Below are 230,686 nucleotides of genomic sequence, written 5' to 3' on the forward strand. Positions count from 1 at the left end.
CAAAGGGATGCGTTTTTTAAAACAGGAAAATTGCTCGGCCGTAGCGTTATACCCGGCAACAATGCCATCATCCGCGGCTTCGTGGAGAATGGGCTTTTGCCCGTTGACATCTCCTGCCAGAAATACGGGCAGTCCCTTGATCTGAAGGGTGGTTGGATCAAATTCCGGCATTCCCCTGTCATCCAGTTCAACCCCGAGATTTCCCAGGCCAAGGCCCTGGATAGCAGGCCGACGTCCTGTGGCCAGCAAAATCCGGTCAACTGTCCATTCTCGATTTTCGCACCCCACAACAATTTTACCCCCCGACCTGCGGCGGATCTCGGCTGTACCCAGATGGATGGTCATTTCCTTTGAAAAATGGTCAAAGGCATAGGTCTGAAGGTCAGGGTCGGTAAGCCCGCCGCAGGTTTTACGCCGGGAAAAGGCAATGATCTCCACCCCCAGGCGGTGCAGGGCCTGGCCCAGTTCAATGCCAATGGGGCCCAGACCAAACACCGCCATTTTTTGGGGCAGATCCGGCAGTTCAAAAAACTGGTCCGTATCAATGATCATATCTTTGTAGGGCTGCCATTTTTCAGGGATCCACGGTTTTGAGCCTGTGGCAATGATGATGCGCCGGGCCCGGATTCTCTCGTCTCCCAGGTCCAGGGTATTGGGATCCACAAACCTGGCAGGTTTTCGGATCAGCTTGTCCATGAAGGTTGACATCTCATGGATAACGCCGCCGGCAAACTCGTCCCTGAGCGCACGCACCCTGGCCATGATCCGTGAGTAGTCAGGCCTCAGCCCCTTTGCCCCTGAAATGCCGTATTCATCAAAAAAAAGTCGTTTGTGAAAATCGTCTGCCACGGCAATCAGCGCCTTGGAGGGCATGCATCCCACCCGGGCGCAGGTGGTGCCCAAAGGGCCGTTGTCAATAATCAGGTAATTGTCGGTTTTCCGGGCGACAAACTCCTGGGCAGTCAAACCGGCAGTACCGGCACCGATAATGGCCACATCAACCTCTCTGGTCACCTCCGATTTTCGGGTCATGGCATTCTCCTTTAAGGGGCTACCTGTCTCATTGGAGCAGGCAGGTGCTCTGGGTTTATAAAACGATGATTGAACTGCCGACCGTATGCCTTGGCTATGGCGACTTCGGGATATCGCTCAAGGCTCTTGTCCGGCAAGCCCACAGTCTGAACCTGAATATTTTTCCCTGGCATGGGTTCTTCCCCATGCCAGGGAAAAACATCTCTGTTTCGTTAATTTTCCTTCCGGGCCTGAAAATAAAGCATCCCCCCATTTGTGGCATATCGGCTATAGACCATCCCATGGTGAGAACAGACCGCTTTAATTTTTTTTAAAAGTCAAAAAATGAAGGCCCCGTTTTTTTCGAATAAAATATTTTATTCCAACAGCCCGTTAAACAGAATTTCACTCATCAATTCAAAAATCTGGCGAACATCGACATTGCCCATGCCATTTTGTTGAGGGTGGAGGATTGCCGGTAGGGCCTGAAATGCATTGATTGCCGGCACCTGCCCGTCAATCAGCAGGGATGATATGCCATAGGTTGTTGACCAGAGGGTGTTGGCAATAATAAAGGGATCCAGCGGCTTGATCCGCCTGTCATCCTGACAGGCTTTCACAGCAAAAAGCAGCTCGTTAAACGCGGTTTCAGCAGCGCTGACAAGTTCCGGGGGCCTGTTGTTTTCCCGGATCTCGTTGCCGAACATCATCCGGTAGTGGACAGGATTTGAAACTGCAAATTCAACATAGGCAATACCAACATTCATAAGCCTTGTCACCGAATCATTATTACCTTGGATATTACTATTGTTTAACGCATGGGTTAATTTTTTATACCCTTGCTCGGCAATGGCAGATAAGAGTGCACTTTTATCTGTAAAATGCCGGTACGGAGCCGTTCTGGAAACGCCGATCCGTTGTCCAAGCCCCCGCATTGAGACTTTTTCAAGCCCGTGCTCCGATATGATATCAAGGGCGGTTTCAATGAGTTGTCTGCGCAGATCACCATGGTGATATTTTTTTTTGACTGCCAATATCCCTTCCTTTATCCAGGTCCTCTCTCTGTGTTCCGATTATAGTTAACATTTAATGTTGACACTGTCAATTTTCCCGGATATGTTGACAATGTCAACTTATTCAAACTGAAACGGCATCAACCCATGGGAGGTAAAAATGAAATTTGTCATATTAAACGGCAGCCCCAAGGGAGATACGGGCATTACACTTCAATATGTAAAATTCATACAAAAACACTATCCCCAATACGACTATGTTCATCATAATATTTCAACTAAAATCAAAACAATTGAGGGTAACAAGGACCTGTTTGAAAACATCATGTCGGATATAGGATCATCAGACGGAATCATCTGGGCCACACCGGTATATACCCTGTTCGTTCCTGCTCAGTATATGAGATTCATAGAGCTTGTCCATGAACAAAACAAAACCCATGTGTTTAAGGATAAATATGCGGCTGTGATCAGCACCTCTATCCACTTTTACGACCACACGGCCCACGGCTATATGAATGCCGTATGTGATGACCTTGGTATGAATTATGTGGATTTTTTTTCAGCCAAGATGGATGACATTCTAAACAATTCCCACAGGACCCGGCTTCTGATTTTTGCAAAATTCTTTTTTAATTCAACAAAAAATAAAATCACGCGACAGAAAAACTTTGAGCCTATAGAGAACGACACCTTTTGTTTTGTACCGGAAACAATCACCCATAAAACGAGTACCCAAAATAAAAAAATCGTCATTGTGACGGACGCAAAAGACCATGAGTCCAATATTGCAGGAATGATACAGCGGTTTTCAGAATCCTTTTCCGAAAAAATTGAGCTGCTGAACCTGTGGGACGTCAACATCAAAGGCGGATGTACCGGCTGCATCAAATGCGAGTATGACAATCAATGCATGTACACAGACAGTTTTTCCAAATTTTACCGGTCAAAGGTTTTACCGGCTGATATTGTCGTCTTTGCAACCGAGCTGGTCCATAGAAATTTTTCTTTTAAATTCAAAGAATTTTTTGACCGGCGTTTTTTTATGAACCATGCCCCTGAATTTAAGGGCAAGCAGGTTGCCTGACTTGTTTCAGGCCCCATCAGCCAGATGGCCTACATCTACGATTTTTTCCAAGGATCCGTTCAATGGCAAAATGCCAACGTCGCTGGAATCGTTCGGGATGACAAATCAAACTCCCATGACCTTAACCAAAATATTCAACACTTGGCTGAAGCAGTCCTCTTTTATTCTGAGGCAGGGTATTGCAGCCCCCAGACATTTTTAGGAGTTGGAGGGGCTAAAATATTCCGGGATGATATCTGGGGAAACCTCAGGTTTGTATTCCAGGCCGATTACCGGTACTACAAAAAAAACAACTTGTTTGATTTTCCCCATAAAAAATATAAAACCAGAATATTTAATTCAATACTAAGGCTGTTGACTAAAATCCCCCGAATCAGGCATGAATTTTATAAAAAAATCAAGACTGAACAATACAAGCCCCATAAAAAAATAGTGGAAAAATATTAGCTCCAAGGATACAAATTGTCATTCTTGGGGCGAACCGATTTGACTTCATCTGCAGCGTTGCAAACCCTTGGCCGTAACCTAACTAGGGTTTCACGGGATAGCGCCTTGCAGCGAAAGCAAAATCGATTGGTGAAATATGCGCCTTAGATAACACTCAAGATGGAGCCTTGCTGGTTTTCCCCCAGGCCAAAAATATAGTGTCAATCAAAAACAGGCCGGGGCAATACCCCTGCCCGCTCGGCAATTTCAGGCACCCGGTGCTCCCATTCAATGGCCATCATGTGGACCCCTGCAACCCCTTTCATCTCCTTAAATTCCTCCACCTGTTCCAGGGCAAATTTAATCCCCTCTTCTGCCTGGTCCCGTTTGTCCACCCCTTTGAGGCGGTTGATCAGATCATCGGGGATATCCATGCCCGGAACAAATTTTTTCATAAAATTGGCCATGCCTGCATTTTTCATGGGCGTGACCCCGGCCAGGATGTGACATTTTTTGTCCAGACCCATCTCTGTGACCGTTTTCATAAAATCCCTGAACTTGTCCATGTTGAAAATACACTGGGTCTGGACGAAGTCGGCACCGGCCGCTATCTTGGTGGCCAAACGATGGGGCCTGAATTCATAAGGATCTGCAAAGGGGTTGCAGGCCGCGCCCACAAACATTTTAGGAGGGGTGTCAATCTCTTCGTCATTCATGAATTTGCCTTCATCCCTCATCTTTTTAACCAGGGCAATGAGCTGCATGGAATCAATATCATGGACATTCTTGGCTTCGGGATGGTTGCCGAATGTCTGGTGATCCCCGGAAAGGCAGAGCATATTCCGGATCCCAAGGGCATGGGCCCCGAGGATATCCGCCATCATGGCCAGACGGTTTCTGTCCCGGCAGACCATCTGAAAGTTGGGCTCCAGGCCTTCGTCAACCAGAAGTTTGGACGCGGCAAGGGAGGACATGCGCACCACTGCGGTCTGGTTATCCGTCAAATTAACACAGTCCACATTTCCTTTGAGATATTGAAATTTTTCCTTAAGGTGGGCCACATTGGCACCCTTTGGAGGGCCGCATTCTCCGGTAAAGGCAAAGTGCCCTGCTTTCAGCACTTTTTCAAGGTTGCTTCCTGATTTGAATTCACCCATATTGTCCTCCTTATATGTTTCCTTGAACCAGTTCTTCCCGGATACTCCGGCGGGGGCCCCCGTGCCTTGCAGTGCGCCAGCTTTTAAAGGGCTTGACTTGCACAAGGTCGTCCAATTGCCCGGCAGCCATCTTTTTTTTAACAATGGTATCCCAGATGCATTCAGTCTCCTTGTTCACCTCGCAGATCCCGTTGGCGGATCCCCCGCAGGGACCGTGGAGAAGGCTTTTGGCGCACCTGGCAACAGGACAGAGCCCGCCGAACAAATGGATGCCGCAGGTACCGCACCCGGCGCAGCGTTCCTCCCACACCCCGTGCTGGGTGGCCCCCCCGAAAAAGGTGGTATTTACGGCAGGAAAAAACTGCTGCTCTGAATACATTTCCGATAAAAACTGGGGTCCGACCCCGCAGGCCATGGAGACCACGGCATCGTACTGGTTCACCCCTTCTCCCAGCTGGGATACGTATTCCCTGTCGCATTGGCGCTCGAGCATTTGTTCATCAATTTCCAGGGGAACCCCTGTTTTTTTCCTTGCGATCTTCAGAGTGGCGGCCAGGATCTCAACCTCTTTGAGCCCGCCCACATTACAGACCGTGACACAGCCCTTGCACCCCAGTACAAGCACTTTTTTGCAGTCCTGAACCATATTAAGGATCTCTTTAACGGGTTTACGATCAGCAACTATCATGGGTCACCTTCCATTATTGGGTCCGAAAACCGACCTTGCCTGCCAGGCGCCTGGCCGGGCCCGGAAAATTAATAATTTACGGCCCGCAATGGGCCGTCACCGGTGTGGGTCCGAGCACCTTGACCTGCTCGACCATTTCATTGGCAATCTCGGCAAATCTTGCCCCCTGGGCAGAAGAAAGATTGTACATCTGAACCCGTTCCGGTTCTATGCCCAAATCCCGGAGGGTCTGTCGTACATAGGCCACCTTTTTTTTTGCCTTGAAATTGCCCTCCCGATAATGACATTCCCCTTCAAGGCAGCCGGCCACATAGACTCCGTCCGCCCCGTCCTCAATGGCGTTGAGCAGATGAAGAATATCCACCCGTCCTGTACACGGCACCTGGATCACTTTAATGTCCGCAGGATAGGAAAGCCTCATGGAACCTGCCAGGTCCCCTGCTGCATACGCTCAGTACTGGCAGCAGAATGCAATAATCTGGGGTTCAAAGTCCGGGTTACTCATATTGCACCTCCTTTGTTCCCGATGCGCTCTTTTCAAACAGGGCATCAGTTTTGGCCATGATCTGGCGGTCGGTAAAATGGTTGAGTTTGATGGCCTTGCCAGGGCATTCGGCCACACAGGCACCGCAACCGTGACATTCAGACGGATCAATCACGGCATACCCGTCCTCGTGAATGCGGGGAATAGAATAGGGACAGGTCCTGACACAGGTGAGGCAGACCGCACATTTTTCAGGCGTGACATCCGCCACCACCCCGCCCACCTGAAGGGAATCTTTGGATAAAATGGTCATGGCCCGGGCCACAGACGCCCTTGCCTGGGCAATGGACTCTTCAAGGGGTTTGGGATAATGGGCCAGTCCTGCCACAAACAGTCCGTCAGAGGCAAAGTCCACAGGTCTCAGCTTGGCATGGGCCTCCACCAGAAAGCCTTCGGCATTGATTGGCACCTTAAATTTCTCGAACAAGGCCTGATTATCCCCCGGCACAATGCCCGAAGCCAGGACCACAAGATCCGGATGAATCAGCACAGGTATCCTGAGCACATGGTCCATGAGGGTAAATTCCAGTTTGTCCTCCCCGTCTCGTCTCAATTCGGGCATTTGTTCCAGATCGTACCGGATGAAAATCACCCCGAGCTGCCTTGCCTGCTGGTAAAGATCTTCCCTGAACCCATAGGACCTGATATCCCGGTACACCACATAGACCCGTTTTCGGGAATCCATCTCTTTTAGGGCAATGGCGGATTTAAGACTGTGGGTACAGCAGACCTTGGAGCAATATGGATTTTCATCGTTCCTCGATCCCACGCATTGAACGAATATAATTTTTTGAGCCGATGCAATTCGCAGGTCCTGGGTCCTGAAGGCAGCGTCCATATCCAGATGGGTGAGAACATCGGGATGATCGCCGTAAAGATACTCAGAAGGCTTGTGCTCCATGCCGCCCGTGGCAATGACCACGGCCCCGTGTTCAATGGGCAATTCATTTTCTCCGTTTAATACCGTGGTCGTAAAATTGCCCACAGACCCGGTGGTATTGCCTACACTTGCCTCCATATAAAGAGAAATGAATTCAGATTCTTTTACAGATTCAACCAGATGATCAAGATAGGCCCGGACAGATTCTCCCTTCCAGGTGGTGTTGAGATGATTGGCAATTCCGCCCAGTACAGGCGAGCGTTCCACCAGATGAACATCAATTCCCTGGGCAGCACCGCCCAGGGCGGCTTCCATTCCTGAGACCCCGCCCCCGACAACCAGAAGCGCCTTTTTAATGGGCAGAGCCACCTGGTGAAGGGGTTCAACAAAGGCGGCCTTGGCCACGGCCATGCGGACCAGGTCCTTGGCCTTTGCTGTGGCTCGTTCAGGCTGATTCATATGGACCCAGGTATTCTGGTCCCTGATATTGGCCATCTCAAAGAGATACTTGTTCAATCCAGCATCCCGGATGGTTTCCTGGAACAAAGGTTCATGGGTCCGGGGCGAGCACGAGGCCACCACCACCCGGTTAATCTCATTGTCCCTTATCACTTCCTTGATATGATCCTGGGCATCCTGGGAACAGGTAAACAAATTATCCTCCACATGGACCACATAGGGCAGGGTCTTGGCATAATCCCGAACCGCCGGCACATCTGCCACCCCCCCGATATTGATTCCGCAATTGCAGACAAAGACCCCGATCCTGGGCGCAACGCCTGTAAAATCGAGTTCCGGGGGCAATTGCCTTGTCCTGGTTTTTGACCACCTGGCCTCTTTCATGTCCATCACTGCCGTGGCTGCCGCAGCAGAGGCTTCCATCACAGAACCTGGAATATCTTTAGGTTCCTGAAAACTGCCGCAGACAAAAATCCCCTTGCGGCTGGTGGTCACAGGGGCCAGGTTGGTGGTGCGGGCAAACCCGTGGGCATTGAGTTCAATTCCCATTTTTTGGGCCAGATCAACAGCATCCCTATTGGGGGCAAGGCCAATGGAAAGGACCACCATGTCAAAAATTTCCGCCACGGTATTGCCCGCCTCGGACGAATAAACCAGCCGGTATTTATCCTTTGGCTCGGGAAATACCGAATGGATCCTGGATCTTACAAACCGGACCCCGCTGTCGTCCTGGGCCCGGATATGGTACTTGTCAAACTCCTTGCCATGGGTTCTCATGTCCATGAAAAAAATGGCACAGTCCAGGTCATCATCGGCATGTTCCTTGGCAATGACGGCCTGCTTGTTGGCATACATGCAGCAGACCCCGGAACAATAGGCATGATCCCCCTTATTAATATCCCTTGACCCCACACATTGGAGCCAGGCAATTTTTCTGGGCGGCACCTGGTCACTGGGCCGGACCAGATGGCCTTCATAGGGTCCAGAGGCTGAAAGCACCCGCTCAAACTCCAGGGAGGTCATGATATTGGGGCTGTGACCATAACAATAGGTGACCAGGCCTTCGGGCTTAAAGGGCGAAAACCCGGGGGCCATGATAATGGCGCCCACATTGATTTCGTGGATTTTGCCCAGCATATTATGATCCACGGCATGGGCCAGGCAGGCATCCTCACACGCCATGCATTCAGAACAATACCCGCAGTTAATACAGCGTGAGGCTTCCTTTTGCCCCTCTTTTCTGCCATACCCAAGTTCCACCTCATCAAAATTGCCTGCCCGCAGGTCGATGGGCAGTTCGGGCATCTTGTACCGGGGCTCAACAGGCCAGGAGTCATCCACAGGCCGGTACTCGGGTGTTTCAACCATGGGAAGGGTCCTGCCGTCCTCCATATCCTTTCCTTTAAGATACCGGACAATGGACTCGGCAGCTTCCATACCTGCGGCAACGGCTGAAATGGCCACACCAGGCCCTGTCTGGACATCACCGCCGGCAAATACCCCCGGCATGTCCGTCTCCAGGGTCAAAGGATTCACCTCGGTGGTGTTCCACCTGGAAATTTTAATCTCTGCCAGGTCCTCGATGGCAGAAAGATCCGGCTGCTGCCCGATGGCCGGGATCAGCTGATCGATCTCAATTTCATATTCAGATTCCGGGATGGGCACAGGCCGTTTCCGGCCGGATGCATCAGGTTCACCCAGGGCCATTTGAATCACCCTCGCCCCGGTGACCTTTCCCTTGGATCCTAAAATTTTCTGGAGGGCTGCCAGATAAACAATTTTCACCCCTTCATCTTCTGCCGCACAGATCTCCTCTTCCCAGGCCGGCATTTCTTTTCTGGTTCGTCTGTAAAGGATGGTCACCTCTTGGGCGCCCAAACGGACTGCAGATCTGGCCACATCAATGGCCACATTGCCTCCACCGATGATGGCCACCTGTCTGCCCACAGGGGTGGTCCCTGTCAAATTAAGCTGTTTGAGAAACCCCACGCCCTGGCAAACCCCCTCAAGATCTTCACCGAGAATGCCAAGATCAATGCCCCGGTGGGCGCCAAGTCCCAGAAAAACCGCCTCAAACCCGTCTGCCATGAGGCTGTCCAGGGTAAAATCCTGGCCCAGACGGGTGTCTAATCTGATTTCAACGCCCAGCTGGGTGACCACCTCGATATCTTTATCCAGAACATCCGGGGGCAGCCTGTGATCCGGTATTCCCACCCGGAGCATCCCGCCCGGCTTGGAAAGGGCTTCAAAAATCACAGCATCCACCCCCTGTTTTGCCAAGTGGTAGGCCGCAGACAAGCCTACAGGACCCGATCCGATAACGGCTGCTTTTTTGCCAATCTTTTCCTGGCAGGGAATCTTAATTTTTCTTGGATCAAAATTGTCTGCTGCCAGCCGCTTAAGATCTCTGATGGCCACGGGCTCATCCACCTGACACCGTCTGCAGGCATCTTCACACTCATGGGGGCAGATCCTGCCTAAAACGCCTGGCAAGGGCAGCTGCTCCATGATGATTTCAAGGGATTGCCTGAAATTGCCCTTTTTGACCATCTGGACATACCCCTGGACATTCAGGCCTGCAGGACAGGTGAGCCGGCAGGGGGCCTTGTCTTTTTTTTCTATGGCATAGGCAGAAGGCATGGCCTGGGGATAAAGCTTGAACGCGGCTTTGCGGGCCTTAAGATTTTCGTCAAACCGGCTGGGAAGCGTCACCGGGCAGACATCGGCGCATTCCCCGCAAGCCGTGCACTTTTCAAGGTCAATAAACCGGGGATTTTCCCTGACCTTTACATTAAAATTTCCAGCTTCTCCGTCCACGGATTCAATCTCGGACATGGTGAGCAGTTCGACGTTGAGATGACGGCCCGCCTCCACCAGCTTGGGTGAGATAATACACATGGAACAGTCATTGGTGGGAAAGGTTTTATCCAATTGGGCCATGGTTCCGCCAATGGCCGTATTTTTATCCACCAGGTATACCAGATATCCTGAATCTACCAAATCCAGGGATGCCTGGATACCGGCAATGCCGGCACCCACAACCATAACCGACCCGTTACCTTTTTTTTCCATTGCATCCCTCCTTTTAGTGTTCTGCTGCAAGTCCCAGATTGGCCAGGTCCGGCCCAAGATAGGTACGTTCTGTATCGGCCAGACACCCCAGTGCAAGGCAGATAATGGTCCAGAGGTGGACCACATGGTAATCCGCCCCAAAATGATGACCGAGATCCTCGATCTGGCCGTGGCAGTTATGGCAGGGTGCGATCACATAGTCTGCCCCTGTGGCCATGATCTGGTCAAACTTGATCTTGCCGTAGGCCCTTCGCTGGTCTGGGAAACCTGCCTGGAGCGCCCCGCCCCCGCCCCCGCAGCAAAAATTATTCACCCGGCTGGGCACGGTGTCGATGAAATTTTCCTCGCCCACAACGGTTTTCACCACAAACCGCAGTTCGTCAACAATCTTGTTGGACCCGGTTTTCCGACCGATGTTGCAAGGGTCCTGGATGGTAAACTTAGCTTTGATATCCTTGTTCCAGTCGGAATTGACCGCAAGCTTTCCCTCCCGGATCCATTGAGCATAAAGTTCGATGATGGTTACCAGTTCAAACTTGTGGGGAATTTTAAATTTTCGCAATCCTTCCAGGATTGCAAAGTATGAATGGCCTCACTCGGTGTTGACCACCATGGGGCTTTTTAAGGTATTGTCCACATGAAGGGCAAACTCCTCAATAATATATTTCCAGCCCTCGTCATCGGCCAGGAACATGCAGTAATTTTCACCGGCCCACATCACCGAAGGATAGGTCCAGTCCGCCCCCACCGTGTGAAGCACCTTCCACAGCGGCCCCATCTCTTCTGGCTCTGTTACAGGCTCCCTTGAATTCTGGTTTAACACCATCTGGGCGCCCACACGGTCCACAGAGACCTCAAGATCTTCAAACCCCGGATGCTCTTCCCGGATCTCTTCAGCCACATCCAGGACCGTGAATTTAAAATCCTCCTTGGCTGCGCCCATGGCAGATCCTGTTCTGATATGCTGATCGCAGGACCCTAAAATGCCCCTGGGCCGTTTCTCCCGGGCCATTTTTGAACGTATGTTATAGATGAGTTTGGGGATGTTGATGTTCATGGGACAGGCCAGCTGGCACCGGCCGCACATGGAGCAGACCCATTTCCAGTCCGAGTTGAGGATTTGCTCATCCATGCCGAAATTGAGCATGCGGATCAATTTTCGAGGATCCATGTCAAATTGTTCGGAAGCCGGACACCCGCCGGTACAGGTGCCGCAGGTCAAACAGAGATCAAAATTGGCATCTGGAATTTTATCCAATACCGCATCTTTAAGTTCAGAATCCAGCCTGTCGATTTTTATTGCTTGGACCATAAAACCGCTCCTTTATGGTCTTCTTAAAGCTTTGTCTTCCAGCCCTTTGCTGCAAAAAATCAGCGAATCAAAGATAATGTCTCAGCTCAGAATATGATTTAAACCCTTTTAAAATATTTTTTTGCACCATTGCCGACCTGAAATCCAAACGTCTTTCAAGGAGACCATCATCTTAATTTGGCTGCATTAAGATACTGGGCAAGCTTATCTTCTCCGCCGACGGTAATGATGTGAACGCCCTGGCAGATATCTTTTAAGCTTGCAACCGTATCAGCAAATAATTCAATACTTGCCCTTTGTTTGTCCGGCGCCTTTAACAGCTTCTGGATGACCCACTCAGATACAAGCCCGGATTTAAAATGACGATTTAAAAATTTACCCATGCCGGCGGTCCTTAAAATCATGACCTCGGCAATCACCGGCACCCTGAAAGGCGTCACCTGTTTCATGAACTTTTCAAACTGATCCACATCAAATATGGGGGTGGTCAGAAAATACCCCGCACCCACATGGATCATGTCCTCCATCTCCTCCATGCCCCGCTTGGGCATGTTCCGTCCCCAGGGGGTTTCAACCCCGGAGCCCACCATGAAGTCCATTTTATCGGAAAGATCGTTTCCCTCAATGGAGACCCCTTGTTTTAAATGATCGAGCACCGATCCGAGCTTGCCCGAATCCACATGGAAGAACATATCTTCTTGAAGGGTATTGCCCGAAATCCTGTAATCCTCGGTAAATACCAGAAGATTGTCCACCCCGGTCTCATGGGCCAGGGTCAGATCCTTTTGCAGCTGGTACCGGTTCTTGTCCCGGGTCGTGGTCTGGAAGATGACGTTGAACCTATTTTTTTTGAGCAGTTCACAGGTTCGAATGGAATCGCCCACCACCCCTTCAAGCTCGGTTTCCTGAACCGAGACCCCGTCCACCCGTCCCCTGACGCGGCTGAGGCTTTCAATCAAGGTTTCAGGTTCTTCATCCCCTAAAGGCGCCTGGATCTCAGAGGTCACCACAAATCTCTTTTTTTCCAAAGATTCTTTTAAATTCATGATCTGCCTCCTTTTTATTTTAATCCAAGCAGTTTAGCCACTTCATCTTTGAGCTGGGGAAGGGGCAGGGGTTTTGAAAAGCAGACATCTGCCCCGTTTTCCTTCATCTGGGCGAATTTCTCATCGTCCAGATAGGCGGAAAGAACGATAATTTTGGTCTCCTTTGTCTTTGGACTGGTTTTAATCTTTTTGCAGACTTCATACCCTTTGATGTCCGGCATCATGATATCTAGAATCACCAGGTCAGGATGAAAATGACTGACCTGGAGACCGGCCTCAAACCCGTCCGAAGCCGACACCACCTCATAGTCGAACTCATCTTCCTCCAGGGCCTGGACAATGGATTCCACAATGATCATGTCATCGTCCACCACCAGTATTTTTCTCCTTGCGCCCTCCTCTTTTTCATCCGGGATGGGGATGCCCTGGTTGCGCATGAAGGTCTCCAGATCATCCTTTTGGATACGGCGATGGCCCCCCACTGTTTTATAGGCCTTGATATGGCCGGCCTCCACCCAGTTGATGATGGTTTTAGAGGATACATTGCAGTACTTGCTTGCCGTAAATACAGTCAAGGTCTCTTCCATAATGCCTCCTTAATGCCATGTATGGGATTATAGCTTTTATAGTTATTACATGGTTTTCGCTTTGTCAAGCGAATAAAATAAATTAAATAACTATACCGAATGACCGTAAAAATATCCCGCCCCTGTTCTGGCCGAGATATCCAAGCCTGGAATGTCACAAAAAAATCAGCGAATTATTTTTGTGGACGAAATCGTATTGATATTGTACTTGTCAATTTTGGCGTGGAAGGTGGGCCGGGACACCTCTAAAAGTCTGGCTGCCTGGGACCGATTCCCATTGGACAATTCCAGGGCCTCTTCCACGACCATGGATGAAACCATATCAATAAAATATTCAAAGCTGTGGGGGCTTGCCAAATCCCCTATGCTTTGACGGATCCAATGGCGGACCGCGTCTTCTTCATTTTCCCCTCCGCCTTCCAAACTGCCCTTTTTATTCTTGTTCCGGATAATCTGGCTTAAATCCGCAAGGGAGACAGGGTTGCCCCGGTTGAAAATCAATACCTTCTGGATGAGGTTTGCCAATTCTCTTACATTTCCGGGCCACCCATACTGAATCAGCAATTCCAGGGCATCCTCTCTTATCCCCGGATTTTCCATGTTCAATTCGTGAGCGAACCGGGCCAGATAATGGGCTGTCAAATCTTTGATATCACCTTGGCGTTCCCTTAAGGGCGGTAAATCAATGGTCACCACCTTGAGCCTGAAATAAAGGTCTTCTCGAAATTCTCCGGCCTTGATGGCGGCCTTAAGATCTTTGTTGGTCGCGGCAATGATCCGCACATCCACGGGAATGGTCTCATCTCCGCCCAGCCGTTCAAGTCTTTTTTCCTGGAGCAGTCTTAAAATTTTAGCCTGGATGCTGATGGGCATATCCCCAATCTCATCCAAAAACACCGTACCCTTGTCTGCCTGTTCAATTTTCCCGATATGCCTCTGGGAGGCCCCTGTAAATGCCCCTTTTTCATAGCCGAACAGCTCACTTTCCAAAAGGTTTTCAGGAATGGCCACGCAATTGATAATGGAAAAGGCTTGGTCAGACCTTATCCCGTGCTGGTATACGGCCCGGGCCACAAGTTCCTTGCCCGTGCCTGACTCGCCCTGGATCAAAACCGTGGCATGGGTCTGGGCCACCCGGCCAATGGATTTATACACCTTTTGCATGCCCGGACTCTGGCCCACAATGGCATTGGGTGAATAGGTCTTGGGAGCGGCATCCACCTCCACGGGAGATCTCATGCAATAGCCGGCATCCACGGCCTGGGAAATCATGCACAGCATCTCGGGCACGTCAAAAGGCTTGAGCAGATAATCATAGGCACCGGCCTTGATGGCCTCAATGGCGGTTTCCGTGGTTCCAAATGCCGTGACAATGATCACAGGCAGTTTGGCATCAATTTTCCGAATGGACTTAAAGGCGTCAATCCCATTGATACCGGGCAGGCGGACATCCAAAATCACAAGATCCAGTTCTGTAGTTTCCACGATCTCTATGCCGGCTTCTCCGCTGGCTGCAGAGACCACCTCATAATTTTCCTCCCGTAAAAGTTTGGAAAAACTGGTTCTCAATTGATCATCATCGTCAATGACAAGAATCTTTGTCATACGGCCTCCTTGTTTACCGGCAGGGTAATGGTGAAGCAAGCCCCCTGCCCGGGCGGGCTGTCCAAAACCAGGCAGCCCCCGTGTTCACTCACAATATTAAAGCAAATGCTCAGCCCCAGGCCTGTGCCCTCTTCTTTGGTGGTAAAAAAAGGATTAAAAATCTTTTCAGCCATTTCCTCTAAAATCCCGGGTCCGGTGTCCTGAATACGGATAACCGCCACTTTTTTATGACCGCTGGCCTCTTCTTGGGATTCGGTAATGGTGATTTTTCCGCCATGTTCCATGGCTTCGCAGGCATTGATAATGATATTGGCCAGGGCCTCTTTTAATTGACCCGGATCCAAAAGCACCTCAGAAAGAGGGGTTTGCCGGACAAGCTGTACCGTCACCCCAAAAGATTTAAGCCGCTGCTCCAAAAGGCGGAGGGTATTGTCCACCACCTGGGAGGGGCTCTCCTTTTTCATGGTCAGCTTGGGGGGGCTTGAAAACTCAAGAAAATTTTCCACAATCTTGTTGATATGTCCGATTTCATTTGAAATCACATTGATATTTTCCTGCTGGGCAGAGGAAAAACTGCCGGCCCTGCCCAGGGAAAAGAGCCGCATTTTTATGGATGTCAAAGGATTGCGGATGGAATGGGCCGTGCCGGCTGCAAGTTTTCCCAAAAGGGCCATTTTTTCGGACTGCATCAGGGTTTCCCTGGAGCGCCGAAGCTCCTCATGGGTCTGGTCGGCATCTTCAATCAACCCGTGAACACTGTCTTTCAAAGCAGCCACTTCATTGCCAAAGGATCGGCCATGACCAATCTTGTCTGCCTCTTCAGCCAGTTTCCGGATGGGCTCTAAAATATGGCTGGTAAATATATAATTGATCAGCAAACTTAACAGTACCACCGTGACAATGGCCAAAAGGGCAATATACCTCAACCGGTTGGAATCCTTCTGGCTGATGTCCACGGCATGATCAATATTTTTTTTATGGAAAATTTTAAATTTTTCGCAAAGTTCAAAAATCCTAAAAAAACTGGCCCTCACCTCCTTGTGCAAAGCAGCCCCTGCGCCTGGATCCCCTTTTTTATAAAGACTGAGCACCTTGTCCTTGGAAGTGATATAGACCGCATACTCTTTTTCAACCCGTAACAAGGCCTCTTTTTCCCAGGGATCTTCCACCAAAAGTTTTACCTTTGCAAGCCGCTGGTGAAACACCGCCTGCAAAACCAGAAGCTGTTGGATCCACTCAGGATTATCATCCAAAAGATAATACGACAAATATCCTTTCTGATTTAAAAGTGAGGCTTCAAGGGCTTCTGCTGACTGGTAGACGCAAAGATGCCGGTCCACAATATCCTCGAACAAAATCTCGGTTTTATAGGTATACCAGATCATGGCCACGGCTCCCATAACCGTAATCCCTAAAAGTATGGCATTGGCAAGGTATACCCTATGTTTAAGGCTCAACGCGCCCCTCCTTGTATATTATGGCCCAACTTGCGCCAGTAATGGTTATAGAATCAAATATCTCCGGAACGGCGCAAAAGCAGTCTTGCCTCCGCCTTTCGTATCCGCTCTTCCTGGTCATCCTTGCGCTGCCTTGCCTTTGCGATCTTGGTATTGATATCATCAAAATCAGCCGGCTTCATAAGATAGTCAAATGCCCCTAATTTCATGCCCTGGACCGCGGTTTCAGTGGATCCGTGGCCGGTGAGCAGAATCACCTCCACCAGGGGGTGATGCGCCTTGATCTCCTTGAGGGTATCAATCCCGTCCATCCCGGGCATCCGTATATCCAGAATCACGACATCCACAGCGGTTTTGTCTAAAAATGCCAATGCCTCTTTTCCGCTGTATGCCGTAGACACTTTCTCTCCCCGATTGGTCATCCTCAAGGAAAACATCTCCACAAAATCTTTTTCATCATCAACAATCAATAATTTTACCGGTATTTTAATCATACCTCTTTCTCCTTTTGCCTTGATATCTGTATACCTGTTTGAACGGGTATGTTTTTATTTTATCCGGACCCTTACCACCGTTTGCAGATCAGTCTTGTTCCCATTCAGGCAGGCAGACCGTAAAGGTGCTGCCTTGGCCTTGGGTTGAGTCCACCACGATACTTCCCCCTAAATTCTCCATTATCCTGTGCACCACAAAAAGGCCTAACCCTGTTCCCTGGTCAACGGGCTTGGTGGTGAAAAAAGGGTCAAAAATTTTTTCAAGATCATCCTTGTTAATCCCCGGTCCGTTATCCAGAATCTTAAGGCAGACCATCTTGCCTTTTCTAAAGGTGGACAGATGAATCATACCCTTTGGGGGCAGGGCATCCATGGCATTGTCCAAAAGATTGACCAGCACCTGTCGGACCTGGAAAGGATCTGTGTACATAAACCTGGCCCCGGGACCCAGTTTTTGGATCACGTCTAACTCTTTGCCCTTCATCCCCTGCCGAACCAGTCCCAAGCTGTCATCCAGCAGAATACCGATATCCACCTTTGAAAGTTCAGATCCTTGTTTTCTGACATACCCCAAAAGCTGGTGGGTAATCCGCCCGGCCCGGTCAATGCTTTTTTCGATCTTTTCAAGCCCTTTAAAGAGCAGGGCTTTGTCAGGTGTTTTTCCGGGCATTTCAAGGACCTGGCGTATCAGCCCTGCCGACTCCTTGATCACGGCCAGAGGATTGTTGATCTCATGGGCGATCCCTGTGGACATGGTGCCCAAAGATGCCAGGCGCTCGGTATGGATCATCTTTCTTTCCAGCCGCCTGCGAAGCGCCCTATCCCTTTCCCGGGCTGTTTCCAGCCGCCGCATCTCACAGGCCTGAAAAATTTTGCCTGCCAGATGATCAATCTCCACGGGTTTGGACAGATAATCAAAGGCACCGGCCTTGACCCCTTCCACCCCCTCGGCCACAGCGGCATTGCCGGTCAGAAAAATCACCTGAACTCCTGGATGATACTTTTTGATCGACTCAAAGGTCTCCATTCCGGACAGACCCGGCATCTTCATATCCAGAACCACCACGTCCACCTCGGTATGGGAAAGAATATCCAGACAGGATGTCCCGTCACCCGCCTGGATCACGTTCATCTTCCGCCGTTCAAGGCGACGGGCAAGGGCCATTCTATAAGGGTCCTCATCATCCACCAGCAAAATGGGAAGCACTTGCTCAAAAGATTTTTTTTCAATCGTTTCCATGAATTAACCCAAGCCTTGGTTTAAATTAATCCCAGCACCTTCCACCAGGTACAGACCACCCCTAAAAGTATTAACAAAAGAGCAGGGGTGACCACAACCCCCAGTTTGGTCAAATCCGAAGATTTAAAATACCGATAGGAATAGGCAATGGCGTTGGGCGGACATCCAATGACCAAAAGCATGGCAAAGGAGGTGGCCATGCCAAGCCCCAGGGCCAGGATCATGGGATTTACCCCTTCCAGCTGGGCCATGGGAATAACAATGGGCAGAATCAGGGCGGCAGCGGCCACATTGGCCATGGCATTGGTGACCAGGGCGCCGAACACGGCCACACCGGCAAAGAGAACCAGCCATCCCTTGCCCTGGATCAGGGGGAAGAAAAGGTTGGCAAAATAATCTGCCGCCCCTGAGTAGCCCATGGCCAGCCCCAGGGAAATACCCCCGCCAAAGATGAACAGGGCGGTTCCCCATTCCAGGTTGTCATTGACATCCCGCCACTTGAGCACCTTGAAAAGGACCAAAGCGGCAACGCCGATCATGCCGATGACTGAATAATGAATCCCGTGAAGCCCCTTGGTCAGCCAGCAGAGAAAAGAGAGACTGATAATAATCAATGCTTTTTTTTCGGCCCCGGTCATGGGCCCGAGATTTTCATCAAAATCAGGCAGCTTGAATTTGGGGTCGGGCCGATAGACCAGATAAACCAGGAACACGGCTACCGGCACCGTGATAATGGCTGCAGGCATACAATATTTGATCCACTCAAAAAAGGTGATCTCAATACCGGTGAACTCCTTTAAAAACGCTGCAGAAACCATGCACCGCCCACCGCCCACCAATGTCCCCATACCGCCGCAGGAGCAGGCAAAGGGCAAAGAGAGCATCATGAACTTGGCCGTTGTGGTATTGGGTTCTATGCCGCAGGCCCGCATCAGGGGCAGCATGGTCACAATACCAATGGCACAGGCAGCCGCATCGTGCATGAATGAGGAGGCAAGGCCAAGACCAATGGCAATGATAAAGGTGAACCGGGTCACGGAGTTGCCCGCCTTTTTAATAATATAATAGCCCAGACGGCGGGTCAGCCCCACCTTGTCCAGGGCAATGGCAAAAATCAGGCAGCACATGATAAAAATCACCACCGGGTGCATATAAGGTGCCCAGGCCCCTTTTACGTCGGTAATCTGCAAAAGAACCAGAGAGGCCCCGATGAGTAAGGCTGTGATCTCCAATGGAATGGGTTCAATGACAAAGAGGACAATGAGCACGGCAAGCATGGATAAAAACCGCTTGGCCTTGGGCGACAGCCCGTCCACATAATCCACTTGAACCTTGGCAAGGCCCATGTCAAAAGCCTTTTGCTCTAAAAAATCCGCCCGGGCCTGTTCAGTTCCCGGTGCCTTGGCCTTTAGAATATAACTTGTTTTGCCCTTTTCAGGGATCATGGTAAAATACGGAACGACAGCTGCGGACAATTGGCCGGTTCCGTCCCCTGAAATTTTAAACTTTGTACCCTCTGGCCGGGGTAGCAGAAACACCGCAACACCCAACAAAAATGCAATTGCCAGCTTAAATCCGTTTGTCTTAAATAACATGTGCTCTCCTTGGCCGATTATTCATTGTAGAATCCATTATCCCTGTGTTAAATCCCCGGACGCTTTGTCAGGTTGAAACGCACTGCAGGCCTGTTGGATTTTTTCAAAAAGCTCGCAAAGTTCGCAGGGTTTAGTCAGATAGTCAAAGGCGCCCAGGGCCATTCCGTCTTCTGCCGCGGCCTGGGATCCGTGCCCGGTCAGAATGATCACCGGCAGTTCCGGCGCCATTTTTTTAATAATTTTCAACACTTCAATTCCATCCATATCCTCCATTTTCAGGTCCAAAAGCACCAGATGAAAATCAGCCTTGCGCAGGGCCTGGAAGGCCTGGGTGCCCGAACATGCCTTGACCGCTTCAATGCCCCGGCGCTCAAGTCGGTTGGCCAACACATCCACAAAGCCTTTTTCATCATCCACCAGCAAAATACGGGTATGAAATGTCTGGTTCATACGAATCCTTTTGGGGTTTGCTCAAACCCTCTGCCCGGCAATTTCCTTGAGCCTGGCTTCCATAATTTTTTCCTCATGACCCTGTTTTTTGGCAACGGCCTTGTCCAGTTTTTCCATGAGCAGATCCAGGTCACAGGGCTTCATCATGTAATCAAAGGCTCCAAGCTTCATCCCGTCAATGGCAGACTCGACCGTGGCATGGCCCGTGAGCATGATCACTTCGACCAAGGGGAATTGTTTTTTGATTTCAGACAGGGTCTCAAGACCGTCCATTCCCGGCATTTTCACATCCAGCACCACCACATCTGTTGAGGTGTTCTCTGCGAGGAATGTTAAGGCCTCTTCCCCGCTGTACACGGCCCGGGGATTGATCTTTCGCTTTTCCAGACGCTTGATCAGAGTATCCAGAAATGCTTTTTCATCATCCACAAATAAAATTTTACTCATTGTTTTCTCCTTGATTTTTTAATTGCTCAAGCTGAGTTTTTTTTCCAAAAGATAAATTTTTGGTATCTATGGGCAGAAAAATAAAAAAACTTGTGCCCTGCCCCACGATGCTTTTAACCTCTATTTTTCCCCCCATTTTCCGAATAATCCCGTAACAGATGGAAAGTCCTAAACCGGTTCCTTTACCCACGGCTTTGGTGGTGAAAAACGGATCAAAAATCCGGGCCAGATTCTGGCTTGGAATCCCGGGCCCGTTATCTGAAAATTCAACAAGGACGTATTGGCTGTCCTCGGGGTTCACACAGGTATCAATATTGATAATCCCGCCCTCTTTTCCCATGGCGTCAATGGCATTGTTGACCAGGTTGAGCACCACCTGCTGAAGTTCAGCAGGGGAAACCCTTATATAGGGCAATTCCGGTCCCAGGCGGGTCTGGATGGACACGTTGTTGTACCTGGCCATCTGGGCGGTCAGGGAGACAATCTGCTGGATCACCTCGTTGATCCTGATATCTGCCACAGTTGCATCGGATTTGCGGGCAAAGCTCAGCAGCTTGTGGGTGATATCCTTGCATCGCCGGCCCTGGGTCTTGATCTGTTCAATGGCCCGGTTAAACTCGTCAAAGGTGGTGTCATCAAAGGGCTCTTCAAGCAGATCCCCCATCCATCCGGCCTCTTCCACCATAATGGCCACAGGGTTATTGATCTCATGGGCAATGCCGGCGGCCAGTTCCCCTATGGTGGCAAGCTTACCGCTCTCCACCACCTGTTTGTTCATGGCTTCATTTTTCTTGTCAGCCGCGGCAATGAGTTTGACGATGCTTCTGGGCAGGGTAAAAGAAACCGACAAGATGGCAATGCATCCTATGACAAAAATGCCCAAAGAGAGCATTTCCGCCCTCCACAAATCCCTCATGGCATCGTCAAGGTCCTGGCGGAAAACCATTCTCCAATCGATGTTCTTAAAAATCGAAAGGGCGTATATATAAGCGTTTCCCTGGATATCCGCCTTTTTCATGACCACGGTATTATTATCAGAAAAAACATCTTTTGCAACCATGGCCGGAGCGATATGGGCGCTTGTCCCGGACCTGGCATGGGTCTGGAACTCCCCTTTGGTGTTGACAATATAAGCGGCCCCGGTTTTTCCGATCTGAATATTTTCCACCAGAGAATTAAAGGCTGTAAAATTGATGGTGGCCCTGAGAATATAATCCTGTTTTTTACAGGTCACCTTTACGGCAAGGATAAAGTGGGGATGCCCCCGGAGTCCTGCAAAGACATCTGAAATATAGTAGGGGCTCTCCATGGACCGGACAAACCATTTGGCCCTGGAATAATCTGCATTTTCAAAGCGAAACGGCCCTTCATAGGCAAATTGTATCCCCTGGGTATTTACCAGACCAAGATCCGTGAACACATCTCCGTATTCTTCCTTGAGCCGGGCCAGGTGAAGAACCAAAAAGGTCTGTGCCGATTCCGGATTGCTTTCTGAAAACTGCCGGGCCAGATAGCGGATATTGCCCAGCTTTTCCAGTAAAAAGGCATCAATATTCTGGGTGTGTTTGAGGACCAGCTCTGAAATATGGGCAGAGACTTTTTCAGAATAGGCCTGGTGAAACCGGTAGCACAGGATGCCGGCAGTCAGCATCATGGGAACAAAAGAGACCACCAGGATCAACACCCTGATCTTTCGTGTCAAAATCTGATAAAACCCTTTCCGGTCTGCCAGCGGTTCTTCCATCTTGATCTGTCCTTTTCCCATTACCCGGACCTGGCCTTCACCTGAATCCGGGCTAATTCAATTTTTATCCGGATTTAGTCATATCAAGATACATGCCAAACATTTTGAAAGGGGCAGAATGCCGCACAACCCTTTGGAATAAAAGAAATTATGATGATTCCATGAATTTAGGAAAAGATCCCGACACCTGTCTGTTTTTTTTACACCCTGTAAAAAAAACAGATAATTTGATTAGAAAACCGGCAAGGCTGCACCGACTTGGTTATCAGGGTTCCCAGCAGAACGAGAGGGCGTCATCCCTGACTGTCTTGCGCTGAATTGTTATGATGTTTGCAACCGCAGGGAAAACCAGGCCCGTAAAAATCATCAAAGCTTGAGAAGCAGGACCCGGGAATTTCGTTCAAAATTGTATCCCTGCCGTCGGGATGGTGGAAGATCATCGGGGCTTGCCCAGACAAAACCAAACTCAAAAAACCAGTCTGCGGCCTGGGTGGTCAGAAGAAAAAGGGTCTGAATTTTTTTATCCCTTGCAATGTCGATGAGATATTCGATAAGTCCGTGGCCGATCCCTTGGGATTTATAGGCCTGGTTAACGGCAATCCCCCCGATCTCAGCCCATCCCTGGCCCAGCTCGTAAAGGGCGCCGCACCCGTATACGGCATGATCCACTGCATAGATATGGTATGAGTCGATTTTGGCCTTAATATCAGGCGCCGTCCTCATGACCAGGTTCCCCTTTTTAACATATTCTTCCATGAGGTGGAGGATCTCGGGCACATCTTCAAGGCCGGCCCTGCGGATGTGGGCATATTGGTTGCCGTAAATCAATGTGCCGCCGCCAATGCTCGAGAAAACTTCCTGGAGCAGCCGGCCCTCCCGTCTGCCGTCAATGATGTGGACCCGGTTTACCCCGTTGGGCCGGTCAATCACCTCTTTTGAATACGTCAAAAGGGCCTGGGTCTCAAGACTCAAGGCATCCGTGTTTGCCGAGAGCAGAAAATCCACATGATCCAGGTCCATGTTGGAAAAAATTTTTTTGTTGGGATGGACCTGGCTGCCCGGCGGGAGTTCAACCCCCTGGGCGGAGATGGCCTCCCGGGCACGGATGAAAAACAGCTTTTCAATGTCCAGGTCCAAACAGACCTGCCGTGCAATCTGGTCTGTATTCAGATTATAGCAATCCCCTGTGGCATTCATCCCGATATTGTAAATCACCGGTATAAACCCCTGGCCCAGCAGTTTTTGAACAATGCCTGACTGAATTTTTTCCACATGGCCGGTGTATTGATAATCAACCCCATCTTCCACCCCCATGGACCTTGCCCGGATCCAGTTCCCCATGATTCCGTTGGCATTGCCGGCAGAAAGATGGGCAATCACGGTCTGGACCACTTCCATGGCAGCCAGCTTCACATGGGCCATGGCAGCCTTGGGGGTGATCCTGACCCCGTTGACCACCCGGGTGTAAAGCTTGGCCTTGGCCAGATGGGCCTCAATGGTTGCCCGGGTGCCCGTGACAATGATCACCCCGATGCCGATGTCATGGAACTGGGCAATGTCCTTCATGAGCAGAGGGAAAAAAGGATGGGAAATCAGGGCATCGTCAATTTTAAGGACAAAGGTTTTGCCTTTGTACCGGCGGATATAGTCAAATACCTCCCGGATGGTGTTTACATTTGCCCGTCCGGCATATCTTTGGGGAAGCTGGATATTCATAGCCGCCTAATTTACCTGCAAATGCCCGGGGCTTCAATAAAAATTTAATTCACATCCAAAAATTGACTCTGAAAGGGCGTATCCCCAAAGAATCGGCACAAGACCTGGTCTCTGGATCGGCGGTGAAAATCTGATCATACCATACAAACACAGTACAAGATCCCAGAGCCCTAATATTTCATAACCTGAAGGTCAGAAACTGACAATTTGAGGAAAATCGATTCGTGAAATATGCGGGATAAATCTTTTCAAAAAAAACAAAGCCCAGGTAGATATTTAAGGGCTTTAATCCGGGCTGATTCTTCACCTTAAACCAAAGAAGCGGTTCAGTGATTATCAATGTATTCCTGCAATTGTTCATGCCATTTAACGGTGTCATATACCTGGGGGTCACTGGGTTCAGTCATCAACAGATCAACTAAATACCGTGGTCTTTTCCCGCCAATATGCATTGATTTTATGCAGGAAACACAATAGACACAAACATTTTCACAAGGCATTGAATCCGCTCGTTTTTTCATCAGATTATGAATTTTTTCCAAAGAAAGTTTGGGGTAAAAATCATCACCGCAGCATACGGAGCGTGTACGGTTGAATTTTGTTTCGATCACTTCAATATTCATTTTTTCCAGGCAATTGCGTACCGCCCGGTGAACCTTCGGGTTTTCCCGCACTGGACAGGCATCGTGTACGGACACCTTTAACCCCTTGTAATCCGGATACAAAAACGAATCCAGACGATCCATTATTTCCCACAAGGATATGGTTGATATTCCGTCATACAGGCTGCCGAATCGCTGGTCACAGCCGGCACATAAATTTATGATCAAAGCGCCCTGTTCAAGCTGGGGGTCATGGCGGCAACAAATTTTATGTATGGTTGTTTCTCTATAGTATCGGTTCAAAAACCCTATAATCTTATTTTCCATTTCGGGTTTATAAATACTTAAAGCACAACCTGGATTAAAGTATGTCTGTCCGGCCATTTCTTCTCCTATTAAAATATTGGCTAAAGGCGCTCCACAGTATACATGTGGCTATATTCAATGTTTATCCTTTCAGCATAGATTACCCCATAGGTTTAGGATCGGCCACCCGAATATTGCTCAAAAAATTTAGCAATATTCGGGTGGCCATGGGATATCAAATGAATTAAAGTAAAATAAAACTCAAGGATAAAATTGCGATGTATAATTATTCACAACAAGCCGACGACTATCAAAAAATCGAAAACGCCATTTGTTTTATAGAAAATAATTTCAAGTCCCAACCAAGTCTTGATGAAATTGCCGAAAGTGTCCATTTGAGCAAATACCATTTCAACCGTCTCTTTAAAAGGTGGGCTGGAATCGGGCCCGTTCAGTTCTTGCAATTTATTACACTTGATTACACTAAAAAAAAGCTGGCCAAATCAAAAACGCTTCTTGATACATCATTAGATTCCGGGCTTTCAGGCCCAAGCCGATTACATGATTTGTTTGTGACATTCGATGCGATGACACCCGGGGAATTCAAAAAAAAAGGAACCGGGTTAAATATTGACTATTGTTTTTGCACCTCTCCTTTTGGAGAGTGTTTGATGGCGATAACAAAAAGAGGGATTTGTCATCTGGGTTTCGTACAGGAAAAAAACAAATCACATGCTCTCAATCAACTTTTTGAGGCATGGCCCGGGGCTGTGTTTAAGGAAGATTTTAAATCAATTGAGCCCCTTGTATATCAAATATTCAACCGTAAAAAGCCCAATGAGTCCCGCCCGTTCAACCTGTTAATCAAAGGCACAAATTTTCAGATTAATGTATGGAAGGCATTGTTGCAGATTCCCAGCGCGAATATAGTGAGCTATCAAGATATTGCCCAATATATCGGTCGTCCAAAAGCATTTCGAGCCGTTGCAAGTGCCATAGCGATTAACCCGGTGGCCTATTTGATACCCTGCCATAGAATTATTTCCAAATCAGGTAAAATCCATCAATATCGATGGGGCTCTTCAAGAAAAAAAGCGATTGTCGGATGGGAGGCTGCAAAAAAACGCATGAGGTGACAATGCCTATGAACGATCCCAACCAAGATGGCAACTTAATCCCCCCGGCTGCCGGAACTATCCATAACCATACCCGGCAAAAGCAGGACAGAAAAAAATTTTCTGCCCTGCCCCTTGCCATACAGGTCATTATCAGGGGACCAGCCAGACCGTGAGTTTTCTTGAGCCGTAAACCACTTTTCTGGGAATACGGCCCAGGTCAAACCCCTCGACCTGGGACAGACCTTTTCTGCCGAAAATCAGGGTGTCACAGCCGGCTTCTCCGGCAGCACCAACCAATGCACCGGCACGGCTTCTTGCCTTCTGGATGACCTGAACCTCAACATTTTCTTTTTTGATCCCGGCCTGGGCCAGAATTTCTCTGGCCTTTTCAATGGCGGTTTCAACAGATTCCAGCGCCTCAAGCTCAACCTTGGCAAATGGATCCGGCACCTGTTCAAGGGGATTAAAAGGCAGGGGCCTTAAAACAGAGCAAAGGACAATCCTGCATTGGGTCTGGCCAATGATTTGGGCTGCGAACCGGACCGCCCGGAGCGCACCGGGAGAACCGTCAACCGCAATACATACGGCATGGTTGACCTGTTGAACCCCGGCCACAATCAAAGGGATGGTGTCTGCCTTGTCCACAAGTTTTGACGCCACCCCGCCCAGGGTCAAAGATAAAAGGGATTTAGCGCTTCCCCTTCTGCGGATCACAAGGGCGTCATACCCGTTTTTCGACTCAGCAATAATATCCCTGGCAATCCCGTTTTCCCGGCGGCCAAGATGGACATGGACAGATTCAGGCCCGAACCCCGCTGAAATCAAACGCATCCTGGCATCCGCCATAAAGGCTTCCATCTCTGCTTTCTGCCCCATTTCCCACGCTTTTACCCGGGAGATGGCAGGGCCGGAAAAAGGGCCGTTTCTTAAATCATAATAGGATTCAGGCACAGGGGTGGTCACATTGAACAACACCACCTGCTTTGATTTTAAGGGTTCAAAATTGCACAGATAGTCAATGGTTCTGACTGCCCGCCCTGACCCGTCCAATGTAACCAATATTTTATTTGCCGACATGATGACCTCCTTATTATTTTCTAAGTTCAGGACCCAGACGCATCACAGGAACCGGGCAATGCCTGAACAATTTTTCAATGGTGGAGCCCAGGATAAAGCCGCCGGACCTGTTCCGGCCCCTGGGCCCCAAGACCAGAAGATCTGCATCCTCCGTATCCACTGCGTTCAGCACCTGCTCAAGGGGGTTTCCAGAATCAATGGTCACCTTTAATTCAGAAAGCGCATCCATGCCAAGCTCACCAAGCCTGTCCATGACCATTTTTTTCCGCCGCTCTTTTTCTCCGGGCAAAAACCGGGATTTTGAAAAACTGCCCCTGGGGATAAAATGGGTTTTGATCCAGTCCAGTTCATCCTCACTGATGCAGTTCATAATTTTCAGCCCAGCCCCCAGAGATCGGGCAAGCCAGCCCGCATGGGCAAGGACTTCATCTGTCCAGGGAGAAAAATCAACAGCCGCCATAATGGTCTTTATCTCATGGGCCGCAGGCCTTGCCTCTCCATTGGGATGCCGGCGAAACACCTCCTTATCCCTGAGGCTGAGCAAGGGGACAGGGCAGCGGCGGAATACACCTTCAGCCGCACTGCCGAACATAAACCTGGACAGGTTGCTCCGGCCCTTGTTGGCCATGATCACAAGATCCACACCCAAAGTTTCCACGGCATTGACAATGGTCTCTGAGGGGTATCCCACATCCACCTCAATGGAGATCTCTTTTTCCCGGTTTGGAAAATCATTTTTAATCAGGTAGACGACCTGGGACTCCTGGTGCTCTTTGAGCCTTGACACCTGGAGATCCGTGTCCAACTGATAGGGATACATGGAATCTGAAAGGTACACCGGATGAACATTTCTATTGTGAACAACACTGAATACCACGAGATCTGCCTTGCCGGCCTTGGCAAGGCCAAGGGCATATTCCAGTGTCATGGGTGAATAATCTGACAGATCAATACAGGCCATGATTTTTCTTATTGGTTTCATGACTGCCTCCTTTGGGTTTAAATTTTCAGATATGTCTCCATTTCAAAAAACAGATCCTGTTCCCTGAGGACCCCGACCGGGACCCCCTCTTCTTCCACAATCAGACGGGGATGTTTTTCACTGACCATGAGATAGGCCGCCTCCATGAGCCTGGCCTGGCTGTCAATGGAAACAGGAGAAGGCGACATCACATCCCGGATGAGTTTTGTCCCCATCTCTTTGACCGCCTTTGAAAACATGCCCTGCCAGAACATGGGAGAATATTCAATGGCATCTGCCAGGCTGGGCTTGGGAGTCGATAAATACCCGGGTAAAATCAACTCTAAAAGATCCCGGATGGTTAACATCCCTTGTATCCCCCCGGAAATGTCCGTGACCAGGACAGACCGGTGCCCGGTTTTCATCAGGCGGCTGGTGGCCATGAGGGTGACAGAGGATACTTTAAGCTTGTTCACGGCCTGGGCAACGGTGCTGGCCTCATCGATGGTGGTAAAATCCTTGAGGGGAATCATTACAGACCCTGCCCTGGCCTCTTGTGGGGGCAGGGTTTTGCCCAGGCAGGCCTCCTTGATCCTATCGGATAATAGGTCGATGTCGCAGGGTTTGCCAAGGTAATCAAAGGCGCCCTGTTCCAACGCCTGCTCTGCCGAAGGCTTGTCTCCGTGCCCGGTGAGCATGATCACCGAAATTGAAGAGTCGGTCTCCCGGATTTTGGCCAGGACTTCATGGCCGTCCATGCCGGGCATGCGGATATCCAGGACCACCACATCGGGATCCTGTTTGAGTTTTTCCAAGGCCTCGATCCCGTTTTCAGCCAGAATGGTGTCAAATCCTTTTCTGGACAGAATCTTACGGGTAGTTTCCCTGAAACGCTTTTCATCATCAACCATTAATACTTTTATGGGGTCTTTCATTTTATATTTGCTCCTTTATATTCAATTTATCTCTCTTTAGTTCCCTGGGAATTAAATCAGCATCCTCATGGCCGAATAAATCAGGCACCATTGAATGGGCAGGGAAACGACAAGGACTTCCAGGGCCTGACGTTTGGAGAGGCCGCAGCCCCGCCTGAACCCTGAAAAGATCAACCAGTATTTCCAGAGTTCAGTCAGCCAGAGCAGGAAGGGCAGCCAGGATACCAGCAGGGTAATCCCGGATGCGTATACATAGAGGCTGAAAACCAGACAAAAGGAGGCCTTTTTCCCAAACATCATGACCATGGCGGCATAGCCGATGACCGAGCCGATACACACCATGCCCGAAGCATTGGCAAAATATATCAGGCCCATGACCACAGGGTTTCCCGAAGATGCCCCGGTCAGCAGGCTTGCGCCTGCAAAAAACAGCGAGCTTAAGCCGAGAAACCCCAAGGCCTTGGCCAGGGTATTTTTTTCAGGCAATGTGGTGAAAAAAAACCGGGGCTCGATTAAGAGCTCAATAATGCCTCTGGCATAAAATTTTAACGTGTCATAGATGGTTGGCATTGCCCCTCCTTTAAACCTTTATAACGGTCGTCTTCTTCTTTCAAATGCCCTAAAACAGGCGGAGCCAAAGCCCTGACGCAAGCATGAAAAGGGTCATGAAAAAAAGAATCCGTTGTTCTGTCTGTTTACAAAAATAAAATCTTCCTGATTTTTTCTTCTCTAAAGCATCCTGTTCTTTCATCTGAGATTCCTCCTCTATTTAAAATCCTGGCATGGTGCCAAATCCCCTGAAAGTCCAGTAGATGCCGGTGAGCAATAAGAGCACGACATTGGCAAAAAAGAACAGGGGAATACCGGCCCGAAGATAATCCTTGGGCTCAAGGTAACCTGAGGCATAAACAATGGCATTGGGAGGTGTACCGATGATCAGGCAATAGGCAAAAGAGGATGCAATGGCGGTTGCCATGGCCATAAACGGCAGATAGGAACTGCCCGGATGGACCATGCCTGCCATGTTCAGGGTAATGGGACCCACAGAGGCGGCAGCAGGACCGTCTGCCATAAGGTTGGTGAGCAAGGCGGTAAGCCCGTTGCTCACGGCCATGAGGGGCAGGCCCGCGTCCATACCGAAGTTGGAAAGAAAATCAATGCAGGACCGTGCCAGCCAATAGGCCGCACCGGTGGAGTCCAGGGTTCTTCCGAAAATAATGGCACCGGCATAGAGCCAGACCACGCCCCAGTCCACCCGGTCCTGATAATCCCGCCAATTGACCACACCGGCAATGATATAGGCCACGGCCCCTGCAACGGCAATCACGCCGATACCCAGACGGACCGGATAAATTCCCAAATTGTAAAAAGCTTTTTCCGTGAACCAGCCAAACACCATGATCAGAAAAATGATCAAGGCCCAGATCTGTTTTCTGTTCCAGCCGCCCATCTTGTCGATCTCACCCCGAAGATGCTCCATGGCAGGTGCCAAAGAAACCGTCTTGGGCTTAAACCGCATATTCACGACAAACCAGGACACGGGAATCGTGCAGAGAATAAAAGGGAAACAATAGGTGACCCATTGGAAATAGCCAATATCCACACCAAACATATCCGTGAGATAGGTCATCATGATGACATTTCTTGCCCCGCCCGAAGGTGCGCCCGGGCCACCGATATTACAGGCCATGGCAATGGAGATCATGAGCAACTTGGCAAGCTCCTTGTCTTCAGGCACCTCTTCGGTGAGGCTGTTCTGATATAAAAGCATACCAATGGGCAGAAACATGGCGGCCAGGGCATGGTCAGATATAAAGGCCGCCAAAGGGGTGATGATGAGAAAAAAGATCAGGGTAATCCATTTGGTGTTGGGAACGGCCAGCTTTTTAAACATCATCATGCAGACCCGTTTGTCCACCCCGGTCTTAACAAAGGCGGCGGCAAACATCAAAGAGCCCATGATAAACCAGCAGGCATCACTCCAATAGAGCATGGCCACCTGTTTACGGGTCACAACCCCTGTAAAGACCAGGATGAGGCCGATGCAGAATGCCACGGCAGGCAAGGGGATACACTCGGTAAGAAAGCACAGGACAACAAAAACGCCCATGGCCACGGCCACCTTAATATGCCAGGCCCCTCGGTCTGCGGCTGCCTTGTCCTTTCCTGCCAGGGTATCGTATTGAAGGCCGTCCTTTCTCAAGGTCAGGGCATTTTGCATCACCTCAAGAAATCTTTTTTCAGGAAATTGATTTTCCACAAAGGTCATGGCCTTTTCCAGATTTTCCTTTTGGCAGGAAATTTTGTATTTTTTACACCATTTAAGGTTTCGTTTTAAAAACCGCTCCTTTTGCAAGGCGCCGATACGCATATTGCGCTCCATGACCTGGGCAGTTAAAAGCTGCCATTGTTCGGCATCTGAACTTGCGACATCAAATAATTCCTGGGTAAGATATCCGACCACCGCCTTGGGCCCGACCTTGTATTCCATGCCGACATCCTTCATCCCATTGGGGGTGGGCATGAGCAGCACAAGAATAAACAAAACAACGGGAATGGAAAAAATTTTCCAATCGATATATTTATCATACCCTGTTACGGGTTTTTCCTTTTTCATTTACGTTCTCCTTTTATGCATAAAGTTCCTTAATCATCCTCTGTTTTAAGAATATCCCTTGGGGATTTCATATACTGTCTGGCCTGGGCCGCCCGGATTTTTTCTTCCTGGTGCATCCGTTTTTCAAAGGCCTGCTCCGCTTTATCAACGATCTGTTCTATGTCTGCAGGTTTGACCAAATAATCCCAAGCACCTGACTTGAGACCGTCTATGGCCGAATCCACGGTTGCATGACCGGTGAGCATGATCACTTCAGTCAAAGGATATCTATCCTTGATGGCCTTGAGGGTTTCATTTCCGTCCATTCCCGACATTTTCACATCCAGTACCACCACATGGATGGTCCGGGTGTCTAAAATCTTCAAGGCGTCCTCGCCGCTCTGGGCAATCCAGGTTTCATACCCTTTGCGCTTGATCAGCTTTTGGGTGGTCTCAAGGTACCGGGCCTCGTCGTCAACCAATAATAATTTCATCTCTTCCACAACCTATCCTCCTTCGTTTCAAGGTAAACTTTCTTTTTTTTGCTTGGCCGGCAGGCAGATGACAAATACGGTGCCTTCTCCCTGATGACTTTCCACAGTCATTGTTCCGCCAAAACTTTCAATAATGCCGTAGCAGACTGAAAGCCCAAGGCCGGTGCCCCGCCCCACAGCCTTGGTGGTAAAAAACGGGGAAAAAAGCCGGGTCATATGCTCAGGTTTTATACCGCAGCCATTGTCCTTGACGCAGATATCAACCTGGTCAGGGGTGTGATCCACAAACACCTCGATAACCCCTCCCCGGGATCCATGACGCTCCATCACGGCATCCATGGCATTGTTCAACAAATTGAGCACCACCTGCTGAAACCGGGAAAGATCCCCCATGAACCATGGCGCATCCCCAGGAATCCGGGTGATCAACTCAACACCGTTTACCCTGGCCTTGTTTTCAACCAGAGCCATGATGTCGGGAATCACTTTTTGGGGATCCAGCTCAATCTGTTGGATTTCATTTTTCCTGCCGAACTTTAAAATGGCAGAGGTAATTTTATGGCACCGTTCCACCTGACGATGAATCTGGTCCAATCCCTCATGAATGCCTGCCGTGGTCTCCTGATTTTTTGGATCACTGGCCAGGGCCTTTGCCAATGCAGGAGACCCCTTGTCCAGAAGATCTTCAACCAAAAGTTTTAACAGGGCATATTCGCTCTTGATAATCTGCAGGGGATTATTGATCTCATGGGCAAAGCCTGCAACCATCTCGCCGATCTCGGCCAATTGAACGGCCCGGATCAACTGACTGCCCAACTGCTCTTTTTCACCGTCCAGCCGCTCAATCTGACGGACGATCCGTTCAGATGTGAATACAGCTGCCACTACAAGGACAGCCAGGCCACAGACCATGATAATCAGGCAGATAATGGCCGCAGAATACAATGCCCGGTAGGCATCCTGTTTTTCCTGGCGAACCACCAAAAGCCAGGATTTGTCCCTGAGCCGGGTCACGGCATAAAGAAAGGGCTGGCCCTTGGGGGAAATACAGAAAGATGCCTGCCGACTGTTAAAAAGATAACCAAACCATTCAAAGGCAGGATCTTGTTCCAAAAGAGCGATATCCCCGGACCTGCGTGCCGTCTGTGCCTGACCCTCACGGTTCAGGATATAGGCTTCACCGGTCTTGCCCACCCGCACCCCTGATACCAGGGTATCAAAAAACAGGGTGTCAATGGTGGCTCTGAGCACCCAGGTTCTGTTCTGTTCAGACCTGCGGACCGCCACCACAAAATGGGGGGTATTCCGATACCCCAAAAAGATATCAGAAATATAATACCCCCTTGCCATGGTCTTTTTAAACCAATCCTCCCGGGCATAGGATTTTCCCGCAAGGGCATAATCCCCGGAATACCTCAGATGAATCCCTTGTTCATCAAACAAACCTAAATCCACAAACGCGGCAGACCGTTTTTCCAAATTTTTATAAATGGCATTGATGGCCTGGTCTGCACAGATCTGGTCAAAGGAAAAGGTTCTTGTGATCAGGGCAAGATCAGCCTTTCTTTCAATGAGAAAGGACTCGATCATCTGGCATTGATCACTTAAGATTCGGGTCAAATTCCCCTGGGTACCGGTTTCCAGGGCAGAGGAGAAAAAATAAAAACTAATGGACATGACAAGGAAAAAAGGAACCATGGGAATAAGAATCATATTCACAAGAATCCCGCGTTTAAGCTTTGTTCTGCTGGCGTTTAATTTCTCGGATCGTGTTTCCATCGTTTTTAAATCCTGACAATAGGGTTATTATTTTTATTATCAGGGTTGAGCAACTATGATGCCTATAGAGGCCAACAAGACAAAAAACCATGATAACCATTTGAAAATAATGCAAATTTTTTTCACCCCCCATGGGATTGATTTCTTTAAATCACCTTTGGCCTGTCAATTCTTTTTCCAGTTTGTAAAAGGATTGGACCCTAAAAAAGAGTGGCATTCCCTTAAATTATCCTCTATTAATGGCTTGGAATATGGGTTAGATTAAACCGGAACAAACGCGTATGATTAAAATAGCAATGGTGGGATTGGGCGGTGCCTTGGGAGCGATCTGCCGGTATATGGTATATGAAACCTGTCTGATCATGGTCAAAGAGGCCTGGCTCCCTTTAGGCACCTTGATTGTGAATATACTGGGCTGTTTTTTGATAGGCTTTTTGGACGGGATTGCCGAAACCCGGGACCTGTTCAGCCCCGAACTTCGTGCCCTGATCTTTGTGGGGTTTCTCGGAGGCTTTACCACCTTTTCCACCTTTGGATATGAAAGTTTCTTTTTCATCCGCAACGGACAGGCAGAAATGGCCGCGATCAACGCGGCCTTACAGCTGACCCTGGGGATCTTAGGGGTATGGGCCGGATTCACCCTGGCCAAACTTGTATAAAACATCTATCAAAGGATTGGCCAAACCCTGACACCCTTGACCGGTGCTACTCTCCGGGCAATACACTGGCAGGCCAAATCATATTCTGAAGCTCTAACTTTATTCAAACGTTTAAAAAAAATTGATATTTTTTGATAAAATAGCTTTGACTTAACCAGTTCATCATTATATCCATGAGTATACTTACATTAACGGAGACACGCTATGGGACCCCAGGACAAACTGAGTGAAGCATTAGAAGACTATCTTGAAACCATTCTGGAACTCCAGAAAACCAAAACAGTTGCCCGCTCAAAGGATATTGCCGAAAAACTGGATATCAAACGCGGCTCTGTAACCGGAATGCTGAAAAAACTGGCCAAACAGGCGCTGATCAATTATGAGCCCTATGGCTATGTAACCTTGACCCCCAAAGGGGAAAAAATCGCCAAGGCCGTGGAAAGCCGCCATCTTTTTTTAAAAGATTTTCTGTTTCGAATTCTTGAAGTGGATAAAAAAACGGCTGACAAAACCGCCTGCCAGATGGAACACGCAATGAACGAAGAGACCTTCAGCAAATTCAAGGCCTTTGTTAAACGACTGGATACCTGTCCCCATCGTGAACAGGACTAATTTTTAGGGCCCAAAAATCGCTTTTTTATCGGGTAAATCTTTAATTCAAAGAATGGTTTAACCCGCCCTTCCCCTTATTTGCAACTATCTTTTCGACCTAAAGCAGGGGAAGAGAAATATCAAACCGGGTCCATTCCCCCTGTCTTGAGACCACCTTGATATCCCCTCCATGGTCTTTGATAAACCCGTAACAGACAGAAAGGCCTAAGCCGACGCCCTGAACACTCTCATTTTTGGTGGTAAAAAAAGAATCAAACACCCGGGCAATGTGTTCAGGGTGGATGCCGGTACCGGTATCTTCCACTGAAATTTTCAGGGTAGACGAGGTGGCTGCCGTGCTGATTTTCAATTCCCCCCCGTCGGGCATGGCATACATGGCATTGGAAAAAAGATTGATAAAAACCTGGCGGAGCTGATCTTTTGAGGCCATGATCCTGACCCCGGCCTCCATAAGATTCAGGACCAGCTTCACTGAATTTTCCCTGAACCGTTTATCATAGAGCAAAAGCAGTTCATCCAGAACCGAATGAACATCAAGGGGCATCCGGATATCCTGGTCCGGCTTTGAAAATGAAAGCATTTTTTTGAGCATATCGGCAAGGCGCATGGTCTCTGACAAAGACATATCCAAAAGCTTGCGCCGCTTGTTCGAAGGAGAGATTTCGGTTTTCATCAATTCCAGGGTATTCATTATTCCGAACAATGGATTGTTGAGTTCATGGGCAATCTGTGAGGTCAGCCGTCCCATGGCAGCCAGTTTTTCGGACTGAAGCAGGTGCTGGCGGGCTTCGGACAGCTCTCTTTCTGTTTTGAGGCGTTCTTTAAGGTCCACAAAAATAGCAACCCAGGCCAATTCTTTTTTGTCTTCGTCATAAAGAATACTGGCAGAGAGATTGCCTTCCACCAGGCCCCCGTCCTCCCGGGTAAAGGTCAGGGAAAAAGAGTTGAGCCTTCCCTTGCCGCCATACCCTGTATCCCGCATCATTTCCAGAATATTTTGAGTCACCTCCCAGCCGAATATATCCTTGATATTCATCTGGCCCACCACCGTGGAGGCTGCCGGCCCAAAGATCTCCTGCGCCCCTTTGTTCCAGAGTTTTATTCCCCCGGCCATCTCCATGGTTATGATGGCATTGGGGGAACAAAAAATAATTTTATCCAGAAAATCATGGGCTTCTTTGATCTGGTTTTCAATGATCTTGCGCTGGGTCTGATCCACCACCACCCCCTCATACCCCAGCACCTTTCCTCTGTCCCCGTATCTCACATTGGAGGTGAGCAGAATATGAAGGATATGACCGTCCCGCCGTCTCCATTTGACCTCATAATCCACCACCTGACCTTTTTTTTCAATAATCCGCTGATACTTACGGCGGTCTTCTGGCCGAAGATAAACATCCGTGGCCAGATCCAGGGATAAAAACTCGTCCTTATTCTGGTATCCCAGTATCTTGAGCAGGGCTGGATTAACATCCAAAAACCGCCCCTCTTTTGAAGAGATAAACACCCCGCAGCCCACATGGGTGAACAAGCGCTGATAACTTTCCATTGAAGACTTGAGCTTGGCCTTCTGGGCCACCTGATCAGAGATATCGCGATAAATGGAGAGCATGGACCGGGTACCGTCCTTGTTGCTCACCGGCAGTTCGGTCACATCAAAGGTTCTTTCCACAGACGGGACATACACTTCACCCCGGCAGATTTCATTTTTTTCAAATACTTCATGGTGCTTGCACCAGGCGCAGGGACGGTCAGAGCCGGTCAATACCTGGAAACATTTTTTCCCCACCCCCTGGCCAAAATAGGTGGTCATGAATTTATTCATGTACTCCACGGTATAATCTTCATTAATGATATAAATACCCTCTTCAAAGGCATCCAGGGCATCCAAAATTTTCGGGGTGTGGTCGGTCATGACAACCTCCATAAAGAAATGAAACCAATGCTCATTTTGTATCCTGTCCGCCGGAGTATTGTCAAGGCAGAGGGATTTTATGTGGCCGGCGGCTTCCCATTTAAAAAATCTTTGACCAAAGATGTGTTCGCCCCGATCATGAGTATGGCGGCCACAAAATATTCAACGACCAAATAAAAGGCTGAAAACACGGGAATGTTCAGAATTCTGTGTCACGGTTTCGGTTCCCGGATCTGCCTCAGCGCCAGCGGAAGTAAAAGTCAGGTCCGAGAATGGGCCTTCAATCAGCCACGTCGGAGGAGTTGACTTTTGCTGGAGTGGAGTTCCTGGAACCATCTTTTCCATCTGTAAATAAATCCCTATCAAATTCCCAGCTCTTTATCCAGCCGGCCTTCAAAGAAAATTGCCAACTGGGAAATTGTCAGTGACCAATTTTGAATCGGTATTGTCCATTTTTTACTGGCGTTCTGGATCCCCATGTAAAGCAGCTTTAACAGGCTGTCCTGGTTCGGGAATGATCCCTTTGTTTTGGTCAGTTTTCGAAACTGTCGATGCACAGCCTCAATGGTATTTGTGGTGTATATTATCCGTCGAATCTCTTCTGGATATTTAAAGAAATGACTGAGGCGTTCCCAGTTGTTCCGCCAGGATTTTATCACAATCGGGTATTTGTCATTCCATTTATTTTCCAAGATATCCAGTTCTTCTTCGGCCAGATCCTTATTGACCGCTTTATAAACACGTTTTAGATCTGCCATAAATTCCTTTTTATTTTTGGAACCAACGTATTTCAATGAATTTCGGATCTGGTGGACTACGCAGAGTTGAACTTCTGTGTCCGGGAATATGGTCTCAATGGCCTCGGGAAAACCTTTTAGACCATCAACACAGGCAATCAGGATATCTTTTACCCCTCGGTTTGAAAGGTCTGTTAACACCTGCAGCCAGAAGTTCGCACCCTCATTCTCGGATATGTACAGCCCAAGAACCTCTTTGCGGCCCTCGATATTCACCCCAAGAATTGTGTAAACGGCCTTGCTGCCGACCTTTCCGTTTTCTCGTACTTTATAATGTATGGCATCAAGCCATACGATTGGGTACACATTTTCCAACGGCCTGGCCTGCCATTCTTTGACGGTATGGATGATTTTATCGGTAATGGTGCTCAGAGTGGCATTTGAAATCTCAAGTCCATAGATTTCCTGTAAATGGGAAGCCATATCATTATAACTCATGCCCAGGCCGTAAAGGGCTATTATCTTTCTTTCAATTTCATCGCTGAGCGTTGTCTGATGTTTTTTGACGATCTGTGGAGAGAAGGTTCCGGCCCTGTCACGCGGGGTTTTTAGCTCAAATTTACCATCCAGGGATTTAATGGTCTTTTTGCTTTTTCCATTACGGCGGTTGGCAGAAACTTCCTGCCCGAGATGGGACTCCAACTCTCCTTCAAGAGCAGCTTCAGCAAGATTTTTGATTAATGATGTAAGGACGCCGCCCTTACCTGTGAAGGGTTTACCTTCCTGGATGCCTTTAAGGGCTTTTTGAAAATCAAATTCGGTGTTTTCTTCGGTCATGTCAGTTCTCCTTATTTAGCTGAGTATATCAGCTTTCATTCAACTGACACAGAATTTTGAACGCCCTTGAAAACACAGACAGACTGCAATTAGAAAAAAGGCCTCATAGTGGGTCACAAATAGCTGGCGTTCATTGTAAAAGGCAAAAGAGGCCAGGAACACAAGAAAAACAAGGGTCCCCTTTCTGACGGCGCTTTCTGAATTTTTTGCCACCCGAGGGGCTTGTTTTTTAACGGCCATTCCCGCTGCCATAGGCGGAATGGTGATCATGACAATCCCCAGTGAAAGATTTAGGGCATTGACCTGAGCGGCCACGGTTTCTCCCATAAAATAATGAAGGAAAAAAGGGACAAGCACCGGAATTGTGACCACCGTGATCAGGCTGTTCATTGCCGTTAAACTCACAGACAGGGCAGGATCTCCTTTGCAGATATAGCAATGCCGATAATTATTTATACATCCTGATAATTTCATCAATCGTTTCGTTTTCATTGTATTCACGGATGGTTTTTAGGGCCGCAAAATCGTGTTCAATCGGATTGAGATCCGGTGAATACGGGGGCAAAAACAAAAGAGCTGCACCAGTTCTTTCGATCAAATATTTGGTTTCTTCGCCCTTGTGGAAGGATGCGTTATCCATCACAACGACATGATTATCGTTCAGATGTGGACTCAACTGGTGTTCGATCCAAGCATTAAAGATATCCGCATTGCATGTTCCCTGAAACAAAAATGGTTCTTCAAAACTATATTCGATGCGGGCAGCAATCAAAGACGTTCGAGGGTGCTTTGTTCCTGCAATCAAACCATGAACACGCTGCCCTTTGAGAGCATATCCATAGCGACGGGTTGTATAAGGCGAAAAGCCGCTTTCATCAACATAAACAAACGTTTTGCAACGACGTACATAACGTTCACGAAGACGAAGATATGCCTTTCTTTTGCTGTCGCTTCGCTCCCTGTATCCCGTCATCTTTTTTTTCGAGTGATTCCGAGTTGTTTCATATTATACCAGATACAGGCACGGGATACTCCGAAATGCTGCGCCCTTTCCGATTGTGTCATGTCATCATTTGTCTCCACATGGAGGCGCAAAGCTTCCAGATCCAAACTTCGTGGTCCTTTTGGACCGGGTTTCTTGTATGACAAACCATCTTCGGCAGACGTCCAGTTGTGAACACTTCCACGGGATACATTAAACTGACTGGCAGCTTCCGTCTTGCTTCCTCCATTTTCTACAAAATCTATAACGCGTTTGCGTAAATCTGATGAATATCTCATGGGGAAAATATAAGTTGTATAAATCCTTGTTCAAGTAATTGTTTGCTCTGCTATAAAGGAAACCAGGTTGGTGATCGCCCCTCCCGGACAGGCGGAAAGGATCATGACCGAGGTGGCCGGCACAGAATCTAACCCGGCCACCCGGACAAAAACAAACCCCAGCACCGGCAGCCCCACGATCTGAAGAAGAATCCCGGTCAGGATGGCCTTTGGATGACACAATATCCGTTTAAAATCATGGGGTGTCAGACAAAGCCCCATCCCAAACATGATAAAGGCAATGGCAAGGGGAATGATGATCCTGGTCATGATGGAAGAGTCCATAGGGCTTTGTCCTTATTTTAATAAGTTAAAAAAATCAAAGCATCTCTGCCATGGCCAAGGCCTTTGATCCCGGACCGATCACATCGGGATCGGTCATCACGTTGATACAGGTGGTCATTGCTGAGGCAAAGGCGGTCTCAAGTGCCGGAAGAATATCTTCGACCCTTTCAACTAAAATCCCCTTGCCGCCCAAAGCCTCAACGGCTTTGTGATAAGGGGGATTTCCGATCTCCACAGTACCGGGGATATGATGTTCAAATTTCATCTGCATGGAATTGGAGGTCATTCCCCATTTCTGGTTGTTGTCAATCACCACAACCAGGGGCAGCCCTTTTCTGATCGAGGTTTCAATCTCCATAAAGTTGAACCCCATTGACCCGTCCCCGGTGTAAACCAGAACCCGTCGCCGGGGGTTGATCAGCTTGGCGGCATTCCCGTAGGGCAGCCCGACCCCCAGGCATCCGTACAGGGACGAGTCAATAATATTCATCGGGCTTTTACAAATCCTTGCCCCGGCAACCCAGGTCTGGGCATCACCGCCGTCAGCAACAATAATATCATCTTCCCGGTCCATGAAATCGTTGACCTTGTCAGCCAGAACTCCCGAATTGATAAGGCTGGAATCTTTGATCATTTCTTTTTGTGCCTCTGATTTCATCTCCTGGTCTGTGGCTGTCAGCCTCTGAGTCCACCCGGAAAAACAGAGTCTTAAATCAAGACCTGCTGCGTTGACAATTTGGATGCATTCTTCGAGCAGGGCTTTGACATCTGCAAAAACCGGCAGATCAATGGATTTGTTCCTGCCGATCTCTTCGGGTTCAATGTCCACCTGGATAATTTTTGCATCTGGATTGTAAAAGGCGCCAAACACGTTATACAGACAAAGCCTATTCCCTAGGAGAATGACCAGGTCAGCCTGAGTTGTGGCCATGCCGGCACATCCGGGAAGGGTGGGTATGGAGGAGCCGAAACACAGGGGATGGGTGTCGGGTATGAGCCCGCGGCCCATTTTCAGGGTAAAGGCCGGAATCCCTGTCTGCTCTACAAATTCGACCAGTTCATCACCGGCCCCTGAATAATAGGCCCCGCTGCCGGCAAGGATGACAGGCTGTTGGGCCGCCTGGATCATCTCCACCATTTTTCGTGCATCATTTTTATCCACTGGCCTGGACAGGGTCTTTGTGCTGACCTTGTTCACCTTGTCAAGGTCAACATCTCCATCCAGGACATCTATGGGCAATTCCAAAAAAACAGGACCGGGCCGGCCCTGGGTGGCAAAACGGAAGGCCATGTCAACATATTCAAAAATTCTTTCCGGCTTACGACAGACCAATGTCTTTTTTACGATGGACTCAATGATGGGGCGTTGGCGCATGTCCTGAAGCCCGAGACGATCCTGTGATTTGGTCCCATGGGCCCCTGCAATCAATACCATGGGGGCGTTTGTCAACTGGGCATTGACCATGGCGGAAAGGGTGTTGGTAAACCCCGGCCCAAAGGTGACCAGGACAACTCCGGGTTTTCCGGTCATCCGGGCATAGGCTTCGGCCATAAAGGCTGAGGCCTGTTCATGCCGTGTTGTAATAATCTCTATGGCGGTATCTTCCACGGCATACTGAATTGGACTGATACTCTCCCCGGGCAGACCGAAAATATACTCCACACCTGCGGTTAAAAATGCCTCTTTGATCAATCCCCAGCCCTTGTGTGTTTTCTTTTCTTCATCCATTCTCTTGCACTCCTTTTCAATTAATTCCCCCCCGGAACGGGTTGGATCTGCTTTGTATAAACTCCCTGGTTAAAAAAACGCAGATTCATTTTCCAGACAAAATTTATAGTTAACCCGCATATTTCACGAATCGATTTTGCTTTCGCTAATCTGATCAATTATTATCCAACGTATCGCTTGGATCAGACTAAGTTTTCCTGCCTGAGCCATTGGTGGCAGTCCGAGACCATGTCAAAAATAGATGTGGTTTTAAATCCAAGCGCCTTTCTGGCCTTGGCATCGTTACAGACCAGCCTGCCCACAAGGCGTTTATACTTAGGATAGGTCAGCATGGGTTCCTTGCCGGTAAAAAATGATTTGGCTCCGGACAGATACATGGCCATTTTCAATTTAGACCTGGAAATCTCTTTTAAGGGCAAATTCACCCCTGTGGTCTTTATAATTTCCAGCATCACCTCCTTAAAAGAGGCCTCAACACCGCCCAAAAGATAATTTTCCCCCTTGCCCCCATTTTCAACGGCCGAAATATGGGCATGGGCAATATCCCTTACATGGGAAAAGGTTCCCACACCCGGGGGATAACCGGGGAGCTTTTGACGGCAGGTGTTTTGAATAAGCTGTGACCAATTGCCCGGGTCAAATGGGCCGATGATATTGCAGGAGTTCAGGATCACGGCAAACAAACCGGATTCAACCGCCTTTTTCACTTCAAGCTCGGCAAGAAATTTGGTTTTGTTATAATTCATCCCGCATTCAAGGGCATTGGACACGGTCTGCTCGCTGAGCACCTCACCATGGTAGCCAAAGGCAGAACTTGAAGAGGTATGAATAAAACGAACCGCTTTTTTTGCAATTGCCGCCCGGCACATATTGGCCGTGCCCTCCACATTTATCCTGTGCTGACGGGCATCATGTTTAGACCACATGCTCGTGTCTCCGGCCAGATGAAACACCGCATCCAGATGGGAAGGCATGGCATCCTCAAGGCCGGCAAAATCCAAAATATTACCGGAAACCGCCTTTAGGTTAAACCGGGAAAGGTATTTCAAATCCTCCCCGGGCAGGTGAAGTGCCGTAATTAGCCAGTTCTCCTTGCGGAGACACTCAATTAAATTCAGGCCTAAAAATCCTGTGGCACCGGTTACAAATGCTGTTTTCATTATCCCCCCTTTTGGACAGATTCAAATGGTGTTGTTTTTACTTAGACCTAAAGCAAAAAAAGGGGGGTGTAATTAACCTATGTTAATCTGGTGTTTTTTTATCTCGCCGCGAATGCGGCTTAAGGTGACAGGGGAAATTCCCAAGTATGAGGCAATATAAAAATTGGGGATCCGTTTTTCAATCTCGGGATATTGTTTTTTGAATCCCAGATAACGCGTTCTTGCATCTTCGGTTAAAAAAGATCTTTCCCGATTCTCTTTTTCAATAAACAGCCTGATCATATATTCCTTGGCCACTTTTTCCCAACAGGCATGCCCGGCAAAAAGACGGATATAATCTTCGAATAAAAGATAAATCAGCTGGCCTTGCTCAAGGGCCTGGATGGAATACCAGGTTTCCTTATTTTCAATAAAAGGGGTGTATGCGGCAAGAAACTGCCCCCTTGTCCTAAAGGACAAGGTCTTTTCATCCCCGCCTTCACTGATGCAGAACACCCGAAAGATACCCGAAATAATAAAGGCAAACCGGTCAGGCCTGGCCCCCTGAATAATAAAATACTCGTTCTCATCCATTTGAAGAGGTTTGAGGCAGGCACCCATTTTCTCCCATTCAGGCTGAGGAATTTTAGAGTAGGTTTCCAATGTACTTAAAAAAAAAGCCGTCGCCTCTTTGTTCAAAGGGTCTCCTGATCAAAAATTGATTTAATATTTTTTTCTTATCTGGGTATAGTACATTTCAGGATCTTAGAAAAGCCTCTGTTTTTTTTATGATCTATGAGGAGGACCCCATAAACATATGTTAATGACACCCCCATGATATATGGTAAAAATAATCAGTAGTGTCCGGTTAGGTTGTTGCATATAAAAAGCATCTAAAATCATTGAAAAAACAGTCGGTTTTGTGTTGACAAATGTGCGTAAAAATTTTTGTGCGCCTTGAAAACTTAACTCAAGGAGCTCAAATGACGCACATCTCAGTCCCTAAAAAACAACTACGGTCCCTGAACTTTGACAATTTCAGGTGCCCTCTGATAAAGTCACTTTCAAAAGCACCGGAATTACAATCTCGAGGAGACCGCCCTTTAAAAATGACATTCGAAGACCAGATAAATGCTTTGGTTTATTTCCATCTTCAGGAGCACAAGTCTGCCCGACATTTAATTCAGGATCTCAAGGAGAATGTTTTTGCTAAAGAAAATATTGCGCCAGACGGTGGTATCAGCCGTAGTAGTTTCTGTGAAGCCATCAATCACAGGGGACTCGAACAACTGCAATTTATCTTTGAGGATCTTTATAAACAGGCTCTTGAGTGTCATCCGGGTGAACACGCCGAGTTAGGAGAGTTGGTTTCCATTGACGGTAGTCTCATAAATGCAGTCCTTTCAATGCACTGGGCGAACTACAGAAAAGGAAGTAAAAAAGCCAAAGTACATTGCGGATTTGACATTAATCACGGAATCCCAAACAAAATCTTTTTGACTGAAGGCAACGGCGCTGAACGCACTTTTGTTCCCAAAATACTTTCCAAGGGGCAAACAGGTGTTATGGATCGTGGATATCAATCCCATAAAGAATTTGACCTGCTTCAGGAGCAAGGCAAACATTTTGTCTGCCGTATAAAAACCAGGACAACAAGAACAATTATTGATAACCACGAGACCCCTTCCGACAGCTACATTTTTTATGATGCACTGGTTAAACTTGGTACTCCGAATCAAAACCAGACGAAAAGGCCTGTTCGGGTTGTTGGCTATAAAATTGCTGGCGTCAAATACTATGTGGCAACTGACAGGCATGATTTAACAGCGGAACAAATAGCAACAATTTATAAACTCCGGTGGACCATTGAGGATTTTTTCAAATGGTGGAAAGAACATCTGAAGGTATATCATCTCATTGCCCGCAGTGAATACGGCCTTATGGTTCAGATTCTTGGCGGCCTTATCACTTACCTGTTACTGGCAATCCATTGCCAAAAACAGTTTAATGAAAAGGTCACGATCAAAAGAGTTCGGCAGCTGCGAACCGCCATTCTAAATGACCTGTTTGGCTGCGAGGAGCAGGGCTCTCATAGTTCAAACAGGGACAATATTGTCAAAGATCAAAAAATTATTGAGCAAGCAAAAACCTAACCGGACATCACTGAAAAATAATACATTATTTTAACCTTGTAACTCAGCAAAGGAGTGCTATGAAATCTGCTCGGATCATCTTTTTTATCCTGGTTATCATCCTCTTGTCCGCCGGCATTCTCGTCAACCAATGGGCCGCCACTCCCCATGAACGACTGGATTTAAAACTGGGGCTCCTGCTCAAATATATTCATTTTAAGCAGGTGGATCTGTTTGAAGAGGGACGGTCGCCAGAACAGATCCGGGCCTATTCAGCCAGATCATCTAAAATACTCAAGGCCGAACCTGTTAAAATCCGAACAGTCAAACCCATGACCATTCCGGGACACCCGGGCCCCATTTCCATTCGGCTCTACCATGACCGGAAAACACCGGCACAGCCCATTGTCATCTATTGTCATGGCGGGGGATGGGTCATGGGAGACCTGGATTCCCATGACAATATTTGCAGAAAAATTGCCAAAAAAGCCAATGCCATCGTCATTGCTGTGGATTATCGACTGGCGCCCGAGCACCCGTTCCCGGGCGCAGTTGAAGATGTATATTCCGCCTTGGAATGGACTTGGGACAACGGGATTGATCTGGGCGGGGATCCAAGCAAAATCTTTCTTGCAGGCGACAGTGCCGGCGGCAACCTGGCAGCTGTAGCCGCCATTGAGGCAAGAAATCTCAAAGGCCCTGATATTGCCGGACAAATATTGATTTACCCGGCAACAGATCTGTCAATTTTAGATACAGACTCCTACCAGAATTTTGCACAAGGCTATTACCTGACCCACAGGTATATGGAAAAATTCAGGGCGTATTATCTTCCAAATCCCCTGGACCGGATCAATTTCAAAGCCTCCCCGCTTTTAGAACCCTCGTTAAAAAACCTAGCCCCGGCCATGGTGATAACAGCCGAATTTGACGTATTAAGGGATGAGGGAAAAGCCTATGCCGACCGTCTTCAAAAAGCGGGAATCCATGTAAAGCATATCCAGGTCAAAAGAGGGCGTTCAAAATTCTGTGTCAGTTGAATGAAAGCTGATATACTCAGCTAAATAAGGAGAACTGACATGACCGAAGAAAACACCGAATTTGATTTTCAAAAAGCCCTTAAAGGCATCCAGGAAGGTAAACCCTTCACAGGTAAGGGCGGCGTCCTTACATCATTAATCAAAAATCTTGCTGAAGCTGCTCTTGAAGGAGAGTTGGAGTCCCATCTCGGGCAGGAAGTTTCTGCCAACCGCCGTAATGGAAAAAGCAAAAAGACCATTAAATCCCTGGATGGTAAATTTGAGCTAAAAACCCCGCGTGACAGGGCCGGAACCTTCTCTCCACAGATCGTCAAAAAACATCAGACAACGCTCAGCGATGAAATTGAAAGAAAGATAATAGCCCTTTACGGCCTGGGCATGAGTTATAATGATATGGCTTCCCATTTACAGGAAATCTATGGACTTGAGATTTCAAATGCCACTCTGAGCACCATTACCGATAAAATCATCCATACCGTCAAAGAATGGCAGGCCAGGCCGTTGGAAAATGTGTACCCAATCGTATGGCTTGATGCCATACATTATAAAGTACGAGAAAACGGAAAGGTCGGCAGCAAAGCCGTTTACACAATTCTTGGGGTGAATATCGAGGGCCGCAAAGAGGTTCTTGGGCTGTACATATCCGAGAATGAGGGTGCGAACTTCTGGCTGCAGGTGTTAACAGACCTTTCAAACCGAGGGGTAAAAGATATCCTGATTGCCTGTGTTGATGGTCTAAAAGGTTTTCCCGAGGCCATTGAGACCATATTCCCGGACACAGAAGTTCAACTCTGCGTAGTCCACCAGATCCGAAATTCATTGAAATACGTTGGTTCCAAAAATAAAAAGGAATTTATGGCAGATCTAAAACGTGTTTATAAAGCGGTCAATAAGGATCTGGCCGAAGAAGAACTGGATATCTTGGAAAATAAATGGAATGACAAATACCCGATTGTGATAAAATCCTGGCGGAACAACTGGGAACGCCTCAGTCATTTCTTTAAATATCCAGAAGAGATTCGACGGATAATATACACCACAAATACCATTGAGGCTGTGCATCGACAGTTTCGAAAACTGACCAAAACAAAGGGATCATTCCCGAACCAGGACAGCCTGTTAAAGCTGCTTTACATGGGGATCCAGAACGCCAGTAAAAAATGGACAATGCCGATTCAAAATTGGTCACTGACAATTTCCCAGTTGGCAATTTTCTTTGAAGGCCGGCTGGATAAAGAGCTGGGAATTTGATAGGGATTTATTTACAGATGGAAAAGATGGTTCCAGGAACTCCACTCCAGCAAAAGTCAACTCCTCCGACGTGGCTGATTGAAGGCCCATTCTCGGACCTGACTTTTACTTCCGCTGGCGCTGAGGCAGATCCGGGAACCGAAACCGTGACACAGAATTCTGAACATTCCCGGTCAAAGGGATGATCCACGGATTTTTAAACATGGACGGCATTCTGCCCCAGGCTGATGAGACCATCCAGGATATCGCTGATTTTATCATTCACGCCTCAAAAGATTAATTTTTTAAATGTCTTCAAGTTAAGGATTCAATTTTTTAACACTTTAATATAAGATTGGGCATTTTCAGGGCCACCCTGTTCAAAAGGAATTGGCCCGGAAGATCATTGGCCCAAACAAGATAACATTAAGGCGCATCATTCACCCATGACAGATAAACAATCAAGCCCTCATCATTTTTCAGCCCAGGTCTACTACGAGGACACAGATCACTCGGGCGTGGTCTACCATGCCAACTATTTAAAATTTTTTGAGCGGGCCAGGGAAGATATTATCGGTGTCACGGCCCTGTCCCGGATGTGGCATGAACAAAAAATCGGGTTTGCCGTGTACAAAACCAGTCTCAACTACCATGACGGGGCTGTTTTCGGAGACCTTCTGGATATACGGACGTCCTGGGAAAAAGAGGGGCTTTACAGGGTGGTTTTTTCCCATGAAGCCTGGCGGCCGGGCAAGGACAAGCCAGCAGTCACCTGCCGTCTCGAACTGGTCTGCCTGGGGCCCGGCAAAAAACTGATTCCCATTCCGGAACTAACATTTTTAATCTCTTCATAACCCAAAAAGCTCTGAATTTTACATCTTTTTTACAGGTTTTTTACCCATGGTTGACATATGAACTCTTTAAATTGGGTATGGTTTTATCGGAATAAAAAAAAAGCGCAGGCATTGCCCTTTTTTCCAAACCCCATGAACCCAAGACAAAGGAGAAAAACCATGACCCCAGACACCGCCCCCCTTAAGGCAAAAATATTTTCCACGGCAGTGATAACCTTTTTCCTGGTCACGATGATGCCGGGGATGATCCCCACAGCAGTTGCAGCCAAAGATACCGTGGTCTGCAGAATGGAAACTGACAGGTCAATTCTGCCGGCAGGAGATCCCCAGAATGTGGTGATCAAAGTGACCTTAGATGCCCCCCAGGCACCGGGTCAATATTGCCCTGGTCCTGGACCAGTCCGGTTCCATGGGCGGGACCAAACTCCAGATGGCCAAACAGGCCGCCATTGAAGCATTATCCCGGCTGGGAAGGGATGATGTCTTTTCCCTGGTCACTTATGACACCCAGGTCCAGACCCTTGTGCCGGCCCAAAAAGTCAAAGATGTCACCCCCATTATTCAGACCATCAAAAACATAGAGGCCGGGGGAAACACCGCCCTTTTCGGAGGGGTGAGCCAGGCCGCGGCTGAAATCAGAAAATTTATTGAAAACGAATATGTCCATAGGGTGGTTCTTTTAAGCGACGGCCTTGCCAATGTCGGCCCCAGGCTGCCCAAGGACCTTGGGCGCTTGGGTGCCGGCCTGTTCAAGGAAGATATTTCCGTGACCACCGTTGGGGTGGGAACCGATTATAATGAAGACCTCATGGCCCAGCTGGCACAGAAAAGCGACGGCAATACCTATTTTGCAGAAACCGGCCCTGACCTGCCCCAGATTTTTGCCGCAGAACTGGGCAATGTGCTCAACGTGGTGGCAAAACAGGTGACCATTACCATTACCCTGCCCCAGGGCATTGAACCTGTAGACATTATCGGCAGACAAGGACGAATTAAGGGCAACACGATTGAATTGTCCATGAACCAGCTTTACGGGAGCCAGGAAAAATTTGCCCTGGTTGAGGTCCGCCTGCCCGAATCCCGCAACGGCAGCTCACTGAAAATTGCAAAGGCTGATGTGGTCTACCACGACCCTTTTGCCATGAAAAAAAGAAACGCCAGGGCAGTGGTCCGGGCACATTTTTCCAATGATCCGGATAAAATCGAAGCCTCCACCAATGTAAAGGTGGTCCGGGACTTACAGCTCAACCTCAATGCCCTGTCCCAGGAAAAAGCCATTGAACTCTCGGATCAGGGAAAACCTGCCCAGGCAGTCCGCGAACTGAGAAAATCCGCGGCCAAACTCAAGACCTACGGGGGGAAATACAAGGATAAAGAATTGATCAAAGAGGCCAAGGAAGCTGAAGTTCAGGCCGATATACTTGAGGCGCAGGGCATGAGCAAAAAAAGCCGTAAACTGCTCAGAACCAAGTCGTATCAGATGAAAAACCAGCAGATTCAAAAATAGGAGACCATGAAAAACAGGCGTTCCATCATTATATTCTGGGTTCTTTTGCTTGTCCCGGCCCTGATCCTTTCAACGGCGGCATTCAGCCTGCTCTCCCATGAACAGGAGCGGATCCAAAAAAATGCCGTCCTTGCCCTGACAGATCAGGCCCGGGTCATTGCCCAGGCCCTGGATCTTGCCATGGAAACCGTCCAGAACAACCTGACAAGATCTCTTTTGGCCATGGAAAATTCAGACCTTGAAACAGGTCTTCTGGCCTGGGAAAAGGAAAACCCCCTGGTCAGGAACGTCTTTATTTTCAACCTTGAATCAGACCTAGAATACCCCGGCAAAGCCCTGGCTGCCACAGGGGAGGAAAGAGAGTTTAAAAACCGGTTTGCCCCGTTGCTCTCAGGACGCCTCTCCTTTGATTTCAACCGTTTATCCGAGGAGGATAAAAAATCAGGACCCACAGACAGCTCATCCTCACGTCAAAGGCTGTATGCCCTGTCCCGGGAAAAGGTCAAACCACCAGCCGAAAGCGGGTCGGCCCCCAAGGGATCTTCTTGGGATTCAAGGTCCGGCTGGATTCCCTGGTTCAGTGAAAACAGACTCTATTTGCTGGGCTGGGCCCAAAAGGACAAAACCGGCCCCATCTATGGAATAGAACTGGAACTCATGACCTTCCTGTCCAGGCTGGTAACCGATTTTCCCGAAAACCGCCAGCCGGGCACGGCATTGGTGCTCATGGACGGCAACAGCGCCCATATCCACCATTCAGGTCCGGGTCAGGCAGACCACCCCCCTGTGGCCAGGGTTATGATTTCCCCGCGGCTCCCCCACTGGGCCATTGGGGTATTTACAGATAAAAAAGTCTTGGGTACAGGCCAGTCCTTTTTAATCCTATCCCTGATTCTTGTGGGCATCCTGGTCCTGGCCATTGTGTTCGGGGGCATTCTTATCACCCGGCTCACCCTTGAAAAAATCAAAGATGCCCGACAAAAAACCTCTTTTGTGGCATCGGTCTCCCATGAACTTAAAACCCCGTTGACCAGTATCCGCATGTACGGAGAACTGCTGCTTTCCAAACGGATAATCGATCCTGACAAACAGAACCGGTATCTTGAAGTCATTGTAGGGGAAAGCGGGCGTCTCACAAGACTGATCAATAATGTACTGGATTTTGGAAAACTTGAGCAGGGCCAAAAAAAATACCAGACCTGTGAATTTGACATGGCTGTTTTTCTTGAAGAACTGCTCCAGACCCATAGCCTCAGGATACAAACAACCGGGCTGGCGCTTGTCCGAGAGTTTATTCCGGGAGAATGTCGGGTGAATACCGACAGGGACGCCATGGAGCAGGTGGTGCTCAACTTATTGGACAATGCCCTCAAATACGGGGGGGATGGACAATTTATAAAAGTTATCCTGGCCCGGGAAAATCAGGATATCCTGGTTAAAATCCAGGACGATGGCCCAGGCATTCAACCGGGGTTTCAGGATCAAATTTTTGAAAAATTTTTCAGGATAGATAATTCTCTTACCGCATCCCATCCAGGTTCCGGGCTGGGATTAAGCATTGCCAGGCAGATGGTTTACGATCTTGGGGGCGACCTTTTTCTTGACCCCGGGACAAGACAGGGAAGTTGCTTTACACTAAGGATGCCTTTACATGAAACAGATTAAAATACTTGTGGCAGAAGACGATCTTCATATCAGAACAGGCCTTGTGGATACCCTTGAAAGTGAAAATTATGCGGTGATCCAGGCAGAAAACGGTGCAAAGGCCCTGGACCTGTTTGAGCAGGAAAATGTCGACCTGCTGCTTTTGGACCTTATGATGCCCGAAAAAAATGGGTATGACGTCTGCCAGACGATCAGGAGCAAGGATGCAGATGTTCCCATTATCATGCTCACGGCCAAGGGCGAGGAAATCGACAAGGTGGTGGGACTCAAGCTGGGGGCAGATGATTATCTGACAAAACCCTTTGGGATTCATGAACTTTTGGCAAGGATAGAGGCGGTGCTCCGCCGGACAAAAATCAGGACCGGTCAGAGCGCTGACGGGCCCAAAGCCCCCTTTTCGTTTTCCAGATTCCGGGTGGATCCCAAAACATTAAAATTGACCGGCTCCCATGTTTCCCGGGATCTTTCAAAACGCGAGATTGCGCTTGTCCGGCTATTCGCCGATCACCCCGGGGAGGTATTGGACAGGGATTTTATTTTAAACCAAATCTGGGGAATCAGATATTCAGGCACGACCCGGACTTTGGACCAGCACATTGCCCTGCTCAGAAAAAAAACAGAAAAAGATCCGGCAAAGCCCTGCCTGATCAAGACCGTCCACGGCATTGGATACCGGTTTGAACCCTAAGCCTGTGTGTTGTCTGCTATTCCTGTGACAAAATAGACAGGCCCACAACCATCTGGCCGGGATCAGTTCCCGGACGCTGCTCTGAAATATGGCAGATCTTTGCCTTGAGCAGGTCTGGATCCGGACTCACATTTCCTTTAAACAACTTAAGGGAAATGACCTGCCCCACTTCAATACTGGCAAACAAAGTTGAATTTTTGGGGGCAAGAAAACCAAGGCCGAAACAAGACAGGTCTTTGAGGCCGAACAGATACGCAATGGAATCTTCCGAGGGCTTGAACTCAACACTGGCACCTTCGGCGGCCGCTTCCCTGACCTTATTGCGCAATTCGGAATTCCTGGTATTTTTATTTTTTGTCATCATTTGCTCTTTTCCCATGTTATAACAGGATCATTAACACATATTTTCTTCTTTTTCCAAACAAATCAACCCATTATTTAAATCTGCCTTTTCCCGGGCAAAATTTCCTTCATTTTTCGCCTATACCTTAAAAATCAGACCGTTATGGGGGGTGAAGCCCTTATTTTACGCGGTATATTCAATCCGAATAGAGAATTGAAAAATAATTCATTTTTTCTATACAAATCATTGACAGTCCCACATGCACTTTAATATACTCTGCGTCATTGCTCGCAGAGTCCGCGATAAATATACTTTGCCGCGGAATAATGTACCAAAGATGTAAGATTTTTTAACAGCATCAAGGAGGTGCCCGTGAAAGACGAACAAGTGTTGCCGGAAGAGCAACAGACAAAATCAGGAGTTTCCAGGAGGAGCTTTTTAAAAGCCGTTACTGGAACAGCCGCCGGAATCGGTATTTCCCAGGTTTTTAATCCTGCACTTATTCAGGCCCTGGAAACTGGCCTTAAACGCCATCCTGTTCTCTGGATTCAGGGACAGGGATGTACCGGCTGCTCAGTCAGCCTGCTGAACAATGTAGAACCGGCCATTGCCGATGTTCTGCTCAAAGTTATCAGCCTGCAGTACCACCCCACGGTTATGGCCGCTGAAGGCGCAACAGCCATGGAAAACCTGTTTGCCATTGCCAAGGAATACAAAGGCAGATTTTCCCTTGTTGTTGAAGGTGCCATTCCCACGGCAGCCGACGGCAAGTACTGCATTATAGGCGATTACCACCACAAAGAATATTCCATGGTCGACCTGGTTAAAGAACTGGCCCCCATGGCCGGCTCTGTTCTGGCGATTGGCACCTGTGCCACTTACGGCGGCATTCCGGCTGCTGAAGGAAACGTCACCGGCGCCACCGGCGTCATGGATTTCTTCAAAGCCGAAAGCATCAAGACACCGGTTGTCAATATACCCGGCTGTCCTTCCCATCCGGACTGGATCGTTCTTTCCATCCTCCACCTCCTGGAAAAAGGTATCCCGGAACTGGATGATGACGGACGTCCGACCCTGTTCTTTGGTGAAAATATCCACGACAACTGCCCCAGACTTGCCATGTACGACGAAGGTGAAATGTCAAAGACCCTTTCCGATCCCAATGGATGCCGTATGGATCTGGGCTGCAAAGGCCCTGACACCTATGCCGACTGTTACAAGAGAAAATGGAACGGCGGCCTGAACTGGTGCGTTGACAACGCGGTCTGCATTGGATGCGTTCAGCCGGGATTCCCGGATGAGTTCTCACCCTTCTATGAACCCGCTTAATTTCGCAAAATTACAAAACCCAAGGAGGTTTTATTATGGCAGGCTGTAAACCACAGGCTGAACCGGCCGGCAGCAATAAAAAAATTAAGATTCATATTGATCCGGTCACCCGGATCGAAGGACATCTTAAGGCAGAAGTTGAAGTAAAGGGCGGGGTTGTTGTTGATGCCCGTCTTACCGGCGGTATGTACCGCGGTTTTGAACAAATTCTCAACGGCAGGGACCCCAGGGATGCCACCCAGATTACCCAGAGAATCTGCGGTGTTTGCCCCACGGCCCATGCCACTGCATCCGCCCTTGCTTTGGATGATGCATTTGGTGTTGAGTTGACAGACAATGGACGGATTGCAAGGAACCTTATTTTAGGTGCCAACTTTATCCAGTCCCATATTCTCCATTTTTACCATCTGGCAGCCCTGGACTATGTCAATGGTCCGGATACGGCTCCTTTTATCCCCAGATATAAAAACAACGATGTCCGCCTTCCGGCCGACATCAACAAAGTCGGCGTGGATCAGTATCTTGAAGCCCTTGAAATGAGAAAGATCTGCCACGAAATGGTTGCCCTTCTCGGCGGTAAGATGCCCCATGTTCAGGGTATTGTTGTGGGCGGTTCCACTGAGATCCCCACCCGTGAAGCATTGAATAAATATGCAGAACGGTTTAAACGGGTAAAAGACTTTGTCATGGAAAAATATGTTCCCCTGATCTATCTTCTGGCCGGCCCCTACGGCGACCTGCTCAAGACAGGTGTGGGACATAAAAATCTGGTTTCCTGGGGCGTTTTCCCCACGGACAACAAGGGCAATACCCTGTTGAAACCGGGTGTTTACACTGACGGCAAAGATTATGATGTCGATCCTGCCATGATCAAAGAATTTGTAAAATACTCCTGGTTTGAAGATTCCACAACAGGTCTGAACCCCACCAAGGGTCAAACCAGACCTGATCCTTACAAAGATGGTGCCTATTCTTTCATCAAAGCACCCAGATATAACGGTAAACCCCATGAGGCAGGTCCATTGGCAAGAATGTGGGCCACCAACCCGGATCTGTCCAAAGCCGGTCAGACCGCCCTGGGCGTTCAGAAATTCCGTGATATCGGCGCTGCTGGTTTCTCCATCCTGGGCCGCCACGTGGCACGGGCTGAAGAGACTGCCCTGGTCTGCATGGCTGTTGAAGAATGGCTGTCCCAGGCCCAGCCCGGCAAAGAGACCTTTGTTCCGGCTGAAATTCCCAAGAATGCAGAAGGTCTTGGTATGACAGAAGCCCCCCGTGGCGCTCTGCTCCACTATGTGGACATCAAAGACTCTGTGATCTCCAACTATCAGATCACATCTGCCACCATCTGGAACGCCAACCCCAGGGATGATATGGGTGTAAGAGGACCCATTGAAGAATCCCTCATCGGCGTACCGGTTCCGGATATTGAAAACCCAGTCAATGTCGGGCGCCTCATCCGCGCCTACGACCCCTGACTGGGCTGTGCCGTCCACGTGCTGGACGCAGATACCGGTAAAGAAGTTAAAGTGGAACTTCCCCTTTAATTAGCGATACCGTTTAGGTTATATCGATGGAGAGGCGGCCTTTGGTTGCCTCCTCATTGTTTTTTGGTGACAACCAAAATCAATACAACACCAGGAAGAGCAAATGAAAAAACTATTGGTACTTGGCGTGGGCAACACCCTCCTCATGGACGAGGGAATCGGGGTCCATGCCATCAACGAATTTTGGAAGGAAAAGGACGATTGGGACGAAACCCTCGTGGATTTCGTGGACGGCGGCACCTTTACCCAGGATATTTTTTATCTGTTTGAAAAGTATGAAAAAATTCTTGTTCTGGATATTGTCAGGGCCAACCATGAACCCGGCACCATTTACAGCCTGGAAGAAGACCAGCTGAGAAAAGATGAAAAGCAGATGCTCTCCCTCCATGATATAGATCTTTTAGACTCTCTGAGCATGGCGGAAATCAGAGGACACCGGCCCTATTTAAGGGTGGTGGGCATTGAGCCTGAAGAAATCAACTGGGGCACTGAAGTCACCCCGCCCCTGGCCAAGGCTTTTCCAGGATATCTGAACGTGGTCCGCAAGCATATCCGAGAATTGCTCGAATAAAAAAACCGGCTGTTTTTCAAAAAAACAGCCGGCAGTATTTTTTCCGTGAGCATGGCTTAGGATCAGCAGATTCTGGGCAATTGCTCCCCTGTCAGCATATCCACGATCCTTGTTCCCCCTATCAAGGTTTCCAGAACAACCCTGCCGGGATCCTGATCGGTTACCTCTCCTACAATGACCGCGTCCTGGCCGAACTCACTGGCCCGGATCACCTCAAGCACCCTGTCGGCGTCAGCTTGGGGCACAAAGGCAATGAGCTTACCTTCATTGGCAATATACAAAGGATCAAACCCGAGCAATTCGCAGATGCCCTGAACCGCCCCTTTTACGGACAGCTTGTCTTCATACAGCCGGATGCCCACATTGGACTGGGCGGCAATTTCATTCAAAGTGGTGCCAAGTCCTCCCCGGGTGGGGTCCCTTAACACGTGAACCTTGCATCCTGAATTCAAAATATCTTTGACCATATGGTTTAAGGGGGCTGAATCGGTTTTGATATCAGAATCAAATTTAAGGCCTTCCCGTTCGCTTAAAATGGTGATCCCGTGGTCGGCAATGGAGCCTGAAACAATGATTTTATCCCCGGCCTTGGCCTGATTTCCCGATACGTCCACCCCTTGGGGGATAACGCCCACCCCTGAGGTATTGATAAAAATTTTGTCTGCCTTGCCCCGGGGCACCACCTTGGTATCCCCGGTCACAATCTTGACCCCGGCCTTTTTAGCTGCCATGGCCATGGATTCAAGAATAATTTTCAAATCCCCCACGGCCAGGCCTTCCTCAATGATCAGGCCCACTGAAATATACAAGGGATGGGCGCCGCACATGGCCACGTCATTGACCGTGCCGTTCACGGCAAGATCCCCGATATTTCCCCCTGGAAAAAAAATAGGGTCCACCACATAGGAATCCGTTGAAAACGCCATTTTTCCCTGGACAACATCAAAGACCGCCCCGTCATCCTGCTTGGAAAGCTCAGGGTTGTCAAACAGGGGAAGGATTAAATCGGAGAACATGGCATGGGAGACCTTTCCCCCGGACCCATGGTCAAGCAGAACCTTATCATCATTTTTCATTATATTTATCCTTTAAGCTGTTCTTTCTAACTATACTTGTAATATGCGGCACAGGCCCCTTCGCTGGAGACCATGCAGGGCCCCACAGGACTCATGGGGGTACAGGCTTTCTTGTACAGCCGGCATTGGTCAGGCGTCTTCAGACCCATGAGAATTTCACCGCAGGCACATCCTTTGGGCTCGGGCACATCAGGCATATTCATATCAAACTTCTTTGCCCCGTCAAAGGCCTGAAATTCTTTTTTCAGGACCATCCCCGAATTGGGGATTTCACCGATTCCCCGCCAAACGGCATCAGCAATTTCAAATACCTGATTCATGATGGTTTTGGCCTTAACATTGCCGGAGTCTGACACGGCCCGGGGGTAGGCATTGACCAGGGCCGGGCAATTTGTTTCATTCTGCTCGACCAAAAGAAGAACCGACTGTAAGATATCAACGGGTTCAAATCCGGTGATCACCGAAGGAATATCATAGGTTTCAAAGGTTTGCCGATAGGCTTGGGTCCCTGTGATCACAGAGACATGACCGGGCAGGATAAACCCGTCTATTTTTACCCCGTCCGCCTCCATTAAGGCTGCGAGGGCCGGCGGGGTAAGCTTGTTGGCCGAATAAATGCTGAAATTTTCCACGCCTTGGGCCTTGGCCGTCAGAATGGCCGCGGCAATGGTCGGGATAGTGGTCTCAAACCCCACAGCACAGAATACCACTTCTTTTTTTGGATTTTCCTTGGCAATATTCAGGGCGTCAAAAATGGAGTAAACCATCCTGACATCCGCGCCATCGGCCTTTTCCCTGGACAGGGTAGAGTTGGATCCGGGCACCTTCATCAAATCCCCGAAGGTGGTCACGATCACCTCTTTTCTCTGGGCAAAGGCCACATAGGCGTCAATATCTTTCTGGGCCGTCACGCACACAGGACACCCCGGTCCTGACAACAGGGTAATCCCCCGGGGCAGGACAGAGCGGATACCATGGCGGAAAATGGACATGGTATGGGTGCCGCAGACCTCCATGAGGCGCAAGTCCTTTTTGCTGATTCTGCAGATTTTTTTAACCAATTGTCTTGCCAGTTCCCCATCCCGGAACTCTTCAACATATTTTAAACTCATGAAATTATCCTTGTCCCTGATTTTTTAATTGTTTCTTGATCCGCCCCTGCAGCCATCTGAGCAGCTGCGGCCATGACCTGCCCCAGAGCAATGCCCCCGTCCCCGCAGGGGACAAGAGACTGGGTGAATACGGACAGCCCTTTGGCCTCCAGCCGTTCAATGGTAAGAGATAACAACCGGTCATTGTTGAACACCCCGCCGGACAATACCACCCTGTCAATCCCTGATTCCCGGGCAATTTTCTCTGCCTCGTCCGTAAACATGAAAACCAGGGTATGATGAAACTTTGCACTGATCAGCTCTGTTGTCACCCCGTTTTGAATATCTTGTATTATTTCTTCCACACCCAGTCCAAAATCCATCACCCTGCACCCGTCCTCCTGGGTATGAATTTTAAAAGAATAGAGCCCCACAGGATCTTGATTCCGGAGGGCCCAAAATTCCAATGCCATGGCCGCCTGGCTTTCATAGGAAATGGTGTGAGAGATGCACAAAAGCGAGGATACCGCATCAAAAAGCCGTCCCGCACTGGAGGTCAAAGGACAATTCACCCCTTTGTCAATCATCTGAAGAATAAACCCCAGTTGTTTATCCGCCATGGCCTTAACATAGGGAATATCCAGATCAAAGGCCGCTCTTCCAAGGCTTTTATACAAAAGAGATGCTGCCATGCGCCAGGGCTCAAAAACCGCAGCATCCCCCCCGGGCATGGGCAGGTAGTCCAGGTGGGCACAACGCTTGAAATCCCTATAGGTACAGGTTAAAATCTCACCGCCCCAGATATGGCCGTCCGTGCCAAAGCCGGTCCCGTCCAAAGTAATTGCCACCACCTTTCCTTCCAGCCTGTTTTCAGCCATGCAGGAAAGGGCATGGGCATGGTGATGCTGAACCGGAATCAGGGGAAAGCCCTTTTCTCCCAGGGATTTGGCAAACCCTGTGCTGTAATATCCCGAATGAAGGTCATGGGCCACCGCCTCAGGCTCAATGTTTAAAATTTTTTCCATATGATCAATGGTTTGCGTAAAAAAATCATGGACCTTGGGATTTTCCAGATCGCCGATGTGCTGGCTTAAAAACCCGTAGCAGTCCCTGGTCAGGCAGACCGCACTTTTAAGCCCGCCCCCGCAGCCCAGGATCTTGGGCAGGCGCTTGCCTGAAACCGGGGTCAAATCCAGAGGCAGGGGGGCATATCCCCTTGACCGCCGGATAAACCGAGGTTTGCCTTTTTGCACCCGGGCAATGGAATCATCCGCCCTAAAATAGATATCCCGGTTGTGGAATAAAAAATAATCGGCAATATGGGAAAAAGCGTCCAGGGCATCCTCATTGTCTATGGACAAGGGTTCTCCCGACCGGTTCCCCGATGTCATCACAAGAATATCCGGCCCTTTGTCCAGCAGCAGATAATGCAAGGGGGTATAGGGAAGCATAACGCCCAGACAGGAATTACCAGGGGCAAGGGATGAGGCCAATCCGGATCCTTGGGCATCCTCTGTTTTTTCCAGATTTTTTTTATTCAAAAGCACAATGGGACGATGAAAAGAACTCATCAAGGCCTTTTGATAATCATCAAGGTCCACATGATCAAACAGAGAAGATTCAGATGCCGCCATCAGGGCAAAGGGTTTATCCGGCCTGTTTTTTCTTTTGCGCAGCCTTGCCACGGCAGCCTCATCAGAGGCATCTGCGGCCAGGTGAAACCCCCCAAGCCCTTTGACGGCAAGGATTTTACCCTGACCCAGCAACTTAGCTGCAAGATCCAGGGCATGACCGGGATCGTTATCCTGACGCCGGCCCGTATGATCCGTTAAAAACACCTGGGGCCCGCAGACCGGACAGGCATTGGGCTGGGCATGAAACCGCCGGTCCAGGGGGTTGTCATACTCTGCCTGACAGCGAGGACACATGACAAAAGCGTTCATGGAGGTTTTGGGGCGGTCATAGGGGATATCATTTATAATGGTATACCGAGGTCCGCAATTGGTGCAGTTGATAAACGGATATTCAAACCGCCGGTCACTCGGATTGAGCATCTCAGCCAGGCAGTCAGGACAGATGCTGACATCCGGAGAGATAAGGGTGGAACGATGGGTGGACGCCCGGCTCTTGATAATTTTGAATTCTGAATATCCCCGGACCTCTTGGTCCGTTGACACCAGGTCCGAGATCCGGCTCAACAGGGGGGCTTTCAGACGAATATCCCGGATGCAGGTTTCAAGAGCAGCGATAGGGCCCTCAATGAAAAGGTCCACGCCCTTGGCTGTATTGGACACCCTTCCGCAAAGGTGATGGGTTTTGGCAAGCCCGAATAAAAAAGGCCGAAACCCGACGCCCTGAACAACGCCGCTGATTTCAACCTGTTTTGCTGAAATGGGGGGGCTGGTCATGGCCGATCAGAACTGGTCTGAACCTAATTCCAAAATTTTACGCATATCTTCTATGGTCTGGAGGGCAGCTTCCTCATCCACCTGGGAAATGGCAAACCCGGCATGGACAATGACATAATCCCCAATTGTTACATCTTCAAGCAGCATAATGCTGGCTTCCCGGACAACCCCGTCCACATCCACCTTTGCTACTGAATCGTTAATTTCAATAATTTTTGAAGGTACGGCTAAACACATATAATTTCATCCATAATTAAAAAAGCATTTTCAATGAGAACCAATATACCACAGGATACTGGCTGAGCAATCTTTATTTCACTTTACCCGTCCTGATCCTGAAAATTTATCCCAAAAAACAAAAGGCCCTGGACAGATATTCTATCCAGGGCCTTGATGCCGTTAAGCAATCTTCGCTTGGGTAAAACGGTTTGTGATTTAGATCACAGTAACGTTTTTAGCGGCAGGGCCTTTCTGGCCCTCTTCAACTTCAAATTCAACACGGTCCCCTTCGTTCAGGGATTTAAAACCTGATGCATTGATACCTGTGTGATGCACGAAAACATCTTTTCCGCCCTCTTGTTCAATAAAGCCAAACCCTTTTGAGTCGTTAAACCATTTTACGATACCGGTAGCCATAGTGGCAATCTCCTGTAATAAAAAAATAAAAAAAAGCGGTTTCTAACGCTTGGGAGTATTGCCGTCTATCTATCCGGGAATATACGCCAATTGGAAAAAAACCATTTCGCATCCGTCTATGGATAGCGTTCGCTCAATATAAACCACAGAATGAAAAAGTCAAGTGTTTCTGAAAATTAAAATTTAATGCAGATCTCAGCTCCGGATTTGAAAACAGGTTTCCACCTAAGTTTTCCACGGTCCGGCTCCCCTCCCCCTGAACTCAAGGATTGTGATCAGGAAATGTTTTTGGTATACCTTTAAAGATCATGGCATATATAAACAAACAGATTCTGACAGCAGTGGCGGCAAAAGAAAATGGAGAGATATTTGAACTGGAAGGATACGGGGCCGCAGGCATGTCCGGCAGCCAATTTCACATCCTGACCAAAACAAGCACCTGTGACATGCCCCAGGGAAGTGAACTCATGCTTCTGCCCGGGCGCTCTCCTGTGGTATTTAATCTGATCACCGATCAGTTTGAAGTCCTTGAAACAAATCCCTATAATCCAGATGAACGAATTTTCCCGGTGGGGGTGTTCAACTCCCCGGGATATGTAAACCGGCACTTTTGCGCCTATGATGACACCGGCATTAAAGATCCTCTGCCCCTGTTTTCATACGGGGCTGTTGGGTTTGGAAAAAACGACTTCAGGTCAGCCGCCCTTCTCGTGGACAACGAACCCAGACAGGATCTTCGGCTTATGCCCGTTTCAGGGGTAAAGGACGGGGTGAAGCGGTTCAGAAAAAAATATCCGGACAACAGACTCATACGCCACATAGAAAAATGCGCCCTGGAATATGGGTGCCCGGCCGGGAAAAATTTTTTTCTGGGACGGTATGAGGCCCCTTTGCCCACCTCGGTGGTGTGCAATGCAAGCTGCCTGGGATGCATCTCTCTTCAAACCCAGAACAACCTTTGCGCCTGCCAGGACCGGATTTCCTTTATTCCGAAACCCGAAGAGATTGCCGGCGTTGCCCTGGAGCATATTCAAAAGGTGGACAAGGCCGTGGTCAGTTTCGGCCAGGGGTGCGAAGGCGAACCTTTGACCTCGGCCAAATCCATTGAGCCTGCCATTGAAATGATCAGGGCCCAGACCGACAGGGGCACCATCAACCTCAACACCAATGCCAGCCTGCCGGATCAGGTAGACCGGCTGTGCAGGGTCGGCCTGGACAGTATGCGGGTCAGCATGAATTCAGTGCGCCCCGCCTGTTACACGGCTTATTTCAGGCCGAAATCCTATGAATTCGACCATGTGGTAAAAAGCATCAACACGGCCAAAGATCAGGGTAAATTTGTGGCCATCAACTATCTTAACTGTCCTGGATTCACAGATTCCCAATCGGAAAAAGAGGCCCTGTTCTCTTTTATCCAGGATCTGGGCATTGATATGATCCAGTGGCGGAACCTTAACTTTGACCCCAGACGCTATATCCGCATCATGGACAAGGTTGAAGACAACGGTCCGCCAACGGGCATGGCCCGGATGATAGGAGATCTGACCCAAGCCTTTCCCAACCTTATCCATGGATATTTTAATCCCCCAAAGGAAACCCATGGCAGATAAACCAGGCAGGATCCGTGTCATTGACCAAACCCTGAGAGAGGGAATGCAGTTTCACGGCCTTGTCTTTTCCCTGGAACAGCGGATAAAGATGCTGGAATTCCAGGAAATGCTCGGGGTGGATGTCTGCCAGGCAGGCTACCCTTCAGCCCTTGATCAAGAAGCCGCAATTGTTTCAGCCCTGGCAGACCACTCAAGAAAAAAAGGATTTAAAATCCGGATTGCCGCCCTGGGAAGGACCCTGGCATCGGATGCCGACATCTTAGTCAAAACCCGGGTGGATGATCCCCATTTTCATTTCCAGATCAAAAAGGATATGCCTGAGCCCGTTTTTTTAAAGGCCCTGGACCAAGTCCAGGCGCTCTTTGCCCATGTAAAAGAAAAGCTGCCCCTTTCCCAGATTTCCCTGGCCATGCTCGACATGGGCAAGACCGATCCTCAACAATTAGCCACCAGCGTTAAATGCCTGGACCTCTTCCCCCACTTGAGTATCCTCTCCCTGGCGGACACCTCGGGCATCATGGCGCCCAACCAGGTTTTTGACCGAATACGGGCATTGGCACCCAAGGCCGGCCACCTCAAACTTGGGGTCCACTGCCACAACGACATGGGCATGGCTTCGGCAAACAGCCTGACAGGAATTCTGGCAGGTGCACAAATTTTAGAAGCCTCTGTCTTAGGCATTGGCGAACGCAACGGGATTGCAGACCTGTATACCACGGCCAAACTTCTTGACGCCCAGGGAATAAGAACAGGACTTGACCTTGATAACCCAAAAGGATTTACAGCCTATTACACCTATGTCAACCAGATTGTTGGAGAACAGACCGGGCTCAACCTCATGGATTATCCCTGCCCGGTATTTGGGGCGGCTGTCAAAACCCATGTGGCCGGCACCCATGCACAGGGAGATTTTGGAACACGGGACTCAGAATATTTTTTCCTCAACCCCCTCTGCGGCAAAGGGCTTATAAAACAATTTTTGGACAAAAATAAAATCCCCTATCCCGGGGACACGCTTGAATCAATTACCCTGGCAGTCAAGCAGGCCAGCATGGATAAGGGCCGGGCCCTTTTAAAAGAAGAAGTATATGATTTAGTGAGAAAAACCATTTGCAAAACCAATCCTGATCTGATTTAATTTGTGATTTGGGTTGTTTTAATCATTTTGTAAAGGAAACGGGTTTGACACCAGATATTAACGGGATCGTCATCATCGTCGGTAATTACGGTTCTGGAAAAAGCGAGACCGCGGTCAACCTGGCAGCCATCGGCTCAGCCCAGGGAAAACGCGTTAAAATCACAGACCTGGATTTGGTCAATCCCTATTTCCGCAGCAGGGAAGCCAGACGCCCCCTTGAAAAATTAGGGGTTGAGGTGGTCCTGCCCCCTGAACAATACATGCATGCAGACCTGCCCATCCTCACCCCGGCAGTAGCCGGGATGATAAAAAATCCCGGGGACCTGACCATCCTGGATGCCGGCGGGGATGACACCGGGGTGACGGTATTGGCCGCCCTGGCAGATGTATTGGAAAAACCGGATGTTCAGATGATCCAGGTGATCAATCCCTTGCGGCCCTTTACCCAGAGCCTTGAGGGATGTTTAAAAATCAAGGCGGAAATTGAGACCTCGGCCAAACTGCCCGTGACAGGTCTTGTGTCCAACGCCAACCTCATTGATGAAACCACCCCTGAAATTGTTTACAACGGCTATGACCTGGTTTGCCAGATGTCAAATGCCACCGGCCTGAAACTTGAATTTATAACAGCGTCCTCCGGGCTGATGCCCCAGCTGGATATGGACCGGTTTGACTGTCCTGTCCTGCCCATTGACAGACGACTGGCACCTCCCTGGAAACGCATTTAAACGTAGGAGTAATTTGAACAATGGCCCTAGAACATATTATTGATACCGAACGGTGCAAGGGATGCGGGCTCTGTGTTAATTTCTGCCCCAAAAACGTCCTTGAGATCACCGACAAAGTAAATGCAAAAGGACATTTCCCCGTGTTCCAGGCAAGACCTGAAGACTGTATTCACTGCACCATATGCTGTGTGATGTGCCCGGATGTTGCCATCCGAATTGTTGAAAAAGAAACAACAAACTAATTTTTAAGGATAGATAACAATGGCAAAAGTCTTAATGAAAGGTAATGAAGCAATTGGTGAAGCCGCTATCAGGGCAGGCTGTAAAAATTATTTTGCATATCCCATCACCCCCCAGTCAGAAGTGGCCGAATACCTGGTAAAACGGCTGCCCGAAGAAGGCGGGGTCTTTCTCCAGGGAGAAAGTGAAGTGGCTGTGGGATATATGATATTTGGTGCATCAGGTGCAGGAGAACGGGTAATGACAACCTCTTCATCTCCGGGCATCAGCCTCATGAGCGAAGCCATTTCCTATATTGCTGCGGCCCAGTGCCCGGCTGTTTTTGTCAATATCATGAGAGGGGGCCCGGGGCTCGGCGGCATTCTCCCCTCCCAGGGCGATTATTTCCAGGCCACCAAGGGCGGAGGCCATGGGGACTACCGTCTTTTAGTCCTGGCGCCGGACGGGGTGCAAGAAGCCGTTGAAATGACCATGCAGGCATTTGGTCTGGCTGAAAAATACCGGAATCCCGTCATGGTTTTGGGCGACGGCATGATCGGCCAGATGATGGAGCCGGTTGAATTCCCGGATGATTTAAAATCTGAGCCCTCCAACAAGGATGACTGGGCCACCAACGGGATGGCCACACGGAAAAGCAAGAAAAGAAACCTGGTAAAATCCCTGTTCCTGGACCCGACGGAACTCAACCAGAACAACCTGATTCTCAAGGCCAAATACGAGCAGATGAGAAAAGAGGAAGTTCAGTTCGAACTCTACAATGCCGACACAGACTACCAGGTGATGATCACAAGCTACGGCACCATGAGCCGGGTCTGCAGGACCGCCATTGACATGCTCAAAAAAGAGGGCATTGAAGTGGCCATGTTCAGACCGAAAACCTTATTTCCCTTTCCGGAACAAGAGGTTCACGATGCGGCAATAAAGGAAAGCTGCAAATCCGTTATCAGTATTGAGATGAGTATGGGACAGATGGTGGAAGATGTTCAGCGCTGCGTCATGGGCAAACGGCCCGTGGAATTCTACGGAGAGTGCGGCGGTGAAATTCCTTCACCTGAAAAAATCATCGAAATTATCAAAACACTGGTAAAGTAACGGACCGATATTAGGAGAAAAAAATGGGAAAAACATTTTCAAAGCCCAACGTGTTAAGCCAGAATTATACCCACTACTGCCCGGGCTGCACCCATGGTATCGTCCATAGGCTGGTTGCCGAAGCCATTGATGAACTGGATATTCAGGACAGAACCGTGGGCATCGCCCCTGTGGGGTGTGCTGTCATGGCCTACAATTATTTTGACTGTGACTTCCAGGAAGCGGCTCACGGCCGCGCCCCTGCCATGGCCACGGGAATCAAGCGGGTACGCCCGGACTTGATTGTATTTACCTACCAGGGAGACGGTGACCTTGCCAGCATCGGCATGGGAGAGATCATCCATGCGGCCAACCGGGGTGAAAAATTCACAGTCATTTTCATCAACAACGCCATTTACGGGATGACCGGCGGCCAGATGGCCCCCACCACCATGCCGGGTCAAAGGGCAACCACGGCCCCCACAGGACGTGACACAGACCAGACCGGAATGCCCATCCGCATGGCCAACCTCTTAGGAGAGCTGGTCACCCCGGGATATGTCACCCGCCAGGCCGTGCTCAAGCCCCAGCAGGTCAACAAGGCTAAAAAAGCCATTAAAAAAGCATTCCAATACCAGGTGGAAGGCAAATGTTTCAGCTTTGTGGAGGTGGTTTCCACCTGTCCCACAAACTGGGGAATGACCCCGCTGAATGCCTTAAAATGGGCCGAAGAGACCTTGCTGCCCTATTATGAACTGGGTGATTATAAAACCCCTGAAGAATAGACTGGAGAAAGCATGCAGACAGAAATAAAATTTGCAGGATTCGGCGGACAGGGCATCCTTCTCAGTGCCAAGCTCCTGGCATATGCCGCAATGAAACAAGGTTCCCAGGTGGCCTGGATCCCGTCCTACGGTCCTGAGATGCGGGGCGGCACTGCCTATTGCACCGTGGTTATCAGCGACAAGCTCATCGGTTCGCCCATCATCAAGAACCCCAGCCATTTGGTGGCCATGAACCGGCCCTCCCTGGAAAAATTTGACTCAACCGTCAAACCCGGCGGGATTGTGTTCATTAATTCATCTTTAATTCCGGTCCGCAGTGAGCGCAAAGATATTACAGAGCTTGTGGTACCGGTAAACGATATTGCCATCAAGGCCGGCTCTGTCAGGGCCGCCAATATTGTTGCCCTGGCCGCCTTTGCAGCTAAAAGCCAGCTGGTGGACCTGGAACTTTTGAAAAAGTGTATTAAGGAAGAATTTTCAGCCAAAGCCAAAATCATTCCCATGAATATGACGGCATTTGATGAGGGGGTAAAAGCGGCACTGGCATAAACTTATCCATATCAGACAAGGGGGACAAAAGATGATCAGACGTGAAATATCACTATTTCTCAAAAATGTGCCTGGCGAACTGGGAGAACTCACAGACCTTCTTGGAGGGGCGGGGATCAACATTGATGCCATCACCATCCAGGATGCATCCGCCTATGTGCAGAACCTGTTTGAAGCCCGGGGCAAATCCCTGAAACGGCTGGCCTCTTCGGCCAGTTATTCGTCCATGCGAAGGGATTCTGCCCAATTTGCCCTGATCCGTCTTTTGCCGGATGACCCTGACAAGACCACGGCCCTGCTCAAGGAAAAGGATTATCTTTTTGACAGCAAAGAGGTGGTGGCCATTGATATGACCAACAAGCCCGGGGAATTGTCCAAGATGACCCAGCGCCTGGGAAAAGAAGGGATCAATATCAATTATGTCTACGGATCGGTCTCAACCGGTGATGGAAAATGTCTCTTTGTTTTCTGCCCCGAGGATGTGACCTTTGCCGACGCCATCTTTGAGAATGGAAAATATTAGGCCATAAACGGCAGAGGAAAAAGAATGAATTCTTTTTCCTCTGCTTTTTTTTCTTCCTCGCCCTTTTAAGCCTTGGGGTACATGGACTCGATCAGATCATAATATTTTTCAGAAATCACTTTTCGCTTTAACTTCAAGGTCGGGGTAATTTCACCGGTTTCAACGGTAAACGGCTTGGGCAGAAGGGTGAATTTCTTAATGGTTTCCACCCGGGCCAGCTGGGTGGAATTTCGCTTGATCCGTTCCCTGTAAAGCGCGTGAACATCTTCCCGGCAAATCAGTTCTTCGGTTGAAGACCAGGTGATGCCTTTTTGCATGGCCCAGGCCTCAAGGGCATCCATGGACGGAACCACCAAGGCGCAAATGAATTTTCTCCGGTCGCCAATGGCCACGATCTGCTCAATGAAATAATCTTTGCCCACCAGGGTCTCAATGTGCTGGGGGGCAATATTCTTTCCGCCGGAGGTAATGATCAGCTCTTTGATCCGGTCGGTGATCCTTAAAAAGCCCTGGGGATCGAACTCTCCGATATCCCCTGTCTTAAACCATCCATCCACCATGGCGGCCGCAGTTTTTTCAGGATTGTTATAATAGCCTTTCATGACCTGCCCCCCTTTGACAAGGACCTCTCCATGAGCCCCGATTTTAACCTCGGTATTGGGGACAGGCTTACCCACGGTGCCGAATTTAAAGGCCCCGGGGGTGTTAAAACTGATCATGGGAGAGGTTTCGGTCAGTCCGTATCCCTGGCAGACCAGCAGGCCGCAGGCAAAAAAGAACTCTTCAATGGACCTTTCCAGAGGGGCACCGCCTGCGGAAAAAAAGTTTTTAGGCCCGCCCACAAGATCCCTGACCTTGGACAATACCAGGGTATCAAAAATCTTAAATTTTATCCTAAGGCCCAGGGGAATGGTTTGATTTTCTTTTTTCCTTTGGTGATAGGCCATGCCCTTATCAACAGCTGCGCTGAACAATTTCTTTTTCAAGGGTGAGGCGGTTTCCTGGGCATTGTAAACAGCCGCATAAATTTTTTCATAGAGCCTTGGCACAGAAACCATGGCTGTGGGCTTGACCTCCTTGAGGGTCTCAATAACCTTTTTGGGATCAGACAGATAGGTATTTAACGCCCCCTTTGAATAAAGATAATAGGACCACAGCCGCTCGTATACGTGGCTTAGGGGCAGAAAAGACAAGGAGACATCTTCCTTTGTCACTTTAAAATGCAAATCCAGGGCCGTAAACTGGTGAAAGAGATTGCCGTGGCTGAGCATCACCCCCTTGGGAAGCCCTGTGGTGCCCGAGGTATAGATAATGGTCAATGTGGTATCCATCGTGACCTGTCCCTGCCTGGCGCAAATTTCATCCCCAAGCGTCGGGTCCACAGCGTCATGGGTATACTCATCAAAAAAGACAAATGCATTGCCATGGACCTTTAGGCCCGGATCATAGGAGACAATCTTAATCTCCGGAATCAAAGACAGATTATCATATTGATCCTGGTTGCCCACAAATACCAGGCCAATGCCTGCGTCTTTGACAATATATTCAACCTGCTCGGCCGTATTGGTGCTGTAAACCGGAACAGAAATCAAGCCTGCCATAATGCAGGCAAAATCGGTGATCGCCCATTGGTAGCAATTGTCAGAATAGATGCCCACCCGGTCTCCCGGCTCAAGGCCGGCACTGATCATGGCGGCAGCCAGACCGTGGACCCGGGCCCACATCTGACCGTAGGTCAGGCTGTTCCATTCCTGGTTTTCTTTATATCTTAATGCGGTGCGCGAATCATTTGTTTCAACAATTTTTGTAATCATCCGGCCCAAATGCTGGGAATTCATATATACACCTGAAATTTTAAATTAAAGCCAAGTCTCTACACGGCATTGAACCTTGAATCAAGCCCTGACTTTTCGGAAAAAAGGGGATATTTTCCCCAACCCTTTAGGGCTGTGGCAGGTCGTTTGAATGTAAAACTTTTGCAATACCCCCGGCAATGAAGTAACGCAACGATCAAACCCGGCCGGGGAACATTTCAGATCGGTGTTAAAGGGGCTCTAATTCTTTATTATCAGCCATTTTTAAATTATCCTTTTCCAGCTCTGGAAACTGCCGCATTTACAAAAACGCCCCCCACCCTATCTGTGCAGACCCCGCAATAGTTTTACCCGCCCTGCCCGTTTCAAAATATTAACCAGCAATCATACATACCAAGTACTCAGTCAATTTTATCCGGTATTACCCATTCCCTGGTACACGGTTTAAAGAAGGTCTGTGCCCTAACCCGGCGGGGGCACGGGTGGGTACTTCACCTAAAGCATTCCCGGTCGTCCTGACCGGAAATGCAACGGACGCTCTGATGATTTGCGGTCCTGCAATCATTCAGAGCTCACGCCGGTTCAGCATCCCACCCGCACCCCTGCCTGATTCTCCTGATAAACTTTCACGGCTGCAAATTTCCCAAAATAATTTTAGGACCTCGGACAAAACAAGGGGGGAATGGCAATCAGCAGAGTTTAAATTTTGATACACGATGTTTGTAACCCCGGGTCTCCAGGCAGTGGCGGGGAGGACTTGCCAGCGGCATGAGTACAAGCCGGATTTCAGGACGACAAATCCGGTTGTACGACCGCTCTGCAGCGGATCAGGACGATCCGCGGAAGTTTAGCTGGAAGTCCTCACCGCTGCGGCCGGGTACAGGGTTGTTTTCCCCTTTTTTCAAATCCTTTTTAAAAACATTGGCAGAAATCAGCCATATCTCCAAAATTCTTTATTTGCCCAAAATCAAGTCTGGTATATTGTTTACTGTTTGAATATCAAATGAAATTTTCCACAATCACAAGATGTGGTGCCAGATTTTGATGCTTAAAACCCAGAATTCTTAATAATAGTCCGGGCTTCTGGGATAGGCATTGGGGAAATTTGGTTTATACGATAGTCTACGGTGGAAAAAATTTAAGAGACCAGTACAATTCAGTGGCTCCCTCACAACAAAAAAAATATAAGTATAAATAATTAGAGCATATGTGTGCGTTTTAATCAGGGTTTCTATTGCATTTTTCTGCCTAAAGTGATTATGTCTTTGTGTGTGATATTACGCTCTCAATAAGAGATCATCATTATTTTCTGTCGTATATCACTCCGATCTTCATGGTATGCGGTTCTTATCCAGGAATGATATCCGCACCCGGATATCTCGGCTATACGGGTCCGGTCAATTCCTTGTTGGAACCAATGAAATACTTTAGTGAAACAGAAAAAGCCCTCTGTGACAATATAAGTGAGACACTTACCCCTTGATAAATTAGTGTAGGGCGGGTAAGGCAATACTTATATGAAACCGATAAAAATGAACCCACTACCAGAGTCCGAAAAACAGGCAGCCCCCAAGGAGGCACCAATGGAAGGAGCCCATAGGGCGACTGGAATTGGTGCCTCCTTGGGGGGACAGGATTCAATCCCTGATCCTGAAGTTCCTGAGAAAAAGCCCCGGCGTAATTTCACTGCTTCTTATAAACTGCGTATTCTCCAAGAGGTTGAAAACTGCAATGAATCCGGAGGAATAGGTAGGATACTTCGAAGAGAGGGCCTCTATTCTTCAAATTTAGCCGATTGGCGCAAAGCCCGGAATAAAGGACTTCTCAACGCCATGGCACCTCGAAAGCGAGGGAGGAAATCCAAAGAGAAGAACCCATTGGCAACAGAGGTCGCCAGACTTCAAAAAGAAAAATCTAAATTAGAGCATAAGTTAAAACAGGCGGAACTCATCATTGAAGCCCAAAAAAAAATTTCTCAGATCCTGGGAATCCAACAAAATCTGGACGACCTCAAAGGAGACGACTGATGAATGCCGCCCTAACGTTAAGTCACGATCTTGGGAAAAAGCCTTCATGTGAGGCTTTCGGTGTCCCTCGCTCATCTTTTTATAGGTTTTATTCTCCGAAAAAACAGGTGAAATCAAAGCGGGGCAGCTCTCCTCTTTCTTTGAATCCTGATGAACAACAAACGGTTTTGGATATTCTTCACTCGGACACGTATCGAGACCAGGCCCCATACCAGGTCTATGCCTCTCTTCTTGATAAAGGAAAATACTATTGCTCCATCAGAACGATGTATCGGCTTCTTCACAAAGAACATGGTTCTGTACCGGAACGAAGACGGCAGGTAAATCGCCCGAAATATAAAAAACCTGAATTGCTGGCAACCGGACCGAATCAGGTCTGGTCCTGGGATATTACCAAGTTGAAAAGCGTCACAAAATGGACTTATTTCTATCTGTATGTAATCATGGATATTTTCAGCAGGTATGTTGTCGGCTGGATGGTCGCCCATAAGGAACAAACAGCATTGGCCAAAAGGCTTATTGAGAGGGCGCATTCCCATTTTCCCGGTTATACCGCTGGCACTGGATTGTGCATGTTTGCCATCTGCTTCAGGCAGTTCCAACGCCCTGCTTTATAAAATGATCGCAGCATAATCATTTTTTCTGCATTCTCCCGATACCAAAAGATGCATGGACCTTTAAGACGTAAATTCACGACTCTCCGAATCGAACTTTCAATAGCACCGCTGCCAATAGGTAAGTTCAACGCTTTTACAGTTGAGAAATTAAGCCTCAGTTCATTGCGCACAAAATAATCCCGTTCCGTCTTGATAGCCTTACTGTTTCTGCCTCTACAAAGCTTCTGGACGGCCTGTACCACCTCAATCGCCTTTCCCTTCAGCAGAAGACCTCGCTGCTTCGATACCCAGCGTTTGCGTTCCTTGGATGACCAGGTCTTCCTTAAGCCTGCTACTGTACCCAGATGCTCAACTGCATGGTAGAAATCGAGAAGTTCATACACACGCTCAGGAGCCAAACCCAATGCTTTTAGCAGTCCGGGGATTCGATTCCAAATCCAATGTGCCCCATCTGCAACAAACAGTATTTTGTCTGAGTTCTGAATATGAAGGGAGTTCAAATAACCCTTTAACAAGTGGAATACACCATCCGGTCCATTGAAACAGCCATCAATAAATGGTGAAAAGCTTTTTTCTTGTTTTCCATGGGCGTCCACTACATAAATGATCAAAAGCTTGGGTTCTCGCCATGCCCCACGAAATCGGGTTCTATCCTTTTGGGTTTTTGGTCCCCTTTTCTTCTCTCTGAGCCGAGTGCGGCCACCATCAGTGCTGATAACGACTCGCCGCCCTTCAAGTAAATCTCTATCATTTAATGGGATTCGGCCCGCTTGTTGTTCGGCTCGAGCCCGCTCTGCGTACCGATAGGTCAGTTTACCGATGACCTTTATACCCAACGTCATCCCACGGTCACAAAGCACTTGACGGACTTCTTCAAAAGAACTTAATAAGGGTTCATCAGAAAATCGCGTACCTGGACTGAGAAACATCACTGGGAAGGCAATAACACAGTAAGGATTTTTATGCTTGAAATGATGGTGTGAACATGATCATGTTCTAATTTTTTTCAGTAGTGTCCGGTTAGGTTGTTGCATATAAAAAGCATCTAAAATCATTGAAAAAACAGTCTGTTTTGTGTTGACAAATGTGCGTAAAAATTTTTGTGCGCCTTGAAAATTTAACTCAAGGAGCTCAAATGACGCACATCTCAGTCCCTAAAAAACAACTACGGTCCCTGAACTTTGACAATTTCAGGTGCTCTCTGATAAAGTCACTTTCAAAAGCACCGGAATTACAATCTCGAGGAGACCGCCCTTTAAAAATGACATTCGAAGACCAGATAAATGCTTTGGTTTATTTCCATCTTCAGGAGCACAAGTCTGCCCGACATTTAATTCAGGATCTCAAGGAGAATGTTTTTGCTAAAGAAAATATTGCGCCAGACGGTGGTATCAGCCGTAGTAGTTTCTGTGAAGCCATCAATCACAGGGGACTCGAACAACTGCAATTTATCTTTGAGGATCTTTATAAACAGGCTCTTGAGTGTCATCCGGGTGAACACGCCGAGTTAGGAGAGTTGGTTTCCATTGACGGTAGTCTCATAAATGCAGTCCTTTCAATGCACTGGGCGAACTACAGAAAAGGAAGTAAAAAAGCCAAAGTACATTGCGGATTTGACATTAATCACGGAATCCCAAACAAAATCTTTTTGACTGAAGGCAACGGCGCTGAACGCACTTTTGTTCCCAAAATACTTTCCAAGGGGCAAACAGGTGTTATGGATCGTGGATATCAATCCCATAAAGAATTTGACCTGCTTCAGGAGCAAGGCAAACATTTTGTCTGCCGTATAAAAACCAGGACAACAAGAACAATTATTGATAACCACGAGACCCCTTCCGACAGCTACATTTTTTATGATGCACTGGTTAAACTTGGTACTCCGAATCAAAACCAGACGAAAAGGCCTGTTCGGGTTGTTGGCTATAAAATTGCTGGCGTCAAATACTATGTGGCAACTGACAGGCATGATTTAACAGCGGAACAAATAGCAACAATTTATAAACTCCGGTGGACCATTGAGGATTTTTTCAAATGGTGGAAAGAACATCTGAAGGTATATCATCTCATTGCCCGCAGTGAATACGGCCTTATGGTTCAGATTCTTGGCGGCCTTATCACTTACCTGTTACTGACAATCCATTGCCAAAAACAGTTTAATGAAAAGGTCACGATCAAAAGAGTTCGGCAGCTGCGAACCGCCATTCTAAATGACCTGTTTGGCTGCGAGGAGCAGGGCTCTCATAGTTCAAACAGGGACAATATTGTCAAAGATCAAAAAATTATTGAGCAAGCAAAAACCTAACCGGACATCACTGAATTTTTTTGTGTTATTCGCACAAAATCGGAGAATGAATTAATGTCCACAAGCTTCATATACCATGCCTTTGGCCTTCGTGACTACTTTTATAAAACAACGCGTTTCATCGGTGGAATAATCACTTTTGAACTCATACCAAAACCGGAGGCGGTAAAATGCCCGGAATGTAATTCCAGGTCCGTCACCAGGAAAGGGATTGTGACAAGAGATCTCAGAACAATACCGGTAGGTTCAAAACCCGTGATTCTCAGGACGGCTATCCAGAGAATTTGGTGTTCGTTCTGTCAATTTGTCCGGCAAATCAAACTATCCTTTGCCCAGGAGGGGAAAAGCTATACCCGGGCTTTTGAACGGTATGTCTTGGAGTTGTCTCAGTTCATGACAATCAAAGATATTGCCATCCATTTAAGGATCAGCTGGGATACGATAAAGCAGATCCAGAAAGAAGACCTGCTGAGGCGTTATCGAAATATCCCCCTTGAGAAAGTCCGGCAGATTGCCATAGATGAAATTTCCATAGGGAAAGGGCATAAATACTTGACCATCGTGATGGATCTGGAATCCGGTAGAATTCTGCACGTGGGAGAAGGAAAAGGTGGTGAAGCTTTGAAATCTTTTTGGACAAAAGTGAAAATATCGAAAGCAAAAATCAAAGCCGTCAGCATCGATATGTCCCCGGCATACTTGAGTGCTGTTATTGAAAATCTTTCTGGTTCAGCAATTGTCTTTGACAGATTTCATGTTGTTAAATTGTTCAATGAGAAACTGTCGGATTTCAGGCGAAAGCTCTACAACCTTCTTGCCAATACCGGGCAACAAAAACTTCTGAAGGGAGTCCGGTGGCTTTTGTTAAAAAATCCCGAAAACCTCAGTGATGACAAGAAGGAGGCCCAACGGTTAGAAGAAGCATTGAAAATAAATCAGCCGCTATTGGCAGTCTACTACATGAAAGAGGAACTCAGGCAAATATGGAATCAAAAGAAAAAAGAAACAGCTGAAAAGATAGTCAGCAATTGGATCAATCTGGCCAATATTTCCAAAATTCCAATGTTGAGAGGGCGTTCAAAATTCTGTGTCAGTTGAATGAAAGCTGATATACTCAGCTAAATAAGGAGAACTGACATGACCGAAGAAAACACCGAATTTGATTTTCAAAAAGCCCTTAAAGGCATCCAGGAAGGTAAACCCTTCACAGGTAAGGGCGGCGTCCTTACATCATTAATCAAAAATCTTGCTGAAGCTGCTCTTGAAGGAGAGTTGGAGTCCCATCTCGGGCAGGAAGTTTCTGCCAACCGCCGTAATGGAAAAAGCAAAAAGACCATTAAATCCCTGGATGGTAAATTTGAGCTAAAAACCCCGCGTGACAGGGCCGGAACCTTCTCTCCACAGATCGTCAAAAAACATCAGACAACGCTCAGCGATGAAATTGAAAGAAAGATAATAGCCCTTTACGGCCTGGGCATGAGTTATAATGATATGGCTTCCCATTTACAGGAAATCTATGGACTTGAGATTTCAAATGCCACTCTGAGCACCATTACCGATAAAATCATCCATACCGTCAAAGAATGGCAGGCCAGGCCGTTGGAAAATGTGTACCCAATCGTATGGCTTGATGCCATACATTATAAAGTACGAGAAAACGGAAAGGTCGGCAGCAAAGCCGTTTACACAATTCTTGGGGTGAATATCGAGGGCCGCAAAGAGGTTCTTGGGCTGTACATATCCGAGAATGAGGGTGCGAACTTCTGGCTGCAGGTGTTAACAGACCTTTCAAACCGAGGGGTAAAAGATATCCTGATTGCCTGTGTTGATGGTCTAAAAGGTTTTCCCGAGGCCATTGAGACCATATTCCCGGACACAGAAGTTCAACTCTGCGTAGTCCACCAGATCCGAAATTCATTGAAATACGTTGGTTCCAAAAATAAAAAGGAATTTATGGCAGATCTAAAACGTGTTTATAAAGCGGTCAATAAGGATCTGGCCGAAGAAGAACTGGATATCTTGGAAAATAAATGGAATGACAAATACCCGATTGTGATAAAATCCTGGCGGAACAACTGGGAACGCCTCAGTCATTTCTTTAAATATCCAGAAGAGATTCGACGGATAATATACACCACAAATACCATTGAGGCTGTGCATCGACAGTTTCGAAAACTGACCAAAACAAAGGGATCATTCCCGAACCAGGACAGCCTGTTAAAACTGCTTTACATGGGGATCCAGAACGCCAGTAAAAAATGGACAATGCCGATTCAAAATTGGTCACTGACAATTTCCCAGTTGGCAATTTTCTTTGAAGGCCGGCTGGATAAAGAGCTGGGAATTTGATAGGGATTTATTTACAGATGGAAAAGATGGTTCCAGGAACTCCACTCCAGCAAAAGTCAACTCCTCCGACGTGGCTGATTGAAGGCCCATTCTCGGACCTGACTTTTACTTCCGCTGGCGCTGAGGCAGATCCGGGAACCGAAACCGTGACACAGAATTCTGAACATTCCCAATGTTGATGAAATTTGCCAAGACCTTGGCTGTGCACAGGCAAAGAATCCTTTCATACTATGATTACAGGATATCTACAGGTCCTTTAGAAGGGACAAATAACAAGATAAAAACCATGAAACGGAAAGCTTATGGATACAGGGATTCAGAGTTTTTCAGGTTGAAACTTTTGGACCTTCACAATAAAAGGTACTCATTAATCGGATGAACCTTAATAAGGCTGACCAAGAACTCACCATAGAAGCCAAAGCAGGCGAGCAGCGATCATGGATTCCAAGAAGGATTAAGCCAGCGTATGCACCTTTATATCTTTTTCCTTTTCGGCGGTCACAGGACCTTCGATAGTATCGAACATGAATATCAACCGAACTATCTGTACAAAGCTGAATCCAAACGGTCTCAAGCCCTTCGCTTTTCATCCGTCCCGGCCAATTGGACATCAATTCTTTTTCTTGGTCGACCTGTTCAGAGGAATCTACTGAGGCCTGGATCTTTTTTTTAAAAAAAAGGCGCTTATCCGATTTGTATACTCAAGGATTTCCTGCTCCATCTGTTCTAATTCGTTAGCGTTACGAACCAAGCGATTTGGATCTTCTTCCAGTTCTTTGAGGCATGCAAGGACTTCATCAACAGTATTACAATCTTCAGCTTTCTTCATTAGCACAATCCATTTATGTTCATTTCAGCGTAACAGAGGATATCATTCTTTTTGCTCTAAAAGACAGGCCTTTTTAAAACCGGGAAAATAGGAATGCGCCCTATTGAGAAGTCCTGTGAAAACCAAAATATATTACCCGGTCAGCTTGGACTTCATGCAGATCGGGGAGCCAGTATGAAATCCAAAGGGGTTGCCCAGCTTCTTGTCGATTTAGGGATAACCAAAACCCACAGCAGACCGCACGTCAGCAATGATAACCCTTACTCTGAAGCTCAATTTAAAACATTGAAGGTTCATCCGATTAATGCGTACCTTTTATTGTGAAGGTCCAAAAGTTTCAACCTGAAAAACTCCGAATCCCTGTATCCATAAGCTTTCCGTTTCATGGTTTTTATCTTGTTATTTGTCCCTTCTAAAGGACCTGTAGATATCCTGTAATCATAGTATGAAAGGATTCTTTGCCTGTGCACAGCCAAGGTCTTGGCAAATTTCATCAACATTGGAATTTTGGAAATATTGGCCAGATTGATCCAATTGCTGACTATCTTTTCAGCTGTTTCTTTTTTCTTTTGATTCCATATTTGCCTGAGTTCCTCTTTCATGTAGTAGACTACCAATAGCGGCTGATTTATTTTCAATGCTTCTTCTAACCGTTGGGCCTCCTTCTTGTCATCACTGAGGTTTTCGGGATTTTTTAACAAAAGCCACCGGACTCCCTTCAGAAGTTTTTGTTGCCCGGTATTGGCAAGAAGGTTGTAGAGCTTTCGCCTGAAATCCGACAGTTTCTCATTGAACAATTTAACAACATGAAATCTGTCAAAGACAATTGCTGAACCAGAAAGATTTTCAATAACAGCACTCAAGTATGCCGGGGACATATCGATGCTGACGGCTTTGATTTTTGCTTTCGATATTTTCACTTTTGTCCAAAAAGATTTCAAAGCTTCACCACCTTTTCCTTCTCCCACGTGCAGAATTCTACCGGATTCCAGATCCATCACGATGGTCAAGTATTTATGCCCTTTCCCTATGGAAATTTCATCTATGGCAATCTGCCGGACTTTCTCAAGGGGGATATTTCGATAACGCCTCAGCAGGTCTTCTTTCTGGATCTGCTTTATCGTATCCCAGCTGATCCTTAAATGGATGGCAATATCTTTGATTGTCATGAACTGAGACAACTCCAAGACATACCGTTCAAAAGCCCGGGTATAGCTTTTCCCCTCCTGGGCAAAGGATAGTTTGATTTGCCGGACAAATTGACAGAACGAACACCAAATTCTCTGGATAGCCGTCCTGAGAATCACGGGTTTTGAACCTACCGGTATTGTTCTGAGATCTCTTGTCACAATCCCTTTCCTGGTGACGGACCTGGAATTACATTCCGGGCATTTTACCGCCTCCGGTTTTGGTATGAGTTCAAAAGTGATTATTCCACCGATGAAACGTGTTGTTTTATAAAAGTAGTCACGAAGGCCAAAGGCATGGTATATGAAGCTTGTGGACATTAATTCATTCTCCGATTTTGTGCGAATAACACAAAAAAATTAGAACATGATCATGTTCACACCATCATTTCAAGCATAAAAATCCTTACTGTGTTATTGCCTTCCCAGTGATGTTTCTCAGTCCAGGTACGCGATTTTCTGATGAACCACATTGAAATATTGTCCAAAATTTCCAAATCATTTTGGTTCGATTGAGGATGCAAGAACCTTTTGCCAGGATTTCTTTGGATACTACAATAAAGAGCATTACCATTCTGGTATTGGCCTGGTAACCCCGGAACAGTTTCATTATGGCATTGCTAAAGAGATTTATGGGTCTCGCTGTAGAACTTTGAAAGAGGCGTTTATTAAAAACCCAATACGCTTTAAGGGGAAAATCCCTCGGCCACCAGCTTTACCAGAAGCAGCCTGGATCAACAAACCGGAACAGGAAGAGAAGGATAAGATTGGAGCCTAATTTTAGGCATAAAGTGTCTCATTGTCATTGACACATTCCGAATATGGACATAGCCCTGTGGGGCTAACACAGTCTGACACAGATTTATAGTCAGTTGTGGAGTGTTCCTTGACAATATGTCGGCAGGACGTTATTTTATATTAAGCTATAATTTAAAATAAGAAAACTGTTAATTCAAAATTTGAAATAAAAATATGAACAGAGATCTGCAAGGCCAATATATCAATATATCGACAGTTGGAGAAAAGGCTCAAGCATTCGTTCCAGCCCCATTGCCACCGGCACCTCCCATTGAATGGTCATCCGAACTCAGGGAAAAATTTGACCAGGCTCTGTTGGCCCTTGGCCGCCTGGACAGTGTCTCAGTACTGCTTCCCGACACATCGCTTTTCCTTTATATGTATGTGCGCAAGGAAGCAGTGCTCTCGTCTATGATCGAGGGCACTCAATCATCACTCTCAGATCTTCTGATGTTTGAATTCGAACATCAACCCGGGGTTCCCTTAGATGATGTGCAGGAGGTAAGCAACTATGTAGCCGCTCTTAATCATGGTCTCAGAAGACTTGGAGAGGATTTTCCCCTTTCGCTTAGATTACTGAAAGAGATTCATAGTGTATTGCTATCGAAAGGTCGGGGAATGTTCAGAATTCTGTGTCACGGTTTCGGTTCCCGGATCTGCCTCAGCGCCAGCGGAAGTAAAAGTCAGGTCCGAGAATGGGCCTTCAATCAGCCACGTCGGAGGAGTTGACTTTTGCTGGAGTGGAGTTCCTGGAACCATCTTTTCCATCTGTAAATAAATCCCTATCAAATTCCCAGCTCTTTATCCAGCCGGCCTTCAAAGAAAATTGCCAACTGGGAAATTGTCAGTGACCAATTTTGAATCGGCATTGTCCATTTTTTACTGGCGTTCTGGATCCCCATGTAAAGCAGCTTTAACAGGCTGTCCTGGTTCGGGAATGATCCCTTTGTTTTGGTCAGTTTTCGAAACTGTCGATGCACAGCCTCAATGGTATTTGTGGTGTATATTATCCGTCGAATCTCTTCTGGATATTTAAAGAAATGACTGAGGCGTTCCCAGTTGTTCCGCCAGGATTTTATCACAATCGGGTATTTGTCATTCCATTTATTTTCCAAGATATCCAGTTCTTCTTCGGCCAGATCCTTATTGACCGCTTTATAAACACGTTTTAGATCTGCCATAAATTTCTTTTTATTTTTGGAACCAACGTATTTCAATGAATTTCGGATCTGGTGGACTACGCAGAGTTGAACTTCTGTGTCCGGGAATATGGTCTCAATGGCCTCGGGAAAACCTTTTAGACCATCAACACAGGCAATCAGGATATCTTTTACCCCTCGGTTTGAAAGGTCTGTTAACACCTGCAGCCAGAAGTTCGCACCCTCATTCTCGGATATGTACAGCCCAAGAACCTCTTTGCGGCCCTCGATATTCACCCCAAGAATTGTGTAAACGGCTTTGCTGCCGACCTTTCCGTTTTCTCGTACTTTATAATGTATGGCATCAAGCCATACGATTGGGTACACATTTTCCAACGGCCTGGCCTGCCATTCTTTGACGGTATGGATGATTTTATCGGTAATGGTGCTCAGAGTGGCATTTGAAATCTCAAGTCCATAGATTTCCTGTAAATGGGAAGCCATATCATTATAACTCATGCCCAGGCCGTAAAGGGCTATTATCTTTCTTTCAATTTCATCGCTGAGCGTTGTCTGATGTTTTTTGACGATCTGTGGAGAGAAGGTTCCGGCCCTGTCACGCGGGGTTTTTAGCTCAAATTTACCATCCAGGGATTTAATGGTCTTTTTGCTTTTTCCATTACGGCGGTTGGCAGAAACTTCCTGCCCGAGATGGGACTCCAACTCTCCTTCAAGAGCAGCTTCAGCAAGATTTTTGATTAATGATGTAAGGACGCCGCCCTTACCTGTGAAGGGTTTACCTTCCTGGATGCCTTTAAGGGCTTTTTGAAAATCAAATTCGGTGTTTTCTTCGGTCATGTCAGTTCTCCTTATTTAGCTGAGTATATCAGCTTTCATTCAACTGACACAGAATTTTGAACGCCCTCGTCCTGTTTATCCTTTTTTCAGGATTTCAGGCAGACCCTGAAATCTGGCAGCACCTAAAACAATATATACTGCCGGATCTTTTGAAAAATACGGCAATACTGATTTCAGGGGTCCTGCTCTTAACGGCTTTCCTAGGAATTTCCCTTGCCTGGCTTACCTCATTTTATGAGTTTTACGGGCGCCGTTTTTTTGAGCACTTGCTTTTGCTGCCCCTGGCCATTCCGGCATATGTCATGGCCTTTATCTATACAGGATTATTGGACTTTTCAGGCCCTGTACAAAGTTTTCTGAGAAACCATATTCCTCAACTGGCAGGATATTTTCCTGAAATCCGTTCTGCCTGGGGAGTGATTATGGTAATTTCTCTGGCCATATTCCCCTATGTGTTTTTGATGGCATCTTCGGGTTTTCGTTCCATGGGCAGAACCATGATCGAGGCTGCCCAGTCTACTGGTGCCGGACGATTCTACACTTTGTTTCGGGTGACCATCCCCATGGCCAAGCCCTGGATCTTCGGCGGGCTTATACTGGTGTTCATGGAAACCCTGGCTGATTTCGGAGCGGTATCCGTATTTAACGGGCGCATTCCCATTTTCCCGGTTATACCGCTGGCACTGGATTGTGCATGTTTGCCATCTGCTTCAGGCAGTTCCAACGCCCTGCTTTATAAAATGATCGCAGCATAATCATTTTTTCTGCATTCTCCCGATACCAAAAGATGCATGGACCTTTAAGACGTAAATTCACGACTCTCCGAATCGAACTTTCAATAGCACCGCTGCCAATAGGTAAGTTCAACGCTTTTACAGTTGAGAAATTAAGCCTCAGTTCATTGCGCACAAAATAATCCCGTTCCGTCTTGATAGCCTTACTGTTTCTGCCTCTACAAAGCTTCTGGACGGCCTGTACCACCTCAATCGCCTTTCCCTTCAGCAGAAGACCTCGCTGCTTCAATACCCAGCGTTTGCGTTCCTTGGATGACCAGGTCTTCCTTAAGCCTGCTACTGTACCCAGATGCTCAACTGCATGGTAGAAATCGAGAAGTTCATACACACGCTCAGGAGCCAAACCCAATGCTTTTAGCAGTCCGGGGATTCGATTCCAAATCCAATGTGCCCCATCTGCAACAAACAGTATTTTGTCTGAGTTCTGAATATGAAGGGAGTTCAAATAACCCTTTAACAAGTGGAATACACCATCCGGTCCATTGAAACAGCCATCAATAAATGGTGAAAAGCTTTTTTCTTGTTTTCTATGGGCGTCCACTACATAAATGATCAAAAGCTTGGGTTCTCGCCATGCCCCACGAAATCGGGTTCTATCCTTTTGGGTTTTTGGTCCCCTTTTCTTCTCTCTGAGCCGAGTGCGGCCACCATCAGTGCTGATAACGACTCGCCGCCCTTCAAGTAAATCTCCATCATTTAATGGGATTCGGCCCGCTTGTTGTTCGGCTCGAGCCCGCTCTGCGTACCGATAGGTCAGTTTACGGATGACCTTTATACCCAACGTCATCCCACGGTCACAAAGCACTTGACGGACTTCTTCAAAAGAACTTAATAAGGCTGACCAAGAACTCACCATAGAAGCCAAAGCAGGCGAGCAGCGATCATGGATTCCAAGAAGGATTAAGCCAGCGTATGCACCTTTATATCTTTTTCCTTTTCGGCGGTCACAGGACCTTCGATAGTATCGAACATGAATATCAACCGAACTATCTGTACAAAGCTGAATCCAAACTGTCTCAAGCCCTTCGCTTTTCATCCGTCCCGGCCAATTGGACATCAATTCTTTTTCTTGGTCGACCTGTTCAGAGGAATCTACTGAGGCCTGGATCTTTTTTTTAAAAAAAAGGCGCTTATCCGATTTGTATACTCAAGGATTTCCTGCTCCATCTGTTCTAATTCGTTAGCGTTACGAACCAAGCGATTTGGATCTTCTTCCAGTTTTTTGAGGCATGCAAGGACTTCATCAACAGTATTACAATCTTCAGCTTTCTTCATTAGCACAATCCATTTATGTTCATTTCAGCGTAACAGAGGATATCATTCTTTTTGCTCTAAAAGACAGGCCTTTTTAAAACCGGGAAAATGGGAATGCGCCCTATTTAACTATGATACCTTCACAACAGGAGTTTATAAAGCGTGGTATGGATTTTTCTCCATCAATTCAGCATCCCAGCTGGCCTCTATTCTTGTCGTTATTGTTTTGGCCATCTTCATGGCCGAAGCATACGTCAGAAAAAAACAGCAATTTTTTAACACGGGGGGACATCAGGCGTCAGAACGAGCCCCCTTAAACGGCATCAAAGCGGTTCTGGCCTGCAGTTACTGTGGTTTCGTTTTTCTGATGGCCTTTGTCATTCCTGTGCTTCAGCTTGCTGTCTGGACTGTTAAGGCATTTATTATTGAAATCAGCTCACACTATTTCAGGCAGCTATCCAATACCTTCATATTGGGCTTTATGGGTATGGGGTTTACCATGTTTGTGGCCGTTGTTCTGGCCTATTCAAATCGTTCCATGAACGATGCCAAAACAAGTGTGGCTGCAAAATTATCTTTATCCGGCTATGCACTTCCCGGACCGGTTTTGGCAGTTGGTATTATCAGTGTGGTCGGGTTTGCGGACAACGCCATCTTAAGTGGGTTAAACCAGATGGGCATCACTTTGAGCTCCGGTATTTTAAAAGGAAGCCTGTTGTTGCTGCCTCTGTGCTACATGGTCCGATTTTTAACGGCCGGATATAAACCTATTTTCAGTAACATGACCCGCCTGACGCCTTCTATGGATGAAGCGGCCAGGTTGATGAAGGTGTCCGGTGTTAACTTGCTGACCAAAGTCCATCTGCCGCTTATCCAAAAAGGGATCATAACCGGAAGTATTCTTGTCTTTGTAGAGATCATTAAAGAGATGCCGGTGACCCTTATGCTTAGGCCTTTTGGCTGGGATACTTTGGCAGTTAAAATATTTGAGCTGACCTCCGAAGGAGAGTGGGAAAGAGCCGCACTGCCGGCCCTTACCCTGATTTTGGCCGGTATGGTTCCCATTATTTTTCTAACCTTTGTGGGAAGGAGCAAAAAATAGCATGAGTTTGACCATTGAAAAGATCAATAAAACACACGGTCGCCTGGTTGTGGCAAAAGACATTGGATTCAGTCTTAAAAAGGGGGAACTGGGCGCATTGATCGGTCCCAGCGGCTGTGGCAAGACCACCCTCTTAAGAATGATCGCCGGATTTGAAACACCGGATTCAAGACGCATTCTCATCAACGGAACCTCTGTTTTTTCATCCCATACCAACCGACCACCCGAGAACCGCCAGACCGGCATGGTCTTTCAAGATTATGCCTTATTCCCCCATTTAACGGTCATGGGAAATATCACCTTTGGACCGATTAAAAAGCAACAATCGACTATAAAGAAACTGATTCAAATAACAGGGCTTGCCGGATCTGAAAAAAAATACCCCCATGAACTGTCAGGGGGGCAGCAACAGCGGGTGGCCCTTGCAAGAGCCCTGGCCCCTAAACCAGATCTTTTGAGAGGGCGTTCAAAATTCTGTGTCAGTTGAATGAAAGCTGATATACTCAGCTAAATAAGGAGAACTGACATGACCGAAGAAAACACCGAATTTGATTTTCAAAAAGCCCTTAAAGGCATCCAGGAAGGTAAACCCTTCACAGGTAAGGGCGGCGTCCTTACATCATTAATCAAAAATCTTGCTGAAGCTGCTCTTGAAGGAGAGTTGGAGTCCCATCTCGGGCAGGAAGTTTCTGCCAACCGCCGTAATGGAAAAAGCAAAAAGACCATTAAATCCCTGGATGATAAATTTGAGCTAAAAACCCCGCGTGACAGGGCCGGAACCTTCTCTCCACAGATCGTCAAAAAACATCAGACAACGCTCAGCGATGAAATTGAAAGAAAGATAATAGCCCTTTACGGCCTGGGCATGAGTTATAATGATATGGCTTCCCATTTACAGGAAATCTATGGACTTGAGATTTCAAATGCCACTCTGAGCACCATTACCGATAAAATCATCCATACCGTCAAAGAATGGCAGGCCAGGCCGTTGGAAAATGTGTACCCAATCGTATGGCTTGATGCCATACATTATAAAGTACGAGAAAACGGAAAGGTCGGCAGCAAGGCCGTTTACACAATTCTTGGGGTGAATATCGAGGGCCGCAAAGAGGTTCTTGGGCTGTACATATCCGAGAATGAGGGTGCGAACTTCTGGCTGCAGGTGTTAACAGACCTTTCAAACCGAGGGGTAAAAGATATCCTGATTGCCTGTGTTGATGGTCTAAAAGGTTTTCCCGAGGCCATTGAGACCATATTCCCGGACACAGAAGTTCAACTCTGCGTAGTCCACCAGATCCGAAATTCATTGAAATACGTTGGTTCCAAAAATAAAAAGGAATTTATGGCAGATCTAAAACGTGTTTATAAAGCGGTCAATAAGGATCTGGCCGAAGAAGAACTGGATATCTTGGAAAATAAATGGAATGACAAATACCCGATTGTGATAAAATCCTGGCGGAACAACTGGGAACGCCTCAGTCATTTCTTTAAATATCCAGAAGAGATTCGACGGATAATATACACCACAAATACCATTGAGGCTGTGCATCGACAGTTTCGAAAACTGACCAAAACAAAGGGATCATTCCCGAACCAGGACAGCCTGTTAAAGCTGCTTTACATGGGGATCCAGAACGCCAGTAAAAAATGGACAATGCCGATTCAAAATTGGTCACTGACAATTTCCCAGTTGGCAATTTTCTTTGAAGGCCGGCTGGATAAAGAGCTGGGAATTTGATAGGGATTTATTTACAGATGGAAAAGATGGTTCCAGGAACTCCACTCCAGCAAAAATCAACTCCTCCGACGTGGCTGATTGAAGGCCCATTCTCGGACCTGACTTTTACTTCCGCTGGCGCTGAGGCAGATCCGGGAACCGAAACCGTGACACAGAATTCTGAACATTCCCTCTTTTGATGATGGATGAGCCTTTTTCGAATCTGGATGTGGCCCTTAGGGAATCTCTGTCCGAAGAGGTCAGATATATTTTATCCAAATTTAACACCACCGGACTTTTGGTAACTCATAATCAACATGAGGCGTTTGCCATGGCAGACAAAATTGGTGTTATCAAAGAGGGCAAACTGCTTCAGTGGGATACTGCGGATAATCTATATTACCAGCCGGCCTCTGTGGAAGTGGCGCAGTTGGTGGGTGAAGGCGCCTTTTTAAACGGATGGATTTTTCCTTCAGGTGTGGTATCCACAGAAATCGGAAGTTTCAACGGTAATCAGGTGAGCCTGGACAGCCAAAAAAAACGCATCACAATTTTTGTTCGACCGGAAAACTTTATTGTTGACCATCAGTCACCCTATAAAGCCAGGTTGGTTAAATCATATTTCAGGAGGCCTGGTAGATTCTTCACCTTTGAATTGGCAACCGGGGATCAATTCACGGTCCTGGGCAAATGCCCCAAAACCCTTAGCTTAAACAAGGAATATGGAATTTCCATTTGCAATCGACAAGTGTCGCTGTTTGACAGTTTGGATTACAAACCAAAATAGAGGTATTCTCAATGATAGGCAGACATTCTGATTTAAGTGTGTATAAAGAAATTTTCAAGTCCAGTGACTTTATCAAAATTGCAACAGGCGGTCTGTTGATTCCAGTGGCTCTCGGAATTTCAAAAATATCAAACACCACCATGCCTTTTGTGATCACGGCTCTTTTACTGGCCTCTGTTGCCATAAACGGCATTCCTATTGTCATGGAAGCAATTCAGGGGATCATGAAAAAGAAAATTAATGTGGATGAGCTGGTGAGCATTGCCATCATCGCCTGCCTGGCCAATGGAAATTTTCTGGAAGCGGCAACGGTCAGCTTTATCATGGTGTTCGGGTCAATGATTGAGGAAGCCGTCAGTGATAATGCCAGAAAATCAATTCAAAGCTTGATAGAGGTAACCCCTGATACGGCAATTTTACTTAAAGACGAGAATGAAATTGAAACGCCTGTTTCCCAAATAGCCATTGGCGATCATGTGCTGGTCAGACCCGGGGAGGTAATCCCGGTTGACGGGTCAATCTTTGAGGGGCAAACCGCTGTGGATGAATCCTCATTAACAGGGGAATCCATACCCGCAAACAAATATAAAGGAGATGATGTCTGCGCCGGCACCCTTAATCTGGATGGATTCATCAGAATAACCGCTCAAAAAATCGGCCGGGATTCAACCATCGGTAAAGTCATAGGTCTGGTTAAATCCGCCGAACAGACCAAAGTGGACAGTGCACAAATCGTGGACAAGTATGCTGCCTGGTTTACCCCGTTCATTCTTTCCATTGCCATTTTAACCTATCTGTTAACCAAGGAAATAGACAGGGCCATCGCTGTTTTAATTGTCGGGTGTCCCTGCTCCTTTCTTTTGGCAGGTCCGGTTACCTCTGTTGCTGCAATCGGCAGGGCGGCAAAGGCGGGAATTTTGGTAAAAGGAGGTCAATACCTTGAAAGAATCGCCGCTGCCAAAGGCGTTTTTTTTGATAAAACAGGCACATTAACCACAGGTGCGCCCCAGGTTGTTGAAGTGATTGAGACGGCATCTTATGATCAGAAAAAAATTATTGAGCTGGCAGCCCGGGTGGAGTTGGGGAGCAAACATCCCCTGGCAACAGGCATTGTACAAAAGGCAAAAGACTTTGGAATTCAAATCGTTTCCGCCCAAAAAATTAAATATGAAACCGGTGTGGGTATATCCGGTATGGTTGACGGTAAATCGGTAAGAGTTGAAGCCTGCAGCGACTCACCCTTGTTCAACAGAGAGATGACCTTTGTAACGGTTCTGGTCGATACCATTGTGGCAGGGCATATTGGTATCTTTGACCAGCCCCGGCCTGAAGCCAGGCAAGTTACAGACAGGCTCAAAAGGAATGGCCTTGATCTTGCGGTTATCTCAGGAGACCATGAGCCTGCCGTTAAAGCCATTGCAGAGGATATTCATATTGAAACATACCACGCCAGGCTCAAACCGGGTGAAAAAATGAAATTCATTCAGAATTATCAATCCGGCAAGCTCGTTTATATTGGAGACGGCATAAATGATGCCCCAGCCTTAAAAGCAGCTACGGCATAAATGATGCCCCAGCCTTAAAAGCAGCTGATGCTGGAATTGCAATGGGACTTAGAGGCTCTGATGTTGCCCTTGAAACGGCGGATATCGTTCTCTTGAATGACCGGCTGGCCCTGCTTCCGTTTCTTATTCAGCTTAGCCGCCGGATGAGCCGAACCATTAAATTCAATATCGGCCTGAGTTTGGGGATAAACCTGATATCTATCATTTTAAGCGCGGGTGGTCTTTTAACCCCCATTCTTGGTGCAGTTTCCCATAATATCGGGTCTATCGCTGTGGTGCTGATCTCAGCATCTATCTCGTTCATGAAAACAGAAAATGAATGAAACCATTGGCTCTTTTGGTTGGGAACATCTTTTATTAAAATACTCCCGGACGATATCATATCGGATTTGATTAAAGCCTTCCGTCTGTATGAAAAAGACGTGTCAGACCCCGCTCAATGCATGAAATTTGGCCGAAATATTAATGCTGTTTTTCGTAAAATACAATATGGCTACAACTCTGTTAAGGTTTTTCTATGGGACCTTTCCATTTCTATAGATTTAAAAAAAGCCTATCCCTTTCATTGGATTGACAGCCAATCCAATGAAAGGGAACAAACCTTCCCGTGCACCGGCATGGAAAACTATATTTCCATGCCGATTAAAACAAAGGATAGTATCAGGGTTTTCTCTTGTCTCTGAGGATGCTGTTTGAAATCACGATGCGCTGGATTTCACTGGTCCCTTCGTAGATGGTAAACACCCGGGCGTCCCGGTAGAAACGCTCTACCTCATAGTCCTTGGTAAATCCGTATCCGCCGTGGATCTGGATGGCGCGAGCCGTGACCTCGTTGACCATTTCAGAGGCAAAGAGCTTGGCAATGGAGGCCTCCCGGGTATAATTTCCCCCCCGATCCTTGGTGGAAGCTGCTGAAAAAATCAATTGGCGGGCCGCTTCGATCTGGGTGGCCATGTCTGCGATCTGAAACCTTATGGCCTGGTGCTTGGTGATGGCCACCCCAAATTGTTTCCTTTTTTTGGCATATTTGACGGCGGCATCAAAGGCGGCCTGGGCAACCCCAAGGGATTGGGCGGCAATCCCGATCCTGCCGCTGTCCAGTCCTGACATGGCGATCTTGAACCCGTCCCCCTCTTTTCCAAGAATCTGGACGGACGGCACCCGGCAGTTCTCAAATATGAGATCTGTGGTGTCCGAAGCCCTCAGCCCCATCTTATCCTCGTGATGCCCGACAACGAGTCCGGGCGTCCCCTTGGGGACGATAAAACAGGAAATGCCTTTATGGCCGATACTTTCATCGGTTTTAGCCGTCACCAGGACCACTGAGCTGTTCTCACCCGAAGTGATAAACCGCTTGGTTCCGTTGATGATATAATCATCCCCGTCCCTGACGGCCGTGGTGTCCTGGCTCACAGGGTCGCTACCGGCATCAGGCTCGGTCAGGGCAAAGGCCCCAATAATCTCCCCCGAGGCCAGGGGCAGTAAAAATTCTTGTTTCTGCTCTGGTGTGCCGAACTTATTCAGGCTTTCGCAGACAATGGAGTTCTGTACCGACATGACCACCGAGGTGGAGGCACAGGAATAGGCAATTTCCGACAGGGCCAGGACATAGGATACTGCGTCGGCTGCTTCTCCGCCGTATTCTTCCGGAATCATCATGCCCATAAGGCCGAGCTCACCCATCTGTTTAAAATTTTCTGCGGGAAATTGCTTTGTTTTATCCCGTTCACTGGCCGTGGCCGCAATCACTTTCCGGGAAAATTCCCGGACCATGTTCTGGATCATCAATTGTTCATCAGTCAGCTTGAATAGCATATCAACTCCTTCTCAAATACCTAATTTAACGGTACTCATATACATCTATGAATTAATTCAAAAAATCAGGGCGCATAAACAACCACAATGAGCTGGGCATCTGCTTGCCCCACATTGCGCAAGTCATGCTTGATTCCTGAATTGAAATGAAGGGAGTCCCCTGGTTTCAGGGTATTGACATGGTCCCCCACCTGGATTTCAACCTGGCCTTCGAACACATAGGCAAACTCCTCGCCCTCGTGCTGAAAACCGACGCCCTCGTGGCTGGCGCCGGCTTCCACCACAATGCGAAAGGCCTTTAAATGCTTGTTTTCCGCCCCAGGTGTCAGAGGCGTGTAGGCATAGTTATCTGTCCGTTTGGTATAGGCATTTGACCGCTCTTGCTGGGTGTCCTCTTGTTCCTTGAGCAGAAATCCCGAATCCAGGTGAAGGGTTCTTGAAATTTGGAGCAGGGTCCCCACTGAGGGACGCTGCTCACCATTCTCTATTTTTTTGATGAATTCCTTTGATAATCCGGTTTCATTTGCCATGGTATCCAGGCTGATCTTCTTGTCCAGCCGGGCTTTTCTGATCCGTTTTCCAATGGGAGTCATTGTCTTCTTTTTAGCCATTTCATCTCCAATAGTCTGAGGGTGATCAAACTCCATCTTTGACGTCAGTGCCGGGTTTAAAGCACTTCCGGTCTAAAAATTCATATGAATACTAACACTTGGCCGCCTTGTCCCATAAGGAACTAATCAACCACCTCTATCCAGTTTTCCGTATCTTGGGCTTTTCCATATTGAATGGCGGTCAGGGCATCATAAAATTTCATGGAGGTCTTGCCCGGAGTGCCGTCGCCAATGTTCATCACCTTGTCACCGTAACGAATCTCACCCACAGGGGAAATCACGGCAGCGGTCCCGGACCCGAAGACCTCGGTGAGATGTCCTGTTTCATGGGCCGCAAAAATTTCTTCAATGCTGATCTTTCGTTCAGAGACCTTCATGCCCCATTTTTCAGCCAGAGCCAGGACAGAATACCGGGTGATGCCGGGTAAAATACTGCCGTTAAGGCTGGGGGTGATCAATTCATCATCAACGATGAAAAAGATATTCATGGCCCCGACCTCTTCAATATATTTCATTTCAATGGCATCCAGCCACAGCACCTGGGCATACCCTTGTTTTTTGGCCTTTTCTCCGGCATAGAGGCTGGCAGCATAATTTCCTGCGGTCTTAAATTCGCCTACCCCGCCGCGCACCGCACGGACATGGTCATTGGAAACCCATATTTTCACAGGATTAAGGCCCTCTGAATAGTATGCCCCGACCGAAGAAAGAATAATAAAAAATTTAAAGGTATAAGAAGATCTTACCCCCAAAAAGGGATCGGTGGCAATGATAAAGGGCCTTATATACAGGGAGGTGCCCAGGGTTTCGGGAATCCATTTTTCTTCGAGCTTAAGGAGCTGTTTTAAGGCATCCATGATAAAATCAATATCAACCTCAGGAATGCAAAGCCCCTTGGCAGACTGATTCATCCGGGCAAAATTATCCCTTGCCCGAAAAAGCTGAACTTTTCCCTCGGGTGTTTTATAGGCCTTAAGCCCTTCAAAAATGGCCTGGCCATAATGAAATATCATGGCAGCAGGAGACATGGAGAACTCGGCATAAGGCTCAATACGGGGATCAAGCCAGCCCTTGCCTTCTTCATAATCCATTACAAACATATGGTCGGTAAACACCGTACCAAACCCCAGGTCAGCATCCTTGGGCCGGGTTCCTGTCTGGTTCGCCCGGGTTACTTTTATCTCCATTACGCCTCCATCTTCATTTAACTTAAATTTGATATTATTATTGATGCGCCATTTCCTGTCCAATCAGGACAGGCGTTATCTGCAAAACTTTATATTAAGATATTCAAAAGGTTAAAGCAAAGGGATTTTACCCTGAAAATGAATAAAAAAACAGAATAAAACGTTAGGCCCTTAACCCACATATTTCACAAAGCGGTTTTGCCTTAGCTGCAAGGCACAGACCGAGAAGCCGTAGTCCTTTACTGCGAGCGGACTGTAACCCAGCAGATGAGGTAAAACGCTTTGCCCGGAGGGTGAGGTTTTGTATAATGGAAAACGACTAAAAAAAATGACACAAGCAATTGTAATAATATAACTTTTTGGCAAAATACTTAAAATTTCATGAAATATTCAGGTTAAATTTTTTGTCCGCCTTAATTCATCCCGGGTCCTTGAGAGATATAATCCCAAATACATTTGATTAAAGTCCAATCCTGTCTTATGATATAAAAATATCTAAAAATTCATTTCGCATTAAAAACAAATTCATCCATTTCAAGGGGGAAACATGGGAAAACTCATCAAGGAACAAGAAGACAAAGGCCGGCTGCATATTGATACGCCCATGCTGGGCGAATCCCTGGTCAGCAAAGAATTTTTAAAAACCACGGAATCCGGGGAATACTTCAGGATGCACCCGGATATCAATGTATTGAAAATCGGCGGACAAAGCATCATGGACCGGGGAGCCAAGGCTATTTTCCCCATTGTGGATGAACTCATCCGCCTCAAAGATGAACATAAATTACTGCTCATGACCGGGGGCGGCACAAGGGCCCGCCATGTGTATAACATCGGGGTGGACTTGGGCATGCCCACAGGGGTGCTCTCTAAACTCGGGGATAAGGTCTCTTCCCAGAATGCGGTCATGCTGTCAGTACTTTTGGCCAAACACGGCGGGGTCAGGATCGGTCACGGGGATCATTTGGAACAATTGACCATGTTCTGCAAACAGGGCCATCTGCCCATCACCACAGGCATTCCTCCCTATGGTTTTTTTGAACACCCTGCCGAATTCGGGTCCATCCCGCCCCATAGAACAGACTGCGGCGCCTTTTTACTGGCGGAAAATATCGGTGCCAAATCTTTGATCTACCTCAAAGATGAAACAGGACTCTATGAAAAAGATCCCAAAAAGGCTGGCAAAAAGGAGAAACTTGAATTTTACGATAAAATTTCTGTTGATGATCTCATTGAACTGGACCTGGACGATCTCATTCTTGAACGGCCCATTTTAAATATGCTTAAAAATGCAAAATGCCTTAAAGAACTCCAGGTCATTGATGCCCTGCGCCATCCTGAAAAGATCAGGGCCGCATTAAAAGGAGAGCATGTAGGCACCATTATTCACAAATAAAAATATCTAAAAACCTTAAAGTCCGGGCCGGCTGATAGAAAAAGTCGGCCCGGCCCCTTGTGAACGCTACATATTTCCGTCCTGATTTCCAGTGCCGTGTTTGGGCAGATAAATGATCTGGGCCCCAGTCTCCTTTGCAATCAGTTCCAATTCATTTTTCCGGATATGTTTGGTATAGATTTTCACCTCTTTTCCGCTAAGACCCACAACACGGAATCTGGCCTTTTTTTCGCCTTTTTCTATTTTCCGTCTTTCCCTGACAAATATTTTGCTCATGGTTCCCTCCTTTAATTGGAAACAATAATATGGTATGAAATGACCATATTTTATATTTCATATATATATCCTTAAGGGATATATGTCAAGGAGCTATATATGTCAAAAAAAAACAGACCCGGATCCGGCCGCCAGGAAAGGTATATCCAGGCCTCCATTCTTCTAGGCCTTGTATCTGCCCCCTCTTACGGATATGAACTCATTTCCACCATCCAGTCATTCGGATTCATCCAGGGCACAGCACCGCCGGGCATGATTTACCGCCATCTCAGGCAGATGGAAGAAGACAATCTGGTTAGATCGGAATGGGAAACCAAGGAAGCCGGAGCTGCCAAACGGACCTACACCATCACGGATGAAGGCCGTGAAGTCCTGGATCTGTGGATTCAAGTCATGCAGACCAATGCAGACAGACTCAATAAATTCATTGGGATGTTCCAGGAAAAGACCCGCCTTGGATGAACTCAGCCAAGGCGTCCTTTAAGGCATCCTTTACTGAAAAAGCGTTCCCACCGCCTCATCCACCGAGGCCTCGTCTGCCAGATGGGGCACGGTGATCTGATCATTGTTGGGATTCTTTTGATTGTATTCCATGGCCACCTGTCTGGCATTGGGATTGCCAGCCCAGTTTCTCCGGGCCACACCGCCCATGACATCCCAGAGCATGGCAGATTTGATGATGGCATCCACGCGTTCACTGCCGTCCAGGACCAGGGCGAACCCGCCGTTAATGGCATTGCCGATCCCTGTGCCCCCGCCGTTGTGGAGGGAGACCATACTCATGCCCCTGGCGGCATTTCCAGCAAAACAATGGGTGGCCATGTCAGCACAGACATTGGACCCGTCATAGATATTGGCCGTTTCCCTGAAAGGAGAATCCGTACCTCCTGGATCATGGTGGTCACGGCCCAGCATGATGGGGCCTAAGACCTCTTTGTTCCTGACCATTTCATTGAATCTCAGGGCAATGGCCACGCGGCCCCCTGCATCCTGGTAGAGAATCCTGGCCTGGGACCCCACCACCATCTTGTTCTTTTTGGCATCTCTGATCCAGACGTAATTATCCCGGTCTTCGGCGCGTCTGTCCGGATCAATACAGGACATGGCGGCCTGGTCTGTCTTGTCCAGGTCCTGAGGAACCCCGCTGAGGCAGACCCAGCGGAAGGGGCCGTATCCATAGTCAAAAATCGGTCCCATGATATCTTCAAAATAAGAAGGATAGACAAACCCGTCCTTGGCATCTTTACCATTTTTGACCACCCCAACTACGCCTGCATCAAAAACCGCCTTGAGAAAGGCATTGCCGTAATCAAAGAAATAGGTGCCTTTAAGGCAAATCTTTTCAATGAGTGCATAATGTTTTTTAAGGCTTTCATCCACCAGAGCCTTGAATTTTTTCCGGTCCCGGGCCAGAAGATCCGTCCTTTCCTCAAAGCTCATTCCGGCCGGACAATATCCCCCGTCATAGACCACATGGCAGGAGGTCTAATCGGACAAAAGATCCACCTTAAGGTCTTTTTCATTTAAAAACTCAATCAGATCCACCACATTGCCGTGATAGGCAATTGAGGTATTTTCCTTTGCAGCCACAGCTTTTTGGGCGGTGTTGTAAACAACGTCAAGATCATCGGAAACAATATCCACCCAGCCTTGTGAATGGCGGGTCTTCACCCTTGAATAATCCACTTCAGCAGTAATGGAAACCGCCCCTGCGATCTTGGCGGCCTTGGGCTGGGCACCGCTCATTCCGCCAAGGCCGGAAGAAACAAATAAAAGGCCTGAAAGATCCTTGCCGTCTGCCACGCCGCACATTTTTCTCCCCGCATTGAGCAGGGTGTTGTAGGTGCCGTGAACAATGCCCTGGGGACCGATATACATCCACCCGCCTGCCGTCATCTGGCCATAAGAAGAAACCCCCATTTGAACCGCGATCTCCCAGTCTTCCGGGTTGTCGTACAGCCCCACCATCAGACCGTTTGTAATCACCACCCGTGGATTGTCAGGTGAAGATTTGAACAGCCCTAAGGGGTGTCCTGACTGCATGACCAGGGTCTGGTACTCGGTCATGTTTTCCAGATATTTTTTGATTAAAAGATATTGCATCCAGTTCTGGCAGACCGAACCGGTTTCACCGTAGGTCACCAATTCATAAGGATAAAGGGCCACATCAAAATCAAGGTTGTTGTCAATCATCACCTGGATGGCCTTGCCTGCCAGACATTTTCCCTTGTATTCATGAACGGGTTTGGCCCGGATCTCTCCCTGGGGCCTGAACCGGTACCCGTAAATCCGTCCCCGGGTCTTAAGCTCCTCCAAGAATTCGGGAATCAGGGTCTCATGAAGGACTTTGGGCACATAGCGCAGGGCATTTTTCAAGGCCTGGACCGTCTGATTCCGGGTCAGGCCCGGTAAAATATAGTCAAAGCAAACTTGTATATACAAGCTTATACAATCTTCATATTCATGTGTCAAGGAATGTCTTTTATTCATTTTTTCATATTCAGCATTCCTGATTTTATCTCCTGAAATATCAAAGCCGCCCAAATTTCTTTACCTGGTAAAAATCATTAGTCTTGCATTTCAATACAAAGAATGCCTTTTATAGACAAAATTTAATTACAAATTGAATGAAACATTATGGTTCATCCGATTAATGCGTACCTTTTATTGTGAAGGTCCAAAAGTTTCAACCTGAAAAACTCCGAATCCCTGTATCCATAAGCTTTCCGTTTCATGGTTTTTATCTTGTTATTTGTCCCTTCTAAAGGACCTGTAGATATCCTGTAATCATAGTATGAAAGGATTCTTTGCCTGTGCACAGCCAAGGTCTTGGCAAATTTCATCAACATTGGAATTTTGGAAATATTGGCCAGATTGATCCAATTGCTGACTATCTTTTCAGCGAGGGCGTTCAAAATTCTGTGTCAGTTGAATGAAAGCTGATATACTCAGCTAAATAAGGAGAACTGACATGACCGAAGAAAACACCGAATTTGATTTTCAAAAAGCCCTTAAAGGCATCCAGGAAGGTAAACCCTTCACAGGTAAGGGCGGCGTCCTTACATCATTAATCAAAAATCTTGCTGAAGCTGCTCTTGAAGGAGAGTTGGAGTCCCATCTCGGGCAGGAAGTTTCTGCCAACCGCCGTAATGGAAAAAGCAAAAAGACCATTAAATCCCTGGATGGTAAATTTGAGCTGGAAACCCCGCGTGACAGGGCCGGAACCTTCTCTCCACAGATCGTCAAAAACATCAGACAACGCTCAGCGATGAAATTGAAAGAAAGATAATAGCCCTTTACGGCCTGGGCATGAGTTATAATGATATGGCTTCCCATTTACAGGAAATCTATGGACTTGAGATTTCAAATGCCACTCTGAGCACCATTACCGATAAAATCATCTATACCGTCAAAGAATGGCAGGCCAGGCCGTTGGAAAATGTGTACCCAATCATATGGCTTGATGCCATACATTATAAAGTACGAGAAAACGGAAAGGTCGCCAGCAAAGCCGTTTACACAATTCTTGGGGTGAATATCGAGGGCCGCAAAGAGGTTCTTGGGCTGTACATATCCGAGAATGAGGGTGCGAACTTCTGGCTGCAGGTGTTAACAGACCTTTCAAACCGAGGGGTAAAAGATATCCTGATTGCCTGTGTTGATGGTCTAAAAGGTTTTCCCGAGGCCATTGAGACCATATTCCCGGACACAGAAGTTCAACTCTGCGTAGTCCACCAGATCCGAAATTCATTGAAATACGTTGGTTCCAAAAATAAAAAGGAATTTATGGCAGATCTAAAACGTGTTTATAAAGCGGTCAATAAGGATCTGGCCGAAGAAGAACTGGATATCTTGGAAAATAAATGGAATGACAAATACCCGATTGTGATAAAATCCTGGCGGAACAACTGGGAACGCCTCAGTCATTTCTTTAAATATCCAGAAGAGATTCGACGGATAATATACACCACAAATACCATTGAGGCTGTGCATCGACAGTTTCGAAAACTGACCAAAACAAAGGGATCATTCCCGAACCAGGACAGCCTGTTAAAGCTGCTTTACATGGGGATCCAGAACGCCAGTAAAAAATGGACAATGCCGATTCAAAATTGGTCACTGACAATTTCCCAGTTGGCAATTTTCTTTGAAGGCCGGCTGGATAAAGAGCTGGGAATTTGATAGGGATTTATTTACAGATGGAAAAGATGGTTCCAGGAACTCCACTCCAGCAAAAATCAACTCCTCCGACGTGGCTGATTGAAGGCCCATTCTCGGACCTGACTTTTACTTCCGCTGGCGCTGAGGCAGATCCGGGAACCGAAACCGTGACACAGAATTCTGAACATTCCCGGAAACAATGGGATTCATGGACGGCCCCTGGCCCACAAAGGGATTCAGGCCAGGCCCGGCGGTTGGAGAAGAAAGAGCGCCCGGCACGGCAGCCCCGGGTCCGCACATGATATGGCCGTAAAAAAGATGATTGTCCCAGAGCCGCATGCAGATGGTCCCCTGGTGGCCCAGTTTCCTGGCAAAGGCCTCCACCTGCCCTGCAAGCTCCACCTCGGTCATGCCTTCTGTCAAAAGAGAAGGCACCATGGCCGCCACCTGGTCAGCCCGGGTACAGGCCTGTTGGATACAATTAATCTCAAACTCAGATTTCACGGCCCGCTGAAGACGGATGTCAGTAGAAATATCTAAAATTTTTAAATTTTCAAAAATCTGTTTGAACATCAAATAGGTATTGGCCGGCATCACATCCAGCTCAAGCCCCATGGGGCCTTTTAAACGGATTCCTTTCTGCCCGAGCACCTGGGGTATCTGCCGGGGACTCATCAAAGAAATAATATGTTCCAACCCGGATTCGGCCTCGGCCCGGTCCAGGTCCTTGAACACCATGAACAAAGGATCTCCCTGGTCCGGGACAAACAGCCACCCTTGCTGGGTGGTGCCGGTATAATAAAACCTGTCCGCCTTCTGGACAATAAGGGCGCAGCCCAGTTGGTTTTGGGCCAAAATCGCCTGAAGGCCCTTTATTCTGTGATCAATCTCAAGTTTTGGTACCAGCTGCTGATACGGAGAATCCATAACATGCCCCCCCAAAAAAACAGCAGCAGACAAAACTCTTTTTTGCCTGCTGCCGGAAAGTCGATTGCGAAATGTCAATCAAGGATTAATAATCATAAAACCCTTTATTGGTTTTCCTGCCCAGCCAGCCGGCTTCCACATATTTTCTGAGCAAAGGACAGGGCCTGTATTTGGAATCTTTAAACCCGTCGTACAGGGTTTCCATGATGGCCAGACAGGTGTCTAAGCCAATGAGATCGGCCAGGGCCAAAGGCCCCATGGGATGATTCATGCCCAACTTCATCACCGTGTCAATATCTTCGGGCTTGCCCACGCTCTGGTAGAGACAGAAAACCGCCTCGTTGATCATGGGCATGAGGATGCGGTTGGCAATAAAGCCTGGATAATCATTGGCTTCAGCCGGGGTTTTCCCGAATTTTTCAGACAGATCCCAGGTCAGCTTGAATGTCTCTTCAGAGGTGGCAATCCCTTTAATAATTTCCACAAGTTTCATCAAAGGCACAGGATTCATAAAATGCATGCCAATGACCTTGTCAGGCCGCTTGGTCTGGGCTGCAATCCTGCCGATGGGAATGGAAGAGGTGTTGGTGGATAAAATCACATGGTCGGGACAGATCTCGTCCAAATCCCTGAAAATCTTAAATTTAAGGTCTTCTCTTTCCACGGCCGCCTCGACCACAAAATCCGCCTGGGCCATGTCCCTAAGGTCGGTGGTGGTTTTTATCCGGCCTAAAATGGCATCCTTGTCTGCCTGGCTGATTTTTTCTTTTTTCACCAGACGGCCCAGGGATCCTGCAATGGTGGCCATGCCGTTTTCACAGAATTCAGGCTTAATATCGCTCATGATCACAGCAAGTCCCGCAGCGGCAGCCACCTGGGCAATGCCGTTACCCATCTGTCCTGAACCGATCACACCAAAGGTCTTTACATCCATTTTATTATATCTCCTCGCAGTCTATTTATGATTAACGATTCAAAACAAGGGCCACGGCTTCTCCGCCACCAAGGCAGAGGGAGGCAAGGCCGATATTCTTATCCTGCTTTTCCATTTCATAAAGCAAGGTGGTGAGCACCCGGGCACCGGATGCACCGATGGGATGGCCCAAAGCCACGGATCCCCCGTTGACGTTTACCTTTGAAGGATCAAGTTCCAAAACCTTGTTAATACCGGCAGAGGTGCCTGCAAAGGCCTCGTTGACCTCGAACAGGTCAACATCGGATATGGATATTCCCTGTTTTTTCAAAACCTTGGGGATGGCGTAAATGGGCGCCATAAGCACGTATTTCATATCAATTCCATAGGATGCCTGGGCACCGATATGGGCCATGATGGTACACCCCAGTTCCTTTGCCCTTTGCTCGCTCATGACCACAACAGCCGAGGCCCCGTCGGAGATAATAGAGGCATTGCCTGCCGTGCCCACCCCGCCCTTTTTAAAGGCCGGTCTCATCTTGGCTAAAAGGTCATAGGAGGTATCCTGGGGGCATTCATCCGTATCAAAAATGATGGGATCCCCCTTGCGCTGGGGAATGGACACGGGCATGATCTCATCTTTAAACCGGCCCGAAGCAACGGCCACATTGGCCCGGGCATAGGACTCGGCTGCAAATAAATCCTGATCCTCCCGGCTGACCTCCCACTTTTCAGAGCAGAGTTCGTTGGACATGCCCATGTGAAAATCATTGACAATATCCCAGAGCCCGTCATGGATCATATGGTCTTCTATGCGTCCCGGCCCCATGCGGTGTCCCCACCTGGCCTTGTCCATATAATAAGGCGCGCGGCTCATGGTTTCCATGCCGCCGGCCACCACTACATCGGCATCTCCGCACTGAATGGCCTGGGCGGCCAGCATCACCGCTTTAAGGGAGGATCCGCAGACCTTGTTGATGGTGATGGCTTCCACCTCCCAGGGAAGGCCCGCCTTGACTACGGCCTGCTTGCCCGGATTCTGACCGTACCCGCAGGGCAGCACCTGGCCCATGATGCACTCGTCCACCTGTTCACCTTCAACTTTGGCACGCAACAGGGCTTCTTTGATCACCATACCTCCCAAATCCGTTGCCCCGATCTTGCTCAATGATCCGCCGAAACTGCCCAGGGGGGTTCTTACGGCGCTGACGATGACGGCTTTATTCATAGGATATCATCTCCTTTATTGGGTTTTTGACTCATCATTAAAAAATATCTGTATTACATATTCCGCCGGTATTTACCACCCACTTCATACAATGCCTGGGTAATGGTGCCAAGGGAACAGGTCTTCACAGTTTCCATGAGCTGCTCAAACATGTTGCCCCCGTTAAGGGCGGTTTGCTTGAGAGCCTCGATAGCCGGATCCTGATCGTCTGCATGGGCGGCCTTAAACTCAGCAAGGCGCTCTAACTGGGCATCTTTCTGGTCATCGCTGGCCCTTGCAAGCTCCAAATGATTGGCCATGTCTGCATAATCGGCATCCGGGTCTTCAAAGGTGTTCACCCCGACAATGGGATGCTTGCCCGTATGTTTAAGATACTCGTAGTACATGGATTCTTCCTGGATCTTACCCCGCTGGTATCCGGTCTCCATGGCGCCCAGTACCCCGCCCCGTTCCGTGATCCGCTGGAACTCCATTAAAACGGCCTCTTCCACAAGGTCGGTGAGTTCATCCACAATAAAGGATCCCTGAAGAGGATTCTCGTTCTTGGCAAGGCCCCACTCCCGGTTGATAATCAGCTGGATAGCCAGGGCACGGCGGACCGATTCAGCCGACGGGGTGGTAATGGCCTCGTCAAAGGCATTGGTGTGAAGGGAGTTGCAATTGTCGTAAATGGCACACAGCCCCTGAAGGCTGGTCCTGATATCGTTGAACTGCATATCCTGGCAGTGAAGTGAGCGGCCAGACGTCTGGATGTGATATTTAAGTTTCTGGGCCTTTTCATTTCCGCCATATTTATATTTCATGGCCACGGCCCAGATCCGTCTTGCCACCCTGCCAATCACCGTGTACTCGGGATCCATGCCATTGGAAAAGAAGAAAGAAAGAGAGGGGGCAAAATCGTTGATATCCATGCCCCGGGACAAATAATATTCCACATAGGTAAACCCGTTGGCCAGGGTCAGGGCCAATTGGGTAATGGGGTTGGCACCGGCCTCGGCAATATGGTAGCCGGATATGGAAACCGAATAAAAGTTTCTCACTCTATGATCTATAAAAAACTGCTGGATATCCCCCATCATCTTCAGGGCAAATTCAATGGAAAAAATACAGGTGTTCTGGCCCTGGTCTTCTTTTAGAATATCGGCCTGGACCGTGCCCCGGACATTGGACATGGCAAAGGCTTTAATTTCAGCGGCTTCTTTATCATCGGGCTGCCTGCCCTGTTCTTCAACAAACTTGTCGGTCTGCTGGGCAATGGCCGTATTCATGAACATGGCCAGCATCATGGGGGCAGGTCCGTTAATGGTCATGGAAACCGAGGTATTGGGGGCGCAAAGGTCAAACCCTCCGTACAAAATTTTCACGTCATCCACAGAGCAGATGCTCACGCCTGAAGTCCCGATCTTGCCGTAGATATCCGGCCTGGGATCCGGATCAAACCCGTACAGGGTGACTGAATCAAAGGCGGTGGACAATCTTTTTGCAGGATAGGCAGAAGAGAGCAGTCGAAACCGGGCATTGGTATCCGCGGGCCCGCCCTCCCCTGCAAACATCCTTGTGGGATCTTCGTCTGCCCGTTTTAAGGGAAAAACGCCGGCGGTATAGGGAAAGCTGCCGGCAAAATTTTCTTTGCGCATCCAGGCATACTGCTCCCCAGGATCCTTGAACCCAGGAACTGAAATTTTTGAAATTTTTGAATGGGACAAGGATTTTGAATACAAGGGCAGCCTGAATTCTTTGTCCCTGACATGGTATACCAGTTCATCCTTTTGATACATTTTAGTAGACTGCTCAAAATCGGCCACCAGCTCGTTGGTCTCTCCGGCCACCCGCCGGTCTGTCTCAGCCACGGCCGCCTTGAGCTGGTCAAGCTCGCTTACATCCTTGTCCTCAAGGGCTTTGATCGCCTCTTCAAGATGCCATCGCTGGCGAACGGCATCTGCCTGGGCCCTGGTTTCCTCATGGTATTCGTGCACCGTGTCTGCAATTTCAGCCAGATACCGTGTCCGTTCCCCGGGGATGATAATGGTTTTGGAGGAAGATTCCTTTATCCCGGTCCTGGGGATGGAGGAGGTGTATTCAATCTGTTTTTTTTCTGAAATCTGATCCAGAAGACAATGGTAAAATGCTGTGATCCCGTCGTCGTTAAATTTGGATGCAATGGTGCCGAATACCGGCAGGTCCTTGGGATCCTTGTTCCAGGCCTTGCGGTTGCGCTGAACCTGTTTGCGCACATCCCTGAGGGCATCTTCGCTTCCCTTTTTTTCGTATTTGTTGACCACCACGATATCTGCATAATCCAGCATGTCGATTTTTTCCAGCTGGGAAGGGGCGCCGAATTCAGCTGTCATCACATAGACGGAAAGATCCACCAGATCCACCACCCTGGAATCCCCCTGGCCAATGCCTGCGGTTTCCACAATGACGATATCGTAGCCTGCGGCCTTGGCCACTTCAATGGCAGGGGCAAGGGCTTCGGGCAGCTCAGTCTGGGAACGCCGGGTGGCAAGGGATCGCATATAGACCCTTCCGGTCTCTATGGAGTTCATCCGGATCCGGTCCCCGAGCAGGGCCCCCCCTGTTTTTCGCCGGGACGGATCACAGGAGACAATGGCGATATTCACCTCGGGAAGATCCCTTAAAATCCGGTTGATCAGCTCGTCCGTGAGGGAGGACTTGCCGGCCCCGCCGGTTCCGGTAAGGCCGATCACCGGGACCTCTTTGTCCGAGGCCTTGTCACGGATATTGGCCATAATCGTTTCCAAACGCCCATCTTTCAAGGCACAGGCCTCCTGGACCGCGGAGATGAAGTTGGCGGTTACCCGCTTGTTGTCCAGGTTTAAGCCGTCATAATCCAGATGATCAAAATCAACGCAAGGGTTATCCATGGTTTGAACCATATCGTTGATCATACCCTGAAGCCCAATATTGGCCCCGTCTTCGGGAGAATAAATCCGGGTTACCCCGTAGGCGTGCAGTTCGTCCATTTCAGAAGGGATGATGACCCCGCCCCCGCCCCCAAAAATCTTGATGTGGTCGGCCCCTTTTTCCTGGAGAAGGTCCACCATGTATTTAAAATACTCCACATGGCCGCCCTGGTAGGAGGAGACTGCAATGCCCTGGGCATCTTCTTCAATGGCCGCATCCACCACTTCGCTGGCAGACCGGTTATGGCCGATGTGAATCACCTCGGCGCCCGTGTCCTGAAGAATCCGCCGCATGATATTGATGGACGCATCATGGCCGTCGAAAAGGGAGGTGGCAGTTACAATCTTGACTGAATTTTGGGGGGCATATACTTCAGGTTCTGTACTCATAACATCTCCTTCTTTATAATACCGAAAAGTTTGACTAAACTAAACAAAGTTTATATCCACTCAGTAGTGTCCGGTTAGGTTGTTGCATATAAAAAGCATCTAAAATCATTAAAAAAACAGTCTGTTTTGTGTTGACAAATGTGCGTAAAAATTTTTGTGCGCCTTGAAAATTTAACTCAAGGAGCTCAAATGACGCACATCTCAGTCCCTAAAAAACAACTACGGTCCCTGAACTTTGACAATTTCAGGTGCCCTCTGATAAAGTCACTTTCAAAAGCACCGGAATTACAATCTCGAGGAGACCGCCCTTTAAAAATGACATTCGAAGACCAGATAAATGCTTTGGTTTATTTCCATCTTCAGGAGCACAAGTCTGCCCGACATTTAATTCAGGATCTCAAGGAGAATGTTTTTGCTAAAGAAAATATTGCGCCAGACGGTGGTATCAGCCGTAGTAGTTTCTGTGAAGCCATCAATCACAGGGGACTCGAACAACTGCAATTTATCTTTGAGGATCTTTATAAACAGGCTCTTGAGTGTCATCCGGGTGAACACGCCGAGTTAGGAGAGTTGGTTTCCATTGACGGTAGTCTCATAAATGCAGTCCTTTCAATGCACTGGGCGAACTACAGAAAAGGAAGTAAAAAAGCCAAAGTACATTGCGGATTTGACATTAATCACGGAATCCCAAACAAAATCTTTTTGACTGAAGGCAACGGCGCTGAACGCACTTTTGTTCCCAAAATACTTTCCAAGGGGCAAACAGGTGTTATGGATCGTGGATATCAATCCCATAAAGAATTTGACCTGCTTCAGGAGCAAGGCAAACATTTTGTCTGCCGTATAAAAACCAGGACAACAAGAACAATTATTGATAACCACGAGACCCCTTCCGACAGCTACATTTTTTATGATGCACTGGTTAAACTTGGTACTCCGAATCAAAACCAGACGAAAAGGCCTGTTCGGGTTGTTGGCTATAAAATTGCTGGCGTCAAATACTATGTGGCAACTGACAGTTGCATGATTTAACAGCGGAACAAATAGCAACAATTTATAAACTCCGGTGGACCATTGAGGATTTTTTCAAATGGTGGAAAGAACATCTGAAGGTATATCATCTCATTGCCCGCAGTGAATACGGCCTTATGGTTCAGATTCTTGGCGGCCTTATCACTTACCTGTTACTGGCAATCCATTACCAAAAACAGTTTAATGAAAAGGTCACGATCAAAAGAGTTCGGCAGCTGCGAACCGCCATTCTAAATGACCTGTTTGGCTGCGAGGAGCAGGGCTCTCATAGTTCAAACAGGGACAATATTGTCAAAGATCAAAAAATTATTGAGCAAGCAAAAACCTAACCGGACATCACTGATATCCACTATTTAGTGGCATATATCCTTGAAAAAATAAATACAAATTTTATTTTTATTGATTTTTTTTCAAAAGAAAAAAAGAGGAGCCGCTTTTGATTTTGAGAAGAGCCTTAGTACAAAAGGCCGAGGATGAAATCGGTCTGAATTGAAATATACTGGTCCAGGGTAAAATTCTTTTTCATATGCCAGCGTCTAAAGGCCCACATCTGGCCGATGACCGAAATATTGTGGCCCACCAGGTTGATGATCTTTTCATCCAGTACGGGGAAATTATGTTTTCCTGACATGGTTGCCAGGGTCTGGATAAAAATATCCGTGATATTGAGTTCATTGACCAGAACCCGTTCCTTCCATTTATCCGGCAGAAACTGGGTGACCTGGTACATGAGCAGGATATGATCGGCCATTTTATCACAGACGATAAAATACTGGCAAATCACCTGGGCCAATTGTTCTTTTTCCTTTGAACTTGCGGACAATGCCGCCTCTACCGCATCTTTCACCTCTTCATGGATGGCCTTGCAGACCAGATAGAGCAGGTCTTCTTTAGAACTGACATATTCATACAAGGAACCAATGGAAAAGCCGACGGCTTTGGCAATCATCCGGGTGGTGGTTTTATGGTAGCCATGCTCAATGAACAGCTTTACCGTTGAATCCACAATATGCCGCCGCCGTTCCCGGACAAGCTCAGGATTTTTGATCTGGGTGGGAACTTCAGCCTCGCTATTCACAATCATTTTTTTGGGTGCCAAGGGTAACTCCTTAATTGTTTGGCAAATTATCTCGAACGAGCGCTCGATCTTTTATTTTTTGACATGGTTATGCCCGATTGTCAAGGAATTATCCGGCCCAGCGGTGTTCTCCCTGGTGGACAAGGCTCAAGATTAGTGATAAATTTATTTTCATACCCAGCATTAAAAAAATCAACCCCCATAATTGGGACGAATTTTATGAAGACCATGGCTTCCTGGATCAGGAAATTGAACTGGAATTTTCTTATTTTTTTATGCATCATTCCGGGCTTGACCCCCTTTACGCCGCCCCATTTATTTGAAAAGCTGGACCTTGTTTTCCAGGGCCGGCTGATACGGCCAATCGATTGGTTTGACCTTATTTTCCACGGCCTGCCCTGGTGTCTGGCCTTTGTCAAAATCTGTCTTCAGGCCCAAAAAAAATTCTCCAACCGCATCAAAAATTCGCCGGGTCCATAAGTCCTGGAAGCCCCTTTTTTTTGCAAGGCATACCCCCTTGGGCCTTGGGTTTAATTTTCCTTAAAATCCATTGTTTTCCCAAGGTTTTTAACAATCGCATGCAAATCATCCGGCGGAGAAATAATCTTCCGGGTATCCAGATCCAGCCAGCAGGATTTGGATTCAACCAGGGCTGCCAGGGTGCCGTCCATTTGGCAGATCTCGTTGACAATGCTGAACCTGGACCCTTCCAGGTTAATCTCTTGCAGCAAAAAACGGACATAAAAAGGCTCGTACATGAACAACTCTTTAAAATACCGGATGGTGTCGCTGAACACCACAGGGCCGATACGCAGTTTGGCAAAGGTGGCCATGGGAAAGCCCTTGGATTTAAAAAAAAGCATCCGGCAGTCTGCTGCATAATCCAGAAAAGCAGTATTTTTCATATGTCCATTAAAATCCATATCTGCCCACCGGGCATAAAACTTGGCCTCAAACACCTCTGACATATTTTCTCCTTTTCCCCAAAATAAACCCTGATACGGGTGAATCATTTAAAAAAGGATGGAACCCAGCATTTTGGCTCCCACCACATAAAGCAGTATTGCAAATATCCGCTTTAACTTGTCAATGGGCAGGCTGTGGGCCAGACGGACCCCAATGGGGGCGGTCAATACACTGGCCGCCACGATCCCTGCCAGGGCCTTGAGATTGACAAACCCCAGGCAAAAAGGGGGAAGCCCGTGCACATTCAGCCCGTTGACCACATACCCGATGGTGCCTGCAACGGCAATGGGCAGCCCAATGGCAGCTGATGTGCCAATAGCCTTGTGGATTTTCGTATTGCACCAGACCAGAAAAGGCACTGACAAGGTGCCGCCCCCAATGCCCACAAGGCTGGAAAACACCCCGATAATATTTCCGGCAAAGAAAATTCCAAAGGTTCCGGGAATTTCACGGTTGGGTTTTGGCTTGATGCCCATGAGCATCTGGGTGGCCACGTATATCAGGAATACCCCGAAAAACCCTTTGAGAAAGTTGGTGGAAAGCATGGAAGCAATCCAGCTGCCCCCAAAGGTTCCCACCAGAATGCCCGGTGTAATTTTAGCCAGGACATTCCAGGCCACAGCCCCCCTCTTATGGTGGGAACGCATGCTTGACACCGAGGTAAACAAAATACTGGCCAAAGAGGTGCCCAGCGCCATGTGAAGAAGCAGCCCGTGGTCAATGCCCTGGGCCGTAAAAATAAAGGTCAGCATGGGAACAATCACCAGCCCTCCGCCAATTCCTAAAAATCCTGCCAATACACCGGCAATGCCCCCTACCCCCAGATACAACAAAATATATGTCATTTGGATTCCTCTATCATTCGCGTTAAAATATCTTCTACTCCGTCCATGTGCTCGCTCATGGCCTGGTAGGCCCCTTGGCCATCCCGCGCTTTCAAGCAGGCCAGTATTTTTACGTGAGAATCCACTGAATGGCCTGCACGCTCAGCTGACTGCATCTTCCGGCTCTCTTCAAGGATGGCGGTCAGGGCGGTGAATACGGACCAGAGAACTGAGTTATTTGTGGATTTAACCAAAATTTCATGGAATTTTTTGTCGTACTCGGTGGTATCCTGCCCCGATGCCAGGGCGGCTTTTTGCAGGGAAAGCATCTTTTCCATCTTTTCAAGGGCCCGGGAGCTTATGACCTTGGCCGCTTTCCGGGCAACACCAGGTTCCAGGATCTTTCTGACTTCAAAAATCTGGGCCAGCCTCTTTTTTTGATTTTCAAGATCTGTTTTCAGCCGGGCGGCAACAAGATCGCCGGCATTGGCAGCCACATAGGATCCAGATCCCCTGCGGCAGGAGAGTATCTTTTTTTCAGCCAGGCCCCGGATGGCCTCGCGGATGGTATTTCTTGAAACCTTAAATTCAGCAGCCAGGGCCCTTTCAGACGGCAGGCGGCCTCCTGGCATCAGTTTTTTTTTTCGGACCATTTCCACAATCTTTAATTCAACAAAATGGCTTTTGCCCATTTGTCACCCTTGAATCAATAAAATTGGTCCAACCAATATCCGACTCTGAATTAAAAATCAAGATAAAAACAGATTTTTAAGGAAAATTGCCGGGCAGGAATCCTGGGGTTCAGCCCTGAGTGAGTTGGCGCCCCTGATCCACCATACAGCACCATCTTCTGCGTTGCCTTCGCTTGCCCCTCCCTGAGGAGTATGGCTTAGACACCTCACTCGTCGCTCGTTTGGCGCCGCAATATGGTACCGCCTGATGGCCAAGAAAGCACGGAGTATCCCCATATTTAACCAAATATAAAATTAGGCGGTGGATTTGGGGCGCTGAACCCTGTTTTAATTTTTGCAAGGCTGGGGGTCCCCCTGACAGGACAGAATAATCCGTTCATAAAAAAACGGCCTTAAGAAACCAAGAGACATCGCCCTTTTCCTGCCCCCCCCCCCAAAAAAAAGGGAGATGGATGAATAAACCACCTGGATTAACCTGGTGTTATAAAACTAATGACAGCTTTAGGGCAGGCCTTAGGCTCCCGGTCAAAAGGAAACGGCCCATATGTCTTCTCTTTTTAATCACCTTGGTCGTTGGGTAGCTGGCACATATGTCGAATATGCTCCCAGCCCCCCGGCTTGAATACGATTAAAAATCCTAGGCCATATTTTGGAAAATTTTAATTCGACCGTGAGCCTTATTTAGCAATGAATACCGGGCAGTCGGATTTATGAAGGACCTGGTGGGCCACAGAGCCTAAAAACAATCCTTCAAAATCCGAAACCCCCCTGGAGCCCATGACCACCAGGTCAATTTTTTCAATCCGAACCACATCGGCAATGGTTGATCCGGGCAACCCTTCCAGAATCCTAACCTCATAATCCACCCCGGCCGACTCAAGAATCTCTTCAAAGGGTTTTATCAAAGTTTCAGACGCCCTCATGATTTCATCTATGGCCTGCTGGAAATAGGGTTCAGACAGAACCACGGGAAATCGGTTATGGCAGTGTAGGAGTATGATTTTGGAATCAAACTGCCTTGCCAGTTCAATGGCATATTGGGTGGAATTTTTGGAATGATCAGACCCGTCAACCGGGTTTAAGATTTTTTCAAACTTCATCATGCCTCCTTCCAAGACCCGGGGCTTTAAAAGGCCGGATCTTACGGTTAATGTATTGGCATCAAAGTAGAGCCAGATGAAAAAACCTGGATTCAGCATCCCCACGTTCTTTTATTATACTCTAGTTTTATTGTTTTTAAAATTCAGGACTGTAAAATCTTCAGGTTTTTAAAAAAAGGCCGGAACGGTTTGCCACCGTTCCGGCCTTTGTCACAAAAAGATTGCCTAAATTATTCCATGGGAAGGGTTTTGAATCCGACAATCAGAATCAAAAAGCAAAGCATCATCCCGGAAATAAAGGGCATGGTAAACCCGTATCGTTCAGGGGCCTTCAGGGCAATGGAGCCGAGCAGCTCCCTTGGCCCGTCATACCCGGCATCTATTTCAGTATAAAAATAGGCGCCTGAATCAATATCCCGGGCTTCAATGGTATCCACAATGGTGTTGAATGTGGGGATATGTTTTTCACCGTATGGACCGATCACGGCGGCAAACACCCAGAGTGCACCCAGGGTAAGAACCAGAACCGCCCATGCTTTAGCCTTGGATTGTTTGGTTTTGGTGTCCATAAATAGTATCCTTTGTCTCAACGCTCGGATTAAATGGTCGCGGTCAGGTCAGGGAATATCAGATAGAAAACGATATATGCCATAATCAGGGTGAGGCAGAGGTTTAACGACTGGCCAAACACATAGAGAATCAAGGGTTTACCGCCTGAAAAATGCTCTTTGAGTTCTTTAAAGTTGGTGGCAAGCCCTATGGATACAAAGGAGAGGACAAAGAACCACCCTCTGAACAAGTCGCTCATCCCCTTGATGGTTCCCTGGTCGATCATGGTGGAGCCTAACCCTGCAATTTCACTGTTGTAGCTGGAATAGAGAAAAGAAAAAATCACAGACGCCATGACAAACCCGATAACAAATTTGGGGAACCGGTACCAGATTTCCATGAGCCCGACCTTTTGTCCGGTCTCTTCGGCCTCGACCTTGGTGGTAAAATAAATGGCCACAAAAAAGGCCATCACGCCGATGAGAACGTTTTGGATCATCTTGATGGTGGCGGCCACGTTCAGGGCTTTTTCACCCAAGAAGGCACCGGCAGCGGCAACCGCACCTGTGGCATCAATGGTGCCGCCCATCCAGGCGCCGCCTAAAACCTCCATCTTGTCCGCAGGGAAAAACCCGTGGATAACGGCCGGCATCACGATCATCATGATGGAGGTAAAGATCAGGGAGAGGCCTACGGCCAGGGTAAGTTCCTCTTTTTTGGCCTTACAGGCCGACGCCGTTGCAATGGCTGCCGAAACACCGCAGACTGACATGTCCGAACAGATGACGGCATTGAGACGCTTGGATCCCATCTTGACGATTTTCTGGCCGAACCAGTATGTGACCAGCCAGACAATGGGGGTGACCACCCAGGCCACAAAAATACCTGCCGTACCAATGGTGATAATTTTTTCAAACAGAATCTTGGCACCCAGAAGCACCAGGCCGGTTTTAATATAAAACTCGGTCTAGATGGCCGGAAATACCCACTTGGGCGTGCCCACGGTGTTGGAAATCAGCATACCAAAGAAAATGGCCCAGGCAGCATACCCGATGCCGTAATGCTTCATGGTGGCCTGGGAACTGGCCATCCATGCCAGTACGGCAACAAAAAAGATAAAGGAAAAGGCCTTGATAAACTGGGTAAAAGAGTGGCCCATGGCCTTCATGCCGATACCAAAGAAAAGAGCAAAGAAAATTCCCAGACCTAAAAGCTTAAAAATCTGATTATAGGGTTTGGCGCCCGAGACCTTTTTCTTGGCCTTGCCTTCAATGAATTTGACATTCCGCCAATCCTGAATAGCATCCTTGGCGGTCTCATTCAGGGCCTGGTCCTGGAAGCCGGCGGCTTCGGCAGCGGTTTCAGCAGCAAGAGCTGAGGCATATAGGCCTGAGGCCTTGGCCTTGGCCTGGCTGTATTTTTCCTGGGCCTTGGCTTTTTTAGCATCCGCCTTTTCCTTGGACATGAAAAAAGCATCCCCGGGGTTATTGGTCCAGGAGCGGGTCTTTTTGGTCACGGAACTCAGCCATTTACCCATACCAAGACTCTTGGCCTTGACCTTGGCATCGGAAAGTTCGTACCAGGCCAAGGTTTTAAACGCATCTGTTCTGTTGGCCGCCTCTGAATACTTGAGTTCTGCCTGTTCCAGCTTGGCCTTCATATCCCCTGAATGGGGAAAATAAACCAGCATCCCGGCAATAAGGATGGCAAACCCAAGCCAGATGGCCCACCAATCCTCTAACTTCCACATTTCAGACCACTCCCATTTTTTAACGTCTTCAACAACCTGTGAATTGTCAGACATATATTTTTCTCCTAAAACTAAAAATTAATAATTAAAACACACTTGCATATGGGTATTCCCAAGATAGCAAAACCTATGCCAGAGGCCCCTGACAGGATAACCGGCTGATTTGAAAGAATTTTCGCACAAAGCCCCCACTCCCCCTGCCAACTCAAGTTTACAGGGGTGAAACATCAAAGAGGCAGCAGACCGGCCTGGCTTGCATTTTTTCTGCAGATTTTCTATTTTATCCACCAACAACAGGAGACACCATGTTCAAAATCATAACCCTCAGGATGAAATTCATCATTGGACTGGTATTGTTTGCAACGGCCCTGGGCATCTGCATCAGTATCATCATGTATTTTCATTACAACTCCATTATGGAGTCGGAAATCAGCCAGCGGTCCAGGATTATGTTAAAACGGTGCTTCGACCCCAGATGTTTGACACCCTTCCCCAGGGACGATTCATCATCCAGGCCATGTGGGCGCATTCCCATTTTCCCGGTTATACCGCTGGCACTGGATTGTGCATGTTTGCCATCTGCTTCAGGCAGTTCCAACGCCCTGCTTTATAAAATGATCGCAGCATAATCATTTTTTCTGCATTCTCCCGATACCAAAAGATGCACGGACCTTTAAGACGTAAATTCACGACTCTCCGAATCGAACTTTCAATAGCACCGCTGCCAATAGGTAAGTTCAACGCTTTTACAGTTGAGAAATTAAGCCTCAGTTCATTGCGCACAAAATAATCCCGTTCCGTCTTGATAGCCTTACTGTTTCTGCCTCTACAAAGCTTCTGGACGGCCTGTACCACCTCAATCGCCTTTCCCTTCAGCAGAAGACCTCGCTGCTTCGATACCCAGCGTTTGCGTTCCTTGGATGACCAGGTCTTCCTTAAGCCTACTACTGTACCCAGATGCTCAACTGCATGGTAGAAATCGAGAAGTTCATACACACGCTCAGGAGCCAAACCCAATGCTTTTAGAAGTCCGGGGATTCGATTCCAAATCCAATGTGCCCCATCTGCAACAAACAGTATTTTGTCTGAGTTCTGAATATGAAGGGAGTTCAAATAACCCTTTAACAAGTGGAATACACCATCCGGTCCATTGAAACAGCCATCAATAAATGGTGAAAAGCTTTTTTCTTGTTTTCCATGGGCGTCCACTACATAAATGATCAAAAGCTTGGGTTCTCGCCATGCCCCACGAAATCGGGTTCTATCCTTTTGGGTTTTTGGTCCCCTTTTCTTCTCTCTGAACCGAGTGCGGCCACCATCAGTGCTGATAACGACTCGCCGCCCTTCAAGTAAATCTCCATCATTTAATGGGATTCGGCCCGCTTGTTATTCGGCTCGAGCCCGCTCTGCGTACCGATAGGTCAGTTTACGGATGACCTTTATACCCAACGTCATCCCACGGTCACAAAGCACTTGACGGACTTCTTCAAAAGAACTTAATAAGGCTGACCAAGAACTCACCATAGAAGCCAAAGCAGGCGAGCAGCGATCATGGATTCCAAGAAGGATTAAACCAGCGTATGCACCTTTATATCTTTTTCCTTTTCGGCGGTCACAGGACCTTCGATAGTATCGAACATGAATATCAACCGAACTAGCTGTACAAAGCTGAATCCAAACGGTCTCAAGCCCTTCGCTTTTCATCCGTCCCGGCCAATTGGACATCAATTCTTTTTCTTGGTCGACCTGTTCAGAGGAATCTACTGAGGCCTGGATCTTTTTTTTAAAAAAAAGGCGCTTATCCGATTTGTATACTCAAGGATTTCCTGTTCCATCTGTTCTAATTCGTTAGCGTTACGAACCAAGCGATTTGGATCTTCTTCCAGTTCTTTGAGGCATGCAAGGACTTCATCAACAGTATTACAATCTTCAGCTTTCTTCATTAGCACAATCCATTTATGTTCATTTCAGCGTAACAGAGGATATCATTCTTTTTGCTCTAAAAGACAGGCCTTTTTAAAACCGGGAAAATGGGAATGCGCCCGGCCATGTCGTCCTCTTATATTTCCAGGCAGGTCATGACCCGGCTCAACATCAAGGATGCCTCAAACTATCATTACCGAAGGGTTTCCATAAAACCCAGGAACCAGGCTTCGGCACCTGATGATTTTGAAAAAAAACTGATCTCCGGGTTTAACCAGAACCGAAAACTGAGCTTCTGGGAGGACTCCACCCTGGTCAATGGAAAAGAATACCATCTGGTGGCCCGGCCCGTAACCTTCAAGCGATCGTGCATGCAATGCCACGGCGAGCCGGAAGATGCCCCCAGAGAGCTTCTTGATATTTATGGGGATAAAAATGGATTCCACTATCAGGTGGATGAGGTGGGAGGGGTTGTGGCGGCAGGATTTCCCGTGGACATGATCAAAACCCCGGCCCGGCAGCTGACCCTTCAATACCTGAGCCTTTACCTTTTGGGCATTCTCTGCTTTGCAGGCCTTATCAGTCTTTTTTTCGACCGTCTGGTCATGAAAAACCTTCACCATTTGACCTGGATTTTTAAAACACGGTTTTCAGGAAAACAGGAACAGTCCATTATCAAACGCCTGGGGCAGAAAGATGAAATCGAAGGGCTTGTGGAAGGGATTGACGAACTGGCCCTCTGCCTGTCCCAGGCCCGAAATGAACTGGAAGGATATACCCAGAACCTTGAGGTCAGGGTCCAGGACCGGACCAAAGCCCTGGACCTTAAGGCAAAAAAACACCTGGGGGATGCAAGACTCTTTGTGACCCTGCTCTCGGATTTCGGCCGTTCCCAGGATACCCGGCAGCTGATCTCAAGCCTTTTAGAAAGCGTGGGCCGCAGATACAAGGCAGACCAGGCGGTTTACCATTGCACCGTGGTCTCGGAAAACTATTATGTGTGGAAATCCGGCCAGGCCATTCCCCCCCTTTCCCAAAAAATCAAAGATTTGCTCTGGAAAGACGAAATTCTGATGCAGGAGCGTCAGCTGTTCATTCCGGTAAAATCCCCTGAAAGCCATTGGGGTATCCTGAATCTATCCTGGAACCGAACCCCGGACCCGGACGACATGGACCCGGCCATTCTCATGGCCTTGGGCCAGCAGGTGGCCATCCTCATTGAAAATATCCATGCCTTTACCAATATCAGGTTCCAGCATGATATGCTCCAGTCTGTTTTCAAGGGAATTTCAGACCCCTTGCTGCTCATTGACGAAGACTTTCGCATCATCATTGCCAACCAGGGATCAAAGGCCATCCTGGATCAAAAGACCAAACGGATGAAAGAAGAACAACTCAGAGGTTTTCTCTGCCTGGGAAGTGATAGAGCAACCGCCTGCAATATTCTGGACCAGGTGATCAGCTCGGGCAAATCCGTTAAAAAAGAGATCAAAACCCTGGACAACCGGTATTTTGATGTGGAACTTTATCCTTTGGGCCGCCAGGACCAGTCCAAAACCCAAATGGTCCTCTATGCAAGGGATATCACCCTTGACAAAGAGATGCTTGACCGGATGCAGCAGGCAGAAAGACTCTCTGGCATCGGCAAAATCGCTGCCGGAATTGCCCATGAAAGCAACAATCCTCTGGGAGTGATCCAGGTCTACGCCGACCTGGTTAAAGATGGGATTGACGATCCCGAGGCCAGGCAGGACCTGGATGTGATCCTCAAGCATACCCGCACCGCAAAAAATGTGGTCCAGAATCTGCTCAACCTGTCCAGGCCCCAAAAAAACCTCTCCGGCGTCTGTGACATCAATTCGGTGATCCGTATGGAACTTGAGGTATTCAGGGCCCAGGCCAATGCCAAAAAAATTCAGCTCAGCCTCGACCTTGCCCCCGAGCTTCCCCCGGTTCAATGCGATGTCGCGGTCATGGCACAGATTCTCACCAATCTCTGGCTCAATGCCGTGGATGCCGTGCAGGAAAGCGGAGACCAGATATCCCTGTCCACAAGCAATTCTGGAAAAGAGGTCTGTCTGACCCTTGAAGACAACGGCCCGGGAATTGATGACAAAATTATGGACCAGATCTTTGACCCCTTTTTCACCACCAAAGAGGTGGGCAAGGGCACCGGTTTGGGCCTCTCGGTTGTCTATGGATTTATCAATGAGCTGGGCGGCCGGATACGGGTAGACAACCACCGGCTTACCCGGTTTGATATTTTCTTCCCCGGCGCCCCGAACCCCATACAAAAAGAAGACTGCCCACGAGGAAACCGATTATGAAACCATACGCCATCCTTGTTGTGGACGATGACCCGGACTTTTTAAAGGGCATCATCCGTCAGCTTGAAAAAAAATTCAAAGAGATCAAACTTATCGGCAAAACCAATGGGCAGGATGCCTTGTCAGTCATGACCGAGGGTGAGATCGGGATATTACTCTCGGATCTTCGCATGCCCGGGATTTCCGGCCATGAACTTTTGGCCAAGGCCCTGGTGCTCAATCCAAGGCTCTGTGCGGTGATGATCACAGGATTTGCCACGGTGAAGGCCGCAGTTAACACTTTGAAAACAGGGGCCTGGGACTTTATCACCAAGCCTGTGGAAAAGCAGACCCTCTATCATAAGGTTGAAAAGGCCATTGAGCACTATGACCTGGCCCGGGAAAACCTGCGTCTCAAAGACCTGGTCTCTGCCATGTCCCCGGACCGGGCATGCAAATGGGAAAGCCCTGCCATGAAACAACTCCAGGAAAAAATGACCGCCATTGCCGTGACCGGTTACACGGTTCTGATCACAGGGGAATCCGGGGTGGGCAAGGAACATATTGCAAGGCAAATACACAAGCTTTCCAACCGGAAAAAAGCCTCCTGTCATGCCCTGAACTGCCCGGCCATTCCGGAGCAGCTCATGGAAAACGAGTTGTTCGGTCATGTCAAAGGCGCCTTTACAGGGGCAGAACGAAACCGGGAGGGATTTTTCCTGGCCGCAGACAAGGGCACTCTCATCCTTGACGAAATCGGGGACATTTCCCTGCCCATCCAGGCAAAACTCTTGAAATTCCTTCAGGACAAGGAGATCAAGCCTGTGGGATCTTCCTCCTCCAAACGAACAGATGTGAGAATCATTGCCCTGACCAACCAGAATCTGGGCCATAAGATCCAGGACGGCAGTTTCCGCCAGGACCTTTATTACCGGCTCAATGTATTATCCCTGACCGTCCCCCCCCTGCGGGAGCGGCACCAGGATATTCCCCTTCTGGTCAGACTGTTCATGGACCAGACCTGTAAAGAGATGGGTCTGGATCCAATGGAAATTGACCCTTTGGCCATGGCATTCCTGGCACGCCAGCCATGGCCCGGCAATGTCAGGGAACTGCTCAACTATGTTCGAAGGCTGGCTGTTTTTTCCAATGGGAAAACCATTGATCTGGGGCTTGTCAATCTGGTGGATGGAGAATTGACCTACCCCGCTGTTTTGCCCTCCAAAGGCCTGCCCATCTCATATAAAGAGGCCAAAAAGCAAGCGCTGGACCTGTTTTCAAAAGATTATCTGACCCGGCTTTTTATTGAAACCCGGGGCAATATATCTGAGACCTCCCGTATCAGCGGCCTGGAAAGGGCATCCATCCAGAAGATTATCAAACGCCTCAACCTGGATATGGACCAGTTCAGACCTTCATCCTGACGGGTGCCCCCACCGACGTCCTCCCCCCCCGGATATCAATGCCGTTTCCTTAAAAAATCTGGTCTGATTAGTTAAAATAGTCTCAGAAGCTTAAATACACTCATCAAATCAACCTTGCCCAGGCATTCGTAAAAAGGAAGGACACTATTGTCGTACTTTTTAGTAGTCACAAGAAAAAAACATCTAAATACATAGAGCAAATACGGAAAGTATTTTTACCAAACACAGAGGCAATAAAACCAAATAGGAAGTTTCCACGAATCCATCAAATAAGGCGACCAAAAGTTTTTATCTGCTACAAAACAACATGTTAAGAAAACGGCATTAATATTCAGGATAGCCATGTTTTCTTTGTGAGCGGGACGATTCGGATAAATCGAGCTGGAAACTTATCACAAATTACTATGGGTATTATTGAGAAATTCAATACAGCTGAAGAACCCCGTAGATATAATCGATTTGCAATCCAATTTTCAGTGGGCTAAGAATTTATCTCTCCAATTATGGAGTCATTTATTTGGTTAGCAGTTTTTGTAGGGTAGTAAATAATTGTAGATCAATTGCTTTACGAGTTTTCAATTCAGGATCCTCTCCTGGATTTTCAAAACCCCCTTTTTAAAAACAAGAACATCAAAAGCAGGTTGCTTGGATATATCCAATATTCCAGGCAATTTACTTTGTTGAATTAATTTTAAACGAAGCGGAGGAAATCATGGCAAAAGTGGGTGTTTATGTCTGTCATTGCGGTTCAAACATTGCCGGTGTGGTTGATGTTCAAGCCGTTGAGGAGTTTGCCCGAACTCTGCCTGAGGTTACCGTGGCCCGAAGGAATCTGTTCATGTGTTCCGATCCCGGCCAGGAGATTATACGGCAGGATATTAGAGATGGTCTAGTCGATAAAGTCGTTGTAGCAGCCTGTACGCCAAGAACACATGAGCCCATTTTTAGAAGGGTTCTGGAGGTAGAAGGATTAAACAAATATCTGTTTGAAATGGCCAATATCAGGGATCAGGACTCTTGGGTCCATGCCCATGATAAAAAGGGGGCCACCCAGAAGGCCAAACAGATTGTGGCATCTGCCGTGGCCAAGGCCAGAAACCTTGCCCCCCTTGAAGATAAATACGTGGATGTTGAAAAGGCCGCCCTTGTTATTGGCGGAGGGGTTGCAGGCATTTTTTCAGCCCTGGATCTGGCCAACATGGGCAATAAGGTCTATCTGGTGGAAAAAGAGCCTTCCATTGGCGGTGTGATGGCCCAGTTAGACAAAACCTTTCCCACCAATGACTGTTCGGCCTGTATTCTCACCCCGGTAATGGTCGATGCCGGAAACCATCCGAACATTGAGCTTTTAACATACGCCGAAGTTGAATCTGTGGATGGATATATCGGCAATTTTGACGTTAAAATCAGAAAAAAACAAAGCTATATTGACTGGAATAAATGCACCGGCTGCGGGGCCTGTGCCGAGGCCTGCCCGGTAAGGGTCCCCAATGAATACAATGCCGGTCTGGACAACCGACCTGCGGCTTACATCCATTTTCCCCAGGCCGTGCCCAAAAAGGCGGTCATCGATATAGACGCCTGCCTTAACTGCGCAGGCCGTAAAATAGGCCGTGAATTAAAAATCAGTAAAAAAACAGGCAAGCCCCTTTTGGCCCCTTGTGAAAGGGCCTGTCCCGCAGGCGCCATTGACCGAAGCTTAAACCTTGATCCTAAAGGAGAGCTTGTCGAGGCCAGGGTGGGTGCCATTGTGGTTGCAACCGGTTTCAAGGTGATGGAAAAAGAATGTTTTAAAAACCTGGCGCCGGATTCTCCCAATGTGATGACGGCACTTCAGCTGGAACGGCTGATATCTGCCACCGGCCCCACAGAAGGAAAACTGCTTCGACTCACGGATATGCGAAAACCCAAAACCATCTCTTTTCTTTCATGCGTAGGGTCCAGGGATGAAAACCATCATACCTATTGCTCGAGGGTCTGCTGCATGTACATGATCAAACAGGCCAAACTGCTCAAGGAAAAATACCAGGATCTTGAGATCTATATGCATTTTATGGATGTCAGAACCCCGGGCAAGGATTTTGACGAGTATTATACCTCGGCGCTGGCCATGGGCATACATATCATCCGGGGGCGAGTCGGCGGTATTGACAAGCTTCCCGGAGACCGGCTAAGGGTTCAAGGATACGATGCAGATCTGTCATCAAACATAGAGATTGATGCGGATATGGTGATCCTGGCCTCGGCAATTGAACTGCCCGAAACCATCAAGCCTTTGGCCCAGAAAATGAGCCTTACCTTAGACGGATCCGGTTTTTTCAAAGAGCTTCATCCCAAACTCAAACCCGTGGAAACCGCAGTGGAAGGAATCTTTCTTGCCGGATGCTGCCAGGGACCCAAGGATATTCCTGATACGGTGGCCCAGGCAAAGGGCGCTGCCGCTGCCGCCGCCGTGCCCCTGTCCCAGGGACGGGTAAAAATTGAACCCATCATTTCTGAGATCATAACAGACCGGTGCAGTGGCTGCGGTATCTGTGTGCCGCTTTGTCCATACGGCGCCATTTCCATGGATTCTGTTCATGAAAAGCCCCGTGCCGTAATTGATATCACCCAATGCAAAGGCTGCGGTGTCTGTACAACGGCCTGTTCCTCTTCCGCCATTCAGCTTCACGGCTACACCGAGGATCAGATAATGTCTCAAATTCAAGCGTTAACAGCATAGGAGAAAAACCATGACTGCGATTAATCTCACCGACATGGACAGTGGGCAAGTGATCAATGAGATTGTGAAAAACGGGGGCGAGGGAATTACCCGGTGCATTCAGTGCAATGCCTGTGCCTCGGTCTGCCCGGTTGCACAGGCCGGCTTTCCGCTTTACGGCAGGCTTCTGATCAAAAAACTTCAAACAGGCCATTTCGAAGAAATCATTGAAGACCCTTCAAGCTGGGCGTGTCAGGCCTGCAACAGGTGTACGGAAATATGTCCAAGGGATGCCAGACCCTTTGAGATCGTCTTTGCCTTTCGGAGAATCCAGGCCCAGGAGCTGGCCATTTCAGCTTCGGCCTTTACCCCTCTAATGAATCTTTATGAAACCGGTCATGCGGTTTATTCGGAATCATCAAAAGAGCTGAGAGCAAAAGTGGGGCTGCCCCAAGAGCCCCCCACCTCCGTTGGAAGCGAAAAGGCCAAAGAGGAAATCAGAACCCTACTGGACAATGGCCCCATGGGCGATCTTGGAATTTTTTAGCAAGGAGATAATAATGGATAAATGCGGTTTATATCTGGGGTGTAACATCCCTTTTAAGGCCCCTGATATTGAGCAATCATTGTATAAGGTATTCCCTGCTCTAGGGGTTGAGGTTGTCGACATGGACGGTGCATCATGCTGCCCTGCCTGGGGTACGGCCCCATCCTTTGACGTGGACACCTGGCTTTCGGTTTCAGGCCGGAATATCACAATTGCCGAAGATCAAAATGTTGATATCATGACCGGATGCAACTCCTGTTTTGGGGTCCTGAGCGAAGCCAAGCACATGATCGACCATAACATGGAAAGAAAAAAGACCCTGAACAAAAATCTTGAAGGCATCAACCGAAAGTATAAAGGATCCTCGGAGGTGTACCACATCTCCCATATCCTGCACCGGGACATTGGGGTTGACAGAATCGGACAATCCCTTAAATACACCCTTAAACATCTGAAAATTGCGGTTCAGCCGGGATGCCACGTTCTCTGGCCTTCGGATATGATGGCGGTAAAAGAAGAAAATTCCTTTGAGCCCACATTGCTCAAAGATCTTTGCCAGGCCCTTGAGGCGGATGTCCCCGAATACAGCAGACTCAATGCCTGCTGTGGTATGGGTGCCATGAAAAGTACCGACCAGAAACGGTCTATAGGCCTTTTAAAAGAAAAATTGCTGAGCATAAAGCAGGAAGCGGACCCGGATATGATTGTGACCACCTGTTCATCCTGTTTTCTACAGCTGGACAGCGGCCAGCAAAGCCTTAAAAAGAGCGGGGACATTGATTTTGAAATTCCGGTTTTCTATTACTCCCAGCTTCTGGCCCTGTGTATGGGCTTTAAGCCGGAACAGGTGGCATGCATCAGCGAAACGCCCAGGGATGCCATTATCAAAACAATTCAGAGCAACGAACGCTTAACGGAGGTCAACTAATGGAATTTATTCCTAATATTGTGGGGTTTGCATGTCAGTGGTGCACTTATGCGGGCGCGGATCTTGCCGGAAATCTTCGATGCAAGTATCCGCCCACGATTAAACTGATCAAGGTTCCTTGCTCGGGCAGAGTTAATCCTGAATATGTTCTCAAGGCCCTTGCCGGGGGCGCAGACGGGGTTCTGGTCGGCGGATGTCATTTTGGAGACTGCCATTACAAGGACGGTAATCATAAAACCAAAAACCGAATGGATATGCTCAGCCGGTTGATTGAGGATATGGGATTCGATTCAAGGCGGTTCCGCCGGGAATGGATATCCGGTGCTGAAGGTAAAAAATTTGCCGAAATGGTAACCGATTTTACCAACACCCTCAAAGAACTGGGTCCTAACCCCATTAATGGAGATAATAAATAATGGCTGATAAAATTAAATGTGGTTTTCTACTTTTAGGGGGGTGCGCCGGCTGTGAAATGGCAGTTGTGGACCTGTCGGAAAAATTGGTGGATGTGCTCGAGCATATTGAAATTGTTTTCTGGGCCCCCACGGTGACCGATGTCAAATATGATGATCTGGAATCCATGGCGGACAATTCAATTGATGTTGCCTTCATTGACGGCATGGTCCGGCTGGACGAGCATATTCATATGGCAAAACTCATGCGGGCCAAGGCAAAAACAGTGGTTGCCTTTGGTATCTGCGCCTGCCTTGGCGGGACAGCAGGACTTTCCAGCCTGCACACCAAGGAAGAATTGTTTGAAAAAGCATTTAAAAACACCCCTTCAACGGACAACCCCGACGGGATCTATCCCCAGCCCGAGTGCCTTGTGGACGGAAAATATGACCTGACCCTGCCGGTTTATGAGGATAAGGTCAGAACCTTAAACGATATTGTGGATGTTGATTATTATATCGGGGGCTGTCCTCCCCATCAAGATCATGTTGAAGCAGCTATCACCGCAATTATAGAAGGGAACCTGCCCCCTAAGGGGTCTTGGATCACCAATGGAAAGGCCGTCTGCGATGTCTGCGACCGGAACCCCGGATCCAAGGGAGAAAAAAGAGTCCTGGTGGACAAGGTATTAAGAACCGTTGACGGGGTCCCCGACGAAAACACCTGTCTTTTGCAGCAGGGATATATCTGTTTTGGCCCCATTACCCAGGGAGACTGCAATGCCGCCTGCCTCAAGGTCAACCAGCCCTGTAGGGGCTGCGGGGCACCGCTTTCAAACAATGAAGATTTCGGGGCCCGGGCCCTTTCCACCATCGGTTCAATCCTGGAAGGCGAAGAGGCCACCGCAACCTTGATGGATAAATATCCCAACCTGGCAAAATTCTTTTACCGGTATGCACTTCCATCTGGAATCCTTCCCAGAAAAATATAGGGGAAGGCAAAAATTTTTAAGGAGCAATAGATTGAGAAAAATTGAAATAAATCCAATGACCCGTCTTGAAGGTCACGGTAAAATAGCCATTTTCCTTGATGATGATGGCAATGTTGATGAAGCCTTTTTCCAGGTTGTGGAATTTCGCGGTTTTGAAAAATTTTTGGTGGGACTTCCCATCGAAGAAGTGCCCAGAACGGTGTCCAACATCTGCGGGGTCTGCCGCGGGGTTCACTTTACGGCAGCCATGAAAGCCTCCGACGGCATTTACGGTGTGGAGCCGCCCCCCCTTGCAAAAAAACTGCGAGAACTTTTTTTTAATGCCCATTATGTGGAGGATCACGCCGTGATTCTCTATGCCTTAGGGTTGCCTGACTTTGTGGTGGGACCCGATGCATCTCCTGCGGACAGAAATATTGTGGGGCTGATTCAAAAGGTGGGCGCCCAACTTGGGCGTGATGTGTTAAAAAAGAGAGGATGCGCCGTTAAAATATTTGAGCTGCTGGGCGGAAAACCCAACCACCCGGTTGCCGCCATTCCGGGCGGATGGTCAAAGACCATCAATGAACTTGAAAGGGAAAAACTTATAAAATGGTCTAAAGAACTTGTGGATTTAGGCAAGATCACCATCAAAATCTTTGAAGATATTGTGCTTAAAAACAAGGGGTTCATGGACCTTGTGACCGGTGATATGTACAAGGTGAAGGTCAACTATTTAGGATCGACCACACCCGAGGGTAAAGTCAGCTTTTATGACGGCACCCAGAAAATGGTGGATGTTAACGGCAAAGAAATATGCTCTTTTTCCGGTAAGACCTATCTGGATTATATTGCCGAACGGGTTCTGCCATGGTCCTACCTTAAAATGCCCTACCAGAAAAAAATCGGCTGGCAGGGAATCTGCGAAGGGGAAGGAACTAGTCTATACTGTGTGGGCCCCCTTGCCCGGATGAATGTGGCCAACGGGATGGACACCCCCCTGGCCGATGCTGAATTCAAGAAGTTTTTTGAAACCCTGGGCGGCAAACCCGTCCACCAGATCCTGGCCTATCACTGGGCCCGGGCCATCGAGCTTTTAAATGCTGCGGAAAAATGTCTGATGCTTGCCCAGGACCCTGAGATCACAGGGGACAATGCCAGAGGTGAGCTGGGCAATGTTACCGGAGAAGGGGTGGGTATTGTTGAAGCCCCCCGGGGCACCCTGATTCATCATTATAACACCGATGACAAGGGCATTGTGACCGATGCAAACCTTGTGGTGGCCACCACCCACAACAAAGGCCCCATCAATCTTGCGGTTCGAAAGGCGGCCAAGCACTTTGTTAGGGACGGAAATGTGGATGAGGCCATTTTGAATCATGTTGAGATGGCTTTCAGACCCTATGATCTTTGTCTGGGATGTGCCACCCATGCCGTTAAGCCGGGTGTATCAGCCGTTGAGGTTGAGGTGTACAATAGCCAGAAAAAGCATATACAGACCCTAAAGAACTTTTAACCCCATATGACCCCTTAACCCTGCATCGGTTTGAAGGTCTTGGCTTTCATCGTTTATCCAGGGTTAGGGGCCATTTCGGCAGACCTGATTTGGCCGGCTGCCGTGCTGGAAAAAGGATTGTCTCTATGAAACATAGTACGGTGGTATGCGGCATCGGAAACCCCATGCTCAAGGACGACAGAGCGGGCATTGAAATTGCCGAACGGGTGGAGCAAAACCACTTGCCCGTGGACACCCAGGTAATTTTTGGGGTGGGGTTTGAAGTCAACGATAAAATCATGGGATACGATAGGGCCATCATTATTGATGCCGCTAAAACAGGGGCCTCTCCGGGAACCATACATGAGGTGACCATCGATGATATTTTTGAAAGTCATCGTCTGGTGGTCTCCCATGCCATTACCCTGGGGTCCACCCTAAAGGTGGGATATGAACTGTTCCCCGATGAAATGCCCGAACAATTGACCATATTCCTCATTGAAGCTGAGGATTATGCAGAATTTACAAAAATATGCTCACCCAGTGTGCAGGATGCCCTGGACCGGGTCTATCAGATGATCCAAGAATCGGTGGAGGGTGCCCCTCAATAAATATTTTCAACGGCCTAAAGGATTTATCAACCATTTGACCTCGTATCTATCTGACCACAGCATCCGTATCATCGGTGCGGCTGTTGAGTAGAGCACGCCTAACTGGAGAAAAAATCTTTGCAGGGCAAAATCCTTACCCTGCATATCCCGCCATAATGAGTTGCATTCCGGTGGTGCGGGAGGTGTGGTATCCCGGCCCAGAAAAGTCAAAGAGCGCTGTTGTCAAAATCAAAACCTGACATGACAACTTTGGCTGGCCTGCCGCTCTATCTTGATTTGGCCAAGACTCTAAGCTTGTCCAAGTCCATTCAAAAGCATTTAAGAATAAAAGCTCCGGAATGTGTCAATGACAATGAGACACTCTATGCCTAAAATTAAGCTCCAATAATATCCTTCTCTTTTTGTTCCGGTTTGTTAATCCAGGCTTCTTCTGGTAAGGCCGGTGGCCTCGGTATTTTTCCCTTAAATCGTTTTGGGTTTTAAATAAATGCATCCTCCAATGTTCGGCAGCGAGATTCATAAATATCTTTAGCAATGCCATAATGAAATTGTTCTGGGGTTACCAGGCCAATACCAGAATGGTAATGCTCTTTGTTGTAGTATCCAAAAAAATCCTGGCAGAAGGTTCTTGCATCCTGAATAGCACCAAAAGTTTTGGGAAATTGTGGACAATATTTCAATGTTTTAAACTGGGCTTCAGAGTATGGGTTATCATTGCTGACATGTGGTCGACTGTGGGTTTTGGTTACCCCTAAATCGACAAGAAGCTGGGCAACCCCTTTGGATTTCATACTGGCTCCCCGATCTGCATGTAGCCCAAGCTGACCGGGTAATATCTTCTGGTTTTCACAGGACTTTTCAATTAGCTTTTTGGCCAATGCTGTTTGTTCTCTATGGGCGACCATCCAGCCGACAACATACCTGCTGAAAATATCCATGATTACATATAGATAGAAGTAGGTCCATTTTGTGACACTTTTCAACTTGGTAATATCCCAGGACCAAACCTGATTAGGTCCTGTTGCCAGCAATTCAGGTTTTTTATATTTCGGGCGATTTACCTGCCGTCTTCGCTCCGGCACAGAACCATGTTCTTTGTGAAGAAGCCGATACATCGTTCTGATGGAACAATAGTATTGCCCGTTATCAAGAAGAGAAGCATATACCTGATATGGGGCTCGATCTTGATATTTTTCAGAATGTAAAATATCCAAAACCGTTTGTTGTTCATCAGAATTCAAAGAAAGGGGAGATCCGGTCCGACTAACTCCAATATGTTTTTTTGGAGAATGAAATCTGTAAAAAGATGATCGGGGAATACCGAAAGCCTCACATGAAGGCTTTTTTCCAATATCGCAACTTAACGTTAGGGCGGCATTCATAAGTCTTCTCCTTTGAGGTCGTCCAGATTCTGCTGGATTCCCAGGATCTGAGAAATTTTTTTTTGAGCTTCAATGATGAGTTCCGCCTGCTTTAGCTTGTGCTCTAATTTGAATTTCTCTTTTTGAAGTCTGGCGACCTCTATGGCCAATGGGTTTTTCTTTTTTGGTTTCCTTCCTCGTTTTCGAGGTGCCATGGCATTGAGAAGTCCTTTGTCCCGAGCTTTGCGCCAATCGGTTAAATTTGATGAATAAAGGCCTTCTCTTCGAAGAATCTTGCCGATCCCTCCGATTTCGGTACAATTTTCAATCTCTTGGAGAATACGCAGTTTATAAGAAGCAACGAATCTACGCCGGGGTTTTTTTTCAGGTACTTCAGGATCAGGGATTGAATCCTGGCTCCCCAAGGAGGCCCCAACTTCAGTCGCCCCATGGGCTCCTTCCATTGGGGCCTCCTTGGGGGCTGCCTGATTTTCGGATTCAGGTAGTGGGTTCATTTTTATCGGTTTCATAAGTAATAATCCTTACCCGCCCTACACTAATTTATCAATGGGTAAGTGTCTCACTCACATTGTCACAGAGGGCTCAGTCCCAGGGCTGGACAGATTCTCGGTTGTGATATCCCTTGTATTTCTGAATTTGACAGGTGGTGACTGTGTTGAGGATCTCAAAATCGTGGAAACTGATAAGGCGTTTTGCACAATATTGCGCAAACCAAAAATGCAGGGTTAAAAACCTAAGGTTCATAGAGCTATAGACCCAAGGTGCTCTATGGTGGATCAGAAATAATATGGAGCTTGAAAATTCCACAAACCGGGCGTATACTCTTTGCACTCTTTATTAGGTAAATTAAACTTTATGGATGTAAAATATATTAACCCGTTCATCTCTGCCTCAATGAATGTGTTTTCGACATTTGCAGGCATTGACTCCCATCCCGGTACGCCCGGCATCAGGACTTGTCCCTTAGCAGACAAGGATATCAACGGATTTATCCATCTTAACGGCCATGGCATCAAAGGATTTTTCATCATTGGCTTTGCAAGCGCTTTTCTTGCCCGCATCCTTGCCAGCATATTTGATCATTCCCAGGCGTCAACAGAAGAGTTGTACGATCTGGCAGGCGAACTGACCAACATGATCACAGGATCTGCAAAAGCGGAGCTTTCCAAAAAAGGATACTTTTTTGATGTGGCCGTCCCCAAAATCGGGAATGTTCAGAATTCTGTGTCACGGTTTCGGTTCCCGGATCTGCCTCAGCGCCAGCGGAAGTAAAAGTCAGGTCCGAGAATGGGCCTTCAATCAGCCACGTCGGAGGAGTTGACTTTTGCTGGAGTGGAGTTCCTGGAACCATCTTTTCCATCTGTAAATAAATCCCTATCAAATTCCCAGCTCTTTATCCAGCCGGCCTTCAAAGAAAATTGCCAACTGGGAAATTGTCAGTGACCAATTTTGAATCGGCATTGTCCATTTTTTACTGGCGTTCTGGATCCCCATGTAAAGCAGCTTTAACAGGCTGTCCTGGTTCGGGAATGATCCCTTTGTTTTGGTCAGTTTTCGAAACTGTCGATGCACAGCCTCAATGGTATTTGTGGTGTATATTATCCGTCGAATCTCTTCTGGATATTTAAAGAAATGACTGAGGCGTTCCCAGTTGTTCCGCCAGGATTTTATCACAATCGGGTATTTGTCATTCCATTTATTTTCCAAGATATCCAGTTCTTCTTCGGCCAGATCCTTATTGACCGCTTTATAAACACGTTTTAGATCTGCCATAAATTCCTTTTTATTTTTGGAACCAACGTATTTCAATGAATTTCGGATCTGGTGGACTACGCAGAGTTGAACTTCTGTGTCCGGGAATATGGTCTCAATGGCCTCGGGAAAACCTTTTAGACCATCAACACAGGCAATCAGGATATCTTTTACCCCTCGGTTTGAAAGGTCTGTTAACACCTGCAGCCAGAAGTTCGCACCCTCATTCTCGGATATGTACAGCCCAAGAACCTCTTTGCGGCCCTCGATATTCACCCCAAGAATTGTGTAAACGGCTTTGCTGCCGACCTTTCCGTTTTCTCGTACTTTATAATGTATGGCATCAAGCCATACGATTGGGTACACATTTTCCAACGGCCTGGCCTGCCATTCTTTGACGGTATGGATGATTTTATCGGTAATGGTGCTCAGAGTGGCATTTGAAATCTCAAGTCCATAGATTTCCTGTAAATGGGAAGCCATATCATTATAACTCATGCCCAGGCCGTAAAGGGCTATTATCTTTCTTTCAATTTCATCGCTGAGCGTTGTCTGATGTTTTTTGACGATCTGTGGAGAGAAGGTTCCGGCCCTGTCACGCGGGGTTTCTAGCTCAAATTTACCATCCAGGGATTTAATGGTCTTTTTGCTTTTTCCATTACGGCGGTTGGCAGAAACTTCCTGCCCGAGATGGGACTCCAACTCTCCTTCAAGAGCAGCTTCAGCAAGATTTTTGATTAATGATGTAAGGACGCCGCCCTTACCTGTGAAGGGTTTACCTTCCTGGATGCCTTTAAGGGCTTTTTGAAAATCAAATTCGGTGTTTTCTTCGGTCATGTCAGTTCTCCTTATTTAGCTGAGTATATCAGCTTTCATTCAACTGACACAGAATTTTGAACGCCCTTCTAAAATAAGCCATACGGATCCCCAGATCCCGGCAGACCTTAAGAAAAATCCCATCATTGTGGTCCCCTTTGACACCCGGGCGGGAAAATTTCATATTGAGGCATCGGTCCAGCGGATCGAAAAAGATTTCCAGAAAGATACCATGCCCGAAGTAAAAGCGCCTGAAGGATATATTTCAGTGGACCGCTTTGCCAAAACAACCCGGATGGACCCCATCAAGGTCAGGCGCCTTTTAAAAACAGGATTTTTATCCGGGAAAAAAATATCCGCCAGCCAATGGCATATCCCCGAGGCTGAGCTGTTCAAAATCCAGGGATATCGTCCCCCGAAACAGCCCAGACCCCAAAAAATCTCCAAAGCCCTTTTGGAGGAGACCCTGAGTGTGGCAGAATTTTCAAAACAATCCGGGGTGGCCCCGGCCAAAATCAAAAGTTTTTTGCGCACAAGTTTTTTAAAAGGGCTCCAGGATGATGATCAAACCTGGCGAATTAGAAAAGGCCAAATCTCTAAATTCATAAAAAACAGATAACGCTCAACTCTTTTCATCTTTTTTCATTTCAATATACCATGTTTCATTTCCGTATAATTTTTCTGAACATTCCGGGCACATCCCATGGCTAAAAGAGGCATCTGAATATTGTTCTATATAGGATTCAAGGTGGGTCCAATAGCCCTTGTCATCCCTTATCTTTTTGCAATGACAACAAATGGGCAGCAACCCGTTTAGGGTTTTGACCTGTTCCAAAGCATCCTGAAGATCTTTGGTTCTCTCCTGGACCTTATGCTCCAAAAATTCATAGGAGTCCTTTAATTTTTTTGAAGACTCATTAATTGAAGAGACCACCTGATCAAGCTCATCCCCTGCAAGCGTCTCTTTTCTATTTAAATCCAGATCGGATGAACTCTTACCGATTTCGTAAACTTTAAGGTATTTATCAATGACCAGAAGATGTCTGATCACAAAAAAATGAAACAAAAGATAAATAAAAATTGCAACAATAAAGGTTTTCACAATTTGGGAGATTAAAATGATCATAAGCCTGTTGATCAATCGGGAATATACATTGCTCATGCTGGCCACGACTGTTAAGTTCCCGATCTGTCGTTGGGCGTTCTTACCGGTATGAACAATGGGAATCTGTCTTTGGATTGTTTATTCAGAATGCTTTTGCCCCACAGAAATTGCCAGATTTCCTTCTCCGGACAATTCAAGATATTCAATGTCCCTCAGATTGGCAATGCCTTCCAAATGGAGGTTTAACGCTTTTTCATTAAAAAACCACAGGGCTTCTGCAATCTGTTTTTTAAAACTTTTTTCGATTCTTACAAATTGATCATCAAGGCTTTTGATATCCCTTTCAAATTCGATTTTAAGCTGTATTGAGGTCACAACCAAGGTGACACATCCGCTAAAAATCAAGATGTAAAACAATAACCGGTAAGCAATTTTGTGTTTATAATTTGAATTTTGCAATTATTTTTGTTCCTGAATGAATGCATCATAGTATTTTCGCATTAATACTAATTGTTTTTCCTGGGTATGCCCTATTTCCGTAATTTTCCGGTAGGCTTTGGTGGGTTTAATTTTCTGAAGCACACCATTCCATTTTTCAATCACCTGCTTACCCCACTCATTTTTTGTACAATTCATATAAACATATGAAAATGGTGGCATTTCAGTGATTGGAATACTGACCAGCTTGCCGGGCAACCCTATCTTTTTTTGATAATATGAAGACACTATCGGGTATTCTATTGTGTAATCAATACGGCCCATGATGACCATTTTAACCAAAGATTCTGCGCTTTCAGAGACCCGGGTAAGATTAGAACCTGTTTTTTGATTTGCGATCAAAGAATCTATTTTCCGGGTAAAGGATCTGTTTTTTTCAGCATAGCCTTTCAGAGAATTTTGCCCAAGCAGCTGAACAATGGAGTAGGATTCCGGGTCGCCTAAAATTTTTGCAGTCTCTTTTTTCATAATGATTGCATTGGGCAAAACAAATGTATGGGGCGCTGAATAATATACAAGATCATCTCTTTTACCGGTTTTTAACCCAAAGAGATAACAAACATTTTTATTATTCTCGACCTCATACCAAAATCGGGCCCAATTCATCTTTTCTGTCACATGGTCATATCCGGGCAAATTCTCCTGTGCCACATTAAGGATATGATTAAACCGGCCGCTGCCTTTGTCTTCGCCCTCAATAATCATCCAGGGTTTCCAGTCCAGCACCATCCATGTGATCCGTTCTTTGGCCTCTAATTTCAGGCTAACAAAACTTAAAAAAACAACCAGTATAAAAACAAATCGCTTTTGAATACCAAAACTATTCATGGGCACGCTCCCATATGGGTCAGCTGTTTTTTCCAAAAAAAATCGCCTGATCCTTGGTGTTGTCTAAAAAATTTTTCATTGAAGATAAAAAAATAATACCAGAACAGACTGCTAAAAACAACGTCTTCCGGGCACTTACCTTCTGGTTTATCAAGTTTACATCTCCAAATCAGGCAACAAGAAACCTCTTTCAATCTCGAACCGATTCCTGTAAATATGCATGGATATTTTTGATAACAATCAAGGGATTTTCATATGATCGATACTTCGGTTTTAACCCTTTTTATACCCACCTTCTTTTTTGTCTCTGTGACCCCCGGGCATGTGCATGACCCTGGCCCTGACCATGGGGATGACCATTGGGGTAAAAAAAACCTTTTATATGATGTGGGGAGAGCTTTTCGGCGTTGCCATAGTTTCCATTGCTTCGGTTGTCGGCGTGGCAGGGCTGATGTTAAAATATCCGGTTTTATTTCTCGCCTTAAAATATGCCGGCGGCGCCTTTCTTTGCTATCTTGGCCTTAAGATGCTGCGGTCCAAAGGAAAAATGCCCCAAGATTTTGACCCAAAAAAATTATTAGATGTCAGCAAAAAATCTTTGGTGGTGCAGGGGTTTATCACGGCCATTGCAAATCCCAAGGGCTGGGCATTCATGATCTCTCTTTTGCCCCCTTTTATCAATCCTGAAAAACCCCTTATGCCCCAACTCACCATTCTGGTCACCATCATTCTGACCACTGAATTTTCCTGCCTGCTTCTCTATTCAAACGGGGGCAGCACCCTGAGCCGGTTTCTGGCAAAACGAGCAAACCGCTTTCTGCTCAACAGTATTTCAAGACTGTTAATGATGGGTGTGGGCATATGGCTGGCCGTTGGCTGATATCCTTTAAATATATTCATTGCCACAAGATGAATACCCGGTTGACTCATCCAAGACCTTTCGAACGGTATTTGCCAAATCAGCTTTTACAATGGGTTTGTAGGCTAACGCCTTGACACCCATTTTCGCAGCATCTGCTTCGGATATTTTTTTGCTGTATCCCGTACACAAAATCACAGAAATATCAGGTCTGATATTCAGCAGTTCCCCTGCCAGTTTATCGCCGGTCAAATTCGGCATTGTCATATCGGAAATAACCAGATCAAATGCTTTGGGTTTTTCTTTAAACAATTCCAGGGCTTCAAGACTGTTTGTTCTGGTGGTCACAACATAGCCTAATTGTTCAAGCACCTTGCTCCCGATTTTAACAATGGAGGCTTCATCATCAACGAAGAGGATGCGTTCACTGCCCCGGGGCAATTGTTCTGTTTCAAAATGATTAGAGGAGGCTCTTTTTTGGGAAACGGGCAGGTAAATGGTAAAGCAGGTCCCCTTCCCCAGTGTGCTGTCCACAATAATCTGCCCTTGACAGCTTTCAACGATACCGTGAACAACCGCCAACCCCATTCCCGTGCCTTCACCCTTGGCTTTGGTTGTAAAATAGGGTTCAAAAATAGTGTGAGTATTTTCCAGGGGGATGCCCATGCCTGTGTCAGATACCTTGATCTCGATGTAATGTCCGGGTCTCAAATCCGGCACAGTGGCCATGGTGTCGATCATTTTATCCTTTAGGCTAAGGTCAAGGATGCCTCCGTTTTCTTCCATGGCATGGGCGGCATTGGTGCAAAGATTCATCAATACCTGGTGAATCTGGGTAGACGATCCCATGACAAAGGAATCACTATTTAGATTATCCTTGATCTGTATGGTTGTAGGAATCGATGATTTTATAAATTTAAGCACCTCTTTGGCAATGATGCTGACCTGGGTGGGTTTGATCTCTTCGTCAGATTGACGGGCAAAGGCCAGGATCTGTTTGACAAGTTCCTTGGCCCGCATTCCTGCCATGCAAACCTCTTGCAGATCTTCCTCTAACTCGCTCCCTTTTTCAGCGCCATCCAGGGCCAGCTCTGAAAACCCGATAATGGATGACAAAATATTGTTAAAATCGTGGGCAATGCCGCCGGCAAGGATGCCGATGGATTCCATTTTCTGGGCTTGGCGCAGCTTTTCCTCTGTTTTTTTTCTTTGGGTCAGATCAGTTGTGGAAATCAAGGCCCTGCCAAGTTTTTTTTGCTTTTGATCGATCAGCAATTTGATAAAAATATGTCGTGGTTCTCCTGATAAGGTCCTAACCTCACCTTCAGACTCAAATTCAAATTTTCCTCGGGACAGAGTAATTATCTCTTCTTTAAATACTTTTAATCAGTAGTGTCCGGTTAGGTTGTTGCATATAAAAAGCATCTAAAATCATTGAAAAAACAGTCGGTTTTGTGTTGACAAATGTGCGTAAAAATTTTTGTGCGCCTTGAAAATTTAACTCAAGGAGCTCAAATGACGCACATCTCAGTCCCTAAAAAACAACTACGGTCCCTGAACTTTGACAATTTCAGGTGCCCTCTGATAAAGTCACTTTCAAAAGCACCGGAATTACAATCTCGAGGAGACCGCCCTTTAAAAATGACATTCGAAGACCAGATAAATGCTTTGGTTTATTTCCATCTTCAGGAGCACAAGTCTGCCCGACATTTAATTCAGGATCTCAAGGAGAATGTTTTTGCTAAAGAAAATATTGCGCCAGACGGTGGTATCAGCCGTAGTAGTTTCTGTGAAGCCATCAATCACAGGGGACTCGAACAACTGCAATTTATCTTTGAGGATCTTTATAAACAGGCTCTTGAGTGTCATCCGGGTGAACACGCCGAGTTAGGAGAGTTGGTTTCCATTGACGGTAGTCTCATAAATGCAGTCCTTTCAATGCACTGGGCGAACTACAGAAAAGGAAGTAAAAAAGCCAAAGTACATTGCGGATTTGACATTAATCACGGAATCCCAAACAAAATCTTTTTGACTGAAGGCAACGGCGCTGAACGCACTTTTGTTCCCAAAATACTTTCCAAGGGGCAAACAGGTGTTATGGATCGTGGATATCAATCCCATAAAGAATTTGACCTGCTTCAGGAGCAAGGCAAACATTTTGTCTGCCGTATAAAAACCAGGACAACAAGAACAATTATTGATAACCACGAGACCCCTTCCGACAGCTACATTTTTTATGATGCACTGGTTAAACTTGGTACTCCGAATCAAAACCAGACGAAAAGGCCTGTTCGGGTTGTTGGCTATAAAATTGCTGGCGTCAAATACTATGTGGCAACTGACAGGCATGATTTAACAGCGGAACAAATAGCAACAATTTATAAACTCCGGTGGACCATTGAGGATTTTTTCAAATGGTGGAAAGAACATCTGAAGGTATATCATCTCATTGCCCGCAGTGAATACGGCCTTATGGTTCAGATTCTTGGCGGCCTTATCACTTACCTGTTACTGGCAATCCATTGCCAAAAACAGTTTAATGAAAAGGTCACGATCAAAAGAGTTCGGCAGCTGCGAACCGCCATTCTAAATGACCTGTTTGGCTGCGAGGAGCAGGGCTCTCATAGTTCAAACAGGGACAATATTGTCAAAGATCAAAAAATTATTGAGCAAGCAAAAACCTAACCGGACATCACTGACTTTTAATGAGTCTTGAGTAAAAATTTTATCAAGATTTCCAAACAGCTACTTTTTATTCTCAGCCTTGTGCAGAACAAGGGTGGCCTGGTTGACAGCGATAATTTTAACTTTTTGTGCACACTTTAATACTTCAGCAGGATTTTCATTAAAATAAGATTGAAAATCCCTAACTCCATTTTTTCTGAGCGTGGAAAAATAGTCATAAATGCCACTGAAATCTTCTTCCCATAAGGGGACTGGTGAATCCTGGAACAGGGTTTTGTAACGGTCATTGCTATGCGCCAGATTAATTTCAGCAATCTTTCGTTTTTTAATATTCATTGCCAAAAAAAGTATGAGTATTGATTCGGCAAGTATAAACAGAAAAAAGCCCACAATAAACATTTTGTATTTGCCCCAAACCGTTTGGGTTTTAAATAAAAGAATATGTTCATCAGGGATGTTCTTTTCACTTATCCCAAAGCGTTTCATCTGCCGCCAGTCAAACATATGGATACTGGGGCCCAATGATATGGGATCCATTTTATCCAGAGGTTCGCCGTTTAAAATGCGGACAACCATGGTATTGACATGTTTTCCCAGCACATCAGAGCTGCACAAACGGCCGCCAATGATGCCATGCCCGACATAGGTATCCCATAATCCATACACAGGTACGCTTGATGACCGTGAAATTTCCTCCAATACATCCCTGGGAACAAATGACCTGCCTGATGCATCTTTAATAATCAATAAATACAACACGATTGCCCGGGGGGGGGAGTTTGCTGACCTTGTCTAAGATTTCATCCATTGATAAATCTGACAAATAATGAAAATTAATTTTATTGGATAAACCCTGGAAATTTTCTTTGGCCTGGGCCTCCCATGAACGTCCCAAAGCTGATTTGCCAGCGACGACATAGACATCCCGGGTCTCAGGCTGGATTGACAAGGCCGCGTTTAAGGTCTTGGGCAGATCAATATGGAGATTCACCCCGGTGGCTTTAATTTCAAGGTTTTCAGGAGTGGCTTTTTTATCAATTAGGGCATAAACAATGGGCGTGTTCTTAAAGGTGGACTGGCAATATTTTTGGATAAAATCCAGCGCAGGAGACATGACCGCAATGACGATATCAGGTTTAATTTGTTTATATCTGTGATTGATTAAATCTGCCTGTCGCCTGATACTCTCTTCATCCCTGAATCTGGATCGTTCCAGATATTCTGTAAAATAGTCCACCCGGGTCTCTTGATCAAACTCAAGATTACGAAAATTTTTATCCAAAACTTCATAGGCAGGCATTCGCGGCTGAAATGAATATAAAATCAGTATCTTCTTTTTGGTCATTGATGCAGACATCGCGGATGAAACAAAAAAAACAAAAAAAACAAACTAAGAAGAAATGTCTTCTTATTGATCATAATACCTCCAAAAACACCTTTAATATCAATTAACCGCTTAGATGGAGTTTTGATTTTTAATTATAAAATGAGTTGTTTCAATTTTGTCAGCATACAATAGATTATTTTGGTGAGCAAATTATTAATTTGCTGCATATTGGGGGATACAGCCAAAAGCCCTTGACTTTGGCCCGGACGATTTGTAAAAATGAATAAATGATTGAATTTTTCATTTTTTCACGAAAGGCGGGTCATGTCTAAAAAATTTACCCTTGAACAAATATATTCTGCAGCCATACCGGTATTTGCCCGATACGGGTATAAACGGACACGGCTAAAGGATGTTTCCTCTGAACTGGATATGGTTTCCGGCACCCTGTACCGCTATGTAAAAGACAAGCGGGACCTGTACGAACGAAGTGTTGCCTACGGAATTATGCAATGGCAGACCAAGGTCAGGGCAAGTGTGGAAAAAACCGATGATATCAAAGAAAAATTTATCTGTCTCTGCCAAAAAAGCTACCAATACCTGTCCCAGGATCAGAACATGCGCAAAATACTCATGAATGACCCTTCCATTTTCCCCCTCTCCCCCAGAAAAGTCCGGTTTCCCGGGATAGACAACACCTCGTTGGATATGATCAAGGCATTGCTGCACAAGGGCGTGGACCAGGGTGTATTCCGAAAAATTGATATAAATTCCACTGCGGAATTCCTATATTCCATCTATGTGATGTTCATCATCAAAACCTATGTAAAATCGGAGGGCCGTTCATCCTCACTCATGTATGAACAGGGAATTGAACTGATTTTAAACGGATTGTTAACCGGGACTGATACCCCTAAGACTTTTTTTTAAAAAAGGAGACCTGCCAATGAATTTTACCATCAACTACCCCAGCCGGATCCAGCGGATGCAAAAAAAAATGGAAGAGATGGATATTGATGTTTTGATCGGTACCCGCATGGTGAGCGTGACCTTTGTTTCCGGGGCCTTTATCCCCTGGAGGGCCGCGGCTTTGGTATCCAGGGACGGTCATGTGGAGCTGATCAATTTTCTCATTGACCATGAACGGGTGCGGGCTGAATCCTGGCTGGAACAGGTCACGGCCTATACCCCCCTGCCCGGAATGGACATGCTGGACATGGCGGTTCTTCAAATCAAGTCAAAGGGCTGGGACAAAGGTAAAATCGGGGTGGAACTGGGCCACTCTCCCCGGGGCAATACCGGATATCTAGCGGCCACAGAATATGATCTGCTCAAGGAAAACCTTCCCCATGCCACCTTTGTCAATGCAAATGCCGTGGTTGACCAGGCCGGATATATCAAGGATCCCCAGGAAATCATGGTGATGAAACAGGCCACAGCCCTGGCAGATTCTGCCGTTGCCCTGGTGGGAGAATCCTTGAGTGTGGGCATGACCGAAGCCCAGGCCGTGGGGATCGGAGAGATGGAATTGCGCCACCTGGGAAGCGAATACCACTGGGCCGTCACCGGGTCCAGTGAAGCCGCCTCAGGATACAGAACCGCCTATCCCATGTGCGGCACCACCCAGCCCACGGACAAGATTATCCAGGCCGGTGACAATGTCATTGTGGATTTTCATCCCCTGATTCACACCTTTATGTCTGATCTTTCCCATAATTTTATTCTGGGCAAGCCCAGCCGGGAGCAGCAGAAACTGGCCGATGCCTACCTTAGTACGGCAGAAACCCTAGTTGCAAACCTCAAAGCCGGCAACACCGTGGGGGATGTCTGGCACAGGGTAAATGAGGACCTGACCCGGACCGGCTATGTTCAATATGCGGTTCCCTTCTTTGGCCATGGCCTCGGGGTCCACGGCTATGAATGGTATCCGCCCATTGGAAACAGCGAGGAGTTTACCGGCATTGTTCTGGAAGAAAATGTGGTGGAGGTGGGATTTTTGTCCATCACCGTTCCAGGGGTGGGCGGTCTGCGCTTGGAGTGCCCTGTCCAGGTCACCCCGTCCGGCGGTGAAATGCTGGCCTCCACCCCCCTGGCCGTCACTGTGGTTGATATTTAACCTGAAGGTCAGAAACTGACAATTTGAGGAGGCTGGATCACAAATAATTTTAAATACAGCAAGTTATAATCTCTTGCCAAACCAATCCCAAGGGTCGTCACCCTTGGGGCGAACCGATGACTGCCGTGCAGTAAAATGAAATTTTGCTTGTTTAATTTCATTTTACTGCAACTGCAAATATCTGCATTGACTTGGATTAATTTTTCCTATCATGATTGCCTGGATTTTTGTGTACCCGATAAATGCTAATGCGGTGGATAAAATCGGAAGAATGGGTCAGAACGTCAATCAACCGCTCTTTTTTTAGTATCCGGTTGATTTTTTTCTTTGATGAATGAAATTCCCAACAATCATAAAAAAAGGGTGCTCAGGAAAGATTCATCCGGAGGTTTAATCCGAGTCCGGGCGTTTGAATCCTGGTTTGGGGAAATTTTATTCTCATAAAATCCCCAACAAAAAACGCTAAGATATCAATACAAATCAAAACCGTTTTTCCATATAAATTGAAGCCAGAATTATGCAAGTATGCTTGATTCTGATTAATTCTAAAAAGGAAATTTAACAGGGCATAATTTTGATTTTGGCCCACAACCCCGGAACATGGCCGCATACCATATGTCGGGAGTACGGGGCAGGAGAAAAAGAGTCCGTTTATTGCCACCAATTCTGTTTGCCGACTTTTAAATTATCTGATAGCAAGAAGGTATCCTGCTACCCACATTGGAGACTAAGACGAGATGAATCATGATATTGGCTATAAATATCGAGGTAGAGGTAAAGATGTCTTTGAGAGAGACCTTGAGGCTCTATGCAAAAACTATTTTTGGGCTCCAAATTACCAAAATTTAAACGACCCTTGTGAAACCCTTGTTTCGTCTGAAACTTTAAAACATCAAATTGATGCTTTCTTAAATCTTCCACCTTTTAAAAATATCTCGGCAGAACATCTCTATTTAGCGCTTGATAAAATTATAAATAAACGATCATCGGTAGGGATTTACTCTTTATCAACTTCCTATGATCATGAGTTACTTTGGGCCTATTATGCCGATTCTCATAAAGGATTTTGCATTCAATATGATCTGGATTTGTTGATCAGAAAAAACATCTATCAAAAAGTTCATCATTTTCCAGTAACCTATCAAAATGAACCTCCGTCCATAACACTTTCTGATATTTCAAAAATGGAAATAAGAAATATTTTTCAGAAGCTATTTGGAACTAAGTCTAAACTTTGGGAACACGAAGAAGAGTATAGAATAATAACAGATATTATTGGTGAAAATGATTACGATTATTCAGCAGTAACTGCTATTTATTTCGGTTATAGAATGCCCGATGAGCATAAAGAAAAAATTATGGATTTACTCAAAGGGAGAGGAATAAAATATTATCAAATATTTTTAAAAGATAAATCCTACCAATTTAAAGCTCGCCCAATAAAAGATAAATATAGAAAAAATCAATCATACCTATTTCAACTTCCTGAAAAAACAGGAATGATTAACTACTCAATTCTTCATAAATCTTATAATCAGTATACGAAAAAAGGAACTATCGAGATACAATTACAGGAAAAAATTACAGAGAAGCAACTTCAGAAAATAGGCTCGGATTTGAAAAAAAAGTTATTCAGGAGAGCTGATAAGGTGTTTATGTCATATTTTCTCCCTGAAGACATGAACGGGGCTGAAACTTGGGCAACAACCCACTGTGAGTTAGGTGATTTTAAAATACAAATCTTAGGGTTTAGTCTCGAACAGGAAATAGAATTAATTAAAAGTTTTAAAGCGGATACACGGAATATAGTTGGCAGATGGCTCGACCCATCACCGTTCTCCAATCACGGATTAATTCTCTTTAAAGAGAATGGTAGTTTCCTTTTAGAACGTAAGTTTTCGGACGGAAGTAACTCTATTAAAGTGCTTAAACCTTCTGAAACCAATGGAGGTATTCGATACGATGAAATAGAAGATAACACTCATGGTGAATACTTCATAGTTGATGACGATGGCTATCTCCATTACTTTTCAAAAGAGGAAGAATTTATGAAGTTAAAACCATATTTATTATGTTAATTTTTAAAATATTAGTCGGCAATCTTTAAGTATAATATCCGATACACGAAATTCTGAAGGATTGAATTGTCAAAGATATCATTTGAATTCATGATCATTCTGGATGAAAAATGGAAAAAAATAGTAGGAATCAAGAACCCCACAATCTGTCTATGATTGAACGCTTTTTTTAAGATTTTCTCAGCCACAAGATATTGGGGCTGGGCCTTTCTTATGAATAGTACATTTAATACCGGATAAAGCTGATTTTGGGCAAATAAAAAATTTTCGAGATATAGCTGATTCCTGCCAATGTTTTCAAAAAAGATTTGAAAAAAAATCCCCTGAACCCGACCGTAACGAAGAGGACTTCCAGCTAAACTTCCGCGGATCGTCCTGATCCGCTGCAGAGCGGGCGTACAACCGGATTTGTCATCCTGACATCCGGCTGTACTCACGCCGCTGGCAAGCCCTCCCCGCCACAGCCTGGAGACCCGGGTTTACAAAAACGATTGATCAAAATATAAATCCGCTGATTGCCGTTTCTCACCCCCCTTGTTTTGTCTGAAGTCCTAAATTTTTTTTTGGAGAATTTACAGCCATGAACGTTTACCAGGGGAGCAGGCGGGTGGGATGCTGAACCGGCGTGAGCTCTATAATGATTGCAGGACCGCAAATCATCAGAGCGTCCGCTGCATTTCCGGTCAGGACGACCGGGAATGCTTTAGGTGAAGTACCCAACCGTGCCCCGCCGGGTTAGGGCACAGACCTTTTTTAAACCAAGTACCAGGAAAAGGGTAATACCGGATAGATTTGAATTCTTTGGACTTAAAAATAATTATCCCCATAAAAACGGCCATGGGATGATCAATTTATCAATGATACCAGATGAAATCTTGAAAAAATGTGCAGGCGATGATTAGCAAGCAAGGGGGAAAAAGTCGACTCAGATATCATGCCCGCACAAAACGTGATGATCATGGATAAAAACAATCTGCCCGGTTTGACTCAACCCTTCTTGCCTTTAAATTTCCACTCTGGATTTTCATATTTTTCAGAGGAAAATAAAAAGTGTTTGACAAATTAATTCCTTTAAATATAGACTCTTAAAAAATAGACTGAGCGCTCGATCAGTTTTTGTATCTTCCGAGCATGAATAGCTGAATCTGCATTGCACAAGAGACTTAACCCTTAACCTAAACAAGGAGGACAGGGTGGATTTTGACCTTACCAAAGAACAGGAAATGATCCGTAAAGAAGTCAGAACCTTTGCTCTAAAGGAAATTGCCCCCATTGCAGGAGAGCTTGATGAAAAAGAGGAATTTTCTCAAGACCTGACCCGGAAGATGGGGGACTTAGGCTTGTTCGGCATGTTTGTTTCCGAAGACTATGAAGGCCAGGCAATGGATTATATATCCTATATTATTTCCGTTGAGGAAATCGCCAGGATAGACGGCTCACAAGCCGCCACCATTGCTGCGGGAAATTCCCTGGGCATCGGGCCGATTTACTATTTTGGGACGGAAGAACAAAAACAAAAATATCTGCCCAAACTCTGTGCCGGTGAAGGATTGTGGGGGTTTGGGCTCACCGAACCCACGGCAGGATCAGATGCGGGCGGGTCAAAGACCACCGCTATTTTAGACGGGGATGAATGGGTGATCAACGGGTCCAAGATATTTATCACCAATGCCGCCTGCGACATGACCATGGGGGTCACGGTTCAGGCCATCACAGGGGAAAGGGAAAACGGGAAACCTGAATATTCCTGCATCCTGGTCGAGGCCGGCACTCCGGGATTCAAAGCGGTGCCCATGCATAAAAAAATGATGTGGCGGGCCTCCAACACGGCAGAACTCTACTTTGACGATGTCCGGGTGCCCAAAAAAAATATCCTGGGCAACAAGGGGGACGGATTCCACCAGATGCTCTCGACCCTGGACGGGGGAAGACTTTCCATCGGGGCCATGGGCCTTGGTGGCGCCCAGGGGGCCTATGACCTGGCACTTAAATATGCAAGGGAAAGAGAGCAATTTAACCAGCCCATATCCAAATTCCAGGCCGTGGCATTTAAGCTGGCCGACTGCGCCATGGAGATTGAATGTGCCAGGAATCTGCTGTATAAGGCCTGTTGGCTGAAATCCAACCACAGGCCCTTTGAAAAAGAGGCGGCCATGGGCAAGCTTTACTGCTCCGAGGTCATGGGCCGGACCGCAGACCATGCCGTCCAGATCCACGGGGGATACGGTTTGATGAAAGAGTACAATGTAGAACGATTTTACCGGGATCAAAAGCTGCTGGAAATCGGAGAAGGCACCTCTGAAGTCCAGCGTCTGGTGATCTCAAGATATATAGGATGCTAGTCCGGGATGCTGATCCAAAATGCTAAAGGAAAATATAAATGACCCAGAACGACCTTTTAATTGTAGAAGAAAAAAACAAGGCCGCGATTCTGACCCTGAACCGGCCCCGGGTAATGAACTGCCTGAACTTTGATCTTTTGTATGCACTCAAAGACCAGATTGAGGCGCTCCAGTACAGAACCGATATCAGGTGCGTTATCATCACAGGGGCCGGGGACCGCGCCTTCTGCGCAGGTGCAGACCTCAAGGAAAGGGCCACCCTGCCCCCGGATGAGGTGAAACGATTCATCCTCACCATCCGCAACCTGCTCACCTCCATCCAGAACCTGCCTTTGCCCGTGATCGCTGGAGTCAACGGAATTGCCCTGGGCGGCGGCATGGAAGTGGCCCTGGCCTCGGATATCAGGATTGCCTCTGAAACCGCCTCCATGGGGCTGACCGAGACCCGGCTGGCCATTATCCCGGGGGGCGGGGGCACCCAGCGGCTGCCGAGGATTGTAGGGGTGGCCAAGGCCAAGGAGCTGATATTCACAGGGCGGCGGGTCAATGCCCAAGAGGCTCTGGATATCGGGCTGGTCAACCAGGTGGCCTTGGAGGACAAGCTCATGGATACCTGCCTTGCCATGGCCGACATGATTGCCGAGACTGGCCCCATTGCCGTGGAGATGGCCAAATATGCCATTGACAAGGGCATTGAAACCGATCTTGCCACAGGCCTTGCCATAGAATCCAATGCCTATCGGGTGACCATTCCCACTGAAGACCGGACAGAAGGACTTACAGCGTTCAGGGAAAAACGTAAACCTGTATACAAAGGAAAATAAGCCCATGACCGATACCCGATCATTCTGGCTCAAGGAAGAAGAGACCCTGACCGCCCGCCAGCAGGAAGCTATCTGGCCGGGGGGGCAAAAGGCCCTTGACACCCTGGCCAAACGAAATAAACGGCCGGTACGAGAGCTGATCACGGATCTCATAGATCCTGAGACCCAATTTTATGAACTCTCTTTGCTGGCAGGGTTTGGCATGGGATATCCCGGGGTGGATGATGTGCCCTGTGCCGGCATTGTCACGGGCATCGGCAGAATCCACGGCAACTGGACCATGATCATGGCCAATGACGCCAGGGTCAAGGCCGGGACCTATTTTCCCATTACCTTGAAAAAACATATGCGGGCCCAGGCCATTGCGGAAAACTGCGGGCTCAACTGCGTGTATATTGCCGACTCCGGCGGGGTGTTTCTGCCCATGCAGGCTGAGGTGTTTCCCAATGACCAGCACTTTGGGTCCATCTTCTACAACATGGCAAGGATGAGCGCCAAGGGACTTCGCCAGGTCACCCTGTCCACCGGGGGCAATACCGCGGGCGGGGCCTATATCGTATTCATGGCCTGCGAATCCATCATGATTGACCAGCAGTCCTTTTCTTTTCTGGGCGGGCCTCCCCTGGTCAAAATGGCCACGGGCGAGGATATCTCAGCCGAAGACTTAGGCGGGGCCAAGGTTCACACCGGAATTTCAGGCGGGGCCGATCATATCTGCAGCGACCAGGCCGATGCCATCACCCGGGTCAGGGAGCTTCTCTCTTTAACCCGGCCCCAGACGACCCACCTTCACCGGTACCAGGAACAGGAGCCTGCGGTTGCCAAAGACTGTCTTTACGATGTTCTGCCCGCCTCCCCCCACCAGGGACTTAACGGGTATGAGGTGATCTCGGCCATTGCTGACGGCTCTTATTTTATCGAGGCCAAGAAAAATTTTGCCCCGGGCAGGGGCTCCAATATCCTGACCGGAAAAATCCGCATCAAAGGCCTGCCCGTGGGTGTGGTCTGTTCCAACGGGGCCGGCATCATCTTTCACGAGGCCGCCAAAAAGGTGACCGAATGGGTGGTCAGATGCGCCTATGAAAAAATCCCCCTGCTCTTTATCCAGGGAGCGCCCGGCTATATGGTGGGCTCGGACTCCGAACATGCCGGTATCGGCAAGTACGGGGCAGACATGGTCAGGGCGGTCTCCTGCGCCCAGGTCCCCAGAATCCAGCTGGTCATAGGACCTGACAACGGGGCAGCCAATTACGGGATGTGCGGCAGGGCCTATCGGCCCCATTTTCTCTTTTCCACCATGAGGGCAAGAACAGGGGTCATGAGCGGTAAAAGCGCGGGCGGGGTCCTGCTCTCCATTGAACAGGCCAAACGCAAACGCAGCGGCATTCCCATGACAGAAGAGGAAGTTGAAACATTCCAGAACAAGATGATCGACAAGTATGACGGGGAAGCCCATCCCTTTTTCTGCGGATCAAGACTTCTCAATGACCGGGTATTAAAGTTCAATGAAATCCGGGACTGGCTGTCCATGGCCTTTGAGGTCAGCCTTCTCAAACCCATTGGCGATGCGACATTCGGTAATTTCAGATTTTAAAAAGGGAAAACCAATCAAAGGATTTGCAAACCAACATTTTGCCATACCAGATCTTTAAAAGATAAAGGAGAGAGCATGACAGAATATGATTATTGGAAAATTTTTCCCAGAATGCCCAAAAAAGTCACCATCGGCGATATCACGGTAAGAGACGGATTCCAGCACCTGGAAAAATTCATCTCCACCCAGGCAAAAATCACCTATCTTGAAGAATTGATCTTTGCCGGCTGCCGCAACATCGAGGTCACCAACCTGGGCAACCCAAGGCTCATGCCCCAGTTTTCAGATGCAGAGGAATTGTTAACCCATTTGCGCTCGGACCATTTTGTGTCCAGGGCAGCCAAAAAGGGCATTGACATGAAAGATGTGGTGCTCACGGCCATCACCATCCGGGAGGCGTCCGTGGACCGGGCCATTGCCCTGAGCCAAAAAGGTATTGGCCCGGACCGGGTGCTGATGATGGTCTCCACTGAAGAGCAGCACCATTTTGCCAACTCGGGCACCAGCCTGCCCAACTATTGGGCCGAGGCTGAGCGGTGTATCCAAAAATGTTCGGCTGCGGGCATTAAAATGTGCGGCACGGTTTCCACCATCTGGGGCTCCCCCATCGGCGGGGCAACAGATATGAAAGATGCGGTTGAGTTTACCAAGCACTGGCTGGATATCGGTGCTTCGGACATTGAGCATGCCGACCATGACGGGTCCGCTTCAGCAGCCGACGTATACAGATACTTTTCCATGATCCTGGATGAAATCCCGGACACCCGCCTTCACATTGCCCATTTCCATGAGACCAAGCGGGTGGCCGCAGCCTCGGTGCTGGCAGCACTCCAGGCCGGAATCACCCATTTTGAAGCCACTTTGGGCGGCCTTGGGGGACAGCCGGCCAATTTCCTGGATGACCGGCCCATCAAGGGAACCGGTGACTATTATTACGATGACGAGCGCTATGTGGGCCTGGTCTGTTTGGAAGATACCCTTGTGCAAATTGATGAAATGGGTATAGAACATGGGTATGATGTGGACAGAATTCTCTGGCTGGGCAAACAGTTGGAAAAAACCGTGGGCACCCGGCTTAGAAGTGAAGCCGTCATCAACGGCCGGACCCTGAAAGAGGGCCACATGGAATATGCCCGTCCCGGCCTTGCCAAACTCAAAGAAAAACTGGGGGAGACACCGGACCAGATCCTGCCCAGTTCATAGGGCACCCCCCAGGGGTTAGCCCCGGACCTGGTATTAGCAGCCCCTGAACAAGGGATTGTCAATCATTCGATCAAAGGAGATGCCATGGAAAAAGAAGACAAAATTCCCCATATCAACGTGGATTATTTTGAAGATCTCACCGGCCATATCAGCGATGGCAAGGCCGGTGATGTGGATGAGGTGGGGACACGGATACGGCAGCTCAGAAAAGAGCGGGGCATATCCCTTGCCGATCTGTCCAGCCTCACAGGGTTCAAGGTTGAAAAGCTGGAAGCCATTGAAGCGGGCAGGGAAAAACCCCAGCTGGGCATGGGCACCAAACTCTACTCCATCACCCGGAAAAACCAGCGCAAACAGGTGGCAAGATCCGCCTCCAAGACCGGGAAAAAAAATGTATACTCCTATATGAGCCTTGCCCCTGAAGTCCAGGGCCGGCATATGGAAGCTCTGATCGTTCAATTGGAGAATACAGAGGAAAGCGAAATATCCGTGCACAACGGAGAGGAATTCATCTATGTGCTGGAGGGGACAGCCAATCTCACCATTGCCAAGGATTCCTATGATCTTGCGCCCGGAGACAGTGCCTATTATTTGTCCACCACCCCCCATTATCTCACGGCAAAAACCCCGAAAGCGACTATTCTTGCGGTTCTTTACGAATAAGGAGAAACCTTATGCCTAGTCTGTTGTGGCAGCCAAGCGAACAGAGAATCAAGCAGACCCGAATGTACGAGTTCATGTCCAAAGTCAACCAGACGTTTGACAAAACCTTTACGGACTATCCCGGGCTTTGGGAGTGGTCGGTTGAAAACCTTGAAGATTTCTGGGGTCTGGCCTGGGAGTTCCTGGATATCGAGCATTCCCAGCCCTATGAACAGGTAATCCGGGACAAGGACAAGATGCCCGGGGCAAAATTTTTTCCCGGAGCCAAACTCAACTTTGCCGAAAATCTGCTCAGATTCAGAAACGACAGACCGGCGCTGATTTTCCGGGGAGAGGACAAAATCAGGCGCAGTCTGACCTACGACCAGCTCTACAACGAGGTGGCCCAGACGGCCGCAGCCCTTAAAACCGCAGGAATTGTTGCAGGCGACCGGGTGGTGGGGTTTGTCCCCAACATGCCTGAATCCATTGTGGCCATGCTGGCGGCAACCAGCCTGGGCGCTGTCTGGTCCTCCTGCTCCCCGGACTTCGGGATCAAGGGGGTGCTGGACCGGTTCGGCCAGACCAGGCCCAAGGTCTTGTTCACGGCAGATGGGTATTTTTTCAAGGGCAAGCCCCTGGACTCCATAGAAAGAATCGCAGGCATTGTAAAAGAGATTCCCTCCATTGAAAAAATCGTTGTCATTCCCTATGTGAGTGAGGTTCCGGATATCTCGTCTCTGCCCAACTCGGTTCATTTCAAAGATTTCGAGGCTCCTGACGCCAAAGAGATCGAATTTGCTCAGATGAATTTTGACGATCCGCTTTACATTATGTACTCTTCGGGCACCACAGGCCTTCCCAAATGCATGGTCCAAAGCGTGGGCGGGGTCCTGCTCCACCAGAAAAAAGAACTGGTCCTGCACACCGACCTGGGCCCGAAGGATACGATCTTTTATTTTACCACCTGCGGATGGATGATGTGGAACTGGCTGACCTGCGCATTGAGCACAGGCACCACCCTGGTACTCTTTGACGGCAACCCCTTTCATCCCGGCCCTGACGCCCTCTGGCAGATGGCCCAGGATGAAAAAGTCACGGTCTTCGGCACCTCTGCAGGATATATTGAAGCCCTTAAAAACGCCGGGGTAAAACCCGGGGAACAATTTGACTTAAGTCCACTCAAATCCGTTCTATCCACAGGCTCTCCCCTGTCAGATGAAAATTTTCACTTTGTCTATGAGTGTATTAAAAAAGATATCCAGCTGGCCTCCATTTCAGGAGGGTCGGACCTGAACGGCTGTTTTGCCCTGGGCAACCCCATGGGCGGGGTATATGTGGGAGAGCTGCAGTGCCGGGGCCTTGGCATGAAGGTCTTTGCCTATGATCCGGACGGAAACCCTGTGGTGGATGAGCAGGCAGAACTGGTCTGTACGGCGCCTTTTCCCTCCATGCCCATCTATTTCTGGGGAGACAAGGACGGAAGCAAATACCATTCTGCCTATTTTGACCATTATCCAAATATCTGGACCCATGGAGATTTTGTCAAAGTTACCTCCAGGGGCGGAATGATCATGTTCGGCCGGTCCGATGCCACCTTGAACCCGGGGGGCGTCCGTATCGGCACGGCTGAAATCTACCGCCGCCTGGACGCCATGCCGGAAATCGATGATTCCGTGGTGGTGGGCCAGCCCTGGAACAACGATGTCAGGGTCATCCTTTTTGCCAAGCTGGCCCCGGGCATCACCCTGACGCCTGAACTTGAAAAACGGATCCGTGCCGATATCCGCACCCATGCATCGCCCAGGCATGTGCCGGCCAAAATCATTGAAACCCCGGATATCCCCTACACCCTGAACATGAAAAAGGTGGAACTTGCGGTCCGTCACATGATTGTGGGCAAAGAGGTCAAAAATAAAGATGCCCTGAAAAATCCTGAATCCCTGGATTTTTTCGGCGATCTTGAGGCGCTCAAATCCTGATGACCGATTCTGTTAAAACCCATTATGCCTGCCCGGACCTGATCCAAAAAATCCGGGCAGGCATGAACATTATGGGCAAATCCCCAAAGGATCTGACCCTCCGGGATCTTGGCCCTGTGGACCAGCTTCATACGGGCGGGGCCCCGGCCACCCTTGCCATGGGCAAACTGGCCGGACTTGCCAAAGATGCATCTGTTCTTGATGCCGGCTGCGGCCTGGGGGGATCTTCCAGGCTCCTGGCTGAAAAATTCAACCTGAAGATGGTGGGGATCGATCTTTGCCAGGACTTTGTAAACACCGCTGAAACACTCACCCAATGGTGCGGCCTGGACCAGACCTGCGACATTTGCTTTTTCCAGGGGTCTGTTTTGGATCTGCCCTTTGAAACCAATCATTTTGACGCCATTTTATGCCAGCATATCCTCATGAACCTTGAAGACAAGCCAAAGGCCCTGGCTGAATTTTTCAGGGTTGTTAAACCCGGAGGCAAACTCATTCTCCACGAAATCACCCAGGGCCAAGGGCCTGCCCCCCTGATGCCGGTCCCCTGGGCTTCGGATCCATCCATCTCATTTGTGCCGGACTGGGAAAATCTCTTGTCCCAGCTGGAAAACACGGGTTTTGTATTAAATTTTTTTAAAGACCTCACCTCCCAGAGTGCAGCCTGGTGGAAAAAGGTCAATGCCGTTAAAAGAGAAAAAGGACAAGGCCCCTTGAATCCCGGCCTGGTCTTTGGGCAAAATGCCGCCCTTTTCGGTCCAAACATGGAAACCAATTTTTCAAAAAACGCCATCCGCTGCATTGAAGCGGTTCTCATCAAAAAATAAAGCGTAAAAATGCTTTCCTGCGTTGAACCGGAGCAAAAATAAGGATACACTCTGTATCAAATTTATTCAAAGGAGGTCCCATGATATCTGAAAAACTTGAAAAAGCCATCAACTATCAGATCAACCGTGAACTCTTTTCAGAGTATTATTATTTGTCCATGGCATCTTATTTTAATTCAACCGGGCTGAGCGGTTTTGAAAACTTTTTTTTAGTCCAGGTGGAAGAGGAAAGGTTCCATGCCATGAAAATGTACCGTTTTCTCAATGAAAAAGGCGGACAGGTGACCCTGGGGGCCATCGAAGCCCCGAAGACCGAGTTCAAGTCCCCTTTGGAGGTCTTCCAACTGGCCTATGACCACGAAAAACTGGTATCCGGGCTTATCAACACGCTCATGGATCTTGCCATTTCAGAAAACGACCATGCCACAAGGCATTTTTTAAACTGGTTTGTTGAAGAGCAGGTTGAAGAAGAGGCCTCCATGGAAACCATTTTAAACAAACTCAAACTGGTCAAGGGACAAGGCCATGGGCTGCTCATGCTCGACGGGGAACTTGCCCGGCGAACCTTTACCCCCCCGGCCCGGTAATCGGGCAACCGCCTGAAAATCACCCCAGGGCGGCACCGGCTGAGGGTCAAATCAGCCAGGGCCCGTCTCTCAGCCGTATCAGGGTCCGGCACTTCCCCACTATCATTTCAGCCCTGGGGTCTTGGTCATCTACCATTTGATGTTGCACCTTGAAAATCAATGACAGACCAATTCACTAAAAAGCATATTTTTTCCGCATAATTGCATATTATATGCATAAAATCCTGGTTTTTATGCATTAATAAGAATTTTTTCTTGACTCCGGGCCAAATATTCAGATATCTTTTTATCAGAAAAGCCGTTCTTAAAATTATGCTTCAATAAAAAATGTGGAAAGGAAAACAATGGATATCTATTATATTGACGGAGAATTTGTACCAGAGGACCAGGCCGTGATTCCGGCCAAGGATATCACCGTATTAAGAGGATTTGGCGTCTTTGATTTTTTGATCACGTACAACAGGCGTCCCTTCTGCCTTGAAACCCATGTGGCCCGGCTTGAAAATTCAGCCAGAGAGATCGGGCTGAGTCTGACCCACTCCAACAAAGAAATCTGTGATATTGTTTTAAAGACCCTGGAAAAAAATTCCCACCATACAGAGTCCAACATCAGGATCGTTTATTCCGGCGGCATCAGCCCAGACGGGGTAACCCCCCAGGGCAACGGCATCCTCATGGTCATGGTCACCCCTAAACTGGAACTGCCCGACTGGTGGTATACCAAGGGAACCAAGGTCATCACCGTGGATATGGAGCGGTTTATCCCGGCCTCAAAATCCACCAATTACCTGTCAGCCGTCTTTGCCCAGCAAAAAGCCCATGCCCAGGGAGGGGTTGAAGCCATTTACAAGGACAGCCAGGGCAGGCTGCTGGAAGGCACCACCACCAACTTTTTCTGTTTCAAGGGAAACACCCTGATCACCCCGCCCGATACCATCCTGCCCGGTGTGACCCGTAAAAAAGTGCTGGAACTGCTCAAAGAGACCCATGAGATTCAGCTGCGCCATATCAATGCAGAGGAACTTGACCAGATGGACGAAATCTTTATTACAGCCTCCAACAAAGAAATCGTTCCGGTGATCCAGGTGGATGAACTCATGATCGGCAACGGCAAACCCGGAGAAAAAACAAAGGCCCTGCTCAGCACCTGGGCAGCGTACACAAAGGAATACGGGATTGGAGAGGTTGCGGCCTGATGAAGGAGACCTCCTCTTGTCTTGAATCCCTGACCCGGGTAAAGGTGGATCTTGGCATTCTGGGACAAAATATCAGGGCGTTAAAAGGCCTGACCGCACCGGGTACAAAATTCATGGCCGTGGTCAAGGCCAATGCTTACGGCCACGGTGCCGTGCCCGTGGCCAGAACCGCCCTGGCAAACAAGGCGGATTTTCTGGCCGTGGCAAGGATTTCAGAAGCCGTGGAATTAAGAAAGGTCCGGATCACAGCCCCCATTCTTTTATTTGGTGAAATCATGCCCAATCAGGTCTCCTACCTGGCAGAACATGATATCAGGGCCACCATAACCGACCTTGCCACGGCAAAGGCTTTGGGCGCAGAGGCTGTTCGAGGGAAAAAGCCTTTAAAAATCCACATCAAGGTGGATACGGGCATGGGCAGGCTCGGGTTGATCCAGGGCCAGCCAGGACTCGACATTCCAACCCCGGGCCTGGTTGAAGATATTTTCGCCATTGGCGCCATTAAGGGGCTGGCCGTGGAAGGGATGTACACCCACCTGGCCAGGGCAGATGAAAAGGATAAAACCCATGCCATGGCCCAGGTTCGAGGATTTTCCAGACTGATAGACCTGCTGGCTGAAAAAAACAGCCGGCCTGAGATCATCCATGCAGCCAATTCAGCCGCCCTCATTGACCTGGCCGAATCCCATTTTGATATGGTAAGGCCAGGCATTGCCATTTACGGGCTCTGGCCCTCGGATGCCGTGGACCAGACCCGGATATCCCTCGCCCCTGCCATGTCCATTGAATCCAGAATCATCCAGATCAAATCTGTGCCCAAAGGGTTCGGGGTCAGCTATGGGTCCACCCATGTCACCCCCTCACCCACACGGATCGCCACAGTCCCCATAGGCTATGCCGACGGGTACAGCCGTCTTTTATCCAACCGGGGCCACATGCTGGTCCAAGGACAAAAAGCGCCGGTGATCGGCCGGGTATGCATGGACTTTACCCTTATTGATATAGGCCATATTCCCGGTGCCGTTGTGGGGGAAAAGGTTATTATCATGGGCGTTCAGGACAAAAATGCGGTTCTGGCAGAGGATATTGCCAAAATCATGGGCACCATCAACTATGAGGTCACAGCGGGACTGACCGCCCGCATGCCTCTTTCCCACCTGAATTCAGGAACCCAATTAAATGAATAAATTGTCTTCCTTTGATTTTAGCACCTGGACCTCCGGAAAAAAAGCGGAGGCCAGCATCATCATTGCCGGAGACTGGGCCCCCATTCGGGATTTTGCCCCCTGATCCAAAAGGATCCCCGATCTGTTTACGGAAATCTGCTCCCAATGCTGCAGGCTGCCGACCTAAGCCTTGCCAATCTTGAAGCCCCCTTGAGTGATATTGGCCGTCCTGCGACCAAAAGCGGGGCGGTGTTCAAAGGAGAGGCAAAAGATGTACTGGGCCTTGGCGCAGTCCCCTTTGATGCCGTGACCCTGGCCAACAACCATATGTTTGATTATGGCCTGTCAGCCTTTCAAGAGACCCTTGATGTTTTGGACCAAAACAAAATTAAACATGTGGGTGCAGGCATGGACCTGAAAGAGGCCCAAACGCCTCTGATATTGACGGCCCAGGGCATTAACATCGCCATTGTCAATTTCAGCGAAGGCGAAGACCTCACAGGTGCCGGAAAAGGCCCCGGGGTCATGGGCTGGGATATCCCGGCCCTAGAGGCCCAAATCAAACGCTTAAAACAAAATACCGATCTTGTCATTGTTGTTGCCCATTGCAGCCTGGAATATATCCCCTTTGCCCCCCCCTATGTGATGTCAGCCTTTAAACAATTGGCCGAGGCAGGGGCAGATGCCGTCATCGGCCACCACCCCCATGTTCCCCAGGGCATCCTGATTCACCAGGGGGTACCCATCTGCTGCAGCCTGGGCAATTTTGTCTTTTTCCAGCCCACCGATTTTTTCTGGCGAAAACTTGGGTATATGGTCAAAATCGGGGTATGTGACAAAGGCACAGCCAGCCTTGAGGTCATTCCCTATAAGATCCATGATTTGGGCATCTCAGGGCTTGACACCCGGGAAAAACAAATTTTTTTCAACCGGTTAAAAGACATTTCATCCCCCCTTGAGACCCAGGCCGGAATTAAAGATGCCTGGAAAGGGTTTTTAAGCTATTACGGGGCTGACGGATTTAAAAACGAAGTGGCCATGATCATGGAAAAGCTATCCTCAGACCCGGGCAAAGGGGCGGCCATGTTCAGGAACCGGCTGACCACAAACCAGCATCTTTTCCATCTGTAAATAAATCCCTATCAAATTCCCAGCTCTTTATCCAGCCGGCCTTCAAAGAAAATTGCCAACTGGGAAATTGTCAGTGACCAATTTTGAATCGGCATTGTCCATTTTTTACTGGCGTTTTGGATCCCCATGTAAAGCAGCTTTAACAGGCTGTTCTGGTTCGGGAATGATCCCTTTGTTTTGGTCAGTTTTCGAAACTGTCGATGCACAGCCTCAATGGTATTTGTGGTGTATATTATCCGTCGAATCTCTTCTGGATATTTAAAGAAATGACTGAGGCGTTCCCAGTTGTTCCGCCAGGATTTTATCACAATCGGGTATTTGTCATTCCATTTATTTTCCAAGATATCCAGTTCTTCTTCGGCCAGATCCTTATTGACCGCTTTATAAACACGTTTTAGATCTGCCATAAATTCCTTTTTATTTTTGGAACCAACGTATTTCAATGAATTTCGGATCTGGTGGACTACGCAGAGTTGAACTTCTGTGTCCGGGAATATGGTCTCAATGGCCTCGGGAAAACCTTTTAGACCATCAACACAGGCAATCAGGATATCTTTTACCCCTCGGTTTGAAAGGTCTGTTAACACCTGCAGCCAGAAGTTCGCACCCTCATTCTCGGATATGTACAGCCCAAGAACCTCTTTGCGGCCCTCGATATTCACCCCAAGAATTGTGTAAACGGCTTTGCTGCCGACCTTTCCGTTTTCTCGTACTTTATAATGTATGGCATCAAGCCATACGATTGGGTACACATTTTCCAACGGCCTGGCCTGCCATTCTTTGACGGTATGGATGATTTTATCGGTAATGGTGCTCAGAGTGGCATTTGAAATCTCAAGTCCATAGATTTCCTGTAAATGGGAAGCCATATCATTATAACTCATGCCCAGGCCGTAAAGGGCTATTATCTTTCTTTCAATTTCATCGCTGAGCGTTGTCTGATGTTTTTTGACGATCTGTGGAGAGAAGGTTCCGGCCCTGTCACGCGGGGTTTCCAGCTCAAATTTACTATCCAGGGATTTAATGGTCTTTTTGCTTTTTCCATTACGGCGGTTGGCAGAAACTTCCTGCCCGAGATGGGACTCCAACTCTCCTTCAAGAGCAGCTTCAGCAAGATTTTTGATTAATGATGTAAGGACGCCGCCCTTACCTGTGAAGGGTTTACCTTCCTGGATGCCTTTAAGGGCTTTTTGAAAATCAAATTCGGTGTTTTCTTCGGTCATGTCAGTTCTCCTTATTTAGCTGAGTATATCAGCTTTCATTCAACTGACACAGAATTTTGAACGCCCTCCCGCAAAGTGCTGGATCAGCCTATAAACAATTAAAAGACTTTATCCAATTGATATTCAGATAAATTTGCATTTGCCTAACAATAATTTACTGATATAAAAACACAGAGGACAGCTTTGGATTCACAATCCACAAATTTATTTTTCCATAATATCAACACCATATTTAGACATTTTTTCACCAGATTCAAAATAATGCTCTCTTAAAATGCTTTCAATGATATGTGGGTCTTTGGTAGAAAGGGCTTCTATAATTTTTTTATGTCTTTGATAAACTTGTTCAGTAGAAAAAAGCTTTATCCAGTGTTTATAAAGCAAAAATTTTGAGATTCCCTGGCATGAACGTCTGCAAAGTTCAACAATGAGATCGTTGTCTATTTTAGAAAAAAGGATATCATGAAAATCGTTATCAAGGGGAACCAAATCAGAGATTTGACCGTTGTTATCTGCAACTTTTTTCATTTTACCCAGTATCATATTTAGCCTATCAATATCAGTTTTAGTGTAACGTTTTATGGAAACAGCGACTGCTGCAGCTTCCAGAACACCACCTGTAAAATAGCTGTTTTTAATTTGCTTGGACGTCAATGCAGTAATTCGTTTCACTTTTTGGGGGTGGGCCTGAATAAGCCCCTCCCTTAGCAGTACTTGCATGGCTTCACGAACCGGAGCACGGCTTATGGATAATTCCGAAGCGATTGTAACCTCTCGGACAGGATCCCCTGGTGAGAGTTCTCCATTTAATAGTTTGCTTTTTATAAAATCGACAATTTGATCACAATAGGTTGTTTTTTTAAAATCAGCCAAATAATCTTCCCTTTTAATGATAAAAATCAGAAATAAATTTAAGGTAGTTTCAGGAAATCCGTTTTTCAATAGAATCTTTATTATACTCTTTTTTCCTGCTGAGATAGCCCTTTGCCTTTTCGATATTTTCCGATAATATTTTAATTGCATTTACTACAATACTAATATAGTTCGAGCAATCTTTTTTTGTAAACTCAGGAATAACATTCTGTTTTATATACAATTTATCAACCGCCATTGATAAAACCGCTGCTGTTCCGGGTATTAAGCCACCACCGGCAACTATCTCGTGAAGTTCCTCGGTCATATAACTTACACCACCGGCATCCTGGCTTATCAAAATCGCAAGTTCTCCTATCAGCCGAACCTTGTCGGATGATTTTTTTGCACATTCAAGTTGCCGACCAATATCACAGATCCTGCGACCTAAATTGGCTGTAATCTCTCTCATTTCTCCGGAATATCTGGGGTAGGCTGTATCTGATTGAATTAAGGGCAGACCATCTTTTCTTATTGCATCAGACAATGCCTTGCCAACAGCAGGATTGTCCATTTCCTTGTTATACCTAACCAAAAAAGAGGGGGTATCTAACGAATCAGAGATGGACGGGATATAGGCTTTACTTTCCAATACGATCGTTGGAATATTTTCTATCCCAAGGGTGTCCATGAGTTGGCCTTTTGAGTAGAAATTCAAATTTCCTTCTTGATCTTCTACTGGCCCTATCCCCCCGCGTGTTGCATTCAATACAGCCATTACAGCAACATCTATATTGTCAATCGCAAGAGTTGTTCCTAAACATGCCCCTACATTACATCTAATTCCTTCTTTAAAAACAGGAATATTGTTGGGATATTTTTTTTTAAACGTGTTGATCACAGCCAAACAAACAGCGGTTTGAAAAGAGACCGGCGCTTCCAGCACCCCCTGTCCATAAATTCGTCCAAACGCTCTAAGGGCAATACTTTGGCTAAACCGAGCATCAGAACCTATGGCATTTTGCATGAGATTAAACTCATAGGGGGTCACCCCTCTTCTAGAAACAGCTTTGCCCATCCCTCCATCCTGAGTAAATACGCTTATTGTACCATTGTCAATCGTGACTTTTACAATTGTAAGATCACAAGGATAGGCTTTTTCAATCAAACTGATACTTACAGCAAAACCAGCAGAGTCATCTTGAATAAACCCAGAATGACTGTGAACATGTCCTGCACCGGCATGACCGGTGATACCGAATATGGCTTTATTTGAACTAGGTGTTATTTTCATTTCATGATTACTTTGAATTATTTTTCCAACTATTTCAACAACCACAGGCTTAAACCCGGAAAAAAGGTAATGATTAGCAATGACACGATCATTGACAATAAAAATGGGAGAACGGCTTTACTCAATTTTTCTATTGGCACTGAGCTTAACCCACTTCCGATAAAAAGGTTAACCCCCACAGGAGGCGTACAAAACCCCATGGAGATATTAATGATCATAATAATTCCAAAATGAACCGGATCAACGCCAATCTTTGTGACCACGGGTAGTAATAAGGGTGCAAATATTAAAATATTTGCCAGTGCATCCATAAAGGTTCCCATAACTAATAAAAACAGGATAATGATTGGAAGCAGCACATATGTTTTATCAGAGATGCCTAATAACATTTGTACCATCATATCCGGTAACCCCAGTAAAACAAACACCTGACCCAATGCAGTGGCCATGATAACGACCAAAAAGACTGAAGAGCTTATGACAGCCGAATTTTTTAATATTTCATAGACCGTCACCCAATCAAGGGATTTAATAACAAACCCTTCTATGACAAATGCGTAAACAACGGCAACAGCAGCGGCTTCCGTTGGTGTTGATATACCGCCATAAATACCGCCAAGAACGATTATGGGTACCAACAGCGCCCATTTTGCACTTAAAAAGGGAATGTTCAGAATTCTGTGTCACGGTTTCGGTTCCCGGATCTGCCTCAGCGCCAGCGGAAGTAAAAGTCAGGTCCGAGAATGGGCCTTCAATCAGCCACGTCGGAGGAGTTGACTTTTGCTGGAGTGGAGTTCCTGGAACCATCTTTTCCATCTGTAAATAAATCCCTATCAAATTCCCAGCTCTTTATCCAGCCGGCCTTCAAAGAAAATTGCCAACTGGGAAATTGTCAGTAACCAATTTTGAATCGGCATTGTCCATTTTTTACTGGCGTTCTGGATCCCCATGTAAAGCAGCTTTAACAGGCTGTCCTGGTTCGGGAATGATCCCTTTGTTTTGGTCAGTTTTCGAAACTGTCGATGCACAGCCTCAATGGTATTTGTGGTGTATATTATCCGTCGAATCTCTTCTGGATATTTAAAGAAATGACTGAGGCGTTCCCAGTTGTTCCGCCAGGATTTTATCACAATCGGGTATTTGTCATTCCATTTATTTTCCAAGATATCCAGTTCTTCTTCGGCCAGATCCTTATTGACCGCTTTATAAACACGTTTTAGATCTGCCATAAATTCCTTTTTATTTTTGGAACCAACGTATTTCAATGAATTTCGGATCTGGTGGACTACGCAGAGTTGAACTTCTGTGTCCGGGAATATGGTCTCAATGGCCTCGGGAAAACCTTTTAGACCATCAACACAGGCAATCAGGATATCTTTTACCCCTCGGTTTGAAAGGTCTGTTAACACCTGCAGCCAGAAGTTCGCACCCTCATTCTCGGATATGTACAGCCCAAGAACCTCTTTGCGGCCCTCGATATTCACCCCAAGAATTGTGTAAACGGCTTTGCTGCTGACCTTTCCGTTTTCTCGTACTTTATAATGTATGGCATCAAGCCATACGATTGGGTACACATTTTCCAACGGCCTGGCCTGCCATTCTTTGACGGTATGGATGATTTTATCGGTAATGGTGCTCAGAGTGGCATTTGAAATCTCAAGTCCATAGATTTCCTGTAAATGGGAAGCCATATCATTATAACTCATGCCCAGGCCGTAAAGGGCTATTATCTTTCTTTCAATTTCATCGCTGAGCGTTGTCTGATGTTTTTTGACGATCTGTGGAGAGAAGGTTCCGGCCCTGTCACGCGGGGTTTTTAGCTCAAATTTACCATCCAGGGATTTAATGGTCTTTTTGCTTTTTCCATTACGGCGGTTGGCAGAAACTTCCTGCCCGAGATGGGACTCCAACTCTCCTTCAAGAGCAGCTTCAGCAAGATTTTTGATTAATGATGTAAGGACGCCGCCCTTACCTGTGAAGGGTTTACCTTCCTGGATGCCTTTAAGGGCTTTTTGAAAATCAAATTCGGTGTTTTCTTCGGTCATGTCAGTTCTCCTTATTTAGCTGAGTATATCAGCTTTCATTCAACTGACACAGAATTTTGAACGCCCTCTTTTTTACTGGCGTTCTGGATCCCCATGTAAAGCAGCTTTAACAGGCTGTCCTGGTTCGGGAATGATCCCTTTGTTTTGGTCAGTTTTCGAAACGGGCGCATTCCCATTTTCCCGGTTATACCGCTGGCACTGGATTGTGCATGTTTGCCATCTGCTTCAGGCAGTTCCAACGCCCTGCTTTATAAAATGATCGCAGCATAATCATTTTTTCTGCATTCTCCCGATACCAAAAGATGCATGGACCTTTAAGACGTAAATTCACGACTCTCCGAATCGAACTTTCAATAGCACCGCTGCCAATAGGTAAGTTCAACGCTTTTACAGTTGAGAAATTAAGCCTCAGTTCATTGCGCACAAAATAATCCCGTTCCGTCTTAATAGCCTTACTGTTTCTGCCTCTACAAAGCTTCTGGACGGCCTGTACCACCTCAATCGCCTTTCCCTTCAGCAGAAGACCTCGCTGCTTCGATACCCAGCGTTTGCGTTCCTTGGATGACCAGGTCTTCCTTAAGCCTACTACTGTACCCAGATGCTCAACTGCATGGTAGAAATCGAGAAGTTCATACACACGCTCAGGAGCCAAACCCAATGCTTTTAGCAGTCCGGGGATTCGATTCCAAATCCAATGTGCCCCATCTGCAACAAACAGTATTTTGTCTGAGTTCTGAATATGAAGGGAGTTCAAATAACCCTTTAACAAGTGGAATACACCATCCGGTCCATTGAAACAGCCATCAATAAATGGTGAAAAGCTTTTTTCTTGTTTTCCATGGGCGTCCACTACATAAATGATCAAAAGCTTGGGTTCTCGCCATGCCCCACGAAATCGGGTTCTATCCTTTTGGGTTTTTGGTCCCCTTTTCTTCTCTCTGAGCCGAGTGCGGCCACCATCAGTGCTGATAACGACTCGCCGCCCTTCAAGTAAATCTCCATCATTTAATGGGATTCGGCCCGCTTGTTGTTCGGCTCGAGCCCGCTCTGCGTACCGATAGGTCAGTTTACGGATGACCTTTATACCCAACGTCATCCCACGGTCACAAAGCACTTGACGGACTTCTTCAAAAGAACTTAATAAGGCTGACCAAGAACTCACCATAGAAGCCAAAGCAGGCGAGCAGCGATCATGGATTCCAAGAAGGATTAAACCAGCGTATGCACCTTTATATCTTTTTCCTTTTCGGCGGTCACAGGACCTTCGATAGTATCGAACATGAATATCAACCGAACTATCTGTACAAAGCTGAATCCAAACGGTCTCAAGCCCTTCGCTTTTCATCCGTCCCGGCCAATTGGACATCAATTCTTTTTCTTGGTCGACCTGTTCAGAGGAATCTACTGAGGCCTGGATCTTTTTTTTAAAAAAAAGGCGCTTATCCGATTTGTATACTCAAGGATTTCCTGCTCCATCTGTTCTAATTCGTTAGCGTTACGAACCAAGCGATTTGGATCTTCTTCCAGTTCTTTGAGGCATGCAAGGACTTCATCAACAGTATTACAATCTTCAGCTTTCTTCATTAGCACAATCCATTTATGTTCATTTCAGCGTAACAGAGGATATCATTCTTTTTGCTCTAAAAGACAGGCCTTTTTAAAACCGGGAAAATGGGAATGCGCCCAGGAAGATTGGATGCAGCCCATGAGCATAAACGCCCTGATCCAAAAATACACGCTTGCGCCCCATCCAGAAGGGGGATATTTCAAAGAGATCTACCGGTCAAACCTGAGTGGAAAGTCACCGGTTACGGGCAGTTTACGCCATTGGGCCACCCATATTTATTTTCTGCTGACCCAAGGCCAGGTCAGCCGGTTCCACAGGGTGGCTCATGATGAACTCTGGCATTTTTACCAGGGAGACCCCTTAAATCTGTTCCTCTACGACGGCAGTCAGGTCAAACCAATGACCCTGGGACCGGGCCAGAACTATATGGCCCTTGTGCCGAGAAACGTCTGGCAGGCCGCTGAAACCAAAGGAAACTACAGTTTTGTTGGGTGTAAGGTGGCACCGGGGTTTGATTTTGCTGATTTTTCATTTCTTAAGGATTCAGACCAGGACCTGACAAAATTTAATAAAACCCAGACTCAATTCAAAAAATTTATTTAGGATATTGCCCAGGAATTCAAGACCAAAAGACACCCCGATCAACTAAAACATAAATCCGATTAAAAGACAAAAGGCATGAGTCTGGTGAGCAGTCCCGGCCCCCCCCCCAGGTTAAACACAATCCGGGGAGTCATCCGGGCAGAAACCATTCCTTTGGCCATGAAGATATCTTTAATATCCCAGTCCAGCTGGCTAATTTTTTCTCCTGTGACGGTATCATATACATATTCATTGGCCTAGCCCTGGATATAGCTAAGTGAAAAATTAATTTTCAGGGGGATGGCGCCTCCCTGGCGTTTGGCAGGATCCGATGTCAAAAAATATATCATTGCCGATTATTTACCATATATCAACCGCCCTGGCGACGGCACTCCGGGCCATTTCAGATGGATTCCTTTAGTTTTCCCGGTCCTTTGTCGGAATAGCCATTGACATCCCGGGATTCCGCCCTCATTATTTTAGGCATAGGTATTTTAAACTCCTGTCTGCCGCGGCAGCTATAGGCCACCAAACAAATTGCAAGGAGAACGTCCATTGAAAATAACCCACTATTCAGATATTGACTCTGTCACCATGAACAACGAGATGGTCAAAAATGTCACCGGCAGAATATTGATCGGCAAGGCAGACGGCGCATCCAACTTCTGTATGCGAAAATTTGACATCGGCCCCCAAGGATTCACTCCCAGGCACGCCCATGACTGGGAACATGAAATATTTGTACTTGAAGGAAAGGGCGAAATCTTTATCAAAGACAAATGGACCGACATCACCCAGGGAACCGTTGTTTATGTCCCCCCCAACGAAGATCACCAGATCAGAAACACGGGGGACAAGGAATTTTCATTTCTCTGCCTTGTCCCGCACCAGGCGCCGGAGATGTAAACATGACCCCTCGAACCTGTGTCAGCCCTCAAGGAAAATTTATCGTGGGGATCCACGACCCAGGATTTAAAGTGAGCAACCTAAGGCAAAACACCTTTGTTCAAGGGCTTGGTCAACTGCCGGACGGCCATTGTGTGGACAACCAGATCAACTTCCCTAAAGGAGGAGTAGAGGCAGAAAAGACCGACCGGATTTATGAGATTGCCAATCCTTTTCCCTTCAGGGGGGCCACCTTTATCAACTCGGCCTGGGCCGATCCCCGAGCAGGAAGGCCCGAGGCCGTATCCCTGCCACCCAAGCCAGGCTGTTCCCTGTTAAAAAACCTGGAGGCATCAACAGGCAAAAAAAAGTCATTCCCAAAAATCTTGGATATCCTGCCCCGCCCCCTTCTGCTGGCCCTGGCCCAGGCCTCCACAGACCCGGAAGAACTTGCAGTCATGGCTAGAAAGTCCTGCGCACTGATTTTAGAAACGGGCAAAGGTCCGACAGGCCTTGAATTCAACAAGACCTCCAAAGGATACCGGCCCCTCATCCATGATCATGATCTCTATGAAATTTTGGGCAACAATCCCTTTCTACCCGATGCCTACAAAGAGGTTATGGTGTTAAGACCCGGCATTCAGGGCAGCAGCGAAATCATTGGAGAGGCCGGTTCAGAAACCCATGTATTTGAATACCTAAGGCGCAACTCCTATATTCCCTGGGGTCATTTTGCCTCCAACATGGCCAATGATAAGATCCGGTACCGGGCAAAGGATCTGACCCTGGCTGACATGAGGGGACTTCGCCACCTCTATTACCAGCGAATCTATGTCAGGACAACCCAACAGCTGGGCATTGATTTGCCTTTAGATCAAAAAGAATTCACCCTGGACGGGCTTGAGGCCCTACGGCTTGAAATCTGCCGGGCCATAGCAGCCGGAAATACCAAAAGCCTGAATTTGAATACCTCCCTTTGGGGGTGGAATTTTGGATTCGGCTTTGCCCAGTCCGGCCACAGACTCCATGCCTCCCACCAGATGATCCACCAGCAAAATGCCATGGTTCCCGAACATATCCAGGACAAGGATGGGAATCCCTATGGCTGTTTTTCCTGCGGAGACCTTGTCACAGATTTTATTTGTCAATTCAAAGCGGCACACAACCAGGATTTTTTCCCTGCCTATATTAAGGCTGTCCAGACCAACCAACGGACTGACGGGAAAAAAGGAGGACCGTCCTCCCTCATTGTCTTTGAAGATGACCAGGTTCTTCTTTTTGCCCCCAAGGCCCAAGTCAGTGAATGGGAGCTTCAGCTCATGACCAAAAAGACATGTCCCCATATTCTGGCGGCAGATCCCGCAACAAGAAACAGCCTGGACCTTGCCATGCTGACCGCAATTCAGGTCCTGGAAAAATTAGGCGCGCAGATGGTGACCGGCCTGGAGTTTTCTGCCCGGTTCAACAAGGCGGATGTGGGCCAGCACCTGGTTTATTCATTTATCCCCAGGCTGCCCTATGCCCCTGCCACCTTTTCCGAAGCCCAGCTTCGATGGATCAGCGGATGCTATCCTGAAGATTTTGCCAGGGCCTGCTGCCTTGCAAAGGAGCGACCATGATTCTCCATGATTTTATCTATGAATGGGATGGGAAATCCCAAAACGGTGAGCCCCCGGTCACCTGGTGGCCCGGGGCCTACCGGGTCAGAATCGTAACCCTTGGGGATGAACAAACAAAAATTCAATATCTATTCCCCACGGCCGTAATTTTAAAGGGGATTAAGACCCAGGGGGTGATGAACACCTCCTTGAAAAATTATATCCATAATTTTGCACAGAAAATTTCCAGGGACTATGACCTGGACACCACAAAAACCCTGTGGGTGGAACTGGGAGACAAAATCAGGATCGCACACCTTTCGCCTGGCGGCAAGCTGAGTGATAAGGCCTTGTTATCCTTTTCCTGGCGAAGGATCCGCCCCAATGAGCTTAAGATAATCGTTCCTTATATCCAGGATCTTTAAAGGTGTTGGATTGTACAATGCCTTTTTTTTATTGATCAAGGCTGGCAAGGCTCTGCTGAAATTTTGCAACATCAAAGTTTTGTTCAGGCAAGCCCATACTGAATTTTCAATCCTGCTTTACATCCATTTTCAAGACTGTTATATTTTCGTCGTAAAAGTTTCTTGATAAAAAATGAATTCGTTAATAAAATTTTCGTCCGATGCTAACTTACGTTTACCTTGTGTGTTGATGTGAATGATAAGGAAACCACCATGCGTATTTCAAAAAGGATCATCTTTTTTATATTTTTCTCTTTCTTGGTATTCGTTACGCATGCGGAATCCAAGAAGCTCACTATTCTCTGTGATATATGGCCACCGTATCAGACTGTTGAAAACGGGCGGTTAAGCGGATTCAGCACAAAAATTGTCAGCATCGTTTTCAAACGGATGGGAGCCGATGTGGCGACCTTTAAACCCTATCCATGGAAACGGGCCATACTCATGATTGAAAGAGGAAAGGCCGACGCACTTTTTTCCGCTAATTTCACCAAAGCCAGGGCTGATTTTGCGTTTTACCCTGATGAACCGATTGTCACCTCCCCTTGGGTGATCTGGGGCAATAAAGACAATAAAATTGAATTCCGCTCGTTTGATGACCTGTATGGCAAAACAGTCGGCATAGTGCGCGGATACAGCTATACCCCGGAATTTTGGAATTTTGCAAAAAAATACAATGTTTATGTAGAGGTTCCAAATGATGAGATGAATTTTAAAAAGCTGAATGCCGGGCGTATAGACTTTGCCCTGGCGGAATTTGGAAACGGGGTGCATATTGTTAAAAGATTAAACCTGAACAAAATCATACCATTCGTTAAAAATCCTGTAAAAACAGATGGTCTCTATATAATTTTCAATAAAAAAACAGTGAGCACCTCTTTTGTCAACGCATTTTCCAAAGAACTCAAAAAGCTAAAAAAAAAGGTCTTACCTAAATTTATATGAAAAATGATCAATAAGCACATCAAAGCGCGGCCTAAAACACATTCCACCTGGCCGAGACATCCTTGAAAGAATCTTCGTGCATTTAAGTTTCAACTTTATATGTAAAACAATACCCGATCATCATAACAAACATCAGTGCGACAGACAGGCCCATGAATTCGTTCAAAACAGACCGGTTAAAATAGGCCAGCATGGACAGAACAAAACTCAAAAGGCCTGTGGCGGCAATCAATTTTGAATAGAGCCGGCCCTTTAAAAAATACGGCACCAGAATCAAAAAAACAAGGGAGATCCCTCCCCACTTGATCCAGGTGAACCAATGCAAAAAAGTTAACTCTTTTGCAAAATCCAGGCGGCTCATTTTCGATGTAATGGATAACAATTGTATATTTTCAAAGGCATCGGCAAACAGGATAACAACCGCCATGAGACTGGCGGCATAGTACAGGGCCTGCCCTGTAATTTTTCTGCAGACCAAAGAAAAGAAAAACAAGAACGATGCATACAACACCATATAAATATAATCCAGCCCGTTTCCAGAATCCATGGCCAAGATCATCGATGATCTATTGGATTGTGCCCCGGACGGTTGTGATTCTGAATTTGACAACCCAAAAAGCCGGATCACCTCATCTTTGGACTGGACAAATTCAAAGGCCAAGATGGGAGTGGAAAAACCATCCATCATCCAGGGGGCTTTATCAGGAAAAACCGTGCCCAGAAACAGACTCATCCCAATGACCACCACCCCTAAAAACCCAACCCGCTTAAATGGTTTGTTCATTGCTAATCATCCTTTACCCGGATATTGAATCACCTGAAGGTCAGGCCTAAATCTTTTACCGGGAATGTTCAGAATTCTGTGTCACGGTTTCGGTTCCCGGATCTGCCTCAGCGCCAGCGGAAGTAAAAGTCAGGTCCGAGAATGGGCCTTCAATCAGCCACGTCGGAGGAGTTGACTTTTGCTGGAGTGGAGTTCCTGGAACCATCTTTTCCATCTGTAAATAAATCCCTATCAAATTCCCAGCTCTTTATCCAGCCGGCCTTCAAAGAAAATTGCCAACTGGGAAATTGTCAGTGACCAATTTTGAATCGGCATTGTCCATTTTTTACTGGCGTTCTGGATCCCCATGTAAAGCAGCTTTAACAGGCTGTCCTGGTTCGGGAATGATCCCTTTGTTTTGGTCAGTTTTCGAAACTGTCGATGCACAGCCTCAATGGTATTTGTGGTGTATATTATCCGTCGAATCTCTTCTGGATATTTAAAGAAATGACTGAGGCGTTCCCAGTTGTTCCGCCAGGATTTTATCACAATCGGGTATTTGTCATTCCATTTATTTTCCAAGATATCCAGTTCTTCTTCGGCCAGATCCTTATTGACCGCTTTATAAACACGTTTTAGATCTGCCATAAATTCCTTTTTATTTTTGGAACCAACGTATTTCAATGAATTTCGGATCTGGTGGACTACGCAGAGTTGAACTTCTGTGTCCGGGAATATGGTCTCAATGGCCTCGGGAAAACCTTTTAGACCATCAACACAGGCAATCAGGATATCTTTTACCCCTCGGTTTGAAAGGTCTGTTAACACCTGCAGCCAGAAGTTCGCACCCTCATTCTCGGATATGTACAGCCCAAGAATCTCTTTGCGGCCCTCGATATTCACCCCAAGAATTGTGTAAACGGCTTTGCTGCCGACCTTTCCGTTTTCTCGTACTTTATAATGTATGGCATCAAGCCATACGATTGGGTACACATTTTCCAACGGCCTGGCCTGCCATTCTTTGACGGTATGGATGATTTTATCGGTAATGGTGCTCAGAGTGGCATTTGAAATCTCAAGTCCATAGATTTCCTGTAAATGGGAAGCCATATCATTATAACTCATGCCCAGGCCGTAAAGGGCTATTATCTTTCTTTCAATTTCATCGCTGAGCGTTGTCTGATGTTTTTTGACGATCTGTGGAGAGAAGGTTCCGGCCTTGTCACGCGGGGTTTCCAGCTCAAATTTACCATCCAGGGATTTAATGGTCTTTTTGCTTTTTCCATTACGGCGGTTGGCAGAAACTTCCTGCCCGAGATGGGACTCCAACTCTCCTTCAAGAGCAGCTTCAGCAAGATTTTTGATTAATGATGTAAGGACGCCGCCCTTACCTGTGAAGGGTTTACCTTCCTGGATGCCTTTAAGGGCTTTTTGAAAATCAAATTCGGTGTTTTCTTCGGTCATGTCAGTTCTCCTTATTTAGCTGAGTATATCAGCTTTCATTCAACTGACACAGAATTTTGAACGCCCTCCTTTTACCCTCTTGAAAATCCATGAATGCCCCAGGACAACATTTCCCCCTCCTTTTTTACTAATCCATGCCGGACGAGTCCGGGCATCTCACCCTGCGGTTTGATTTTAACAACCAGTCATTGGCTAATTTAAAATTCTTTTCCACCCCAATCCCCCGGCAATAAAAATAGCCCATTGTAAATTGAGCTTCTTCGTAGTTGTTCCGGGCTGATTTTTCATACCATTCCAAAGCCTTTGTAAAATCGAGAGGTACCAGCCACCCTTCATCGTAGATCCTTGCCACTCTGTACTGGACCTCTGCATTGCCGCCCTCTGCCTGGTTGAGCAGATCCTGAAAAATTTCGTCATATTCAACTTGTTCAAGCCCATTACCCTTTTGTTTGTAAAAAGAGGGCTTGGCCTGATCCGGTTTTTGGACGCGTTTGGCTTTTCGATACCAATCGTTTGCCATAAGCGCATCCTGCTGAACTCCGATCCCATTATCATAAATCACGCCTATGTGATGCATGGCCTGGGAATGCCCCAGATGAACGGCAGCTGACAGGTGTGAAATACCCCGTTCAATGTCATGGTATTGTAATTCATTGTCAATATAAATCAGGCCAAGATAGTAGTGTGCATCTGGATTGTTCTGCTCTGCCAGTTTTGTGAAAATCGGCACCGCTGCCTCAGCATTTTTCCCTTTAAAATAATACCCCACTGCCTTTTCCAATTCTGATGGGGCGTCAGGCTGGGGCGGGACCTCTGCTGCCTTATCCATTTCCATCTTTAAGGCCTGCTCTACCAAAGGTTCGATATTCGTTTGAGAATTTGTATCCTTAGGCCCTGAATCACAGGCTGTGAATATAAGACTCATCAGGAACAGCACAGATAATGATTTAAAAAAACACTTTATATTTTGCATGGCAAAAAAATGATCCGATTGGGTTATTTTCAAGGTCTTTAGTGCCGCGTGTCGATATTCTGATACCTGTTTTTTTCATATCTGGTCTGCCGTTTTTTTAAAAAAGGGCAGCGACCAAACCTGCGAACACAACTATCTCGGTTAACCGAATATCATAAATCCTTGAATGATTTAAGCTAAATTTTAATGTGATATTCGATCACCCCATAAGTATCACATCCGCTGATGATAATCATTCTCACACAAGACCTGTAAAAAAGAAACGGGCCTGCAAAACCAGACCCGTTCTTTTTTCATAAAGGACAATAATTTATACGATGCCCTGGTCCATCATGGCGTCCGCCACCTTGACAAAGCCTGCGATATTGGCGCCGTTCACATAGTTGTCCGGGGTGCCGTACTCTTGGGAGGCAGCCATACAGGCCCCGTGGATACTCTGCATGATCCCCTTGAGTTTGGCCTCGACCTCCTGCCGGGACCATTTGATCCGCATGGCATTCTGGGACATTTCAAGGCCGGAAACAGCCACACCGCCGGCATTGGCAGCCTTGCCCGGGGCATACAGGACATGGCTGTCCAAAAAGACTTCAATTCCCTCAGGCGTGGTGGGCATATTGGCCCCTTCGCAGACCACGCTCACCCCGTTTTTCACCAGGTTTGCGGCATCTTTTTCATTGATCTCGTTCTGGGTGGCCGAAGGAAAGGCGCAATGGGCCTTATGGTCCCAAAGGGAATTATACTCTTCTGACCCGTCCAGGGCCGTGTACACGGCAGTGGTATACTTGTCGGCATACTCTTTGATTCGGCCCGCTTGACATTTTTCAGGTACATCACCCATTGGAGCTTGTCTCCGTCAATGCCTTCCTCGTCATAGACGTAGCCTGAAGAATCGGACAGGGAAACCACCTTGCCCCCGAGCTGGTTGATCTTTTCAGTGGTGTACTGGGCCACATTGCCCGATCCTGACACCAGGCAGATTTTGCCTTGCAGGCTCTCCTGGCGGGTGGCCAGCATTTCATCTGCAAAAAAGAAAGATCCGTACCCTGTGGCTTCCGGACGAATCAGGCTGCCGCCCCAATTAAGGCTCTTGCCCGTGAGCACACCTGTAAATTCATTCTTCAATTTTTTATACATCCCGAAAAGATACCCGATCTCACGCCCCCCCACCCCGATGTCGCCGGCCGGAACGTCGGTATCAGGCCCAAGATGCCTGAAAAGCTCTGACATGAAACTCTGGCAGAACCGCATGACCTCAAAATCGGATTTTCCCTTGGGATCAAAATCAGATCCCCCCTTGCCCCCGCCAATGGGAAGGGTGGTCAGGGCATTTTTAAATACCTGTTCAAAGGCCAGAAATTTTAAAATGGAAAGATTGACGGACGGATGGAAGCGAAGTCCCCCTTTATACGGACCGATGGCTGAATTCATTTCTATCCGAAATCCCCGGTTGACCTGGACCTTGCCCTGGTCATCCATCCAGGGCACCCGGAACTGGATCAACCGCTCGGGTTCAACCAGTCTGTCCATGATACCGGCGTGGCGGTATTCAGAATTTCTGTCAAGCACCGGTTTTACAGATTCCACCACCTCGTGAACCGCTTGGTGAAACTCCTTTTCAAACGGATCCCTTGCATTGACCACGTCCATTATTGTTCCCATTTTTCCACTCCTGTTTTTTGTTAAAAGATAGTCCCCCTTTATATTCAGCCGCCACAATAATAGTGGCGGCGTCCTTTGATATGATTCAAAATAAAATTTATATTACTCAACATTAAACAGGGTTGACATGGCGCCCATGAAATCGGATTTGGCTGAAGCGGCATAGGCCTCCCAGTCAAGTCCGTGCTCATAAAATGCCAGAGATGCCATCTTCTTGGTGATGATGGCATCCCGGTAGGCTGGTTTTTCATTCATAATATTTAAAATAGCCTCCCGTCCCAGACCTTTGACCAGCACCTCGGGGATATAGGATTTGAGCACTTCCCAAAGCAGATCAGTTTTGGCCGTGAGCTGGTCAAGATGCTCTGCCACCAGATGCTGGAACTCAAAAATCTGTTCGCTGGTTTTTACGGAAAGCACAAACAGAGGAATCTCCGGGTTGGCCTCATGAATCTTGATCAGCATCCGGGTTTCTGCCGCCGCATAGGTGGAAACAAGCCCCATGATATCCCGAATCAATGCCCACCGGGTTTTCACATCTTCCATGAGTCTTTTTTCATAGTCATCTTCAAACAAAAAGGCGGTGAGCACTTCAGCCACGGCAGAGGAAAAGACCCCTCCCTTGTTGGCCGAGCTGTCCTTAATCTGGCGGATATCCGTGGATGAGGCAATATACCGTCTTGCGGCATCATCAAAAAAGACATTTGCCCCTTCCACAATAAAGCGCAACCCCGTAAAAAGGGAGGCAAAGGCCCTGACATTGGCATGGTTGATGGTGTCCTTGAATCCCCCGCAGGGGATAAAAGCCTGGATATCGGCCTGTTCAATATATTTTCGATTCTTGGGATCTGTGATAAAATTTCTGTGAAAAATAGCCCCGTCCTCCACAATACGACCGTCGGGAAGGCTGATATTTTTCCCCTTTAACGGGACCTGAAATCCGTTTTTACCCAATTTTTCAACCGGGTATTCAAGGGAGTTGACCCGAGGAGATGAATGGCGCATGAACCCCAGTTTCATCAAGGCTTTCTTGTCCAAGCCGTCCGGATCAAAGAGCACGGATCCCCCGTCAATGATCAGACAAATCTTTCCCTTGTAGCATTGGATCTCATTGGACCCCAAATCCCCGTCAGGTCCGCCTGTCATCATGAGGTTCAGATTTTCTTCCTTTGCCCCATAATGCTGGATCAGGGTGCGGAAAGCCCCCATGACCGAGGTGGTGGTCATGCCGCTGATCTCAATTTTTCCGCCAATACGGTTCCAGATTTTGTCCATGTCCGAGGTGGTTTCAACCACCTTTCCGTTAAGGGCAAGTTCCGTTGTCTTGTGATCATGCTCCAAGAGCCCGAAAACATCCCCATTGTCCAAAAGTCCGTAGGCGTCATGGGGAATCCCGAAGCTTTTACCCGTGGTAATGGTCCGCCAATGGGCATATCCCCTTTGTTTGGCCCTGAACGCCACGGCATCCATCAACGGTGCCGTGCCTTCATCCGGTCCGAAAAAGATCATCTCAGGCTGGCCGAAATGGTCATGGACATGGGGATCAGGCAACATGAGATCCATGATTCCTTCGGTATAATCGTAAAGCGAATCCATGGCGTAGGACGCGTAAAGGGCATGGGGAACCACCACCCCTTTGGATCCGCTCTCGCAAATATCCTTGTGTTTAAGACGCTGGGCCTTGGGACCTAACGCATAGTTGAGCAATACGGCATTGTCCAGTTCCATGGCATGGTTGCCCGGTGTGACCCGGATCATTCGCAGCCCGCCCCTTGCGATATCATCGGCCCGCAAATGGGTGCCGCAGGCATAATGGCCGTTGACAAAAAAGACACCGAATACAAATTGTTCAAAGACCAGAGGATCCATGACCTGGTTGTCCATCCTGAATGCAAACGAGCGTTTTGCAGGCTTGTAAAAATTGGTTTTCAAGGTGGCCGGGACCAGTTTGAACATAAAGGCAAAAATATCACGGCCCAAAGGAAAGTCCATGAATCGCACTGCCAGCATCCGGTCAAAGGCGTCCCATTTTGCCTCCAGATCAGCTGGACAAAGATCGCAGGGCCCGGCCGGATCGAATTTACGCTCAAAAAGCCTGAACAGAAACTGAATCAGGTCCGGATGGGCACAAACGGTTTCCATGATGGTCCTGGAAACATAGGTAAACTTGTTGGACTCATGAATCCTGCCGGCAAATGCAGCCTTATGGTCTGCATTGTCAAGGCTTTCCATGATTTCCCGGTCACTTGAATTGCCCCGCTCGTTAAAGATGAACATATGGGTAAAGTCAATTGCATTACCGGCAAAAAGCATCTCTTTAAACGTAAGCTTTCCTGCCACGTATAGTTTTGTCACCCCATTGACGGAAAAACTCAAAAAGGCACTGAGATCGTCAACAAGGCAGGCTTCCTGCTGCCTTGACAATTCCCCTTTAACATAGAGTGAACATATGGAAGAGGGCAGAGCGGCATCGTTGTAATAGGGTTCCCAATAGGCCCTTGTAATGACAAGGCTGTGATCGTTGAATATCTGCCGGAGCACGGCCAACTGGGGACGTTCAAAATCAGAGTTAAACATAAACCTGATTTCTCCGATATCCGACAGGTTAAACACCTCGATCATGGGAAGAACCGAATCGGAGGTGGACTCAAGGAACTGCTCATACCGGTTCCGGGTCAGCCTCGGGGTCTGGGTATAATCCTGGTCCAGGCCGAATAAAAACCGGGTGTCTGAAAACCTGTCCGAAGGAAAATCAGCCACTGTCTCGGTCCTGAATATATAGGTATAATAATCTTTTTCAGGGTTATAGTAGTATTCTCTTCTATGACCGGTCAGCTGGGTGTCCAAAAGCGCTTCCACCGAATCCCGGGTCTCCTTTGTGGCAATGCGGACCCGCTGAACCTGGCTGCCCTGGAAAAGGTCCAGATCAATGTCTGCCACCCAGGAAGAAAGCTCCACCTTGTCCCCCTGAACCTTTAGGCTTTTGGCGATGGAGGCCAGGATGTGTTTAAGGGAATCTTTGGTAATGGTTTCAAAAAAATATTGGGGCAGGGCCAAATCGTTGAGCAGAATACCTGCGGCCCTGTTAATGCAGTTTGCAGTAATCAGACCTTCGGAGGACAGGTCAATAACCGCCTCGTATAAAAGACTGGGGTTGAGATGATTTTGTCTGGCCTGGTTGATAATGTAGGTGCCTGCTGAAACAGGGCCTTGGGATTGAGTCCCCATTGGGTCTCCTATAAGCTTTGCATGATTACGATGTAATTATCTAATTGAAATACAGGTCTTACCAGTTGGATTCTACGGATCATGAATAAGAAATAAAATAACATTTTCATTGGGTTGCTTACAATATTTTAATCAAACTTTGGATTATAAATTTCGTAATTCATAAAATCCCTTGTCATTTTTATAATTCGTCCATCGATGTATACCCTAAACCAGGCCTGGTCAACCTTAAACAGGCAGCTTTTTTAAAAAACAATGTTTTATAAACCTGGAGGCAAATAAACGCCTATTTTTATTGAATATCCCAGAACCCGTATTGACTTACCAAACAGACATGATAGGATATTTTCCTATTTTTTTATACTATAGGACACTAATTTATGAATCAGAATCAAAATGCTGTCATCTTCACGCCCCAGGGCAGTCAACAAATGGTTCCCATGACCAGGACACCCGGTATTCCAGGGTTATTTGCCAAACTGATCTGCCTGTCCATGGTAAAGCCCTCGCACCTTTCAGCCCAAACCATCCTTGAAAACGTTTGCTTTGTCCTCAAAGATGTTGAACTTAACGAAAAAAAAATAGACCGGTTCAAGCAGGTGTGCGGGTATGATCCCGGCATTGACACCGTGCCAGCCTCGTTTATCCAGACACTGTTTATCGGGGTGGTGGCCAAATTTATCGGGTCTTCTTGTTTTCCCATCAACCCCATGGGCCTGATCCAGGTGGGACAGTCCTTGGAACTGAGACACCCATTGGCTGCAGGCCAACGTTTGGACCTGTTCTGCTCTCTTTTGGACATGACCCAGACCGACCGGGGCATCCATACCCGGTTTGAATTTAAGGCCAAACCGGCCCGGAAAGAAGAGGTCGTCTGGCAGGGGACAGCCCTTTATTTTACCCGGGCCAAAAACCCCGAAAAAAAACCCAAAAAAGATAGAAAAGAAGAGATTGCCCTGGCCGTAAAAGAAACCATCAGGGTACCGGAAAATATCGGCAGATTATATGCCGGGGTCTCAGGAGACTATAACCCCCACCACCTGTACGGGTGGACAGCTAAATTTATCGGATTCAAGCAGCCCATTGCCCACGGCATGTGGAGTCTGGCCCGGGCAGGGGCAAGCCTTGAAAAAGAATTTGGGCACCCGCCCACCCTTGAGATGGAAGGCGCGCTCAAGCTGCCGATTTTTTTACCGGCCACCGTTACTCTCGGATACGAAACCCATGGCAGCCAAGCGGTTTTCGAGATCAGGGACCAGGAAAAAGGGATTCCCCACCTCAAGGGCAGTTTCCGGTTCTAACCGGCCCTGAATCATCCCATGGGAGCAGATTAAATGCTTGGATCTGTGTTTGCCTTGAGCTCCGCTTTTTTCTGGGCTTTGGCCGTTATTTTATTTAAAAAATCGGGGGACCATTTTTCCCCCCTTTCCCTGAATATCTATAAAAGCCTGGTGGCCTTTGTCCTGGTCAGCCTTTCCATGGGGGTCATGAATATCTCTTTTTTCCCGGATGTTAACGCCCATGACACCCTGCTGCTGGCCCTATCCGGCTTTTTAGGCATCACCCTGGCGGACATCTTTTTTTTTATGGCCTTAAACCGGCTGGGAGCAAGTATGGTGGCTGTGGTGGAGTGCCTTTATTTACCCAGTGTCCTTTTTTTCTCCTTTCTCCTTTTAGACGAACGCTTGGGCAAGGGAGCTGTTTTCGGCAGCCTCCTGGTCATCTGTGCCATACTTGTGGGATCCTTTTCTCCCGAAAAAAAAACCGTTAAACCCAACAGCGCCATCCTGACCGGTGTTCTTGCAGGATTCTTGTCCATGATATTCATGGCCGTGGGTATTGTCATGATCAAAGATGTGCTGGAACAGACCAATGTATTCTGGGCCACCCTGGTCCGGGTAACCGCCGGCTGCATCACCCTGGGGGCCATTCTCCTTTTCCATCCGAAACGAAACCGCTACCTTGGGGAACTCAAATTTTCAAACTCCTGGATCACGGCCTTGCCCGCATCTGTTTCAGGCAATTTCATTGCCCTTGTTTTCTGGGTGGCCGGAATGAAATACACCACCGCATCAAGGGCGGCCATTCTCAATCAGATGTCCACCATCTTCATCTTTATCCTGGCTGCTGTATGGCTGAAAGAACCCATCACCCGCCAACGGGGGATTGCCATCTGCCTGGCAGTGACAGGCGCCTATCTCACCATATTCAGCAAATAACCGTCCCTTTCAAGGGCCAGCCCTTATCTTGCGTTCCTTATTCTGCAATATGGGCCTGACCGGCAGCAGCGTTTGTGATCCAGGAATTTAAACGATGTTCAAGATCTGTGATCATTGAAGATGGGGGCAGGGTCCCTAAAATGGCGGAAACCGCCCCTTGAGCCAGGACGGCGGACAGGGACCGGGGAAAATTCAAATCATACACCATGCCGACCTGGAACAATTTCATGTCATTGAGGGTGGCCACCTGATCATAATCAATGGCCCGGCCATTTAAAAGCTGGGTCACAAGAACTTGGGATACTTTACCGTCATCTTCCAGGTCGTGGGTGAGAAACGCCTGGGTCTCACAGCTGAGGTAATAGGCTTTTATGACCTTGAAAATATCTATTTTATCGGCATCCCGAAGCAGTCTTACAAGCAGGTTCAGGTCTTTTTCAAGTCCCTTGGGAAGGCGGGCAAGATTGTGCAGGGCCACCGCCCTTAAAATCAATTGCTTTTCATGCCGGCAAATTCCCGCAAGAATCTCTTGTTTCACCATAACCCCGGCACCCAGCGCCCCGTGACTCTTGGACAAGGCATCGGAAAAAGTAACATAGGTTTCAAACTGATAAAACCGTCCCAGGTCATGAACAAGTGCTGCGGCCCGGGCAAGACGGGTCTCAGGCCTGCCGAGATTAAGGGATGCTGCCAGCATGGCAATATTTTCACAGACCCTGAGACTGTGTGCTTGTTTCAGCTTATAGAGATAGGGATCAAAAGCCCTGTTGATAAAAGGCGAGGTATAATCATAAAACCTATGTTCAAGAATTTTTAACTCATTTTCAGTCATGCATCAATGTCCAGGTTCAGGCTGAAGTTTAATTTTTCAAGTATCCTCCCAACCCTTTTGTTTGTCAAGAGACCGCAAGGGCCCTGATCCACCAGGCGGTGCCATCTTCTTAGTTGCCTGCGTTTGCTCCTCCCTGGGGAGTATGACGGATATTATCTCACTTGTCGCTCACTTGGCGCCGCAATATGGTACCGCCTGGTGGCCAGGAAAGCACGGAAAATCCCCATATTTAACAAATATAAAATTAGGCGGTGGATTTGGGGTCAAAAAGCCCATACTTGACCCCGGGCCGAACCAGGGGTATAAACCGGAAACACCATTAAAAAAAGGGACCCCATGAAAATCAAATACAATGCCCCTGTGATTCTGACCTATGCCTTTGCAGCCATAATCTGCCTTGTTCTGCCCCTTGGCCATACCATGGGGATCAGGTTGTCATCCCCGGCTCACCTTGAATTCTCAAACCCTGTATTCTATTTTCGCCTGGTCTCCCATGTATTTGCCCATGCCGGCTGGTCCCACCTCATGGGCAACCTTATGATCATTCTTTTGGTCGGTCCCCTGTTAGAGGAAAAATACCGGTATTTAAAACTCTTTGAAATGATGGTGGTGACGGCGGCAACAACCGCCCTGATCAATGCGGCTCTTTTTTCCACCTCATTGATGGGAGGCAGCGGCCTGGTGTTCATGATGATCCTTTTAAGCTCTTTTTCCAATTTCAGGGCCAAAGAAATCCCTTTGACCTTTATCCTGGTGGGTGTAATTTTCATTGGATCCGAAATCTTTTCCATCCTCAAGATAGACCAGATTTCCCAGTTCAGTCACCTGGCCGGAGGCTTCATGGGTGCGGTTTACGGATTTTTCAGAGGCGGCAGAACCTAAGCCTGAGCCCTGGGATTACCCTGATCTCATATTGACAAATCCCCCGGGATTCTTTTATAATTTATGCCTCATTGCCAGGGTGCCCGCGTTCCATTTTTTTTGGAACCGGGGTAATAGGAAAAACGGTGAGATTCCGTTGCATGCCAGCCGTTGCCGTGAACGGGGACTTAGACCTGTATGATGCCACTTGGCGGCCTGACAAATTCAGGCCAAAGGGGAAGACACAGGACAAGGGATGATCCGTCAGCCGGAAAGCCTGCCCAGGCCGGAAGACCCAAGGATGTCTGCTGGAACTAAATCCTGTTGAATATTATTACAGGAGAAAATCCATGTCCCTTGCAGATGACAAAGCCTTTGGCGCGTTAATCACCCGCCTTATCAACAAAGAAAACCTGTCCCGAAACGAGGCCTATCAAGCCTTTGAAACCATTCTTTCCAACCAGACCACCCCGCTCCAGCAAGGGGCATTTTTAGCCGCCCTTACCGCCAAGACAGAGACGGCCGAAGAAGTGGCCGGGGCCTGGGAAGCCATCTATGAACTGGATACCGTAAAGGTGGATCGGGATCTTAATGTAGCAGAAAATTCAGGCACGGGCATGGACACCTTTAAAACCTTTAATATCAGCACGGCCGCCTCGATCATTGCAGCAGCAGGCAAGGTGCCCATGGCCCGCCACGGGGCCAGGGCCATCACCTCGACCTGCGGCACCGTGGACATGGCCCAAGCCCTGGGCGTTGATGTGGAATGCACGGCCCCTACCGTTGCCCAGAGCGTAAAAACCTCCGGATTGGGGTTGTTCAACGGCATGAGCCCCCAGATTCATCCCAATGCCCTGGGAAGGATTCTTTCGGGCATTTTTTTCGGTTCCACCCTGAACATTGCCGCCTCCCTGGCCAACCCGGCCCTGCCTGCCATCGGGGTCAGAGGGGTTTATTCAAGGGAGATGATCATGCCGGTGGCCCAGGTCATGAAAGAGATCGGCTTTCAAAGTGCCATTGTGCTCTATGGAGAAATTTCAGGATCCAGCCTGGGTATGGATGAAGCCTCGGTCTGCGGCATCACCCATTGTGCAAAAATCACCACCGACCCTGAGACTAAAAAGAGAACCATCCAAGAATTCACCATTGACTCAAAAGCCCTGGGCCTTTTCTCCAAAACCTGTGACCCGCTCGAGCCCGAGCCTGTACTTGAACATGAGGCAAAACGGTTTGCAGGCCTCATGGCCAGCCGGGAAGAAGGGCCCAGGAAAAATGCAGCCATCCTCAATGCAGGACTGATTTTTTGGGCTGCAGGCAAGGCCCCCACCCTGGAACAGGGCATTGAGCAGGCAGCCGTTCTCCTTGAAAAGGGAAAGGCATTTGAGACCCTGGAAAACTGGGTTGCCGCCCAGAACTCAGACCCTGAAAAAGGCCTTTCAACCCTTCACGCCCTGGTGTAAAAAACATGGAATTATTAATCATCAAAATCGGTGATCACTATCTGCGGGTAAAGCCCCAAGGGTTTTTTAAGGTCGGCCTGGACAAGGCCTCGGTCTTTCCCATGAAAAATCTGGCCCAGGTTAAAACCCTTGCAAATGAGGCTGAAACCAAAGGATTTAAAAACATTGTCATCAAAAAGCTCGTGTTAACAGAAGAGGATCTTCCATGATTCAAATGGTGCTCAAAAAAATCAGACAGCTTGAAATCCAGCCCCTGCCCCCCATGGCAGCAGACCCTGATAGCGGCCAGGTCTTGATGGATGTCCTGGCCTGTGCCATCTGCAGGACTGATGCTAAAATGTGGGACCAGGGACACCGGGACCTTGTCTTTCCCAGGGTGCTGGGCCATGAGATGGTGGTTCAGGACCAAGAGAAAAAAATATATGGTCTGGCCCGGACTAAGCTGCGGCAATTGTCCCTATTGTCTTGCAGGCAAACAAAATTTGTGCGACAAGATGGAAATCACAGGATTTCATACCCACGGCGGATTTGCCCACAAGGTGATTCTGCCCAAAGCCAGCCTGATTCCCCTGCCCGGGGATCTGGATATACGCACCGCCTGTTTTGCCGAGCCTGTGGGATGCGTGGTCAATGCCTTTGAAAAACTCTCCCCTAAACCCGGCGCCAGGATTTTAATCCTGGGCGGCGGCACCATGGGCCTGATCATTGCACTTTATGCCCAATATCTGGGCCACTCTCCTCTGATCATAGAAAAGGATGAGGCCAAAATCCAGAAGATCTCCCCCATCCTGGACAGGGCCGATCTGATATGCCTTAAACAGACCCATGAGAGTCTTTTTGACCTGGTCATCAATGCCTGTCCGGATTTCAAGGCCTTTGCCCAGGCCATTGCCAAGGTGGACAAGGGCGGGAGCATCTGTTTTTTTTCCGGAATTTCAAAAAACCAAACCCTGGAGACCAATCTGCTGAACCTGATCCATTACAAGGAGGCCCGTATTTTCGGGGCATACGGCATGAAACGCTCTGACATGGAAAAGGGTATTCCCTTTCTGGTCTCCCAGGCCGAATCCATTCAAGGGCTCATCCAAAAGGTGGTTCCTCCGCAAATGGCCCCTGACCTTCTTGCCCGGGTACTTGCTGGCAAAGATTTAAAATATATCCTTGATTTTACCGGCCATGACACCCCTTTTGAAAACGAGGTCTCCACCAAGGCCCAGGCCTCTACCATAAAAAAGAAATCTGACCTCAGCCCCTTGTGCGCTTCCACAATCCAGGCGATTGTCTCACCGGATCAGAGGCTCAGGGCTGAGGCAGGGGCAAAAATGGATGATAAGAGCAAACCCTTGGGTGCCCTGGGAAAACTTGAAACCCTGAGTGTCCGGATCTGCCAAATCCAGAACACCCTGACCCCGAAAATAGAACAAAAAGCCATGCTGGTCTTTGCAGGGGACCACGGCATTACCGAAGAGGGGGTCTCTGCCTTTCCCAGCGAGGTCACAGGACAGATGGTGGACAATTTCCTCAAGGGCGGGGCAGCCATCAATGTGCTTTGCCGTCATCACGAAATTGAAATGAAGGTGGTGGACATGGGGGTAAAAAAAGCGTTTGAGCCCCATCCTGATCTGATCCGGGCAAAAGTTGCCGCGGGCACCCGGAATATGACATTGGCCCCTGCAATGACCAAACATCAAGCTGTCCAGGCCCTTGAAAACGGGATGACCGCCTTTTTCTCCATCTGGGAAGACAAAGGTCCCATCCAGATCATCGGCCTTGGGGAGATGGGTATCGGCAACACCACCTCGGCCTCGGCCATTATCTGCGCCATTACAGGCCTTGAACCGTCCACGGCTGCGGGCAGGGGAACCGGGGTGGATGACGAGGGGCTCTCCCATAAAGCCGAAGTGATTGAACGGGTGCTCAATTTCCATCACCCTGATCCTGAAAACGGATTTGAAATTCTAAGAACCCTGGGCGGATTTAAAATTGCCGGCATTGCAGGGGCAGCGCTTGCCGCGGCATCCAAAGGCTGCGCCGTGGTTCTGGATGGGGTCATCTCCACTGCCGCAGGCCTGGTCGCCCATGCCATCCATCCTGGAATCCAGGGCTATCTCATTGCAGGCCATAAATCCGTGGAAAAAGCCCAGGCGGCAGCCCTGGCCCATATGGACCTTGACCCGATAATTGATTTGTCCATGGGCCTGGGAGAAGGGACAGGCGCAGCACTTGCCATGGACATGGTTCAGACGGCCTGCAAACTCATGACGGAAATGGCCTCCTTTGACGAGGCCAAGATATCCAGATCCCGATCAGGCACGGAAAAAACATAATTGGGGAATGGTCAGCTTGAAGCCTTAAAAAACGGAAAAAATTAAATTTGCAAATCCAGACAAAGGAGGATAGCCTGTGAAGCATGGATGGATCAAAACGGCCCGCTCCCATAAAAAAAAGCCATGGGCGGATAAAGAAAAAGCCCTCACACAGCAAAGGTATTAACCCCAAAACAGACGCACCCAAAATATGTCAACCCCGACACTAACCCAATACCTGGCCCAATCCAGGACAAAGACAGATCACAAAGCGATTGACCTTGTGGTCATGGGCAATGAGGCCTGCGATCTGGATTCCATGGTATCGTCAATTGTCCTGGCGTATACCATGGCAGCCAAACAACAAAATGGCTGCTGTATTCCCCTGCTCCCCATAAAAAGAGGGGATTTCAGGCTCAGGCCAGAAGCGGTCGATCTGTTTAAGCTTGCAAAAATCGATCTCCAGCCCCTTGTTTTTCTGGATGATATAGAGCCGGATGGTTTCATGGCCCGGACAAAAAATATAATTCTGGTGGATCACAATCAATTGTCCAGGGCATTTGAATCCCATGGACCTAAGATTTCCATGATCCTCGATCACCACAAGGACCAGGGGCTTTATCCCCAGGCAAAAAAAACAATCCAGGCGGTGGGATCCTGTGCCACCCTGGTGGGAGAACGCCTGATTAAAAAACACCCGGAACTGGTTGCCCCCTGCCCGGGCCTCCTGCTTTTAGGCGCCATTCTTCTGGACACGGTCAACCTGGATCCAAAAGCCGGCCGCGTGACCCCAAAAGATAAAGCCATGGCTGCAGCTCTGGCCAAGTTTAGTCCCTCCGGACTGACTCCGTTTTTTAACCATCTTCAAAGCACCAGGTTCAGCACGAAAGATCTATCCTCTTTTGACCTTCTGAAACGGGATTACAAGGCGTATGGTTTCAAAGACTTCAGATGGGGCATTGGATCGGCCCTGGTCTGCCTGGAGGCGTGGGAAAAACGAGAAAACAACCTGGGCCTGGCGTTTGAGTCCTATGCCAGATCCAAAAACCTGGACCTTCTGGGATGCATGATTGCATATAAAGCCCAGGGATTTCACCGGCAAATGGTTTTATATGCCAAAAACGGGGCCGTCCATGACGGGGTGGTCAGGTTCCTGGAAAAAAAACTGGATTTTGAACCCTACACCTTAAAACATAAAATTGGGGGGCTGAACGGTAAAATCTCTTTTTACGCCCAAAAAAACCTGGAGATCTCCAGAAAAAAGCTGGCCCCCATCCTGGAAACCTATTTTAAGCTTATAATCCGCCCAAAATCGGGGGAATAAAACAAACCGATTATAAATATTTACTGCTCAGACCGCCATGGGGTTAATGGGAAGTCTTATGATAAACCGGGTACCCTTTCCGGGAAATGACTCAACCTCCATTTTCCCTTTATGATCCTCTACAACAATAAAATAGGAAACCGAAAGGCCCAATCCTGTTCCCTTGCTCACCTCCTTGGTGGTAAAAAAGGGTTCAAAAATCCGCTTTTGGGTCCGGGCATCCATCCCGGGGCCATTGTCCTCAATTTCAAGAACAATTGAATTTACCCCCGGCCTGAGGCCAATCGTGATTTTAGGGGAGACATCACTTAATTTTCGATTCATTTCCTGGAAAGCATTTTTTAAAATATTGAACAACACCTGCTGGATTTTGCTTTTCTCGCAGAATACCGCCGGGGTACCTGGATGATAATCCCTGAGGATTTCAATATCTTTAAAATCATACTCTTTTTTAAGGTCATAATCATTTTGGATCAGTTCCAGGGTCTGCTCAATGATGGTATCTATTTTTGCTTCTTTTTTAATGGATTTTCCCAGCTTGGCAAAACTCAACATATTTTCAACTATTTTAGCGGCACGACCGCCGGCTTTGTTAATGTTTTCCAATTGATTCAGCACCCCTCGTTTTTCCATAAAAGCGCTGATGATATCCATTGAAGTGCCCAATTTACGGGCCGTTTTCTCATTTGCCGGCAAGGCCTTGTTGGTGAGCCTATTGTAAATCACCTGGGCATTTTGCATCATCCCGGCCAGAGGATTATTGATCTCATGGGCCATACCTGCCGCAAGCCCGCCCACGGACATCATTTTTTCGGACTGGATGATCATATGCTCCATTCTTTTACGCTCGGTAATATCATGGACAACCACCCTTGCCCCTGTCATCCGGCCATTTTCATAGATATAATCCGAGTTGAGAACCACACAAATTTTTTCCTTATTTGGGGTGATGATTTCATATTCAACATTTGTAGCAGCTTTTCCGCCCCCAAGAACGCGCTCATATATTTTCATAAATTCTTTTCGGCTTTGTTGGGTTAAAAGCACCAAAGGGTTCATGGAGAGCAGTTCAAGTTCGGAAAAACCGGTATACTCACAAAAAAGAGAGTTCACCTTAACAAATGCGGGAATTCTAAAGTCAATCTCAAACATGCCTGCCGGGGCATGGTCAAAGAGATGGCGATACCGTTTTTCACTCTCCCGCAGTTCATCCTCTGCACGCTTGCGGTCAATGGATATGGCAATTTGATGGGAAATGGATGCCAAAACCCTTAAATCCTGCCCAGTGTATAAATTGGGATCTGTATAGCTTTGAACGGTAACCACACCAATGACTTTATCCTTGATCATGATCGGCACTCCCATCCAGATTTCAGGCACCGGTCCCCTGACACCATCTTTTTCTGATATTTTTTTTAGCATTCCAGACTTGAGCAGCAAGGGTTGTCTTTGGGACACCACCAAGCCGGTCAATGATTTTTCGGGATCAAAATCCACAACCTTATAGGATGCGTCATCCGTCTGGTCTACGAAATACGGAAAATGCAAGGTCTTTTCCGTCTCATTGACAATGGCAATAAAGAAATTGGTAACATCAAAAATCGCACCGAGCAACGAATGAATCTGTTGGTACAACTCGTCTAAATTCAGGGTAATATTCACAGCATATGAAATGGCAAATAAAATTTTATTGATATCTTCTGAATCAGTGATGTCCGGTTAGGTTTTTGCTTGCTCAATAATTTTTTGATCTTTGACAATATTGTCCCTGTTTGAACTATGAGAGCCCTGCTCCTCGCAGCCAAACAGGTCATTTAGAATGGCGGTTCGCAGCTGCCGAACTCTTTTGATCGTGACCTTTTCATTAAACTGTTTTTGGCAATGGATTGCCAGTAACAGGTAAGTGATAAGGCCGCCAAGAATCTGAACCATAAGGCCGTATTCACTGCGGGCAATGAGATGATATACCTTCAGATGTTCTTTCCACCATTTGAAAAAATCCTCAATGGTCCACCGGAGTTTATAAATTGTTGCTATTTGTTCCGCTGTTAAATCATGCCTGTCAGTTGCCACATAGTATTTGACGCCAGCAATTTTATAGCCAACAACCCGAACAGGCCTTTTCGTCTGGTTTTGATTCGGAGTACCAAGTTTAACCAGTGCATCATAAAAAATGTAGCTGTCGGAAGGGGTCTCGTGGTTATCAATAATTGTTCTTGTTGTCCTGGTTTTTATACGGCAGACAAAATGTTTGCCTTGCTCCTGAAGCAGGTCAAATTCTTTATGGGATTGATATCCACGATCCATAACACCTGTTTGCCCCTTGGAAAGTATTTTGGGAACAAAAGTGCGTTCAGCGCCGTTGCCTTCAGTCAAAAAGATTTTGTTTGGGATTCCGTGATTAATGTCAAATCCGCAATGTACTTTGGCTTTTTTACTTCCTTTTCTGTAGTTCGCCCAGTGCATTGAAAGGACTGCATTTATGAGACTACCGTCAATGGAAACCAACTCTCCTAACTCGGCGTGTTCACCCGGATGACACTCAAGAGCCTGTTTATAAAGATCCTCAAAGATAAATTGCAGTTGTTCGAGTCCCCTGTGATTGATGGCTTCACAGAAACTACTACGGCTGATACCACCGTCTGGCGCAATATTTTCTTTAGCAAAAACATTCTCCTTGAGATCCTGAATTAAATGTCGGGCAGACTTGTGCTCCTGAAGATGGAAATAAACCAAAGCATTTATCTGGTCTTCGAATGTCATTTTTAAAGGGCGGTCTCCTCGAGATTGTAATTCCGGTGCTTTTGAAAGTGACTTTATCAGAGGGCACCTGAAATTGTCAAAGTTCAGGGACCGTAGTTGTTTTTTAGGGACTGAGATGTGCGTCATTTGAGCTCCTTGAGTTAAATTTTCAAGGCGCACAAAAATTTTTACGCACATTTGTCAACACAAAACAGACTGTTTTTTCAATGATTTTAGATGCTTTTTATATGCAACAACCTAACCGGACACTACTGCTTCTGAATGTTTCCTGTCCGTTATATCATTTACCAGAGAGGCCACACCAATGGTCCGGCCGCTCTCATTTTTAAGGACCGTATTATACCAATCGCACAAAATTAGCCGGCCGGCCTGGGTCACATTTCCGTTTTCCCATTTTCCCCCGGCCCTGCCTGCAACAAGGTCCTGGAAACAATGCGGGACCAGTTTTTTTTCTTTCCGAGGCAGAATGAATTCTGACATATGTCTGCCCATGGCCTCTTTTCGAGTATATCCGAATATACGCTCAGCCGCAGTATTCCATTCAATGACCTTTAATTCCCGGCTCCAGTAGATGGCTCCCACCGGGGTATTTTGAAGGTAAAAGGAAAGAAGCTGTTCACTTTTTTTCAACCGGGAGTTTACCCGTCTTGCTCTTAAAAAAAGAATGCTGACGACAAGGATCCCTCCCCCCAGCAGTAATACTGCAGCCCAACCCAGCCAGGCGGTCCTTTGGCCCTGCCCATAAAAGCCCAAAGGCCGATTGATGATCCGGCTGCCCTGGGGAAGGCGGTCCACGGACAATCCAGATTTTTCAAGGGTGTTAAAGTCAAAGGTATAATGGCCGGGACTCTTTTTCATCACAGGAAGATTGCCCGGTACCTCACCGCCAATAATACACAGGCCCATCTGTGCTGCAACACGGCCCTGGGCAGACGCTATGTCGGGGGAAAAAAAGAGCAGAGGCATTAAAATAAAAAATAATTTTGGCAAACCGTGTAGATCTTTCATTCATCCCCGCACGCATTCTTATCGACAATAGAGACCCGCCCAAACTCTGGGGATCCCGATTCCACCTGGCCCAAACTTCCCCCCTATTCCAAAAAAATGCCGATCTGTTTCATATAGGCTGTGATCTCATTGATGGTTTCAGGAATCTTTTCTTCAAGGGTGGGCACAACAATAATGGTATCATCTCCGGCCACAGATCCGAGAACCAGGTCAAAATCATGGTCATCAATGAATTTAGCCACGGTATTGGCTGTGCCGGGCCGGGTGTGAATAACAATCAAATGGGTATTGTGGGCAATGGATTTGACCAGGGAATCAAAAAAACCAATGTCTTTGAGTTCGGTTTTGGCCAGGGCCCAGACCGTACTGCCGGAACCGTCCTGGCCCTTGATGGCATTAATTTTTTTAAGGGCCCTGGAAACCGATGACTGGGTGGTGGTAATGCCCCTTTCCTTGAGTGCCTGAACCAGCTGGGCCTGGTTGCCGGTCACTCCCTGGGAAAACAATAAATGGAGTTCTGAAGCTATGGTCATAGTATTATCATATTTATGCATGAATATTAAAAATATATGCGCTTTTTATACTCAATACCCTTGACTATTTCAAGATTTTTCTGCATTAATAGCCAATGTTTAATCCCTATAAAAATAAAATATAAAAGGAGTTCATAATGACAAAGGAAAAAGTGGTCCTGGCCTATTCCGGCGGACTGGATACATCGGTCATCCTCAAATGGTTGCTTGAACAAGGATATGAGGTGTTTGCATATATGGCCAATATCGGTCAGCAGGAAGACTTTGAAACCGCCGAAAAAAAAGCATTGCAGATCGGGGCTTCAAAGGTGTTTATCGAAGATATGAGAAAAGAATTTGTCACCGATTATATCTTTCCGGTATACAAGGCCAACACAGTGTACGAAGGCCGGTATCTTTTGGGCACAGCCATTGCCCGCCCCATCATTGCCAAAAGACAGATTGAAATCGCCAATGAGGTGGGTGCCCAATATGTCTCCCACGGCGCTACAGGCAAGGGCAACGACCAGGTCAGGTTTGAACTTTCCTATTATGCCCTCAACCCCCAGATCAAGGTAATTGCCCCATGGAAAAACACGGACTTTCTCAATGCGTTCAAGGGACGGACCGATCTTTTAGACTATGCTGAAAAACACAATATCCCCACCAAGCAGACCGCATCCAAACCCTATAGCGAGGATGACAACCTGCTGCACATCTCCCATGAGGCCGGTATTTTAGAGGATCCGGGCGCCATTTGTGAAGAGAGCATTTATTCGCACACCATCTCTCCTGAAAATGCCCCGGACACCCCCACAAGAATCATCCTTGAATTCAAGGATGGTATTCCGGTACGGGTAGAAAACCTTGAAGACGGGACTCAAAAAACCGATGCCTTGGAGCTCTTTGAATACCTGAACCAGCTGGGCCGCGAAAACGGTATCGGCCGCCTGGACATGGTGGAAAACAGATTTGTGGGCATCAAATCCCGGGGGGTCTATGAAACTCCGGGAGGCGCCATTCTCCACCAGGCCCATATGGATATTGAAGGCATTGCCATGGACCGGGAGGTGATGCGGCTGCGGGACATGCTGGCCGCCAAGCTTGGTGAACTGGTATATAACGGATTCTGGTTCAGCCCTGAAATGGAATTTCTCATGGCCGCCATGGACAAAAGCCAGGAAGTCATTGACGGGGAAGTCACCCTGAAATTGTACAAGGGGGTTGCCTATCCCATTGCCAGAACCTCCCCCTCATCCCTGTACAACCAGGATCTTTCGTCCATGGACATTGAAGGGGGATATAATCAGGAAGATGCCGAAGGGTTTATCCGGATCAATGCCATCCGCCTCATGGCCCACAGAAATATCGTCGAAAAAAAATAATCCGCTTTGCTTCCCCGGGTGACCGGGGAAGCAAAATTTATTTTAGCCTGGGATTATTGCCCGGCAATGGGCTCAACAAATCTTGACTCCGAATCCCAGGGAAAAAGAATCCAGGTATCCTGGCTCACTTCGGTTACATGGGCATCCACCAGAGGTTTTCCCGCGGGTTTGGCATATACCGTGGCAAAATAGGCCTTGGGCAGCATCTCCCTGACCAGTTTTGCCGTAGAACCTGTGTCCACCAAATCGTCAATGATGAGCAGGTCTTTTCCATCCCCTTCCATGGGCTTTAAAATGGTGGCTTCTCCCTGGTTCTGCCAGTCATAACTGGTAATGCATATGGTATCGATAAGATGAATAGAAAGCTCCCGGGCAATGATGGCGGCAGGCACAAGCCCCCCCCGGGTCACGGCCACGATCCCCTTCCATTTTCGATCCCTGTCATGAAGACGCCAGGACAAGGCCTTGGCATCCCTGTGAAGCTGGTCCCAGGAAATGGGATAACTCCTTTTGTAACGGTCTTCTTCTTTTCCCATGATACGGCTTTGCTCCCGTGAATAAAAATTATCTTTCATATTATGGACTTTTTGTCTGCCTGTTTTATGTTATCTGAGGATAAATGAAAAGTATTTACCCGAATATTTCACAAAATTTTAGGCTGGGCCATGAGACCCATAATAATTTGACCCGCAATTGACAGGGTTTAAAATATCCAGCAAAAAGGAAACCCATGAAAAAAACCATTGGAAAATGCCTCTCCTGCGGTGGAGAACTCAGGATCAAACGAACCTGAACCCGGATATATCTTTGCTGCAGGTCCTGCAGCACCCTTTACCCTGAAGATAAATACAAGGATCTCATGGATGAATTTCTCGAAGAACAGCTCGCCAATGTGCCGGTGAACAGACTATAACCCCCAAAAATATCTTTTCTGTTATGGTGTTTTTTTTATAATTCTGTATCTGTTAAGACCATTCTTTTCCAGGTATATTATAAATAATTATATCAAATTTCAACCCAAGGGGGAGTATTATGCAGGGCTCACGCATGTAAATATTGTAAAGTGCCTATAGTTTTGATTGGTTCAAGTATCATCCAAACATAACTTCCTCCAGATATTTGATATCCATAGCAGCATTCAACCTTTTGGTTTTTACACTCCCTTTAAATGTCTTATTGTTCCGTAATAAATTTAATGCAATGTGCCGAATCGCTGCAAAATTCTCAGGAGAGTTCCCCTTTCTGACTCTGCTTTCGTCTTCACGGAACGCAATATCCAATACCCAATGCACTGAATTTTCAATTCCCCAATGCCTCCTGACAGCATTACCAAAAATATTGGGGTCGCTATCCAGGCTCGATATATAATATCGCTTTTCATGACTGATCTGGCCGTCCATTTCCCGGGTGGATTCAATCATTCCAATACTTTTCAAACCTTTCCAACTTTTTTTATCTTCAAACCAATCAATATCAGAGGTTATCACAGCCCTGCGCGTTTCGACTCGACCGTGCCCTCCGTCAACACTGGTCTGTTCATTAAACTGGTACCCCTGATTTTTCATTTCTTCCATTTTATTGAAAAAAAGTACCGCTTCATCATGCAAGGTTTTATGATTTTCTTTCAGGGCAAGGACATAGTCACACCCTTTGTTTATTATGGTTTCAGCGATTTTCTTTTGAGTGCCCATGGCATCAATGGTTATAATGCAGCCCGAGATATCTAAAAGTTTTAAAAGATTTGGAATGGCCGTAATTTCATTTGATTTTTCTTCGGTTTTTAATTGCCCTAAAACCACTTTATTAGACGAAGCCCACGCACTGATCATATGAATGGCTTTCTTATCATTGGAGGTATCGTGTGAACGCCTTAGAGTTTTGCCGTCGATTGCAATGACTTGACCTTTGGTCATCTTTGCAACCGACTGAACCCAGTGCATAAAACTGCTCTGAAATTCATTCGGGTTCATCCTTTCAAAAATTCTGCCAAAGGTGTCATGGGAGGGTATCCCATGGGGAAGGCTTAGAAATTTTGACAACCACCTTTTTCTCTTTTTGCCAAAGTTTTCAATTTGCTCATAAGTGTCTGCGCCAGCAACTACCGCACAAATTGCGATGATGACGACATCAATTAAATTATGAAGCTTATTGTGGTGTCTGGGGTCCTGAATATTGTCAAAAAAAGTTTCAAGAGATTTTTTTTCGTTCATTGGCAACTCCCTGTGTTTATTGCCATATATATCGTATCTGTGCAGCGATGTCTAGGAAAATTTTGTTCGATGCTCATATACTATAACAAGCCAGGAGAGCCAGGCTGGGATAGGGTGAAGGGGGTGGAGTGGCGTAAATGAGCGGCCCGCCAGGACGGCATAGGTCCGATCATTTCCGCTTCTTAAGCGGTCAGGACGACCGCTTAAGATTTAACGGAATCCCCCTCACCTATTCCAGCCGGGTAAGGACGAATCTTAATAAAAGTTACATGCGATGACCCTGGAGTATTATGGCGTTCAAACATATTTTAGCCCAGCGGACCAAACTCATGGAGGCCAATGCCATCAGGGAAATTCTCAAGGTGGTCTCCAACCCGGGAATCATCTCTCTTGCCGGGGGCATTCCCTCTCCGGACAGTTTTCCCATGGAGATATTTGAACAACTCTGCTCCCAGGTTCTGACCACCTATAAATCCCAGGCATTTCAATACGATCTCACCGAAGGGTTCATGCCCTTGAGAGAACAGATGGCAGGGCTGCTTGAAAACAGAGGCATTAAAATCACACCCCAAGCGGTGAATATCACCTCAGGCTCCCAGGGCGTTCTGGATGCCGCAGCCAAGCTCATGATATCCAAAGGGGATAAAATTGCGATTGAAGCGCCCACCTATCTTGGGGCCATTTCGGCTTTCAACCCCTATGAACCTGAGTACATCCCCATGGAAATGGATGACCAGGGCCTTGTTCCCGAATCGTTAGAGCAAGTCCTCAACACCCACAACATTAAGTTTATTTACCTGGTGCCCACCTTCCAGAATCCCACGGGCCGGAGCCTGACCATGGAAAGAAGGGTTAAGATTGCCCAAATCATAAAAAAGCATAATACCCTGCTCATTGAAGATGACCCCTACTCCGCCCTCAGATATTCAGGAGAGGATCTTGCCCCCATCAAGACCCTGGCCCCGGACCATGTCGTCTATATTTCCACCCTGTCCAAGGTCTTTGCCCCGGGCCTGCGTATCGGGTTTTATGCTGCTCCCGAATTCATCCGCCAATGGCTGGTATTGGTTAAACAAGGGGTGGATCTTCATACCTCCACATTCAATCAGGCATTGGCTGCCCAATACCTGGCCGGCAACCACCTAAAGGCCCAGCTGCCGAAAATCATCGACCTGTACCGGCCCAGACAAAAGGCCATGATGGACGCCTTAGAGCACCATCTCCCGAAGGAGTTCAAGGTTGCTCCCTCTGAAGGGGGGATGTTTTTATGGGTCCAGGGCCCCAAAGGCTTAAACGGTATGGATCTTTATCAAAAAGCCCTGGAAAACGGGGTGGCATTTGTGCCGGGACAATTTTTTTATACCGATCCCGACCAGGGTCATGAAACCATGAGGCTCAATTACACCATGGCAGATGAACCCACCCTTGAAAAGGCCGTTGAAAAACTGGGCAGGGCAGTCCGCCAAATGCAGGAATAAAGCGTTTTTCTCAAATCCACTGCCTAATTTCATATTTGCTTAAATATGGGGGTTCCGTGCTGTCCCAGCCACCTGCAAGGTACCAGATTGCGTCGTCAAGCAAGCAACAAGTGAGGTGTATAAGTCAGACTCCCCAGGGAGGAGCAACCCCAGGCAGCGAAGAAGAGGGTGCTGTATGGTGGATCACAGGTTTTTTATTTTCCGTTTAAAATCAAACATGGATATGATAGATTATCTGCCATACCGGCATTAAGATAACCCTCTATCTGGAACGTCCATGATTTTTTTGATCAGGCGATTTCTTTATTTCTCTATCCTTGTTTTCTGGATCGCAGTCCTTGTTTTCTCCACCAGACTTGTCAGCCAGGCGGCAACACAGACCTCTGTGCCGTCTTCCAAAACCTTTCCCGTGTTCAAAGAGATAGAGCCCAACGTTGATTTCTGGATTGATATATTTACAAAATACTCAAAAGCTCAGGGCGTTCTCCATGACGCCCGAGACCTGTCCCGGGTTTACAAGGTGATTCAACTGAACCCGGACAATACCCGGAAGGCTGCCAAGGAAAACCAGAAAACCAAAAAAAAGGCCATTAAAAAATACAAGGCCATCTTGTTGAAACTGGCCCAGGGCCATGCCCCGGCCTCAGCAAAAGAGAAAAAAACAGCCGCCCTGTTCGGTTCCGTTCCCAAGGCATCCACCCTGGGTCAGGCCGCCTTAAATTTACGAATCCAGACCGGGTTGAAAGACCAGTTCAAAGAGGGGCTTGTCCGGTCAGGCGCCTTGATTGACGAATTCAAACGAATTTTTTTATCCCATGGACTGCCCCAGGACCTGGCATTTCTGCCCTGCGTAGAGTCCTCCTTTAATGTGAATGCCTATTCAAAATTTGGTGCAGCCGGGATCTGGCAGTTTACCCGGTCCACAGGAAAACGGTATATGGAAATCGGTTATGTGGTGGATCAGCGGCGGGATCCCTATATATCGACCCAGGGGGCTGCAAACCTGCTCAAACGCAACTATTCAGTGCTCAAAAACTGGCCCATGGCCCTTACCGCATACAACCACGGCCTCAACGGAATGAAACGGGCCAAAAAAAAACATCAAACCTATCCCAGGATATATTCAGACTATAAGAGCAGGTCCTTTAAATTCGCCTCCCGAAATTTTTACTCAGAATTTCTGGCAGCCCGACAGGTGGCCAAACATCCTAGCCAATATTTCAAGGACCTGACCCCGGCCAAACCTGTCAGCCACACCCTGTTCAAGGTTCAAGGCTTTGTGCCGGCAAAGGATCTGGCCAAGGGGTTAGGCCTTGGCATCAATGAGATTAAACAACTAAATCCGGCCTTAAGAAAACCGGTGTTTGACAACAGAAAATATATTCCCAAAGGATATGAACTCCGTCTGCCCCAAGGCATTGCCAGCCAGGCTGTGGCGCGGGCGGCAGCCCCCTTGTACAAAGACAGGCAAAAGCCCAGCAAATTTCACCGGGTCCACAAAGGCGATACCGCAGGCCGCATTGCCCGCACCCACAAAGTGGGTCTCAATGACCTGATCCTGGCCAACGACCTTGGCAGACGGGCCACCATCTACATTGGCCAGACCTTGAGAATTCCGTCCAGAGGCGAAATCGTTCCCCTTAAAACCGCCCTGGCCAAAGCCCACCCCTGAAAAAAAAGAGATAATAACAGTCTCCCATGCGCCACCCAAGGCTGACAAGACAAGCCGTCAGCCCCGGCCTGCCCCCATAAAAACGGTTAAAACAGTTCCCAAGAAGGCAGTGGTTCCAAAAGACCTTACCCTTGAAAAACAGCCACAGGCCATTTTACCACCAGAGGCTGAAATCCAGGCAAAACCGGCCATCACAGCCACCCAGGTCAACCTAAAAATTGTGACCAGCGATCTTAAAATCCAAAAAACCATTCAAAAAAACAACCGATTGATCGGGGTCATCCATGTGGCAGCCGAAGAAACCTTGGGCCATTATGCCGACTGGCTCTCCATTGCCACCCAAACCATAAGAAACCTGAACCGCCTGCCCTTTGGCAGAGCCATCACCATTGGCCAGGCCATTAAAATTCCTTTGCCTGAAACAGGGTCCAAGGATTTTGAAGAACAACGTTACGAATTTCACCAGGAAATTCTGGAAGATTTTTTTGATTCCTATTTTGTGGCCTCAACCCAGGTCTATGACATCAAATCCGGGGATACCCTCTGGTTCTTGTGTGTAAACCAATTGGAAATCCCGCTATGGCTGCTTGAAAAGTATAACCCAGCCATAAATCTGGCCCGCCTTAAACCAGGCCAGCAACTGACCTACCCCCTGGTCAGCCCCAATGAAATTCATGGGGACAAAAACGGAGAAATCCATGGGCTATAAATCCATCGTCCCTGACTCCTTCCTGGACAAAGCGCTATTTATCGTTCTATATTGGCGCCAGACCCAATTAATTGCTTACAATATATCAACAAGGCAGACGTTTTAATCGATGGACCGGCTCTTTAATCCCCTTTTAAGGCATTATGATAAAAGGGAAAAAGAAATTTATCTCAAGGCAAAATTTATCCTGGTGGGCACTGTTTTCATAACCCTGTCCCTGTTTTTTTCCTTGATATATACCATCTGGCTGGATTCTGCCCCTGTGTCCGTCGTTCTTGTTGAATCCATTGGGCTTGGACTCATGCTATTTTCCCTGGGCGTGCTTGTTAAGGGCAAATACGATATTGCCGTTCATACCATTTTGACCATCAGCTTTATTACGATCTGGACGATTTTATTTATTGAACCGGCAGATTCGATATTTACCAAGCTGGATACCATTGTCTTTGTGCCTGCCCTGCTTGCTGCCATGCCCCTTTTATTTTTTAACAGCCGAAAACCCCTGGCAATTTATTTTTCTGTCAATATGGCTGTTTTTTTCCTGTTTATCTATCTTTTAAAAGATACCCCGGGCCTGAGCGAACTTGAACGGATCGATTATTTTCTGGACAATTCAGTTGCCATCGGATTTGTCTCGTTTGTCTCTTTTGCCCTGTTTGCCATATATAAGAATGTATTGACCGCTTTGAAACTTGAGTTACAAGACCGGGAAAACGCCCTTAAAGAGAGTGAAAACCTTTTATCTTTCCATCTTATGAATACCCCTGTGGGCGCGATTTCCTGGGACATAAATTTCAATGTAACAGAGTGGAACCCGGCAGCCCAGATTATATTCGGATATACAAAAGAGGAGGCCCTGGGCAAAAATGCCGCTGACCTGATTCTTCCTTCAAACGTCATCCACTCTGTGACCGAGGTTTTCCAAAAGGCATTGTCAGGCACGGGCGGGAAAAAAAACATCAATGAAAATATGACCAAAAATGGAAAACACATTCTCTGTGACTGGTTCAACACCAAATTGATAAATACTGAAGGCCAGGTCGTTGGCGTGGCCTCATTGGTCAACGACATTACAGAACGAAGAAAAACCCAGGAAATAATGATTCAATCGGAAAAAATGATGTCCGTGGGCGGGCTTGCCGCAGGCATGGCCCATGAAATCAACAACCCCCTGGCCGGAATGATGCAGAATGCCCAGGTGGTGTTAAATCGACTGACCAAGGATATCCCGGCCAACCATGAGGCCGCCCGGAAAGCTGGCACCTCCATGAAGGCCATCAAAAATTTCATGGAAAAAAGAGCGGTTCTCACCCACCTTGACGATATCCACCAGGCAGGCGAACGTGCAGCCAAAATCGTTGCAAACATGCTCAGCTTTTCAAAAAAAAGCGGGGTTGCCAGAAAAAAAACAAACCTAGCCGAATTGATTGACAATGCGCTGAATCTTGCCCAGAATGACTATAACCTGAAAAAAGACTTTGATTTCAAATCAATTAAACTTAACCGAAAATTTGCTCCAGATTTGCCACTGATCTATTGTGAGGAGACCAAAATTCAGCAGGTTGTCTTTAATATTATCAAAAATGCCTCCGAGGCAATGGGACAAAATCCCCCCCAAGTTCCCCCTGAAATCATCCTGCGCATTTTAGAACAACCCGGCATGGCCTGTATTGAAATAGAAGACAACGGCCCGGGCATTGACAAGGAGACACGCAAACGAATTTTTGAACCTTTTTTTACGACCAAAGAGGTGGACAAGGGAACCGGACTTGGGCTTTCGGTCTCATATTTTATCATCGTAGACGACCATGGCGGTGAACTCTCTGTGGAATCCCCCCCTGGCAAAGGGGCAAAATTCATCATCAAACTCCCGTTCAGATCTTGAATCCAAACCGGCCCCGGGTTCAAGCAAACCTAATCCATCGGCAGAATCTTCAGAACTCAGGGCATTATCAAGCCCATGTTATCCCGGAAAACAAACATCAAATCCCATGTTTTTTTTTCAATCCCCGAAACTGATCATAACTCAGCCCTAAAAGGGCAGCCGCCTTTTTCTGGTTAAACCGGGCGTCACTCAGGGCTGCAAAAAACCTGTACCGCTCCAGAATCAAAACAGCCTCCTTTAATGGTTTTTCCCTAAGTTCCTTGATGTCCAACCCTGTTTGGGCATTTTTTTGGACTGGCAACTCAGGTGAATCGGGTTTGGAAATAGCAGGTTCAGGCCCGTTTTTTTTTGTCCCAAGAAAGGTACCATATGGACAAAAGAAGGGATCAAAGGCGATATCTGAAATTTCATGGGTCATACTCTTGTACACCGCCCTTTCCACCACATTTTTCAACTCTCTTACATTGCCGGGCCAGACATGGGATTCCAGGGATTTGACCGCTTGACTGATGATTTCAGGCACTTTTTTTCTTCCCAGTTCAAAGGCCATTCGGGATGCAAAATGATTGGCCAGTAAAAGGATATCTCCCTTGCGGCACCGCAACGGAGGCACATAAATAACCTCAAAGGAAAGACGGTCAAGCAAATCCTGCTTGAACCGACCCTGGTCCGCCATAAGGGAAAGATCCATATTGGCTGCCCCGACAATGCGGACATCCACCTGAACAGGGCTGGAAGCCCCGACCCGCTCAAAGCTCCCGTACTCGACCACCCTTAAAATCTTTTCCTGGACCTCCATGGGAATATTGCCTATCTCATCCAAAAACAGGGTGCCGTCGGCAGCCTGTTCAAACCGCCCCTTGTGACGGGTTGCAGCCCCGGTAAAGGCCCCTTTTTCATATCCAAAAAGCTCAGATCCGATCAGGCTTGGGGTCAGGGCGGCGCAATTAAGGGTGACCAAAGGTTTTTGCCATCGTTTTGATAAAAAATGAAGCCGGGCTGCAGCCAGCTCCTTTCCGGTTCCCCGCTCTCCTAAAATAAGGACTGGCCGCTCAATGGGTGCCACCCTGGAAATCTTCTCCTGAAACTCCAAAAACACTTCAGACTGCCCCAAGGCCTCGGACATGGACACGGATTTTACCTGGGAATTCATATCATGGGAATAGGCCATGCCCACACCTCCATAGTTAAACACATTAAAATATGGTTAAATCAACCACTATTTGGCCAATAATACCACAAATCTTTTTCACAGTCAATTCAATAAGTCGTTGAAATTTAAACGAATCCAAGTTCAAATAAGATTGGCACGCTTTCTGCTCTATTCATCATCAGAGATCAACCAGAAAAATAAACACCCAAAAGGAGATAAACCATGGGAATTTTTACACGATTCAGAGATATTGTATCCTCAAACATCAATGCCATGCTGGACAAGGCAGAAGACCCTGAAAAACTGATCAAGCTCATGATCCGGGAAATGGAAGACACCCTGATCGAACTAAAATCCTCCTGCGCCAATACCATTGCCAACCAGAAAAAGGTAGAGCGGCTGCTTGAAGAGACCCGGGAAAGAGAAGATTTCTGGACCACCAAGGCGGAACTTGCCGTCAACAAGGGAAGGGATGACCTGGCCCGCCAGGCCCTGATGGAAAAACGCAGATTTTCCCAGCGGGTGGATGCTGTTGAAGAAGAATTAACCGAGCTCACCTCTATTGTGGAACAATACAGGGATGATATCCAGGAGTTGGAAAACAAACTTAAATCTGCCCGGGAAAAACAGCGGTTGCTGGTTCAGAGGCATATCCGGGCCCAGAAAAAGAAAAAAGTCCAGCAGGAAATCCGGCGGGTAGACTCTGCCGATGTCATGCAGAAATTTGAAGAGATGGAAAACAACATCGAACGGATGGAAGCTGAAGCCGATCTGGTGAATTACGGCAAACGATCCACCCTGGAAGAAACCTTTGAAGACCTGGCTGCAGACGATGATATTCAAAAGGAACTGGATGCCCTAAAATCCTCCCAATCCCCCCAAAATGATGATACAACCACAAGATAATCATAAGGATTTCGGAGGACTTATATGAGCGGCGCAATCATCGTAGCAATCTGTATCGGAGGCTTTATCCTGCTTCTGTCCACCCTGGGTCTGATCATCATCGGCATCATCAGGGCAGCCAAAACCGGGGGGCTGTCCAAAAATGAAAAACAGACCCAGACCGAAGAGACCAAGATGATCCAGGATATATTCAACGGGCTGTCAAAAATGGAAGAACGGGTAGAAGCGTTGGAAACCATCCTCATTGAACGCCAGAAAAAAACCAGTTAAAAACGCGGCAGCCTCTGGATAATGTTTTAAAAAAAGGACGTAAAAAATGAAATACCATTATAGGCGACATCAGCATGGCGGATTCAGACGCCAACGAGGCCAGTACGGCAGGTTCAGGCAAAAGATAGACACCCTGGCCACCACCCAGGGGATTTACAGATCCAGGCAGGGCATCTTCATGGGCGTCTGCCGGGGGCTTGCCCAGCACTTTAATTTCTCTGTGTTCTGGACAAGAATCATTGTCTTTATCCTCTTCTTGTTCACCGGGTTCTGGCCCGTGGGGGTGATCTACATTGTTGCAGGCCTGCTTTTAAAACTGGAGCCTGCCATCCCTTTGAAGAACGAAACAGATCAGGAGTTTTACCAGTCCTACACCACCTCAAGGGAATCGGCCATCCAGCGGATCAAACGAAAATTCGACAATATTGACCGGCGAATCCAGAGAATGGAGCATACCGTCACCTCAAGGGAGTTTGATTTTTAACCCATGTTCAAAAGAGATCTGTGCCTGTTTGCCCCTGCAACAGGCACAGGTGTTACAAGTCAAATTTTAGCCCAAAAAAGCCCAAGCCCTCCCAGATCAGGACAAAAGAGAGTATACAGAGCATCAGCCCCAAAAATCTCATGGTGAATACATACATTTTCCCCATTAAAAAAGACCTGGATCTTGCAACCATAAGCGCCAGCCCCACCTTGGATCCCACAAGCATCGCATAAAAAGTTGCCACAAACCCCACACCGGCCAGGGGGGTCAGTTCCCAGGCCCTAGTGGCCGCAGGGCCGCCCACAGAGATCCAAAACAGATACGGATGGGGAGAGAGCAGATTCACCATCACCCCCTTGTAAAATGAGGTTCCCCCATGATTTTTTGTATCCAAAACGGTTGCTTGGGCCCCCAGGCCTGACACCCCCATTTTCAGGATCACAGCCCCGCCCAAAAGGGAAATCAGGCCCAGAACCCAGTTAAAATCCGAAACTTGTGACAGCCCCAGCAATGCCAGGGCAAAAATGGGCAAGTCTGAAACAAGGGGGGCGAACCCCACCCAGATCCCCGCTTTAAGCCCCCGGGAAAGGGTTTCAGAAATAACAAGGGCCAAAAGAGGGCCCGGGGAAAGTCCGGCAGACAATCCCAGGATCAGGCCCATGAGAAGATAATGGCTCATATGGGCCGTAAACCTGTTCTATATTCTTTTAGGTCCTGATTTTCCATTTTCTTTTATGGCCCCCTCTATTTTTTACCGTGGCAGCGTTTAAATTTTTTACCGCTGCCGCAGACACAGGGCTGGTTCCGGGAAAGGGGAACCGGGGCCAGGATTTGACCCTCTGTGTAATACCATCGGTTCTTTATTCTGATGAACAAAGATCTCTCGTGGAGTTGACCCAAGCTGCTGTCCTGCTCAAAAAAGGCCACAAATTCCACCCGGCCTCTGTCCGGGCCGTCCATATCCTTGCCTAAGATATCAAGTCCCAGCCAGCAGGTCTGGCCCATGGTCAGGGCCAAATCTTTTTCAAGCTGCTGGCGGGCAGTTTCATTCCTGGTCTGTTCAGGATCAAGGGTGGCCATAAGATAATTTTTATTCTTTTTGCAAAAGGCCGTATACCGTGATCTCATAAGTTTTTCGGGAGTAGGAGCCCACACGCCGCCGTCGATAAAGAGCTGACAGCAGTCTGCATATTTTTTATTGCTCTTGCAGGGGCATTTTTCAGGGGACATTTTTCAAGAGTCCTTTTTCTTTCAAGCCCCATGCCGCAGGGCAATTTTCTCAAACATCAGGGCAATCCCTTCACAAAGCGTATATATGGACTCAATATCAAGGGTGTCATCCGACACACGGTCAAAATAAATGTGAAGACCTGATTCAAGTCCATCTTCAGGTTTCCAATAGCAAACCATTAAGGGAAAAAAAGGCAGGGGATACAAAACAATTGAAATATCCGAATCAATCTGGCTGACAATTTTCTTGCCGTCGAAAATTTCCAAAAGATCTTTAAAAAAATCCGTATAGGTATCGGCAATTCGCTTTAAGGGTTTTTCGCACCGCTGCTGAAAATGAGCATACCGGGAAGGGCCCCCTTTCAGTTCCCGAAATGTGATCCACTCCCCTTGGGGAGACTTGCCCGAACCGTTCAAAATATAGTTCAATGCCGGTACCACCATATATGCATTGATATGAACCTCAGATGCAAGGTTGCCCTTGGGGTCTGCACTAAATCTTTTACCAAAGATTTTTATGCTCAGTTTATTGTTGGAAAATTGCGCCCCCATGCGTTCTGCGGCTTTGGAAAGATCAATCAAAGAGATCTGTTGCTTTAGGTCTTCAATGGCGCGGGCCTTATTTTCATCAATGGTATCGGGTTTTTCAAATCCCCCCCCATAAAGTTCAATCACCTCTTTTTCCAAATAAGGACACCTTTGGATTGGTTTTGTTTCCTTGAACACGGCCACGGCAAATGCCAGACAGGTTTTTTCACCGCATTCCCTGCAATTAGAGCCGTTCAACAATTTAAAAACTTCCATGGGATTATTAATATGTGACATTCAAAAAAATTCCTTTTTTAAATTACCTCTCATTGAATAGGTTGAGTAACAATTCTCCACTGCCATTGCAACAGGCATTCACGAACAAAATAAAGCCTTACCCCCCAGGGTAAAAAGAAAAAAGGAATTAAACACGGCAAAGGGTAAAACAGGAAAACTATTGCCTAGTGAAAAAACCTGTAATAGCATACTCCCATGCCGCATTTATCTGAAAAGTATATCAAAGAAAGCCTGGCGGATTCTCCTTTGATCTTTGAGAGGGGAAAGCGCACCTGTGAAAACGGGTCTTATTTTTTATCCCAGAAAGATATGGAAGAGGCCAGCTTTGCCTATGAATTTGACGGGACATTCGGCCATTACACCACCCGGATAAAATTCACTAAAGATGCCATCACGGCCCACTGCAACTGCCCCTACCCGGGCAAAGGCTGCCGCCATGCCGTGGCCGCAGCCCTTAACGCCCTTTCACTGATGACCCGCCCCAGAATCCAAAAAGAGATGTTTTCCAGTGAACAGGAGCTGTATCTTTCTGAAAAAGAGATCAAAGACCAGGCCTTAGCAGAACGAAAAGAGCGGGCAGCGTCAGAGACCTTTACCCCCATCCGCGGGGACATGTTCACCGGGGACCATAAAATCCTGTCAAAGGACAGCCGGACCTATCTGGTCTGCCTCCACGATCCCGTAAAGGGAAAAGGTCATTGTTCATGCCCGGATTACCTGACCAACGGACTTGGGACCTGCAAACACATCCAGTTCATGTTCATGGCCCAATATCTCAAATCAGAGCCCGGGTTCAAAGCCCAGGCCGCAACCGAGACCCTGCCCTTCGTTGATATTTTCTGGGATTCTCTGGCCCAGGCCCCCAGGCATCATGCCCCAGGCTTCAACCCTGCCATGGCTGATCTTAAACCGGTGGTTGAAAAATATTTTAATGCCAAAGGAGACTTTATCGGATCAGACATCTCCCTGATCATGGGACTGATGCTCAGGCTCAGGGGAGACCGGCGGGTAAGGATACGGGAAAACCTGCTCAAACGGGTCGACCACAGACTCCAGGCCATACAGCTCAAAAAAATGGAAGGCCGCCCCCTGCCGAAAATCGGCCTGAACCGCCCTCTTTATCCGTTCCCAAAAAAAGGCGTCGACTTTGGGGCCCTAAAGACCGGGGTACTCATCGGTGATGAGATGGGCCTGGGAAAAACAGCCCAGGCCATTGCCATGGGCCTGGTCAAATGCGAGATATTTGGATTTTCAAAAATTCTGGTCATTACCCTGGCCTCGCTCAAAAAAGCCTGGAAGGATGAGGTCGAAATCGTATCCCGGGAAACCGCCTGCATCATCCAGGGCACCCCTTCCCAGCGGAGACGCCAATATGACGAGATTGGCCGGTTTAAAATCAGCCATTACGAGGCGGTTCTCAAGGATGTCCCCACTATTTGCCGGTTCAATCCGGACATCATTATTCTGGACGAAGCCCAGCGGATTAGAAATTTTTCCACCCAAACGGCAGAAGCAATGAAACGCCTGCCCAAAAAGCATGCCATCGTACTCACGGGCACCCCCCTTGAAAATAAACCCCAAGACCTCTACTCCATTGTCCAATTTCTGGATCCCTACAAATTTACCCCCTTGTGGCAGTTTGCCGCTGACCATTTTATTATCCCCAAAGCCAGACAGACCAGTATCACAGGATATAAAAACCTGGATCAATTGGGGGAAAAACTCAAGGATATACTGGTCCGCCGGACCTGGGAAACGGTCTGCGGCCAGTTGCCCGAAACCGTGACCAGCAACTATCGTATTGACCTGGCCCCGGAACAAGAACAGATACACCGGGAAAATGCAGGCTGTTTAGGGGAAATCCTGGAGAAAAAAATCCTGACGGATATGGACATGCGGCAGATCCAAACCCTCGTGCTGACCATGCGAATGGTCTCAAATTCCACCTTTTTAGTGGACAGGGAAACCCAGGTCTCCCCTAAAATCAGAGAGCTTTCCACCATTATTGATGAAATTGTGATCCAGAACCGGAGAAAAATGGTCATCTTCAGCGAATGGACAGCCATGACCTTTTTAATTGCCCGGCACCTGTCAGAAGCCGGCATCGGGTTTGCCGAGGTCTCAGGCAAAATCGATCAAGCAGCACGAACGGTCCTGGCTGAAAAGTTTGCAAACGCGCCGGACTGCCTGATCTTTTTGACCACAGATGCCGGGAGCAAAGGGCTGAATCTTTCCTCGGCCAGGTGTATGGTAAATGTGGAACTGCCCTGGACCCCGGATCAAACAGCCTTGAGGCAATCAAGACTCATCCCCCGGGCCGGATACGGAGACAAAGACTTTTTTCCTTGCCATATCATCAATCTCATTGGTGCCAACAGTATCGAAGAGCCCATTCTCAGGGGCCTGTCCCAGAATCCCGAACTTTTTTCCTCCCTTTTCGGTTCAAACCCTGAAAAAACAAGGCTTAATGAACAGGATTTCAAAAAAACAGCAGAACAGCTCCAGGCAATCATCGGCCGGAAAATTCTTTCCCAGCCAAACACAATTGCCCAAGAGATACCCGAAGAAAACCCCGGATATCTGTCTTCAAAAAAAAATCTCTCTTCTCCCCAAAATTCAGAGATCACCGATCCGGATCAAGATCCGGGGTTTCCCCCGGTGTCAGATCCCCAACAGCTTGAGGCCATTCTCAACTCAGGATTTGACTTTATTACAGGGCTGGCCCAGATGGCATCAGGCCAAACCATCAAACCCGTGGAAAACAAAAAGATTTCAGTGGATTCAAAAACAGGTCAGGTCAATTTCACCTTTAAGCTGCCGGGATTTTGATTGACTTTTGACCTGATTCATCATAGCTGATAAACTTGTTTTAAATCTATTCTGAAAGAAAGGATATAATGAGTACAGACCAACAATTTTCAACCTTGTCAGCCTGCAGACGCATTGTCGTTAAAGTCGGCTCAGGTGTATTGACCCAAAAAAACAGCCTGAACCTGGATACCATCAATTGTATTGCCACACAGATTTGTGCCCTTCACGACAAGGGCCTTGAAGTCATCCTGGTCTCTTCAGGGGCCATGGCAGCCGGGGTCACTAAAATCGGACTGGATCAACGGCCTTCTGAAACCCCAAAACGGCAGGCGGTCTCCGCCATCGGCCAGGCAGATCTCATCAGGGAATGGGAAAAGGCAATTGAGCATTGCGGCCGGAAAGTGGCCCAGATCCTTTTGACCCGGGGGGATTTTTGCGACCGGGTCAGGTATTTGAACGCCAGAAACACCATCAACACCCTTTTGGAATGGAAGGTGCTGCCCATTATCAATGAAAATGATACCGTGGCTGTCAAATCCCTTCAGTTTGGTGACAATGACAATTTAGGCGCCATGATCACCCTGCTCATGGGGGCGGATCTCATGATCAATCTCACGGACATTGGCGGTCTTTACAACAAAGATCCCCGAGTGCATGAAGATGCAACCCTTGTCCGGGAGGTAGCGGCCATGGGAGAAGATATTGAAGCCATGGCAGGAAAAATTGCAGGCCCATTGGGCACCGGCGGCATGGGCACCAAAATCTCTGCGGCCAAAAAACTGACCTCTGCCGGCATCCCCATGATCATTGCCTCGGGCCTTGACCCTGAAATTCTGATCAAAATTGCAGCCAATGATTATATCGGCACTTATTTTATGCCCAAAGATGAAAAGCGCAACTCCAGAAAAAACTGGATCGGCCTCACCCTCCAAGCCAAAGGACAGATCACCATTGACAGGGGCGCACAAAAAGCCGTTGTTGAAAAGGGCAAAAGCATTTTGCCCTCAGGCATTACCCGGGTTCAGGATTATTTTGAGGTTGGGGATCCCGTGGCTTTTGTATCCGAAGACAAGCAGATCCTGGGTATGGGGCTTGTCAACTACAATGCATCGGACATACTCAAAATCATGGAATGTAAAACCAGCCAGATCAAAGAGCGGCTCGGCTTCAGGTCCTATGATGAAATCATCCACAGGGACAACCTTGTTATCACTGCCGATAAAAAATCCTGATTCAAAGAATCAAAACAAATCCGGGAGACCCCCCGGAGCCATATAAAGGAGATTTGCCATGTCTTTGGAGACTCAAATCATTCAAATAGCCCAAGATGCCAGAGCCGCAGCCCGGATCATGGCAACCCTGTCCTCGGAACAAAAAAACCGTGCCCTATACACCATTGCAGACCTGATCACAGCCCATGGATCCCTCATCCAAAAGGAAAATGAAAAAGACCTGGCTGCAGCCCAAAAAAACGGTCTTTCTTCTGCCATGATCGACAGACTCACCATCACGGACAAGGTCTTGTCTGCCATGGCCGAGGGATTGCGATTTGTGGCAGGGCTTGACGACCCTGTGGGCTCGCTCACGGATGCGGTCATCCGGCCCAACGGACTTGAAATGGCAAAGATGAGAATCCCTCTGGGGGTGATCGGTATTATTTACGAGTCCAGGCCCAATGTCACCGTGGATGCCCCAGGCCTCTGCCTTAAGGCGGGCAACGCCGTCATCCTCAGGGGGGGATCCGAAGCCATCCACTCCAATTGTGCCCTGGCCAAAATCATTGAACAGGGAGTCATTGAGACAGACCTGCCCGGCGCAGCTGCCCAGGTTATTACCACGGCCGACAGACAAGCGGTCAACATCATGCTCAAACAAGAAGAAAACATTGACCTGATCATCCCCCGGGGGGGCGAAGACCTGATCCGTCACGTGGTGGCCCAGTCGACCATCCCTGTACTCAAACATTATAAAGGGGTTTGCCACGCCTATATCGACGATCGGGCAGATCTTGATATGGGCGTGGACATCGTGGTCAATGCCAAGGCCCAGCGTCCCGGGGTATGTAACGCCTTGGAAACCCTGCTGGTCCATAAAAACGAGGCTGCATCCTTTCTCCCCATGGTACAAAAGGCCTTACACAAGGCAGGGGTCAGCCTCAGGGGATGTGAAAAAACCCTTGAGATTCTGCCCGGAACAAGGTTGGCAACAAATGAGGACTGGGATATGGAATACCTGGATCTTATCCTGGCCGTAAGGGTGGTAAAAGATATGGATGAGGCCATGGCCCATATTGCAGCCCATGGTTCCAACCATACAGAGGCCATCATCACAAAGGATTATCAAAGATCCCGAAAATTCATGCGGCAGGTGGATGCCTCCCTGGTCATTGTCAATGCCTCCACAAGATTCAACGACGGGGGGGAACTTGGGCTGGGGGCGGAAATCGGTATATCCACATCCAAGCTCCACGCTTACGGTCCCATGGGCATAAAGGAGCTGACCACCACCAAATTTGTGGCCTGGGGCCAGGGCCAGACCAGGACCTGATCAGTAAAAAAAGGCCTGGCCCTGGTTAATTGCGATCAAGTTTTATCTTTTCAATATTTTCAGGAGAGATCTGTCGTTCTCCCTTTTTTATCTGCCTGACCATTTCCTGAATCTGGAGATTGACAGGAGTGGGGACCTTTAGGGCCTTTCCCTTTGAGGTGATAAATCCGGTAAGGTAGTCGATTTCCGTTTTTTGGCCCCGCTCCAAAGACTGAAGACTTGAGGACTTGAGCCGGCGATATTTAAACCCCAGTACCCTTAAAAAGGCATGGCGTTTGATCAGAGCAAATCGCCCCCGGCCCCGGCAAAAGGAATAATAGTCCAGTTTTCCGGCAAAGACTGCCACATGAAGATCCATGGCTCCAGCCACAGCCATGGCCTCTTCCATGACCGACAAAAAAATATCCCTTGCCTTTTTAATGGAAAGCATCTCTCCCAAATAAAGTCCGCAAACCGCACCCAAAGAAGTAATACAGGAGTTAATAATCAGCTTGGAAAAAAGACTGCCCATGATATTTTCTGAAATCCGTGTTTCAATCACATGGTCCAGAACTGACTTTATCTTTTCCAGGCGCGGGTCTGGCTGATTGTCAATATTGCCGATGATAAAGTCACCCAGGGAGGTCATCTCCAAATCAATATCAGAATGCATGGTGGCACCCCAGCAAGTTTATTGGCAACCGATTCAACCGCCGTGGCCTTGACCCCTAAAAGGACCAAATCCCGGTCCCGGGCCATGGCATCCACCCCGCAGACCGCATCCATTTGGGCGGTAAAATCTCCTTTTATCCCGCCGACCCGAATCCCATTTTCCCTGATGGCCCTGGCATGCTCCTCTCTTCTGACCACCACCTGGACCTCATACCCGGCCCTTGAAATTTTTGCAGCACAGATACCGCCGATGGCACCTGCACCCACCACGGCAATTTTTAATTTCTTTTCTGATTCATTCATTAAAGACCTCTGACATGACCTCTCTGATTTTGGCAGAAAGGGCCTGCATTGAAAATGGCTTGTTTATAAAATTCAGTCCCTGATCCAGAATACCGTGCTGTGCAATCACATTGGCCGTATATCCGGACATGAAAAGGCATCTGAAATTCGGGTGCAATCGGGATATTTTTTCTGCCAAATCTCTCCCGTTCATCTCGGGCATGACCACATCTGTAATGAGCAGGTCCAGGTCCCCGGTTTCAAAATCAGAACTTATCCCCAGCACCTCTGCCGGTGTGGATGCGGCAAACACAGTATAATCCAGTCGCCGGAGCATATTTGCTGTCATCTGCAAAATGGCTTTTTCATCCTCCACAAGAAGAATGGTCTCATGGCCAATTAACACAATTTCCTCGGAACCGGCCACTATTTCAACTTTGGATTTTTCAGCCTGCCTGGGCAAATAGACTTTAAAAACGGAACCAACCTTCAGCTCGCTGTAGACATTGATAAACCCGCTGTTCTGTTTGACAATCCCGTATACGGTCGACAAGCCGAGACCTGTCCCTTCACCCATTTTTTTGGTGGTAAAAAAAGGTTCAAACAAATTTTCAATGGTCCCTTGATCCATCCCGGACCCATTGTCACTCACGGCAAGGCAGACAAAGTCTCCGGGGATAAACCCGGGATGATCCCGGCAATAGGCCTCGTCAAAATGAACGGTCCCGGTCTCAATGGTAACCTTTCCGGTATTTGCCATGGAACCCCTTGCATTGACGCAGAGATTGGCCAAAATCTGGTCTAGCTGGGAGGGATCGATTTTGACAGGCCAAAGGTCTTTGCCCGGGTGCCAGGACAGGTCAATACCCTCCCCGATCAGCCGGCCAAGCATTTTAAGAATTCCCTCAACAGCCCCATTAATGTTCAACATCCTGGGCGTGATGGTCTGTTTTCTTGCAAAGGCCAGCAACTGCCGGGTCAGTTCAGCCGAACGCTCTCCTGCTTTTTTGATTTCAGCCAGGCTCAAGGATGCAGGATGTGAAGACGCCAAATCCTCCATAACCATTTCAGTGTTGCCCAGGATAATGGTCAGCATATTGTTAAAATCATGGGCCACCCCCCCCGGCAAGTCTTCCTATGGATTCCATTTTCTGGGCCTGGGCCAGCCGATCCCTGAGAATTTCCTGCTCTGCTTGAGCCTGCTTGCTCGCTGAAATATCTGTCATGGTGCCGACCACTCGTTGGGGGGCGTTGTCTGAATCTTTTTCCACAACCCGCCCCCGGCCAAGAACCCATTTATACTCACCGTTTTTTGTTAAAAGTCGATGTTCTTTCTGCCAGGTATCTGTCCTGCCTTCCAAATGATTTTTTAGCGACGCAATTACCTCATCCTTGTCATGGGGGTGGATTTTAGATACCCAGGATTCATATACCAGCTCAACACTTTTTTCAGATAAAATTTTTGCCCAGTTCTGGCTGAAAAACACCCTTCCCGTTTGGATATTCCAGTCCCACAGCCCGTCAGAAGTTGCCTCCATGGCCAATCGGTATTTTTCTTCACTAGCGATCAATGCGTTATCCGCCTTGAAAAGATCTTTGGTCTTTTTTCGGGCCACAGCCTCAAGCCCTTGCTCCTGACGCCAAGAGGACCAAAGAAAAAAAAGGGACACCAGAATAAACCCAGAACCGAACACCCAAATTATGAGCCGGGGGAACAGGGGCGGGGCTTGTCTCTTTTTCAAACTCCCGGATAGGGTCCAGAGGGTATCGGCCACCCGAATCCTTTCTTGCTGAACCTCTTTCAAAAGCTTTCCAGAGCGCCAAAATACATTCCCGTCTGAATTTTTAAGGCTAAATATAAACCGATCCGGGGTCATTCCCTGCATGGCCTCATCAACAATTGCCTTTAGATCGTAGACCCCGATGGATAATCCCAAAAACAGATCATCCTTAAATATGGGAAAACGAAACACAATGCCTTTGCCTCCCTGTCTCAATTCAAAAGGGCCCTGCAAGACGGCCCTTTTTTCCTGAATGGCTTTTTTAGTCAAAGGTCCGCGCTCAGGGTCGGTGATCAGGGTGATGGGTCTGTCAATGGTAATTTTATTTCCCTCTGGCGGATACACATAGGTGACCTGTGTGTTTGAATCGGCATATTGAACGGCCCGGATCGACGGGTGAAAATCAAGAAGATTTGAGGCAAACAAGGAAAAGGCCTGGGTGTCGGTGTTTGGATCGAGAATAAACAGGGAAGCAAGAGATTTTACGGCGTTAAACCGATGGGAAATAGCGCTTTCCAGATGGATTTTACTGAGTTGAATCTGGGAGGCCAGCTCCGAACAGACTTTGGACTGCCAAGACATTGTCTGGTAACTGTCAATGGCAACCAGGGTTGAAAACCCAAGCAAGGCTAAAACGATGAGAATTAATTGCCGCATTTGATTTCTCAATTCAAATTTTTAGTATGGGCCCTTGCCCTTAAAGCATGCCTGAATAAAACCCATCCTGGCGGTTCAACCATCAGGTCAGGGGCATATTATTCATACTCCAGAACAATGAATTCACCTCATTGGCTTTTAAGAAAAGAAAGCTCAAATTGTTTATGTTCTGCCCTCTTAAGCAGGAACTCTTTTACTTTGATTAGAGCATGATCATTGTGTACCACAAAACCAATTAACACCACAAGCCACAAAATCGAAAGCCTGTGCGAATGCATAATTGACGAGAAACGAACCGCCCCATGGTTTTGGGCAAATGGAATGGCAAAACATCCCCCTGCTCACATCAATTGCTTAAAGGTTTGAAGATCTGTTTTAGCATAGTGGAAAAAATGATCATGAACCGAATCGGCAAACGCTTCAAACTTTTTGTAGGCCTTTTTGTCCAGAGAAGAAGAGTAGAGGTTGACCACCAGGTCATGGGCAATATAATCTTCACTGACCTCTATGAACCCCTCATCCCGACTCCAGGTAACCTTGGAATTTTCCCCCCGGGAGACAATGCCTGAAACCACATGGGAATGGTCTATGATGACGGAAAGATACCTATTCTTTTTTTCTGCCATATACCGTTCTATCCTCCGGTGGGGCACAAGGTCCTGGTAGACATCTGCGGTGCCGAAATAAATTCCCCGAAGCCTGACGCCCCGGTTCAGGGCATCATCCATCTCCCGGGTCAGTGCAGAAAGTTCCTCATCCCAGATGGAGACCGCCACCCGCTTTTGGGCCCCGTTGATCAGGACCTTTAAAAAACCAATGATATTTTCACGGCCCTGGATCACCACAAGCTTGTCATCCTGTTTGGGCTCATGGTACAGGGTGGCGGCATACTTGGACAGGCCGTCAAAGATCTCATTATACCGGGCCTTGAGTTTTTTAAGAAAGATCTCAGGCTCCACCGGAGTGTATACCCGGGTTTTACCCTTGTCCTGCTCAAAGACCATCTGCTTGGCAATCAGATTTTTTAAGACCTCATAAATTCTGGACCTGGGGATACCCGAGGCCTTGCTCAAGGCATAGCCGTTGACCGGAAACTCCTCGAGCAACGCGAGATAGGCCCGGCATTCATAGGCTGAAAAGCCCAAAACTTTCATGTCTTCCATCATCTGATCTTCCACAAAGACCTCCTTTGCCAATAGTTTAAAAAAACGTCAAAACAAGATAAGTCATCCCCACAGATCCCAATACCGGAATGATAATCCCGCCTCTGAACACCCCGTATACCAGGGTGAATCCCATGCCCCAAAGGGCAGCCTGGGGCAGGTCCGGTGTGGCGGTCAAAACGCCCGGCACGATCAATGCGCCGATGGCGGCAACGGGAATGGACTTTAAAAAACCGTCCACAGCCAAAGGTATCTTTATCCGGGAAAAAAACAAAAACGGGACCAGCCGTGGCCCATAGGTTACCAGGGCCATCCCCAGAATCAAGGGGATCAAAGAGCCTGAACTAAAATTATCCATGTGCCTTTTCCTTTTGGGGCAGGGTTAAATGTAAAACAGAACCGACCGAAGCAATGACAAGGATGCAGACAATGATGCTCCAGCCCCGGGGCAGGATATCCAAAGAGACCAGAATCCAGTTGAGCAGGCCCGAGCCCAGGGCCAGGAACAGGGATCTGAAAGATGACTTTATTTCCGGCATGAGTATGGCCAAAAGAAGGGCATAAAGGGCCACGTCCATGCTCTGGGTCAGAATGGGCGGCATGAATCCGCCCAGGAGAAACCCGGCCAGGGTGCCTGAAACCCATCCTGAATAGGCCGAAAACCCCACAATCAGAACAAAGGGCCGGGTCAGTTCTTCCCGGGTAAAAGAAAGAACGGAAAAAACCTCGTCTGTCACGCCGAATGCAATGGGGATATACCAGGCCCGGGTCTTTTCTTTGATTCGGGTGGCCAGGTAGGTGCTCATGAGAAAATGCCTGAAATTCACCAGCAGGGTAGTCAGGATTATCCCCAAAGGTCCCATGCCCGTAACCAGAAGATTTAGAGCAATGAACTGGCTTGCCCCGGCAAAGACCACGGCTGAAAATAAAAACGCCTCGAGCAGGGAGATACCCATTGTTTTGCCAAGGATACCAAAGGCCACGGCAGCCGGAAAATATCCGATAAATATAGGAATACCGGCACGAAAGGCAGCCTTGGTATTTGAATTTTTCATATTTGTCTCCCTTAAATTTATTTTAGTGACTATTGTAGTAACTACTAAAGTTTTGTCAATAAAAAAAAAGACCTTGAAAAATTAAGGCAACCACCGGCAATAAAAAGTTCGGGGTTGAATTCAAGGCGGGTGAAAGGGAAAATTATAATTTTTTAGTGAGTCTTGTTAAGACAAAACAAGACCTTTACGGCTTTTCTTCGAGAATAAAAATTTTTAGGACTGACCTCTATCCTAAGGTCCGGATTTGTTCAAAAATCCGTTGGAATAACCCGATTCTTTGATATCCCGCTTTAAAAGCCGAATAAAGGTTTTTTCCGTGAGGGAGGGGACCTTGTTCTGGAGCTGGACCAAAGAAATTTTGTTGATCACATCCTTTTGACCTGTGAGTACCGGAACAATATCGCCTGCGTCAATATGGATGCCAACGATATGCCTTGCAATGACCCCCATGCCCAGATGATGAAGGATTCCGTTGATCACGGCCTGGTGACTGTCCACGGTCATAACCCGGTTAAATGCCGGGGAAAACCGATTAAAATGATGCTTAAACCAGTTTCGTATGGTCAAAGAGGTTTTCTGGTAGGAAATAAACTCTTTTCGGGCCAAATTTTCAAAGGAATGGTCCCCGTTAATTTCCCTTTGGTAATAGACGTTTGAACAGGCCAGGATCACCTCTTCGTCAATCAGAGGCTCAATGCTGTAATGGCCTAAATCTCCGTACACCTGGTCCTTTGTGAGAAAAATATCCACCAGTCCGAAGTCAAGCTCGCCTTGGGATATCAATTCAAAGATCTCAGAAGGGTCCCCCAGTTTCATGGTAAAAACCACCTGGGGATATTTTTTTCTGAAACTTGCAAAAAAACCGGGGAAATAGGATTTTCCAAACTCAATGGGGGAACCGATACGAAGCATACCCCAGGGTTCGTCCCTGGCCCTGAGTATGGTTTCAACCCCTTTTTCAAGATCCCGGATAAAAGGAGAGACAATTTTAAACAGCTGCTTGCCGGCTTCGGTGGGTACAAGTTTTCTGTGAAGCCTTGTGAACAAAGGCAGTTTCAGTTCTTCTTCCAGCTTGCCCAAGGCCTGGCTCACAGCAGAAGAACTGATATTGAGTTCCCTGGCCGCCTGGCCCACGGACTGGGTATGGAAGATAAAATAAAAGACTTTAATACGGTTCAGGTCTGGTAACATTAGCAATACTTAACCAAAGAGTTAAATGTTTTAATTTTACTTAATATCAAAAAACCATTATCTTTTCAACCAATGCAGGTCTTTAAAATTTCACAGATTGGAAGAATTCGGCCTGAGGTTTAAACTCAGCCCATAGGAGGTGAAAATGAAAGCACAATTCAAAGCAGTTTACCGGACAATGGTTTATTTTTTCACACCTGAAGACTCAACGGCAACGGCGGGTCAGGGCAATCTCAGCATAGACATTAAACCCGGGGATCTGAACATGGGCAGTTTAAAAGCCCTTTTCTGGGTTTTAGGTACCATGGGGATGTTCTACCTGGTAACCTTATTGTAAAAAAAACGAATTGCTCAAATATAAACGAGCTGTTTATCAGAACCCTGGAACGAGATCCATTTTAATGTACAGCATACCTTAAATCGTGTCTCTTAGCTTTTTTCCTCCCCTTATTCATGATAAACAGCTCTTTTATTTTCTAGGGAAATATTTTCTTTAAAAACAAATTTATCACGGGGTAGTATTCTCTGGACTCAGAAATCGTATTGTGGCCTGTCCCCTGGACCATTACCAGTTCTTTGGGGGCTTTCAGGCTGTCATACATCGCCTCTGTCCGGGCCAGGGGAATAATCTCGTCCCGGGCCGCTGCCAGGATCAAAGTGTCGGCCCTGATCTGTCCTGAAAAATCAAGGGTTCTGTGGGAATCTGTCAGCACCAGATTCACCAGCCAGGCCGGATAAACCCCTGCCGCCACAGCCTCAATACTGTCAAAAGGGCAGGTGAGGATCAACCCTTTAAGGTTTTTCTTCCATACAAGATAGGACGCAATCGAAGAGCCAAGACTTCTGCCCCAGGCCCCGCACCGGTCCGGGGTCAAGCCGTGCTCCCGGGCAACAGAGTCAAACAAGGCCAGGGCATCTGACTTTAAATCAGCCTCCCGGGGGCGGCCGGCGCTCTGGCCGTATCCCCGATAATTGACCAGGACGATATTGGCATCCACCTGTGCCAGATAATCTTCAATATTCAAGGAGACCTCTTCTGCATTGCCTCCAAAATAAAAAATAACCGGAAGATTTTCCATATCCTTTTCAAGGATCCATCCTTTGAGACACCCCTTGTCCTTGATTTGGAGGGTAAGTTCTTTGACAGCAGGGCCAAGTGATTCCAGCTGCTGCTGCCGGGCCCTGTCCAGAGAAACGGGAAAATAGAGCAGTTTTCTTGAAACAAACCGAAGCCCTCCAACGGCAAGGACAAATGCAAGGCCAATCAAAAAAATAATTTTCATCTGTTTTTTCCTTAATTTAGACGGGTCCTGATCTTTTACCTATATTAAATTGGCAAAAAGGTCTCTGTTTTTTAAATTTCCTTGGCGGTTTTAAACAGGGTCATCGCATGTAACTTTTATTAAGATTCGTCCTTACCCGGCTGGAATAGGTGAGGGGGATTCCGTTAAATCTTAAGCGGTCGTCCTGACCGCTTAAGAAGCGGAAATGATCGGACCTATGCCGTCCTGGCGGGCCGCTCATTTACGCCACTCCACCCCCTTCACCCTATCCCAGCCTGGCTCTCCTGGCTTGTTATAGTATATGAGCATCGAACAAAATTTTCCTAGACATCGCTGCACAGATACGATATATATGGCAATAAACACAAGGAGTTGCCAATGAACGAAAAAAAATCTCTTGAAACTTTTTTTGACAATATTCAGGACCCCAGACACCACAATAAGCTTCATAATTTAATTGATGTCGTCATCATCGCAATTTGTGCGGTAGTTGCTGGCGCAGACACTTATGAGCAAATTGAAAACTTTGGCAAAAAGAGAAAAAGGTGGTTGTCAAAATTTCTAAGCCTTCCCCATGGGATACCCTCCCATGACACCTTTGGCAGAATTTTTGAAAGGATGAACCCGAATGAATTTCAGAGCAGTTTTATGCACTGGGTTCAGTCGGTTGCAAAGATGACCAAAGGTCAAGTCATTGCAATCGACGGCAAAACTCTAAGGCGTTCACACGATACCTCCAATGATAAGAAAGCCATTCATATGATCAGTGCGTGGGCTTCGTCTAATAAAGTGGTTTTAGGGCAATTAAAAACCGAAGAAAAATCAAATGAAATTACGGCCATTCCAAATCTTTTAAAACTTTTAGATATCTCGGGCTGCATTATAACCATTGATGCCATGGGCACTCAAAAGAAAATCGCTGAAACCATAATAAACAAAGGGTGTGACTATGTCCTTGCCCTGAAAGAAAATCATAAAACCTTGCATGATGAAGCGGTACTTTTTTTCAATAAAATGGAAGAAATGAAAAATCAGGGGTACCAGTTTAATGAACAGACCAGTGTTGACGGAGGGCACGGTCGAGTCGAAACGCGCAGGGCTGTGATAACCTCTGATATTGATTGGTTTGAAGATAAAAAAAGTTGGAAAGGTTTGAAAAGTATTGGAATGATTGAATCCACCCGGGAAATGGACGGCCAGATCAGTCATGAAAAGCGATATTATATATCGAGCCTGGATAGCGACCCCAATATTTTTGGTAATGCTGTCAGGAGGCATTGGGGAATTGAAAATTCAGTGCATTGGGTATTGGATATTGCGTTCCGTGAAGACGAAAGCAGAGTCAGAAAGGGGAACTCTCCTGAGAATTTTGCAGCGATTCGGCACATTGCATTAAATTTATTACGGAACAATAAGACATTTAAAGGGAGTGTAAAAACCAAAAGGTTGAATGCTGCTATGGATATCAAATATCTGGAGGAAGTTATGTTTGGATGATACTTGAACCAATCAAAACTATAGGCACTTTACAATATTTACATGCGTGAGCCCTGCGGTTTTAAAGGCAACACCTTGACAAGTCTGCGCCAAAGCCCTACCCATTAATAATGACAGCGTTAACCTTCAAGGAGATCCCATGAGCCATCCTTCCAATCAATCCAGAGAGCAGGTTGCAGCAAAAGAAACCTGGAATCTGGCCCCCTTATTTGAATCCCAAAAAGAATTTGAAACCCTTTATACTGACCTGGAATCCAAAATTTGTCTGTATGAAAAGTTCAAAAACAGCCTGGGACAATCCTTTGACCAATTCCTTGCCGGCATTGAATTTAACCATGTCATGGGCCGGAACCTTGAAAAAATGTATACCTATGCCCATTTGAAAAATGATGAGGATAAAACCGGTTCCCAAGGAGATGAACTCTTCCAGAGAGCCATGAACCTGTATACCCGGATCTCCCATGCGGCAAGTTTTATTGTTCCTGAAATCCAGGCCATTGACAAGGCCACCCTTGAAAAATGGCAGAAAAAAAAAGAATGTGCAGACTATCAATTTTATCTGGAAAAAATAATCCGGAAAATTCCCCACACAAGAAATGCCGAGGCTGAAGAGCTTCTGGCCATGGCCAAGGAAAGCTTGGGTGCTCCGGGCCGGATCTTTGGACAATTGAATAATGCCGACCTGAATTTCAAGACCCTGGAAGACGAAAACGGCAAATCCACTCCCCTGACCCATGGTAATTTCACCAGATTTTTAAGCCATGACAGCAGATCCGTAAGAAAAAAAGCCTTTGATCAATACTACAGGGTCTATGACAGGCATAAACACACGATAGGATCTGCCCTGGCCGCCTCAATTCAAAAGGATCTTTTTCTGGCAAAGGCCAGGCATTTTAACACGGCCAGGCAGGCGGCCCTGTTCCAGGACAATGTATCAGACAAGGTGTATGACAGCCTGGTTGCCAGTGTAAAATCAAATTTGTCCCCCCTGTACAATTACCTGAACTTCAGGAAAAAAACCCTGGGTCTGGATGAACTCCACATTTACGACACCTATGTGCCCATCCTCCGGAACCAGGCATTTCACATGGGATATGATGAGGCGGTTGCCACCTGTATTGAGGCCCTTTCGCCATTGGGAGAGGAGTATTGTAAGATTTTAGAACAGGGCTTGACCCAGGGCCGGTGGGTGGACAAATATGAAAACAAAGGCAAGCGGAGCAGGGCCTATTCATCCGGCTGTTATGACTCCCCCCCCTATATTTTGCTCAACTATGATGAACATTCCATCAACAGCCTCTTTACCCTGATCCATGAGACGGGGCATTCCATGCATTCCTATTATGCCAACCATGCCCAGCCATACCCCAGCCATGATTACACTATTTTTGTAGCTGAGGTGGCCTCCACCCTGAACGAAACCCTGCTGGGTCAGTTTTTCCTTAAAAAATATGAAACCGATCCCCGGATGAATGCCTATATCCTGAACCGGGAGATCGACAATATCAGGGCCACCTTTTTCAGGCAGACCATGTTTGCCGAATTTGAAGATATTATCCACCACATGGCCGCCCAAAACAAGGCGCTGACTCTGGAGACCCTTACCAGCACCTACAAACAATTATTGACCAGGTATTTTGGAGATACAATGGTGATAGATGATGCCCTGGCCTTAGAATGCCTGCGCATCCCCCATTTTTATTCATCCTTTTACGTGTACAAATATGCCACAGGTCTGGCCGCATCTTTGGATATTGCCCAGAGAATCCAAAAAAAAGGACAAGAGGCCGTGGACGATTATATGACATTCTTAAAATCAGGGGGATCCATGTTCCCCATTGACCAGCTGAAAATTGCCGGGGTTGACATGGAGTCGCCGGACCCTGTGAATTCAGCCATCGACCATTTTAAAACCCGGGTTGAACAACTGGAAAAACAATGGCCGTCCATTTAGAGCCCATCGGCATCCTCCATACCTGCTTTAAGGAAAAATTCGGCATCCCAAGGCAGCCCAACCTGGTCAAAGAGGCCCCGGGACATCTTGAATTTTATCCTGAATTTGCCAGAGAAGAGGCCCTAAGAGCGTTGGAAGGGTTTTCCCATCTCTGGCTGATTTTTCTCTTCCACAAGGCCCAAAACAATAAGGAGAGGTCCTGGTCCCCCATGGTCAGACCCCCCAGGCTTGGGGGGAATAAAAAAGTCGGGGTATTTGCCTCAAGATCCCCGTTCCGCCCCAACCCCATTGGGCTTTCCGGCGTGGCCCTGGACCAGGTTGAAATCACAGACAAAGGCCCCGTTCTGCACCTGTCCGGGGTGGATATCCTGGACCAGACCCCCATCCTGGACATCAAACCCTATCTGCCCTATTCAGACAGCATCGCCCATGCCGAAGACGGTTTTGCCAAAGGGCCACCCAAGGCAGACCTTTGGGTTGAATTCACGGCCCCGGCCTTGGAGGAGATCAAAAAAAAACAAATCCCCCATCTTAAATCCATTATCCAAGGCATCCTTGAAAACGACCCAAGACCGGCCTACTCCAGGCAGACAAGCCAAGACAGGATTTACGGAATCCGTCTTTTTGACCTTGATATCAAATGGACGGTTGACCGGGACAGGGTATTTGTGGTCTCTATTGAGCCTGTAGAATAACCCTGGAATGCACATCCGACACCTGAATGCCTGGCAGTGTCAACCCCAAGGCGGCACAACCTTTTTAAAGGCGCCATCTCCAGCAATAACATGACGTTGCATTAGGACACGACCCCTTCAGCCTTGGGCGCCTTAAGGTTGAAACCTTTCTGATCTATGCAAGATGGAGATCAACTCAGGCATGGGCCGTTCTTTGAATGATCTCCTCTTGAAGGGCAGGCCCAAGATTTACAAAATAATCAGAATAGCCGGCCACCCTCACAATAAGATCCTTGTAGGAATCCGGATCTTTCTGGGCCTGGCGTAAGGTGGCTTTGTCCACCACGTTGAACTGGATATGGTGGCCGTCCATTTTAAAATAGGAACGGATCAGCTGAACAATGGGGGTTTTTCCCTTGTCCGTGGCCAGAAACTCAGGCAGAAATTTTTGATTGAGCAAGGTACCCCCGGTTTTTAAATGATCAATCTTAGAGGCCGAGTTAAGCACGGCTGTTGGGCCGCAGCAGTCCGCCCCCTGAACAGGAGAAATCCCCTCTGAAAAGGGAAGGTTTTTTTTCCTGCCGTCGGGCATGGCCCCTGTGACCTCCCCGAAATAAACATGACAGGTGGTGGGCAAAAGGTTAATTCTGTAAACCCCGCCCCGGGTGTTGGCCCGGCCCGTGACGGCCCGGTAAAAAACATCAAACACCTGGCAGAGAACCTGGTCTGCCTGTTCATCATCATTGCCGTATTTAGGGGCGCAGAGCAATGCCTGGCGAAGCGGTTCATGCCCCTTGAAATCAGATGCCAATGCGCTGATCAAAGTCTTGATATCAAACCGCTTTTGCTCAAACACAAGGAATTTAAGGGCTGCCAGGCTGTCGGTAATCGAGCCCATGCCCACCCCCTGGATATAGGCGGTGTTGTACCTGGCCCCGCCCTGGTTATAGTCTTTTGCGTTTTCAATACAGTCCTGGGTGACCAGGGAGAGCAAGGGCACGGGCATGAACCTTGAGTTGATCTGCTCAATATGATTGGACCCCTTGATTTTAATATCTGCAAAATAGCGCACCTGGCGCTCATACGCCTCAAAAAGCTGTTCATAGGACTCAAATGACCCGGGATCCCCGGTTTCAAGCCCGATCATCTCCCGGGTGAAAGGATCTCGCCCATTGTTCAGGGTGATTTCCAAAATCTTGGGCAGATTAAAATATCCGGTAAGGATATAGGCCTCTTTGCCGAAAAAACCTGCTTCCACACAGCCCAAAGCCCCGGCAAGGCGGGCGTCATCCACGGACTTTCCATGGGAGATCATCTCCTGGAAAATGGCATCAGCATTAAATACAGAGGGCTGGCCAAATCCTGTGGCAATGATGTCCAGGGCCCGCCTGATAAAACGGTTTGGATTTTTCCTTGAAACCTGGATCATGGACGAGGGCTGGAGCAACCGCATCGTCTCGATCACATCGAAAATCATATAGGTAAGCGCGTTGACCCCGTCCCGGTTTTCCGGGGTGACCCCGCCAAGGTTGATAAGGCAGAAATCCACATAGGTATTGCTCTCCTTGGCCGTCACCCCCACCTTGGGCGGGGCCGGATGATTGTGAAACTTGATCCAGAAACAGGAGAGCAGCTCTTGTGCCTGCTCAGGGGTCAGTCTTCCCTCGTCCAGGTCTTTTTTATAAAAAGGATAGAGATTCTGGTCCAGACGGCCCGGGTTATAGGCATCCCAGGGATTAAGCTCGGTAATAATCCCCACATGGACAAACCAATAATACTGAAGGGCCTCATGAAAGGTTTCAGGGGCATGGGCCGGGACCCTGCGGCAGATCTTTGCCATCTGTTCAAGGGCGGCGCAACGAAGGCCATCCGTTTCTTTTTCTGCTGCATCCTCCAAGACTTTTGCATGGCGATGGGCAAATTGAATCAGGGCAGAGGCGGCAATATCCATGGCCTGAAGGTTTTCCATCCGCTCCAAAGCCAGAGGATCGGCAAACCGGTCCTGGCTTTCAAGGACTTGTCCGATCCGGGTTTTTAAATCCAAAAATCCCTGGGTGTAAATCAAATTTCCTCCGGCAGTATGGCCTGGAGCGCGCTGTTCCTGGAATTCGGTGAATATTCCGGCCTTAAAGCTTTTTTTCCACTCTGGCGTCATGGCGTCAAAAATTTTCTCCCTGATGGTTTTGCCGGACCAAAAGGGAATAATGGTCTCTTGATACACCTGTTTGGTTTCATCGCTCACCTTGTATGCCACCTTGGGCCGGGAATCTAAAATCTCAAGATCTGACAAAGAATGCAGGCAGACCTCAGGGTATGTGGGTACCGCCTTGGGCTGAGGCCCCCGCTCGCCTACGATCAATTCATCCGCCCCGATAAAAATCGTCTTGTTTAAAAGGATGTGTTCAAGGCAATGGGCCCGCTGCACAGGCGGGGACATGAGGGGGCTGGCCTGTGTTCTGTAAAAATCGGTCACCAAACAGGCCCGCTCATGGGAAAGGGTCACGGGAGTATCAAGACTTTTTTGGCGTAATCGTTTAACTCGCTGATTCATGAATTATCCTCCAATCACCGGGCTGAACCCGTTCTTTTTAAACCAGAGGGCCACCGCCTCCACCCAATGGTTTTCTGGCGGGCGGATATGCTCGAGCGGATATTTCAGGTTCATCTGTCTGTACTTGTCCGCCCCTGTATTATGAAAGGGCAGAATATGAATATCCCTGTACCCTGTACGGGAGACCAGAAACTCAATCAACTGGGTGATGTTTTCATCCGAATCCGTCATGGAGGGGATCAACGGAAACCGCAATTTTAACGAGACTGCAAGCTTGTCCAGCATCTCAAGATTGGAAAAAATAATCCGGGAAGATTTTCCAATCATAGTGTCATGAATTTTTTCATCAAAAATTTTAATATCATACAAGACCAGATCAACGGCCTTGGCAGCAGATTCAATCACAGTTGCCGGGGCAAATCCGCTGGTATCCAGGCAGGTATGAATATGTTTTTCCCTGCAGGCCCGGATCAGGTCCATGAGAAGCCTGGGCCGGCTCAAGGGTTCTCCCCCCGAAAAGGTAACCCCGCCGTTGGATTCATCATAATAAATAATATCCTTTTCAATCTCCCGGACCAGGTCATGGACAAGGCCGGGCCGCAGCCGGCTCCATTGCCTGGCTTTCAGGGTTATGGCACCAGGGACAGGACAAGGGGCAGCCCTGAAAAAACAAAGTGGTCCGGATGCCGGGGCCGTCATGGATGGAATACCGCTGAATCCTGAATATCTCCGGGCCATGGTCTTTCATTGATCCTTACCCAGGTTGGGTTCTTTCATCAAAACGGCAAAGCGTTCCACATGGGCTCTTGCCAGACGGGCCGCATCCTTGGCATCTTTTCTGGACACAGCATTCAGAATCAAGGAAAGATCCTGGATATCCTTGTCAAGCAAGTCCCGAGAAAAAGGGAGGAACCGGGTAAAATAGGTATAAACGTTCCCATGGACGGTCTTAAGATTCGCCTCCACCAGGGGATTTTTTCCCATGGCAGCCAGGGCCAGGTGAAATTTTGCATCCAGACGGTTAAACTCATCCCAATTGTCCGGATCGGTCTTAGCATGGGCGCGAATCTGATCTAAAATTTTTCCAAGAAGAACCAAATCATCAGGTTCAGCCTTTTGGGCAGCCTCTTGTGCGGCATGGCCCTCCAAAAGCGTCCTGAACCCGGCCAGATGCTCAAGGCAAACCTTATTCTGCCTGATAAGCACCCCCATGCTCTCTTCCATGGCATGGGTATTGGCCGGCTGAATTCTGGCCCCGCCCTTTGCTCCGGTGCTGACACGGATCAGACCTTTTTGCTCGAGCACCCGCAAGGCCTCTCTCACGGTTCCCCGGCTGGTGTCAAACATCTCCTTGAGCTTCATTTCAGGGGGTAAACGTTCTCCCGGTTCCAGCTCTCCGCTAAAAATTGCCGCCTGGATCTGTTCAACCACATGCTGATAGGTTTTCAGAGGTTTGGTTTGGGTAATGGTCAGCCCCATAAGATCTCCTGGAAAAGTTTAATTGTCCTACAATTTAACCTTTTGTCTATCCCGGGTCAACCGATATTTATTAATTTCAATTGGAGATCCACAAGATTAATGATAAAAATCATAAACATCTCTCAAGGACAAAGGACACCATGAAGACCAACTCTATTTTTAAGGGATATATTTTCATTCTGACGGCTGCCGTGCTATTCGGGACCACAGGTACGGCCCAGATGCTGGGTGCAAAATCCATTTCCCCCTGGGTGATCGGGGCATTCAGGCTCATCATCGGCGGGCCTCTCCTGCTTGCCTTTGCCTCCGGCAGAAAACAAGCGGTCCCCGGCCACAACTCCTTCCTGGTCTTGGTTGCAAGCATTGGGGTGGTTTTGTTTCAATTTACTTTTTTTGCAGCCGTGGCCAGAACCGGGGTTGCAACGGCCACGCTGGTTTCCATCGGCAGCAGCCCGATAATTGCCGGAATTTTGGGCGCTTTATTTTTTAAAGAGCCCTTGGGCAAACCATGGACCATGGCCGCCCTGTTATCCGTTGCAGGATGTTTTTTTCTGGTCTCTTCGGGCAATGGGATGATAATAGATGCCAAAGGCATGGGCCTGGCCTTGGCCGCAGGCACAGGCTATGCCGTATATGTGGTGGCAGGCCGCGGGCTGGCAGGACAGATGCCCCCGGCAAAAACCGTGGGCATGATTTTAAGCTGGGGCGCTTTGATGATGATCCCCTTTCTGGGATTTACCGATCTCAAAGAATTGGCAAATCCCCGGGTCATGCTGACCCTATGCTACATGGGCGTCTTTCCCACGGCCTTAAGCTATTTTCTTCTGGCCCGGGGGCTTGGGGCGGTTCCGATTGCCTCTGCCGCTGTCCTGCTTTTGGTAGAACCCCTGGTGGGTGCCCTTTTGGGCATATGGATATTGGGAGAACCGCTCACCCTCAACTCCGGTATTGGCATGGTACTTATTTTTTCAGGCATGGCGGTGATTGTCATGAAACAAATTCCTTCCAGCATCTCCCTTGTACCGACAATCCTGCAAAACAAAAAATAAGCGAATCCCCTTTTAGTCTCGGTCTGAAGGATTTTCCAGACGGACCAGGTTAAAATCTGCGAGAATGGCATAGAGACTTGGCACCACCACCAGCACCAAAATCGTGGAAACCATAAGGCCGAACACGATGGAACAGGCCAGAGGAATTAAAATCTGCGCCTGGAGCGACCGTTCCGCCAGCAGGGGCAAAAGACCTGCAATGGTGGTAAGCGAGGTGAGAAGTACGGCACGAAAGCGATCCCGGGCCGCCTGCTTACCGGCCGCGACCACACTCTGGCCGTCGGCGGCGTGCTGCTTCACAAAGGTCACCAAAAGAATGGAATCATTGACCACGATGCCGGCCAGAGAAATAAACCCCATAATGCTGGGCATGGCAAGATCAAGGCCCATGAAAATATGGCCCCAGACCACCCCGATCAAGGCAAAGGGAATGGTCACCATGACCACCAGGGGCTCCTGGTAGGACTTGAATTGAAAACTGAGAAGGCAGAAAACGCCGAAAACGCCTATACCCAAGGCTTTGAACATGCCGCCCATGGAGGCTTTCAGCTCTTTTTCCTGGCCTTCCAGACCAATGAAAATATTGGGAAACTCCCTTTGAAGCTCGGACAAAAACCCGGTACGGGTATGGGCGATGATATCAGCGGCATTGGCAAGACGGGTATCCAGGTCGCCTGTGACCGTGACGGTACGAATGCCGTCCACCCTCCGGATACCGGCATATCCCCTGTCCCGGGACACCTGAGCCACCGAGGTCAAAGGAACCCGTTTTTTCTCTTTATTGATCAGATAAAAATTTTCCAGACGACCAATACTGTCCCGGTCCTTATCCGCAACCTTAAGATTGAGTTCATAGGATTCGTCCCGGACAATCATCTGACTGGCCTGGGCCCCGTAAAAGGCCGCCCGAAGCTGGGAGGAGACCATCCGGGCGGTGAATCCCCTGGCCTTTGCCCCCTGTTTAAGGGTCACACGGATTTCCGGCTTGCCCGGCCGCAGATCATCGTAAAGGTCAAAGACCCCTTGGTATTGGTAAAGCCAGTCAATGAGACGGGTGGAGGCCAGCTTTAATTCATCCAGATCATCACCTTTGAGCCGAATTTCGATGGGCAGCCCCTCAGGACCGATGACAGGTTCCTTAAAGGCCAGGGCAATGGCATCGGGCATATCCCCGGCCAGATTTCGCCACTGGGTTATGATCTGATCAATCGTGACCGTGCGCACCTCTGCGCTGAGAAGGTCCAAAGAAACCGTGGCCACATGGGGACCGGTTTCATTGGCATCTGCATTGGTATTGAACAGCACGCTGGTATGTTCAATCAAAGGGACCTTGCCCGGCTGGGCCGGGGTTAATTCCCCATTAATTTTTTCAGCCGCGTCCAAAAGCCGGTCTACATAAAAACTGGTTTTCTCCAGGGGCAAGCCTTGGGGGAATAACAGTCTTGCCTGAATAACGTCTCCGTCGATTTCAGGAAATACCCTGACCTTGAGCACCCCTCCGGCAATCATGGCCAAAGAGGAAATAAAGGCAAACAAGACCAGGCCAATAAAAAAATACCTGTAATCAATGGCCAGGTCCACCACTCTGCCAAGCAATTTTTCCCTGGTCACATTTAAAATTTTGTCAATGGCCTGCCTGAACCGATTGGCCTTGAGGGTCTTGCCGTTATGTTTCAAGGCATGGGCCAGGTGGTTGGGCAGAATGCAAAACGCCTCCACCAGACTCACGGAAAGGACCAGAATCAAGATCACCGGGATGACATACAAAACTTTACCGATATCCCCTTTCATGCTCAGGGCCAGGGCACCAAAGACAAAACAGGTGGTCAGAAAAGAAGAAAACACCCCCGGGGCGACCTGGGTGATCCCGTCCACCGTGGCTCTGAACCCGTTCATCCCCTTTTCCAGATTGGCCGCCACATTTTCAGCAATCACAATGGCATCATCCATGAGAATACCCACCCCGATGAGCAGGCCCACCATGGAAAGCATATTCAGGGACAAATTCATGAATTTCATAAAGAAAAAGGTCAGGGCAAAGGAGACCGGCAGTCCCATAATCACCCAGAAAGAAAATTTAAAAGGAAAAAACAAAATCATGGCGAAAAAGACCAGAACCAATCCCTGGAATGCGTTTTTGATCAGCATGTCCAGCCGGTCCCGGACGATTTTGGATACATTCTGGGTCAGTTCAAATGCCATGCCCGGAGGGGCCTGGGCCCGCTCTTTTTCAAGGAAACCGGCCACCGCGTCCATTATGTCCAGGGCATCTTCAGACTTGGTCTTGTTGATCTGAAGAATCCCGGCACGTTTGCCGTTGAACAAAATTTTATCTTCCTCATCCTCGAACCGGTCGGTAATTTTTGCAATCTCGGCCAGCCGGATCTCGGCCCCGGTTTGGGTAGAGACCACCACCAGATCCCCCAGATCAGGAATACTTTTCCTCTCTTCGGTAAACCGGATCAGAATATCCGAATCCCGGGTTTCCAGGCTGCCGGCGGGCAGATCAATATTCTGGGCAGCCACGGCAGCCTCAATATCCGACACGGACAGTCCCAGACGCATCATATCATAAAAAGAAATTTCAATGAGAAATTCCGAATCTGAAAACCCTTTCAGGTCCACCTGGGAAATCAAATCCATTCGTTTGAGTCTGTCCTTGAGATTTTCGCAGAAAAACTTGAGATGAACCGGACTCATGGGGCCTGTTACGGCAATGGAGACCACCTGATCCGTCCTGTTAATCTGTTTGATGATCAGGTCTTCCAACTCCTGGGGAAAATCGCTCACCGCCTCAACCTCGGTTTTGATATCATTGAGAAACTGGATGGGATCCCCCTCTTCTTTCATCTCAATGACCACCCGGGCTGAATTTTCCATGGCCGTGCTTTGAACCTCGGAGATATTGGAGACAGAATCCACGGCGTCTTCGATACGCCGGCAGACGGCCGCTTCCACATCCTGGGCCGTGGCCCCGGGATACAGGGCCGTAACCGCCACCGCATCCACACTAAAATCCGGAAAGGTCTCCCGTTTCAAATCCCCCGCACTAATGGCCCCCAGGGCCAGAAAAAGGATCATGAGCAGGTTGGCGGCCGTGGGATGGCCGCTTAAAAAGGTGACCATGCCTTTGAATGCATTCATATCAAAGGGCCCCCCCGGACTCAAAACCGGATGCAACGGATTTTACCTGCTCTGCCCTCTCTTTGTCCTGTTTGGGTAAAAGCTTCATCCCGGCCACGGCAGGCACCAGATCGGAAAGAACCAGGGCCTCCCCCTCAACCACCCCCGTGGTCAGCACGCTAAGATCCCCCATGGAAAACTCAGGCTCAATTTTGCGGATCTCAAGCCGGTTCTCGGGTGTGCAGACATAGATTTGGCCGCCGTGAACCGCGCTTCTGGGCAGAACAAACCGGTCGGCCAGGGACCGGCCTGACATTTCCACTTCCACATACATATTGGTGACCAGGGGCGGCCGTTTTCCCGGGATCAGACCGGCATAGGGATTGTCAACCGTAACAAAGAAACTCAGGGTGCCCGTGGCCGGATCTATGGCCTCTCCGGTCCTGGAAAATATTCCTTCCCACTCAATGATGAGGTCCTCGGCCATGGGAAGCCTGACCTTGGCTGAAATCCCGATGGCCCGGCGAATGGTCTCGATATCCGGAATCCGGGTAAATGCCTTGTTATGATTCCGGGGAAGAAGTTTAAAAAATTCAAGGGGACTGAGCTGAACCGGAATCTCCACCCGGTCGATACTTTCCGCCTCCAGTAAAACACTGCCGGCAGGGGCGAATTGAAACCGTTCGACATTCACCTTTGAAATTCTTCCGTTAAAGGGGGCCCGGATTTCTGTCTTGGCCACATCCAGACGCCGTTCGGCCACAGAAGACTCTCCCGACCGTTTTTGGGCCAGCAACGCCTTTTTCTGGGCCGGAATCAGTTTGAGGATATTTTCCAAATTATTGACCGAGGTCTGGCGGGCCAGAAAACGGGTCTCTTCTTGTTCAAGGTCGGAAGCTGAAATGAATTGCTTTTCATAGAGTTGACGCTTTCGCTCCAGTTCCTGGGCCCCAAGTCCCAGGGCCTTTTTTTCTATGACCAGAAGATGTTGGGTATTTTTCCGGGACTGCTCCAATTCCTTGAGCCGGGCATCCAGATTCATGACATCTGCCACTCCTTTGGATTCTGCCAGGCCGTAGGATCGGGTATCGATTTTCAAGAGCAACTCACCCTTTTTTATGAAATACCCTTTTTTAATGTTTTCATCCATCTGGACAATCTGCCCGCCGACCTCGCCAATGGCCTGCCAGGTACGGTCAGGCCGAACATATCCGTAGCCCTTGGTTCTCGGGATCACAGCCATTTTTTCCAGCGGCATCACCCTTACCGCCTGGACCCGCTCTTTATTTTCAAGGCGGTTCGGCTGGGTTTTATTTATTTTCATCACCAGGAACAGGGCAACCCCGACAATGACGGGAACCAGAATGACAAGGCGTTTAAAGGTTTTCATTATTCATTTCCTAAAAAATTGGGTCTGGATCTTCCATACTCAAATCTGCCTGGGCGTTTTCCATCATCTTGTCCAGCCCGGTTTGAATGATCTTAAGGTCATCTGGATCAATATCCTTGACCAGAACCTGGTGCCAGTTTATCAATACCTGTACAAAAGGGGCCTGCATATCCCGGGCCTGCTGGCTCAAAAAAACCTGTTTAACCCGGTAGGCATCCGGATGGGGACGCCGTTCCACCAGCCCCATTTTTTCCAGCCGGGCAACGGCCCGGGCCGTATAGGATTTATCCACCCGGATCTGCCGGGACAACTCATCCTGGCTCAGGCCGTCCTTTAAAAACAAAATCGCCATAAACGAATAATCCCCAGTGCCCACCCCGAGTTTTTTCATCTCTCTACGCAGATGTCCCATGGTCATTCTAAACAAAAAATTAATACGCCGGGCAATGGATTCCGATGCAAAGGTTTGAAAAATAATCCCCCTCTCAGTTGACAATGAAACTGAGCTTAGCCCTGATCAGTTTCATTGTCAACTGAGAAAAATATCCTGGGCTTGGTAAGATCTCTTTTCCCACCTTGCAGATCGGTGAACCTGGCTTATATTATTTAGTCGTAAAAATTATTACAAATGACATAAACAGGAGTTTATGGAACTGCTTTTATTATCACTGGAATCCACGATCTCCCTTGTATTGCGCATGGGATTTGTCATGTTCATCAGCCTTTTCGGAATTGAATTTTTCATGCAGCTGGGTTTGATGAAATACCTTAAACCCATTGGCACGCCAGTGGCCAAACTTGCAAACCTTCCCTCTGAGAGCGCTTTAAGTTTTCTGGCTGCAATCGGTTCCATGATTGCGGCCCACACAATGGCTGCTCAATTCCATGGGGATCAGAAAATATCAAATCAAGCACTTTTACTGACCGGGGTTTTGAATACCGTCCCCTTTCATTTTAAAGAGACCCTGACCTTTCAGCTGCCCATTGTCCTTCCGCTGCTCGGGTTTCGCCTGTGCATGATTTATATTGCAGTCTTCTGGTTAACCGGTATCCTTAAAATCGGATTTGTCATCTTATGGGGACGCATCCGATTAACCCCTACCGTTCAACCCCAAGATGCCTTTGACCATCTGGAATGTGACCCAATGGATGCGGATTGTAACCCCAGATCTTTAAAACAATTATTAACTCAGACATGGGTGGCCCGTAAAACAATGTATATTCGCATGGTCACAATGCTGGCCATGATCAGTTTTTTAATTCAACTGCTGATGAACTCAGGCGTATTGGTGCGGCTTGAATCCATGATTGCGCCCCTGACATCGATCTTTGACCTTCCGGCCGCTGTCATCGGCCCAATCACCACCTATATATTCAGCCCGACCATCGGAATTACCTTTATGTCCAATCTAATGAATCA

At 47.6% G+C, this 230,686-nt stretch carries 201 protein-coding genes, 14 pseudogenes and 1 riboswitch (2 of these 216 only partly in view); of the genes and pseudogenes, 100 read left to right on the forward strand and 115 right to left on the reverse strand.

All coding sequences use genetic code 11. The features are described from left to right. A protein-coding gene (locus HUN05_21710; protein ID WDP88184.1) for a dihydrolipoyl dehydrogenase crosses the window boundary here: on the reverse strand, positions 1-1,014 show its 5' portion. The gene continues 390 nt to the left of window position 1, outside the view; the window shows 1,014 of its 1,404 coding nt (coding positions 1-1,014); the start codon lies at positions 1,012-1,014; the stop codon falls past the left edge of the window. A gap of 374 nt (positions 1,015-1,388) precedes the next feature. Then, entirely contained in the window at positions 1,389-2,045 is a 657-nt protein-coding gene (locus HUN05_21715; GenBank protein ID WDP87418.1) for a TetR/AcrR family transcriptional regulator, read from the reverse strand. 139 nt (positions 2,046-2,184) lie between these two features. Between HUN05_21715 and HUN05_21720 the strand changes: the two genes are divergently transcribed. Further along, a complete protein-coding gene (locus HUN05_21720) occupies positions 2,185-3,111 on the forward strand; it encodes an NAD(P)H-dependent oxidoreductase (protein ID WDP87419.1) in 927 nt (308 codons plus the stop codon). A gap of 647 nt (positions 3,112-3,758) precedes the next feature. Here the strand turns inward: HUN05_21720 and HUN05_21725 are convergent. The 17 genes from HUN05_21725 to HUN05_21805 form a co-directional block, all read right to left on the reverse strand. Further along, positions 3,759-4,694 carry a methylenetetrahydrofolate reductase gene (locus HUN05_21725; GenBank protein ID WDP87420.1) on the reverse strand — a complete coding sequence of 312 codons (936 nt, stop codon included), beginning with the start codon at positions 4,692-4,694 and terminating at the stop codon, positions 3,759-3,761. Between the two features lie 10 nt (positions 4,695-4,704). Further along, positions 4,705-5,382 (reverse strand): methylenetetrahydrofolate reductase C-terminal domain-containing protein, encoded by a 678-nt coding sequence (locus tag HUN05_21730; GenBank protein ID WDP87421.1) that lies wholly within the window; start codon positions 5,380-5,382, stop codon positions 4,705-4,707. 76 nt (positions 5,383-5,458) lie between these two features. Further along, complete coding sequence (locus HUN05_21735; GenBank protein WDP87422.1) at positions 5,459-5,803, reverse strand: hydrogenase iron-sulfur subunit; 345 nt, start codon at positions 5,801-5,803, stop codon at positions 5,459-5,461. 76 nt (positions 5,804-5,879) lie between these two features. Beyond that, the gene (locus tag HUN05_21740) at positions 5,880-10,337 is read right to left on the reverse strand and encodes an FAD-dependent oxidoreductase (GenBank protein ID WDP87423.1); all 4,458 of its coding nucleotides are present in this window, start codon (positions 10,335-10,337) and stop codon (positions 5,880-5,882) included. A gap of 13 nt (positions 10,338-10,350) precedes the next feature. Continuing rightward, entirely contained in the window at positions 10,351-11,649 is a 1,299-nt protein-coding gene (locus tag HUN05_21745) for a (Fe-S)-binding protein (GenBank protein ID WDP87424.1), read from the reverse strand. 167 nt (positions 11,650-11,816) lie between these two features. Further along, positions 11,817-12,695, reverse strand: coding sequence for a methylenetetrahydrofolate reductase (locus tag HUN05_21750; protein WDP87425.1), 879 nt, complete (start codon positions 12,693-12,695; stop codon positions 11,817-11,819). A 14-nt stretch (positions 12,696-12,709) separates the two neighbouring features. Beyond that, positions 12,710-13,282 (reverse strand): response regulator, encoded by a 573-nt coding sequence (locus tag HUN05_21755; protein WDP87426.1) that lies wholly within the window; start codon positions 13,280-13,282, stop codon positions 12,710-12,712. Positions 13,283-13,447: 165 nt separating this feature from the next. Next, the gene (locus tag HUN05_21760) at positions 13,448-14,887 is read right to left on the reverse strand and encodes a sigma-54-dependent Fis family transcriptional regulator (GenBank protein WDP87427.1); all 1,440 of its coding nucleotides are present in this window, start codon (positions 14,885-14,887) and stop codon (positions 13,448-13,450) included. Beyond that, entirely contained in the window at positions 14,884-16,344 is a 1,461-nt protein-coding gene (locus tag HUN05_21765; protein ID WDP87428.1) for a histidine kinase, read from the reverse strand. The genes HUN05_21760 and HUN05_21765 overlap by 4 nt, the downstream gene beginning before the upstream one ends. 53 nt (positions 16,345-16,397) lie before the next feature. Further along, positions 16,398-16,838 (reverse strand): response regulator, encoded by a 441-nt coding sequence (locus HUN05_21770; protein ID WDP87429.1) that lies wholly within the window; start codon positions 16,836-16,838, stop codon positions 16,398-16,400. Positions 16,839-16,926: 88 nt separating this feature from the next. After that, positions 16,927-18,078, reverse strand: a complete 1,152-nt coding sequence (locus HUN05_21775) for a response regulator (GenBank protein ID WDP87430.1) — start codon at positions 18,076-18,078, stop codon at positions 16,927-16,929. Between the two features lie 20 nt (positions 18,079-18,098). After that, entirely contained in the window at positions 18,099-19,673 is a 1,575-nt protein-coding gene (locus tag HUN05_21780; protein WDP87431.1) for a DASS family sodium-coupled anion symporter, read from the reverse strand. Positions 19,674-19,709: 36 nt separating this feature from the next. Then, entirely contained in the window at positions 19,710-20,123 is a 414-nt protein-coding gene (locus HUN05_21785) for a response regulator (GenBank protein WDP87432.1), read from the reverse strand. 21 nt (positions 20,124-20,144) lie between these two features. Further along, positions 20,145-20,570, reverse strand: a complete 426-nt coding sequence (locus HUN05_21790; protein ID WDP87433.1) for a response regulator — start codon at positions 20,568-20,570, stop codon at positions 20,145-20,147. Then, the gene (locus HUN05_21795) at positions 20,563-22,314 is read right to left on the reverse strand and encodes a two-component sensor histidine kinase (GenBank protein WDP87434.1); all 1,752 of its coding nucleotides are present in this window, start codon (positions 22,312-22,314) and stop codon (positions 20,563-20,565) included. Before HUN05_21795 ends, HUN05_21790 begins: the two co-directional genes overlap by 8 nt. A 366-nt stretch (positions 22,315-22,680) precedes the next feature. After that, the gene (gene argA, locus HUN05_21800) at positions 22,681-24,030 is read right to left on the reverse strand and encodes an amino-acid N-acetyltransferase (protein ID WDP87435.1); all 1,350 of its coding nucleotides are present in this window, start codon (positions 24,028-24,030) and stop codon (positions 22,681-22,683) included. Positions 24,031-24,356: 326 nt separating this feature from the next. After that, entirely contained in the window at positions 24,357-25,016 is a 660-nt protein-coding gene (locus HUN05_21805; protein ID WDP87436.1) for a (Fe-S)-binding protein, read from the reverse strand. 200 nt (positions 25,017-25,216) lie between these two features. Here HUN05_21805 and HUN05_21810 point away from each other — a divergent pair, with 200 nt between their 5' ends. Then, the gene (locus HUN05_21810; protein ID WDP87437.1) at positions 25,217-26,074 is read left to right on the forward strand and encodes a methylated-DNA--[protein]-cysteine S-methyltransferase; all 858 of its coding nucleotides are present in this window, start codon (positions 25,217-25,219) and stop codon (positions 26,072-26,074) included. Positions 26,075-26,206: 132 nt separating this feature from the next. Here HUN05_21810 and HUN05_21815 read toward each other — a convergent pair whose 3' ends face one another. The 7 genes from HUN05_21815 to HUN05_21845 all read right to left on the reverse strand — a co-directional run bounded on the left by HUN05_21815 (position 26,207) and on the right by HUN05_21845 (position 33,898). Further along, positions 26,207-27,133, reverse strand: coding sequence for a universal stress protein (locus tag HUN05_21815; protein WDP87438.1), 927 nt, complete (start codon positions 27,131-27,133; stop codon positions 26,207-26,209). A gap of 13 nt (positions 27,134-27,146) precedes the next feature. Beyond that, positions 27,147-28,115 carry a universal stress protein gene (locus HUN05_21820; GenBank protein ID WDP87439.1) on the reverse strand — a complete coding sequence of 323 codons (969 nt, stop codon included), beginning with the start codon at positions 28,113-28,115 and terminating at the stop codon, positions 27,147-27,149. A 17-nt stretch (positions 28,116-28,132) separates the two neighbouring features. Continuing rightward, positions 28,133-29,029 carry a response regulator gene (locus tag HUN05_21825; GenBank protein WDP87440.1) on the reverse strand — a complete coding sequence of 299 codons (897 nt, stop codon included), beginning with the start codon at positions 29,027-29,029 and terminating at the stop codon, positions 28,133-28,135. Positions 29,030-29,080: 51 nt separating this feature from the next. After that, entirely contained in the window at positions 29,081-29,599 is a 519-nt protein-coding gene (locus tag HUN05_21830) for a hypothetical protein (protein WDP87441.1), read from the reverse strand. 199 nt (positions 29,600-29,798) lie between these two features. Then, positions 29,799-31,646 carry a DASS family sodium-coupled anion symporter gene (locus HUN05_21835; protein ID WDP87442.1) on the reverse strand — a complete coding sequence of 616 codons (1,848 nt, stop codon included), beginning with the start codon at positions 31,644-31,646 and terminating at the stop codon, positions 29,799-29,801. A 29-nt stretch (positions 31,647-31,675) separates the two neighbouring features. After that, positions 31,676-32,128, reverse strand: a complete 453-nt coding sequence (locus HUN05_21840; protein ID WDP87443.1) for a response regulator — start codon at positions 32,126-32,128, stop codon at positions 31,676-31,678. Positions 32,129-32,146: 18 nt separating this feature from the next. After that, positions 32,147-33,898 (reverse strand): ATP-binding protein, encoded by a 1,752-nt coding sequence (locus HUN05_21845; protein ID WDP87444.1) that lies wholly within the window; start codon positions 33,896-33,898, stop codon positions 32,147-32,149. 281 nt (positions 33,899-34,179) lie between these two features. Between HUN05_21845 and crcB the strand changes: the two genes are divergently transcribed. Next, complete coding sequence (gene crcB, locus HUN05_21850) at positions 34,180-34,557, forward strand: fluoride efflux transporter CrcB (GenBank protein ID WDP87445.1); 378 nt, start codon at positions 34,180-34,182, stop codon at positions 34,555-34,557. A 204-nt stretch (positions 34,558-34,761) separates the two neighbouring features. Beyond that, a complete protein-coding gene (locus HUN05_21855) occupies positions 34,762-35,169 on the forward strand; it encodes a metal-dependent transcriptional regulator (protein ID WDP87446.1) in 408 nt (135 codons plus the stop codon). 97 nt (positions 35,170-35,266) lie between these two features. Here HUN05_21855 and HUN05_21860 read toward each other — a convergent pair whose 3' ends face one another. From HUN05_21860 to HUN05_21900, 9 genes are all read right to left on the reverse strand, one after another. Next, positions 35,267-37,084: a PAS domain S-box protein gene (locus HUN05_21860; protein ID WDP87447.1), complete on the reverse strand. Its 1,818-nt coding sequence runs from the start codon at positions 37,082-37,084 to the stop codon at positions 35,267-35,269. Between the two features lie 362 nt (positions 37,085-37,446). Continuing rightward, positions 37,447-38,658, reverse strand: coding sequence for an IS256 family transposase (locus HUN05_21865; GenBank protein ID WDP87448.1), 1,212 nt, complete (start codon positions 38,656-38,658; stop codon positions 37,447-37,449). Positions 38,659-38,697: 39 nt separating this feature from the next. Then, on the reverse strand, positions 38,698-39,063 hold the full coding sequence (locus HUN05_21870) for a hypothetical protein (protein WDP87449.1): 366 nt from the start codon (positions 39,061-39,063) through the stop codon (positions 38,698-38,700). 43 nt (positions 39,064-39,106) lie between these two features. Further along, the gene (locus tag HUN05_21875) at positions 39,107-39,631 is read right to left on the reverse strand and encodes an IS630 family transposase (protein ID WDP87450.1); all 525 of its coding nucleotides are present in this window, start codon (positions 39,629-39,631) and stop codon (positions 39,107-39,109) included. After that, positions 39,628-39,939 (reverse strand): hypothetical protein, encoded by a 312-nt coding sequence (locus HUN05_21880; protein ID WDP87451.1) that lies wholly within the window; start codon positions 39,937-39,939, stop codon positions 39,628-39,630. Before HUN05_21880 ends, HUN05_21875 begins: the two co-directional genes overlap by 4 nt. Before the next feature lie 30 nt (positions 39,940-39,969). Continuing rightward, positions 39,970-40,263, reverse strand: coding sequence for a hypothetical protein (locus HUN05_21885; protein ID WDP87452.1), 294 nt, complete (start codon positions 40,261-40,263; stop codon positions 39,970-39,972). A 34-nt stretch (positions 40,264-40,297) separates the two neighbouring features. Beyond that, on the reverse strand, positions 40,298-41,992 hold the full coding sequence (locus HUN05_21890) for a thiamine pyrophosphate-binding protein (GenBank protein WDP87453.1): 1,695 nt from the start codon (positions 41,990-41,992) through the stop codon (positions 40,298-40,300). 182 nt (positions 41,993-42,174) lie between these two features. Then, complete coding sequence (locus tag HUN05_21895; protein WDP87454.1) at positions 42,175-43,152, reverse strand: NAD-dependent epimerase/dehydratase family protein; 978 nt, start codon at positions 43,150-43,152, stop codon at positions 42,175-42,177. 72 nt (positions 43,153-43,224) lie between these two features. Next, positions 43,225-43,752: a Crp/Fnr family transcriptional regulator gene (locus tag HUN05_21900; GenBank protein ID WDP87455.1), complete on the reverse strand. Its 528-nt coding sequence runs from the start codon at positions 43,750-43,752 to the stop codon at positions 43,225-43,227. Between the two features lie 362 nt (positions 43,753-44,114). Here HUN05_21900 and HUN05_21905 point away from each other — a divergent pair, with 362 nt between their 5' ends. From HUN05_21905 to HUN05_21935, 7 genes and pseudogenes are all read left to right on the forward strand, one after another. Beyond that, positions 44,115-45,284 (forward strand): IS4 family transposase, encoded by a 1,170-nt coding sequence (locus HUN05_21905; GenBank protein WDP88185.1) that lies wholly within the window; start codon positions 44,115-44,117, stop codon positions 45,282-45,284. Between the two features lie 59 nt (positions 45,285-45,343). Continuing rightward, the gene (locus tag HUN05_21910) at positions 45,344-46,303 is read left to right on the forward strand and encodes an alpha/beta hydrolase (protein WDP87456.1); all 960 of its coding nucleotides are present in this window, start codon (positions 45,344-45,346) and stop codon (positions 46,301-46,303) included. Between the two features lie 39 nt (positions 46,304-46,342). After that, positions 46,343-47,554, forward strand: a complete 1,212-nt coding sequence (locus HUN05_21915) for an IS256 family transposase (GenBank protein ID WDP87457.1) — start codon at positions 46,343-46,345, stop codon at positions 47,552-47,554. 425 nt (positions 47,555-47,979) lie between these two features. Beyond that, positions 47,980-48,387, forward strand: a complete 408-nt coding sequence (locus tag HUN05_21920) for a YbgC/FadM family acyl-CoA thioesterase (GenBank protein ID WDP87458.1) — start codon at positions 47,980-47,982, stop codon at positions 48,385-48,387. 159 nt (positions 48,388-48,546) lie between these two features. Beyond that, positions 48,547-49,894: pseudogene (locus HUN05_21925) on the forward strand (VWA domain-containing protein). A gap of 6 nt (positions 49,895-49,900) precedes the next feature. Then, a complete protein-coding gene (locus HUN05_21930) occupies positions 49,901-51,559 on the forward strand; it encodes a HAMP domain-containing histidine kinase (protein WDP87459.1) in 1,659 nt (552 codons plus the stop codon). Next, on the forward strand, positions 51,546-52,247 hold the full coding sequence (locus HUN05_21935; protein WDP87460.1) for a response regulator transcription factor: 702 nt from the start codon (positions 51,546-51,548) through the stop codon (positions 52,245-52,247). The genes HUN05_21930 and HUN05_21935 overlap by 14 nt, the downstream gene beginning before the upstream one ends. Before the next feature lie 16 nt (positions 52,248-52,263). Here the strand turns inward: HUN05_21935 and HUN05_21940 are convergent, their stop codons facing one another. Then, entirely contained in the window at positions 52,264-52,611 is a 348-nt protein-coding gene (locus HUN05_21940) for a hypothetical protein (protein WDP87461.1), read from the reverse strand. 351 nt (positions 52,612-52,962) lie between these two features. On the opposite strand from HUN05_21940, the gene HUN05_21945 reads away from it, so the two are divergent. From HUN05_21945 to HUN05_21955, 3 genes are all read left to right on the forward strand, one after another. Then, positions 52,963-53,919 (forward strand): hydrogenase small subunit, encoded by a 957-nt coding sequence (locus HUN05_21945; protein WDP87462.1) that lies wholly within the window; start codon positions 52,963-52,965, stop codon positions 53,917-53,919. Positions 53,920-53,954: 35 nt separating this feature from the next. Next, positions 53,955-55,397, forward strand: a complete 1,443-nt coding sequence (locus HUN05_21950; protein WDP87463.1) for a nickel-dependent hydrogenase large subunit — start codon at positions 53,955-53,957, stop codon at positions 55,395-55,397. Between the two features lie 172 nt (positions 55,398-55,569). Continuing rightward, complete coding sequence (locus tag HUN05_21955) at positions 55,570-56,037, forward strand: HyaD/HybD family hydrogenase maturation endopeptidase (GenBank protein WDP87464.1); 468 nt, start codon at positions 55,570-55,572, stop codon at positions 56,035-56,037. A gap of 62 nt (positions 56,038-56,099) precedes the next feature. Here HUN05_21955 and hypE read toward each other — a convergent pair whose 3' ends face one another. The 5 genes from hypE to HUN05_21980 all read right to left on the reverse strand — a co-directional run bounded on the left by hypE (position 56,100) and on the right by HUN05_21980 (position 61,248). After that, positions 56,100-57,113 carry a hydrogenase expression/formation protein HypE gene (hypE, locus tag HUN05_21960; protein ID WDP87465.1) on the reverse strand — a complete coding sequence of 338 codons (1,014 nt, stop codon included), beginning with the start codon at positions 57,111-57,113 and terminating at the stop codon, positions 56,100-56,102. 26 nt (positions 57,114-57,139) lie between these two features. Further along, positions 57,140-58,225 (reverse strand): hydrogenase formation protein HypD, encoded by a 1,086-nt coding sequence (gene hypD, locus HUN05_21965; protein ID WDP87466.1) that lies wholly within the window; start codon positions 58,223-58,225, stop codon positions 57,140-57,142. After that, the gene (hypF, locus tag HUN05_21970) at positions 58,222-60,612 is read right to left on the reverse strand and encodes a carbamoyltransferase HypF (GenBank protein WDP87467.1); all 2,391 of its coding nucleotides are present in this window, start codon (positions 60,610-60,612) and stop codon (positions 58,222-58,224) included. Before hypF ends, hypD begins: the two co-directional genes overlap by 4 nt. A 6-nt stretch (positions 60,613-60,618) precedes the next feature. Then, a complete protein-coding gene (locus tag HUN05_21975) occupies positions 60,619-60,849 on the reverse strand; it encodes a HypC/HybG/HupF family hydrogenase formation chaperone (protein WDP87468.1) in 231 nt (76 codons plus the stop codon). 198 nt (positions 60,850-61,047) lie between these two features. After that, entirely contained in the window at positions 61,048-61,248 is a 201-nt protein-coding gene (locus HUN05_21980) for a cold-shock protein (GenBank protein WDP87469.1), read from the reverse strand. Positions 61,249-61,556: 308 nt separating this feature from the next. Here HUN05_21980 and HUN05_21985 point away from each other — a divergent pair, with 308 nt between their 5' ends. Genes HUN05_21985 through HUN05_22020 form a run of 8 tightly spaced genes read left to right on the forward strand, consistent with a single transcriptional unit; the run spans position 61,557 to position 67,892 of the window. Next, a complete protein-coding gene (locus HUN05_21985; GenBank protein ID WDP87470.1) occupies positions 61,557-62,858 on the forward strand; it encodes a radical SAM protein in 1,302 nt (433 codons plus the stop codon). After that, on the forward strand, positions 62,848-63,996 hold the full coding sequence (locus tag HUN05_21990) for a hypothetical protein (protein ID WDP87471.1): 1,149 nt from the start codon (positions 62,848-62,850) through the stop codon (positions 63,994-63,996). Before HUN05_21985 ends, HUN05_21990 begins: the two co-directional genes overlap by 11 nt. A gap of 44 nt (positions 63,997-64,040) precedes the next feature. After that, positions 64,041-64,724, forward strand: coding sequence for a cobalamin biosynthesis protein CbiA (locus tag HUN05_21995; GenBank protein WDP87472.1), 684 nt, complete (start codon positions 64,041-64,043; stop codon positions 64,722-64,724). A gap of 20 nt (positions 64,725-64,744) precedes the next feature. After that, positions 64,745-64,966 (forward strand): 4Fe-4S binding protein, encoded by a 222-nt coding sequence (locus tag HUN05_22000; GenBank protein WDP87473.1) that lies wholly within the window; start codon positions 64,745-64,747, stop codon positions 64,964-64,966. 19 nt (positions 64,967-64,985) lie between these two features. Further along, complete coding sequence (vorB, locus tag HUN05_22005) at positions 64,986-66,056, forward strand: 3-methyl-2-oxobutanoate dehydrogenase subunit VorB (GenBank protein WDP87474.1); 1,071 nt, start codon at positions 64,986-64,988, stop codon at positions 66,054-66,056. Between the two features lie 23 nt (positions 66,057-66,079). Next, a complete protein-coding gene (locus HUN05_22010) occupies positions 66,080-66,820 on the forward strand; it encodes a 2-oxoglutarate oxidoreductase (GenBank protein WDP87475.1) in 741 nt (246 codons plus the stop codon). A 12-nt stretch (positions 66,821-66,832) separates the two neighbouring features. Beyond that, on the forward strand, positions 66,833-67,369 hold the full coding sequence (locus tag HUN05_22015) for a 2-oxoacid:acceptor oxidoreductase family protein (GenBank protein ID WDP87476.1): 537 nt from the start codon (positions 66,833-66,835) through the stop codon (positions 67,367-67,369). A 31-nt stretch (positions 67,370-67,400) separates the two neighbouring features. Further along, positions 67,401-67,892 (forward strand): amino acid-binding protein, encoded by a 492-nt coding sequence (locus tag HUN05_22020; GenBank protein WDP87477.1) that lies wholly within the window; start codon positions 67,401-67,403, stop codon positions 67,890-67,892. Positions 67,893-67,957: 65 nt separating this feature from the next. Here the strand turns inward: HUN05_22020 and HUN05_22025 are convergent, their stop codons facing one another. Next, on the reverse strand, positions 67,958-69,730 hold the full coding sequence (locus tag HUN05_22025) for a long-chain fatty acid--CoA ligase (GenBank protein WDP87478.1): 1,773 nt from the start codon (positions 69,728-69,730) through the stop codon (positions 67,958-67,960). Between the two features lie 1,493 nt (positions 69,731-71,223). Here HUN05_22025 and HUN05_22030 point away from each other — a divergent pair. Together HUN05_22030 and HUN05_22035 are read left to right on the forward strand one after the other, a co-directional pair. Continuing rightward, complete coding sequence (locus HUN05_22030) at positions 71,224-71,733, forward strand: hypothetical protein (GenBank protein WDP87479.1); 510 nt, start codon at positions 71,224-71,226, stop codon at positions 71,731-71,733. A gap of 107 nt (positions 71,734-71,840) precedes the next feature. Then, on the forward strand, positions 71,841-72,350 hold the full coding sequence (locus HUN05_22035) for a transposase family protein (protein WDP87480.1): 510 nt from the start codon (positions 71,841-71,843) through the stop codon (positions 72,348-72,350). On the opposite strand, the gene HUN05_22040 is transcribed toward HUN05_22035, so the two are convergent. Continuing rightward, positions 72,281-73,279: a hypothetical protein gene (locus tag HUN05_22040; GenBank protein WDP87481.1), complete on the reverse strand. Its 999-nt coding sequence runs from the start codon at positions 73,277-73,279 to the stop codon at positions 72,281-72,283. The genes HUN05_22035 and HUN05_22040 overlap by 70 nt on opposite strands. A gap of 206 nt (positions 73,280-73,485) precedes the next feature. On the opposite strand from HUN05_22040, the gene HUN05_22045 reads away from it, so the two are divergent. The 4 genes from HUN05_22045 (at position 73,486) to HUN05_22060 (ending at position 77,383) form a co-directional block, all read left to right on the forward strand. After that, on the forward strand, positions 73,486-74,655 hold the full coding sequence (locus tag HUN05_22045; GenBank protein ID WDP88186.1) for an IS4 family transposase: 1,170 nt from the start codon (positions 73,486-73,488) through the stop codon (positions 74,653-74,655). Positions 74,656-74,709: 54 nt separating this feature from the next. After that, the gene (locus tag HUN05_22050) at positions 74,710-75,753 is read left to right on the forward strand and encodes an ISL3 family transposase (GenBank protein WDP87482.1); all 1,044 of its coding nucleotides are present in this window, start codon (positions 74,710-74,712) and stop codon (positions 75,751-75,753) included. Between the two features lie 39 nt (positions 75,754-75,792). After that, positions 75,793-77,004, forward strand: a complete 1,212-nt coding sequence (locus HUN05_22055) for an IS256 family transposase (protein WDP87483.1) — start codon at positions 75,793-75,795, stop codon at positions 77,002-77,004. A 172-nt stretch (positions 77,005-77,176) separates the two neighbouring features. After that, entirely contained in the window at positions 77,177-77,383 is a 207-nt protein-coding gene (locus HUN05_22060; protein WDP87484.1) for a transposase, read from the forward strand. Here HUN05_22060 and HUN05_22065 read toward each other — a convergent pair. Both HUN05_22065 and HUN05_22070 read right to left on the reverse strand, forming a co-directional pair. Further along, entirely contained in the window at positions 77,331-77,594 is a 264-nt protein-coding gene (locus tag HUN05_22065) for a hypothetical protein (protein WDP87485.1), read from the reverse strand. The two genes, HUN05_22060 and HUN05_22065, sit on opposite strands and share 53 nt — an antisense overlap. A gap of 56 nt (positions 77,595-77,650) precedes the next feature. Next, positions 77,651-77,833, reverse strand: a complete 183-nt coding sequence (locus HUN05_22070; protein WDP87486.1) for a hypothetical protein — start codon at positions 77,831-77,833, stop codon at positions 77,651-77,653. Positions 77,834-77,977: 144 nt separating this feature from the next. Between HUN05_22070 and HUN05_22075 the strand changes: the two are divergent. Then, positions 77,978-78,124: pseudogene (locus HUN05_22075) on the forward strand (IS3 family transposase). A gap of 2 nt (positions 78,125-78,126) precedes the next feature. Here HUN05_22075 and HUN05_22080 read toward each other — a convergent pair. After that, a complete protein-coding gene (locus HUN05_22080; protein ID WDP87487.1) occupies positions 78,127-79,341 on the reverse strand; it encodes an ISL3 family transposase in 1,215 nt (404 codons plus the stop codon). Between the two features lie 151 nt (positions 79,342-79,492). On the opposite strand from HUN05_22080, the gene HUN05_22085 reads away from it, so the two are divergent. Continuing rightward, positions 79,493-79,798 carry a hypothetical protein gene (locus HUN05_22085; protein WDP87488.1) on the forward strand — a complete coding sequence of 102 codons (306 nt, stop codon included), beginning with the start codon at positions 79,493-79,495 and terminating at the stop codon, positions 79,796-79,798. Positions 79,799-79,992: 194 nt separating this feature from the next. Continuing rightward, a pseudogene (locus HUN05_22090) lies at positions 79,993-80,433 on the forward strand (Fic family protein). A gap of 170 nt (positions 80,434-80,603) precedes the next feature. On the opposite strand, the gene HUN05_22095 reads toward HUN05_22090, so the two are convergent. Then, on the reverse strand, positions 80,604-81,815 hold the full coding sequence (locus HUN05_22095) for an IS256 family transposase (GenBank protein ID WDP87489.1): 1,212 nt from the start codon (positions 81,813-81,815) through the stop codon (positions 80,604-80,606). A gap of 56 nt (positions 81,816-81,871) precedes the next feature. Between HUN05_22095 and HUN05_22100 the strand changes: the two genes are divergently transcribed. After that, entirely contained in the window at positions 81,872-82,570 is a 699-nt protein-coding gene (locus tag HUN05_22100) for an iron ABC transporter permease (GenBank protein WDP87490.1), read from the forward strand. Here the strand turns inward: HUN05_22100 and HUN05_22105 are convergent. Beyond that, positions 82,485-83,645, reverse strand: a complete 1,161-nt coding sequence (locus HUN05_22105; protein ID WDP87491.1) for a hypothetical protein — start codon at positions 83,643-83,645, stop codon at positions 82,485-82,487. The two genes, HUN05_22100 and HUN05_22105, sit on opposite strands and share 86 nt — an antisense overlap. A 186-nt stretch (positions 83,646-83,831) precedes the next feature. On the opposite strand from HUN05_22105, the gene HUN05_22110 reads away from it, so the two are divergent. The 6 genes from HUN05_22110 (at position 83,832) to HUN05_22135 (ending at position 89,357) form a co-directional block, all read left to right on the forward strand. Beyond that, positions 83,832-84,965: an iron ABC transporter permease gene (locus tag HUN05_22110; GenBank protein WDP87492.1), complete on the forward strand. Its 1,134-nt coding sequence runs from the start codon at positions 83,832-83,834 to the stop codon at positions 84,963-84,965. 1 nt (position 84,966) lies between these two features. Further along, positions 84,967-85,452 (forward strand): ABC transporter ATP-binding protein, encoded by a 486-nt coding sequence (locus HUN05_22115; GenBank protein ID WDP87493.1) that lies wholly within the window; start codon positions 84,967-84,969, stop codon positions 85,450-85,452. A gap of 39 nt (positions 85,453-85,491) precedes the next feature. Beyond that, positions 85,492-86,703 carry an IS256 family transposase gene (locus HUN05_22120; GenBank protein WDP87494.1) on the forward strand — a complete coding sequence of 404 codons (1,212 nt, stop codon included), beginning with the start codon at positions 85,492-85,494 and terminating at the stop codon, positions 86,701-86,703. Between the two features lie 310 nt (positions 86,704-87,013). Further along, a complete protein-coding gene (locus tag HUN05_22125; GenBank protein ID WDP87495.1) occupies positions 87,014-87,469 on the forward strand; it encodes a hypothetical protein in 456 nt (151 codons plus the stop codon). A gap of 11 nt (positions 87,470-87,480) precedes the next feature. Beyond that, positions 87,481-89,034 (forward strand): cadmium-translocating P-type ATPase, encoded by a 1,554-nt coding sequence (gene cadA / locus HUN05_22130; GenBank protein WDP87496.1) that lies wholly within the window; start codon positions 87,481-87,483, stop codon positions 89,032-89,034. A gap of 41 nt (positions 89,035-89,075) precedes the next feature. Further along, positions 89,076-89,357, forward strand: a complete 282-nt coding sequence (locus tag HUN05_22135; GenBank protein WDP87497.1) for a cation-translocating P-type ATPase — start codon at positions 89,076-89,078, stop codon at positions 89,355-89,357. 337 nt (positions 89,358-89,694) lie between these two features. Here the strand turns inward: HUN05_22135 and HUN05_22140 are convergent, their stop codons facing one another. The 3 genes from HUN05_22140 to HUN05_22150 form a co-directional block, all read right to left on the reverse strand. Next, entirely contained in the window at positions 89,695-90,849 is a 1,155-nt protein-coding gene (locus tag HUN05_22140) for an acyl-CoA dehydrogenase (GenBank protein WDP87498.1), read from the reverse strand. A gap of 65 nt (positions 90,850-90,914) precedes the next feature. Next, entirely contained in the window at positions 90,915-91,460 is a 546-nt protein-coding gene (locus tag HUN05_22145; protein WDP87499.1) for a helix-turn-helix transcriptional regulator, read from the reverse strand. Between the two features lie 122 nt (positions 91,461-91,582). After that, a complete protein-coding gene (locus HUN05_22150; protein WDP87500.1) occupies positions 91,583-92,647 on the reverse strand; it encodes a branched-chain amino acid aminotransferase in 1,065 nt (354 codons plus the stop codon). A gap of 547 nt (positions 92,648-93,194) precedes the next feature. Here HUN05_22150 and HUN05_22155 point away from each other — a divergent pair. Further along, a complete protein-coding gene (locus tag HUN05_22155) occupies positions 93,195-94,043 on the forward strand; it encodes a uridine kinase (GenBank protein ID WDP87501.1) in 849 nt (282 codons plus the stop codon). Between the two features lie 66 nt (positions 94,044-94,109). Here the strand turns inward: HUN05_22155 and HUN05_22160 are convergent, their stop codons facing one another. Next, the gene (locus HUN05_22160; GenBank protein ID WDP87502.1) at positions 94,110-94,319 is read right to left on the reverse strand and encodes a hypothetical protein; all 210 of its coding nucleotides are present in this window, start codon (positions 94,317-94,319) and stop codon (positions 94,110-94,112) included. A gap of 99 nt (positions 94,320-94,418) precedes the next feature. On the opposite strand from HUN05_22160, the gene HUN05_22165 reads away from it, so the two are divergent. Then, entirely contained in the window at positions 94,419-94,781 is a 363-nt protein-coding gene (locus tag HUN05_22165) for a helix-turn-helix transcriptional regulator (GenBank protein WDP87503.1), read from the forward strand. Between the two features lie 30 nt (positions 94,782-94,811). Here the strand turns inward: HUN05_22165 and HUN05_22170 are convergent. Both HUN05_22170 and HUN05_22175 read right to left on the reverse strand, forming a co-directional pair. After that, positions 94,812-96,809: pseudogene (locus tag HUN05_22170) on the reverse strand (urocanate hydratase). A gap of 152 nt (positions 96,810-96,961) precedes the next feature. Further along, positions 96,962-97,234 (reverse strand): transposase, encoded by a 273-nt coding sequence (locus HUN05_22175; GenBank protein ID WDP87504.1) that lies wholly within the window; start codon positions 97,232-97,234, stop codon positions 96,962-96,964. Between the two features lie 56 nt (positions 97,235-97,290). Here HUN05_22175 and HUN05_22180 point away from each other — a divergent pair. Then, positions 97,291-98,501: pseudogene (locus HUN05_22180) on the forward strand (IS256 family transposase). A gap of 105 nt (positions 98,502-98,606) precedes the next feature. On the opposite strand, the gene HUN05_22185 reads toward HUN05_22180, so the two are convergent. The 4 genes from HUN05_22185 to HUN05_22200 form a co-directional block, all read right to left on the reverse strand. Further along, positions 98,607-99,407: an aminopeptidase P family N-terminal domain-containing protein gene (locus HUN05_22185; protein ID WDP87505.1), complete on the reverse strand. Its 801-nt coding sequence runs from the start codon at positions 99,405-99,407 to the stop codon at positions 98,607-98,609. 85 nt (positions 99,408-99,492) lie between these two features. After that, positions 99,493-100,341, reverse strand: coding sequence for a 3-hydroxybutyryl-CoA dehydrogenase (locus HUN05_22190; protein ID WDP87506.1), 849 nt, complete (start codon positions 100,339-100,341; stop codon positions 99,493-99,495). A gap of 31 nt (positions 100,342-100,372) precedes the next feature. Beyond that, positions 100,373-101,548 (reverse strand): acetyl-CoA C-acetyltransferase, encoded by a 1,176-nt coding sequence (locus tag HUN05_22195; GenBank protein WDP87507.1) that lies wholly within the window; start codon positions 101,546-101,548, stop codon positions 100,373-100,375. Positions 101,549-101,601: 53 nt separating this feature from the next. Then, the gene (locus HUN05_22200) at positions 101,602-104,865 is read right to left on the reverse strand and encodes a methylmalonyl-CoA mutase family protein (protein WDP87508.1); all 3,264 of its coding nucleotides are present in this window, start codon (positions 104,863-104,865) and stop codon (positions 101,602-101,604) included. A 189-nt stretch (positions 104,866-105,054) separates the two neighbouring features. On the opposite strand from HUN05_22200, the pseudogene HUN05_22205 reads away from it, so the two are divergent. Beyond that, positions 105,055-106,226, forward strand: a pseudogene (locus HUN05_22205) (IS4 family transposase). Between the two features lie 125 nt (positions 106,227-106,351). Here HUN05_22205 and HUN05_22210 read toward each other — a convergent pair. Next, on the reverse strand, positions 106,352-106,981 hold the full coding sequence (locus HUN05_22210; protein ID WDP88187.1) for a TetR/AcrR family transcriptional regulator: 630 nt from the start codon (positions 106,979-106,981) through the stop codon (positions 106,352-106,354). Between the two features lie 222 nt (positions 106,982-107,203). Between HUN05_22210 and HUN05_22215 the strand changes: the two genes are divergently transcribed. Further along, the gene (locus HUN05_22215) at positions 107,204-107,455 is read left to right on the forward strand and encodes an RND transporter (protein WDP88188.1); all 252 of its coding nucleotides are present in this window, start codon (positions 107,204-107,206) and stop codon (positions 107,453-107,455) included. A 50-nt stretch (positions 107,456-107,505) separates the two neighbouring features. On the opposite strand, the gene HUN05_22220 is transcribed toward HUN05_22215, so the two are convergent. The 9 genes and pseudogenes from HUN05_22220 to HUN05_22260 form a co-directional block, all read right to left on the reverse strand. Further along, positions 107,506-107,934, reverse strand: a complete 429-nt coding sequence (locus tag HUN05_22220; protein WDP88189.1) for a thioesterase family protein — start codon at positions 107,932-107,934, stop codon at positions 107,506-107,508. Positions 107,935-107,988: 54 nt separating this feature from the next. Beyond that, on the reverse strand, positions 107,989-108,786 hold the full coding sequence (locus HUN05_22225) for a sulfite exporter TauE/SafE family protein (protein ID WDP87509.1): 798 nt from the start codon (positions 108,784-108,786) through the stop codon (positions 107,989-107,991). Beyond that, the gene (locus HUN05_22230; protein ID WDP87510.1) at positions 108,783-109,457 is read right to left on the reverse strand and encodes a FadR family transcriptional regulator; all 675 of its coding nucleotides are present in this window, start codon (positions 109,455-109,457) and stop codon (positions 108,783-108,785) included. The genes HUN05_22225 and HUN05_22230 overlap by 4 nt, the downstream gene beginning before the upstream one ends. Positions 109,458-110,134: 677 nt before the next feature. After that, positions 110,135-110,557 (reverse strand): universal stress protein, encoded by a 423-nt coding sequence (locus HUN05_22235; protein WDP88190.1) that lies wholly within the window; start codon positions 110,555-110,557, stop codon positions 110,135-110,137. A gap of 230 nt (positions 110,558-110,787) precedes the next feature. Next, positions 110,788-111,126 (reverse strand): hypothetical protein, encoded by a 339-nt coding sequence (locus tag HUN05_22240; protein ID WDP87511.1) that lies wholly within the window; start codon positions 111,124-111,126, stop codon positions 110,788-110,790. Between the two features lie 29 nt (positions 111,127-111,155). Then, positions 111,156-112,910 (reverse strand): annotated as a pseudogene (locus HUN05_22245) (putative sulfate exporter family transporter). A 489-nt stretch (positions 112,911-113,399) separates the two neighbouring features. After that, positions 113,400-114,080 carry a hypothetical protein gene (locus HUN05_22250; GenBank protein WDP87512.1) on the reverse strand — a complete coding sequence of 227 codons (681 nt, stop codon included), beginning with the start codon at positions 114,078-114,080 and terminating at the stop codon, positions 113,400-113,402. Between the two features lie 162 nt (positions 114,081-114,242). Continuing rightward, positions 114,243-114,560, reverse strand: coding sequence for a hypothetical protein (locus HUN05_22255; GenBank protein WDP87513.1), 318 nt, complete (start codon positions 114,558-114,560; stop codon positions 114,243-114,245). A 56-nt stretch (positions 114,561-114,616) separates the two neighbouring features. After that, positions 114,617-114,799, reverse strand: coding sequence for a hypothetical protein (locus tag HUN05_22260; protein WDP87514.1), 183 nt, complete (start codon positions 114,797-114,799; stop codon positions 114,617-114,619). 93 nt (positions 114,800-114,892) lie between these two features. Here HUN05_22260 and HUN05_22265 point away from each other — a divergent pair, with 93 nt between their 5' ends. From HUN05_22265 to HUN05_22305, 9 genes are all read left to right on the forward strand, one after another. Next, the gene (locus tag HUN05_22265) at positions 114,893-117,106 is read left to right on the forward strand and encodes a DUF3365 domain-containing protein (protein ID WDP87515.1); all 2,214 of its coding nucleotides are present in this window, start codon (positions 114,893-114,895) and stop codon (positions 117,104-117,106) included. Further along, on the forward strand, positions 117,103-118,509 hold the full coding sequence (locus tag HUN05_22270; GenBank protein ID WDP87516.1) for a sigma-54-dependent Fis family transcriptional regulator: 1,407 nt from the start codon (positions 117,103-117,105) through the stop codon (positions 118,507-118,509). Before HUN05_22265 ends, HUN05_22270 begins: the two co-directional genes overlap by 4 nt. 712 nt (positions 118,510-119,221) lie before the next feature. Continuing rightward, positions 119,222-121,231, forward strand: a complete 2,010-nt coding sequence (locus HUN05_22275; GenBank protein ID WDP87517.1) for a CoB--CoM heterodisulfide reductase iron-sulfur subunit A family protein — start codon at positions 119,222-119,224, stop codon at positions 121,229-121,231. A 10-nt stretch (positions 121,232-121,241) separates the two neighbouring features. Then, entirely contained in the window at positions 121,242-121,757 is a 516-nt protein-coding gene (locus HUN05_22280) for a 4Fe-4S dicluster domain-containing protein (protein WDP87518.1), read from the forward strand. A gap of 13 nt (positions 121,758-121,770) precedes the next feature. Then, on the forward strand, positions 121,771-122,685 hold the full coding sequence (locus HUN05_22285; protein ID WDP87519.1) for a CoB--CoM heterodisulfide reductase iron-sulfur subunit B family protein: 915 nt from the start codon (positions 121,771-121,773) through the stop codon (positions 122,683-122,685). Next, the gene (locus HUN05_22290) at positions 122,685-123,101 is read left to right on the forward strand and encodes a hydrogenase iron-sulfur subunit (protein WDP87520.1); all 417 of its coding nucleotides are present in this window, start codon (positions 122,685-122,687) and stop codon (positions 123,099-123,101) included. The genes HUN05_22285 and HUN05_22290 overlap by 1 nt, the downstream gene beginning before the upstream one ends. Further along, entirely contained in the window at positions 123,101-124,069 is a 969-nt protein-coding gene (locus HUN05_22295) for a F420-nonreducing hydrogenase (GenBank protein ID WDP87521.1), read from the forward strand. Before HUN05_22290 ends, HUN05_22295 begins: the two co-directional genes overlap by 1 nt. A gap of 31 nt (positions 124,070-124,100) precedes the next feature. Further along, a complete protein-coding gene (locus HUN05_22300; protein WDP87522.1) occupies positions 124,101-125,564 on the forward strand; it encodes a Ni/Fe hydrogenase subunit alpha in 1,464 nt (487 codons plus the stop codon). A gap of 125 nt (positions 125,565-125,689) precedes the next feature. Beyond that, entirely contained in the window at positions 125,690-126,154 is a 465-nt protein-coding gene (locus HUN05_22305) for a hydrogenase maturation protease (GenBank protein WDP87523.1), read from the forward strand. A gap of 374 nt (positions 126,155-126,528) precedes the next feature. On the opposite strand, the pseudogene HUN05_22310 reads toward HUN05_22305, so the two are convergent. Next, positions 126,529-127,536 (reverse strand): annotated as a pseudogene (locus HUN05_22310) (IS3 family transposase). After that, a complete protein-coding gene (locus HUN05_22315) occupies positions 127,533-128,045 on the reverse strand; it encodes a hypothetical protein (protein WDP87524.1) in 513 nt (170 codons plus the stop codon). Before HUN05_22315 ends, HUN05_22310 begins: the two are co-directional and overlap by 4 nt. Positions 128,046-128,391: 346 nt before the next feature. Here HUN05_22315 and HUN05_22320 point away from each other — a divergent pair, with 346 nt between their 5' ends. Beyond that, positions 128,392-128,808 carry a chemotaxis protein CheX gene (locus tag HUN05_22320; protein WDP87525.1) on the forward strand — a complete coding sequence of 139 codons (417 nt, stop codon included), beginning with the start codon at positions 128,392-128,394 and terminating at the stop codon, positions 128,806-128,808. 105 nt (positions 128,809-128,913) lie between these two features. Here the strand turns inward: HUN05_22320 and HUN05_22325 are convergent, their stop codons facing one another. Continuing rightward, complete coding sequence (locus HUN05_22325; GenBank protein WDP87526.1) at positions 128,914-130,125, reverse strand: IS256 family transposase; 1,212 nt, start codon at positions 130,123-130,125, stop codon at positions 128,914-128,916. A 127-nt stretch (positions 130,126-130,252) separates the two neighbouring features. Between HUN05_22325 and HUN05_22330 the strand changes: the two genes are divergently transcribed. Further along, positions 130,253-130,723 (forward strand): hypothetical protein, encoded by a 471-nt coding sequence (locus HUN05_22330; GenBank protein WDP87527.1) that lies wholly within the window; start codon positions 130,253-130,255, stop codon positions 130,721-130,723. A gap of 3 nt (positions 130,724-130,726) precedes the next feature. Here the strand turns inward: HUN05_22330 and HUN05_22335 are convergent, their stop codons facing one another. The 3 genes from HUN05_22335 to HUN05_22345 all read right to left on the reverse strand — a co-directional run bounded on the left by HUN05_22335 (position 130,727) and on the right by HUN05_22345 (position 132,535). After that, positions 130,727-131,230, reverse strand: coding sequence for a hypothetical protein (locus tag HUN05_22335; protein ID WDP87528.1), 504 nt, complete (start codon positions 131,228-131,230; stop codon positions 130,727-130,729). Between the two features lie 117 nt (positions 131,231-131,347). Beyond that, positions 131,348-131,584 (reverse strand): hypothetical protein, encoded by a 237-nt coding sequence (locus HUN05_22340; GenBank protein ID WDP87529.1) that lies wholly within the window; start codon positions 131,582-131,584, stop codon positions 131,348-131,350. An 84-nt stretch (positions 131,585-131,668) separates the two neighbouring features. Beyond that, on the reverse strand, positions 131,669-132,535 hold the full coding sequence (locus tag HUN05_22345) for a TIGR02285 family protein (protein ID WDP87530.1): 867 nt from the start codon (positions 132,533-132,535) through the stop codon (positions 131,669-131,671). Positions 132,536-132,790: 255 nt separating this feature from the next. Here HUN05_22345 and HUN05_22350 point away from each other — a divergent pair. Beyond that, a pseudogene (locus HUN05_22350) lies at positions 132,791-133,415 on the forward strand (LysE family translocator). 6 nt (positions 133,416-133,421) lie between these two features. On the opposite strand, the gene HUN05_22355 reads toward HUN05_22350, so the two are convergent. Next, positions 133,422-134,630, reverse strand: a complete 1,209-nt coding sequence (locus tag HUN05_22355) for a response regulator (protein WDP87531.1) — start codon at positions 134,628-134,630, stop codon at positions 133,422-133,424. Between the two features lie 279 nt (positions 134,631-134,909). Here HUN05_22355 and HUN05_22360 point away from each other — a divergent pair, with 279 nt between their 5' ends. Beyond that, positions 134,910-136,079, forward strand: a complete 1,170-nt coding sequence (locus tag HUN05_22360) for an IS4 family transposase (protein ID WDP88191.1) — start codon at positions 134,910-134,912, stop codon at positions 136,077-136,079. A gap of 60 nt (positions 136,080-136,139) precedes the next feature. Here HUN05_22360 and HUN05_22365 read toward each other — a convergent pair whose 3' ends face one another. Continuing rightward, entirely contained in the window at positions 136,140-136,835 is a 696-nt protein-coding gene (locus HUN05_22365; protein WDP87532.1) for a hypothetical protein, read from the reverse strand. Beyond that, positions 136,816-137,316 carry a hypothetical protein gene (locus tag HUN05_22370; protein WDP87533.1) on the reverse strand — a complete coding sequence of 167 codons (501 nt, stop codon included), beginning with the start codon at positions 137,314-137,316 and terminating at the stop codon, positions 136,816-136,818. The genes HUN05_22365 and HUN05_22370 overlap by 20 nt, the downstream gene beginning before the upstream one ends. 414 nt (positions 137,317-137,730) lie before the next feature. Here HUN05_22370 and HUN05_22375 point away from each other — a divergent pair, with 414 nt between their 5' ends. The 14 genes from HUN05_22375 to HUN05_22440 all read left to right on the forward strand — a co-directional run bounded on the left by HUN05_22375 (position 137,731) and on the right by HUN05_22440 (position 155,094). After that, positions 137,731-138,336, forward strand: coding sequence for a TetR/AcrR family transcriptional regulator (locus HUN05_22375; GenBank protein WDP87534.1), 606 nt, complete (start codon positions 137,731-137,733; stop codon positions 138,334-138,336). 16 nt (positions 138,337-138,352) lie between these two features. Further along, positions 138,353-139,522, forward strand: a complete 1,170-nt coding sequence (locus HUN05_22380) for an aminopeptidase P family protein (protein ID WDP87535.1) — start codon at positions 138,353-138,355, stop codon at positions 139,520-139,522. Between the two features lie 737 nt (positions 139,523-140,259). Then, positions 140,260-141,600, forward strand: a complete 1,341-nt coding sequence (locus HUN05_22385; protein WDP87536.1) for a DUF2971 domain-containing protein — start codon at positions 140,260-140,262, stop codon at positions 141,598-141,600. A gap of 1,193 nt (positions 141,601-142,793) precedes the next feature. Beyond that, on the forward strand, positions 142,794-143,942 hold the full coding sequence (locus HUN05_22390) for an acyl-CoA dehydrogenase family protein (GenBank protein WDP87537.1): 1,149 nt from the start codon (positions 142,794-142,796) through the stop codon (positions 143,940-143,942). A gap of 38 nt (positions 143,943-143,980) precedes the next feature. Then, positions 143,981-144,766 carry an enoyl-CoA hydratase/isomerase family protein gene (locus HUN05_22395; protein ID WDP87538.1) on the forward strand — a complete coding sequence of 262 codons (786 nt, stop codon included), beginning with the start codon at positions 143,981-143,983 and terminating at the stop codon, positions 144,764-144,766. A gap of 4 nt (positions 144,767-144,770) precedes the next feature. Then, complete coding sequence (locus tag HUN05_22400; protein WDP87539.1) at positions 144,771-146,360, forward strand: propionyl-CoA carboxylase; 1,590 nt, start codon at positions 144,771-144,773, stop codon at positions 146,358-146,360. A 75-nt stretch (positions 146,361-146,435) separates the two neighbouring features. Further along, the gene (locus tag HUN05_22405) at positions 146,436-147,563 is read left to right on the forward strand and encodes a pyruvate carboxyltransferase (protein ID WDP87540.1); all 1,128 of its coding nucleotides are present in this window, start codon (positions 146,436-146,438) and stop codon (positions 147,561-147,563) included. An 84-nt stretch (positions 147,564-147,647) separates the two neighbouring features. Further along, positions 147,648-148,226: a helix-turn-helix transcriptional regulator gene (locus HUN05_22410; protein ID WDP87541.1), complete on the forward strand. Its 579-nt coding sequence runs from the start codon at positions 147,648-147,650 to the stop codon at positions 148,224-148,226. Positions 148,227-148,237: 11 nt separating this feature from the next. Then, a complete protein-coding gene (locus HUN05_22415; GenBank protein ID WDP87542.1) occupies positions 148,238-150,187 on the forward strand; it encodes an acetoacetate--CoA ligase in 1,950 nt (649 codons plus the stop codon). Further along, the gene (locus tag HUN05_22420) at positions 150,187-151,014 is read left to right on the forward strand and encodes a methyltransferase domain-containing protein (GenBank protein ID WDP87543.1); all 828 of its coding nucleotides are present in this window, start codon (positions 150,187-150,189) and stop codon (positions 151,012-151,014) included. The genes HUN05_22415 and HUN05_22420 overlap by 1 nt, the downstream gene beginning before the upstream one ends. Before the next feature lie 80 nt (positions 151,015-151,094). Further along, positions 151,095-151,601 carry a ferritin gene (locus tag HUN05_22425; protein WDP87544.1) on the forward strand — a complete coding sequence of 169 codons (507 nt, stop codon included), beginning with the start codon at positions 151,095-151,097 and terminating at the stop codon, positions 151,599-151,601. Positions 151,602-151,945: 344 nt separating this feature from the next. Next, the gene (locus tag HUN05_22430; GenBank protein ID WDP87545.1) at positions 151,946-152,797 is read left to right on the forward strand and encodes an aminotransferase class IV; all 852 of its coding nucleotides are present in this window, start codon (positions 151,946-151,948) and stop codon (positions 152,795-152,797) included. Further along, entirely contained in the window at positions 152,797-153,984 is a 1,188-nt protein-coding gene (gene alr / locus HUN05_22435; protein ID WDP87546.1) for an alanine racemase, read from the forward strand. Before HUN05_22430 ends, alr begins: the two co-directional genes overlap by 1 nt. A 24-nt stretch (positions 153,985-154,008) precedes the next feature. Continuing rightward, positions 154,009-155,094: a CapA family protein gene (locus HUN05_22440; GenBank protein WDP88192.1), complete on the forward strand. Its 1,086-nt coding sequence runs from the start codon at positions 154,009-154,011 to the stop codon at positions 155,092-155,094. 11 nt (positions 155,095-155,105) lie between these two features. Here the strand turns inward: HUN05_22440 and HUN05_22445 are convergent, their stop codons facing one another. From HUN05_22445 to HUN05_22475, 7 genes are all read right to left on the reverse strand, one after another. Then, a complete protein-coding gene (locus HUN05_22445; GenBank protein ID WDP87547.1) occupies positions 155,106-156,317 on the reverse strand; it encodes an IS256 family transposase in 1,212 nt (403 codons plus the stop codon). A 204-nt stretch (positions 156,318-156,521) separates the two neighbouring features. After that, positions 156,522-157,190 carry a GntR family transcriptional regulator gene (locus HUN05_22450; protein WDP88193.1) on the reverse strand — a complete coding sequence of 223 codons (669 nt, stop codon included), beginning with the start codon at positions 157,188-157,190 and terminating at the stop codon, positions 156,522-156,524. A 49-nt stretch (positions 157,191-157,239) separates the two neighbouring features. Continuing rightward, positions 157,240-158,463, reverse strand: a complete 1,224-nt coding sequence (locus HUN05_22455) for a hypothetical protein (GenBank protein WDP88194.1) — start codon at positions 158,461-158,463, stop codon at positions 157,240-157,242. A 29-nt stretch (positions 158,464-158,492) separates the two neighbouring features. Beyond that, complete coding sequence (locus HUN05_22460) at positions 158,493-159,140, reverse strand: TRAP transporter large permease subunit (GenBank protein ID WDP88195.1); 648 nt, start codon at positions 159,138-159,140, stop codon at positions 158,493-158,495. Between the two features lie 156 nt (positions 159,141-159,296). Then, a complete protein-coding gene (locus tag HUN05_22465; GenBank protein WDP87548.1) occupies positions 159,297-160,508 on the reverse strand; it encodes an IS256 family transposase in 1,212 nt (403 codons plus the stop codon). Between the two features lie 184 nt (positions 160,509-160,692). After that, the gene (locus HUN05_22470; GenBank protein ID WDP87549.1) at positions 160,693-161,853 is read right to left on the reverse strand and encodes a hypothetical protein; all 1,161 of its coding nucleotides are present in this window, start codon (positions 161,851-161,853) and stop codon (positions 160,693-160,695) included. Positions 161,854-161,909: 56 nt separating this feature from the next. After that, positions 161,910-162,092, reverse strand: coding sequence for a hypothetical protein (locus tag HUN05_22475; GenBank protein WDP87550.1), 183 nt, complete (start codon positions 162,090-162,092; stop codon positions 161,910-161,912). A 121-nt stretch (positions 162,093-162,213) separates the two neighbouring features. Here HUN05_22475 and HUN05_22480 point away from each other — a divergent pair, with 121 nt between their 5' ends. Continuing rightward, positions 162,214-162,678, forward strand: coding sequence for a cupin domain-containing protein (locus tag HUN05_22480; GenBank protein ID WDP88196.1), 465 nt, complete (start codon positions 162,214-162,216; stop codon positions 162,676-162,678). Between the two features lie 59 nt (positions 162,679-162,737). Here the strand turns inward: HUN05_22480 and HUN05_22485 are convergent, their stop codons facing one another. After that, positions 162,738-162,875, reverse strand: coding sequence for a hypothetical protein (locus tag HUN05_22485; protein ID WDP88197.1), 138 nt, complete (start codon positions 162,873-162,875; stop codon positions 162,738-162,740). 337 nt (positions 162,876-163,212) lie between these two features. On the opposite strand from HUN05_22485, the gene HUN05_22490 reads away from it, so the two are divergent. The 4 genes from HUN05_22490 to HUN05_22505 all read left to right on the forward strand — a co-directional run bounded on the left by HUN05_22490 (position 163,213) and on the right by HUN05_22505 (position 166,549). Next, positions 163,213-163,563, forward strand: coding sequence for a cupin domain-containing protein (locus tag HUN05_22490; protein ID WDP87551.1), 351 nt, complete (start codon positions 163,213-163,215; stop codon positions 163,561-163,563). A 2-nt stretch (positions 163,564-163,565) separates the two neighbouring features. Then, positions 163,566-165,161, forward strand: coding sequence for a hypothetical protein (locus tag HUN05_22495; GenBank protein ID WDP87552.1), 1,596 nt, complete (start codon positions 163,566-163,568; stop codon positions 165,159-165,161). Then, entirely contained in the window at positions 165,158-165,565 is a 408-nt protein-coding gene (locus HUN05_22500; protein WDP87553.1) for a hypothetical protein, read from the forward strand. Before HUN05_22495 ends, HUN05_22500 begins: the two co-directional genes overlap by 4 nt. Positions 165,566-165,817: 252 nt before the next feature. Beyond that, positions 165,818-166,549 carry a transporter substrate-binding domain-containing protein gene (locus HUN05_22505; protein ID WDP87554.1) on the forward strand — a complete coding sequence of 244 codons (732 nt, stop codon included), beginning with the start codon at positions 165,818-165,820 and terminating at the stop codon, positions 166,547-166,549. An 82-nt stretch (positions 166,550-166,631) separates the two neighbouring features. Here HUN05_22505 and HUN05_22510 read toward each other — a convergent pair whose 3' ends face one another. The 5 genes and pseudogenes from HUN05_22510 to HUN05_22530 all read right to left on the reverse strand — a co-directional run bounded on the left by HUN05_22510 (position 166,632) and on the right by HUN05_22530 (position 174,636). Continuing rightward, positions 166,632-167,333 (reverse strand): hypothetical protein, encoded by a 702-nt coding sequence (locus tag HUN05_22510; GenBank protein ID WDP87555.1) that lies wholly within the window; start codon positions 167,331-167,333, stop codon positions 166,632-166,634. 231 nt (positions 167,334-167,564) lie between these two features. Then, entirely contained in the window at positions 167,565-168,776 is a 1,212-nt protein-coding gene (locus HUN05_22515) for an IS256 family transposase (GenBank protein ID WDP87556.1), read from the reverse strand. Between the two features lie 127 nt (positions 168,777-168,903). Then, positions 168,904-169,611 (reverse strand): sel1 repeat family protein, encoded by a 708-nt coding sequence (locus tag HUN05_22520; GenBank protein ID WDP87557.1) that lies wholly within the window; start codon positions 169,609-169,611, stop codon positions 168,904-168,906. Between the two features lie 448 nt (positions 169,612-170,059). Next, positions 170,060-171,408: pseudogene (gene gdhA, locus HUN05_22525) on the reverse strand (NADP-specific glutamate dehydrogenase). A 102-nt stretch (positions 171,409-171,510) separates the two neighbouring features. Then, positions 171,511-174,636 carry an NAD-glutamate dehydrogenase gene (locus tag HUN05_22530; protein ID WDP87558.1) on the reverse strand — a complete coding sequence of 1,042 codons (3,126 nt, stop codon included), beginning with the start codon at positions 174,634-174,636 and terminating at the stop codon, positions 171,511-171,513. Between the two features lie 380 nt (positions 174,637-175,016). Between HUN05_22530 and HUN05_22535 the strand changes: the two genes are divergently transcribed. Both HUN05_22535 and HUN05_22540 read left to right on the forward strand, forming a co-directional pair. Then, the gene (locus HUN05_22535; protein WDP87559.1) at positions 175,017-175,937 is read left to right on the forward strand and encodes a hypothetical protein; all 921 of its coding nucleotides are present in this window, start codon (positions 175,017-175,019) and stop codon (positions 175,935-175,937) included. Positions 175,938-175,970: 33 nt separating this feature from the next. Continuing rightward, complete coding sequence (locus HUN05_22540; protein ID WDP87560.1) at positions 175,971-176,855, forward strand: DMT family transporter; 885 nt, start codon at positions 175,971-175,973, stop codon at positions 176,853-176,855. 37 nt (positions 176,856-176,892) lie between these two features. On the opposite strand, the gene HUN05_22545 is transcribed toward HUN05_22540, so the two are convergent. Further along, positions 176,893-177,687, reverse strand: coding sequence for an HD domain-containing protein (locus tag HUN05_22545; GenBank protein WDP87561.1), 795 nt, complete (start codon positions 177,685-177,687; stop codon positions 176,893-176,895). A 336-nt stretch (positions 177,688-178,023) separates the two neighbouring features. Between HUN05_22545 and HUN05_22550 the strand changes: the two genes are divergently transcribed. The 5 genes and pseudogenes from HUN05_22550 to HUN05_22570 all read left to right on the forward strand — a co-directional run bounded on the left by HUN05_22550 (position 178,024) and on the right by HUN05_22570 (position 183,638). Beyond that, positions 178,024-178,569: a rhomboid family intramembrane serine protease gene (locus tag HUN05_22550; protein ID WDP87562.1), complete on the forward strand. Its 546-nt coding sequence runs from the start codon at positions 178,024-178,026 to the stop codon at positions 178,567-178,569. A gap of 60 nt (positions 178,570-178,629) precedes the next feature. Beyond that, a riboswitch (cobalamin riboswitch) is annotated at positions 178,630-178,848 on the forward strand. A gap of 50 nt (positions 178,849-178,898) precedes the next feature. Beyond that, a complete protein-coding gene (trpD, locus tag HUN05_22555; protein ID WDP87563.1) occupies positions 178,899-180,008 on the forward strand; it encodes an anthranilate phosphoribosyltransferase in 1,110 nt (369 codons plus the stop codon). Between the two features lie 5 nt (positions 180,009-180,013). Beyond that, positions 180,014-180,217 carry a hypothetical protein gene (locus tag HUN05_22560; protein ID WDP87564.1) on the forward strand — a complete coding sequence of 68 codons (204 nt, stop codon included), beginning with the start codon at positions 180,014-180,016 and terminating at the stop codon, positions 180,215-180,217. Beyond that, positions 180,214-182,335: pseudogene (cobT, locus tag HUN05_22565) on the forward strand (nicotinate-nucleotide--dimethylbenzimidazole phosphoribosyltransferase). The gene HUN05_22560 and the pseudogene cobT overlap by 4 nt, the downstream one beginning before the upstream one ends. Positions 182,336-182,525: 190 nt before the next feature. Beyond that, a complete protein-coding gene (locus HUN05_22570; GenBank protein ID WDP87565.1) occupies positions 182,526-183,638 on the forward strand; it encodes a DHH family phosphoesterase in 1,113 nt (370 codons plus the stop codon). Positions 183,639-183,665: 27 nt separating this feature from the next. Here HUN05_22570 and HUN05_22575 read toward each other — a convergent pair whose 3' ends face one another. The 3 genes from HUN05_22575 to HUN05_22585 form a co-directional block, all read right to left on the reverse strand. After that, entirely contained in the window at positions 183,666-185,300 is a 1,635-nt protein-coding gene (locus tag HUN05_22575) for a PAS domain S-box protein (GenBank protein WDP87566.1), read from the reverse strand. 57 nt (positions 185,301-185,357) lie between these two features. Continuing rightward, positions 185,358-186,527, reverse strand: coding sequence for an IS4 family transposase (locus HUN05_22580; GenBank protein ID WDP88198.1), 1,170 nt, complete (start codon positions 186,525-186,527; stop codon positions 185,358-185,360). A gap of 111 nt (positions 186,528-186,638) precedes the next feature. Continuing rightward, a complete protein-coding gene (locus tag HUN05_22585) occupies positions 186,639-187,031 on the reverse strand; it encodes a PAS domain S-box protein (GenBank protein ID WDP87567.1) in 393 nt (130 codons plus the stop codon). 99 nt (positions 187,032-187,130) lie between these two features. Here HUN05_22585 and HUN05_22590 point away from each other — a divergent pair, with 99 nt between their 5' ends. Further along, positions 187,131-187,370 carry a hypothetical protein gene (locus tag HUN05_22590; GenBank protein ID WDP87568.1) on the forward strand — a complete coding sequence of 80 codons (240 nt, stop codon included), beginning with the start codon at positions 187,131-187,133 and terminating at the stop codon, positions 187,368-187,370. A gap of 122 nt (positions 187,371-187,492) precedes the next feature. Here the strand turns inward: HUN05_22590 and HUN05_22595 are convergent, their stop codons facing one another. Next, positions 187,493-187,942, reverse strand: coding sequence for an arginine repressor (locus HUN05_22595; GenBank protein WDP87569.1), 450 nt, complete (start codon positions 187,940-187,942; stop codon positions 187,493-187,495). Between the two features lie 137 nt (positions 187,943-188,079). On the opposite strand from HUN05_22595, the gene HUN05_22600 reads away from it, so the two are divergent. Beyond that, entirely contained in the window at positions 188,080-189,306 is a 1,227-nt protein-coding gene (locus HUN05_22600) for an argininosuccinate synthase (protein ID WDP87570.1), read from the forward strand. 53 nt (positions 189,307-189,359) lie between these two features. Here HUN05_22600 and gpt read toward each other — a convergent pair whose 3' ends face one another. Both gpt and HUN05_22610 read right to left on the reverse strand, forming a co-directional pair. Next, the gene (gene gpt, locus HUN05_22605; protein ID WDP87571.1) at positions 189,360-189,842 is read right to left on the reverse strand and encodes a xanthine phosphoribosyltransferase; all 483 of its coding nucleotides are present in this window, start codon (positions 189,840-189,842) and stop codon (positions 189,360-189,362) included. 555 nt (positions 189,843-190,397) lie between these two features. Then, the gene (locus HUN05_22610) at positions 190,398-191,516 is read right to left on the reverse strand and encodes an ISAs1 family transposase (GenBank protein WDP87572.1); all 1,119 of its coding nucleotides are present in this window, start codon (positions 191,514-191,516) and stop codon (positions 190,398-190,400) included. Between the two features lie 290 nt (positions 191,517-191,806). On the opposite strand from HUN05_22610, the gene HUN05_22615 reads away from it, so the two are divergent. The 4 genes from HUN05_22615 to HUN05_22630 all read left to right on the forward strand — a co-directional run bounded on the left by HUN05_22615 (position 191,807) and on the right by HUN05_22630 (position 197,260). After that, positions 191,807-192,994, forward strand: a complete 1,188-nt coding sequence (locus tag HUN05_22615) for a PLP-dependent aminotransferase family protein (GenBank protein ID WDP87573.1) — start codon at positions 191,807-191,809, stop codon at positions 192,992-192,994. Positions 192,995-193,271: 277 nt separating this feature from the next. Further along, complete coding sequence (locus HUN05_22620) at positions 193,272-194,666, forward strand: transglycosylase SLT domain-containing protein (GenBank protein WDP87574.1); 1,395 nt, start codon at positions 193,272-193,274, stop codon at positions 194,664-194,666. 109 nt (positions 194,667-194,775) lie between these two features. After that, the gene (locus HUN05_22625; protein ID WDP87575.1) at positions 194,776-195,375 is read left to right on the forward strand and encodes a LysM peptidoglycan-binding domain-containing protein; all 600 of its coding nucleotides are present in this window, start codon (positions 194,776-194,778) and stop codon (positions 195,373-195,375) included. A 109-nt stretch (positions 195,376-195,484) separates the two neighbouring features. Then, positions 195,485-197,260 (forward strand): PAS domain S-box protein, encoded by a 1,776-nt coding sequence (locus tag HUN05_22630; GenBank protein WDP87576.1) that lies wholly within the window; start codon positions 195,485-195,487, stop codon positions 197,258-197,260. 97 nt (positions 197,261-197,357) lie between these two features. Here HUN05_22630 and pspF read toward each other — a convergent pair whose 3' ends face one another. Next, positions 197,358-198,413, reverse strand: a complete 1,056-nt coding sequence (pspF, locus tag HUN05_22635) for a phage shock protein operon transcriptional activator (protein WDP88199.1) — start codon at positions 198,411-198,413, stop codon at positions 197,358-197,360. Between the two features lie 222 nt (positions 198,414-198,635). On the opposite strand from pspF, the gene pspA reads away from it, so the two are divergent. From pspA to pspC, 3 genes are read left to right on the forward strand one after another with little or no spacing between them, the layout of a single operon-like run. Further along, the gene (pspA, locus tag HUN05_22640) at positions 198,636-199,319 is read left to right on the forward strand and encodes a phage shock protein PspA (GenBank protein WDP87577.1); all 684 of its coding nucleotides are present in this window, start codon (positions 198,636-198,638) and stop codon (positions 199,317-199,319) included. A gap of 24 nt (positions 199,320-199,343) precedes the next feature. Then, complete coding sequence (locus tag HUN05_22645) at positions 199,344-199,589, forward strand: phage-shock protein (protein ID WDP87578.1); 246 nt, start codon at positions 199,344-199,346, stop codon at positions 199,587-199,589. A gap of 46 nt (positions 199,590-199,635) precedes the next feature. Continuing rightward, the gene (pspC, locus tag HUN05_22650; protein WDP87579.1) at positions 199,636-200,073 is read left to right on the forward strand and encodes an envelope stress response membrane protein PspC; all 438 of its coding nucleotides are present in this window, start codon (positions 199,636-199,638) and stop codon (positions 200,071-200,073) included. Between the two features lie 52 nt (positions 200,074-200,125). Here the strand turns inward: pspC and HUN05_22655 are convergent, their stop codons facing one another. From HUN05_22655 to HUN05_22665, 3 genes are all read right to left on the reverse strand, one after another. Beyond that, the gene (locus tag HUN05_22655) at positions 200,126-200,752 is read right to left on the reverse strand and encodes a LysE family transporter (protein ID WDP87580.1); all 627 of its coding nucleotides are present in this window, start codon (positions 200,750-200,752) and stop codon (positions 200,126-200,128) included. Between the two features lie 65 nt (positions 200,753-200,817). After that, positions 200,818-201,303 carry a YchJ family protein gene (locus HUN05_22660; GenBank protein WDP87581.1) on the reverse strand — a complete coding sequence of 162 codons (486 nt, stop codon included), beginning with the start codon at positions 201,301-201,303 and terminating at the stop codon, positions 200,818-200,820. A gap of 21 nt (positions 201,304-201,324) precedes the next feature. Then, a complete protein-coding gene (locus tag HUN05_22665; GenBank protein ID WDP87582.1) occupies positions 201,325-202,128 on the reverse strand; it encodes a DUF3786 domain-containing protein in 804 nt (267 codons plus the stop codon). 195 nt (positions 202,129-202,323) lie between these two features. On the opposite strand from HUN05_22665, the gene HUN05_22670 reads away from it, so the two are divergent. From HUN05_22670 to HUN05_22680, 3 genes are all read left to right on the forward strand, one after another. Beyond that, the gene (locus HUN05_22670; protein WDP87583.1) at positions 202,324-204,957 is read left to right on the forward strand and encodes a helicase; all 2,634 of its coding nucleotides are present in this window, start codon (positions 202,324-202,326) and stop codon (positions 204,955-204,957) included. Between the two features lie 68 nt (positions 204,958-205,025). Beyond that, positions 205,026-206,171, forward strand: coding sequence for a glutamate 5-kinase (gene proB / locus HUN05_22675; GenBank protein ID WDP87584.1), 1,146 nt, complete (start codon positions 205,026-205,028; stop codon positions 206,169-206,171). A gap of 58 nt (positions 206,172-206,229) precedes the next feature. Further along, on the forward strand, positions 206,230-207,486 hold the full coding sequence (locus tag HUN05_22680; GenBank protein ID WDP87585.1) for a glutamate-5-semialdehyde dehydrogenase: 1,257 nt from the start codon (positions 206,230-206,232) through the stop codon (positions 207,484-207,486). Between the two features lie 25 nt (positions 207,487-207,511). On the opposite strand, the pseudogene HUN05_22685 reads toward HUN05_22680, so the two are convergent. The 7 genes and pseudogenes from HUN05_22685 to HUN05_22715 all read right to left on the reverse strand — a co-directional run bounded on the left by HUN05_22685 (position 207,512) and on the right by HUN05_22715 (position 214,266). After that, positions 207,512-208,440, reverse strand: a pseudogene (locus HUN05_22685) (NAD(P)-binding domain-containing protein). Next, positions 208,433-209,957, reverse strand: a pseudogene (locus HUN05_22690) (response regulator). Before HUN05_22690 ends, HUN05_22685 begins: the two co-directional pseudogenes overlap by 8 nt. Before the next feature lie 333 nt (positions 209,958-210,290). Beyond that, positions 210,291-210,857 (reverse strand): annotated as a pseudogene (locus HUN05_22695) (CHASE domain-containing protein). 341 nt (positions 210,858-211,198) lie between these two features. Continuing rightward, the gene (locus HUN05_22700; protein ID WDP87586.1) at positions 211,199-212,035 is read right to left on the reverse strand and encodes a TrmB family transcriptional regulator; all 837 of its coding nucleotides are present in this window, start codon (positions 212,033-212,035) and stop codon (positions 211,199-211,201) included. Between the two features lie 22 nt (positions 212,036-212,057). Continuing rightward, entirely contained in the window at positions 212,058-212,378 is a 321-nt protein-coding gene (locus HUN05_22705; protein ID WDP87587.1) for an AzlD domain-containing protein, read from the reverse strand. Beyond that, positions 212,371-213,075 (reverse strand): AzlC family ABC transporter permease, encoded by a 705-nt coding sequence (locus tag HUN05_22710; GenBank protein ID WDP87588.1) that lies wholly within the window; start codon positions 213,073-213,075, stop codon positions 212,371-212,373. Before HUN05_22710 ends, HUN05_22705 begins: the two co-directional genes overlap by 8 nt. A gap of 231 nt (positions 213,076-213,306) precedes the next feature. Then, positions 213,307-214,266: a LysR family transcriptional regulator gene (locus tag HUN05_22715; GenBank protein WDP87589.1), complete on the reverse strand. Its 960-nt coding sequence runs from the start codon at positions 214,264-214,266 to the stop codon at positions 213,307-213,309. A gap of 145 nt (positions 214,267-214,411) precedes the next feature. Between HUN05_22715 and HUN05_22720 the strand changes: the two genes are divergently transcribed. Further along, positions 214,412-214,603 carry a hypothetical protein gene (locus HUN05_22720; GenBank protein ID WDP87590.1) on the forward strand — a complete coding sequence of 64 codons (192 nt, stop codon included), beginning with the start codon at positions 214,412-214,414 and terminating at the stop codon, positions 214,601-214,603. Between the two features lie 139 nt (positions 214,604-214,742). Here HUN05_22720 and HUN05_22725 read toward each other — a convergent pair whose 3' ends face one another. Further along, positions 214,743-215,549, reverse strand: a complete 807-nt coding sequence (locus HUN05_22725) for a hypothetical protein (GenBank protein WDP87591.1) — start codon at positions 215,547-215,549, stop codon at positions 214,743-214,745. 378 nt (positions 215,550-215,927) lie between these two features. Between HUN05_22725 and HUN05_22730 the strand changes: the two genes are divergently transcribed. From HUN05_22730 to tsaA, 3 genes are all read left to right on the forward strand, one after another. Next, positions 215,928-217,046 carry an ISAs1 family transposase gene (locus HUN05_22730; protein WDP87592.1) on the forward strand — a complete coding sequence of 373 codons (1,119 nt, stop codon included), beginning with the start codon at positions 215,928-215,930 and terminating at the stop codon, positions 217,044-217,046. A gap of 139 nt (positions 217,047-217,185) precedes the next feature. Further along, positions 217,186-219,000 (forward strand): oligoendopeptidase F, encoded by a 1,815-nt coding sequence (pepF, locus tag HUN05_22735; GenBank protein ID WDP87593.1) that lies wholly within the window; start codon positions 217,186-217,188, stop codon positions 218,998-219,000. Next, complete coding sequence (gene tsaA, locus HUN05_22740; GenBank protein WDP87594.1) at positions 218,985-219,695, forward strand: tRNA (N6-threonylcarbamoyladenosine(37)-N6)-methyltransferase TrmO; 711 nt, start codon at positions 218,985-218,987, stop codon at positions 219,693-219,695. The genes pepF and tsaA overlap by 16 nt, the downstream gene beginning before the upstream one ends. A gap of 175 nt (positions 219,696-219,870) precedes the next feature. Here tsaA and HUN05_22745 read toward each other — a convergent pair whose 3' ends face one another. Genes HUN05_22745 through HUN05_22755 form a run of 3 tightly spaced genes read right to left on the reverse strand, consistent with a single transcriptional unit; the run spans position 219,871 to position 223,704 of the window. Beyond that, a complete protein-coding gene (locus tag HUN05_22745) occupies positions 219,871-222,225 on the reverse strand; it encodes a glycyl radical protein (GenBank protein ID WDP87595.1) in 2,355 nt (784 codons plus the stop codon). 3 nt (positions 222,226-222,228) lie between these two features. Beyond that, entirely contained in the window at positions 222,229-222,963 is a 735-nt protein-coding gene (locus HUN05_22750; GenBank protein WDP87596.1) for a glycyl-radical enzyme activating protein, read from the reverse strand. A gap of 6 nt (positions 222,964-222,969) precedes the next feature. Then, entirely contained in the window at positions 222,970-223,704 is a 735-nt protein-coding gene (locus HUN05_22755; GenBank protein ID WDP87597.1) for a FadR family transcriptional regulator, read from the reverse strand. Positions 223,705-223,844: 140 nt separating this feature from the next. On the opposite strand from HUN05_22755, the gene HUN05_22760 reads away from it, so the two are divergent. Then, a complete protein-coding gene (locus tag HUN05_22760) occupies positions 223,845-224,753 on the forward strand; it encodes an EamA family transporter (GenBank protein WDP87598.1) in 909 nt (302 codons plus the stop codon). A 12-nt stretch (positions 224,754-224,765) separates the two neighbouring features. Here the strand turns inward: HUN05_22760 and HUN05_22765 are convergent, their stop codons facing one another. The 3 genes from HUN05_22765 to HUN05_22775 are packed head-to-tail and all read right to left on the reverse strand — an operon-like array spanning position 224,766 to position 229,678. Further along, the gene (locus HUN05_22765) at positions 224,766-227,897 is read right to left on the reverse strand and encodes an efflux RND transporter permease subunit (protein ID WDP87599.1); all 3,132 of its coding nucleotides are present in this window, start codon (positions 227,895-227,897) and stop codon (positions 224,766-224,768) included. Position 227,898: 1 nt separating this feature from the next. Continuing rightward, a complete protein-coding gene (locus tag HUN05_22770; GenBank protein WDP87600.1) occupies positions 227,899-229,266 on the reverse strand; it encodes a hypothetical protein in 1,368 nt (455 codons plus the stop codon). A 10-nt stretch (positions 229,267-229,276) separates the two neighbouring features. Beyond that, positions 229,277-229,678, reverse strand: coding sequence for a MarR family transcriptional regulator (locus HUN05_22775; protein ID WDP87601.1), 402 nt, complete (start codon positions 229,676-229,678; stop codon positions 229,277-229,279). A 235-nt stretch (positions 229,679-229,913) separates the two neighbouring features. Between HUN05_22775 and HUN05_22780 the strand changes: the two genes are divergently transcribed. After that, positions 229,914-230,686, forward strand: partial view of a hypothetical protein gene (locus HUN05_22780; protein ID WDP87602.1) — the 5' portion only. Its footprint extends 205 nt past the window's final position; only the first 773 of its 978 coding nucleotides appear in the window; its start codon is at positions 229,914-229,916; its stop codon lies beyond the right edge, outside the window.

The sequence above is a fragment of the Desulfobacter sp. genome (assembly GCA_028768545.1).
In the GTDB taxonomy this organism is placed as follows: domain Bacteria; phylum Desulfobacterota; class Desulfobacteria; order Desulfobacterales; family Desulfobacteraceae; genus Desulfobacter.

Excerpts from the sequence above, each read along its gene's own strand:
- HUN05_22660 (WDP87581.1), bottom strand. The coding sequence starts at position 201,303 with ATGTCCCCTGAAAAATGCCCCTGCAAGAGCAATAAAAAATATGCAGAC.
- HUN05_22550 (WDP87562.1), top strand. The coding sequence starts at position 178,024 with ATGAAAATCAAATACAATGCCCCTGTGATTCTGACCTATGCCTTTGCA.
- hypF (WDP87467.1), bottom strand. The coding sequence starts at position 60,612 with ATGACCAGCCCCCCCATTTCAGCAAAACAGGTTGAAATCAGCGGCGTT.
- HUN05_21795 (WDP87434.1), bottom strand. The coding sequence starts at position 22,314 with ATGGAAGAACCGCTGGCAGACCGGAAAGGGTTTTATCAGATTTTGACA.
- HUN05_22185 (WDP87505.1), bottom strand. The coding sequence starts at position 99,407 with ATGGATTCTCCGTATCAGCAGCTGGTACCAAAACTTGAGATTGATCAC.
- HUN05_22710 (WDP87588.1), bottom strand. The coding sequence starts at position 213,075 with ATGAAAAATTCAAATACCAAGGCTGCCTTTCGTGCCGGTATTCCTATA.
- HUN05_22655 (WDP87580.1), bottom strand. The coding sequence starts at position 200,752 with ATGAGCCATTATCTTCTCATGGGCCTGATCCTGGGATTGTCTGCCGGA.
- HUN05_22475 (WDP87550.1), bottom strand. The coding sequence starts at position 162,092 with ATGAAGAAAGCTGAAGATTGTAATACTGTTGATGAAGTCCTTGCATGC.
- HUN05_22225 (WDP87509.1), bottom strand. The coding sequence starts at position 108,786 with ATGACATATATTTTGTTGTATCTGGGGGTAGGGGGCATTGCCGGTGTA.
- HUN05_21955 (WDP87464.1), top strand. The coding sequence starts at position 55,570 with ATGAAAAAACTATTGGTACTTGGCGTGGGCAACACCCTCCTCATGGAC.
- HUN05_21940 (WDP87461.1), bottom strand. The coding sequence starts at position 52,611 with ATGATGACAAAAAATAAAAATACCAGGAATTCCGAATTGCGCAATAAG.
- HUN05_22705 (WDP87587.1), bottom strand. The coding sequence starts at position 212,378 with ATGGATAATTTTAGTTCAGGCTCTTTGATCCCCTTGATTCTGGGGATG.
- HUN05_22120 (WDP87494.1), top strand. The coding sequence starts at position 85,492 with ATGACCGAAGAAAACACCGAATTTGATTTTCAAAAAGCCCTTAAAGGC.
- HUN05_21915 (WDP87457.1), top strand. The coding sequence starts at position 46,343 with ATGACCGAAGAAAACACCGAATTTGATTTTCAAAAAGCCCTTAAAGGC.
- HUN05_21760 (WDP87427.1), bottom strand. The coding sequence starts at position 14,887 with ATGACAAAGATTCTTGTCATTGACGATGATGATCAATTGAGAACCAGT.
- hypE (WDP87465.1), bottom strand. The coding sequence starts at position 57,113 with ATGAAAAATGATGATAAGGTTCTGCTTGACCATGGGTCCGGGGGAAAG.
- HUN05_21755 (WDP87426.1), bottom strand. The coding sequence starts at position 13,282 with ATGGAAGAGACCTTGACTGTATTTACGGCAAGCAAGTACTGCAATGTA.
- HUN05_22630 (WDP87576.1), top strand. The coding sequence starts at position 195,485 with ATGGACCGGCTCTTTAATCCCCTTTTAAGGCATTATGATAAAAGGGAA.
- HUN05_22260 (WDP87514.1), bottom strand. The coding sequence starts at position 114,799 with ATGAAGAAAGCTGAAGATTGTAATACTGTTGATGAAGTCCTTGCATGC.
- HUN05_21750 (WDP87425.1), bottom strand. The coding sequence starts at position 12,695 with ATGAATTTAAAAGAATCTTTGGAAAAAAAGAGATTTGTGGTGACCTCT.
- HUN05_22140 (WDP87498.1), bottom strand. The coding sequence starts at position 90,849 with ATGCTATTCAAGCTGACTGATGAACAATTGATGATCCAGAACATGGTC.
- HUN05_22155 (WDP87501.1), top strand. The coding sequence starts at position 93,195 with ATGGGAAAACTCATCAAGGAACAAGAAGACAAAGGCCGGCTGCATATT.
- pspC (WDP87579.1), top strand. The coding sequence starts at position 199,636 with ATGAAATACCATTATAGGCGACATCAGCATGGCGGATTCAGACGCCAA.
- hypD (WDP87466.1), bottom strand. The coding sequence starts at position 58,225 with ATGAGTTTAAAATATGTTGAAGAGTTCCGGGATGGGGAACTGGCAAGA.
- HUN05_22315 (WDP87524.1), bottom strand. The coding sequence starts at position 128,045 with ATGAAACCGATAAAAATGAACCCACTACCTGAATCCGAAAATCAGGCA.
- pspA (WDP87577.1), top strand. The coding sequence starts at position 198,636 with ATGGGAATTTTTACACGATTCAGAGATATTGTATCCTCAAACATCAAT.
- HUN05_21775 (WDP87430.1), bottom strand. The coding sequence starts at position 18,078 with ATGGAAACGATTGAAAAAAAATCTTTTGAGCAAGTGCTTCCCATTTTG.
- HUN05_21770 (WDP87429.1), bottom strand. The coding sequence starts at position 16,838 with ATGATTAAAATACCGGTAAAATTATTGATTGTTGATGATGAAAAAGAT.
- HUN05_22285 (WDP87519.1), top strand. The coding sequence starts at position 121,771 with ATGGATAAATGCGGTTTATATCTGGGGTGTAACATCCCTTTTAAGGCC.
- HUN05_21985 (WDP87470.1), top strand. The coding sequence starts at position 61,557 with ATGGCATATATAAACAAACAGATTCTGACAGCAGTGGCGGCAAAAGAA.
- HUN05_22495 (WDP87552.1), top strand. The coding sequence starts at position 163,566 with ATGACCCCTCGAACCTGTGTCAGCCCTCAAGGAAAATTTATCGTGGGG.
- HUN05_22405 (WDP87540.1), top strand. The coding sequence starts at position 146,436 with ATGACAGAATATGATTATTGGAAAATTTTTCCCAGAATGCCCAAAAAA.
- vorB (WDP87474.1), top strand. The coding sequence starts at position 64,986 with ATGGCAAAAGTCTTAATGAAAGGTAATGAAGCAATTGGTGAAGCCGCT.
- HUN05_21880 (WDP87451.1), bottom strand. The coding sequence starts at position 39,939 with ATGAGATATTCATCAGATTTACGCAAACGCGTTATAGATTTTGTAGAA.
- HUN05_22465 (WDP87548.1), bottom strand. The coding sequence starts at position 160,508 with ATGACCGAAGAAAACACCGAATTTGATTTTCAAAAAGCCCTTAAAGGC.
- HUN05_22385 (WDP87536.1), top strand. The coding sequence starts at position 140,260 with ATGAATCATGATATTGGCTATAAATATCGAGGTAGAGGTAAAGATGTC.
- HUN05_22275 (WDP87517.1), top strand. The coding sequence starts at position 119,222 with ATGGCAAAAGTGGGTGTTTATGTCTGTCATTGCGGTTCAAACATTGCC.
- HUN05_22505 (WDP87554.1), top strand. The coding sequence starts at position 165,818 with ATGCGTATTTCAAAAAGGATCATCTTTTTTATATTTTTCTCTTTCTTG.
- HUN05_22765 (WDP87599.1), bottom strand. The coding sequence starts at position 227,897 with ATGAATGCATTCAAAGGCATGGTCACCTTTTTAAGCGGCCATCCCACG.
- cadA (WDP87496.1), top strand. The coding sequence starts at position 87,481 with ATGATAGGCAGACATTCTGATTTAAGTGTGTATAAAGAAATTTTCAAG.
- HUN05_22530 (WDP87558.1), bottom strand. The coding sequence starts at position 174,636 with ATGGGGACTCAATCCCAAGGCCCTGTTTCAGCAGGCACCTACATTATC.
- HUN05_22010 (WDP87475.1), top strand. The coding sequence starts at position 66,080 with ATGGGAAAAACATTTTCAAAGCCCAACGTGTTAAGCCAGAATTATACC.
- HUN05_22000 (WDP87473.1), top strand. The coding sequence starts at position 64,745 with ATGGCCCTAGAACATATTATTGATACCGAACGGTGCAAGGGATGCGGG.
- HUN05_22535 (WDP87559.1), top strand. The coding sequence starts at position 175,017 with ATGAATCAGAATCAAAATGCTGTCATCTTCACGCCCCAGGGCAGTCAA.
- HUN05_22045 (WDP88186.1), top strand. The coding sequence starts at position 73,486 with ATGACGCACATCTCAGTCCCTAAAAAACAACTACGGTCCCTGAACTTT.
- HUN05_22230 (WDP87510.1), bottom strand. The coding sequence starts at position 109,457 with ATGGGCAAAAGCCATTTTGTTGAATTAAAGATTGTGGAAATGGTCCGA.
- HUN05_22265 (WDP87515.1), top strand. The coding sequence starts at position 114,893 with ATGCGCCCGGCCATGTCGTCCTCTTATATTTCCAGGCAGGTCATGACC.
- HUN05_22720 (WDP87590.1), top strand. The coding sequence starts at position 214,412 with ATGAAAGCACAATTCAAAGCAGTTTACCGGACAATGGTTTATTTTTTC.
- HUN05_22255 (WDP87513.1), bottom strand. The coding sequence starts at position 114,560 with ATGAAAAGCGAAGGGCTTGAGACCGTTTGGATTCAGCTTTGTACAGCT.
- HUN05_22760 (WDP87598.1), top strand. The coding sequence starts at position 223,845 with ATGAAGACCAACTCTATTTTTAAGGGATATATTTTCATTCTGACGGCT.
- HUN05_21875 (WDP87450.1), bottom strand. The coding sequence starts at position 39,631 with ATGACGGGATACAGGGAGCGAAGCGACAGCAAAAGAAAGGCATATCTT.
- HUN05_21855 (WDP87446.1), top strand. The coding sequence starts at position 34,762 with ATGGGACCCCAGGACAAACTGAGTGAAGCATTAGAAGACTATCTTGAA.
- HUN05_22415 (WDP87542.1), top strand. The coding sequence starts at position 148,238 with ATGCCTAGTCTGTTGTGGCAGCCAAGCGAACAGAGAATCAAGCAGACC.
- HUN05_21950 (WDP87463.1), top strand. The coding sequence starts at position 53,955 with ATGGCAGGCTGTAAACCACAGGCTGAACCGGCCGGCAGCAATAAAAAA.
- HUN05_21810 (WDP87437.1), top strand. The coding sequence starts at position 25,217 with ATGTATAATTATTCACAACAAGCCGACGACTATCAAAAAATCGAAAAC.
- tsaA (WDP87594.1), top strand. The coding sequence starts at position 218,985 with ATGGCCGTCCATTTAGAGCCCATCGGCATCCTCCATACCTGCTTTAAG.
- HUN05_22020 (WDP87477.1), top strand. The coding sequence starts at position 67,401 with ATGATCAGACGTGAAATATCACTATTTCTCAAAAATGTGCCTGGCGAA.
- HUN05_22305 (WDP87523.1), top strand. The coding sequence starts at position 125,690 with ATGAAACATAGTACGGTGGTATGCGGCATCGGAAACCCCATGCTCAAG.
- HUN05_22360 (WDP88191.1), top strand. The coding sequence starts at position 134,910 with ATGACGCACATCTCAGTCCCTAAAAAACAACTACGGTCCCTGAACTTT.
- HUN05_22500 (WDP87553.1), top strand. The coding sequence starts at position 165,158 with ATGATTCTCCATGATTTTATCTATGAATGGGATGGGAAATCCCAAAAC.
- HUN05_22065 (WDP87485.1), bottom strand. The coding sequence starts at position 77,594 with ATGAAAAGCGAAGGGCTTGAGACCGTTTGGATTCAGCTTTGTACAGAT.
- HUN05_21865 (WDP87448.1), bottom strand. The coding sequence starts at position 38,658 with ATGACCGAAGAAAACACCGAATTTGATTTTCAAAAAGCCCTTAAAGGC.
- HUN05_21935 (WDP87460.1), top strand. The coding sequence starts at position 51,546 with ATGAAACAGATTAAAATACTTGTGGCAGAAGACGATCTTCATATCAGA.
- HUN05_22540 (WDP87560.1), top strand. The coding sequence starts at position 175,971 with ATGCTTGGATCTGTGTTTGCCTTGAGCTCCGCTTTTTTCTGGGCTTTG.
- HUN05_22725 (WDP87591.1), bottom strand. The coding sequence starts at position 215,549 with ATGAAAATTATTTTTTTGATTGGCCTTGCATTTGTCCTTGCCGTTGGA.
- HUN05_22580 (WDP88198.1), bottom strand. The coding sequence starts at position 186,527 with ATGACGCACATCTCAGTCCCTAAAAAACAACTACGGTCCCTGAACTTT.
- HUN05_22665 (WDP87582.1), bottom strand. The coding sequence starts at position 202,128 with ATGTCACATATTAATAATCCCATGGAAGTTTTTAAATTGTTGAACGGC.
- pspF (WDP88199.1), bottom strand. The coding sequence starts at position 198,413 with ATGAATTCCCAGGTAAAATCCGTGTCCATGTCCGAGGCCTTGGGGCAG.
- HUN05_21980 (WDP87469.1), bottom strand. The coding sequence starts at position 61,248 with ATGGCTACCGGTATCGTAAAATGGTTTAACGACTCAAAAGGGTTTGGC.
- HUN05_22135 (WDP87497.1), top strand. The coding sequence starts at position 89,076 with ATGGGACTTAGAGGCTCTGATGTTGCCCTTGAAACGGCGGATATCGTT.
- HUN05_22050 (WDP87482.1), top strand. The coding sequence starts at position 74,710 with ATGTCCACAAGCTTCATATACCATGCCTTTGGCCTTCGTGACTACTTT.
- HUN05_21900 (WDP87455.1), bottom strand. The coding sequence starts at position 43,752 with ATGGGTGCCTGCCTCAAACCTCTTCAAATGGATGAGAACGAGTATTTT.
- HUN05_22775 (WDP87601.1), bottom strand. The coding sequence starts at position 229,678 with ATGGGACATCTGCGTAGAGAGATGAAAAAACTCGGGGTGGGCACTGGG.
- HUN05_22615 (WDP87573.1), top strand. The coding sequence starts at position 191,807 with ATGGCGTTCAAACATATTTTAGCCCAGCGGACCAAACTCATGGAGGCC.
- HUN05_22240 (WDP87511.1), bottom strand. The coding sequence starts at position 111,126 with ATGGACACCAAAACCAAACAATCCAAGGCTAAAGCATGGGCGGTTCTG.
- HUN05_21735 (WDP87422.1), bottom strand. The coding sequence starts at position 5,803 with ATGAGGCTTTCCTATCCTGCGGACATTAAAGTGATCCAGGTGCCGTGT.
- HUN05_22145 (WDP87499.1), bottom strand. The coding sequence starts at position 91,460 with ATGGCTAAAAAGAAGACAATGACTCCCATTGGAAAACGGATCAGAAAA.
- HUN05_22080 (WDP87487.1), bottom strand. The coding sequence starts at position 79,341 with ATGTCCACAAGCTTCATATACCATGCCTTTGGCCTTCGTGACTACTTT.
- HUN05_22190 (WDP87506.1), bottom strand. The coding sequence starts at position 100,341 with ATGGATGTAAAGACCTTTGGTGTGATCGGTTCAGGACAGATGGGTAAC.
- HUN05_22420 (WDP87543.1), top strand. The coding sequence starts at position 150,187 with ATGACCGATTCTGTTAAAACCCATTATGCCTGCCCGGACCTGATCCAA.
- HUN05_21860 (WDP87447.1), bottom strand. The coding sequence starts at position 37,084 with ATGACCGACCACACCCCGAAAATTTTGGATGCCCTGGATGCCTTTGAA.
- HUN05_22610 (WDP87572.1), bottom strand. The coding sequence starts at position 191,516 with ATGAACGAAAAAAAATCTCTTGAAACTTTTTTTGACAATATTCAGGAC.
- HUN05_22345 (WDP87530.1), bottom strand. The coding sequence starts at position 132,535 with ATGAATAGTTTTGGTATTCAAAAGCGATTTGTTTTTATACTGGTTGTT.
- HUN05_22430 (WDP87545.1), top strand. The coding sequence starts at position 151,946 with ATGGATATCTATTATATTGACGGAGAATTTGTACCAGAGGACCAGGCC.
- HUN05_22235 (WDP88190.1), bottom strand. The coding sequence starts at position 110,557 with ATGAAGTTTGAAAAAATCTTAAACCCGGTTGACGGGTCTGATCATTCC.
- HUN05_22755 (WDP87597.1), bottom strand. The coding sequence starts at position 223,704 with ATGGGGCTGACCATTACCCAAACCAAACCTCTGAAAACCTATCAGCAT.
- HUN05_22150 (WDP87500.1), bottom strand. The coding sequence starts at position 92,647 with ATGGAGATAAAAGTAACCCGGGCGAACCAGACAGGAACCCGGCCCAAG.
- HUN05_22680 (WDP87585.1), top strand. The coding sequence starts at position 206,230 with ATGTCTTTGGAGACTCAAATCATTCAAATAGCCCAAGATGCCAGAGCC.
- HUN05_21845 (WDP87444.1), bottom strand. The coding sequence starts at position 33,898 with ATGGAAACACGATCCGAGAAATTAAACGCCAGCAGAACAAAGCTTAAA.
- HUN05_21825 (WDP87440.1), bottom strand. The coding sequence starts at position 29,029 with ATGAAAGACCCCATAAAAGTATTAATGGTTGATGATGAAAAGCGTTTC.
- HUN05_21990 (WDP87471.1), top strand. The coding sequence starts at position 62,848 with ATGGCAGATAAACCAGGCAGGATCCGTGTCATTGACCAAACCCTGAGA.
- HUN05_22335 (WDP87528.1), bottom strand. The coding sequence starts at position 131,230 with ATGATCATTTTAATCTCCCAAATTGTGAAAACCTTTATTGTTGCAATT.
- HUN05_21890 (WDP87453.1), bottom strand. The coding sequence starts at position 41,992 with ATGGATGAAGAAAAGAAAACACACAAGGGCTGGGGATTGATCAAAGAG.
- gpt (WDP87571.1), bottom strand. The coding sequence starts at position 189,842 with ATGGGAAAAGAAGAAGACCGTTACAAAAGGAGTTATCCCATTTCCTGG.
- HUN05_22410 (WDP87541.1), top strand. The coding sequence starts at position 147,648 with ATGGAAAAAGAAGACAAAATTCCCCATATCAACGTGGATTATTTTGAA.
- HUN05_22595 (WDP87569.1), bottom strand. The coding sequence starts at position 187,942 with ATGACCATAGCTTCAGAACTCCATTTATTGTTTTCCCAGGGAGTGACC.
- HUN05_22515 (WDP87556.1), bottom strand. The coding sequence starts at position 168,776 with ATGACCGAAGAAAACACCGAATTTGATTTTCAAAAAGCCCTTAAAGGC.
- HUN05_22295 (WDP87521.1), top strand. The coding sequence starts at position 123,101 with ATGGCTGATAAAATTAAATGTGGTTTTCTACTTTTAGGGGGGTGCGCC.
- HUN05_22070 (WDP87486.1), bottom strand. The coding sequence starts at position 77,833 with ATGAAGAAAGCTGAAGATTGTAATACTGTTGATGAAGTCCTTGCATGC.
- HUN05_21920 (WDP87458.1), top strand. The coding sequence starts at position 47,980 with ATGACAGATAAACAATCAAGCCCTCATCATTTTTCAGCCCAGGTCTAC.
- HUN05_22715 (WDP87589.1), bottom strand. The coding sequence starts at position 214,266 with ATGTTACCAGACCTGAACCGTATTAAAGTCTTTTATTTTATCTTCCAT.
- HUN05_22270 (WDP87516.1), top strand. The coding sequence starts at position 117,103 with ATGAAACCATACGCCATCCTTGTTGTGGACGATGACCCGGACTTTTTA.
- HUN05_22325 (WDP87526.1), bottom strand. The coding sequence starts at position 130,125 with ATGACCGAAGAAAACACCGAATTTGATTTTCAAAAAGCCCTTAAAGGC.
- HUN05_21820 (WDP87439.1), bottom strand. The coding sequence starts at position 28,115 with ATGAAACCAATAAGAAAAATCATGGCCTGTATTGATCTGTCAGATTAT.
- HUN05_22395 (WDP87538.1), top strand. The coding sequence starts at position 143,981 with ATGACCCAGAACGACCTTTTAATTGTAGAAGAAAAAAACAAGGCCGCG.
- pepF (WDP87593.1), top strand. The coding sequence starts at position 217,186 with ATGAGCCATCCTTCCAATCAATCCAGAGAGCAGGTTGCAGCAAAAGAA.
- HUN05_22600 (WDP87570.1), top strand. The coding sequence starts at position 188,080 with ATGACAAAGGAAAAAGTGGTCCTGGCCTATTCCGGCGGACTGGATACA.
- HUN05_21740 (WDP87423.1), bottom strand. The coding sequence starts at position 10,337 with ATGGAAAAAAAAGGTAACGGGTCGGTTATGGTTGTGGGTGCCGGCATT.
- HUN05_22560 (WDP87564.1), top strand. The coding sequence starts at position 180,014 with ATGGAATTATTAATCATCAAAATCGGTGATCACTATCTGCGGGTAAAG.
- HUN05_21815 (WDP87438.1), bottom strand. The coding sequence starts at position 27,133 with ATGTCGGCAAATAAAATATTGGTTACATTGGACGGGTCAGGGCGGGCA.
- HUN05_21910 (WDP87456.1), top strand. The coding sequence starts at position 45,344 with ATGAAATCTGCTCGGATCATCTTTTTTATCCTGGTTATCATCCTCTTG.
- HUN05_22620 (WDP87574.1), top strand. The coding sequence starts at position 193,272 with ATGATTTTTTTGATCAGGCGATTTCTTTATTTCTCTATCCTTGTTTTC.
- HUN05_22455 (WDP88194.1), bottom strand. The coding sequence starts at position 158,463 with ATGAAAATAACACCTAGTTCAAATAAAGCCATATTCGGTATCACCGGT.
- HUN05_22645 (WDP87578.1), top strand. The coding sequence starts at position 199,344 with ATGAGCGGCGCAATCATCGTAGCAATCTGTATCGGAGGCTTTATCCTG.
- HUN05_21780 (WDP87431.1), bottom strand. The coding sequence starts at position 19,673 with ATGTTATTTAAGACAAACGGATTTAAGCTGGCAATTGCATTTTTGTTG.
- HUN05_21930 (WDP87459.1), top strand. The coding sequence starts at position 49,901 with ATGAAAAACAGGCGTTCCATCATTATATTCTGGGTTCTTTTGCTTGTC.
- HUN05_21790 (WDP87433.1), bottom strand. The coding sequence starts at position 20,570 with ATGAGTAAAATTTTATTTGTGGATGATGAAAAAGCATTTCTGGATACT.
- HUN05_22290 (WDP87520.1), top strand. The coding sequence starts at position 122,685 with ATGGAATTTATTCCTAATATTGTGGGGTTTGCATGTCAGTGGTGCACT.
- HUN05_22750 (WDP87596.1), bottom strand. The coding sequence starts at position 222,963 with ATGGCCCGGAGATATTCAGGATTCAGCGGTATTCCATCCATGACGGCC.
- crcB (WDP87445.1), top strand. The coding sequence starts at position 34,180 with ATGATTAAAATAGCAATGGTGGGATTGGGCGGTGCCTTGGGAGCGATC.
- HUN05_22165 (WDP87503.1), top strand. The coding sequence starts at position 94,419 with ATGTCAAAAAAAAACAGACCCGGATCCGGCCGCCAGGAAAGGTATATC.
- HUN05_22200 (WDP87508.1), bottom strand. The coding sequence starts at position 104,865 with ATGAGTACAGAACCTGAAGTATATGCCCCCCAAAATTCAGTCAAGATT.
- HUN05_21895 (WDP87454.1), bottom strand. The coding sequence starts at position 43,152 with ATGAAAACAGCATTTGTAACCGGTGCCACAGGATTTTTAGGCCTGAAT.
- HUN05_22425 (WDP87544.1), top strand. The coding sequence starts at position 151,095 with ATGATATCTGAAAAACTTGAAAAAGCCATCAACTATCAGATCAACCGT.
- HUN05_22280 (WDP87518.1), top strand. The coding sequence starts at position 121,242 with ATGACTGCGATTAATCTCACCGACATGGACAGTGGGCAAGTGATCAAT.
- HUN05_22730 (WDP87592.1), top strand. The coding sequence starts at position 215,928 with ATGAACGAAAAAAAATCTCTTGAAACTTTTTTTGACAATATTCAGGAC.
- HUN05_21885 (WDP87452.1), bottom strand. The coding sequence starts at position 40,263 with ATGGACTCTTCCATCATGACCAGGATCATCATTCCCCTTGCCATTGCC.
- HUN05_22115 (WDP87493.1), top strand. The coding sequence starts at position 84,967 with ATGAGTTTGACCATTGAAAAGATCAATAAAACACACGGTCGCCTGGTT.
- HUN05_22510 (WDP87555.1), bottom strand. The coding sequence starts at position 167,333 with ATGAACAAACCATTTAAGCGGGTTGGGTTTTTAGGGGTGGTGGTCATT.
- HUN05_22320 (WDP87525.1), top strand. The coding sequence starts at position 128,392 with ATGGATGTAAAATATATTAACCCGTTCATCTCTGCCTCAATGAATGTG.
- HUN05_22215 (WDP88188.1), top strand. The coding sequence starts at position 107,204 with ATGGCTTCCTGGATCAGGAAATTGAACTGGAATTTTCTTATTTTTTTA.
- HUN05_21805 (WDP87436.1), bottom strand. The coding sequence starts at position 25,016 with ATGGCCGGACAGACATACTTTAATCCAGGTTGTGCTTTAAGTATTTAT.
- HUN05_21905 (WDP88185.1), top strand. The coding sequence starts at position 44,115 with ATGACGCACATCTCAGTCCCTAAAAAACAACTACGGTCCCTGAACTTT.
- HUN05_22375 (WDP87534.1), top strand. The coding sequence starts at position 137,731 with ATGTCTAAAAAATTTACCCTTGAACAAATATATTCTGCAGCCATACCG.
- HUN05_22570 (WDP87565.1), top strand. The coding sequence starts at position 182,526 with ATGTCAACCCCGACACTAACCCAATACCTGGCCCAATCCAGGACAAAG.
- HUN05_22670 (WDP87583.1), top strand. The coding sequence starts at position 202,324 with ATGCCGCATTTATCTGAAAAGTATATCAAAGAAAGCCTGGCGGATTCT.
- HUN05_21720 (WDP87419.1), top strand. The coding sequence starts at position 2,185 with ATGAAATTTGTCATATTAAACGGCAGCCCCAAGGGAGATACGGGCATT.
- HUN05_22015 (WDP87476.1), top strand. The coding sequence starts at position 66,833 with ATGCAGACAGAAATAAAATTTGCAGGATTCGGCGGACAGGGCATCCTT.
- HUN05_21725 (WDP87420.1), bottom strand. The coding sequence starts at position 4,694 with ATGGGTGAATTCAAATCAGGAAGCAACCTTGAAAAAGTGCTGAAAGCA.
- HUN05_22125 (WDP87495.1), top strand. The coding sequence starts at position 87,014 with ATGGCAGACAAAATTGGTGTTATCAAAGAGGGCAAACTGCTTCAGTGG.
- argA (WDP87435.1), bottom strand. The coding sequence starts at position 24,030 with ATGAATATCCAGCTTCCCCAAAGATATGCCGGACGGGCAAATGTAAAC.
- HUN05_21835 (WDP87442.1), bottom strand. The coding sequence starts at position 31,646 with ATGAAAAAGGAAAAACCCGTAACAGGGTATGATAAATATATCGATTGG.
- HUN05_22470 (WDP87549.1), bottom strand. The coding sequence starts at position 161,853 with ATGAAAAGCGAAGGGCTTGAGACCGTTTGGATTCAGCTTTGTACAGAT.
- HUN05_22520 (WDP87557.1), bottom strand. The coding sequence starts at position 169,611 with ATGGAAATGGATAAGGCAGCAGAGGTCCCGCCCCAGCCTGACGCCCCA.
- HUN05_22745 (WDP87595.1), bottom strand. The coding sequence starts at position 222,225 with ATGAATCAGCGAGTTAAACGATTACGCCAAAAAAGTCTTGATACTCCC.
- HUN05_21785 (WDP87432.1), bottom strand. The coding sequence starts at position 20,123 with ATGAACCAGACATTTCATACCCGTATTTTGCTGGTGGATGATGAAAAA.
- alr (WDP87546.1), top strand. The coding sequence starts at position 152,797 with ATGAAGGAGACCTCCTCTTGTCTTGAATCCCTGACCCGGGTAAAGGTG.
- HUN05_22095 (WDP87489.1), bottom strand. The coding sequence starts at position 81,815 with ATGACCGAAGAAAACACCGAATTTGATTTTCAAAAAGCCCTTAAAGGC.
- HUN05_22380 (WDP87535.1), top strand. The coding sequence starts at position 138,353 with ATGAATTTTACCATCAACTACCCCAGCCGGATCCAGCGGATGCAAAAA.
- trpD (WDP87563.1), top strand. The coding sequence starts at position 178,899 with ATGTCCCTTGCAGATGACAAAGCCTTTGGCGCGTTAATCACCCGCCTT.
- HUN05_22210 (WDP88187.1), bottom strand. The coding sequence starts at position 106,981 with ATGATTGTGAATAGCGAGGCTGAAGTTCCCACCCAGATCAAAAATCCT.
- proB (WDP87584.1), top strand. The coding sequence starts at position 205,026 with ATGAGTACAGACCAACAATTTTCAACCTTGTCAGCCTGCAGACGCATT.
- HUN05_21975 (WDP87468.1), bottom strand. The coding sequence starts at position 60,849 with ATGTGTTTAGCCGTACCTTCAAAAATTATTGAAATTAACGATTCAGTA.
- HUN05_22030 (WDP87479.1), top strand. The coding sequence starts at position 71,224 with ATGAAACCGATAAAAATGAACCCACTACCAGAGTCCGAAAAACAGGCA.
- HUN05_22060 (WDP87484.1), top strand. The coding sequence starts at position 77,177 with ATGTTGATGAAATTTGCCAAGACCTTGGCTGTGCACAGGCAAAGAATC.
- HUN05_22105 (WDP87491.1), bottom strand. The coding sequence starts at position 83,645 with ATGAAAAGCGAAGGGCTTGAGACAGTTTGGATTCAGCTTTGTACAGAT.
- HUN05_22445 (WDP87547.1), bottom strand. The coding sequence starts at position 156,317 with ATGACCGAAGAAAACACCGAATTTGATTTTCAAAAAGCCCTTAAAGGC.
- HUN05_22480 (WDP88196.1), top strand. The coding sequence starts at position 162,214 with ATGAGCATAAACGCCCTGATCCAAAAATACACGCTTGCGCCCCATCCA.
- HUN05_22160 (WDP87502.1), bottom strand. The coding sequence starts at position 94,319 with ATGAGCAAAATATTTGTCAGGGAAAGACGGAAAATAGAAAAAGGCGAA.
- HUN05_22055 (WDP87483.1), top strand. The coding sequence starts at position 75,793 with ATGACCGAAGAAAACACCGAATTTGATTTTCAAAAAGCCCTTAAAGGC.
- HUN05_22025 (WDP87478.1), bottom strand. The coding sequence starts at position 69,730 with ATGAATTCCCAGCATTTGGGCCGGATGATTACAAAAATTGTTGAAACA.
- HUN05_22400 (WDP87539.1), top strand. The coding sequence starts at position 144,771 with ATGACCGATACCCGATCATTCTGGCTCAAGGAAGAAGAGACCCTGACC.
- HUN05_22770 (WDP87600.1), bottom strand. The coding sequence starts at position 229,266 with ATGAAAACCTTTAAACGCCTTGTCATTCTGGTTCCCGTCATTGTCGGG.
- HUN05_22040 (WDP87481.1), bottom strand. The coding sequence starts at position 73,279 with ATGTTTCTCAGTCCAGGTACGCGATTTTCTGATGAACCCTTATTAAGT.
- HUN05_21730 (WDP87421.1), bottom strand. The coding sequence starts at position 5,382 with ATGATAGTTGCTGATCGTAAACCCGTTAAAGAGATCCTTAATATGGTT.
- HUN05_22545 (WDP87561.1), bottom strand. The coding sequence starts at position 177,687 with ATGACTGAAAATGAGTTAAAAATTCTTGAACATAGGTTTTATGATTAT.
- HUN05_21830 (WDP87441.1), bottom strand. The coding sequence starts at position 29,599 with ATGCCAACCATCTATGACACGTTAAAATTTTATGCCAGAGGCATTATT.
- HUN05_22195 (WDP87507.1), bottom strand. The coding sequence starts at position 101,548 with ATGAATAAAGCCGTCATCGTCAGCGCCGTAAGAACCCCCCTGGGCAGT.